The organism is Burkholderia lata (genome assembly GCF_902499025.1).
Taxonomy (GTDB): domain Bacteria; phylum Pseudomonadota; class Gammaproteobacteria; order Burkholderiales; family Burkholderiaceae; genus Burkholderia; species Burkholderia lata_C.
Window position 1 is genome coordinate 1 of record NZ_CABVPW010000018.1, and the last position, 171098, is coordinate 171098.

Genomic DNA, 171098 nt, shown 5'->3' on the forward strand with positions numbered 1-171098 from the left:
GACCGTGAAACGACTCTACGCCGATGATAGTGCGGATTCCCGTGTGAAAGTAGGTAATCGTCAGGCTCCCTAAGCCAAGAACCCCCGCCCGAAAGGCGGGGGTTTTTGCATTGGCGCGACGCAAATGCATGTGCGGTGGAATGCGCACTCCATTCATCGTGCCCCTCTGACACGCACGCCAGATCACTCAGTCGCCATCCTGCAGTCAAGCCTCACCCCGGAACGAAACCTCGCGATTTGATACGATCGAAGTGCTGTCGACGATCTCACGTCGTCGACATGAATGTTCGAAACCAGGGCTTGATGGAGAGGGCGGGAATGAATATCGGCGACGCGTCGCGCGAATCCGGAGTCAGCGCAAAAATGATCCGGTACTACGAACAGGTCGGCCTGCTTGCGCCGAGCAAACGTACCGACGCCGGCTACCGGATCTACGGCGCGGATGAAATTCATATCCTGCGTTTCATCCGTCAGGCGAGACGCCTTGGCTTTCTCGTCGAGGACATCCGCAAGCTGCTGATGCTCTGGCAAGACCGTTCCCGCGCAAGCGCAGAAGTGAAGTCGATTGCCCTCGAGCACGTGGCCGAACTCGACAAGCGCATCGCCGAGCTGAGCGACATGCGCGACACACTTGCCGATCTCGCTGCGCACTGCCATGGTGACGGGCGGCCCGAATGCCCGATTTTGGCGCGTCTGTCCGACCCCGTCGGTGAACCAAATTAGTGCACCTACTCGAGACCCCGAACGGGCTTCGATTCAATTTTCATAAAAATCAATGGGTTGCGAGCGTTCGGCAGCCAGCTATTCCGAATGGGAATGGTTTCCATGCAAGTATTTCACTAGCATCTTGGTGCGGCATCGCTATAATTCGGGATAACCCTATACGGGAAATCCCTGAATCTCGATTCACCAGGGGTCCCTCTTCCTTGGAGAACGTCATGATCGCCTACATCGTTGAAAAGCTGAGCAACTGGTTCGAATCCGCAGAACGTGAACGCCGTGAGGCTTACCTCGCCACGTCGTCGGACATCGTCCAGCTCGAGAGCCGCATCCGCTCGCTCGAAACCAACGGCTACTCGCTGTAATCGGAGTCACCGTCAGGTGCCACGTGGCACCGAACGATAAGCAAGCCCCGTATTTGACGGGGCTTTGTTTTTTTGTGCGGCGGATCTGGCGCAATCGTCAGTGCAGCGCTATGGTATGCACCTGCTTTTCATCCTGAAGGACACGATCATGCGTTTGCGTCTCGATGTGCGTCGCAGTGCCCGCGCGCGTCTCGTTCTGGGCGCGGCGGTGCTTGTCCATGGACTCGCGGCCACTGCCGCGACATCGTCCAAACCGCTGATTCTCGATACGCAGCGCGGTATCCAGGACGGCAAAGGCGGGTTGGTGCTGCAGACGGCGCCGTTATCTTCCGAGCCGATTGTCGAGCCGGCAGGCATACGGGCTCCGGCCGGGCAGACGCCGAACACATCGGTTCCGCTGTTCGTCGCGCCGTATATCAATGTCCCCGCGTGGGGTGGACAGCCGGCCAACCAGCCAAGGCTCGCGCCGAGACCGCAGCCCTAACGCGCGGTCGCCCGATCAGTTGCCGCGGTGCTCGATCTGGCAGCGGGCGCCGCTATCCTGTCCGAGCATCTCGACCAGATAGGGCAGTGCCTCGTTCATGCTCTGGGCGAGCGTATATGGCGGATTCAGAATGAACATTCCGCTGCCGTAGAGACCCAGCCCGTCAGTCGGCGGATTCGACACCGTCAGCGTCAGATGCAGCCAGTTGTTCGGTTGCAGACGCTTCAGCTGTTCGGGAAAGCGCTGCGATTCCGTCCGGGTCACCTGCGGGTACCAGACTGCATAGCAGCCCGTCGCGAAACGCTTCAGACATTCCGTCAGGCAAGCCACCGTGCGCGCGTAATCCTTCTTGTCCTCGTAGGACGGGTCGATCAGCACGAGTGCACGTCGCGGCGGCGGCGGCAGCAGTGCCTTGATGCCTTCGAAGCCATCGCCGGCAAAGATCATCGCGCGTCGCCCCGCGTCGCGGAAATTGTGGCGCAGCACGTCAATTTCCGTCGTGTGCATTTCGAACAGGCGCATGCGGTCCTGCTCGCGCATCGATCGCCATGCGATGTACGGAGAACCCGGATAGAAGCGCAGCTCACCGTCGTCGTTCAGCGCGCGGACTTCGTCGACATAGTCGCCCAGCGCTTCCGGCAGGCTCTTTTCGTTCCACAGCCGGCCGATGCCGGTGTCGAATTCCGACGTCTTCGCTGCGTAGCCGTCGCGCAGCGAGTACACGCCGGCACCTGCATGCGTGTCGATATACCAGTACGACTTGTCTTTCTTGTTCAGGTAGCGCAGCAGCTGGACGACGACGGCGTGCTTGAGCACGTCCGCGTGGTTGCCTGCGTGAAAACCGTGACGATAACTGAGCATGGCGGGCTGCCTGAAACGAAAGGTGAATCGATGAAAGCGGTCGATCGTGCGCGGCCGTCAGGCCGGGCACCGATGCGGGCCGCGTATTGTACGCGAGTGGCCGTGCATCGCCTTAATCGTACGCATCGCCGACCACCTCCTCGATGCGTTGTTTCACATCCGGCGTCAGCTTCGCGACAACGTCGAGCGCGCGCATGTTGTCGCCGATCTGATCGATCCGCGACGCGCCCGTGATGACCGAACTCACGCGCGGATTCGCGAGCACCCATGCGATCGCGAGCTGGCCCGTGCTGCAGCCGAGCTCGGCCGCAATTTCCCCGAGCCGTTCGACGATGTCGTTGGCGCCCTGATCGGTCAGGCGGTCGCGCATCCAGTCGTAGCCCTGCAACTGCGCGCGGCTGCCGGGCGGCACGCCGTTACGGTACTTGCCGGTGAGCAGGCCCGATGCCAGCGGGCTCCAGGTCGTGAGGCCGAGACCGTAGTCGTCGTAGAGCCGCGCATATTCCTGTTCGACCCGCGTGCGGTGGAACAGGTTGTACTGGGGCTGCTCGACGACCGGCCGGTGCAGGTGATGCCGTTCGGCGATCTCGCACGCGGCACGAATTTCGTCGGCGCTCCATTCCGACGTGCCCCAGTACAGCGCCTTGCCGCGCACGATCATGTCGCTCATCGCCCAGACGGTTTCCTCGATCGGCGTGTTCGGATCGGGGCGATGGCAATAGACGAGGTCGACATAGTCGAGCTGCAGCCGGCGCAGCGAGCCGTCGATGGCGTTCAGCAGGTATTTCCGGTTCAGCGTGTGATACTGGTTCGGTGCTTCGGCCAGGCCCCAGAAGAACTTCGTGGACACGATGTAGCTGATGCGCGGCCAGTCGAGCGACTTGAGCGCCTGGCCCATGATTTCCTCGGATTTGCCGCCGGCGTAGACCTCGGCGTTGTCGAAGAAATTGACACCTGCGTCGCGCGCCGCAGCCAGGCATTCGCGCGCGACCCGCTGGTCGACCTGGTTGCCGTACGTCACCCACGAACCGAGCGAAAGCGCGCTGATCTGCAGGCCGGAGCGGCCTAGCCGTCGATAGTGCATGCGAATCTCCTGCGTGACAGAACCGACCTTAAGCTTAGACGTTTTGCGCGCGAACGGCGGGGCCGATCGTGCACAATGACGGCTGGCCCGCCGGTACGATCGCACGACGGTAGCAGATGCGGCGGGCGTTTGTTTTATCGATCCGACAACGGGAGGAGACGGACATGGCAGCAGATCTGAGCGGCAAGACCGCAGTCGTCACGGGCGCCGCGAGCGGCATCGGCAAGGAAATCGCACTCGAGCTCGCGAAAGCGGGCGCGGCCGTCGCGATCGCCGACCTGAACCAGGACGGCGCGAACGCGGTCGCCGACGAGATCGTCAAGGCCGGCGGCAAGGCGATCGGCGTCGCGATGGACGTGACGAACGAGGAAGCCGTGAACAGCGGGATCGACAAGGTGGCCGAAGCGTTCGGTTCGATCGACATCCTCGTGTCGAACGCGGGCATCCAGATCGTCAATCCGATCGAGAACTACTCGTTCGCCGACTGGAAGAAGATGCAGGCGATCCACGTCGACGGCGCATTCCTGACCACCAAGGCTGCCCTCAAGCACATGTACAAGGACGATCGCGGCGGTGTCGTGATCTACATGGGTTCGGTGCACTCGCACGAAGCGTCGCCGCTGAAGTCGGCCTACGTGACGGCCAAGCATGGCCTGCTGGGTCTCGCTCGTGTGCTGGCGAAGGAAGGGGCGAAGCACAACGTGCGTTCGCACGTCGTGTGTCCGGGTTTCGTGCGCACGCCGCTGGTCGACAAGCAGATTCCGGAGCAGGCGAAGGAGCTCGGCATCAGCGAAGAGGAAGTGATCAAGAAGGTGATGCTCGGCAATACGGTCGACGGCGTGTTCACGACCGTCCAGGACGTCGCACAGACGGTGCTGTTCCTGTCGGCATTTCCGAGTGCCGCGCTGACCGGGCAGTCGGTCGTCGTCAGCCACGGCTGGTTCATGCAGTGATGCTCGCGCGGGCGTTGTAGTTGCCCGCTGGCGAATGGCATAAAAAAACGCGCTCCTTGGAGCGCGTTTTCATGTCTGCAGGGCGGGACCGATGACGGTTGCCGCCCGCTGGTGCCGATTTACTTCAGGACGGCTGCGACCGCATTGGCGACCGCGTCGAGGTTGCGCGTGTTCAGCGCAGCGACGCAGATCCGGCCCGTGCCGACCGCGTAGATGCCGAACTCGTCGCGCAGGCGATCGACTTGCGCCGAGGTCAGGCCCGAATACGAGAACATCCCGCGCTGTGCGTTGATGAAGCTGAAGTCGCGATCGACGCCGCTTGCCTTCAGGCGCTCGACGAGACCGTTGCGCATCGCGCGGATGCGATCGCGCATTTCACCGAGTTCCTGCACCCACGAAGCGTGCAGTTCCGGCGATGCGAGCACCGCTGCGACTACGGCGCCGCCATGGGTCGGCGGGTTCGAGTAGTTCGTGCGGATCACGCGCTTCAGTTGCGACAGCACGCGCGTCGCTTCTTCCTTGCTCGACGTGATGATCGACAGTGCGCCGACGCGCTCGCCGTACAGCGAGAACGACTTCGAGAACGACGACGACACGAATGCGTTCAGGTCGGCTGCGGCAAACAGGCGCACGGCGGCAGCATCGGCCTCGATGTTTTCGCCGAAGCCCTGGTAGGCCATGTCGAGGAACGGCACGAGGTTGCGTGCCTTCACGACGTCGACGACCTGTTGCCATTGCGCTTCGGTCAGGTCCACGCCGGTCGGGTTGTGGCAGCACGCGTGCAGCACGACGACCGTGCCTGCCGCGTAGCTGTTCAGTGCCGACAGCATGCCTTCGAAGTTCACGCCGTTGGTAGCCGCGTCGTAATACGGGTACGCAACGACTTCGAAGCCGGCTGCTTCGAACAGCGCGCGGTGGTTTTCCCAGCTCGGATCGCTGATCGCGACCTTCACGTTCGGGTTCACGGTGCGCAGGAAATCGGCGCCGATCTTCAGTGCGCCCGTGCCGCCCAGTGCCTGGGCCGTGACCACGCGACCTGCCGCGATCAGCGGCGAGTCGTTGCCGAGCAGCAGCTTCTGCACGGCTGCATCGTAGGCAGCGATGCCGTCGATCGGCAGGTAGCCGCGCGGCAGGCCGGCCTCGACGCGCACCTTCTCTGCTTCGCGAACCGCGCGCAGCAGCGGAATCTTGCCTTCTTCGTTCGTGTACACACCGACGCCGAGGTTGACCTTGGTCGGACGCGCATCGGCGTTGAAGGCTTCGTTCAGGCCCAGGATCGGGTCGCGGGGAGCAAGCTGGACAGCGGAGAAGAGCGACATGATGATTCGGCAGTAGTGAAAAGAGGGTCAGGCTTTCAACGGACGGGGCGGGCGAAGCGGACCGCGCGCAGGCAGACACGACGCCGGAAAGCGCAGCAGCCTGATATTGTAGCGAATTCACGCAGGTGGGGGCGGCGTTTCGGCGGCGAAATTCGGCCGGAAATGGCGATATCGGACGGCCGTCGCGCGTCAGGAGCCGACAGCAGTTCGCGAGGCCGCGAAGCGCTAGAATGCTCTCTTTGCCCTCGCTCCGGCCGCATTCCATGTCCGAACATAAAGCCGAAACCGGCGACGCGCTCGACGAATCGAAATTCGTGACCTTCGAAGGGTCGCCGTTCCAGCTGTATCAACCGTATCCGCCCGCAGGCGACCAGCCGACCGCGATCGAGACGCTCGTCGAAGGGGTCGAGGACGGTCTCTCGTTCCAGACGCTGCTCGGCGTGACGGGCTCGGGCAAGACCTTCACGATGGCGAACACGATCGCGCGGCTCGGCCGCCCGGCGATCGTGTTCGCGCCGAACAAGACGCTCGCCGCACAGCTCTATTCGGAGTTTCGCGAGTTCTTCCCGCGCAACGCGGTCGAGTACTTCGTCTCGTACTACGACTATTACCAGCCTGAAGCGTACGTGCCGCAGCGCGACCTGTTCATCGAGAAGGACTCGTCGATCAACGAGCACATCGAGCAGATGCGGCTGTCGGCGACGAAGAGCCTGATGGAGCGCCGCGACGTCGTGATCGTCGCGACGGTGTCGGCGATCTACGGTATCGGCAACCCGTCCGAATACCACCAGATGATCCTGACGCTGCGTGCTGGCGACAAGCTTGGCCAGCGCGACGTGATCGCGCGGTTGATCGCGATGCAGTACACGCGCAACGACCAGGATTTCCAGCGCGGCACGTTCCGTGTGCGCGGCGACACGATCGACATCTTTCCGGCCGAACACGCGGAGCTGGCGGTACGCGTCGAACTGTTCGACGACGAGGTGGAGACGCTGCACCTGTTCGACCCGCTGACCGGGCGCGTGCGGCAGAAGATTCCCCGCTTCACCGTGTATCCGTCGTCGCATTACGTGACGCCGCGCGACACCGTGATGCGCGCGGTCGAGACGATCAAGGACGAACTGCGCGAGCGGCTCGAGTTCTTTTACAGCGACGGCAAGCTCGTCGAGGCGCAGCGGCTCGAGCAGCGCACGCGCTTCGATCTCGAGATGCTGCAGGAGCTCGGCTTCTGCAAGGGCATCGAGAACTACTCGCGGCATTTCTCGGGCGCGGCGCCCGGCGACCCGCCGCCGACGCTCGTCGACTACCTGCCGCCCGATGCGCTGATGCTGCTCGACGAATCGCACGTGTTGATCGGCCAGCTGAACGGTATGTACAACGGCGACCGCGCGCGCAAGGAAAACCTCGTCAACTACGGGTTCCGGCTGCCGTCGGCGCTCGACAACCGGCCGCTCAAGTTCCCGGAGTTCGAGCGCAAGATGCGCCAGGTCGTGTTCGTGTCGGCCACGCCGGCCGACTACGAGCAGCGCGTGACCGGGCAGATCGCCGAACAGGTCGTGCGGCCGACGGGGCTCGTCGATCCGGAAATCGAAGTGCGACCGGCGAGCTCGCAGGTCGACGACGTACTCGCCGAGATCAACGCGCGCGTGAAGGCCGAGGAGCGTGTACTGATCACCGTGCTGACGAAGCGCATGGCCGAGCAGCTCACCGAGTTTCTCGCCGATCACGGGGTCAAGGTGCGCTACCTGCACAGCGACATCGACACCGTCGAGCGCGTCGAGATCATCCGCGACCTGCGGCTCGGCACGTTCGACGTGCTGGTCGGGATCAACCTGCTGCGGGAAGGGCTCGATATTCCCGAGGTGTCGCTCGTCGCCATCCTCGACGCGGACAAGGAGGGTTTCCTGCGCGCCGAGCGTTCGCTGATCCAGACGATCGGCCGTGCGGCGCGAAACGTGAACGGCAAGGCGATCCTCTATGCGGACAACATGACCGAGTCGATGAAGCGCGCGATCGGCGAGACCGAGCGGCGCCGTGCGAAGCAGATCGCGCACAACGAAAAGATGGGCATCACGCCGCGCGGTGTCGTGAAGCGCATCAAGGACATCATCGACGGCGTCTACAACGCCGACGAGGCACGCGCGGAGCTGAAGGAAGCGCAGCAGCGTGCGAAATTCGAGGACATGTCGGAAAAGCAGCTCGCCAAGGAAATCAAGCGCCTCGAGAAGCAAATGGCCGACTACGCGAAGAACCTCGAGTTCGAGAAGGCCGCCGCGACCCGCGACCAGCTCGCGCTGCTGCGTGAACGTGTGTTCGGCGCGAACGTCGGCGATCACGTCAACGGCGGCCGGTAAGTCTTTCCAAACGTCACTGAAACCTTGCGGTAACGAGCCTGTAAGCCTTGTAGGATCAGGGGTTTACACGGCTCCCCGTTTGTTCCGAAACAGGTTCGGTGCTAAACTTCGCAATTATTGAGAATTGTTCGCATTAACGTTATTCGTCGCGTTAGTGTTTTCAGTGGGCTGGCCTGGCGGTCGGTCCGCATGGTTCCAGATCAAATAACAAGGAGTGTCCATGTTGGGTTCTTCGTTCATCCGCACGACGGTTGCGGTAGCGGCGGCACTTGCCGCGATGTCGGCCTCGGCTGCCGAATATCCGATCGGCAAGCAGCAGATCCAGGGCGGCATGGAAATCGGCGCGGTGTACCTGCAGCCGATCACGATGGACCCGGAAGGGATGATGCGCAAGGCGTCGGATTCCGACATCCACCTCGAGGCCGACATCCATGCGGTCAAGAACAACCCGACGGGTTTCGCGGAAGGCGACTGGATGCCGTACCTGCAGGTCACGTACAAGCTGACGAAGCAGGGCGACACGAAGTGGAAGGCGGAAGGCGACCTGATGGGCATGGTCGCGAGCGACGGCCCGCACTACGGCGACAACGTGAAGCTGAACGGCCCGGGCAAGTACCACCTGACGATGGTCGTCAAGCCGCCGATGCAGACGGGCCACATGGCGTTCGGTCGTCACATCGACAAGGAAACGGGCGTGGGCGCATGGTTCAAGCCCATTTCCCTCGAGTACGACTTCCCGTTCGCCGGTATCGGCAAGAAGGGCGGTTACTGATCGGTGGCATCACGGACGGCGCGCTTCGGCGCGCCGTCGGCGTAGAGAACCCAGAATGAAAATTCCCCAGAAAATCGTTGCCGCAGCCGCTGCGTTGTGGCTTGCCGGCGCAGCGCATGCTGCCGATCTGCCGACGTTCAAGCTCGAGATGGCGGATGGCAAGCTGAACCCCGCCCGCATCGAAGTGCCGGCCGGCCAGCGTTTCAAGATCGAGATCAAGAACACCGGCAAGGGCGCCGCCGAATTCGAAAGCGTGCAACTGCGCAAGGAGAAGGTACTCGCGCCGGGCGCCGATTCGTTCGTGGTCGTCGCGCCGTTGTCGCCGGGTGAATACAAGTTTTTCGACGATTTCCACCAGCAGGCGCAGGGCGTGATCGTCGCGAAGTAACGCGTTTTATCTGCGCGCAGGCCCACTTGCCCGGTGCACTGCGCGTCAGGAGGTATCGATGGGTCAGATCTTGTTCATCGTCTGGCGGGAGAGCGTCGAAGCGCTGCTCGTCGTCGGCATTCTCTATGCATGGCTGAAAAACGGCGACGACGACGCGCGCCGCGGCCTGCCTTTTCTCTGGACCGGTGTCGGTGTCGGCCTGCTGATGGCCGTCGGCCTCGGTGCCGCACTGGTCGGATTCACCGAAGTGCTGTCCGGCGATGCGCAGGACTACTTCCAGACTGCCATGGTGCTGATCGCATGCGTGCTGATCGTGCAGATGGTGCTGTGGATGCGCCGGCACGGCCGCACGCTCAAGCGCGACATGGAGCAATCGCTGCAGCAGAGCACGCGCGATTCGAACTGGTGGGGCGTCGCGGTGCTGGTCGCGCTTGCGATCGCACGCGAAGGCAGCGAGACGGTGATCTTCCTGTACGGTCTCGGTTTCGGCCAGTCGGGCCACGTCGACGGCAGCCAGATGCTCGCAGTCGTGATCGGCCTCGGCCTCGCGTTCCTCACGTTCTATCTGCTGCAGCTCGGCGGCAAGTACTTCTCGTGGCGGCATTTCTTCCGCGTCACCGAAGTGATGCTGCTGTTCCTCGGCGCGGGCCTGTTCCAGACCGGCGTCGACAAGCTGATCGACAAGGAAATCCTGCCGCTCGGCATTTCGCAGGTGTGGGACACGTCCGCGATCCTCGATGATTCGGGCACGTTCGGCTCGCTCGTCGCGACGCTGACCGGCTATCGTGCCCACCCGGCACTGACCAACCTGGTCGCCTACGCGGTGTACTGGGCGGTGGTCTGGCTGCTGATGAAGCGCGCGAGCCGTCGTCCGGCCGTCGCTGCAGGTCGCGCGGCATGAGCGTTGTCGCCGCAGCCAAGCCGGGCTGGCTCGCGCAGGCCGGCCAGTGGATGCAGCGCCACGGTCCGCTGATCCGCGGCATCCAGTGGGTCGTCGTCGCCGTCTATGCATTCCTGATCATCGTGCCGGCGGTGTTGCCGCTGCCGGACGACTCCGCGCACCTGTGGAGCAACCTCACGCTGATCGCGCAATTCACGTTCTGGGGCATCTGGTGGCCGTTCGTGCTGCTGTCGATGGTGATGCTCGGCCGTGTGTGGTGCGGCGTGCTGTGCCCCGAAGGTGCGCTCACCGAATTCGCGAGCAAGTTCGGCCGCGGCGGCCCGATTCCGCGCTGGATGCGGTGGGGCGGCTGGCCGTTCGTCGCGTTCGGGCTCACGACGATCTACGGGCAGATGGTGAGCGTGTACCAGTACCCGCTCGCGGTGCTGTTCGTGCTCGGCGGCTCGACCGTCGGCGCGATCGTGATCGGCTTGCTGTACGGCCGCGAGAAGCGCGTGTGGTGCAAGTACCTGTGCCCGGTCAACGGCGTATTCGGGCTGCTCGCGCGGCTCGCGCCGATGCGCTACAAGGTCGATGAGGATGCATGGCGCCGTTCGTACAAGAACGGCGAGCATGGCCATCGCGTGATTCCGATCAACTGCGCGCCGCTCGTGCCGTTGCGCAACATGAAGGGCGCTGCGGACTGCCACATGTGCGGCCGCTGCAGCGGGCATCGCGATGCGATCTCGCTGTCGTTGCGCTCGCCGTCCGACGAAGTCGTGAACCTCGGCGCGCAGCAGGCGAACCCGTGGGACACCGCGCTGATCCTGTACGGCCTGCTCGGCGTCGCGATCGGTGCGTTCCACTGGACCGTCAGCCCGTGGTTCGTGCAGATCAAGCAATGGCTCGCGGGCTGGCTGATCGATCATGACATCACGTGGCCGCTCGAAACCAATGCGCCGTGGTTCCTGCTCACGCATTACCCGGATCGCAACGACGTGTTCTCGTGGCTCGATGGCGGGCTGGTTGTCAGCTACATCGTCGGCACGGGGCTCGTGTACGGCACGGTGCTGCTGGCGCTGCTGGCCGGCGCCACGCTGATGCTCGGCCGCTTCGATCGCGTGCGGCTGCATCATCTCGCGCAGGCGCTGATCCCGATCGCGGGGGCGGGTGTGTTCCTTGGCCTGTCGGCCACGACGCTGTCGTTGCTGCGTGCCGAGCATGTGCCGCTCGGTTGGGCCACCGATGTGCGCATCGCGATCCTGGTCGGCGCCAACGCATGGAGTGCGTGGCTCGCGTGGAAAGTGACGGGGCGCTATGCGGCCTGGCCGCGCCGGCTTGCAGCATTCGCCTGGTTTGCGGTCGGGCTTGCCGTCATCGACAGCGCTTGGTGGTTGATGTTCTGGGGTTTCTGAAGCGGCTCGCGTGCCGCTTCGGCGGTCATGGAGTGACGCGGTAACGAACCCGGGTGGCATGCTTCGCGCGTTGACCACCCAAACAAAAAAGCGACACGTCGAAGGACGTGTCGCTTTTTTTCTTCCTTGTGCGAGAACCAAAAAAAGTGGCTTGGCTTGCTGCAACGGCTGCTTGAGTGTGTTTGCACGAAGGGGTCTAGATCTCGCGTGCAAGCCGTTACGCTGGCTACTGCCCAACACCTCTCAGGGAGGTGGTCCCCACAATACTCTGTCGTTACTTCGTCAGGATCAGTTTGCCGAGCCGTGTGGCGCGCAACTGATATGTCTCTCCGTTATGCGCGATGCTGACGTGGCTTTGGCCTTGCAGCAGCGCATCGCTGCTGACGACCCGCGTGCCTGCTTCGCGGTTGCCGGCGGGCTTCGCCGGCGTGGTGACCGCTGCCGTCTTCTGACGGCTGCTGCCTGCGGTGCCGGTCGTGTGGCGCAAGGTCAGCGTGGTCGGGCGCATGGTGTCGGTCATTCGGTTGATCGGTGACTGTCGATACGATGGAATGAATTCTAAATGATAACTATTCCCATTTACAAAAACTCTTTATCGATCGAAATGGCGAGTCTGATAGCTTGAATCAAACGGGCGGCCCGCAGGCCGCTACCGGGGTCAGTGCAACGGATCGGGGGCCTTGCGGCCTTGCGCGTATTCGCGGATCAGGCGAACCGTGTCGATATCCGACGTGCGGTACGCCTCCTTGACGATTCCGTGCGTCTGACGCGCGTCTTCGCTGTCGTCCGTGACGGTCAGCGTCGTGCGGTATTCGAAACGCAGGAACAGCTCGTGGTCGTCGCGCTCCTCGATCGTCATCGTCAGCGAGCCGCCGATCTCGCCATCGGCGGCGCGGATGTCGTAGCGGACCTGCTGGTTCGGCGTGAACGTGACGTGATCGCGCACGGTCGCATGACCGTAGTGCAGTTCGCGTTCGAGCGTCGTATCCGTGCGCTCGTGGACGACGCAGCTGTCCAGGCCCAGCACGAACAGTTGCGGCTGCTCGGCGCGCAGCACGAGGCCTTCCCAGAGCTGATCGCGGGTGAGGGTCGGCACGGCCGGATCGTCGGAGTTGATCTGGATCAGGTGTTCGAAGTTCAAGGGGACGGGTTCCTTCTGGTGGCGGGCAGCCACATGGTTCAAGAAGTCATTGTGACGCAAAACGGGCTGTTTCGCGGCACCTGCGCGCCCGTCCGGGCGTCATGCTTCGATGCGGCCCATGCGACCCGTCTGGTAGTCGACGACGGCCTGCCGGATCTCTTCCTCGGTATTCATCACGAACGGGCCGTAGCGGACGATCGGCTCGTTGAGCGGTACGCCGCCGATCAGCAGCAGGTCGAGCGGCGTGTCGCCGGCGGCGAACGTGACGGTGTCGCCGTCGCAGCCGTAGACGATCATGTGCTGTGCGTCGACAGCCTGTCTGTCGGGCCCGTAGAGGCCCGTGCCGTCGATCGGATAGGCGAATACGCGGTAGCCGGCCGGCACGGGCTGCGCGACCGTTGCACCGGGCTCCAGCGCGAAGTGCTGATAGAGGATCGGTGTGCGCGTCTCGATCACGGCCCGGACACCGAACGCCTCGCCGGCGATCACGCGCACGCGTGCGCGGCCGTCCGGCGACGTGGCGGTCGGGATGTGGCTGGCGGAGATCTCCTGGTAGCGCGGCGCGATCAGCTTGTCGCGGCGCGGCAGGTTGACCCACAGCTGGAAGCCGTGCGAGCGGCCTCCCGACTGCGCGAACGCGGGATCCGGCATCTCGCTGTGCACGACGCCGGCGCCGGCCGTCATCCATTGCACGTCGCCGGGGCCGAGCGCGCCCGCGTGGCCGGCCGAGTCATGATGGCGGTACTGTCCGTCGAGCACGTAGGTCACGGTCTCGAAGCCGCGATGCGGGTGGGCGGGCGCGCCGCGGGCTTCGCCGGGTGCGTAGTCGACCGGACCCATTTCGTCGAGCAGCAGGAACGGATCGAAATCCATCAGCAGCCGAGTCGGGAACGGACGGTGAACCACGAAGCCGCCGCCTTCGGTCGTGCGAAGCGCGGGGAACGTACGGTCAAGCGAGCGAGCGGTCGTCATGCGGAAGCCCTCGAAATCAACGGAATAGCGTTATTTTTGAAACATGGCGCTATTATATTGGGCGTTTTACCGTTCAATTTGCGATGGTTCGCAATGGATTGTTCTGAAATTGGAACGATGACATGAATATCGATGCACATAACCTGAACGACCTCATGTACTTCTCGCAGGTCGTCGAACACGGCGGTTTCTCGGCCGCGGAACGCGTGCTGGGCATCTCGAAATCGCGCCTGTCGCGGCGCCTGACCGAACTCGAGGCGGCGCTCGGCGTGCGCCTGCTGCAGCGCTCCACACGCAAGCTCGCGCTGACCGAGGCGGGGGAGCTGTTCTACCAGCATTGCCAGGCGATGCTGGCCGAAGCACAGGCGGCGATGAACGCAGTCCAGCAGTTGCGCTCGTCGCCGCGTGGCTCGGTGCGCGTCAGCGTGCCCGTGACGCTGTCGCAGACGATGCTGTCGCGCATCCTGCCCGAATTCCTGCGCCGCTATCCCGAGGTGAAGGTGCATGTTCGCGTGACGAATCGCGTAATCGACCTGTTCGAGGATTCGATCGACGTCGCGCTGCGTGTGCGCTCGGAGCCGCCGCAGAACGCCAACATCGTCGTGCGGCCGCTGTGGCGCACCGAGCAGATGCTGGTCGGTGCGCCGAGCCTGCTGAGCCAGAATGCGCCGCCGCTGGTGCCGGACGACCTGACCGGATTCGAGACGCTCGATACGCCGAGCGTCGACGGGCGGCACGTGTTCAACCTGATCGCGCCGGACGGAACGCGTCACGTGCACGAGCACGACCCGCGGCTCGTGACGGCCGACCTGATGACGATCCGCGAAGCCGTGCTCGATGGCCTCGGCATCGCGGCATTGCCGGAGATGATGTACGGCAACGCACTGCGCGCGGGGCAACTGTCGCCGGTGATGCCGGGCTGGACGCTACCGGTGCCGCAACTGTATGCGGTGTTCGTGTCGCGGCAGGGAATGCCGCCCGCGGTGCGTGCGTTCGTCGACTATCTGGTCGAGAAGCTCGATCACGGTGCTTACAAGGATCCGGGGTGCCCGGAGCGTGCAAAGAAGGAAGCGGCGGCCGATGCTTCGGCGACCTGAACACGACGTGCGCGACGAGGCAAATTTGTTTTGTCATTGAAGCGTCGCCTGCAATCGCAAGTTTCAATCGCCGGAACCTTGAATGCGCGTGCGTGCGGGCCTATATTGAAATCCCATTTCGTGAAGGAAGTTCTGAGCGAAATCAGGTGGCCGCATATATTGCGAGCCAGATAGGGCAGAACGCGCAGTCCGTGCAGACCACGGCAGAGTCGCATTTGCGTTGCTCGAGGCGCAACCGATACCGCCAAAGAGCCCGCCGCCCGAAGGCGCCCGCGTGCGCATGAAAAAAGGCCTTCATCTGGCGATGAAGGCCTTTTACTTTGTGCGCGGCCGGCTAGGCGCGGCCGGCGAGGTGCGGCCGGCGAGGCGCTGCCGTCGCGAGGTGCAGATGGCGAGCGCGTGGTTGCGCGTGCGTTACTTCGCCTTCGCGGTCGGCTCCGTCACGAAGCCGAGCTTCGTCAGCCCGCCTGCCTGCGCATCCGACATCACTTCCGCGACGTGTTCGTACGCGACCTTGCGGTCAGCACGCAGGTGCAACTCCGGCTGCGGCGTGTGCTTTGCCGCTTCCGCGATGCGTTCCTGCAATTGTTCGCGGGTGACCGTGTGGTCGTCCCACAGGATCGTGCCGTCACCCTGGATCGCGACGTCGACCGTCTGCGGCTTTTCGTCGACGGGCTGGCTGCTGGCGTGCGGCAGGTCGATCTTCACCGCATGCTGCATCGCCGGGATCGTAACGAGAAAAATGATCAGGAGTACGAGCATGACGTCGACGAGCGGCGTCATGTTGATCTCGCTCATCACGGCATCGTCGTCATCGTCGCTGAAACCGGTATTCATTGCCATGGTTCACCTCGCCTCAGCTGGCGCGCGTCGCGAGACGCAGGCCGTCGCGCGTCGACGACGAGGCAAGGCTCGCGCCCGTCACGAAGTAGGCATGCAGACCGTGCGCGAAGCGGCGCAGCTTGCTGACGATGCCCTTGTTCGCGCGGGTGAGCGCGTTGTAGCCGAGCACGGCCGGAATCGCGACGAACAGGCCGAAGGCCGTCATGATCAGCGATTCGCCGACCGGGCCTGCAACCTGGTCGATCGACGTCTGGCCGGTTGCGCCGATCGCGAGCAGTGCGTGGTAGATGCCCCAGACCGTACCGAACAGGCCGACGAACGGCGCCGTGCTGCCGACCGACGCGAGGATCGCGAGGCCGCTCTGCATGCGCGAGATGCCTTCGTCCATCGTGTCCTTCAGGCAGCGCGTGACCCAGTCCGACACGTCCATGCGGTCGTGCAGGTGCGGTTGCGTCTGGTGATGGTGATCGGCGGCTTCCTTGCCCGACAGCGCGAGCGCGAGGAACGGGTTGTCGCTCGGCGTCGATGCGGCGAGCCCGAGCTTCTTGATGCCGTCGTCGAAGTCGTCCGAATGCCAGAACGCCTGTTCGGCGTTCTTCGTCAGGCGGTTCAGGCGGATCACGTTCCAGCCCTTCATGACGATCACGATCCACGACAGGACCGACATCACGAGCAGCGTGATCGCGATGGCGCGCGTGACGAAATCACCTTGCGCCCAGACGTGCGCGATACCGTAGCTTTGCATTTTCTTGTTTCCTTTGAATCTACCGAATATGACGGGTTAGTCGTCAAGCGTGAAGTTGAAGGGCAGCGTATGGGCAGCGCGGATCGCCTGACCGTTCTCGATATACGGCGGACAGGTGCTGGCGCGCGTCGCCTCGAGCGCGGCTTCGTCGAGACGCGGGTAGCCGCTGCTCTTCTGCAGCTGGACGCTTTCGATCTTGCCCGTCACGCCGATGATGAAGTGAACATAGGCCGTGCCCGTTTCGCCGCGGCGCTTGGACATCGACGGATAGGCAGGTTTCACGAAATTGCAGGTGAGCGCCGATACGTTCTTCGGCGCGCTGACCTGCATCGTTTCGCGAGCCGGGCCGGGGGCTGCAGCCGGCGCAGCAGGCGCCGGCGCGGCGGGAGCCGGTGTCGGATCGACGGCGGCCGGCGCAGGTGTCGGCGACGGCGCTTGCGAGACCGGTTGAGGCGTCGGAACCGCTTTCTGCACCGGTTTCGGCTCGACCTTCGGCTTCACGCGCGGCGTGGGCTTGGGCGGCGTAGGCTGCTGCGCGGCCGACTGGACCGCGACCGGCTGGGCCGGAGGTGCAGGCGGAATGAGCTGCGCGGTGATCGACTGAACCTCGATCTCCTTCGGAGGCGGCGGCGCGTTCCGATGGAGCCAGGCGGCCGTCAGCATGATCGCGTGTGCGGCAAGCACACCGACCGCGACGACGATCACTCGGGGATTCATACGTGGTGCAGCCGGCATGGCGCCGGCAGGAGCGAGATGCGAAGCCTGCATGTTAGCTTGAAAGAACGATGTCGCACCCGGGGCGCGGCGGGTGAATCGGCATCACTTGCGGAAGATCAGCAGCGAGATGCAAACGGTGGTCACAAATCCGATCAGCAATTCCATGACAGGCTCCTTGGCAGGTAAGCCGCTGGCTCGCGCAGACTGTGGCTTGCTGACGGTCAAAACAAAAAATGCGGCCTGGGCCGCATGCGCACACTCGGCGCCGGTCAGGCTGCCTTGCGTTCGTAGAACGTGACCGGGATCGGGTGAGCGTGATGCTCGACACCGCACCGGCTCGCGCAGACGCCTTGTTCGGCCATGAGGTCGCGTACGGACTCCTCGCACTTGCCGCAGCACGTGGCCACGCCGAGTTCGAACTGGAGTTCATCGAAAGAGTTCACGCCCTCTGCGAGGGACGCGCGAATCTTGCGATCGGAAACAGACTTGCACACGCAGACGATCATGGTGAGTTGCGATGGCTAACGTTAATGCGAATTATTATCATTAAATTTGCGGGCGTTGACAAGCCTGGGTCGGGCTTTTTTTAAGGTCATCGGACCCTTGAAACGGCGGGGGAGGTGAAGCGGCACGCGGAAGCGGGCGTGCCGGCCCGTGTCAGGCGGTCGCGCAGGCGCGCGCGTTCGGCGAGGAAATGGTGACGGATTCGACCGGCGCAGCGAGGCCGAGCAGCGTCGATGCGAGTACCTGCAGCTGGCGGCCGTCGCTGGTCGAGCAGAAGCGGGGCGGCGCCGCGCGCGTGCCGGCCGGTGCGCGCAGGTGGCGCTCGTCGAGCACCCGCATGAGCTGGCGCGCGATCGCGTCGCTGGTGTCGACGAGCGTCAGGCGGTCGCCCACAAGGTCACGAATCGTTTCCGTGAAGAACGGGTAATGTGTGCAGCCGAGTACCAGCGTATCGGCACCGTCGTCGAGCATCGGCTGCAGGTAGCTGTCGAGCAACGCGCGCAACGCGGGCGAATTCGTGTCGCCGCGCTCGATGGCTTCGACGAGCCCGTGGCCGGGCTGGCAGATGAAGCGGCGGCCGGCGCCGTAGCGGTCGAGCAGTGCCTGGAAGCGCGGGCTGTTCAGCGTCGACTGCGTGGCGAGGACGCCCGCGACGCCGCTCGCGGACACGGCGGCGGCCGGCTTGATGCCCGGCTCGACGCCGACGAGCGGCATCGACAGGCGTTCGCGAACCGCGGCGATCGCGCGTGCGGTCGCAGTGTTGCAGGCGATGACGAGCGCTTTCGCCCCTTCGCGGGCCAGCCACTCGCCGATTGCCAGCGTGCGTTCGGTAATGAATGCCTCATCGCGCGGACCATACGGCGCATGGTGCGAATCGGCGACATAGATGAACGATTCGTCGGGCAGCTGCGCGCGCACGGCGCGCAGCACCGACAGGCCGCCCAGCCCTGAATCGAAGATGCCGATGGGAGCGACGGTCGTGGCCGTCGCCGTGATAACGGAAGGTGTCGACATGAACGGGCAGGGGCGATAACGGGAAGCGTGGAGCGATCTTACTCCGGCGAACCCATCATCGTTTGCTGGTAGTTCTGCAGGCCGACCTTGCCGATCAGGTCGATCTGCGTTTCCAGCCAGTCGATGTGCTCTTCGGTGTCGTCGAGGATCTTTTCGAAGATCTCGCGCGACACGTAGTCACGAACCGATTCGCAGTAGGCGATCGCTTCCTTGCAGGTGGACTGCGAGATCTGCTCGAGCTTCAGGTCGCACTTCAGGATCTCTTCGGTTTCCTCGCCGACGAGCAGCTTGTGCAGATCCTGCAGGTTCGGCAGGCCGTCGAGCATGAAGACGCGCTCGATCAGCCAGTCGGCGTGCTTCATTTCGCCGATCGACTCATCGTACTCGTGCTTGCCGAGCTTCTCGAGGCCCCAGTGCTTGTACATGCGCGCATGCAGGAAGTACTGGTTGATCGCCGTGAGTTCATTCTTCAACTGGGCGTTCAGATATTCGATGACTTTCTTGTCGCCTTGCATGGCTTGTTCCTTGTTCAGTGGGGCTTCAGAAACCGAAAGATAATCGCTCGAACGAGAAAAGCCAAGCGTCAAAGCCTTGCCGGGCCTGCCTTTTGCGTGTAATGAGAATCAGCCTCGTATGACCGGCCACACACAATAATGAGAATGAGAAGTAAAAAGGCCGGACTTCCGTCCGGCCTTTCGTTCGATCGCGCTTAAGCGGCTGCGACCGGGATCTTGCCGATCTTCGCCTGCCACTCCTTCGGACCGGTCTGGTGCACCGACGTGCCCGACGAATCGACAGCAACTGTTACAGGCATGTCCTGCACGTCGAACTCGTAGATCGCTTCCATGCCGAGGTCTTCGAATGCGAGCACCTTCGCGCCGCGGATCGCCTTCGACACGAGGTAAGCCGCGCCGCCGACCGCCATCAGGTAGGCCGCCTTGTGCTTCTTGATCGCTTCGATCGCGACCGGGCCGCGCTCGGCTTTGCCGACCATCGAGATCAGGCCGGTTTGCGCGAGCATCGTCTCGGTGAACTTGTCCATGCGCGTGGCCGTCGTCGGGCCTGCCGGGCCGACCACTTCGTCGCGCACCGGATCGACCGGGCCGACGTAGTAGATCACGCGGTTGGTGAAGTCGACCGGCAGTTTCTCGCCTTTCGCGAGCATATCGGCGATGCGCTTGTGCGCGGCGTCGCGGCCGGTGAGCATCTTGCCCGACAGCAGCAGCGTCTGGCCCGGTGCCCAGCTCGCGACTTCTTCCGGCGTCAGCGTGTTCAGGTCGACACGCTTGCTGGTTTCGGTGTTCGGTTCCCAGTTGACCTTCGGCCACGCGTCGAGCGACGGCGCTTCAAGCTTGGCCGGGCCCGAACCGTCGAGCACGAAGTGCGCGTGGCGCGTCGCCGCGCAGTTCGGGATCAGCGCGACCGGCTTCGATGCCGCATGCGTCGGTGCCGCCATGATCTTCACGTCGAGCACGGTCGCCAGGCCGCCGAGGCCCTGTGCGCCGATGCCGAGTGCGTTGACCTTCTCGTGCAGTTCGACGCGCAGTTCCTCGACCCAGTCCTTCGGGCCGCGCACGATGATTTCCTGGATGTCGATCGGCTCCATCAGCGATTCCTTCGCCATCAGCATCGCCTTTTCAGCCGTGCCGCCGATACCGATCCCCAGCATGCCGGGCGGGCACCAGCCCGCGCCCATCGTCGGGACCGTCTTCAGCACCCAGTCGACGATCGAGTCGGACGGGTTCAGCATCACGAACTTCGACTTGTTCTCCGAGCCGCCGCCCTTCGCTGCGACCTGCACGTCGACCTTGTCACCCGGCACGATCTCGTAGTGGATCACGGCCGGCGTGTTGTCCTTCGTGTTCTTGCGGGCGCCTTCCGGGGGATTGACGATCGACGCGCGCAGCACGTTGTCCGGGTGCGTGTAACCGCGGCGCACGCCTTCGTTGATCATGTCGGTGAGGCCCATCGTCGCGCCGTCCCAGCGCACGTCCATGCCGACCTTCACGAAGATCGTGACGATGCCGGTGTCCTGGCAGATCGGGCGCTTGCCTTCCGCGCACATGCGGCTGTTCGTGAGGATCTGTGCGATCGCATCCTTCGCGGCCGGGCTTTCTTCCAGCTCGTACGCGCGGCCGAGGGCCTGGATGTAATCGAGCGGATGGTAGTAGCTGATGTACTGCAGCGAATCCGCGATGCTCTGGATCAGGTCTTCCTGTTTGATGACGGTCATGGCTGAGACTCTGTGGGGACTGTGGGGAATGCGTTTATGCGTTGACGGCTGCTTCGGCCGGCTTGCGGGGCTCGTTCGCTGCAGGCGCGTGCCCGTCGTGGGCGCGCGGCTCGTGGAAATGGGCCGGATGCGTGTGCGTCGTCAGGCGGTCGACCCACGCCATCACGAGCGCCGACACCAGGAACGACACGTGGATGATCACCTGCCACATGATCGCGTGCATCGTGTGCTGGTCGGGGTTGATGAACGTCTTCAGCAGGTGGATCGACGAAATGCTGATCAGCGCCATCGACAGCTTGACCTTCAGTACGCCCGCGTTCACGTGGTCGAGCCATTCGGGCTCGTCGGGGTGGCCCTCGATGCCGAGGCGCGACACGAACGTTTCGTAACCGCCGACGATCACCATGATCAGCAGGTTCGAGATCATCACCACGTCGATCAGGCCGAGCACGGCGAGCATCACGCTGATTTCGTCGAGGCTCGTCGCATGCGACAGCAGGTGCCAGACTTCCTTCAGGAACAGGAACACGTAGACGGCTTGCGCAACGATCAGGCCGAGGTAAAGCGGAACCTGGAGCCAGCGGCTCATGAAAATCAGCGCGGGAAGGGGGCGAAGCGGGCGACGCGCGGGGCGGCCGGGCGAATGCGGGGCAGACATGGTGGAAAGTCGGGCGCGGTGCGCAGGTATCGGGGGTAATCTTGAAAAGGCGCGCTATTGTAACGCGTCGGCCGGCGCGACTGCAGTGACGCGCCGGCATTGCCGGGGACGGATCAGGAGGCGGCAGCGGGCACGCGTTTGACGCGCAGGCTGGCCAGCACGATACCGGTGACGACGCACGCGAGCGCGATGCCGTGTGCGAGCGTCGGGCGCTCGCCGAGGAACGCGATGCCATATGCGGCCGCCGCGACCGGCAGCACCGCGCTGAACACGCCGGCGAGGCTGCCCGGCACGTGCCGGATGCCTTTCATCCACAGCCAGAAAGAGAAGATGCTGGCCGACAGGCCGTACCAGACGACGAGCGCCCAGGTGCTGGCCGGCACGCTCGCGTAATCGAAATGCCACATGGCCGTCGCACCGAGCGGCAGCATCAGGCACAGGCCGAACAGGTGCGTGTACGCGCAGATGTCGATCGGCGCGAGCGTCTGCGTGAGGCGGCGCGACAGGATCACGTAGATCGATTCGCAGCACACCGCGCCGAGGATCAGCAGGTTGCCGGTCAGCGACGACGTGCTGTGCCCGGCCGTGCTGCCGTTCGCGAGGTTGATCGTCACGACGCCGGCGATCGCGAGTGCAATCGACACGAGCGCACGGCCGTTCGGTTTTTCACGCAGGATCAGCCACGCGAACAGCGCGACGATCGCCGGGATCGTGCTGGTGATCACGCCGGCCGCGACCGCGCTCGTGCGCTGCACGCCGTTCAGCATCAGCAGCGTGAACATGAAGGTGCCGAAGAACGCCTGCAGGAACAGGTTCAGCCATTCGCCGCGCTTGACCGTGCGCATCTTCACCGGGCTGAACAGCGGCCACAGCACGGCGATCGCGATCACGAAACGCAAGGTGGCGAGGATGGCGACGGGAACGAAGACGACGATCGATTTGCCGATACCGACATTGCTGCCGACGAACAGCATCGACAGCACGAGAAAGAAAGCGTAGCGATTCAAGCTGGAATCCGGAAGGCGAGTTCAGTTAGGATTGTAGGGTCGCGCTCGTTACAGCGTAAAGCTACAAGCGGGCGCCGCCCGGCGGGCGAAACGGCCGTGCCGCGTAAGTGACGGGTAAGTTCGAGCGCTTATCGTGGACACGGTCGGGTCGCCCGGTCGCCATCGCGCGACGTGGTGCGGCGCAGCATCGCGCAGCAGCCCTCGGGCCGTGCGCGGGTGATGGGTAGGAGACAGCGGCGCGCTTGCGCCGGCCAAGACACGCGGCGCGCACGATCGCGCCGCCATGCAGAGGATTCATGTTCACCAAGGGGTAGTCGATGTCTGCGATTGAATCGGTTCTTCACGAAACCCGTCAGTTTGCGCCGCCCGCGGCGCTCGAACAGGCGGCGACCATTTCCGGCATGCCGGCCTACCGTGCGCTCGCCGCCGAAGCCGAAAACGATTACGAAGGATTCTGGGCGCGTCTCGCGCGCGAGGGTCTTGCGTGGCACAAGCCGTTCACGAAAGTGCTCGACGAGTCCAACGCGCCGTTCTACAAGTGGTTCGAGGACGGCGAACTGAACGCGTCGTACAACTGCCTCGATCGTCACGTCGAAGCCGGCAACGGCGAGCGCGTCGCGGTGATCTTCGAAGCCGATGACGGCACCGTCACGCGCGTCACTTATGCGGATCTCCTCGCGCGCGTGTCGCGTTTCGCGAATGCGCTGAAGAAACGCGGCATCGGCAAGGGCGACCGCGTCGTCATCTATATCCCGATGTCGATCGAAGGCATCGTCGCGATGCAGGCCTGCGCGCGCATCGGCGCGACGCACTCGGTCGTGTTCGGCGGCTTCTCCGCGAAGTCGTTGAACGAGCGGCTCGTCGACGTCGGCGCGACGGCGCTCGTCACGGCCGACGAGCAGGCGCGCGGCGGCAAGACGCTGCCGCTGAAGAGCATCGCGGACGAAGCGATCGCACTGGGCGGCTGCGAGGCCGTGAAGAGCGTGATCGTCTATCGCCGCACCGGCGGCAAGGTCGACTGGCACGCCGAGCGCGACCTGTGGATGCACGAACTGACGGCTGGCGAATCCGACCAGTGCGAGCCGGAGTGGGTCGGTGCCGAGCATCCGCTGTTCATCCTGTATACGTCGGGCTCGACCGGCAAGCCGAAGGGCGTGCAGCACAGCACGGGCGGCTACCTGCTGTGGGCCGCGCAGACGATGAAGTGGACCTTCGACTGGAAGCCCACCGACGTGTTCTGGTGCACGGCCGACATCGGCTGGGTCACCGGCCACACGTACATCACGTACGGCCCGCTCGCATGCGGCGGCACGCAGGTCGTGTTCGAAGGCGTGCCGACCTACCCGGACGCCGGCCGCTTCTGGAAGATGATCGGCGACCACAAGGTCACCGTGTTCTACACCGCGCCGACCGCGATCCGCTCGCTGATCAAGGCGGCCGAAGCCGACGACAAGGTGCATCCGAAGAGCTACGACCTGTCGAGCCTGCGCATCATCGGCACCGTCGGCGAGCCGATCAATCCGGAAGCGTGGATGTGGTATCACAAGCACGTCGGCCAGGAGCGCTGCCCGATCGTCGACACGTGGTGGCAGACCGAGACGGGCGGCCACATGATCACGCCGCTGCCGGGCGCGACACCGACCGTGCCCGGTTCGTGCACGCTGCCGCTGCCGGGCATCATGGCCGCGGTGGTCGACGAAACCGGCCAGGACGTGCCGAACGGGCAGGGCGGCATCCTCGTCGTCAAGCGCCCGTGGCCAGCGATGATCCGCACGATCTGGGGCGACCCGGAGCGTTTCAAGAAGAGCTACTACCCCGAGGAACTCGGCGGGCGCCTGTACCTGGCCGGTGACGGCACCGTGCGCGACAAGGACACCGGCTATTTCACGATCATGGGCCGGATCGACGACGTGCTGAACGTGTCGGGCCACCGGCTCGGCACGATGGAAATCGAATCGGCGCTGGTCTCGCACGAACTCGTGGCCGAGGCGGCCGTGGTCGGCCGTCCGGACGATACGACGGGCGAGGCGGTCGTCGCGTTCGTCGTGCTGAAGCGTTCGCGTCCGGAAGGCGAGGAAGCCGCGGCACTGGCGAAGACGCTGCGTGACTGGGTCGGCAAGCAGATCGGGCCGATCGCGAAGCCGAAGGACATCCGCTTCGGCGACAACCTGCCGAAGACGCGCTCGGGCAAGATCATGCGGCGCCTGCTGCGTTCGCTCGCGAAGGGCGAGGCGATCACGCAGGACACGTCCACGCTCGAGAACCCGGCCATCCTCGAGCAGCTCGCCGAAGTGCGCTGATCGTACCGGTTGCGCATCGCGCGCACGAGCCCCTGAGCGGCAATCCCGATTGCCCGCGCAGGGGCTTTTTGTTACATAACGGCATGACCGCTCCGACCCGTCCCGCGCCTGCCGCGCCACCGCCCGTTCCCGAGACGCTCGCGCGTGCCCACGCGCGCTACTGGCGCTTCAACGTCGCGCTGATCGCGGTGCTGATGGTGATCGGCTTTTCGGTGTCGTTCATCGTGCCGTTCTTCGCACCCGCGCTCGCAGGGATCCGCTTCGCCGGGTTCAGTTTGCCGTTCTACGTCGGTGCGCAGGGCGCGATTCTCGTGTATCTCGTGCTGATCGTCGTCTACATCGGCCTGATGCAGCGCGCGGACCGGACGCTGCGCCGCGCATACGACGACCATGCGGCGCTTGCCGGCAACGCACGCGGCGGGCGCTGATCCATGCTGACGCGTCGACTGATTCGCGCGTATGCGCTCTACACGCTGGGGTTTCTCGGCTTCGTGCTGCTGATGTGGCGGATCGAGCGCGCCACCGGCTCCGGCGTCTGGATCGGCTACGTGTTCCTGTTCGTGCCGATCGCCGTGTATGCGGTGATCGGGCTGCTGTCGCGCACGTCCGATCTCGTCGAATACTACGTGGCCGGGCGGCGCGTGCCGTCCGCGTTCAACGGGATGGCGACGGCGGCCGACTGGCTGTCGGCCGCATCGTTCATCGGCCTGGCCGGATCGCTCTACGCCACCGGCTACGACGCGCTCGCCTACGTGATGGGCTGGACGGGCGGGTTCTGCCTCGTCGCGTTCCTGCTCGCGCCGTATGTGCGCAAGCTTGCGCGCTACACGATTCCCGACTTCCTCGGTACGCGCTTTTCGAGCACGGCCGTGCGTGCGCTGGCGGCCGGTGCGGCGATCCTGTGTTCGTTCGTGTACCTGGTCGCGCAGATCCAGGGGATCGGCTTGATCGCAACGCGCTTCATCGGCGTCGATTTCGCGATCGGAATCTTCTGCGGGCTCGCGGGCATTCTCGTGTGCTCGTTTCTCGGCGGGATGCGCGCGGTCACGTGGACGCAGGTCGCGCAGTACATCATCCTGATCAGCGCGATCCTGATTCCGGTTTCGCTGATCGCGATGAAGAACGGGCTCGGTCCCGTGCCGCAGTTCAATTACGGCAAGCTGATGGAGCGGGTCGCGGCGCGCGAGGCACAGGTGCGCGATGCGTTCGACGAGCAGCAGGTGCGCGACGCGTACCGCCGGCAAGCCGCGGATATCCAGACGCGGCTCGACCGGCTGCCGGCATCCTATGCGGACGCACGCCGGCATCTCGCCGACCAGCTGGCCGACCTGCGACGCCACAACGGGCCGCTGCGCGAAATCAGCCAGCGCGAGCGCGAACTGGCCGACTTCCCGCGCGATCCGGCGGCGGCGCGTGTTGCCTGGACGCAGGCACGCGACGATCTGCTGGCCCGTGCCGAGCCGCCGGTGCCGATGCACGAGCCGTTTCCCGCCGCGAGTGAAGACGAGCGCAAGCCGCGAGAGCGGAATTTTCTTGCGCTGCTGCTGTGCCTGTCGCTCGGCACCGCGAGCCTGCCGCACATCCTGACGCGCTACAACACGACCACGTCGGTCGCGTCGGCACGGCGCTCGGTCGGGTGGACCTTGTTCTTCATCGCGCTGTTCTACCTGAGCGTGCCGGTGCTCGCGGTGCTGATCAAATACGAGATCCTCGCGAACCTCGTCGGGCGGCCGTTCGCCGAATTGCCGGCGTGGGTCACGCAATGGCATCACTTCGAACCCGACCTGATCAGCGTCGTCGAGGTGATTCGCGACGGCATCGTGCACTGGTCGGAAATCCAGATGCAGCCGGACATGGTCGTGCTGGCCGCGCCGGAGATTGCCGGGCTGCCGTATGTCGTGTCGGGACTGATTGCGGCCGGCGCGCTTGCCGCGGCGCTGTCGACCGCGGACGGGCTGCTGCTGACGATCGCGAACGCACTATCGCATGACGTCTACTACTGCATGGTCGCGCCCGACGCGTCGAGCCAGCGGCGCGTGACGATCTCGAAGGTGCTGCTGCTCGGTGTCGCGCTGTTCGCGTCGTATGTCGCGTCGCTCAATACCGGGAAGATCCTGTTTCTCGTCGGCGCTGCGTTCTCGCTCGCAGCATCGAGCTTCTTTCCGGTGCTCGTGCTCGGCGTGTTCTGGAAGCGCACGACGACGCGCGGTGCGATCGCAGGGATGGTGACCGGGCTCGCGGTGTGCGTGTACTACATCGTGTCGACCTATCCGTACTTCACGCAGCTGACCGGGTTCGCGGGGCGCACGTGGTTCGGGATCGAGCCGATCAGTTCGGGGGTGTTCGGGGTGCCGGCAGGTTTTGCGGTGGCGATCGTGGTGAGTCTCTTCGATCGAAAGCCGGATGAATATACGCGGGCGCTGGTGGATTACATCCGGCATCCGTGACGCGGGTGTCGTCCGGCATTGCTCAAGTGCCGGGGCTGGCCCGCATGGGCTCCGCGACGGGGCAGGTCAGAGCGCCGAAATCCCGAGCTCGGCTCCTTTGGTCATCTGCACCCGGCTGAAATCACAGCTTCCATCCGTCACGCCTTTGGCGTTCGGTATGGCGACGCAGACATAGGCACGGATGCCATGAGGCAAGGCCACGTGGCGGAACTCGCCAATCTTGATCGTCGCGACCCGATCGACGGCAAATTGATCGTTGATCGGCGTCACGCCCGACGGGATCGACATGGTCACTTCCGACGTGGCGTTCCCGGCTTGCGATTTCAGCGTCTGGCTGCTGCCGATCTCTCCGTTGACCGAGAAGCGTATCGCTGCCTGTCCTTCGGACACGCGCTGAACCGTGACCGCGAGCGTCGGCTTGGCGATTCCCGCCGCGCATTTGGCGGCAGCGCATTCGCGAACGGAAAGAAGCGTGCGAAATGGAGATGCTGGCTGACCGATGACCGACAGGTCGGTCGACGATCCGCCGTCGCGCTGCGATTTCTCGAGCGGCGGGGGAGATGTCACTGCGACGGTGGTGCTGATCGTCGCGGGCGAAAATGCCGTTGCGCAAGCTGACAGCATCGTCGCCGCGACAGCCATCATGGCGAACCGTGGACTCAATCGCATGGATCTGACTCGCGGTGATGAAACCCTGGATATCGTCAGGAGAATACACATCTTTAGCGTGCGGTGTTCGGGATTCGCGGTGCGCCGTGCGCTCGGCCTAAACGAGGAAGCGGACCAGTCGCGCAGGGTCGCCAGTTTCGGTCGCTTTTCGGAAGTCAGTTTATCGGTCGCATACCGGAAAATTCGTGAAGCCGAATCCATGACGCGGATTTCCGATCGTCATTCAATTTCGAATGACGGGCTGAATGCGCGTCGTCGGGCAGAGAAAGGCAATGAGGCGATAAGAAGCGCGTTGAATGGCATGGCCGTCGCTCGCGCTTGATGCCTGACGACGGACATCGATGCGAAGCGCATGATGGTGAGCGTGTTTGCGTAGCGCACGCATCGTGGGGCAGGGGGAATCGACGATGCAAGAAGGCATCACGGGCGCCGCCAACAGTCGCCATACCGACGATCGGCGGGCGCTTTGGCGCGCGGAAATGAAAAACGGGCCGAGCGGCCCGTTTTTGCTGATGTCCTGGCGGAGAGAGGGAGATTCGCCCACACGAGCGCGGGCCGCGGATTCGCTTGCAAGCGAATCCCTTCGAATCCCCAGCGCAAGCCGAACTGTCGGCTTGCTTCTCTCCGGAAACGAAAATGCCCGCTGGCGCGGGCATTGAATTCTGGCGGAGAGAGGGTCCGTCTAGATAGAATTTCATAAGGTGTGAAGAGATTCATCAAACCCTTTGCTGTATTGGGTTTTCGCGATGCCATCGTTCGGTATCAGTTTTTTGGATGGGGTATAATCCGATCATTATTTGATAGTCGGATTGATAGTCGGATTGATAGTCGATATGCCGAAAATCCTGAACAACAAGCTGAATCAGATGACTGTCACCCGGCTCAAGGAGTCCGGCCTCTATGCCGACGGTGGTGGCTTGTACTTGCAGATCACGAAGACCGGTGTCAAGTCGTGGCTGTTCCGGTACATGCGAGAGGGTAAGGCGCGCGGCATGGGACTCGGACCTCTTCGCACGGTCGGTCTGGCCGACGCTCGGGCGAAAGCACTTGATTGCCGCCGTCAACTATTGGACGGCAATGATCCGTTGGACAAGAAGAAGGAGCAACGCGTCCAGCAGCAAATCGCTGCCGCTAAAGCCATAACATTTGAGGCGTGCGCGACCAAGTTCATCGAGGCGCATCGGGCAAGCTGGAAGAACGCCAAGCATGCGGATCAGTGGACCAACACCCTTACGACCTACGCGTACCCGGTTTTCGAGTCGCTGCCCGTGTCGGCCATCGATACGACACTTGTAATGAAGGTGCTGGAGCCGATCTGGACGACCAAATCCGAAACTGCCGGTCGTCTGCGTGGCCGGATTGAGTCGGTTCTGGACTGGGCTACAGTGCGCGGTTACAGGAGCGGTGAAAACCCGGCTCGATTGAAAGGGCATCTGGACACCCTGTTGCCGAGGCTTTCGCGCGTGCGAAAAGTGAAACACCACCCAGCCTTACCATACGCCGAACTTCCTGCATTCATGGAAGCGCTGCGATCAGAAGAAGGGATCGCAGCGCGTGCGCTCGAATTCCTGATCCTGACGGCGACGCGGACGAACGAGGTCATCGGCGCAACTTGGGCTGAATTGTCCGTTGCCGAGCGCGTCTGGATCATTCCCGCCGATCGTATGAAGATGCGCAAGGAGCACCGCGTTCCGTTGTCTGATCAGGTCGTGGCCATCATCAAGACGATGGAGGACGTGAAACAGAACGATTACGTTTTCCCCGGTGCGCGTTACAACAAGCCGCTATCCAACATGGCCATGTTGCAATTGCTGGAGCGCATGAAGCGCAGCGACATTACCGTTCATGGATTTCGTTCGACCTTTCGCGACTGGGCAGGGGAAACCACGCATTACCCGCGTGAGGTTTGCGAAGCTGCGCTGGCGCATGGGCTCAAGGATAAGGCCGAAGCGGCATACGCTCGCGGTGACCTATTCGTTAAGCGCGGCGCACTGATGCAGGAGTGGGCCGGATTTGCCGAAGCTGCCGAATAGGTGCTCGCGCCGATCGCCTCAAACGTTGCCGGTGTTTGCGTCGGCATCAGGAATCCCGGTCGCGGTGTCAAAGCCGCGCTCCCTTGCGTCGGTCAGGTAATCCCTGACTGTCTTGTCGCTGATGTTTCGCCTCGAAACGTCGTCTGCGTTCCGACGGGATTTGTCGCTGGCGAAACGCTCGTTCCTATTCTTAATCATGCGCTGCACGAGACCGGCGATATTGCGGACGGCCCGCGGCTCGCTGCTTGTGGTCAGAAGTTGATGAAGCGCCCCAATGATGTCGAGCAGATTCTCTTTCTGATCCCGTCTGAGGTCCTTCGGCGCAGTTTCCTCAAATTCGAGACCGAGCACACCCGCGAATTTCTCAAAGCTGCTCCGGGCAATCATCAGATCGGTTATCGGGCCGGGATGCCACACCCCCAGCGATACACGTGCACCGCTCGCGTCGTGGGCAACGATTTTCCGAAGGATCAGCATGGCGCGCATAACATCCAGGTGGCTTTGCCACACCTGATCCCAATCGGGGCTCGCACCGGCTTCATCGTCGGATAGTCCGGCATCAAGGCGTACTACTGCGCAGGCCGTCAGTTCGATCGCCCACGAGACGGAATATCGGCTTTCCACCTTGCCCGTGATACGTGCGCCCATGTCTCCGGCGGGCACGCACAACGCTTCTAGGCGCGCTCGCTCATCCGCGTCCCTCGCGCGGTTCAGTGATTGGCGCTCTTCGATCTGCCTCTCTTCTACAGATTGAACCCGTACCGCCAGTGTGCCTGGCACGAACGTCTTCGTTTGCTTTGCCATTGAACCCCAATTTATTCGCGTCGACGAAAGACCGAGGCGATTACGGTCTCGCTCTGTTACTTCATAAAAACGGAAACTTTCCGTTTGGCTGTCGCCAGTGCCGCCCATTTAGGCGAGCGATTCGCTAAAGTGCTTCTCAGGCGCTCAGCAACGCGTCTCCAACGGTAACGAATGTTTCTCATGCGCTCGGCGAAGCGCGATCAAGGGGGTCATGACAGCCAACGTGAAATTACCGAAGCTCACGCCGACTGCACACGGGTCGGCTTCTAGTATCAGCAGTACCCCTTCGATCCCTATCGATCCAATACTGCGCCGTCCGGCAGTTCGCGAGATGCTGGGGATAAGCAACTCGACTTTGCACGCCTGGGTGAAAAGCGGGCGTCTCGAACCTCCGCTGGTGCTTGGTCCGCGTGTTCGCGGGTGGCGGTTGTCCGTAATTGAAGCCTACATCGCGAGCTGTGCCAATACCCAGGCGGGCACGAAGTAGCTGGGTGACCACTATTGGATTGTGTTCGGGGACTTGCGGCGGGCATCTCGCGTCGCGCGGAGTGACGTATCTATTCCGTCGTCGCAGCCGACGCAGGTTTTCCCGGGCGTCCTTTCAACTTGAAATCGAATCAGAAGCCACCAGAGGTAACGACGACAACAATTTTCTCACATCCCGCCGACGTACCAGATGTCGCGCATGTTGATGCTTCTGGCTCCAAGTAGCCGTACGCTAAGTCAGGAAAGTCCGCCACGCAGCACCTAGAAGCGAGATGTGGGAATTGAAGAATATCCCTTAAAAATAGCGTTTTTTGAGAGGCTGGCTGGTCTAGCTGCCAATCGAGCCAAATCGGGAAAGTCGGCCACTGGAACCGCCGATTTCGATGATGTCGGTACGTTGTTTCTGCTGCCGTAGCCGTTTTCCAAGGATTTTTCTGAATCCGGGCAGACTGACCGCGCGACTGTAATAACGATACTCCTACCAGTAGTATCAGTAACATACACGATCGGCTACCAGCACCTAATTTTCTAGGCTCCTAACCGATTAATGTGATTCGTATACCTAACAGAAATGATTAGAAGGAGATCGACTGTGGAGTATTGCACGTAGCATTCGTCTGTCTCGAACGTCAGCATGCACGCCATGCGGCAAGATGTTGGCTGCAGGTCGCGATCTAACTCGCCCTTGCGAATCTGTAAAGGGTGACGAAAGCTGTTCCATTCCGTTCCCTTCATGAGGTGAACGTTGGTTCAACTCATCCATCTGGATACACACGATGAGGAAAAAAAACGTGCCGCAATCGGCACAACCTAATTCCGCCACGAACGACAGTTCGCATCCGCTCGATCATGTCGTTGAGATCGGTCTCGACAAGATGAAGCTGTGCGTTCGCACCGAAGAACTCGACCCTGCACGCGTCGCCTTGCTCGAACAGCGATTCGGTGAGTTGAAGGAACGCGGCGCGCAGACCCGATCTGCAAAAGGCAAGGCGTTCAAGAATCGTTTGTCCGTTCGCGTGGGCGGCGAATTCCTCTTGATCGAATGCTTACCGAACCGGCACGACTATCCGTACGCGTTCACCGCAGAGTTCAACCCGAATCCGTTCTTGCGGAAGGGCGAGAAGGCCATTGTCAACCTCACGCGCTTCTTCCGCTTCTTGTTCGGTCACGACGCTCCGCAGATACTGACGCAGGCCGTTGCCACCATGTTGCACGTCAACGTCGATTTCAACATCAATGTGCTGGAAGGTACGCTCGTCTCGGCGAAGGGCAAGCGCGGTGGTGCGAACGTGATGTGCAACTTCGACGGTAGCGGTACGCTTGGCACGTTGTACGTCGGCGTTCTCGGCTCCGATCGCCGTCTGTGCGTGTACGACAAGGCCGCAGAAACTCTCAAGCGCGAACTCGGGCCTTACGCCGGTAAAGTTCTCGCGGCACTCGCTTCTCCGAAGGACTGGAGCATTGAGATCGGCAAGCTGCGCGAAAAATTGTCGGGGCCGCCGCGCTGGCGAATGGAGGTGCGTTGCCAGCCGAAAGGGGGGAGGCCGATTTCCGAGTTGGCCGAATTCGCGTCGTGTTTCGACGGCATCCGCTTGCTTCACGTGCCGGCCGACATTGCGCCTTTCAATACGTCATTGGGTCGTGCGTTCATCGGCCAGGCTCGCCACGACGGCATCCCGGCTGCGCTGCAGTCGCTGGGCGATCTGGACCGTCGCCGTATCAATCGCGCTATCGAAAATCTCGATGACGTGGAATGGTGGAACGCCGATATCCTGCGAGACTGCATCGGGACGGTAATCGACAAGCTCGCGCCGCTGTTCCGTACGCCCGACCGGTTCCACTTGCATGGCGTGGGTCAACTCGTCACGATGCGGCCGTTGCCGGTATCGAATACCACGGATATCGCCGCACCGCATCCGAAAGTGAAGGCGCGTCACCGGAGCGGGTAGCTGTTCGTCCTCGTGATTGATGCGGCGCTCAGCGTGGCTGAGCGCCGCCTGCGTTTCGAGTCTAAAGTGCTGTGCTTGCTGCCTCAACTTACCAACTGCAAAGGTTCGGCGTAACTTGCCGACAATTCCTTTAGAGAAAGACGCTCGTCAAGCATTGCCAAACCTCAAGCATGTGACCCGCACGACGAGGCGCATGCAGATCATTTGGCCAACGATTCTCGTCACTGGGCGCTAACAGGCTTGCCGTTTTCCATCAGCGTCTTGCCGTCGTACGCATACGTCATCCGTGTTCGTGCGGCACGCTTTCGTTCAGCGGCTGGCTGTGAATCGCCAGCGAAGCCGGGCATTGTCACCACAAGCGTCTTGGATACAGTCGATATTTTCACCAGATCGGAGCAGGAGCCGAATTCCGGGCTGACGGTGTAGCCGCCATCCGAAACCGTCACCCACCGGTAGGTTGCTGGGCATGCCGTTCCGCCGTTGTTCTGAACTAGCACGGCGCGCCGGTTCTTAAAGGCAACCTGCGCAACGAAACCGAGTGAGTTGTTGCCATCGACACGCGGGTTGACCGGCTTGCCGTTCAGCAGGAGTACGTTATCGCTTACGCTGAGTTTGCCGAATGGCGTCGTTACACCTTCGGCCGATTGGGTATCGACTTTCATGACGGTCCCTGCTGCCATGCCACTTTCGTCGGCTTCCTGTTCGTCAGCACCTGCGATGCCAGTCTCTGCGCTCGAATCGGATGCGGTCGACACCGATGTCGGAACTGCGGATGATGCGGAGGCCGATCCGTTCGGCACTGCTGCGGAACGCTGAACTGCTGTGGCTGGTCGCGGCTGATCTGTATCGGTAGCGGTCTGAGCCAGCTTCGAGCACGCAGCAAGAACGAGCGGCAGTGCAGCAGCGAGACAGAGGTAATCGGCGAAGGCAGGATGTTTTCGTGTGAATCTCATTTTCGTTCCCCGTTGAGAGCGGCGGATCGTGAACCTGCCGCTCAGCTCATTAGGTACCAGCCGCGATCAACACGGGCAGGTGAACACGTGCGGTTGCTTACCACTTCGGACGAGCACACGGCGTTCCGCGCTGGAGGCAGGCGTTGTAGTAGTCAGTGATCGCCTTTCCTTTACGCGGATCGGTGATGTCGTCCTCGTAGACGTCTTGGACCATGGAGGCCGCATAGGCTTGCGCCAAGATCGGCAAGCCACCCACAAGAGTCATTTGTTGCGACTCAGTGAGGCCCTTGTTACGGCAGCGAATCATCCGTTCCGCCGAGTTAAATCTCGAGTCCGCCAGATCAGGGCATAGGTCGATGATCTTCTTTGCGGCGTCTCGTTGCTGCTGCCCCTGCTGTTGATCGCGATGCTGCATCGCTTCATATTTCTGCTTGTCTTCCGCGTCGAGCGGACAGTTGGCGTTGCACGGGGGATGCTGCTTCAGGTAGTCGATTCGTTGCTGTTGAGCTTGCTGCGCCTGCTGTTGGGCGGTGTCCTGCTGCGGCATCAGGTTTTTCACCTCAGTGACAGCGTATTGAGCCGAATGAATTGCTCCGAAAATCTGGTTCATCTGCGCATGCGCAACGGCAGGCGCAATGACGGTCAGAACGACGACTGAAATTCGCGAGATGTTCATGGTTTCTGGTTTCCTCTGGTTGTGGTCGTAACTCACGGCAATTTGGTCGTGCTGCATGTGCGTCATGTCCGGTTTACTTGGTATGAGCCCATCGCTCCCGGAGCACGGCGAGTTTAGCGTTAACGATGTTTATAAGCATCAATTAACTGATGCTTATAAGGCGTGTTTATAGAGGCGTCAGATCATCATGCTGTACGCCATGAATGCAAAATCGAAAATCCGAGACCGGCGTAGCCCTGTAGCGACAGCCGTGGGCGCGCGCGTGAAGGCGTGTCGGATCGAGGCGGACAAATCGCAAGAGGAACTCGCGTACGAAGCTTGTCTGGATCGGACCCGCGTAAGTGCAATCGAGCGTGGCGTTGCCAATCCCACGGTCGAGACGCTTGCGACGATCTGCTATGTGCTCGGCATTACGCTTTCAGACCTTTTTGAACCACTGGCGCTGGCGCTCAAACCATCTGGCGAGCATCGCCGGGAGACGGCACCGCAACCCCGGCGCAGAGCCCTGCGCTAGACCGTTGCGGCTACGGCGGCTTTCCGCTTCGGATCGACATCGCGCCCGCGAGTACTACCTTCCGCTCTTCGAATGCCGTGACGTATCGCGCATATCTGCTTTGTCTGCCGCGCCGTTCCGTTGCGCACGTCAATCGTGCGTTGTGGGCGGCTAACATCGGTTCGGCCTCCGCGGAGTCAATCACCAGCAGCGTGTTCCCTTCGAAGTCCCGGCCGACTTGCCGTCCTTCGATGCCAACGATAAGCGTTGCGTGCAGCGCCGCACGCCGCAATTGTCGCCACGTGACAATCACCGGCCGACCGCGCATAACCTCTTGTTCGCAGAAACGAAAGACATTTGCATGCGCTCCTTCGAATAGGGTTGGCCGGAGCCCCCAGCCAAGCTCCAAAATCAGGTTTTCCAGTTCCTCCAGCGTGACGCCCGATAGATAGAATGGCCAGGCGAGTTCCCAAAATGCTGCTTCCGGGCCGCGTCGACGTGACGGCACGCGCAGGGGATCGGACAGGTGGCCGAGCATCGCAATTGCCATCGCAGTGGCGTGGAGAGCGCAACCGCCGTCCCAGCAGCCTTGAAAGGAAAAAGCGGGAGTATTTGAACCAGCAATCGTGAGGCGCCGACCGGACCGCAATTTGGGAAGGAGTTTCTGCACGGTAAATTCCATCAGTATTCGCTCGGCAACAGCAACGTCGTTGCGCGCCGATCAGCCTCCGTGATGATCCACAACTGCTCACGTCTAGCGCCAAGTTCATAGGCGCTCAGAATGCGAGTTCCGTCGGTAATCGCCCGATCATTCGACTTTGCGTCGGCAGGACAGATGACGCCCCAATCGCCGCACTGATGCCGGTTCAACAGGTCAGTGCCATCGGTACCGGTTCGATCCAGAAGGTCGAGCGCGCCGGGCGTTGCTACGGTTCGGCCGAGAGGGAGAAGTGGTGTGAGATTTTTTCGACTCATGATCAGGTGTCCTAAATCACTCAGACGAGGTCCATCCCCGGATGGATATCCGGTAGAAAGCTCAGCGGGTGAAAAAAGCTGAAACGCGAGACTACTGCGATGCGTTTCAGGAACGTGAAGATGCTGCGGGTGTGATTTGCAAGGCGAGTCGGTGCGCAGCACTTAGGCCGCAGTGAAAATCACGCAGGCAACGGCGAGGTCGACGTGTCGGGAGCGGAATTTGATCCGAAAATGGGCGGGAATCACCCGAAAACGCCGGTCCGGCGGAAAAAATGTAGCACAGATCGGCTAGACGAGCCAAAGGGGCAGATCAGAATTACGCAAATCGGTAATTTCTACCCGCCGCCCCCATTTCAGTGACTTTCGCCCGCTCTCCGGACACTGGGAATCCCCATCCTGCCCGTTTTCCGGCTCGCTGGCGGGTTCGCACAATCCCGGCAGGGGTAACTGTAGTCCCGGCCCGTCGGACGTTATGAGGGGCGCATGTCTCAAGCCGAAAGCTTTGTAATGTGCGATGCACTGCAACAATCGGCATTTCCGGGGGCGCTTCGGGCTCCGGATCGGCGCATTTTGCTCATTTTTTAAGCAAATTGGCTCACTTCAGGCGCTTGGCACTCCGAAACAAGTGATGGGATGCTGCCAGAGGCCCGTTCGCAGCGGAGACTCGGCGCAGGCGGAGGCAAGCTGACGACGTCTTACAGATCGTGATGCGGTGTTGTGAACCGTCGCTTTGGTTAAACTTCCACATGGACCTCAACGCCGTTCATTGCCCTGGTTAATTTTTAATAGCCTGACCATCCTACCCCACGGTTACATCCGCCATCTCTCGCATATCACCCATTGAGTGGATGCGGGACTCTAACGACTGTTCGACCAAGGAATCAGCGAAACGTGACTGGCACGCCTGCCGTTCGATCAGGTGCTCACGTAGATTCTTGCAAATGGCGCGAAGCTCATTCACGCGCGCAACGATACGCACCTGTTCTTCGAGTGGTGGAAATGGAATTGCGAAAAGGCCAAGCTTTTTCATGCTCAACCCTTCGCGCGACACACCAACCTGTACATCCATAACGGCTTGCTGCACATGCCGAGAGATCAGAACAAGATGAAGATACGATGTGGTTTCATTGAAGGCTGGACGAACGATGGCCACGTGTTGGCTTACATTGGCCTCGTCGAAGTCAGCAGGCACCACTGCGCATCGCCCAATGGAGGCGCCCGTGATGTTGAATAGCAGATCACCTGGCAACACTTGCGTCCCCGACATGTTGGCATGGGTTGCCGCGGTTATGTGAGCAACGCCCTCGAGACGAAGGCCGTCATTCCATATATTTTGGGACCGCAGAAATTTGATCCCGCTATCAACGTATACTTCCTTGCCGCCAAGTGGGGTACTTCCGGAACCGAGCTTCGTCAGCAAATCGCTTAGCTGGGTCCATACCCACCCATTAGGTAACTCATTAAGTTCTGCTCGATCTAAGATGCCGGCCCTAACTGACCGTCCACTACCGCGACCACTCGCTGTTTGATCCCGCTTGTACGTCGTGATGCGATCGAGCACTTTGCCAGCAGGCTCGTCACTGGAATCCTGCGGTACCAGCAATCCACGCACCGCAAGCTCCAAGATCAACTGCTCCAGCGCATCCACAGCCTGCGGCCGATCGAGCAAGAGATCGAAGTGCGCCGCGACGCGGCTCCAGTTTTCGGCAAGTGCCTGCGGCGATTCACTCGCCGTTAGCGCATCAAACAGTGTCGAGACAAGTCTTGCGTGTTGTTCCAATTCCAACTTGCCCTGTACCTCCAGTTCATCGCACAGGTGCATCAGCTCGCTGACCTTCGCAACGATGCGCGCCTGCTCATCAATCGGAGGCAACGGAATCTTGAGATTTCGGAGCGCCGAGAGCGGTACCGTTTTTTGAGCAGTTCCCGTGGCGCTGGCACTTGCTTGCTCAAAAACTAAGTTGCTCGCAAGGGCAAGATTTAGGAATGGCTGAAGACATGCATGCGCCGGGCGGAATAATGCGATGTGGCGTTGGAAGCAGAACTGCACATCGTCCGTGACAGGCGCAGGGATGCCAAAGCTACCCACGGTGGTATACAAGATATCGCCGACAGCAGGCTTTTTCGACCAATCCAGCTCGTCGAAGTAGTCCTTTGGAACAAATCGACTCGCCGATGCCACATCTGGAGCCCCCCAACGAACGTTACTAATCACTAAGAACGGCACCCCAACGTCAGCTTTCGGAGGGGGCTGGTGATCACCGTCGGTAATGACAGTACAGATGTCCTGGGCACGTACCCATTCCCATCCCCTTGGCAATTGGAACGGCTTTTCGCTTTCAGAAATACCCAACAGCGGCGGGCCACGTTTGATCCTGCGTTCGTTGATCAAACGACCCTTTTCCGTTTGTATTCTTCGCAGTAACTCATTAGCCTGCTCGTCATTCGGATGCTGCGCCACCAATTTTCCCTGCATGGCGAGCGACAAAACCATCTCACGCAACCGCACGACGCCTTCTGGGGCGGTTGCCAGCAGATTGAACCCGTCCCGCATATTCATGCCCTGCCTTCCAGCGCATTGGCCAAGATATGCTTGAGCTGGTCGCGTAATGTTTGTGCTTCGACCGTAAGTCGTTGATATTGCGCCAGTAGTTCACCCGGGTCGTGACTCGTTTCCTCGGCCCGGTGCGGATTCTTCTGGTCAAGGTTGTATCCGGCCGCCTTCAGCGCGCCGATACTGACCTTCCATGCGAACTCGTTTTCGACACGGCTCGCGAAGCCATCTTCTTCACAGCCCCACCACGCCTTCTCCGTCGCAAACTCTTCGATGCGTATCGGCTTGGTCTTCGAGTAGCTTTTGTACCCGGCAGGATAGGGGTGCTCGTAGTACCAAACATCGCGCGTCGCCGTCCCCTTCGTAAAGAACAACACGTTCGTCTTGATGCCGGTGTATGGTGCGAACACACCGTTTGGCAAACGGACAATCGTATGCAGGTTACATTCGGTGAGCAGCTTTTCCTTGATCCGGCTCTTCACACCTTCGCCGAACAATGTGCCATCCGGCAACACGACCGCCGCCCGCCCGTTGTGCTTCAGCAGTTCAATGATCAGCACAAGGAACAGGTCAGCTGTCTCACGCGTGCGCACGTCGGCCGGGAAGTTGCTTTCGATGCCCGGCTCTTCGGTGCCTCCAAACGGAGGATTGGTCAGAATCACATCTACCAGATCACGATTGCTATAGTCGGTCAGCGGACGCGACAGCGTATTGTCGTGACGAATCTGCGACGGCACCTCAATGCCGTGCAGCAGCATATTGGTTACGCAGAGCAAATGCGGTAACTGTTTTTTCTCGACGCCCCGAATTGAATTCTGTAGCACCGCGTCGTCATCGACGTGCTTGCGCTGGGCTTTCAGGTGCTCAATCGCGCAGGCCAGAAAGCCGCCCGTACCGCACGCAGGGTCGAGCACACGTTCGCCGAGCCGGGGGTTGATTTGGTCGACCATGAACTGCGTCACAGCACGCGGCGTGTAGAACTCCCCGGCATTACCGGCACTCTGCAAATCCTTGAGGATTTTTTCGTATAGGTCGTTGAACTGGTGGCGTTCCGACTGGCTGTTGAAGTCGACCTCGTTGATCTTATTGACCACCTGACGCAGCAGTTGGCCCGACTTCATGTAGTTATACGCGTCGCCGAACACCTCGCGCACGACAAAGCCGCGCGCATTGCGCTGCGGGTCGGCATCCAGTTCCTTCAGGGTTGGGAACAGGTCGTCATTAATGAACGTCAACAGCTCGTCGCCGGTAATGCCCTCGGGGTCCGCCGCCCAGTTACGCCAGCGCAGCCGTTCTGGCAGCGGCGAGCGGAACCTATCGCGCATTAACTCAAGCTCGGTTTCCTGATCATCGAAAATTTTCAGGAAGAACAGCCACGTCAGTTGCGAGATACGTTGCGCGTCGCCATCGACACCCGCGTCTTGGCGCATGGTGTCCTGTATGGACTTGATGAAGGTGGAACTGATAGTCATGAATACGTCGTTAATGCGTTACTGATAGAGGGCGCGTTCAAGTTCGCGCAGCGCGGCCTGATACTGAGCACGGCCGCCGAATGCACTGATGATCTCGACCGGCGATCCAAGCTGGTCAAGCGGAGTGAGCTTCAGAACCTCGGGCTGCTCGATGTTCTCGATGCCGTCGTCGGCGTATTTGTCCAGCAGCGCCTGAAGGACCTTGCGAGCCGTGTCGCTATATTTTCCAAATGCGTCGCGTTTCTTCACGCGCTCGGCACGTTCACGGCGCGTGAGTGGCTTCTGTCCGAATGCGATGTGGCAAATCAGATCAAATGGGTCCAGCTCCTTGCCAACCTCGCGGGCCAGCTCATCAAACAGGATGCCGTGCTCCTCCAGCTCTGAGATTATCGCCTGTTTCCGGTCGGCCTCACTCCACGCCTGCAGAAATGCATCGAGTGAGACGAAGCGCTTGCCAATCTGGATGCGCGTGAAGTCGCGCAGCGACTCGGTGATCAGCTTGCCGTCCGGACCGAGGTACTGGACCCGCTCGTTGACAACATAGACGGGCACCTCGTCGACCACGTACCGAACACGTGCATCTCCACCAGGAGGTAATGGGTCTCCTGCCGGTCCGTTGATCTCCGGGGCCTCGTTTTCATCCTCGGGGGGCGTGACCGGCGCATCGGGCTCCGGCTCAAAAACCACTACTGGATCACCATCAAACGCGGGATCGGCAAACAGTTCTGTCGCTTTCTTGAAGTCAAGAATCGTGAACCAAAGCTTCCCATGCTCTTCATCGATTCGTGTACCGCGCCCGATGATCTGCTTGAACTCGGTCATCGAGTTGATCGTTCGGTCGAGCACTACCAACCTGCAGGTTTTCGCGTCTACACCGGTCGTCATCAAACGCGATGTAGTTGCAATAACCGGGTAGGCCTTACGCGGATTAATAAAATTGTCAAGTTCGAGCTTGCCTTCCGCGTTGTCGCCCGTGATCTGCATGACGTACTTCGGATTGCTGGCGGCGAGCTCAGCATTGGCGTTAGCAAGCGCCTGACGCATGCGCGCTGCGTGATCGATGTCCTCACAGAACACGATGGTCTTCGCCATTCGGTCCGTGGCCTTCAGAAATTCCGTGATGCGCCCGGCCACCACTTCATCGCGTCGCGTCAAAACCAGCGACCTGTTCATGTCTGACTGGTTGTAGATGCGGTCCTCAATGATCTGCCCAGATTTGTCGAGCATGCCCTGCGTCGGTCTCCAGCCGAGGTCTTTGTCGAGGTCGACCCGGATCACCTTGTACGGGGCGAGGAAGCCATCCTCGATGCCCTGCCGCAGGGAGTATGTATAGACTGGTTCACCGAAATAGGTGATGTTCGATATCTCGGCCGTTTCCTTGGGCGTCGCCGTCAGGCCAAGATGGGTTGCGGAGCTGAAGTAGTCAAGAATTTCGCGCCATGCAGAATCTTCGGAGGCACTTCCTCGATGACACTCATCGATCACAATTAAGTCGAAGAAGTCCCGGCTGAACTCCCGGTAGACGTTTTGCTCTTCCTCGGTTCCCGTGACGGCCTGATAAAGCGACAGATATATCTCATACGACTTGTCGATCGTGCGATTTTCGATCTTGGTCATCGCGCCGCCGAATGGCTTGAAGTCGTTGACCTTGGTTTGATCTACGAGGATATTGCGGTCAGCAAGGAACAGGATGCGCTTTACTGCACGGGCTTTCCACAGACGCCAGATAATTTGGAAAGCCGTGAACGTCTTGCCGGTGCCGGTTGCCATGACCAACAGGATGCGCTGCTGCCTCTTGGTCACAGCCTCGATCGCGCGGTTCACTGCGTTCAGTTGGTAGTAACGCGCGGTCTTTCCGGGGTGGTAATCCTGCGAGTAGACAGGGGCGGCTTCCGGCGCAATGCCTTTCCATGCCAGATAACGCTGCCAGAGCACGTCCGGGGATGGGAACTCATCGATGCGTATCTCTCGTTCAAGCACACCATCATGTAGGGTGCGGTCGTGCCAGAGAAATCCGTCGCCATTGCTCGAAAACGCAAACGGTACGTCCAGCATGTCGGCGTATGCAAGCGCCTGCTGGATACCGTCGCGCACCGAGTGCTTGTTGTCCTTTGCCTCGACCACTGCAAGCGGGATGCCGGGCTTCAGATACAGGACGTAGTCGGCCCGGCGGATAGTTTTCTCGTCGCGACGAGCTTTGTTGCCGCGTACCACGACGCGCCCGTCAGTCAGAGCAACTTCCTCGCGAATTTGCAGTTGGATGTCCCAACCGGCCTCGGTGAGGGCGGGAGAGATGAACTTGCTGCGGATGTCCTGTTCGGATAGCGATTTCTTGTCCATGTTCCTCTGGCTTTTCTTGACTACCCGAGCCTGTCTGGTCTCTCGTGGAGGTAGCGGCGGCGCAACAGATGGTGATCGCTGCGTTAGTCCAACATCATGAACCAAGCGCATGCCCGTCTATCACGTCCTACCTACTTCAATCCAATGAAGGTTCGCGCGGATGGCGACAGTTTACCAAGGTCGATGTTAAGGCCCTCCTGATAAATCTTCCTCAGTACCCGCTGCTCTATATCGCTGAGCGCCGAATCCAAGGTGCCGACGTTCTTACACATGTCATAGGCGGCTAGGTATCCGTTACGTCGTTGTGCGATGACCGTTCCGAGCTTGGTTAGGTTGATATTGCGGGCCAGTAACTGATCAATGGAGCCGAGGGCAAGCATCTCATCGCGAATACGGTCCTTCTGTTCCTTGGCCAACTCCAACTGATATTGCCCCCCAGACGGCACGAGACTCACTCCAAGGAATTCTGCAGGCTCCTCAGGCTCATAGATCACCGACTTTGAGCCGGGACCAATGGGCGGAACTTCCAAGCCAATCAGACGTAACTGGCCCACGCAGAATGCCGCCAAGTCCATGCACTCGTCTCGTGAGTCGGCGAAGAAAATGAGGTCGTCCGCATATCGAACGGCGGCCAATCCATTGGCCTGTATGCTCCTGTCGAAATCGGCCAGCATCACATTCGAAAAGAACGGGGAGAGTGGCATCCCTTGGCGTAATCCCTTTCCGTTCTTGATGCCAAGCTGAGCGATCCGCTTCTGTTGATTGCGGCGAGTCGCCTCGATCTCGCATGACATGGCTTCGAACAGAATTGCGTGGAGAGAACGTTCGCGGACGATTCGCGTAAGTGATCTTCGCAACTGGTCCCGATCGATTCGATCAAAAAAAGAAGCAATATCTGTCTTGAACACCCAGCGGTGCGATGCCCTGAGCACACACGCGTCAGCGGCGGCCTTCTTCACGCCTCGGTTTCTGATGAAGCCGTAGCTGATTTTGTTGGCCAACTTGGCGTCGTATCGATCCGCGAGAAAATTCAGTAACGCGCGCTGGACTATCCTGTCACGGACAGTCGGAATACAGATAAGGCGGTCTTTACCATTCGGCTTGGGAACGAGATGCGGGCGCAGGGGATCGAAACGGAAATTGCCGGAACGCAGCTCACGCGTCAGACGTGCAACACGGCTTTTTGCGTCCAACTGAAAGTCGGCAATTGACTGTCCGTCAGCACCAACCGTATTGCGAGATCGTGGCGATGCGCGCTTGGAAATGTCCAGCCACGCGCCCATCAATTGGTCGGTCGCCAAAGCCGAGGTGAATGCATTTCGCCGCATCGTCAGGTGCTGCGCTGGCGTTGATACAACTCCCCGGACCAGCGGCTGAACGCCCCTTCGGCATCCTCGTTGCGGACCGCATCTTGCGACTCGGACCCGCCCCTGATTCCGCCGTTCACGCTCACGCGATCGCTCGCCTTTGCGCAGGTTGCCGATTGGTAACGTGCAGCGCAACCCGCAGAGAAGCCCGTGGGCGCAGCATGTCGACCGAAGCGGCCGCCGAGATGTAAATGCTTCTCATTTTCACTTCCGTTTCACTGGGTTTGAAACCGGTTGCAAGGGCGGTGGCGACCAAAGCCGCGCTGGCCAGCTTCTTCCCGGCGCGCCGGATGCGTTTGTTCAAAGCATCTTGTCGCGACGTTACCGGCGCGCCCGCCTCCCTGCCTGGGGGATGCACCGCACGTTTCTTAACCGCCTTCCCAACATGACCGGGGATAGAAGGCGACCGTACCGCCCCTTCGGCATCCTCGTTGCGGACCGCATCTTGCGACTCGGACCCGCCCCTGATTCCGCCGTTCACGCTCACGCGATCGCTCGCCTTTGCGCCAGTGGGCCGATTGGTAACGTGCAGCGCAACCCGCAGAGAAGCCCGTGGGCGCTGCCAAGCCTGCAAATTTTGCCCATTTCTAGGTGGGTTGGCAACTTGGTCCGGTCATCCGTCGCTGACGCCTCGCTCGGAGCTGCCAATCGCGAAGGAATAGACGAACCGATCAACTGCAGCCGAACGTCGGGACGTAACTTCAGCCGCCGCCCGTCTCCTGGAAGTCCGCAACCATGGCTCAGTTGGGTACACCGTCATGGCCCAAGCGCCGGGGCCAGTCACGCCGGATCAATAGAATCAACCGTATTTTCGATCCATGATATAATTGATCTATCAATTCTATTGATCCGGGTGTGGCCATGAGAAAACTGTATTACGGCAGGATATCGACCACGGACGGCCAGAGCGCTGTGAGCCAATATGAGGACGCCAGAAGCCACGGCGTGGGCGATACCGATATTTTCATAGACGAGGGCGTGAGTGGCTACTACGTGGCCCCTGATGAGCGGGAGCAGTGGCGGAAAGTCGAGCACGATCTGCGGCACGGCGGCGTTCTCATCGTGCGCTGGCTGGATCGGATCAGCCGCCGGTATGACGAGCTACACCGGACCATGCAGCGGCTGATGGCGCTCGGGGTGAGTGTCGAATGCACGCTCAACGGCATGACATTTGACGGACGGGAGAAAGACCCCATCCAGAAGGCGACGCGTGACGCGGTGCTGGCGTTCATGGCGGCTCAGGGCGAAGCCGACTACAAGAACCGCGCTGAGATGCAGCGTCGGGGCGTTGCGATCGCGAAGGCGGCGGGGAAGTACAGGGGCCGCGCGCGCTCGCACGACTACGCGGCGATCAAAGCGTGGCGGGAAGAGCACGGCGCGAGTATTCGCGTCACTGCTGAGAAGTTCGGTGTTGGGACGGCGACGGTTAAGCGGGCTTGCGCCGCAGGCGTGCCGTCGTAGATGGTCCGCAGCACGCATCTACGCGTCGTGATCCCCGCATGGTAAGTGGCGAAATTCCCTTCGGTAACCTACAATCGGTACCTCAATTACGCGATCGGTAGCAAACGGCTATCAATGTCCGGCGTTTCGCAGGACTGCGCTTGGGTGGACGGCGTCAACGGCACGAAGTACAGGGCCGGCGAGCCGTCCCTGTACTTCGTGCCTAAATTCAAGGTAATTGAGAGTGTCCGGCGAGCCCCTGGATCAGTTTGTGGAAATCGTCGATCCTGGGGCCTGCCACCTTACAAATCTCCCGGATCGGATATGGGTATTCGGTGGAGCCTGTTCGCGTGATGGCGAGGTTCCTGTTTCCCTTCGCGATTCATTCTGGAAGCAAACGCTTCAGCCATCGGCCCAGCAGCCGTGGTTGCGGTACCTCGATCGCCCTGAGAACCACAACGGGTGGTGGGCATTTTCCGGGTACGAAGACCTGTTGGAGTTCGAGCGTGATGCGTGCTATTTGGCGCGCGCGACGATTTTGTTCGCTGAGTCGCCGGGCTCGCTGGCAGAGTTGGGCGCGCTGGCAATTGATGAATCGATTCTGCCACGTCTGCATGTTGTAGTGCAGTCCCACCATCTGGCGGAGGATCGGCGCGAATCGTTCCTTAATCTTGGGCCTTTGAAGCGCGTCGAAAAGCATGGTCGACGGTGCGTTATCGGCGGCGACGATGACGCACATTTACCGGCTACGGAGTTTGACATTGTCACGGAGTCGATAACCTCATGGTTGCCGGTGGAGCGTCGGTCAACTGCTTTGCGAACTGACAACCCGACCCATCGACTTCTGTTGCTTGCTGACCTTGTTGATTTGCTGCTCGTTAGCAAAATTGGCGACGTACAACGGGCTGCGGCGCATTTCGGGATAACACTGGACGAATCCGCGATTCTGCGCGCGATGAAGCTGCTTGATTTTTTGGGATTGGTAAAGCTTGAGCATAGGGGAGTAGAACCGTTTGCAGTTCGTCGCGAGACGAGCGCCGCACCATGGGTTAATTACACTGCCAAAGGAGAAGGAGTTCGCTTCGATCGCAGCCGCTTTAAGATTGCTGCCGAAGAGTTCATCAAAGGCGATCAGCGGCGCAACTCAATATTTGAGAGGCGCCAATGAGCATCGCCAACGAGCCTCTGTTTGAGCGACTGCTTGCGTTGTCGCCATTCTCTGCCCGAGAGCTTGGGACGCTTGTCGCCACCGCTCCGTACCGCTACAAAGATCACTACATCGAAAAAAGGAATGGGCGAGGCAAACGGCTTATTTCTCAGCCGACGGCCGAGCTTAAATTTCTGCAACGTCTCATCGTGAGGCATGAGTTTTCATCGTTGCCGATTCATGAAGCGGCAACTGCTTATCGGCCCCATCGTTCTATTAAGGCGCATGCGCTGCCACACGCGAGCGCACGGTATCTACTGAAGCTCGACTTTCGTGATTATTTTCCGAGTCTCAAGGCGTCTGCATTGCGATATCGACTATCGCGAGATGCGACGTACACGGAGCAAGAATTGTGGATACTATGCCAACTCTTGTGCCGAAAACCTAAGCGAGATGCGGAACTTCAACTTTCCATTGGGGCTCCTAGTTCGCCGCATGTATCGAACTATCTGATGGGGGAGTTTGACAGTCGACTTACTGATTTTTGCGGCGCTTGCGGCGCTGAGTATACGCGATATGCGGACGACATTGCCGTCTCAACGTCATTTCCCCATGTGCTTGATGCAGTGGAAGGGGAGATTCGTCGGCTGCTCGGTGAACTCAGCTATCTAGGGCTTTCGTTAAACGAAGGCAAAACGGTAAACGTATCGAAGAAGAACCGCCGAGTATTGGTTGGGCTAGTTCTTGCGAATAACGGTGTAGTTTCCATTGGCCGAGAAGAGAAGAGGCGATTACGCGCGACCATGCACAGGTTAGTCCAAGGGGCGCTGCCGGCGGATGAGGTCGCTCACTTTCGAGGGCAACTGGCATTCGTTTACTCAATCGATCCTGCCTTTGTGACCTCGCTTTGTGCTCGGTACGACTTTCCGAACGTTGGCTCAATAGGAGCGCCAAGTGGTGGAGACTCAACGGACTAGACTAATATGAATGTATTGCTGTAGGGGAAACGGAAGCGGGGCCATCTACCATGGGCAGCGCGATTGCGCCTGACTTGCAGTGTTCATCGCGTTCACGTGGGAATGTTGCGAGGTAACACCAGACGTGGCTCATATGTCCGTTATCCAATATAGGGGGTGCCTTGCCAAGCTTCGACTTTATAACGCTGAAAGAATTTCGTCTTTCGCTTGAGCGAGACTACTCGGAGATGACGAATTGCTTGCAGGCACAAGCCTGGAAAAGCGTTCAAGTCATTGCCGGGAGCATTGTCGAGTCTTTGCTCATAGACTATCTGCTCTCCACAAGCAACCCCGGTCGCTCCGGCAAGGACCCTCTTCGCATTGATCTTGCCGAGGCGATTGCCATATGTCGGAAGGAGACCGTCCTTACGGACCGCACGGCCGACCTATGCAGCGTTATCCGTTCTTACAGAAATTTGATTCATCCCGGCCGGGTTGTGCGGATGGGCGAGCCGGAACCGGACCGTAGCAGCGCAACTATTGCAACGACCTTAGTTGACATGATCGCAGATGAATTGGCAAAAACAAGGCGCCAATCGGTTGGTTTGACGGCCGAGCAGATAGTGTCGAAGGTCAGGCGTGACTCGAACTCGTCGACGATAGTTAAGCATCTCATACTGGAGGCAAGTGAACATCAGCGTGAACGGTTGCTACTTGAGCTTATACCTGACGCTTACATGAGCCGATTGGATGATTCCGATTGCTTTGATGATGAACCCGAGCGCCTTCAAATTGCATTTCGGGTAACACTCGAGAATGTCTCAGATGAAATTCGTGAGCGCGTTGTGTCAGAATTCGTTCGCATTTTGCGTGAGGAGGATGGGGATTACGTAGATAAATACTGCACTGGGTTCTTCTTGGCTCCCGACATTCGTTATGTTGCAAGGCAATATGAACCCCTTGTGCGCGAGTTTTTGCTGGGACGGGCGGCACGAACTCACACACACGAAACACTGAGGCTGCTAAAGGGTATAACACCCTACCTTGAACTAAGCGACGTAGAGAAATGGCTTGACCCATACGTTCGGACGATTGCTTCTAATCAAACGGACGTTACTCTAAAATCAAAGGCTAAGGACCAGTTTGCGTTTGAATTTATCGAAACGAAACGTGCGTTCGACGAGGCGGTAACGAAGCGACTAGATGCATGGCATAGAACCTTCGTCGAGGCCAACTACACAGATCGGGCCAGCACCGTGGAAGAAATGAAGAATTTAGTCGACATCCCTTTCTGAACGGTCGACTCAGCAGATATTGTGAACCAACTCTGTCGGCGAAGTGATGACGATGCCTTCACGCGCCAGTCGTGAGTGATTTTCATGGAATAGTATGCTGTTACTACCAGCACTCCTCTCTTCATCGGCGGTACAGAAGATATCGTTGCCATAACAGCAACATGTTCTTGCCGTCGAACGTGGGGCTGCTACAAGGTCGTAGCGCAAGCGAAGGTGTATTGCGCCTGATCCATTGGCATATTTCAGCATATGATCGTCGATTTGCGTCTCGAAGAGCACCCCATGACTACAGTCGCCATCTGGTATCAAGAAAACTATCCCACCCAGCCGGTATGGGTTTGCTCGGACTCTCGAATTTCTGGAGGTCAAAGTGCAAGTTGGAGTGATGCCGAGCCGTTGCCGCTCCTCCGACATAGCCCGAAAATCTTTCCGCTAACGATCACTTGCATGGACCACGACGCCACAGAAGCGAACGTCGTTGCATTTCGGCACACAATCGGTCTCGCCTATGCAGGAAGCAGTTTGTTCGCCGTGAACCTGTACGCGGCGCTGACTCCAATCTTGGCAAATCTGAGGGGTAAGCGAGGTGATCAGGTGTCGATTAGAGATGTGGCGGCGTTGGCGAAAACCTTTCTGCTCGAATTCTCGCGCGCCTACGGTGCGAGAACTGGTGGTGTCGCTCAAGTTGAAATCGCTTTGTTTGGATACTGTAAAGCGGATTCCACTCGCAGGGTTTTCGTTCTTTCCCCGGCGACCGAACCCTGCTCCGGCGGTCCAGTACCTTCGATTAAACTCGACGAGATCGATTTTGCGACGCCCGAACAGGTATTTCTTATGGGGAGCCACAAATCAGAAATGCTCGACCTCATTCAGATGATGCGACGGAGCCGTCCAGCTGGCACGTCATTCCGCCAGATTGCCCCCCGCGATGCGATCCGTAAGGTCATAAAGGAAAATCTTTTCCCTGATATTGGGGGAACGGTGCAGTTGGCACAAGCGAACATGCACGGCCTCATGCAGTTCATGGATTTAGAGCGGCCGACGGAAAGCGGAATTGCGACGAACTTCAAGTACCTCGGCTTCGATCTTAACGAATTCGGCAATGTGGGACCGTGCTGGTTCGCGCTCCCGGCTTTGATGTAGCACAGAGCACAGAACGCAGTGCGCGGATACCCGAGCAACCAGTCCAAGCCCCCGGCATCTGCATTCGCTGACGGGGCTGGTGTTTGATAGTCGGTTTGTGAGCCGAAAAACAAAAAACCCCGTAAATCATTGATTTTACGGGGTTTTCCGCCAGGTTCTGGCGGAGAGAGGGGGATTCGAACCCCCGATAGGCGATTAACCTATACACGCTTTCCAGGCGTGCGACTTAAACCACTCATCCATCTCTCCGGAAGACCGAGAGTATAGCAAACTCTTGCGGCAGCCCGCCACTCCCTTCCGCGATCGTCAAAAATCCGTCGTCATCGACAGCCACACAGAGCGCGGATCGCCCTGCGTCAGGTACCCGCCGGTCGTCGACGACCAGTACGCCTTGTTCGTGACATTGCGCACGGTCGCGCGGAGCGTCGTCTTCCGGCCGAACAGTTCCATCGCGTAGCGCGCACCGAGGTCGTAGCGGTCCCACGCCTGGATCGACATCGTGTTCGCGACGTCCACGTACTGCGGCCCCGTGTGGATCCACCGGGCGGTCAGCGTGAGGCCGCGCAGCATCGGCACGTCGTATTCGGCGCCCGCGTTGAGCAGGAACGACGGCACGCCGATCGGCCGGTTGCCGTCGTTCGTACCGCCCGCCGTGTTCTGCAGCGTCGCGTTGATGTACGTCGCGCCCGCGATCAGCCGCACGCCTTTCCATGGCTCGCCGTACACGGCCGTTTCCACGCCGCGGTGCCGCTGCGTGCCGTTGGCGCCGAACAGGTTCGACACCGGATCGGTGTACGCCATCGGCTTCTCGATCTGGAACAGCGCGAGCGACGCGCCGTACTTGCTGGTGTCGTAGCGGATGCCGGCCTCGACCTGCTTCGACCGGAACGGCGACAGCGACCGGCCCGCATTGCGCGCGGTGTTCGGCGCGATTTCGCCTTGCGCGAGCGCTTCGCTGCGGTTCGCGAAGATCGATACGTTCTGCCACGGTTTGACGACGAGACCGAACACGGGCGTCGTGATCGCGTCGCTGTACGTCGACGTCACTGCGCCCGTGTAGTCGAAATTGTCGACCGAGATCGACTGGCGGCGCGCGCCGATCGTGAACAGCACGCGGTCGCCGAGGAAGCCGAGCGTGTCGGATACCGCGACGCTGCGCAGCCAGGTCTTGGTGACCGTACCCGGATCGCTCATGTCGCCGCCCGCATAGGCAGTCGGCGGGAACGCGACCGGCGCCGGATCGTAGAGCGTCGTCGGGAACGCGCTCGACATCGTGTACGCAGACTGGCTGTCGATGCGGATGAACGACGCGCCGGCCGTCACGAAGTGCGACACGGGGCCGGTCTTGAAGCGGCCGCGCACGCCGGCTTCGGCCGACTGCGCATCCTCCTTGTGCGGCACGCTCAGGCGCGAGCCGGTCGTGCCGGACGACGAGTAGGTCGGCGTGTAGTAGTCGCCGTGCTCGTTCGTATGTCGGGCGCCGGCCGACACATAGGCGGTCCACGCAGGCAGGAAATCGTATTCGGCGCGCACGATCCCGACCGTATCCTCGAGTTCGCTGAAGCTCCACGATTGCGCATAGTTGTGCGTCGCGGATGGCACGGCCGGCACCTGGTTGCCGCCGATCAGCACGACGGGGCGGCCGTTGTCGATTCGCTCGCGCTGATACAGGAAGTCGCCGTACAGGCGCAGTTTGTCGCCGCGCCAGTCGAGCGACACGGCCGTCACGTTGTTGCGGTGGCGCTCGTCGCTGACGGCCGTGTCGCCGCCGCCGATCGACTGGTTCACGCGCACGCCGAACTGGCCTTCGCTGCCGAAGCGGCGGCCGATGTCGACGTGCGTACCGATCGAACCGGACACCTCGCCGTTGACGGTCACGCGCGTCAGCGGCTTGTCGTCCGCGCGCTTCAACTGCAGGTTCACGCCGCCGCCGACCGCCGAACCGTTCGGCGATGCGCCGCTCAGGAATGCATTCGCGCCCTTGAGCACGTCGACGCGTTCGACCGCATCGGTCTGGACGAGCTGTCGCGGCGTGACGCCGTACAGGCCGTTCAGCGATACGTCGTCGCCGGCGAGCTGGAAGCCGCGGATGATGAATACCTGCGAGAAGTTGCCGTAGCCGGACGCGCTGCGCACGGCCGGATCGTTGTCGAGCACGTCGGCGAGGGTGCGTGCCTGCTGGTCCTCGATCAGCTTCGACGTGTAGGTGGTCATGCTGAACGGCACGTCGCTCGCCTTTTGCCGGCCGAGCACGCCGTAGTCCGCACCGCGCGCGACCTGACCGCCACCGTAGGTGGGTGCGAGGTCGCCGGGCAGCGGCTCGGCGGCGCCCGAGACGTTGATCGACGGCAGCACGGACGCGTCGGGCGCGACAGCGGCAGCAGCGGCGGACGCGGCCTGCTGGGCCTGCGCAGGGGCAGCGAGCGCGCAGGTCAGCGCAATGCCGCAGGCAATCGGCGTGAGACGCCGGGCGGGTAACGAAAGTGTCGACATGGGACGCAAATCGGGTGTGGTCGGTAATCCATCCCAGGGCGGCAAGTCGGAATCCGGGCGGTGTGATGCGTCCGTGCTGTCGCGGACGTCTTTTTTATCGAGCGGCGGAGTCTAACGTAAACGAGAATGATTGTCGTTTACGAAAATGGCCGGTTCAGTATTTGGGAGGGTGGGCGAGTGCCGTGCGGGATCCTCGTCAGATTGACACCGAGCGGGCATCGGGGCGGACGTGCGATCATGAGCCGTTCGAATTCGTCGTCATAATTCGCGCATGCCGGCAGCGGCACGCGTGGCTGAAGACGGCGATGCCATCCCGTATGCAAGCTCCCTTCAGAAGGAACGCCACGCCATGTCGCTGTCCGCCTTGCTCGCCTTTGCCCTGATCCTGTCCGTCGGCGTCGCGACGCCAGGCCCGACGGTGTTGCTCGCGATGAGCAACGGCTCGCGGTACGGATTGCGTCACGCGATGGTCGGCATGCTCGGCGCCGTCACGGCTGATGTCGTGATGGTCGCGCTGGTCGGGTTCGGTCTCGGGATGCTGCTCGACGCGTCGGAAACGGCATTCGTCACGCTGAAGCTGGCCGGCGCCGCGTGGCTCGCCTATGTCGGCGTGCGGATGCTGCTGTCGTCCGGCGGCTCTGCTGCTGTGCAGGCGCTCGATCAAGCGCCGCCCGATCGCCGCACCGCGTTCCTGAAGAGTTTTTTCGTCGCGATGAGCAACCCGAAGTACTACCTGTTCATGTCCGCGCTGCTGCCGCAGTTCGTCGACCGGTCGCATGCGATTGCGCCGCAGTACGCGATCCTCGCGGCGACGATCGTCGCGATCGACGTCGTCGGGATGACCGGCTACGCGCTGCTCGGCGTGCATTCGGTGCGCGTGTGGAAAGCGGCCGGGGAGAAGTGGCTGAACCGCGTCAGCGGGTCGCTGCTGCTGATGCTCGCGGGGTACGTCGCGCTGTATCGCAAGGCCGCGAACTGACGCGGCGATGCATCGGGAAAAGGCTACCCGTCAGCCGGCTCGGCGATGAAGCCGATCGAGCGCTTCACGCTCGAAACGCACGGCGGTCCGTATGAAACGTGGCCGTCGCGCACCCATGTGCTCGTGAACGGCGTGCGTTCCGGCCTCACTGTTTCCGGCTATGTGCTGCTTCGCCAGTTCGAGACGCCGTCCGCCTATCTGCTCGTCACCGACTACGACTGCCCGTTCGAGGAGGCCGTCACGTTCACGCTCGTGTCGAAGGATCCGTTGAAGGAACGCGCGCGGCGCACGGTCGGCGCGATGTACGCGTCGTGCCACCTCGACGACATGACGTGGGCCGACGACCGGCATTTCAGCGCAACGTTCGTGGGCATCGACGGACGATGGGATTTCACGATTCGTGGCCGATCGGTGCCGTTCGTGTTGCCGCGGTTAGGGTTGCGGCAAGTGCCGGAGCGGCGCCGTGACGACGATCCGAGGTCGCCGGACGGCGTGTAATGAATTAGAAAGGATGTGAAGTTTTAAATCTGGTCAGGGACATTACACAAAACGCTCTAAATCCTTTCAAAATTTCGTCACTTGCCTGACAAATTTGATATGCTCGCCAAAAAACAGGCGGGCGGCACTCCCAGGACGGACCAGCGGGCGTGATTGCCCGGTGAACAACGAAGTAAAACAAAATCCTGAGAGTCATGCTGTGAATACAGCCGAATTGCTACGCACATTTGCGTCCGGGGTGGTCGATCAGAACAATCGACCGGTTCGCATGAACTGGGGGCCTGCGCAGAAAACGCTCGAGCAGGTGCTTGCGCTCCAGTACGCCGATATCCGCGAAGGGTTGATGACGGGCATCGAGGGGCATCTGACCTGCGTGTCCGCGCGGGCCGATCTCCCGATCCGCAGCTTCATCGGGCTACCGGTTTCCGTCGAGATGACGACCGATCGCGGGCGTCTCCATACCATCAACGGCATCGTCACCGAAGTCCGTGCTGGACAGTCGGACGGTTCGCTGACCTGTTACCAGTTGACGGTTCGCGATGTGCTGTCGGTGATGGAGCGGCGAACCAATTCGCGACTGTTCCGCACCAAGAACCTGCCCGACATCCTGGGCGTGCTGCTTCAGGAGTGGCGCCAGCGCAGCTCGGCGCTGGCGGGCGCATTTGAATTCGACCTGTCCGGCCTGCAAGGCGAACGGTACCCGGCGCGCGAACTCACGCGGCAGGTCAACGAGTCGGACGCGCACTTCATCCGGCGACTGCTGCGGCGCGACGGTGCGACCGTCTTCGTCAAGGCGGGCAAGGCCGGCGAGCGGGCGAACGGCAACGCGAGCGACACGCCGGTTCATACGCTGGTCTTTGCCGACGACTCGATGAAGTTGCCCGAGACGGTTGCCGGTACCGTTCGCTATCACCGCGACGCCGCCACCGAAGAGCGCGACTCGATCACGCTGTGGGCGACGAGCCGCAGCCTGATCCCGGGCAAGATCGTGCGGCCGACGTGGGATTACAAGACCGGCCGGATGTCGCAAACCGAACAGGCGACGATCGTCGACCAGGGCGACGGCGGCAACGACCTCGGGCATGTGCTGGCCGACAGCGTCATCGATATTCCGCACGCCGGAAATTCGTCGTCCGATCTCGACCGGATCGGCAAGGACCGCATGCTTGCGCACGAACTGCGCGCCGAATCGATCGACGGCGTGAGCAATGTGCGCGATCTGGCCGTCGGCCACTGGTTTGCGCTCGCCGAGCATCCGCAGCTCGACACATTGCCGGCCGAGCAGCGGCAGTTCGTCGTCACGTCGCTTCATCACCGTGTACGGAACAACCTGCCGAAGGAACTGAACGAGCGCGCGCAGTCGCTGTTCGCGGCAAGCCGCGTGCTGTTCAACGCTGTGCCGACCGACGTGAACAGCAAGCCAGGCGATGAAAACGACAGGCGCTACGAGAACACGTTCTCGTGCGTGCGACGCGGCGTGCCGCTGACCCCGGCCTACGATCCCCATGTCGACCTGCCGGCCGTGCATCCGATGACGGCCGTCGTCGTCGGACCCGACGGGGAAGAGGTGTTCTGCGATGAAATGGGCCGCATCCGGGTGCAGATCCAGGGGCTGAGCGCGGACGATCACGCGCATGCGCAGGGCGCCGGCACGAGCGGCACGCCGACCGACAGCGCGCCGGTGCGTGTCGCCTGCGCGCTCGCCGGGCCGAGCTTCGGCGCGAATACCTTGCCGCGCGTCGGCATGGAGGTGCTGATCGGCCATCTCGGCGGCGATCCGGACCGGCTCGTCGTGATGGGCGTGCTGGCCAACGGGCCGAACATGCCGGCGACCTTCAGCCACACCGGCGCGCTGCCGGGCAACCGTTACCTGTCCGGCACGAAGACGAAGGAAATCAAGGGGCAGCGGTACAACCAGATCCGCTTCGACGACACACCGGGGCAGATCAGCAGCCAGCTGGCGAGCGAGCATGCGCATAGCCAGCTGAACCTCGGCTACCTGACGCAGCCGCGCGACAACGGCCAGGGAACGGCGCGCGGCGAGGGCGCCGAGTTGCGCAGCGATGCGCACGTGGCGATTCGCAGCGGCAAGGCGATGCTGATCTCGGCCTGGGAACGGCTGCGCGCGAGCGACGGCCACCTGGCGCGGGACGAGTATCTGCAACTGATGCAGGAATGCGTCGAGCTGTTCAAGAGTCTCGGCGACTATGCGGGCCAGCATCAGGGTGTGGCGCCCGATACGCAGCCGCACGACGCGCTGATGACCACGGTGAAAGGCTGGCCGAACGGGGAAGCCGCCGGCGGCGGCGAATCGTCAGGCGCGTCGATGGCGGCGATCGGCATCACCGCGCCGGCCGGGATCAGCATCGCGACGCCGAAGACGGTCACGACCCATGCCGGCGGCAACGTCGATATCGTCGCGCAGAACCACCTGCAGTACACGAGCGGACAGCGGATCAACCTGCAGGCCGGCCATGGCGTGGCGATGTTCGCGCACAGCGAAGGGGTCTCGGCGATCGCCAACCAGGGGAAGGTGGCGCTGCAGAGTCAGAACGACGATACGCAGATCGATTCCGCGAAAAACATCCAGATGACGGCGGGGGGCGGAAAGCTCGCGGGCATGGCCAGCGAGCAGGTCGTGTTCGTGACGTCGGGCGGCGCGTATCTGAAGCTGCAGGGCGGGGATATCGAACTCGGGTGTCCGGGGAGTTTCACCGTCAAGTCCGCGTCGCATACGTGGGCCGGGCCGGCGAGCATGAGCACCGATTTCCCGAAGTTCGACCAGGGCTCGCTGGGACGGGTGCCGAAGCTGGTCCGGGCGACCGACGGGCAGCCGGTCGAAGGGATGGAAGCCGAGGTGCGCAAGGCATCGGGCGAATTGATCAAGGGGAAGACCGACGCGCAAGGCAAGCTGGCGCCGGTCAGCAGCGATCAGTTCGAACAATTGGCGGTGCGGTTCTTCAAGTCGAGAACCTGAGCTGAGTCTTCAAGAAAAACAACATGTTCAACTACAACTTTTCGCAGAACCCGGGCGGGCAGCCGTCGACGAACGACCCGTCGCAGACGGCAGTGGGTGGTGGCGCGGGGACGACGCTGTTCAACCGCAACGACCTCCAATGCGTGATGCAGATGCCGCTGCCGGGTGTCGTCATTTTCGTTCACGGGGTGAATTCGGAGGGCGAATGGTTCAAGGACGCCGAGAAAGGGCTGTGCGATGGCTTGAACCGGCGCATGGGGCGATATCACGACCAGTTGTTCCAGTGCGGGCCAGCGGCCGGGCAGATGGCGCCGGTCAGCTATATCGACAGCCTGACGTCTGACGGATTTCTGAATCCGGAAATGTCGTCGAAGACGTACATCAAGCCTGATCCGTCCTTTTCGCCCGTCATTCATTTCCGGTGGGGTTATGCCGCGAATGCCGAGGAACTGAAAGAGTATGGCGACAAGATCATGCTCAACGAGAAGAACTACTGGGGTGGCGGGCCGTTCGCGGGTGGGTGTTCGAGTCTGCCGGATCTGTGGAATGACGGGTTGCACGACCGGCTTTTTCTGTGGCTGACCGTCCAGCACATGAATTCGATCGGCAATCGCAAGATCTATTCGACGCCGCCGCGTACCTATGGCGTGCTGGGCGCAATGCGGCTTGCGCGCCTGGTCGAATCGATTCGCAAGCGTCAGGCCGACGTGCCGATCACGATCGTGTGCCACAGCCAGGGCAACATGATCGGTCTCGCCGCCGCATTCCTCGGCGACCGGTTGCCCGAGGTGAAGGACCGGTTGGGCAAGAAAGGACGCTGCGTCGCGGACACGTATGTTCTCGCGAATCCGCCCTACAGCCTCGTGGAGAGCAACTTCACCGATACCTGGGCACAGCGCGGGGTACGTGACAAGAACGGGCATGTGGGGCGCGAGACCTATGTCGCGCGCAAGGAAACGCTGAGGGAGTACTTCGATATCCTGCGCGCTCGAGCCGATCTGGAGATGCCTGCGGAGGATCTCGATCGCGCGATGGAAAACGCAAGACCGTCGAAGTGCGGGGGGAAGCCGTATAGCGCAGCCAAGGACCGGGAGGCGCACGGGTTGTACGGGACAAACACCTACGGAAGAGTGACGCTGTACTGCTGCCCGCATGATCAGGTCATTTCAGCCCTGACCGTTCAAGGGATCGGCTGGCGCGGCATGAATATCGAAGAGATCAATGCGACGAACGCGTGGGGTGTTTTCTCGCAACGCGTGTTCGCGTCGAATTTCGAAGTCGGCGGTGACAAGAAGGTATACCAGTATTGGGAGAATGACTGGCGTAGCAGCACGAACAAAACGGAGGGTTTTTGGTATCCGCCGTCACCGCCCGCGCGGTACGGTTTTGCTCGAGGCATGCATTCCAATGAAGGTTGGTTCGCGAAGTTTGTCACGTTTGTAACGAGCCCGGCCCTCTACCTGTTCAACTTGTCGCACATGGAGGTCAATGCCCTGCCGCCGGATAAATGGGAAATCCCGATCACGGCACCGATGCTCGACAAGGAAACGCGCTTCTTTCCAAAGGCGATGCGCTACGGCAAAGCATCGGGCGCGTGCGATGCGAACGGGAAACTGCTCACGGGAGCAGATTTCAACGAGGGCTACGATCCGCCGTCCGCCGGACTCGATGCCGGCAAGAAGGACAAGCGGGATGACGATCCGTACGACAACTTCGACAAAAAGTCGGAAAAAATTGCGACGCCCGAGGGCAAGGCGATGCAAGCGCAGGGTGACGCAGCATCCGAGGCTGCGCAGCGATACGAGGATCATTCCATTCTCCGGATGGAGGCGCGGAGATCGGGGAATCGCCGCTGGGTCGACAAGGACGGAAAGGTGGTCGGAGAGGACGATCCGGACGCAGCGAGCGCTGACTATACCGAATGGAGGAACAAGGAGATCTTCGAGATTCTGAACGGCGGAGACAAGAATAACCCCACCAATCATTCGACCATCATGACCAACAAGGATCATGCTGAAAAGGCGTTGGCTTACGATGTGGCAATTGGCCTTTGCTATTTGACTCCGGCCGATTTGGCGGAATTCAGAATTCAGGCTGATTGGAGGTTCGTAAAGGGTCTGGGTGATGATGAAGAAGGTGGCGGTGATGGCAGTGACGATGGCGACGATGTTGACGATGGCGGTGATGGTAGCAATCCAAACGGTCAGATGGCGGAATATATTTCGACCGGAAAGTGTAATAGATTGTTTTTGCGGGACTGGATTGATACGGAAGAGTACGCAAAAATGCCTTCCAAGATACATGATGAAAGAGATGGTGGACTTTTCCTGAAGATCGGGGGCATTTTATGAGGTCGGTCATTGCTACCTGGCCGCGCCGATTTGGAATTGCCGTCGCTGCGTTGCTTCTTGCGTTGGGAGCATCATTCTTGATATTGATTTCGTCTGATGGGGCGACAGGAGCATCGTTAAGTATGGGAACTCTGATGAAGCGTTTAGTATTGGTCCCGGGACTTGTGGCAATCATGGTATTTGCATTTGCAACGGTGATTGCAGGGCCGCGCGCAGTTGCTGCCTCGTCGACCGAGAAGGCGATTCCGGTTGTCGGGGCAGGGGCGTCCAGACCTTTCGTTGCCCAGGTCGTCGGGCTTGGCTGGATGAACCCGCTGCAGCGCAGGGACTACCCCACGGAGTGGCAAATATTGTGGACGCTGGGCCTGGTAAAGCCGAATGTCAACGATGACATGGTTCGGACCAATCCGAAAAAATATTCTACGTTGCAGCCGATTTCCATCGTGGCTGACGGTCGTTGGGGGCGTGAATCATTTTCCGGGTTCTATAAAAAATACGTCAATGAGCTGCTGATACTTTTTCGTACGCGATATTTTACGAGCCAGGATTATTTTTATACGGTCAGCTCGGATGACCAGAGAAAATGGCGGGAGTTGGCTGGAATTCATGTTGAGCTGGCCATTCCCGCTGGCCGACTCAATCCTGCGTTTGCGGCATCGCATTTGCGAGGCCAGATTGTTAATATTTTCGAAATTGGGAATCCGTCCGCAAAAAATTTATGGAGCCGCGATACGCCGCCCGATGTGAACGTGACGTCAGGTCAAGGCAACGCCGGCTTCACGTCGCTGAACGCGGCACTCGACTATCTGGCCGCGCACCCGGACAAAAGCGCATGGGTGGTGAACTGGGACGCGCCGAGCTTCCCGCCGCAGGACGAACAGATCAACGAGAACATGGCGGTGCTGTTCCTCGCCGGCCCGGATCTGAAGACCGAGCGTGAGCCGCTGGCCTGGATCGGCAAGGCTGCACGAAGCAACGTCAAGGACTTCGAGGCGAAGCAAGGCGCCAGCCGCGCGGTACAGGCTTGGAAATCGACGATCGATACGGCGGCGAGCAATGCGGGCGTACCCGTGTCGTCGTTGAATTACGTCGTGCACGACGCAGGCAAGGGCAGCGACGCTGCATCGACGCGGATTGCCTCACTGTCGCAAACGCTGACGGAAGTGCTGCCGGAATACGACTTCCGTACGCAAACCTTCAACACGGCGGCGCTGCTCGGTGACATGGGTGCCGGCGCGGCATTGACGGATGTGGTCCTGGCGATCGGCCGCGCGAATCACCTCGGCGGAAACGTGCTCGTCGCCGGAACGACCGACACCGAGCATCCGACGGCGGTGGTGGTGGTCGCACCGTCGAAGCTGACGCCGATCGACGCGGGCAAGAACTGGTTCCGCGCACGCGGTGAAAACAACGCGTACTTGCCGTGGTGGGGCCGCCGTCACGATGCGCGTCAGGCATCGCAAGGCTATTCGGAATAAGGAGCGCGCATGCGCGGAATCATTCGGGTCGGCGACGCGACGAGCCACGGCGGTCAGGTCGTGACCGGCAGCGCGGTCAGTGCAGTGATGGGGCGGCCGGTCGCCCGGCTCGGTGACACGTGCGTCTGCCCGATCTCGGGGCATCAGGCTTGCTTTATCGCCGAAGGCGATCCGCAGGTGATCGTCGACGGAAAACCTGCGGCGTTCGATGGTCACAAGACTTCGTGTGGAGCGACGCTGATTTCGAGTCTGGCGTCGTCCGGGCGGGAATGAGTCGTTGGGCCGGTTGCCTCGACGAACTCACCATTGGGAATGAAGACGGGGTTCCGGTTTCGACCGGGCTCGTCGGCACTCAACGCGTTATCGACCGGCTCGGTCAGGAATACCTATGTACCGTTTCACCCTTGTCAGACACGTCGGATTCGTTATGGTCGCGATGGCGGCCATCCTGTCGGCCTTGCCTTTGCGGGCGGAGACGAGCGTAGCATCGGCGCGAACTGTCGAGGGCGCGTCTGACGCGCGTTTCGTTGCCCAGGTCGTGGGGCTGGAATGGCTCAATCCGCTGCAGCGGCGTGATTATCCGACCGAGTGGCAATTGCTGTGGACGCTCGGGCTGGTCAAGCCGAACAGCAACGACGATATGGTGCGGACCAACCCTGCGAAATACACGACCTTGCAACCGATATCCATCGTCGCGGATGGTAATCGGGGCAGTGAGTCGTTTTCCGGGTTCTATAAAAAGTATGTCAACAAACTCCTGGTGCTTTTTCGCACGCGCTATTTTTTGAACGGCGACTACTTCTATACCGTCAGCCCGCGCTGGCGGTGGAACTGGAGAGAATTGGCTGGCATTCATGTCGAGTTGGCTGTTCCCGGCGATCGGTTGAACCCTGAACTGGCAGCGGCTTATTTGCAGGATCGTGTTGTCACCATCTTCGAAATTGGCAACCCGTCCGCAAAAAGTCTCTGGAGCCACGATACGCCGCCCGATGTGCACGTGACGTCAGGTCAAGGCAACGCTGGTTTCACGTCGCTGAATGCCGCACTGGACTATCTGGCCGCTCACCCCGACAAAAGCGTCTGGGTGATGAACTGGGACGCACCGAGTTTTCCGCCGCAGGACGGACAGATCAACGAGAACATGGTGCTGCTGTTCCTCGCCGGCCCGAATCTGAAGACCGAGCGCGAACCGCTGGCGTGGATCGGCAAGGCTGCACGAAGCAACGTCGACGATTTCGACGCGAAGCAAGGCGCGAGCCGTGCAGTGCAGGCATGGGCATCGACGATCGACGCAGCGGCGAGCAACGCAGGCGTCACGGTCTCGTCACTGAACTACGTCATCCACGACGCGGGCAACGGCAGTGATGCCACGTCAACAAGGGCCGCTGTACTGTCGCAATCACTGGCAGAGGTGCTGCAGGGATACGACCTCCACGCACAGACCTTCAATACGTCGGCATTGCTTGGTGACATCGGGGCCGGCGCGGCCTTGACCGATGTAGCACTGGCGATCGGCCGAGCGAACCACCTTGGCGGAAACGTGCTCGTGGCGGGAACGACCGACACCGAGCATCCAACGGCGGTGGTAGTGGTCGCGCCGTCGAAGCTGACACCGATCGACACCAGCAAGAACTGGTTCCGCGCCCGCGGCGGAAACAATGCGTACTTGCCGTGGTGGGGCCGTCGGCATGATGCAGGTACGGCGTCGCAGGGTTATTCGGAGTAGAACCCGCCTCAGGATGATGGCGGCAATGCATCGCGTGCTTGCATGACGGGCTTCGGCGTATTCACCGCCGCGTGATGCATCGCGACAATGGTTCTCGCCGTGTTAAGCAATCTGTAACAATCGGCGGAATAGCAAGACACAAATTCTTTCAAAATACTTTCTATAATTCGCTGCCAGCGTTTCCCGAGAAATCCGGATTCAAGCCCCATCAAGGCATTTGTCCTCACGTCACTCGGAACCGTATCGAGATTTCCATCGCATACATTACAAGACGTATGGAAATTGAAAGATTTACATCTCTTGACGCACCGCGTCGTCGCCCTTTATTGTCCGTCTGCCGCCCGTGAGAGAGCACGGCGGCAATCGCGGATGCGCGCCTCGCGCGCATGACAACACGCAGCAGAAAGCAGAAAAGGAAACGTGGTAGCCACATGAAGCCGCTATTCGATGACAAGAACTCCGATGCGGTCAGCGATCGTCCTTCCACCCCGTCTTCGTCACCCGTCGCAGTGCCCGCCGCCGCCGCCGTTGCCGTTGCCGTGCCGGCAGCACGCCCGGCGGAGAATGTCCGCCTGATCTCCGTCGACGAGATCGACCAGCTCGGCGCGACGCAGGGCACGCGGATCGCCGCCTTCTCCCAGCAGATTCTCGCGAGCGTTCGCGCATCGGATGCCGACCAGTTCGGCGACAAGCTCAACGAACTGATCGCGACCGCGAAGGGGCTCGACCCGCGCGGCGCCGACAAGGGCGGGCTGCTCACGCAGGTCACGCGGCTGTTCCGCTCGACCAAGGAGAAGCTGCTGTCGCAATACGAGTCGGTGAGCAAGCGGATGGACACGCTCGTCGTCGAGCTCGAGAACCATGCGCAGCGCCAGAAGGCCGGCATCGACGAACTCGAGCGGATGTACAACGACAACTACGCGCTGCACCAGGAGCTCGCGCAGTCGAAGGCGCACGGCGAAACGGCGCTCGCGACGCTGCGCGCGCATCTCGCGGCCGGCCAGCAGCCGGTGGACGACGCGTTCGCCGCGCAACGCCTGCTCGACGTGAAGCGCAAGGTCGACGCGCTCGAAAGCAAGCTCGACGACCTCGACCGCGCGATGCTGATGTCGAAGCAGCTCGCGCCGCAGATCCGGATGGAGCAGGACCAGAAACGCACGCTGACGTCGAAGTTCATGACGATCAAGACCGTGCTGATCCCCGCGTGGACCAACGCGTTCGCGCTCTACCTCGAGCAGCTCAGCACGAAGCGCGCGGCGGCGCTCGCGAACGCGACGTACGACGCGGCCGACGAGGCGATTCGCGCGCAGGCCGACCTGAACCGCCAGAACGCGCAGGAAGTCGCGAAGCTGAGCCAGCGCCCGGTGATCTCGACCGACACGTTCGAATACGCGCAGCAGCAGCTGTTCGGCGCATTCGACGACATCACGCAGATCATCGCCGACGGCAAGCGTCAGCGCGAGCAGGATGCGCCGCGCCTGCGCCAGCTCGAACAGGACCTGATCACCCGATTCGCTCCGAAGCACAACTGAAAGAACCGAGAGAACACCGCATGATTACGCTTGAGAAACGCGCGGCGAAGGTCGCGATCGTCCTCGAAAAACGCCAGATCCTGAAGCCGCCCGTCGTACGCGTCGGCGCGGCGCTCGACATCTCCGGCTCCGCGAAGCCGCTGTACCAGTCGGGCGTGATCCAGGAAACGCACGACCGGATCCTCGGCATCGCGCTGAAGTTCGACGACAACGGCGAAGTCGACACGTGGACCTTCACCGAAGGCTACGACCGCCTGCCGACCGCGACGCCGGACAACTACGGCTCGTACATCTCCGACTACGTGCTCGAGGCGCGGATCGACAAGTGGGGCGGCACGCAGTACGCGCCGGTGATGAACGACATCGTCGACTTCTTCTTCCGCGCGCCGGAGCCGTCGCCGAAGCGCGAAGAGAAGCGCGGCTTCCTGAGCCGGCTGTTCGGCGGCGCGGACGAGACGCCCGCGCCGGCCGTCTCCGCGCCGGTGAACGGCCATCTGCCCGCATGGGTGCTGTTCGTCACCGACGGCCAGAACCCGAAGAACGACCGCAAGCGCGTACGCCAGCTGCTGGCCGAGTCGCAGCACTACCCGCTGTACTGGTCGCTCGTCGGCGTCGGCGACCCGAGCGAATTCGGCTTCCTCGCGGAAGTCGCGGACGAGATGCCGAACGTCGGCTTCCTGCATCTCGAATCGCTCGACGTCAGCGACGAACAGATCTACGAACAACTGATCACGCAGGAATTCTGCGACTGGGTGCGCGCGAAGTAAGCGCGGCCCGCACGCCTTTTATCCAGAACTCGATTACCCCCCATCATGTTGAAAGACTTCAAGATCCCGTTGTCGCTCACGGTGCTCGCGCTGATCGCGGCCTATCTCCTCGGCGGCGTGAAGGACATGCTGATCGTCGCGGTCCTGTCGGTGCTCGAAATTTCGCTGTCGCTCGACAACGCGGTCGTCAACGCATCGGTGCTGAAGAACTGGTCGGAGAAGTGGCGCAACCGCTTCATGGTGTTCGGCCTGCCGGTCGCCGTGTTCGGCATGCGGCTCGTGTTCCCGCTGCTGATCGTTGCCGTGATCGGCCACATCGGCATGTGGGACGCGCTGAAGCTCGCGATCGAGTCGCCGGAGCAGTACGCGTCGATCCTCACGTCCGCGCATCACCAGGTATCCGCATTCGGCGGCGCGTTCCTGCTGATGGTGTTCTTCAAGTTCATGCTCGACACCGAGAAGGACGAGCACTGGATCGGCTTCCTCGAAGGCCCGATGAGCCATCTCGGCCGCATCACGGCGCTGGAAGTGGCGCTGACGCTCGCGATCATCATCGTCGCGTCGCTCTACGTGCCGGCGGTCGAGCAGGTGGGCTTCCTGCTCGCGGGTGCATTCGGCGTGATCAGCTTCGTGATCGCGCACGGCATCGGCGACCTGATCGGCGGCGAGGAGACGGGTACGCGTGTGGTGCGCGAAGGCGTCGCGGGTTTCATGTATCTGGAAGTGCTCGATTCGTCGTTCAGCTTCGACGGCGTGATCGGCGCGTTCGCGCTGTCGAACAACATCTTCCTGATCGCGCTGGGCCTCGGCGTCGGCGCGGCCTATATCCGGGAGATGACGCTCGTGTTGCTGAAGAAGGGCACGCTCGCGCAGTACCGCTATCTCGAGCACGGCGCATTCTGGGCGATCGGTGCGCTCGCAACGATCATGTTCCTCGGCGTGAAGTTCGAGGTGCCCGAGGTCATCACGGGCCTGGTCGGCGCGGCGATGATCGCGGCGGCCGTGTGGTCGTCGATCGTCGTGCAACGCAAGGAAGACCGGACGGCCGTCGCAGGCGAGTGACCACGCGTCACGCGCGGGTCGAAAACCATCAACGAGGGGCCGCGCAGGGCGGCCCGGCATTGCCGCCGGCACAACGGCGGTTCCAGCAGAAGAGGTTCAGATGATCAATTTGTCGAAAGGCGGTCGCGTCAACCTGTCGAAGGAAGCGCCCGGCACGCAGAAGTTCCGCATCGGTCTCGGTTGGGACGCGAACTCGACGGACACGGGTACGGATTTCGATCTCGACGTGTCGGTGTTCCTGTGCAAGTACGACGCGCAGAGCAACCCGAAGCTGATCTCGGATCAGCACTTCGTGTTCTACAACAGCGAAGTGCGCACGATGGAGCGCAAGGACACCTTCATCCAGCCGGGCGACGATTTCCCGAAGCGCGGGATGCCCGCGTCGAAGTGCCTGGGTGTCGTGCATAGCGGCGACAACCGCACGGGCAGCGGCGACGGCGACGACGAGGTGATCTTCATCGACGTGACGAAGCTCGCCGCGGACATCGAGGAAATCTCGGTGGTCGTGACGATCGACCAGGCCGAAGCGCGTCGCCAGAATTTCGGCCAGGTGCGCAACAGCTACATCCAGATCGCCGACGAGGTGTCGGGCGCGGTGATCGCGAAGTACGCGCTCGAGGAAGACTTCTCGATGGAGACGTCGGTGCAGGTCGGCAGCTTCTATCGCCGCGACGGCCACTTCATGTTCAAGGCGGTCGGCGCCGGCTACAACCGCGGCCTGGGCGACTTCGTGCGCGCGTACGGCGGCGCGGTCTGACTGGCGGCAGCCCGGCCGGCGGGATACCGCCGCGCCGGGCAGGAAGCAGCAATGACGAATCCGTCCGACGAGCCGAAGCGGCTCGAGTTCGATACGACGCCCGAGCGCACGCCCGGGCGTCTTGCGTTCGACGCGCCGCCCGCGGCCGCGGCGCCGGTTGCGCGTGCGCCCGAGCGGCCGGCGCCGCAGGCGCTCGACTTCGGGCCGGCGCCCGCGTCCGACAAGGCCGTGCGCGCGGCGCCTGCCGAGGCGGTCGGTCGCGCGGTGTTCGGCGAATCGAACCATCCGCAGCTCGAAGCGTGCTTCCGCGCCGCGCAGGCCAGCTTCCCGAATCTCTATCCCGACTACGCGCCGCGCATCGAGCGGCACATCCGGCAACTGGTGCCGCTGAAGCTCGCGACGGTCGCGACGATCGGCGACGGCGCGCTGGAGACGGCGGGCAACCTCGTCGAAGCGGTCGCGGCAACGACGCGCGAATTCAATGAACTCGGCGCGGCCGACATGATGGCCGGAATGCTCGCGCAGGCGACGCGCAAGGCCGGCATGTTCGAACGCTGGTTTGGCTCGGCATCGGGCCATGTCGACTACCGTGCGGCGATCGGGGCGCTCAAGCAGTCGCTCGGCTTCTTCCCGCGCCGCACCGAGGACCTCGCTGCGAGGGTCCGCCATGCGGAAGAAAACCTCGTGGTCGTGCTCGCGGCGCTGAGCGCGGTGTCGGACGTCGTGCGCGCACCGGACGATGCAGGTGTCGAGCGCACGCTGTTCGACCGTCGCAACATCGTCGGGCAGGCGGTGCAGCAGATCCGCATGCAACCGGTGCAATTGCGCGGGCTCGACGAGCGCGTGACCGATCTGCTGTCGCGCGCCGATCACCTGATGAACGTCGTGCTGCCGGCGGCATTGGCGGCGCGGCCGCAGCGCTGAGCACACGGCACGAAGGGCACGAACGGGAACGCGCGCTGCGGCGCGCGTTCGCCGCGCAGGCCACGCCGCGTCACGCCATTTCACGTGCGCCGGCGCGAGTCTGCTATCTTCCGGGGCATCTCATCGCTTTCCCGCCGATTCTCCATGACTGACCGCATCGTTGCCGCATTCGATTTCGACGGCACCATCACGACGACCGACAGCTTTCGCCATTTCGTCCGCTATGCGGTCGGCACGCCGCGCTTCGCGTGGGCCGGATTGCGCGCGCTGCCGTGGATCGTCGCGATGAAGGCCGGGCTGCTGTCGCGTGGCGATGCGAAAGCGAAGTTCGCGTCGTTCGCGTTCGGGCCGGTGCGCGAGGATGCGCTCGATGCGCAGGCGCGCACGTTCGTCGACACCTATCTGCCGAGCCTCGTGCGCCCGGAAATGCTCGAACGCATCCGCGAGCATCGGGCACGCGGGCACGAAGTCGTGCTGGTGAGCGCGTCGCCGTCGCTGTACCTGGAGAAGTGGGCGAAGACGGCCGGCTTCGATGCGGTGCTCGCGACGCGGCTGGCGTTCGAGCGCGGCACCTTCGCCGGTCGGCTCGACGGCGAAAACTGCTGGGGGCCGCAGAAGGTCGTGCGGCTGCGCGGGTGGTGGGGCAACCGGCCGCCGAAACAGCTGTTCGCGTACGGCGACAGCCGCGGCGACAAGGAAATGGCCGAGCTCGCGAACTGGTCGTGGATCCGCGGGCAAGGGCCGATGCCGCCGATCGGCGGCTGAGACAGTGCGTTACGCGTCGGCCGGTGCCTGGCGCGTACCGCGCGCCGGACGATAACCGCTCCAGCGATTCGCCCGCGCGAACGTGCCGACGTCGTTGAAGCGCACGCCGACTTCACGCAGCGCCGCATGCGCGGGGCGCGCGGTCAGCTGGCGGATGTAGAACGGGTCGCGCACCACGAAGTGATGGATCGCGTGCGTGCTGCCGAAATTGAAGCAGAACAGCTGGAACGGCAGCATCCACCACGGGTTGAGCACCTGCGTCTGCTGGATCACGTTGCGCGAGTCGATGTCGCCGAAGTAGTGCATGTTCGAGCTGACGAAGTTGATGCAGAAGCTGCGCACGAAGTTCGGCCCGAGCCACACCACGGCCAGGAAATCGACAACGCTCATCACGCGCCCGACGATGGCCGGCACCGTCACCGGGTAGCCGAACGCATGCAGCGCGAACAGGCCGACGTGATAGACGATGAACGCGTGCCACAGCACGTAGTACACGTGACCGACCGGCATGTATGACGACACCTGTTCGACGCGCAACTGCAGGCGCTCGGACGGATCCTGCACCGGTTGAGCGGCCACATACTGCTTCACCTTGCGGCGCATCGCGGTGGGGCGCAGCACGACGGCGAGCATGCCGTCCGCGATCATCAGCAGGCGCTTCACGCCCCAGCGCTCGCCGTTGGTGATGCCGAATTCCTCGAGATCCGATTCGCCGCCCGACACCTTGTGATGATGCAGGTGCATGCGCCGCCGCGTCCACGGGTTGATCGTGCCGGGCCGCGTGAGCCAGCACAGCGCCATCATCAGGTGATAGGCCCACGGCGTCTTCTTGAAGTACATCAGGTGGATCAGGTCGTGCTCGAGCTCGTGGATCAGCGACGTGACGAACGCGGCAAGCGGCAGCGCGACGTACCATGCGATCGCGCCGCGCGCATACAGCCAGGCGATCGCGAGCATCGCGCTCACCGAGGCGGCCATCACGGTCGCGCCGACGAGGTTCTGGTTGTCGAGCAGCGGAAAGCGCGCGCGGATCGCGTCGCTCGCGGCGTTGACCTCGCGGCGGACGTACGCGACCTTGTCCGCGTCATTGCGAAAGGCGGTTCGTGCGGGTTGGCTCATCGACCGGGATTCCTGCGGAAAGGGTGGGGCGCAATGCCGATGTGACAAGCATAGGCGCGCGCCGGACCGCACGCGAGGGCCGTGGGTGCCAATGGTAGTGTCATTTCGGGCCACGATGGCCTGCCGGCGCGGCTAGAGTCTTGCCCCGGTGTCATTGCGGGCCAGCGACGCTACAATCCGCCGAAACCGCTCCGGAGTCCGCCGCATGGTCCTGTCTGTCCCGGATGCCGCGCGCCAGCTGAACAAGGCGACGGTGTCGTCCGCGTATGCGCTGTTCATGCTGATGCTGGCCGAGGAGCGCGGCATCGACGGCGGCCGCGTGCTTGCCGGCTCGGGCGTCGAGCGCGACCGGCTCGCGCAGCCCGATGCGCGCATCACGCCGCTGCAACAGGCGGCGATCGTGTTCAACCTGCTCGACGCGACGGACGACCCGTCGATCGCGATCGAGATCGGCCTGCGCAGCAGCCTGACGAAAGCGGGACTGATCGGCTTCGGGCTGATGAGCTGCGCGACGCTCGGCGAGGCGATCTCGCTCGGCATCCGCTACCTGCCGACGCGCGTGCCGTTCTTCTCGGTGCGGCTCGCGCAGCTCGACGGGATCGTCGACATCGACGTGCTCGAGGCGTTTCCGCTCGGCCGGCTGCGCCAGTTCGCGGTCGAGAACTTCCTGGTCGAGACGGCCATCCTGTTCAACTCGCTGCTGTATCCGGTGCCGGGGCGCACGCTGCAGTCGCGTGCCGAACTCCATTTCGAATGGCCGGAGCCGCCGTGGTTCGAGCGTTATCGCGGGCGGCTGCCGCGCTGCCATTTCGACGCGAGCACGAACCGCATCCGCTGCGATGCCGCGCTGCTCGACGAGCCGATCGGCACGGCGAACGCGCATACCGCGCAGATGATCGTGCAGCAGTGCGAGGCCGAACTCGCGCGGCTCGGCTATGCGGAGAGCATCGTCGAGCGTGTGCGCAACCTGCTGATCTGCGGCGAGGGCGGCTATCCGTCGGTCGACGACGTCGCGCGCGAACTGCATGTGTCGGCGCGTACGCTCAAGCGCAAGCTCGCCGAGTACGGGGCGACCTATTCGACGCTGCTCGACGAGATCCGGTTGCGCGACGCGCTGCGGCTGCTCGAGGGGACACGGCTGCCGGTCGACGAGATCGCCGCGCGCGTCGGCTATACGGATCGCGCCAATTTCACGCGCGCGTTCAAGCGCTGGACGGGCGTCGCGCCGAGCGAGCGGCGCTGAACGCGGGCACGCACGGGCCTGCCGGGTCATGCGCCGCGTGTCACTGTTTCAGACGATCGCGACCCAGTTTGCACCGCGCCCGCCCGGCACGCGCGCGCGCGGCGACAGCGCGCCATCGTCCGGCGCGATCGCATATACCGACACAAATTCCGACTGTTCGCCGCAGGCGACGAGCCAGCGCCCCGACGGGTCGATCGCGAACCCGCGCGGCTGCGTTTCGGTGGCGGTCGCGTGCACGGGTTCGAACGTGCCGTCTTCGGTGCGGCGATAGCAGAGCAGGCGGCTCGACGTGCGTTCGCTGACATAGGCGAAACGCTCGTCGGGCGTCAGGTGCAGGTCGGCGGCCCAGACGGACGGTTCGGCGGGCGCCGGCGGCCGTGCATGACCTTGCGCGAGTTCGGCGACGGCCGGATGGCGTGCGCTCACGTGCGCATCGCCGAGCCGGCCGGTGTCGGGATCGCGCGCGAACGTCGCGAGCGTGGCATCGAATTCGCTGACGACGACGAGCGCACGACCGTCATCCGTGAACTGCAGGTGACGCGGGCCGAACCCGGCCGGCACGCGCGTTTCGCCGTGTTCGAGCGCGCGCAGGCCGGCCGCGTCCTCGACGAGCGCAAAGCTGAACACACGATCCGAGCCGAGCGAGCTGACGTACGCGAAACGGTTGTCCGGCGACACGATCACCGAGTGCGCGTTCGCGATGCCGCCCGCGACCTGCAGCGGCGTGCCGTCGCCGTCGCGCACGCGTGCGGCGTCGTAGAGGCTCAGCGAATTCCCGCCGTACGACGCGCCGAGCAGCCAGCGGCCGATGCGGTCGAGCGACAGGTAAGCGTGGCTGGCGTCGATCGCGGTCGCGCCGATGCGCACGAGCGCGCCGGTGGCCGGCACGACGCGGAACGCGACGATCGTCGGCTGCTCGCCGCGCGTTGCGACGTAAAGCCGCGCGCGGTCGGCCTGCACCGCGATCGGCATCGCGACGTCGGCTGCGTGATAGCGGGCGAGCGGCGCGAGCGCGCCGTCGGCCGCGAGGGAGAACGTGGCAAGGTCGCCGTCGGCGGCATTCGAGACGACGACGGTCAGGCGGTCAGTGTTCGGCATGGCGGAGCATCGAAGCATTCGTGAAGGATTCGTCGGCCGGCAGGCCGCGAGGCGGATCGCTGCGCCGGTGCGTGCGCGCGAACAGCGCGGCGACCGCAGCGACGAGCGAAGCGATCGCGAGCGCATACAGCCCGCCCGTGATCGACCCCGTATGTTGCTTCAGATAGCCGAAAGCCGTCGGCGCGACGAAGCCGCCGAGGTTGCCGACCGAGTTGATCAGCGCGATCACGGCCGCGGCCACGCGCGTGTCGAGATAGCCCTGCGGGATCGGCCAGAACAGCGACGACGCGGCCTTGAAGCCGAGCGCGGCGAAGCAGATCGACGCGAACGACCATACCGGATCGTGCGACGTCGACGCGAACAGCCCGCACGCGGCGAGCACGAGCGCGACCGCGAGCCAGCGCTGCGGATGCTTCCACTTCGACGACAGCACCGCGAAGCCGTACATCGCGCCGATCGCGATCATCCACGGAATCGTGTTGTACAGGCCGACCTGGAAATCGGTGAGGCCGCCCATCTTGCGGATGATCGTCGGCAGCCAGAACGTGGCCGCGTAGATCGTCAGCTGGATCGAGAAATACAGGAAGCAGAACAGCATGATCTGCGGATCGCGCAGCAGCGCGGTGGCGCGCACCGGCACGTTCGAGCGGACGTCGCGCGTCGCGCGCTCCTCGTCGAGCGCGTTCTGCAGCGCCGTGCGTTCCTCGGCCGTGAGCCACGTGGCGTCGCGGATATGCGATTTCAGCAGCAGCCAGCTCGCGCCGCACAGCGCGACCGAGAACAGCCCTTCGATCAGGAACATCCATTGCCAGCCTTCGAGGCCGAAGCCGCGAATCGACAGCAGCGCGCCGGTGACAGGCCCCGACAGCACCGACGCGAACGCGGAGCCGCCGAGGAAGATCGCCATCGCCTTGCCGCGCTCCTGCGGCGGCAGCCATTGCGACAGGTACAGCACGACGCCGGGGAAGAAGCCGGCCTCGGCCACGCCGAGCAGGAAGCGCAGCGCGTAGAATGACGTGTCGTTCCACACGAACGCCATCGCGGCCGCGACGATGCCCCAGGTCGCCATGATCCGCGCCAGCCACACGCGTGCGCCGTAGCGCTGCATCAGCAGGTTCGACGGCACTTCGAACAGCGCGTAGCCGACGAAGAACAGCCCGGCGCCAAGGCCGTACGCGGCCGCGCCGATGCCGATCGACGCCTCGAGGTGACGATCGACGAAGCCGACGTTCACGCGGTCGATGTAGTTCGCGATGAACATGATCAGCACGAGCGGCAGCACATGCCACTTCACTTTCGAGACGGCGGACGCGAGTGGGTCGCGTCCGGGCAGGGCGGGCGAGGGCGGGTTCAAGCGTGTCTCCGGTCGGGCGGCGGCGGACGGGGTGGTGGCCCGCGTCGGCGTTTGGGTGGCGGTCGGTGTAGTATGTCGTCGTATGACATGGTACGCCTGAGTGCCGATGAAGACGTCGCGGGTTTACCCGGAAATTGCCCAGATATTGGGGAATTTCATGAGGTTGGTCGGCTATTCATTCATGTCTGATGACGTATGACATGAAATGAGTGCGCGCCAATTGCCGCGTATTCGTTCGCGACCCGCGCTGCGCGCGGGGGCCTCGAACGGGCAGCCCGTCCGGCGGCTGCCGTCGCATCGGCTACGCCATCGACACGACGCTGTTGAGCAGCGTCTTCACGAGCACGGCCTGCCGCGTCGCGCCTGTTTTCGCGAAGATGCCGCGCAGGTGTGCGCGCGCCGTGTTCTTCGTGATGCCGGTCGCGGCGGCCGCCTCGTCGAGCGTCAGCCCGTCGACGAGCAGCAGCGCGATTTCGGTTTCCATCGGCGTGAGCCGGAACAACCGGTGCAGCATGTCGCGTGACGTCTGCGGCGACGACGCCGGATCGCGGACGAACACGGCGACGGCCGGCCGGTGCTGGCGATCCTCGGCGCCGCGGTAGGGCGCGAGCGGGCGCAGCAGCACGCTCAACGGCATCGCGCCGCCGGGGCGTGACAGCGTGGTGGCTTCGATGCGCGCGAGCGCACCCGCGCGGAAATGCTCGAGTGCGGCCTGCAGCGCCTTCTGCAGCCGGCGCTCGTCGAGCGGGCACGACGCGTGAAGCCGCTCCTGGCGCACGCACAGCCCGTCCTGCTGCTCGATCAGCCGCTCGGCGATGCGGTTGCGCTTGATCACGCGGCCGTCCTCGTCGACGATCGCGGTGCCGACATCGAGCCGGTCGACGGTGCCGGCGTACAGCGCGCGTTCGGCATCGAGCACGTCGAACGCCGCGTGCAGCTCGACCGCCCGCTGCAGATGCGGCAGCAGTGTCGCGACCTGCGCGCGCTCGGCCGCGTCGAAATCGCGGCCGCCGTGCGCGCGGCTCACGAAGAACGCGCATTCGACGCCGCGCTCACCGCGCAGGTTTGCGCCGAGGATGTAGCGCAGGTCGAGCGGCTGCAGGTATTGCCGGTAGAAATCGTGCGCGCACCACGCGGTTTCGCCGAACAGCCGGTCGGCCGTGAAGACCTGGCCGGGCGGCTGGTCGAGAAACGGGCACAGCGCATAGAACTGCTCGCTGTACGACGGCTCGCCGGGCAGCAGCGGGCCGTGCGCCGATGCGTTGATGATGAGCCCGTGCCGTGCGCCGCCCGGATTGCGCAGCACCAGGGTCGTGAAGCTCGCGTCGAGCCGCGCGCGGACCGCTTCGAGGAAGCCGGCCCACGGGGTCGCTTCCGACGGGCCCTGATAGACGAGCCCGAGCCACGCGCTGAGTTCGCGCGCCGTCCACGCCGCGTCGTCGAAACCGTCGTGCGCGGCCGGATCGCCGGGCGCCAGCGCGATGGACATGCTCGTGTTCTCCAGGTCGGGATGAAGGATTCCCGGACCAGCATACCGGCCGGCCGGCGGCCCGCGTCATCCGAACGGAGTAGGCGACGCGGGCAGGCGGGCAGCCGCCGGGCTGCCCGCCTGCGGCGCTTACGCCGCGCGCTCGCGCAGCAGGTACGCGACGATGCGGTCGGCCGCTTCTTCCGGCGACTCGGCCACCGTGTCGACGCGCAGTTCGGGCCGCGCGGGCGGTTCGTACGGCGAATCGATGCCCGTGAAGTGCTTCAGCTCACCGCGCCGCGCCTTCTTGTACAGGCCCTTCGGATCGCGCTCCTCGGCAACCGCGAGCGGCGTGTCGACGAACACTTCGACGAACTCGTCGGGGCCGACCATCGCACGCGCCATGTCGCGCTCCGCGCGGAACGGCGAGATGAACGACACGAGCGTGATGAGCCCCGCGTCGAGCATCAGCCGCGCGACCTCGGCGACGCGCCGGATGTTCTCCACGCGATCGGCCTCGGTGAAGCCGAGATCGCGATTGAGCCCGTGCCGCACGTTGTCGCCGTCGAGCAGGTACGTGTGCTTGCCGAGCGCGTGCAGCCGTTTCTCGACCAGGTTCGCGATCGTCGACTTGCCGGCGCCCGACAGGCCCGTCAGCCACACGACGCGCGGTGTCTGCGCCTTCTGCGCGGCACGCGCGGCGCGGTCGACGTCGACGGCCTGCCAGTGCACGTTGTGCGCGCGGCGCAGCGCGAAGTGCAGCATCCCGGCGCCGACCGTGTCGTTGGTGACGCGGTCGATCACGATGAAGCCGCCCGTGTGGCGGTTGCGGTCGTACGGATCGAACGCGACGGGCCGGTCGAAGCTCAGGTTGCATACGCCGATCTCGTTGAGCGCAAGCGTGCGCGCCGCGAGATGCTCGCGCGTGTTCACGTCGATCTTGTACTTCGGCGTCGCGCAGGTCGCACCGACCGTCTGCGTGCCGAGCTTCACGAGATACGGGCGGCCGGGCAGCAGCGGCGCGTCGTGCATCCACACGAGCGTCGCCTCGAACTGGTCGGCTACCTCGGGCGGCGCATCCGCGCGCGCGATCATGTCGCCGCGGCTGATGTCGATCTCGTCGGCCAGCGTGAGCGTCACCGCGTCGCCGGCGCGCGCGATGTCGCTGTCGCCGCGTTGCGTGATGACCGACGCGACGCGGCTCTCCTTGCCGGACGGCAGCACGCGCACGCGCTCGCCGACGCGGATCTCGCCCGATGCGATGCTGCCCGCGTAGCCGCGGAAATTCAGGTGCGGGCGGTTGACCCACTGCACCGGCAGCCGGAACGGCTCGTCGCGCGTCACGCGCGCGGCGAGCGGCAGCGTGTCGAGATGCTGCATCAACGTCGGGCCCGCGTACCACGGCATCCGTGCGCTCGGCGCGATCACGTTGTCGCCACGCAGCGCCGACATCGGGATGCTGACGATCTCCGCCAGCCCGAGTTCGGCCGCGAACGCGCGATAGTCGGCGTCGATGCGCTTGAACACGGCGCGGTCGTAGTCGACCAGGTCCATCTTGTTGATCGCGAGCACCACGCGCTTGATGCCGATCAGCGCGACGAGATGACTGTGGCGGCGCGTCTGCGTGAGCACGCCCTTGCGCGCATCGATCAGGATCACCGCGAGATCGGCGGTCGACGCGCCGGTGATCATGTTGCGCGTGTACTGCTCGTGGCCGGGGGTATCGGCGACGATGAACTTGCGTCGCGTGGTCGCGAAGAAACGGTAGGCGACGTCGATCGTGATCCCTTGCTCGCGCTCGGCCGACAGACCGTCGACGAGCAGCGCGAAATCGAGTTCGCCGCCCTGCGTGCCGACCTTCTTCGAATCGGCTTCGAGCTGCGTGAGCTGGTCGTCGAACAGCATGTTCGATTCGTAGAGCAGGCGGCCGATCAGCGTGCTCTTGCCGTCGTCGACGCTGCCGCACGTGATGAAGCGCAGCAGGTCCTGGGTTTGCGTGTGCGCTGCGTCGGACGCGCGTGCATCGGGTGCGTGGTGTGCGAGCGCCCCGGGCGCGGTGAGTACGTGTGCCATCAGAAATATCCCTCCTGTTTCTTCTTTTCCATCGAACCGGCCGAATCGCTGTCGATCAGTCGTCCCTGGCGTTCGGACGTGCGCGTTTCGCGCATCTCCTGCAGGATGTCGTCGAGCGACGTCGCGTCGCTGTCGATCGCGCCCGTCAGCGGATAGCAGCCGAGCGTGCGAAAGCGCACCTTGCGCATCTGCGGCACTTCGCCTTCGCGCAGCGGCAGGCGTTCGTCGTCGACCATGATCAGCGCGCCATCGCGCTCGACCACGGGCCGCTCCTTCGCGAAGTAGAGCGGCACGATCGGGATGTCGTGAAGCTGGATGTACTGCCAGATGTCGAGTTCGGTCCAGTTCGAGATCGGGAACACGCGCAGGCTTTCGCCCTTGCGCTTGCGCGCGTTGTACAGCGACCAGAGCTCGGGCCGCTGGCGTTTCGGGTCCCAGCGGTGCTGTTCCGAGCGCAGCGACACGATGCGTTCCTTCGCGCGCGATTTCTCCTCGTCGCGGCGTGCACCGCCGAACGCGGCGTCGAAGCCGTAGTGATCGAGTGCCTGCTTGAGCCCCTGCGTCTTCCACACGTCGGTGTGCACGGCCGAGCCGTGCGCGAACGGATTGATGCCGTTCGCGACACCGTCGGGGTTGATGTGTACGCGCAGGTCGAGGCCGAGGCGCGCGGCCGTCTCGTCGCGAAACGCGATCATCTCGCGGAATTTCCACGTCGTATCGACGTGCAGCAGTGGAAAAGGCGGCTTCGCCGGGTAGAACGCCTTCATCGCGAGATGCAGCATGACCGAGCTGTCCTTGCCGATCGAATACAGCATCACCGGGTTTTCGCTCTCGGCGACCACCTCGCGCATGATGTGGATGCTTTCGGCCTCCAGCCGCTCCAAGTGGGTCAACATCGTTCGTCTCCTTGTTTCATGCCGGGCCGCGCGACATGTGCGGCGTTTCGTGCATGACACCGACGGTATCGAGCGAGCGGCATGCCGATCTTCGTCCGGGTGGACTAAATCGCGGTGCGGCGGTGGAGCGGATCTTTCCTTAGTCCACCCGGACGAAGTGGCGCGCGGCGGCGGCGCATAAGGTGAGCGTTCGACCATCGGCGGAGAGAACACATGACGGACGACACACGTGCCACGCAATTGCTTTCGGGCCAGACCTGGGCCGATTTCTGCGACACCCTGAAACGCAGCGGACAACAGATCCTGCGCGCCGAGGCGCCGGACGATCCGCTGACGCGTGCGGAGGGATTCCGCTACCTGAGCCGGTTGATGCGCATCGCGCTCGAAATGCACGTCGAGTTCGCGGACGGTGCGTGGCCCGGCTTTTTCTCGCCGTCGCACGAGACCGCGAAGATCGGTGCCGACAATCCCGACAACCTGTACCAGTACGCGCGTCTCGACGGCCGCTGCGAATACCGCGTGACGGGGCGGCGCGGCACGGTGGCCTACCTGAGCTTCGGCACGCAGAAGGGCGGCTACGAGACCGACGGCAAGATGCTGCAGACGGGCTTTCTCGACGCGAAGCAGCTCGAGATCGCGCCGGACGGCAGCTTCGAGATCGTGCTGGGCGAAACGCCGCGCGCGGGTAACTGGGTGCGCATGGAGCCGGGCACCAACGCGCTGCTGGTGCGCCAGACTTTCCTCGACCGCCGTGCGGAGACACCGGCACAACTGAAGATCGAGCGCATCGGTGCCGACGACCGCCCGGCGCCGCTCGACCCGCTCGTGCTGCAGGTCGGCCTCACGCGCGCCGCGCAGTTCGTCGAGCAGACGTCGAAGCTGTTCGCGGACTGGGCCGCGAGCTACCGGTCGCACGTGAATGCGCTGCCGCCCGCCGACCAGGCGCTGTGCCAGTCGGTCGGCGGCGATCCGAACATCTACTACTACCACTCGTGCTGGTCGCTGGCCGACGACGAAGCGCTCGTGATCGACGTCGACACGGTGCCCGACTGCGACTTCTGGAACGTGCAGCTCAACAACTACTGGATGGAGTCGCTCGATTACCGGCACTTCGATATCTGCGTGAACAAGCACAGCGCACGGCTGAATGCAGACGGCGGCGTGACGGTGGTCGTCGCGGCCGCACGGCCGGGCGACGCGAACTGGCTCGATACGGCAGGGCATCGCACCGGCACGATCTGCTGGCGCTGGGTCGGCGCCGCGCAGCCGGTGCACCCGCGCACACGGGTCGTCAAGCTTGCAACGCTGAAGGAGGCCGCATGAACGCGCCGCTCGACCCGATCCGCTCGTCGCTCGACGCCGGAGGACTGATTGCCGAGGCCGTGTCGCGCACGGGCGGACTCACCGCGTTCGGCGACGGGCCGTACCGCGAAGCGCTCGACGTGATGTGCGCGTCGCTGGTCGACGAAGCGAACCTGTCCGCGCGTGGCGCGACGATGATGCGCGAGAAGCTCGTCGGCCAGCTCGTGAACCGGCTCGTCATCGAGGATTACTTCCGGCGTCACCCGGAAATCGCGGAGATTGAAATCGACGATCCGCTCGTGATCGTCGGCCTGCCGCGCACGGGAACCACGCTATTGCAGCGCCTGCTGGCCGTCGACCCGCGCTTCCATGCTGCCGCGTGGTGGGAAACCCGCTACCCGGCGCCGCTGGCGGGCGAGACGCTTGCGGAGCCGACGGTGCGCATCGCGCGTGCGCAGGCCGAGGTCGCGACGATGATCGACTGCATTCCGCAGATCCTGACGATCCATCCGCTCGATGCGATGCTCGCCGACGAGGAGTTCATGCTGATGGAACACGCGTTCGTGTGCGCGATGGATTCGTATGCGAACGTGCCGCGCTATACGGCGTGGCTCGCACAGCAGGATCTCACGCCGGTCTATACGTACCTGAAGCGGATGCTGCAGTTCCTGCAGTGGCAGAAGGCGCAGCGCGGCGTCGCGCCGGCCGCGCGCTGGCTGCTGAAGACGCCGCAGCACCTGCATGCGCTCGACGTGCTGTGCCGCGTGTTTCCGCGCGCGCAGGTGGTGCTGACGCACCGCGATCCGGCGCAGACGATTCCGTCGATGGCGAGCATGGCGCACACGTTGTGGCAGATGTATGCGGATGATCCCGATCCGCTTGCCGTCGGCGCGCAATGGAACGCGGGGATGGCGCGCGCGATCGGCGCGGCGATGGCCGCGCGCGACGCGTTGCCGGCCGACCGGTTCCTCGACGTGCGCTTCGAGGACACGGTGTCGAATCCGCTCGGCGTGGCCGAGGCCGTGTACGCGTTTGCCGGGATGCCGCTCGATGCGCGGCAGCGCGCGGCGATGACGGACTGGATGGCGCGCAACGGCCGCGACAAGCGTGCCGCACACGATTATTCGATCGCGCGCTTCGGCTTCACCGATGCGCAGCTCGCGCGCGACTTCGCCGCGTATCGCGCGCGGCACCTGCGGGCAACCGGCTGACGGCCGGTGCTCGCGAGATCAACGACAACCAGGAGACATCCCATGTTGCTGAAGGACAAGATCGTCGTGATTTCCGGGATCGGGCCGGGGCTCGGCGTGAAGCTCGCCGTCGAGGCTGCGCGCGAGGGCGCGCGCGGCGTGGTCGTCGCGGCACGCACGATGGAAAAGCTCGACGACGCCGAAACGCGGATTCATGAACTCGGCGTCGATTGCGCAGTTCTGAAGGTGAGGACCGACATCACCGACCGCACGCAATGCCGGCAGCTCGCGACGCAGGCCGTCGATCGCTTCGGCCGGATCGATGCGCTCGTGAACAGCGCATTCGTGCACGGCACGTTTCCGGAACCGGTGGAGGAAGCCGACCTCGACGGCTGGCGCGCGGTGTTCGACACCAACGTGTTCGGCACGATGGCGCTCACGCAGGAAGTTGTGCCGCATATGAAGCGGCAGCAGCGCGGCGCGATCGTGATGATCAACACGCAGGCGACCCGCAAGCCATTTGCAGGGGAAGGCGGCTACGCTGTATCGAAGGGGGCGCTCGCGGTTGCGGCAAAATACCTGGCGCGCGAACTCGGTGTGCACGGCATTCGCGCGAACAGCATCCACATGGGTTGGATGTGGGGTGTGCCGACCCAGACGTATTTCCGGCAGGCGGCCGCCGAGTACGGGATGACGGAAGAGCAGATCGTCGCGCCGATCGCGTCGAACATCGCGCTCGCGAAGCTGCCGACCGACGACGACTGTGCGCGGGCCGCGCTGTTCCTTGCGTCGGATTATGCGAACGCGGTGACGGGCGCAACGCTCGACGCGAACGGCGGCGATTTCATGCCCTGACGATGGAGCAAAGGATCATGCAGGACAACCCCGACAAACGACATTTCCTTGCGTTCAACGGCGACGCGGACGGGCTGTGCGCGCTTCAGCAACTGCGACTCGCGGAGGGCGTGCACGGCACGCTCGTGACCGGCGTAAAGCGCGACATCCAGCTGCTCGAGCGGATCGACGCGCGGGCGGGCGACCTCGTCACCGTGCTCGACGTGTCGCACGAGCAGAATCGCGATGCGTGCGCGCGACTGCTGCGCGACGGCGCGACGGTCCGCTATTTCGACCATCACTTCGCGGGCGAGCTGCCCGACGATCCGCGTTTCGACGCGCATATCGATACGGCGGCCGACGTCTGCACGAGCGCGATCGTGAACCGATATCTCGGTGGCCGGCACGTGCGCTGGGCGATCGTCGCGGCATTCGGCGACGAACTGCCGGCGCTCGGCAATGCGCTTGCGTGCGAGCATGGGATCGCCGACGCGGAACGCGACACGCTCGCCGAACTCGGGCTCTACATGAACTACAACGCGTACGGCGAGTGTGTCGGCGATCTGCATTTCGACCCGGCGGCGCTCGCCGATGCGATGCTGCCCTGCGTCGATCCGCTCGATTTCGTGCGCGAGACGACCGTGTTCGCCGCGCTGCGCGACGGCTACCGCGACGACATGGCGCGTGCGTGCGCACTCGCGCCGCTGCGCGAGGTGCCCGGTGCGACACTGGTCCGGATGCCTGATCATCCGTGGGCGCGGCGCGCGACCGGCATGCTCGCGAACGAGCGAATGCGCAACGCGCCGCATGCGGCGCTCGCGGTGCTGTCGCCGCGCGCGGACGGCGGGCTCGTCGTCAGCGTGCGCGTGCCCGACGGCCGGGCGCTCGGCGCCGACGAGTTCTGTCGCGGCTTTCCGACCGGCGGCGGGCGCAAGCGCGCGGGCGGCATCAACCATCTGCCGGAAACCGAGTTCGACGCGTTCGCCGAGCGATTCGAGGCCGCATTCCGGCTCGATTGATCGATGCGACGCCTCCGCGATGCGTGCGCCATGCAGCGAGTGCACGGCACGCGCATCGCGAACGGATCAACCGGTCGCGCCCGCGAGCATGGCCGGCACGTTGTGACCGTAGCAGCGCTCCTCGACGCGCTCGGCGATGCGCCAGCCCTGCGCGGTGCGTACCAACCGGTCGACGTACCACAGCCCGAGAAACATCACCTGCGTGCTGCCGTCCGGCAGCGCGACTTCCATCGGATTGAAGCAGATCGTGCGGCCACGCGCGGTATCGCCGTCGAGCCGGATCGACAGGTTGCCGACCATGTGCTGGTACTGCGGAAACTGCGGCAGCACGGTGCGCAGCCACGCCTTGACCTCCGGATAGCGGCCGGCGATGCCGCCCATCGCGCGATAGTCGATTGCCGCATCGGGCGTGAACACCGCGTCGAGCGCGTCGAAGTCGCGCGTGTCGATCGCACTCGAATACGCGACGATCAACTCGCGGATGTCGTGATGGTCGGACAGCGTTTGCAGATCGGGCATCGGCGGCTCCCGGTCACGCGCCGTTGCGCCGGCGTGCCGCATGGAGCGCTTCGGCGCGCTGCTTCACGTCTCGTGCGCACTGGTCGAAGCCCTGTTTCACCCACGCACCGTGGTTCTGCATGATCGTGTCCGCGTTGACGCCGAGGAACTGGTCGGTCGTGAAATAGCGGCAGCGCTCCGGGTCGATCGCGTCGATGTACTGGTCGCGGCGCGCGGCGTCCTTGTTGTCGTCGGTCGGGCGCTGTTCCCACGACAGCAGGCGTTCGGGTTCGTACGCGACGAGGATCTCGTTGACGGGAATCACGGTCTCCGTGCCCGGGATGCGCACTTGCATGTGCACGAAATCGCCGAGTTTGCCGGTCGTGGCGAAGCCGACGCAGAACGTGTTCCATTCGCCGTAGCGCGGGAAGTCGGTCAGCACTTCCCAGACGACGGTGGCCGGTGCGTCGATGTCGACGGTGATCGAGGTGACGAGATTCGAGGGTTTGGTCATGACGGCGTATCGGATGAAGCCGCGCGTACCCGGGTGGCGGGAAGTGTCGCGGCGGTCGGAAGGAGCCGCGCCGGTATCGGTCGGCGCGCGTGACGGGTGCGGATCGGTACGTGCGGGGGCGTTCGCGGCCGGCACGTGCCGCGCAGCGCGGCGCACCCGACATCGAGCGTAGGCCGGCATGCGTGGCGAAGAATCGTCGGAATGGACTAAGGCGTTTCACCGGGGGCGGCAGGGTGGGGCGACTGCCGCGACCGTCGGTGGCATTGGCATGCCGGCGCGTCGAACGTCGACACCACGCAGCGCAGCCGCGACAATACGTGTCTCTTCCCGCTGTCCGCATCGAGGTGCCCGTGCCTGCCAAGTCGTCCGTTGCTCCCGCGATCGTCTGGTTCCGCGACGATCTGCGCGTGACCGACCAGCCCGCGCTGACGCGCGCGGTGGAATCGGGCCGGCCGCTCGTGTGCGTATTCGTCGACGACACGGGCGACGGCGCCGGGCGAGCGCTCGGCGGCGCGGCGCGCTGGTGGCTGCACGGGTCGCTGGCGGGGCTCGATGCGGCGCTCGCGCGTCATGGTGGGCGCCTGTTGCTGTTGCGCGGCGACGCGCAGCGGGAGATCGAGCGCGTCGTGCACGACACGGGGGCAGAAGCCGTGTACTGGAACCGCCGCTATGCGCAACCGCAGCGCGACGCTGACGCGGCGCTGAAGGCGTCGCTCAAGGCGCGTGGTGTGATGGTCGAGAGCAGCAACGGCAGCCTGCTGAACGAGCCCTGGGAGGTGCTGACGGGCAGCGGCGGGCCGTACCAGGTGTTCACCGCGTACTGGCGTGCGGCGCGCCGCGATCGCACGGTCGCCGTGCCGTTGCCGGAGCCCGAGCGGATCGGGTTTCATCCGTGGTCGAAAGCGATGCGTGACCGCGCGCTGGCGCTCGATGCGCTTGCGTTGCGTCCGCCGGTGCCGGATTGGGCCGGCGGCCTGCGCGACGCGTGGCCCATGCCCGACGAGGCCGGCGCGCACGCGCAGCTCGACGCGTTCCTGACGACGGCGCTTGCCGGCTATGCGGATGCGCGCGACCTGCCCGACCGTCCCGCGACGAGCCGGCTGTCGCCGTTCCTGCGCTTCGGCAACGTGTCGCCGAGGCAGGTGTGGCATGCGGTGCAGGGCGCCGCGAGCGCAGGCGGCGCGGCGGTTGCCGCGGACGCTGACAAATTCCTGAGCGAACTCGGCTGGCGCGAATTCAGCTACACGCTGCTGTATCACTTCCCGGCGTTGCCAACCGACAACTTCCGCGCGCAGTTCGACGCGATGCCGTGGCGCGACGATCCCGCTGCGCTACACGCATGGCAGCGCGGGCTGACCGGCTATCCACTCGTCGATGCGGGCCTGCGCGAGCTGTGGACGACCGGCTGGATGCACAACCGCGTGCGGATGGTCGTCGCGTCGTTCCTGATCAAGCACCTGCTGATCGACTGGCGTGCGGGCGAAGCGTGGTTCTGGGACACGCTGGTCGACGCCGATCCCGCGAACAACGCGGCGAGCTGGCAGTGGGTGGCCGGCTGCGGCGCCGATGCCGCGCCGTATTTCCGCATCTTCAATCCGGTCGCACAGGGGCAGAAGTTCGACCCGGACGGTGCGTACGTGCGGCGTTGGGTGCCCGAGCTGGCCGGCCTCGACAACGCATCGATCCATGCGCCGTGGGAAGCGTCGCCGCTGGAACGCGACGCGGCCGGCGTGCGGCTCGGCGTCGATTATCCGGAACCGCTCGTCGAGCATGCGGCCGCGCGTGCCCGTGCGCTCGATGCGCTGGCGGCATTGCCGAAGCGCCGCTGACCGCACGCCCCGGTTTGCCGCATCAATTGCAGAACGCGACGTGTTCGAGCAACGCGTACGCGACGCCCGAATCGAAGTAGGCCGCGCCGCACCACGCGACGAACGCGAGCGTGCCGGCGGCCAGCGCCGCGCGGATCATGCCCATGCCGCGTTACCCGATGCCGGACGCGCGACGCGCGCGTCGTCGATCGGCAGGTGCAGCAACGCCGCGAGCACACCGAGTGCGATCGAGCCGATCCACAGCGGCATGTACGAATGCGTCGCGTCGTACACGAGCGCACCGAGCCAGACACCGAAGAAACTGCCGAGCTGGTGCCCGAAGAACACGAAGCCGAACAGCGTCGCGATGTAGCGCACGCCGAACACCTGCGAGATCACACCGTTCGTCAGCGGCACGGTGCCGAGCCACGTGAACCCCATCACGGCCGCGAACACGTAAACGCTCGCGGGCGACAGCGGCACGGCGACGAACACGGCCATCGTGAGCGCACGCACGAGGTACAGCACCGACAGCACGTACTTGCGCCGCAGCAGCCCGCCGAGATGGCCGCATGCATAGGTGCCCGCCACGTTGGTCAGGGCGATCAGCGCGAGCGCGACGCTCGCATGGCGTGCCGGCAGCCCGTGGTCGAGCAGGTACGCGGGAAGATGCGTCGCGATGAATGCGAGCTGGAAGCCGCACGCGAAGAAGCCCGCGTTCAGCAGCCAGAAGCCGCGATGCGCGAATGCCTCGCGGACGGCTTCGCCGATCGACTGGTCGGCGCCGGCAGCCTGCGCGGGCCGGTCGCGCAGCAGCACGGCGAGCGGCGCGAGCAGCACCGCGACGAGCGCCAGCGCGATGAACGCATGCCGCCAGCCGATGCCGCCGATCAGCGTCTGGGCGACGGGCACCATGCAGAACTGGCCGAGCCCGCCGATCGCGCCTGCGACGCCGAGCGCCCAGCCGCGCCGGTCGGGCGGAAACAGGCGGCTCAGCGCGCCGTAGATCGACGCGAACGCCGAGCCCGACAGCGCGATGCCGATCACGAGCCCGGCGCCGACCGTGAACATGCCGGTCGATGCCGCATTCGCCATCGTGACGAGCCCGGCCGCATACAGCAGCATCCCGGCGACGATCACGCGCAACGAGCCGAAGCGATCGGCGACCATCCCCGTGAACGGCTGCGCGACGCCCCAGATCAGGTTCTGCAGCGCCAGTGCGAGCCCGAACGCTTCGCGCGACCAGCCGTGGTCGAGCGACACCGGCGCGAGGAACAGGCCCTGCACGTGGCGGATGCCGAGCGCGGCGCCCATGATCAGGCCGCCGGCCAGGACGGGCAGCCAGCGGCGGCGGACTTCCTGCTCGATCGGGGTCATGCGTGTCTCCGGATGAAGGTGCGCGGCAAGACGGCCGCGCTCGATCCGATTAGACGATCGGGCCCGTCGTCGCTCAAGCGATCATTCGGTCAGGTTGGCATGCGTGCGGGGAATGCGACGAAGGGCGCGCGGAGTGGGGGGCGGCCCGCAGCGGTCAGGGTTGTTCGCAAAGGCCGCGCGGGCTTACGCCGACGCCGTGTCGTGCGCACGCATCGCGGTATCGCATTCGGCCGCTTCGGCGAGCATCCAGTCGCGGACGTCGGCAACTTCGCGGCGCGGGGCCGGATCGTGCTGGAACAGCCAGTAGCCGTACGCATCCGACAGCGCCTGCGTGTGCGGCCCGAGCACCGCGAGCCGGCCGTCCGCCAGCATCGGCGCGACGAGCGCGAGCCGGCCGAGCGCGACGCCCTGGCCCGCGATCGCGGCCTGGATCACCTGGTCGTACTGGTTGAAGCGCAGCACGCCTTTCGGACGGGCGTCGCCGAGCCCGGCCGCGTGCAGGTGCGCGCGCCACTGCAATTGCGGTTGCGGTGGCCCGTCGAATTCGAGCAGCACGTGGTCGGCGATCGCGGCCGCGTTCGTGACGGGCCGCGCGGCGAGCGCTGGATGGGCGACCGGTACGACGATCTCGTCGAACAGGCGCAGCGCGCCGGCCGGCGCGCGGTCGCGCGGACAATAGCGGATGCCGAGGTCGATGCCTTCGGCGCGCAAATCGAGTACCTTGTCGTTCGCGGCGACGCGCAGATCGATCTCCGGCAGGCGTGCCTGCAGCCGCCCGAGCCGCGGCAGCAACCACAGCGCGGTGACGCCGATGCTCGCGGTGATCGTGACGGGCTGGCGCTCGCGCGCGGCGGCGAGCGATGCGACGGTGTCCTGCAGGCCGTGCAGTGCCGCATCCGCGACGCGAAACAGCCGCTCGCCTTCCGGCGTGAACGCGATCTTCCGGTAGCCGCGCTGCAGCAATGCGACGCCGAGGTGCGCTTCGAGCGCGTGCACCTGGCGGCTGACGGCCGATTGCGTGACGCACAGGTCCTGCGCGGCGAGCGTGATGCTCATGCGGCGGCCGACGGCGACGAAACCGCGGACGAGGTCGAGCGACGGGAGACGGACGAGCGGCGTTGACATGCGCGTGACTCATGCGAACGGAGCAGCAAGATTGGTTGAGAACGCGGGGCGCGTCAAGTTCAATGGAGGCTGGCGTGGGCGGCGCAGGATGGGGCGGGAGCAGACGCTCGTCCGTTGACGCCCTGGCTGGCCGCCAAGCATGGGCACGAGCAGGCACTGACGCGATAACCCGGACGGATCGCGAAGCATGGGACCGGAGACACGATGACGATTTCGAACGAAGGCAGCGAGATGACGCAGGGCACCCGCGCGGCAGACGCGTTGCCGCCCGAGCCCGTGACGCTGCGCGCGGCCGACGGCTATGCATTGCGCGGCCATGTATGGCGCCATCGCGGCGGCAGTGCCGTGCGGCCCGTGACGGTCATCAATTGCGCGACGTCGGTGCGTTGCGACTACTACTTTCGTTTCGCGGCCTGGCTGTTTGCACAGGGGCGCGACGTGCTCGTCTACGACTATCGCGGCATCGGCGGGTCGCGCCCGGCGCAGCTCGCGAAACTGCGCGCAAACTGGCTCGACTGGGGGCGCCTCGATTGCGAAGCCGCGCTGCACTACGCGCGCGACGCGTTTCCGGGCCAGCCGATCGACGTCGTCGCGCACAGCATCGGCGGGGTCGCGCTCGGGCTCGCGGCATCGAACGTCCACGTGCGGCATGCGGTGACGGTCGGCGCGCAGTATGCGTACTGGCGCGACTACATGCCGGCCGAACGGCGGCGCATGTGGTGGAAGTGGCATGTCGCGATGCCGGTGCTCGCGGCCGTGTTCGGCTACGTGCCCGCGAAGCGGCTCGGCTGGATGGAGGACACGCCGCGCGGCGTCGCGTTGTCGTGGGTGCGCTCGCAGGCGCGCTTCGAGGAGGGCTATACGCGCGGCCCGCTCGCCGAACCCGCCGCGAGCCGCGCCGCGTTGCCCGCCCGCTTCGCGGGGCTGTCGGCGCCGATGCTCGCGATCGGCCTCGACGACGACGGGTTCGGCACGGTCGACGCGATCGAGCGCCTCGTCGGCTACTACACGGGCAGCGACGTCACGCATCTGCGGATCGCGCCGGCGGACATCGGCGTCGATGCAATCGGCCATTTCGCGTTTTTCCACAGCCGCTTCACCGAAACACTGTGGCCGCTTGCGCTCTACTGGCTGCAGCACGGTGTGCTGCCGGCCGATGCGCCGGGCAAAGTGCATGCGCTTCACCCGGCGTCGCGCGAGCGGGGCGCGGGCAGCGGTGTGCCGGGCGTCGCTGCGAACGGGTGACCGGGCGGCCGCGTAACGCTGGCGCAGGCCGAGAGGACGAGCGTCAGCGCCGCGCACGGTGCCGGCATTGACACCGGCGGGCCGCAACGACTCGCCGCACCGTCCGATCGATTAACATCGGACGTTTCATTCCACAGGCTGCCGCACGCCGATGCTCGTCCCGCCCGATTCCGCTTCCCCGTCCGAAACGCCCCGAGCCTGGCGCATGCGGCCGCTCGACGTGCCGCCCGCCGCGTCCCGCGCCGGCGTGCAGATCGCGCGTGTCGATTTCGACTGGCGTGTGTCGCTTGCGTCGCCTGCGTTTGCGGCGCTCAGCGACGGCGAGCGCGCGCGGGCTGCGCGCTTCATGCGGCATGCGGATGCGGTACGCAGCGCCGCGACGCGCGCCGCGCTGCGCGACGTGCTCGGCACGGCCCTCGGCATCGCGCCGCAGGCGGTGGCGATCGTCGTCGACGCAGCGGGGCGACCCTCACTGGACGGCGCGCATCGCGCGTCGCTCGACTTCAACGTGTCGCACGCGGGCGATCATGCGCTGATTGCGTGGGCCCCTGCGGTGCGCGTCGGCGTCGATATCGAGTGCTGCAATCGCGCGACCGACTGGCACGCGCTGACGCGCGAGGTCTGCGCGCCCGCCGAGGCCGCCTATCTCGACGGCCTGCCGCTTGCCGCGCGCGCCGGCGAATTCATGCGCGTCTGGTGCGCGAAGGAGGCGCTGCTCAAGGCGCTCGGCACGGGCATCGTCGGCGGGCTGGGCGCGTTCGCGGTCGTGCCGCCGCGCGATGTCGCGACCCCCGCGACGACGATCGTCGAGCCGGCCGCGCCCGCCGCCGGCGTCGCGGCGTTCGAGGCGGCGTGGCTCGACGCGGCGCCCGGCTACGCGGCGTGCGTCGCGTGGACGCGTGCGTGAGCCGGGATCAGTGCGCCGCGCTCATTCGAGCGGCGCGTCGTTCGGCGCCGCATAGCGCGCTTTGATCACGTCGCTCATCGCGAAGTCGAACGACAGCCCCTTCGGCGGCACCGGCTTCGTGAACCACTTGTCGTACAGCGCGGCGATCTCGCCGCGCTTCATCAACTGCACGAGCACGCCGTCGACGAGCGCCTTGAACTGCGGATCGTCCTTGCGCAGCATGAACCCGTAGGCTTCCGACGATTGCGGCGTGCCGACGATCTGCCAGTCGGCCGGCTTCGCGGCGAGCTGGCGCACGCCCGCGAGCAGCACGTCGTCCATCATGTACGCGGCCGCGCGGCCCGATTCGAGCGTGAGGCGTCCTTCGCCGTAGTCCTTCGCGCTGATGATCTGCATGTTCATCTTCTTTTCCTCGTTCATCTTGCGCAGCAGGCGTTCGGACGTCGTGCCCTGGTTCGTCACGACCGTCTTGCCGGCGAGGTCGGGGAAGTCGCGGATGCCTGAGCTCGTGCGCGTGAGCAGGCGCGTCGTCGCGACGAAGAAGGTGGTCGAGAACGCGACCTGCGCGTGACGTGCGGCGAGATTCGTGGTGACGCCGCATTCGAGATCGACGGTGCCGTTCTGCACGAGCGGGATGCGGTTCTGCGACGTGACGGGGATGAAGCGCACCTGCAGGTCGGGCTTGCCGGTGCGCGCCTTCACGGCGGCGATCACGCGATCGCACAGGTCCTGCGAGAAGCCGATGACCTTGCCGTTCGCGTCGGCGTAGGAGAACGGCACCGACGTTTCGCGGTGGCCGATCGAGATCAGGTTGCTCTGCCGGATCTTCTCGAGCGTGCCTGACCGCGGCTCCGCGGCGAGCGACGCGCCGCATGCGAGTGCGCACGCGGCGAACAGCAGGGGGCGGCCGAACCGGGCGGCGAATCGTGACGGGAAGGGCATGGCGGTCTCCGTGGCGAATGGTGATCCGTATGTTGCCAAAGACAAAATAATTGCAACAACTGTTAAGCGTCGGATCACACGGGCCGACACGGCGGGCCGCGCCGGGCATCAGGGAAACTCCCAAGTCGAAATCGGTGAAATACGGGTTGTCTAGACAAGTTGGCGTGGCTACACTTCAATCCATTCCGAACTTGTCTAGACAGGATTGCTCACATGATTACGTTGACCCCCGGCCACCTGACCCTCCCGCAACTGCGCCAGATCGCACGCGAATCCGTGCAACTGACGCTCGACCCGGCCAGCTTCGCGAAGATCGACGCCGGCGCGAAGGCCGTCGCCGACATCGCCGCGAAGGGCGAGCCGGCCTACGGCATCAACACGGGCTTCGGCCGCCTGGCCAGCACGCACATCCCGCACGACCAGCTCGAGCTGCTGCAGAAGAACCTCGTGCTGTCGCACGCGGTCGGTGTCGGCGAGCCGATGGCACGTTCGTCGGTGCGCCTGCTGATGGCGCTGAAGCTGTCGAGCCTCGGCCGCGGCCACTCGGGCATCCGTCGCGAAGTGATGGACGCGCTGATCAAGCTGTTCAACGCGGATGTGCTGCCGCTGATCCCGGTGAAGGGCTCGGTCGGCGCATCGGGCGACCTCGCACCGCTCGCGCACATGTCGGCCGTGCTGCTGGGCGTCGGCGAAGTGTTCATCCGCGGCGAGCGTGCAAGCGCGCTCGACGGTCTGCGCGTCGCGGGCCTCGCGCCGCTGACGCTGCAGGCGAAGGAAGGCCTCGCGCTGCTGAACGGCACGCAGGCATCGACCGCGCTGGCGCTCGACAACATGTTCTCGATCGAAGACCTGTACCGCACCGCGCTGGTCGCGGGCGCGCTGTCGGTCGACGCGGCTGCCGGCTCGGTGAAGCCGTTCGACGCACGCATTCATGAACTGCGCGGCCATCAAGGCCAGATCGACGCGGCAGCGTCGTATCGCGACTTGCTCGAAGGCTCGCCGATCAACCAGTCGCACCGCGACTGCGACAAGGTGCAGGATCCGTACAGCCTGCGCTGCCAGCCGCAGGTGATGGGCGCGTGCCTGGACCAGATGCGCCATGCGGCCGACGTGCTGCTGGTCGAAGCGAACGCCGTGTCGGACAACCCGCTGATCTTCCCGGATACCGGCGAAGTGCTGTCGGGCGGCAACTTCCACGCGGAACCCGTCGCGTTCGCGGCCGACAACCTCGCGCTCGCCGCAGCGGAAATCGGTGCACTGGCCGAACGCCGCATCGCACTGCTGATCGACGCGACGCTGTCGGGCCTGCCCCCGTTCCTCGTGCGGGACGGCGGCGTGAACTCGGGCTTCATGATCGCGCACGTGACGGCTGCCGCACTCGCATCGGAAAACAAGACGCTCGCGCACCCGGCATCGGTCGACTCGCTGCCGACCTCGGCGAACCAGGAAGACCACGTGTCGATGGCGACGTTCGCCGCACGCAAGCTCGCCGACATCGCGGACAACACGAAGCACATCCTCGCCATCGAACTGCTGGCCGCCGCACAAGGCGTCGACCTGCGCGCGCCGTACCACACGAGCCCGAAGCTGGCGCCGGTGATGGAAACGATCCGCGGCAAGGTCGCGCACTACGAACTCGACCACTACTTCGCACCGGACATCGCCGTGATCGCGAAGCTGGTCGGCGAGCGCGCGTTCGCGAAGGTTGCGCCGTTCTCGTTCGCGTCGGAGCAGTAAGCCCATGAGCGCGCCGGTCTACCAGGAGATCAAGGATTTCATCCTGGGCCGTATCCACGCAGGCGAGTGGGAGGAGGGCGATCAGGTGCCGTCCGAGAACGAGCTGGCGCGCGAATTCAAGGTGGCGCGCATGACCGTCAACCGCGCGCTGCGCGAGTTGACGGCCGAGCAGGTGCTCACGCGCATGAAGGGCGCGGGCACCTACGTCGCGCGGCCGAAGTACGAGTCGACGCTGGTGGCGATTCGCAGCATCTCGGAAGAAGTCGGTGCACGCGGGCATGCGTATCGCGCCAGCGTGCTCGGCCTCGACACGATCCGCGCCGACGAGGCGCTCGCCGACGAGATGCAGGTGGCCGTGCGCACGAAGCTGTTTCATTCGCAGGTGCTGCACTTCGAGAACGACGAGCCCGTGCAGCTCGAAGAACGATGGGTGAATCCGGCGGTTGCGCCGGATTACGCCGAGCAGGATTTCACGAACACGACGCCGAACCTGTACCTGATGCGCGCGGCTCCGCTGCAGCGCGTCGAGTACCGGATCGAAGCGGCGGCCCCGGCGCCGGAGCGGCGCGAGCAGCTGCGGATGGACGACGTCGAGCCGTGTCTGGTTTTACATCGACGCACCTGGTCGCAGGGCGTCGTCGCCTCGGTGGCGAATCTGTGGCATCCCGGCAGCCGATACCGCTTCACCGGGCATTTCTGATTCCTATTTGATAGTCATTTTCCTTCGGGAGCAGTCGTCATGAACCATCCGAAACACATCGATCCCCGTCTCGATCCGACGCGCACGATCCGCGCGCCGCGCGGCAGCGAGAAAGTCTGCAAGACCTGGCTGGCCGAAGCGGCCTACCGGATGATCCAGAACAACCTCGACCCGGAAGTCGCCGAGCATCCGCATGCGCTCGTCGTGTACGGCGGCATCGGCCGCGCGGCGCGCAACTGGGAATGCTACGACCAGATCCTCGCATCGCTGAAGGATCTCGAAGAGAACGAGACGCTGCTGATCCAGTCGGGCAAGCCGGTCGGTGTGTTCCGCACGCACAAGGATGCGCCGCGCGTGCTGCTCGCGAACTCGAACCTCGTGCCGCACTGGGCGAACTGGGATCACTTCCACGAGCTCGATCGCAAGGGCCTGATGATGTACGGCCAGATGACGGCCGGCAGCTGGATCTACATCGGCAGCCAGGGCATCGTTCAGGGTACCTATGAAACGTTCTTCTCGGTCGCGAACCAGCACTTCAACGGCGATCCGTCGGGCCGCTGGATCCTGACGGGCGGCCTGGGCGGCATGGGCGGCGCGCAGCCGCTGGCCGCGACGATGGCCGGCTTCTCGATGATCGCGGTCGAATGCGACGAGACGCGCATCGACTTCCGCCTGAAGACGCGCTACGTCGACAAGAAGGCGACGACGCTCGACGAAGCGCTCGGCATGATCGAGGAAGCGAAGCGCACCGGCAAGCCGGTGTCGATCGGCCTGCTCGGCAACGCGGCCGACGTGTTCCCGGAACTCGTCAAGCGCGGCATCACGCCGGACTGCGTGACCGACCAGACGAGCGCGCACGACCCGATCAACGGCTACCTGCCGCAAGGCTGGACCGTCGCGCAATGGCGCGAAGCGCAGAAGGTCGATCCGCAGAGCATCGTGAAGGTCGCGAAGCAGTCGATGGCCGTGCAGGTGCAGGCGATGCTGGATCTGCAGGAACGCGGCGCGGCGACGCTCGACTACGGCAACAACATCCGCCAGATGGCGCTGGAAATGGGCGTCGAGAACGCGTTCGACTTCCCGGGCTTCGTGCCGGCGTACATCCGCCCGCTGTTCTGCGAAGGCAAGGGCCCGTTCCGCTGGGTCGCGCTGTCGGGCGATCCGGAAGACATCTACAAGACCGACCAGAAGGTGAAGGAGCTGATCCCCGACGATCCGCACCTGCACAACTGGCTCGACATGGCACGTGAACGCATCGCGTTCCAGGGCCTGCCGGCGCGTATTTGCTGGGTCGGCGTGAAGGATCGCTATCGCCTCGGCCAGGCGTTCAACGAGATGGTCAAGAACGGCGAACTGAAGGCCCCGATCGTGATCGGCCGCGACCACCTCGATACGGGTTCGGTCGCGAGCCCGAACCGCGAGACGGAATCGATGAAGGACGGTTCGGACGCAGTCAGCGACTGGCCGCTGCTGAACGCACTGCTGAACACCGCAGGCGGCGCATCGTGGGTGTCGCTGCACCATGGCGGCGGCGTCGGCATGGGCTTCTCGCAGCACTCGGGCGTCGTGATCGTCGCCGACGGTACCGCCGAAGCGCACGAGCGTCTCGGCCGCGTGCTGCTGAACGACCCGGCGACGGGCGTGATGCGCCATGCGGATGCCGGCTACGAACTCGCGCAGCAGACGGCCCGCGAAGCCGGCCTGAAGCTGCCGATGCTCGGCCGCTGAGCATGACGGCGCTCCACCAGGCGCCGGCGAACGCGACGATGATCCGCGCAGCGGATCTCGTCGCGTCGCCATGGAAGAACGGCGGCGGCGTGACGCGCGAAATCGGCGCGTTCCCGCCGGGCGCGGCAATCGACGCGTTCGCGTGGCGCGTGAGCGTCGCGGACGTCGGCACGGCCGGGCCGTTCTCGCGTTTCGACGGAATCGACCGCACGCTCGTGCTGCTGTCCGGCGCGGGCATGACGCTCGCCGAGGAAGGCGGTGCACGCCACGTGCTCGACGCACCGCTGACCCGCGCGGATTTTGCGGGCGAGGCGGCGATCGACGCGACGCTGCACGACGGCGCGACGCGCGACTTCAACCTGATGACGCGCCGTTCGGCCGCGCGCGGCGCGCTCGACGTATGGCGCGCAGGCGCGCACCGCATCGACCGTGCCGATACCGTGCTGCTGTATTGCGCGGCTGGCGAGGCCGCCGTCGAAATCGACGGCGCACGCTACACACTGGAAGAAATGGACACGCTGCGGCTCGACGGGCCGCGGCGTGCGTTTGACGTCGTCGTGAGCGGTAGCGGCGCGTTGCTCGCCGTGTCGCTCGCCATCGGCGAACGAGACTGAACGCATGAAACCGACTGTCTGGCATCACCTGACGCTGTGTCCGCACGGCCATCCCGACGAGACGATCGACGACGCAGCGATCGCCGTCGACGAAACCGGCACGATCGTCTGGCTCGGCGCGCTGTCCGCGCTGCCGCACGGTTACGCTCACTGGCAGCGCGAGGATCTGCACGGCGCGTGGGTGACGCCGGGCCTCGTCGATTGCCATACGCACCTCGTGTACGGCGGCACGCGTGCCGACGAATTCGCGCAGCGCCTCGCGGGCGTCAGCTATGAAGAGATCGCGCGGCAGGGCGGCGGGATCGTGTCGACGGTGCGCGCGACGCGCGCGGCCGACGAGACGACGCTGTTCGTGCAGGCCGCGGCACGCCTGCAGCCGCTGCTCGCCGAAGGCGTGACCGCGATCGAGATCAAGTCGGGCTACGGGCTCGACCTCGCGAGCGAACGCAAGATGCTGCGCGTCGCGCGCCAGCTCGGCGAGCGCTTCCCGGTCACCGTCTACACGACCTTCCTCGGCGCGCACGCGCTGCCGCCCGAATATGCGGGCCGCGCGGATGCGTATATCGACGAAGTGTGCGACCGGATGCTGCCGGCGCTGGCCGACGAAGGGCTCGTCGATGCGGTCGACGTGTTCTGCGAACGCATCGGCTTTTCGCTCGCGCAGACCGAGCGCGTATTCGAGGCCGCCACGCGGCGCGGGCTGCCCGTGAAGCTGCATGCGGAGCAACTGTCGAACGCGGGCGGCACGGCGCTTGCCGCGCGCTACCGCGCGCTGTCCGTCGACCACCTCGAATTTCTCGACGAAGCCGGCATCGAGGCGATGAAGGCAGCTGGTACGGTTGCCGTGCTGCTGCCCGGCGCGTACTACTTCATCCGCGAGACGCAACTGCCGCCGATCGAGCTGCTGCGCAAGCACGGCGTGCCGATCGCGCTCGCGACCGATCACAACCCCGGCACGTCGCCGCTCGAATCGCTGCTGCTGACGTTGAACATGGGCTGCACGCTGTTCCGCATGACGGTGCCCGAGGTGCTGCAGGGCGTCACGCGCCATGCGGCCGCGGCGCTCGGCCGTGCGGATCGCCACGGCGCGCTCGAGGTCGGTCGCCAGGCCGACTTCGCCGCCTGGTCGGTCGGCTCGCTGGCGGAGCTCGCGTACTGGATCGGCCGGCCGCTGTGCGAGCAGGTCGTACGCGGCGGCACGACCGTATTTCGCCGGATGAATGGATAGCCTCATGACCGACACCACGTTGTTTGCAGACCATGCGTACCTGCCGGATGGCTGGCGCCGTAACGTGCTGCTGCGCTGGGACGCGGCCGGCACGCTGACCGGCGTGACGCCCGACACCGATGCCCCCGCAGGCATTGCGCGCGCGGCCGGGCCGGTGCTGCCCGGCATGCCGAACCTGCATTCGCACGCGTTCCAGCGCGCGATGGCGGGGCTCACCGAATACCGCGCGAATCCGGCCGACAGCTTCTGGAGCTGGCGCGACCTGATGTACCGCTTCGCGCTGAAGATCACGCCCGACGCGCTCGCGGCGATCGCGCGCTGGCTGTATGTCGAGATGCTCAAGTGCGGCTATACGTCGGTGTGCGAATTCCACTACGTGCACCACACGCAGGACGGTTCGCGCTATCCGCAGATCGCGGAACTCGGCTCGCGCGTGATCGACGCCGCGCGCGCGGCCGGCATCGGCATCACGATGCTGCCGGTGTCTTACCAGTTCGCCGGCTTCGGCAACAAGCCGCCGCGCGACGACCAGCGCCGTTTCATCAACACGCCCGACGGCCTGCTCGAACTGCTCGATACGATGCGTCGCGTGGTGCCCGAGCATGGCGGGCTGCGCTACGGCGTCGCGCCACACTCGCTGCGCGCGGTGTCGGAGAGCGGGTTGCGCACGCTGATCGAAGGCTTGCCCGACGACGCGCCCATCCACATCCACATCGCCGAGCAGACGGCCGAAGTCGACGATTGCGTGCGTGCGTATGGCGCGCGTCCGGTACAGTGGCTGCTCGACCGCTTCGACGTCGATACGCGCTGGTGTCTCGTGCACGCGACGCACGTCGACGCGGCCGAAACGGCGGCGCTCGCGAAGCGTCGTGCGGTCGCCGGCCTGTGCCTGACGACCGAAGCGAACCTCGGCGACGGCGTGTTCCCGGCCGTCGACTATCTCGCGCAGGGCGGGGTGATCGGCGTCGGCTCGGACAGCCACGCGTCGGTCGACTGGCGTTCCGAGCTGCGCCTGCTCGAATACGGGCAACGGCTCGTGCACCGCGCACGCAACGTGCTGGCGAGCGACACGCAGGCGCATGTCGCCGATCGCCTGTTCGACGCGTCGCTCGCGGGCGGCGCACAGGCCAGCGGGCGGTGCGTCGGCGCGCTGCGCGAAGGGTGCCGCGCCGACTGGCTCGTGCTCGACCCCGATCATCCGGCGATCGCCGAACACGACAACGCGTCGTGGTTGTCGGGTATCGTGTTCGCGGAGCACGGCGACACGCCGGTGCTCGACGTCTACACGGGCGGCGAGCGCGTCGTGAGCGGCCGCCGTCATCGCGACGAAGCCGTCGCGTATGCCGACTACCGCGCCGCGCTGGCGCAACTGCTGCGCTGACGCGCGCAACCGGCGCACGCCGCATGCGTGCGCCGGCAGACCTCCAACGGTGATGCGACATGACTGAACAACCGGCTGTATTCACGCTGAAGCAGGGCACGCTGCCGCTGCTGATCTCGATTCCGCACGCAGGCACGCACATCCCCGACGATATCGCCGCAACGATGACGCCCGATGCGCGTTTCGTCGACGATTGCGACTGGCATCTGGAACGGCTGTACGGCTTCGCGGCCGACCTCGGCGCATCGATCCTCGTACCGTCGCATGCGCGTTACGTCGTCGACCTGAACCGTCCGCCCGACAACGAGAACCTGTACCCGGGGCAGGACACGACGGGGCTCGTGCCGGTCGATACGTTCGACAAGGCGCCGCTGTATCCGGCGAACGCGCTGCCCGGCAACGACGAGATCATGCGTCGCCGCGACCGCTACTGGCTGCCGTATCACGAGGCGCTGCAACGCGAGGTCGCGCGCCTGAAGCGCGAGCACGGCCGCGTGCTCGTGTGGGAAGCGCACTCGATCCGCTCGCACGTGCCGCGCTTCTTCGACGGCCGCCTGCCGGACTTCAACTTCGGCACGTCGAGCGGCGCGAGTGCCGCGCCGGGGCTGGCAGAGGCGCTGGCCGCGCGCGTGCTCGAACATGGCGGCTATACGGCGGTCGCGAACGGGCGCTTCAAGGGCGGCTACATCACGCGTCACTATGGCGTGCCCGCTACCGGTGTCGAGGCCGTGCAGCTCGAGCTCTCGCAGATCACCTACATGGAAGAGACGCGTCCTTACGCGTATGACGAAACGCGTGCGGCGCGGATTGTGCCGCTATTGCAGACGCTCGTCGAAACCGCGCTCGCGCATCGTTGAACGCGGGCCGCATCGATGCGGCGGCGCGGCGGAGCAACGGTGTTGCAGCCCGCCGATATGCACCATGCTGCGGCGATGCAATGCACAACACGGCATCGATCCACGAGATCGATGCCGTTTTTTTCGTGTGGTTTTCGTCTGACCGATGTCGTCATCGGCACCTGAAAATTTGACGCAATTTTTAGGTGATATAAGCTGAATGTCAGGAAGTCGTCACGCGCGCACCGCCGGCGGGGCCATCGATCGTGGCTGCACCGCGCCGGAATGCGCTGCGAGACACCTTGCCGACGTGTCGCCGCGCGGCATTGCCGCATGCGCTTCATCGCGACACGTGTCCTGCATTCATCCGTCAGTCGAGTACGATCGTGAAAGCCGCCAGCCCTTCGATACGCCGGACGCGAAGTCCGTCGGCGGGCGCGCCGCCTCAGGCCGGGCCGTCCCGGCATGCTGATTGCGGCACGCGTGCCGCCTTTTTACGCGAGCCTCGCTTCTTCGCCCTTTCCCATCGCGGCCTGCGCCGCTTCAATCTCGTGACCGCGCACGTGTTCAGCGCGGTGCAGTGCGACGGCAGCGCATCGTTGTTGCCCTAGCGTCCTTTTCCGCTTCCATTCCGGGCCGCACCGCCTGTTGCCGCATCGTCCGCGCGGCAGGATTGCGCATGGGCATGCGCCGCATCGTGGTGCGCGCGTGCAGCGCCGGCGTGAACCTTTGTCGTCCCGTGTGCGAACGTGTCGCGCGCGATTACCGGAGAGCCGCCCATGCGTGCGCGCCCGATCGTAGCCGTTACCGCCGACCGTATCCTGCGCGGTGCGCATCCGAACCACACGGCGGGGGAGAAGTACCTCGCCGCGCTCGTCGACGGCGCCGGCGCGCTTGCGTTCGTGTTGCCCGCGCTCGGTGCGCGCCAGCCGGCCGACGCGATCGTCGCGGCAGTCGACGGGTTGCTGTTCACCGGCAGTTATTCGAACGTCGAGCCGCATCACTACGGCGGCGCGGCGAGCGCGGCCGACACGCTGCACGATCCCGCGCGCGACGCGACCGCGCTGCCGCTGATCCGGGCGGCGATCGATGCGGGCGTGCCCGTGCTCGCGATCTGCCGCGGCATGCAGGAGCTGAACGTCGCCTATGGCGGCACACTGCATCAGCGACTGCACGCGACGACCGGCTTCGACGATCACCGCGAGCGACCGTCCGATCCGCTCGAACGGCAGTACGGCCCCGCGCACGTCGTGCAGTTCGCGCCGGGCGGCCTGCTGCAGCGGGTCGCGCGCGGCGCGCAGGACGCGACGGTCAATTCGCTGCACGACCAGGGCATCGCCCAGCTCGGCGCGGGGCTCGTCGTCGAGGCCAGTGCGCCCGACGGACTGGTCGAGGCCGTCAGCGTGCGCGGCGCGCGCGCGTTCGCGCTCGGCGTGCAGTGGCATCCCGAATGGCGCTACGCGGAACAGCCGCTGTCGCGCGACATCTTCGCGGCATTCGGCGCGGCGTGCCGCGCGCGCATGACGCATCGCATTCATGCGGCCGGCGGCGCGATGCCGTCGCCGGCCGCATCCGACGTCGACTGATAGAGGCCGATCATGCAACCCGAACTGAGCGAATTCCTGCGACAGCACCGCATCACCGAGGTCGAGGCGATCATTCCCGACATGGCCGGCATTGCGCGCGGCAAGATCATTCCGCGCAACAAGTTCGAATCCGGCGAATCGATGCGCTTGCCGCAGGCCGTGATGGTGCAGACCGTCACCGGCGACTATCCGGAGGACGGCACGCTGACCGGCGTGACCGATCCCGACATGGTGTGCGTGCCCGATCCGTCGACGATCTGCCTGATTCCGTGGGCGGTCGACCCGACCGCGCAGGTGATCCACGACTGCGTGCACTTCGACGGCTCGCCGGTCGAGATTTCGCCGCGCTACGTGCTGCGACGCGTGCTCGATCTGTACAAGGCGAAAGGCTGGCAGCCGGTCGTCGCGCCCGAGCTCGAGTTCTATCTCGTCGACATGAACGCCGACCCCGACTTGCCGCTGCGTCCGCCTGTCGGCCGTACCGGGCGCGCGGAGACCGGCCGGCAGTCGTATTCGATCGAAGCCGTGAACGAGTTCGATTCGCTGTTCGAGGACATCTACGAATACTGCGAGATGCAGGGCCTCGATATCGAGACGCTGATCCACGAGGTCGGCGCCGCGCAGATGGAGATCAACTTCGTGCACGGCGATGCGCTGTCGCTCGCCGACCAGGTGTTCCTGTTCAAGCGCACGGTGCGCGAGGCGGCACTGCGCCACAACATGTACGCGACCTTCATGGCGAAGCCGATGCAGGACGAGCCGGGCTCCGCGATGCACATCCACCAGAGCCTGGCCGACGCGCACACGGGGCGCAACCTGTTTTCCAACGAGGACGGCACGGTGTCGCCGATGTTCCACAGCTATCTCGCGGGGCTGCAGAAGTACACGCCCGCGCTGATGCCGATCTTCGCGCCGTACATCAACTCGTATCGCCGCCTGTCGCGCTTCATGGCCGCGCCGATCAACGTGCAGTGGGGCTACGACAACCGCACGGTCGGCTTCCGCATTCCGCAGTCGGGCCCGTCGGCGCGCCGCATCGAGAACCGGATCCCGGGCGTCGACTGCAATCCGTACCTCGCGTTCGCGGCGACCCTCGCCGCCGGCTATCTCGGCTTGACCCAGCAGCTCGCGCCGACCGAGCCGATCGCGTCGGACGGCTACAACCTGCCGTACCAGCTGCCGCGCAATCTCGAGGAGGGCATCTCGCTGATGGCGGCCTGCACGCCGCTGGCCGGCATTCTCGGCGACAAGTTCGTGAAGGCCTACCTGGCGCTGAAGGACACCGAATATGAAGCGTTCTTCCGCGTGATCAGCTCGTGGGAACGCAGGCATCTGTTGCTGCACGTGTGAGCGTGCGGCACTGTTCTCCGGAGGAAACATGACCGATCGAAACGAAGCCCTCTCATCGCATTCGACCGCGGATTACCGCGCGCTCGACGCCGCGCACCACATCCACCCGTTCTCGGACATGGGCGCGCTGAACCGCGCGGGCAGCCGCGTGATCGTGAAGGCCGACGGCGTCTACCTGTGGGACTCGGACGGCAACAAGATCATCGACGGGATGGCCGGGCTGTGGTGCGTGAACGTCGGCTACGGCTGCAAGGCGCTTGCCGACGCCGCGTATCGCCAGATCCAGGAACTGCCGTTCTACAACACGTTCTTCAAGACCACGCACCCGCCGGTGATCGAACTCTCCGCGATGCTCGCGGAAGTCACGCCGGCCGGCTTCAACCACTTCTTCTATTGCAACAGCGGCTCGGAAGGCAACGACACCGTGCTGCGCCTCGTGCACCAGTACTGGCGCGTGCAGGGCCAGCCGCAGAAGAAATACGTGATCTCGCGCAAGAACGGCTATCACGGCTCGACGATCGCCGGCGGCACGCTCGGCGGGATGGGCTACATGCACGAGCAGATGCCGTCGAAGGTCGAGAACATCGTGCACATCGACCAGCCGTATTTCTTCGGCGAAGCGGCGGCCGGCGAAACACCGGAAGCGTTCGGCCTGGCCCGCGCGCAGCAGCTCGAAGCGAAGATCCTCGAACTGGGCGCGGAGAACGTCGCCGCGTTCATCGGCGAGCCGTTCCAGGGCGCGGGCGGCGTGATCTTCCCGCCGTCGACGTACTGGCCGGAAATCCAGCGGATCTGCCGCAAGTACGACATCCTGCTGGTTGCCGACGAAGTGATCGGCGGCTTCGGCCGCACCGGCGAATGGTTCGCGCACCAGCATTTCGGCTTCGAGCCGGACCTGATCACGATGGCCAAGGGCCTCACGTCCGGCTACGTGCCGATGGGCGCCGTCGGCATTCACGAGCGCGTCGCGCGGCCGATCATCGACAACGGCGAATTCAATCACGGCCTCACGTACTCGGGCCACCCGGTCGCGGCGGCCGTCGCGGTCGCGAACCTGAAGCTGCTGCGCGACGAAGGGATCGTCGAACGCGTGAAGAACGACATCGGGCCGTACTTCCAGCGCCGGCTGCGTGATGCGCTGGGCGACCATCCGATCGTCGGGGAGATTGCGGGAGCGGGGCTGGTCGCGGGCGTTCAGCTTGCGCGTGACCGGAACCGGCGCGAGCGGTTCGGCGCGAATGTCGATATCGGCACGATCTGCCGCGACTTCTGTTTCAACGGGAACCTGATCATGCGCGCAACCGGCGACCGTATGCTGCTGTCACCGCCGCTCGTGATTCGCGAGGTGGAGGTCGACGAGATCGTCGACAAGGCGAAGCGCGCGTTCGATGCGACGGCGGAGCGGGGGGGGGGCGCGCGCAGTAAGGCGGCGCGGTGAAGGGCACTTCGATTGCTTCGATCGTCTCTCGCCGCATGCTGCCGTACGAGCTTAAACAGCGCATCCTTCCAACTGTGACCTCGTTCACGAGCCTGATACTGCTGCGCATCAAGTTCACTCGGAATATCGGAGCGTTTGTCGGCCGCGCAATTCCGGGAGTGGGCTGGATAATCCTTGCGTCCGACGTCACGATGATCTCGTATCGCTCCGTCACGACCTACAACAGCATGGTGAAGCCCGAGGACCGTTTGTATGGCTGATGCGTGGAAGCGCCTCGACGCGTTCGTTGCTGCTGATGCGGGCAAGCCGCTCGTCGGACGGCTCGAACTGACGCGAGACACGGACCTCTATCATGATCTGGACATGGAGCCCGACCACATCGAAACGCTCGTCAGGCGATGGGCCGAGAAGTTCGGGGTCGACCTGTCTGCATTCGACATCCACTATTACTATCCGTCAGCGAAACTCGGCATCGGCGCCTTCCTCGCGACAGTCGTGGAGTCCCCGCTCAGCCCCTCCGCACGCGAGATGCTGGGCGGCCGGTCGCTGACACTCGGCATGATGGAAGAGGCGATGGAGCGCGGGCGCTGGGAAGCGTAGCGCGACGCGCTTTTGACTTCCGAACCTCCGACCGGAATCTAGCCTCGCAGCGCCTTCGGTCCGGCCGCGCCTGCGCGTTGACCTTTGCGACCTGTCGCGAGGCCGTCTAGCGCCGGTTCCTCGTGACGTCTTCGTTCCCGTACGTATTGACGCGCCCCGATAGGTCGCGCCACGACCCGTTGATCGGCCGCAGGGTGTCCGGAGCAGGTGAGAAAGGAGGGGAAGCGAGACTGCCGCACGCGTCCTTCAGGCTGAACTTACGGAGCCTGACCGATCCCGGTCGGACGTAACCAACCCCGGGGACGCGGAAACTGACCGGACGCAGGCGGGACTCGAACTGTCCCGCGACGCTGCTGGAAGACGGGCGTGGAAAAGAAAAAAGGGTTTGCGCATTTCTGCATAAACCCTTTATTTCCGGCATTTCTGCCTTGAATTCTTTGGTGGGCGGTACTGGGATCGAACCAGTGACCCCTGCCGTGTGAAGGCTGGTGCAAGACCCATGAGCCACGGCTTTTCCGGTCGGATTTTGCGTTCATAGGACGCGTACAGGACTCCTGGCGCGCATGACGCAAATGGGAACGATTAGCAAGTGGGTCGCAAAAAACGGGGGCGTATCGTGGCAGGGTAAGGCGCGCCGGAAAGGGCATCCAACGCAAACGAAAACATTCCGCGAGAAGCGAGACTGCGAGAACTGGATCAGAGCCACGGAGACGGCTCTGGATCGCGGCGCGAAGCGTGCCAAGCCGAAAGCGGACGGCCTGAACACTCTGGCGGACGTTTTGCGGCGCTACCGCGAGACCGTTTGCCCGGAGCATCGCGGCGGCGCGATTGAAATTCTGTCGATCAACAAGTGGCTGCGAGAACCCGATTTTGTAAAGACGCCGCTCAGTGATGTGACGGCCTCATTTGTCGCCACGTGGCGGGACGAGCGACTGAAGGAAATCAAACCGGGATCACGCGGTACGCTCGCGCGGACCTGAACCCGATCCAGCTATCGGTCATCAGCGGCCACAAGGACATTCGGATGCTGGCGCGCTATACGCACCTGAAAGCGGAGGAGTTGGTGGGCGTGATGGGCTGATAGTCTCGTAGGAGTTGTGCGGCTCAGGTTTGGTCGATCTGGCCGCGCTCCGATTGCCATCACCCGGCAGTTATTCCGTGGAGAAATAGAAGTTGCATACTGTTTGGGAAGGGGCCTCTTGTTGATGCTGACGGCGAAGTTGCCCTTGCAGTCTAGTGGCTTCAAAATTGATACGTTTCGTCTATCAACTGACTTGGAGTGCACATGGCGCGGTACGTTTCTACTGAAAGAGTTGGCGTTAATGCCGTCGAGCATATCGTACTTAACGACCTTGGCTGGATCTTTCGTGAGCAACCAGTAGTTGATATGGGCATCGACGCGCATATCGAGTTGGTGGATGGAGGTCAGCCGACTGGAAAATTGATCGCGGTGCAGATCAAGACTGGCCCTAGCCATTTCCAAGAGAATGCCGATGCATACATTTTCCGTGGGACGCTTACCCATTTGGATTATTGGACGAATCATTCTCTTCCAGTCATTCTTGTAGCGCACCTTCCAGAATCAAACCGAACGCATTGGGTTTACGTTGACGTAAATAAAGTACATCGCGCTGAAAAGTCGTGGACTATATCAGTTCCGAAAACAAATGTACTTAGCCGAAAAAAGAAGGATGACTTGGCCGCTCTTTTTGAAGGTTCACCTTCTCAGCAAAGAATGAGAAAGCTGGCAATTGATGAGCCGCTAATGCGACACATTCAGCGAGGTGGGAAGGTTTCAGTTGAGTTAGAGGATTGGATAAACAAGGGATTGAGTCGCAGCAACGTCGAAGTTTTCGTGCACGACAAGGATGGTCACGAGACCCTTGCGCATAAGTGGTTGTTTTATCACACTGGACGCGATATGAAGTTGCTCGCTGAGAGAATCTTCCCGTGGTCAGTGGCAAGCTTGGACGAGGAGTTCTACGAGGAGAACGAGGAATTTTATGACGGCTATGATGCAGGGTGGGGCATGAATCGCGAATATGGATGTGGTAGTTCAACCCCTGATCCGGATGTTATCTTGCCGTACACAAACGACAGTGGAGAGGTGGATCGGTATCGCCTTAAGCTAAAGCTGAGCAAGCTGGGCAGAGCATATTTGCTCGTATCAAATTACGCCGCAGGATTGGCCGATAAATAGGCAGTTTGACGCTGTGGAACTCGCAACCGACAAGTTTAGGCGGTTGCGAGGCGTTCCTATACGGAGAGCGCGTGATAGGACACGAACGAGATGCGTTGACTTCCCTTTGAGGCGCTTACCTTCGCCCGGTACTTCACGCCAAGGTCAGTCGGAATGAACTCACTCGGCTCGTACACACCGTGATTGCCATCGTTCCATGTGATCGTGAATTCGTTGTCCGCGATGAACGAATCTGAACACCCGTACACAACATTTCCAGCGTCAGGGTTGAGCCGCGCGATATAGCCGGGATCCCGTTTGCATCGCCGACCGAAAGCAGCGCAGCGTTGGGCTGGCCAAGGGGAACGGCAGCGGTGCGGGCAAGGGAGCGCGCATCAGCCGTGGGCGGCGCTGATGGCGCACCGGCTCACTAGGAAGTGACCTTCAGGCTTGTTAGCGTTTCTGGGTGCCGAGATGGGCCGCACGTCTGCGAAGGGCGTAGCGGCCTTTCTGTTGGGTTGGAGCGGACACCCGTTCGCGCGTCCATGCGATTAGCTGCTCATTGCGCGGCGATTCGCGCTCGATGTTGTGTCCGTCCGGGCGGCTATCGTCCAGTCCGCGTCCGTCTCCGCAGCACTCCCACGCCGGTGCACGCGGCGACAGCCTAGACGGGGCGGGGCGCGCGATCGTGGTGTACGATGAGTGCCATTGTGATCAAAAGAATCCAGCAGCCACTCACCGTAAATAGAAGGAGCGAAGATGAAGTTCAAGGGGGCGCAAGAGACCTTGGTAGAAAAGATTCAAACCCTCGGCTACCAATATGAAGTGAAGGCTGCAGGCAGTGGTTTGCAGTTCCGGACAACGGACGGAGCCGTACTCAATTGGTATCCAAGCACGGGGACAATTAACTTCCAGGGTGACGCGGGCGCCTCTGCGAAGTTGAAGGAGAAATTGGAACCTCTGCTCTCCGGCGATATGACATCGACGCGTGCGGCATCACCTGTCGCGGCGCCAATCGCTCCCGCAAAAGTAGAAGCCAAGGGCAAGGTCTTCGTGGTTCACGGTCACGATCAAACGTCGAGGGAGCAGCTTGAGCTGGTCCTGCATAAGCTGGGACTTGATCCGTTTGTTCTTCAGAATACTGGAGGCGCGGGGCTGACCATCATTGAGGCGTTGGAGCAAGAGATTGGCCCCGACGCGGCTGAGGTGAAGTTTGGCATCGTCCTACTCACTCCGGACGATTTCGGGTATGCAAAGAGCGATGGCGCGGACAAGGCCCAGCCGCGTGCTCGTCAAAATGTTGTGCTTGAAATGGGAATGCTCCTCTCGTCGATTGGACGCAAAAACGTCGCGATTCTGAAGAAGGGCCACGTTGATGTTCCCTCGGACGCGCAAGGCATCTTGTACCTTGGCTTCAACGATCACGTGAAGGAGGTGGTGCCAAGGCTCGTTGATCGATTGACCAATGCCGGTTTCGTCCTCGATCCGAGCAACATCACGAAGGCATCGTCCTAACTTCAAACGCGCGCGGCCTGCCGCTTGAACCAGTGGCAGGCCAGAAGGTGATGTGCTGGGTGCGCAAATCTCAGATTGCGCAGACCGGCGGTCGTCCAAGGTCGCGGCAGTTCGATTGTCGCGAGACTGCCGCACTCGTCCGGCAAAGCAGAATAACGGGGCGTGAGCAATCCGGCTCAGGCTAAACCAAGCAAAATTCGCCGGAAACGTAGGGCTCTCATAGGACGCGAACTGTCCTACGAGGCGGCTAGAAGTGGGGCGCAGAAAAACAAAAAGGGCTACGACTTTTCATCGTAACCCTTTGAGCTAACTGCAGAATTCTTTGGTGGGCGGTACTGGGATCGAACCAGTGACCCCTGCCGTGTGAAGGCAGTGCTCTACCGCTGAGCTAACCGCCCAAAGAAGAAAAGATTATGTCAGGAGTTTTGGAGCCTGTAAAGCACTTTCTGCAAATATTGTTCGAGTCCACGCGACGTCCGGTCAGCCGGCCGTCGACGGCTCGACGAGATCGAGGATCGACCCGTCGCGCTTGAGCGTCGCGAGCACGATGCTCGAGTTGATCGACATCACGCCCGCGGCGCGGTGCAGCCGGTTGATCACGAAATCCGAATAGTGATCGAGATCGCGCGCGCGAACCGTCAGCACGTAATTCGACCCGCCCGTGACGATCTGCGCCGCGATGACCTCCGGCCACTGCTGGATCGCCTCCACGAACCGGTCGTGCCACTCGGGTACGTCCGGCCGCATCGACACATGCACGAGCGCCTCGAACGCGACACCGACCTTCTTCGGCTCGATCGCGCAGCGATACCCGGCAATGGCACCGCGTTCCTCCAGCAGCTTCACGCGCCGCAGGCAGGCCGACGGCGACAGTGCGACCGCGTTCGCGAGGTCCTGATTGCTGATGCGTCCGTCCCGTTCGAGGTGCCGGAGGATCCGCATGTCGGTTCGATCCAGAGTCATTTCGCAGAATCCGGTGAATTTTGAGATGAGATCCGCAGACTCTACTGCAATCGGATTGGTTCGTCATCGAAAAGTGAAGCTCATTCTATTTCGTCCTCGATAACATGCGCCCCATGTCCCGGCCGCTCATCCCGACGCAACGTGGTGCCGCCGGTGGTGCCGCCGCCTTCAACCTTTACCGTCATTCCGCCATGTACGAACACGTTCCCGCCTACCCGGGCGATCCGATCCTGTCGCTGTTCCAGGCATTCCAGCAGGATGCGCATCCGCACAAGGTCAACCTGAGCATCGGCCTCTACTACGACGACGCGGGCCGGATTCCCGTCCTCGACAGCACGCGCATCGCGGCCGAGCAGCTACGCGATGCCGGTGCGCCGCACACGTATCTGCCGATGGAGGGGCTCGCGGCGTACCGGCAGGGCGTGCAGCGCCTCGTATTCGGCGACGATTGCACGGCGCTCGCGGAAGGGCGCATCGCGACGCTGCAGACGCTCGGCGGATCGGGCGCGATCCGGCTCGGCGCGGAATTCGTGAAGCGTTATTTCCCCGACAGCGCGATCTGGATCAGCGACCCGACGTGGGACAACCACCGCGTGATCTTCTCGGCCGCGGGCCTCGACGTGCACACGTATCCGTACTACGACACATTGCGCAACGACATCCGCGTCGACGCGATGCTCGCCACGCTCGATGCGTTGCCGGCGCGCAGCGTCGTGCTGCTGCAGCCGTGCTGCCACAACCCGACGGGGCTCGACCTCGGCCGCGACGCATGGCGCGCGGTGATCGACGTGCTCGCGCGGCGCGGACTGATTCCGTTCCTCGACATGGCGTACCAGGGGTTCGGCGACGGTCTCGCCGACGACGCGTGGGCCGTGCGTGCGATCGTCGATGCCGGGCTGCCCGCGATCGTCGGCAATTCGTTTTCGAAGAACTTCTCGCTGTACGGCGAGCGCGTCGGCGGGCTGTCGGTCGTCTGCGCGAACGCGGGCGAGGCCGCGACGGTGCTGAGCCAGTTGCAGGCCGGCGTGCGCCGCACCTATTCGAGCCCGCCGCTGTTCGGCGCGCAACTCGTGTCGACCGTGCTGAACGACGACGCGCTGCGCGCGCGCTGGGAAGGCGAGGTCGCGCAGGTGCGCACGCGCATCAAGCGGATGCGCGGCGAACTGAAGGCCCGGCTCGATGCGCGGCTGCCGGACCGCGCGTTCGACGCACTCGTCACGCAGCGCGGGATGTTCAGCTACACGGGCATGGCCGCGACCGACGTCGACCGGTTGCGTGCATCGCACGGCGTCTATCTGCTGCGCTCGGGGCGCATGTGCATCGCAGGTCTGAACGATGCGAACGTCGACCATGTCGCGAACGCGATCGCCGATGTGCTCGGCGGCGCGTCGCGGCGGGCCGCCTGAATTTCCCGACCCCGATCCGAAGGAGGACACGATGGCTGAAACGATCCCGGTCGACCTGCCGCAGCTCGCACAACCGTTCTCGTGGGCGACCCGCGCGGGCGGGTTGATGTTTACGGGGCACGGGCCGGTCGACGCGTCCGGGGCGATTGTCGGCGACACGATGGCCGAACAGGCGCGCATCACGCTCGCGAATCTCGCGAAGGCCGTCGCGGCGGCCGGCGCGACGATGGACGACGTCGCGCAGGTGCTCGTCTACCTGTCCGACGTGAAGGCGATGCCCGAATTCGATACCGAATACCGGCGCCACTTCCGCGAACCGTATCCGAACCGGACGTGCGTCGGTGTGCAGGGTTTCGCGCATCCGGCGATGCGCGTCGAACTCGTCGCGTACGTCGCGTTGCCCGCGGCACGCACCTAGCAGGAACACCGCATTGCGCGGTGTGCAGTCACGCAATCATCGACAAACGAGAACAGGACTGGAGGAGAACATGAGGACAATCAATCGATTCGCACTGCCAATTATGGCGGGTGCGCTTGCCGTAAGCGGCGCGATGGCGCAGAGCAGCGTGATGCTGTACGGAATCGTCGACCAGAGCATTCGCTATACGACGCATGCTGACGCGTCGAACGATGCGAGCGTGCAGATGACCAACGGCGCGATCACGAACAGCCGCTGGGGACTGAAGGGCAGCGAGGCGCTCGGCGGCGGGCTGAAGGCGATCTTCCAGCTGGAGAGCGGCTTCGAGCCGCAGAACGGGCAGCTCGACGGCACGCTGTTCGGCCGCTACGCGTATGTGGGCCTCGCGAGCGACTGGGGTACCGTGAAGCTTGGCCGCCAGGCGACCGAGGCGTTCAACCTGTTCGGCGATCTCGATCCGCTGACGGTCGGCAACTACACGGCCAACATGTGGCCGTATTTCCTCACGCAAGGGCGTGCGAGCAACGTCGTCAGCTACGACGGCACGTTCGGCGGGCTGAACGTCGGCGCGAGCTACGGCTTCGGCGGTGTCGCGGGCAGCCTCGGCGCGAATGCGTACTGGGGCACGCACGTGTCGTACACGCAGGGCGGGCTGATGGTCGGCGCGACGTACCAGCAGGTGCGCGACCTGAACAGCCGCGCGCAGCAGGCGTGGGGCGCGGGCGCACGCTACGCGTTCGGCGCGGCGACGCTGTACGCGGGCTATCTCGGCGGCATCGACCGCACGGGCATGCTCGACCAGCAGCTGCTGAACGCGCCGGGCCGCGACGTGACCTACGGTGCGTTCGCGGACAACCCGCGTCGCGACGCGATCTTCTATACGGGCGCGAGCGTCAAGGTTACGCCGGCCGTGTCGGTGACGGGCGTCGCGTATTACGACGACATCCGCAACGTCAACGGCGTCGCCGGCAACGGCGGCAAGCGCTATACGGGCGTGCTCGAGGCCGAGTACGCTTTGTCGAAGGCCACGCAGGTCTACGCGACGGTCGACTACAACCGCGTGACGGGCGGCGCGTTCACGGAAATGCCCGGACGCGGCAACCAGACCGGCGTCGCGGCCGGCCTGCGCCACCTGTTCTGAGCACGCGGCGCGCGGCGGCCGGCAGGTCCGGCGCCGGCCCGCGCGCCGTCGACGTTTCGACCGGACAATCGCTTTCGAACGAGGTCACTCGATGCAACCAGAAGGGCAATTCCAGCATATCGCGGCGCGCGAGCAAGGCTTGCGTCGCACGCTTTCCGCACGGCAGATGGCGATGATCGCGATCGGCGGCGCCATCGGCACCGGTCTTTTTCTCGGCAGCGGCTTCGCGATCGGCTTCGCGGGCCCGAGCGTGCTCGTCAGCTACGCGATCGGCGCGTTCATCTCGCTGCTGCTGATGGGCTGTCTCGCGGAGATGACGGTCGCGCACCCGACCTCCGGTTCGTTCGGCGCGTATGCCGAACATTACGTGAGCCCGTGGGCCGGATTCCTCGTGCGCTACGCGTACTGGGCGTGCATCGTGCTCGCGGTCGGCACCGAGGTCACCGCGATCGCGCTGTACATGAAGTACTGGTTCCCGGGCGTGCCGGGCTGGCTGTGGATCGTCGGGTTCTCCGCGCTGCTGGTGTTCGTCAACGCGCGCAGCGTCGACGTGTTCGGCGCGGTCGAGTACGGCTTCTCGGTCGTGAAGATCGCGGCGATCGTCGGCTTCATCGTGCTCGGCGCCTATGTCGTGTTCGGCAATCCGGGGCTGGTCGGCGACGGTGCCGCACGCGCGGGATTCCACCATTACACGGATCACGGCGGCTTCTTTCCGAAGGGGGCGTGGGGCACGTGGGTCGCGGTGATCGTATCGATCTTCAGCTACCTGAGCATCGAGATGATCGCGGTCGCGGCCGGTGAAGCCGAGGATCCCGAGCGCGCGGTCACGCGTGCGTTCCGCTCGACGATCGTGCGGCTCGTGCTGTTCTACCTCGTCACGCTCGCGCTGATGCTCGCGATCGTGCCGTGGACGGCGGCGGGGCGCGACGAAAGCCCGTTCGTGAAGGTGATGGAGGCGATTCACCTGCCGGGCGCGGCCGGGCTGATCAACTTCGTCGTGCTGATCGCCGCGCTGTCGGCGATGAACAGCCAGCTCTACATCACGACGCGGATGATGTTCAGCCTGTCGCGTGCGGGCCATGCGCCGAAGGCGCTCGGGGAAGTGAACGCACGCGGCGTGCCGTTCGGCGCGCTGATGCTGTCGACGCTCGGCATCGCGCTGGCGACCGTGCTGAGCGTGCTGTACCCGGACGCGTCGTTCACGATCATGATGGCGGTGTCGATGTTCGGCGCGCTGTTCACGTGGATGATGATTTTCGTCACGCACTACTGTTTCCGGCGTCGCCGGGCGGCGCTCGGCCTGCCGGCGCCCGCGTTCCGGATGCGCGGTTTTCCGCTGCTGACGCTGCTCGGCGCGGGCCTGATGCTCGCGGTGATGGTGACGACTTACTTCACGGCCGAATTCCACATGACGCTGATCTTCGGCATTCCGTTCCTGGTTGCGCTGTCGGTCGTGTACGCGGTGTGGTATCGGCGCGCGCAGCCGATACTCCAGCCCGACGCGAAGTCGTGATGTAGCGGTGGGGCCGTGCGGTCAGCCCGCGAGCGCGGGCAGTGCGTCGATCGACGCGCGCACGTAATCGGCGAAGCGCAGCGCAACCGGTTCGGCGGTGCCGCTGCACTTCAGCGCGAGCGTGCGCGATTCGAGCGACGCATCCTTCAGCGGCCGGAACGCGAGCCGGTCGCTCTTCACCTGCTGCAGCACGCGCGGCACGAGCGCGATACCCATCCCGAACTCGATCATCGACAGGATGGTCTGCCACAGCCGTGCCTCGTGGCGGATCAGCGGGCTGAAGCCGGCATTCACGCACTGCGCGATGATCAGGTCGTGATAATGCGGCGCCGCTTCGCGTGGGAACAGGATGAACGGTTCCGCGGCCAGCGCGGCGAGCGCGACCTGCTTGCGCTTCGCGAGCGGATGCGCGGCCGGCAGGCAGCAGACGAACGGTTCCGTGTAAACGGGCGTCGATTCGACCTCGGGCGGGAAGTGGCCCCAGTGCGCGTAGCCGAGATCGATCTGGCCGCGCTGGATCGCCTGCACCTGCGCCTGCGTGTTCATTTCGCTCAGCACGACTTCGACACCCGGGTAGTCGGCCTCGAAGCGCCGCACCGCATCGGGCAGCCCGCGATACAGCATCGAATGAACGAAGCCGATCCGCAGCCGGCCCGCGAGACCGGACGCGGAGCGCACCGTCAGGCGTTCGGCCTCGGCCGCCTGCAGCAGCAGCCGGCGCGCTTCGCCGAGCAGCACCTCGCCCGCGTTGGTCAGCGCGACGGTCTTGTTGGTGCGCGAGAACAGCCGGACGCCGAGCGCGTCCTCGAACTTGCGGATGTCGAAACTCAGCGCCGGCTGCGAGATGAACAGGCGCTTCGCCGCGCGCCCGAAGTGCAGCTCCTCGGCGACCGCCACGAAGTACCGCAACTGCCTCAGTTCCATGGTGTCTCCTCGCGGCGTCGGCATCGATAAGCGATATCTATCGTACCGGATAAATCCTGTATTGGACGCTTATCGATCGCGCGCCTACGCTCTGCGGAAGGCTTTGCACGGGATGGGGCGGGCGCCGCGGCGCCGCCGCCAGCCGACGTGCAGGCAACCCAGGAGACGCATGCATGAACGACACCGCTCGCACGCCGGACGCCGGCGCATCCAACATCCCCGACAGCCGGGGCATCAATTTCTTCACGGTCGATCCCGATCTCGGCGCGTTGCTGAAGCTGCATCTCGGCGATGCGCAGTATGCCGAGCTCGAGCCGCGGCTGCGCGCACTCGGCGCACGCGTGTCGGGCGAGCTCGACGAATGGGCGTCGCGCGCGGACAAGCACCCGCCCGTGCTCGAGCACCGCAACCGGCGCGGCGAGGCCGTGCAGCGGATCGACAAGGATCCCGCGTATGTCGCGCTAGAGCGCGTCGCGTATGCCGAGCTGGGGCTCGCGTCGCTGAGCCACGGATCCGAATCCGTCGCGCCGCTCGTCAAGTACGCGCTGACGTTCCTGTTCGTGCAGGCGGAATTCGGGCTGTGCTGCCCGGTCAGCATGACCGATTCGCTGACGCGCACGCTGCGCCGCTTCGGCGATCCGGCGATCGTTGCGCGCTACCTGCCGATGCTTGCGTCGCGCGATTTCGACACGCTGTACCAGGGTGCGATGTTCATGACCGAACAGGCGGCGGGCTCCGACGTCGGCCGGATCGCGACGCGGGCGACGCGCGAGACAGGCGCGCACGGCGAGACCGTCTGGCGTCTGACCGGCGACAAATGGTTCTGCTCGAACGCCGATGCCGATCTCGCGATGGTGCTCGCGCGGCCCGACGGCGCGCCGGACGGCATCAAGGGCCTCGCGCTGTTCCTGCTGCCGAAGACGCTGCCGGACGGCACGCGCAACCGCTACCGGATCGTGCGCCTGAAGGACAAGCTCGGCAGCCGTTCGATGGCGAGCGGCGAGATCGCGCTCGAAGGCGCGCAGGCGTATCTGATCGGCGAGATCGGCCGCGGCTTTCACCAGATGGCCGACATGATCAACATGTCGCGGCTGTCGAACGGCGTGCGCGCGGCGGGGCTGATGCGGCGCGCGCTGAACGAGGCGCTGCACGTTGCCGCGCATCGCGAGGCCTTCGGCCGCAAGCTGATCGAGATGCCGCTGATGCAGCGCCAGTTGCTGAAGATGCTGCTGCCGGCCGAGGCCGCGCGCGCGATGTTCATGCAGATCGCGCTGCTGCTGCCGCGGGCTGATGCGGGCGACGAGCAGGCCGCGCGCTGCGTGCGGATCCTGACGCCGCTGATCAAGTTCCGCGCGTGCCGCGATGCGCGGCGCGTGACGGGCGATGCGATGGAAGTGCGCGGCGGCACCGGCTATATCGAGGAATGGAGCGACGCGCGCATCGTGCGCGATGCGCATCTCGGCTCGATCTGGGAGGGCACGAGCAACATCGTCGCGCTCGACGTCGCGCGGGCCGCGCAGCGTGAGCAGGCGCTCGATGCGCTGCGCGCGTTCCTCGGCGATCGCCTCGGCGCGGCGCCGCTGCCCGATGCGAGCCGTGCGGCGCTGCGGCGCATCCTCGCGCGCGCCTGCGACGCGCTCGCCCGGGTCGCGACGGAAGGCGACGACGCGCGCGTGCGGCAGGCCGCGTCCGCGCTGTACTACGCGAGTGCGGCCGTGCTGATGGCCTGCGAAGGCGTGCGGCTCGCGCCGGATTTCCGGCGGCTCGCGCTCGCGCACCTGATCGTGCGCCACAAGCTGCTGCCGGTCGATCCGCTCGCGCCGGCGTCGCGCGACGACGAATCGGCCGCGTACGCAGCGCTGCTGCGCGGCACGCCGGTCGCGCTCGATACCGCGCTCGACCTGCTGCCGGAGGTCGAGCGATGAGCACGACGCGTGGCGCACTGGACGGCCTGAAGGTCGTCGACCTGAGCCGCGTGCTCGGCGGCCCGTACTGCACGCAGGCGCTTGCCGACCACGGGGCGACGGTGGTCAAGATAGAGCCGCCGGACGGCGACGAGACGCGCGGCTGGGGGCCGCCGTTCCTCGGCGATACCGCGTGGTACTTCATGGGCGTGAACCGCAACAAGGAAGGGCTCGCGCTCGACCTGTCGCGCGACGAAGGGCGCGCGATCCTGTGGCGTCTGCTCGACGAGGCCGACGTGCTGGTCGAGAACTTCAAGCCCGGCACGCTCGCGCGCTGGGGGATGGACTACGCACGCGACCTGCAGCCGCGTTTCCCTTGGCTGATCCACTGCGCGGTGACGGGCTTCGGCGACGACGGCCCGCTCGGCGGCCTGCCCGGCTACGACGCGGTGATCCAGGCGATGGCCGGGCTGATGAGCGTCAACGGCGAGCGCGACGGCGACGCGATGCGCATCGGTTTGCCGATCGTCGACATGGTCACTGGCCTCAATGCGCTCGCGGGCATCCTGCTGGCGCTCGCGGAGCGCGAGAAGAGCGGGCGCGGGCAGTCGATCGACATCGCGCTGTACGACTGCGGCGTATCGCTGCTGCATCCGCACCTGCCGAATTTCTTCGGTTCCGGGCGCGTGCCGGCGCGCAGCGGCAACGCGCATCCGAACATCGCGCCGTACGACAGCTACCGCACGGCGACCGTGCCGATCTTCCTCGCGATCGGCAACGACCGGCAGTTCGCGCGTCTCGTCGCGCATCTCGGCGTGCCGGCGCTCGCGGGCGATCCGCGCTTCGTCGACAACCGCAGCCGCTGCGCGCATCGGCCCGAACTGAAGGCCGAACTGGAGGCACGGCTCGCCGTGCACGCCTGCGAGCCGCTCGCGCGCGACCTGATGGCAGCCGGCGTGCCGTGCGGGCCGGTGCGCACGGTGGCAGACGTTGCGCACGATCCGCATGCGCTGCACCGGAACCTGTTCGTCGAGATCGGCGCGTATCGCGGCACGGCGTCGCCGGTGAAGCTGTCGCGCACGCCGGCCACCTATCGTTCGCCGCCGCCCGCGCTCGGTGGCGACACGCGCGCGGTGCTCGATCGCCTCGGCGTCGATCCCGCGCTCCAGCAGCAACTGCTCGACGCCGGCGTGCTGAGGGAGGCCCCCGGCTAGGCGATCCCGACTGACACGACGCCGCCGGCCGGCGGCGCCATGCCGGCCACCCGGGAAAGGCGCGCGACAGTCGCGCCCCCGACACACAGACATGGAGACATCGATGAGCCGTCAGCAATCCCCGACCGCCGCGCAGCAGCCGCGGCCCGGCCGCGCCGCCTTCGCGGCGTTCGTCGGCACCACGATCGAGTGGTACGACTTCTACATCTACGGCACGGCCGCGGCGCTCGTGTTCGGCAAGGTGTTCTTTGCGAGCACGATGGATCCCGGTGTCGCGACGCTGCTTGCGTTCGTCACGTTCTGGGCCGGCTTCGCCGCGCGGCCGCTCGGCGGCATCGTGTTCGGGCATCTCGGCGATCGGGTCGGCCGCAAGACCGCGCTCGTGATCACGCTGGTGATGATGGGGCTGGCGACGACCGGCATCGGCCTGTTGCCCGGCTATGCGCAGATCGGCGTCTGGGCGCCGGCCGGCCTCGTCGTGCTGCGCGTGCTGCAGGGCATCGCGGTCGGCGGCGAGTGGGGCGGCGCGGTGCTGATCGCGAGCGAGAACGCGCCGAAGCATCGCAGCATCCTGTATGCGGCGTTCGCGCAGCAGGGCTCGCCCACCGGCAACCTGCTGGCCACGGCCGCGTTCTTCGCGCTGAGCGCGCTGCCGACGCCGTCGTTCCTGATGTGGGGCTGGCGCATTCCGTTCCTGCTGTCGGCCGTGCTCGTCATCATCGGCATGGTGATCCGGCTGAAGCTCGAGGAGTCCGCCGACATGCAGCGCGTGCTCGCACGCAAGCGCACCGTGAAGCTGCCGCTGCGCGACGTCGTGCGCGATCACTGGGTGGTCGTGCTGCTCGCGGCCGGCACGCTGCCGGTGATCAACGTCACGTACTTCCGCAGCACGTTCGCGCTGTCGTGGGCGACCAAGGAACTCGGCTACGCGCAGGGCACATTCCTCGGCATCCTGTCGATCTCGCTCGTCGTGCAGTTCCTGATGCAGCCGGTCGGCGCGTGGTTCGTGTCGAAGGTCGACATGCGCCGCGCGATGTGCTGGATCCTGATTCCGGAAATCGTGCTGATGCCCGTGATGTTCCATGCGCTCGCGACGCGTTCGTACTGGGTGGCCGTCGCGGGCATGTGCATCTCGACGATTCCGTCGGCGATGTTCTATGGCGCGGTCGGCGGCGTGCTCGCGCGCGTGTTCCCGGCGAACATCCGCTACACGGGCCTGTCGCTCGCGTATCAGTTGAGCGCGCTCGTCGTCGGCGGCGGCACGCCCGTGCTCGCGCAGGCCATCCTCAACGCGACCGGCAGCATCGTCGGCGTCGCGGTCGCATCGGGGCTCTACGCGTTCGTGTCGCTCGTCTGCATGCTGGCGCTGCTGAATCGCACCGGGTATCGCGCGGACGAACTGTCGACGGCCGAACGCAGCGATGCGGCCGAATGGGGCACCGAAGGTGGCGGTGCGGAAGCGGCGGCCGACGGGCACGCGCAGCCGGGCGAGGGCGGCGCGCTGAAGCCGGCCGGCTGAGCGGCACGGCGCGTCGCCGCGCGGGAGATCGGAACGCACCGAACGCGCGTCCCCAAAAGAAAACGGCACCGTGCGAAACACGGTGCCGTCATTCCCGAAGCGTGCGGCAGGCAACTTGCCGGCCGCGCGCTTCGCGTCATCAGCCTTCCGTCGGCGGCACGTAGCCGGACGCCTGGTCCGCGCCGTCGCCGAAGAAGTATTTTTCGGTCTGCTTCATCAGGTACTGACGCGCACGCGGGTCCGCCATGTTCAGGCGGTTTTCGTTGATCAGCATCGTTTGCTGCTTCAACCAGCCTTGCCACGCTTCCTTCGAGACGCTCTCGTAAATGCGCTTGCCGAGTTCGCCCGGCAGCGGCGGAAAATCGAGGCCTTCGGCTTCCTTGCCGAGCTTCGCGCATTGGATCATTCGAGCCATCGTGTACTTCTCCTGTAATCGGTCTGGGGGAGGGCAGTCGTGCCTGCGCTCAGAGCTGCTTCATCAGCACGAGCGACTTGCGCTGCCAGTTATAGAGTTTGCGGCGGTCTTCCGGCAGGTCGTCGACGCTGACCTTGACGAAGCCGCGCTTGAGGAACCAGTGCTCGGTGCGCGTCGTGAGCACGAAGATATGCGTGAGGCCGCGCGCGCGGGCGCGCTGCTCGATGCGCTTGAGCAGGCGTTCGCCGTCGCCCGAGCCCTGTGCTTCCGGCGCGACCGTCAGGCACGCCATCTCGCCGATCTTTTCCTGCTGGTACGGATACAGCGCCGCGCAGCCGAACAGCACGCCATCGTGCTCGATCACCGAGAAGTGGTCGATGTCCCGCTCGATCTGGTGGCGGCCGCGCCGCACCAGCGTGCCGTCCGACTCGAGCGGCTCGATCAGCGACAGGATGCCGCCGACGTCGTCCGGCGTCGCTTCGCGCAGGCTTTCGAGGTTCTCGTACGAGATCATCGTGCCGACGCCGTCGTGCAGGAACAGTTCGAGCAGCATGCTGCCGTCGAGCGATTGCGGGATCAGGTGGGCCCGGGTCACGCCGCCGCGGCACGCGCGGATCGAGTGCTTCAGGAAGAACGCGTCGTCGCCCTGGACGTTGCCGGAATCGAGCAGCTCGGCTGCCGCGTCGAGCGACATTTCGCGGATCAGCTCGCCTTCGTCGTCGACGATGCCGGGGCCTTCGGTCAGGAACACGATCTTGTCGGCGCGCAGCGCGATCGCGGCGGCCGACGCCACATCTTCCATCGACAGGTTGAATGCTTCGCCGGTCGGCGAGAAGCCGAGCGGCGACAGCAGCACGAGCTTGCGGCTCGCGAGAGAATGGCGGATCGATTCGGCGTCGATCTTGCGCACGATGCCCGTATGCGCGAAATCGACCCCGTCGAGAATCCCCACCGGCCGTGCGGTCACGAAGTTGCCGGACACGACGCTGATGTGCGCGTGCGCCATCGGCGAGTTCGGCAGACCCTGGCTGATCGCGGCCTCGATGTCGAGACGCACTTCACCGGCCGCTTCCTTCGCGGATTCGAGCGCGCGCGCATCGGTGATGCGCAGCCCGTGCGAAAACTCGGATTCGACACCATGCAGGCTCAGCTGCTCCTCGACCTGCGGGCGCGAGCCGTGCACCAGCACGATCTGGATACCCATCGCCTGCAGCAGCGCGATGTCGGACACGAGCGCATTCAGCAGCCCCTGCTGCACCACCTCGCCGCCAAACCCCACGACGAACGTGCTGTTGCGGAACTTGTGGATATAGGGTGCGACGGAGCGCATCCAGTCGACGAACTGCGCGTGACTGGCGGCCGAGTCGTCGGCGGCCGGCGGCGTCGTGGCGCCGGTCTGGGCGGGGGGGAGGTCGGTTTGGGAATTCATGGGCGGGATTATAATGCGCCCCCATGTCGAATGTACCTAAAAGTCCCGCGCCGACGCGGGCCAAAGCGCCGTCGGCCCGGCACCCGGATGGTGCGGCCGATGCACGCCAGCAGCAGGGCCAGCCGCCACGCCGGCCGCAGGAACAGCAGGCGGGCAAGCCTGCACACACGCCGCGCGGGCCGCGTGGTGACGAACCGCGCGGCGACGCGCGCCAGCCGGCCGCGAAGGACGCGTCCGCTGCAACGGGCGAGCGGGCGCCGCGCCGCGAGCGGCCGCCGCGCGCCGTCGTCGCGCCGAATCCCGTCCCGCCGATCACGTACCCCGAAAGCCTGCCCGTGTCGGGCAAGCGCGACGAAATCGCGCGCGCGATCGCCGGTCATCAGGTTGTCATCGTCTGCGGCGAAACCGGCTCGGGCAAGACCACGCAGCTGCCGAAGATCTGTCTCGATCTCGGCCGCGGCCTCGGCGCCGGCGGCACGGGCCTGATCGGCCATACGCAGCCGCGCCGCCTCGCCGCGTCGTCCACCGGCCGCCGGATCGCCGAGGAACTCGGCACGCCGTTCGGCGAAGTGGTCGGCTACAAGGTGCGCTTTACCGACAATCTCGCGCCGGGCGCGTCCGTGAAGCTGATGACGGACGGGATCCTGCTCGCCGAGACGCAGACCGACCCGTTGCTGAAGGCGTACGACACGCTGATCATCGACGAGGCGCACGAGCGCAGCCTGAACATCGACTTCCTGCTCGGCTACCTGAAGGAGATCCTGCCGAGGCGGCCGGACCTGAAGCTGATCGTCACGTCCGCGACGATCGACGCCGATCGCTTCGCGCGCCATTTCGGCACCGACGAGCGTCCCGCGCCCGTGATCGAGGTGAGCGGGCGGCTGTATCCGGTCGAGATGCGCTACCGGCCGGTGGCCGAGGATCGCCCGGCCGTGAAGAACGCGGAAGGCACGGCCGGCCGCGATCGCGTGAAGACCGCGCGCGAAGCCGAGCGCGACCTGATGGACGCGATCGTCGACGCGGTCGACGAGCTGTGCCGCGAAGGCCCCGGCGACGTGCTGGTGTTCCTGCCCGGCGAGCGCGAGATCCGCGAAGCGGCCGAGGCGCTGCGCAAGCACCATCCGCCGCACACCGAGATCCTGCCGCTGTTCGCGCGGCTCTCGGCGGCCGACCAGGACAAGGTGTTCAAGGCGTCGAACGCGCGCCGGATCGTACTCGCGACCAACGTGGCCGAAACCTCGCTGACGGTGCCGGGCATCCGCTACGTCGTCGATACGGGCCTTGCGCGCGTGAAGCGCTATTCGTACCGGAACAAGGTCGAGCAACTGCAGGTCGAGTCGATCTCGCAGGCGGCCGCGAACCAGCGCGCGGGCCGTTGCGGCCGCGTGGCCGACGGTGTCTGCATTCGCTTGTACGAGGAAAGCGATTACCAGGCGCGCGCCCGCTTCACCGATCCGGAAATCCTGCGCTCGTCGCTCGCGTCGGTGATCCTGCGGATGAAATCGCTGCACCTGACGGCGATCGAGTCGTTCCCGTTCCTCGAGCCGCCGCCCGGCCGCGCGATCGCGGACGGCTACCAGCTGCTCAACGAGCTCGGCGCGGTCGACGACGACAACGCGCTGACGCCGCTCGGCCGCGAACTCGCGCGACTGCCGCTCGACCCGCGCGTCGGCCGGATGATTCTTGCCGCGCGCGACCAGCAGTCGCTGCGCGAGGTGCTGATCATCGCGAGCGCGCTGTCCGTGCAGGATCCGCGCGACCGCCCGATCGAAGCGCAGGAGCAGGCCGACCAGGCACATCGCCGGTTTGCCGACGAGCGTTCCGAGTTCCTGCAATGGCTGAAGATCTGGGCGTGGTTCGAAGAGGCGGTCGCGCACAAGAAGTCGAACCGCCAACTCGTCGACGCGTGCCGGCAGAACTTTCTGTCGCACCTGCGGCTTCGTGAGTGGCGCGACGTCCATTCGCAGCTGCTGACCGTCGTGCGCGAGCACGGCTGGCGGCTGAACGAAGTCGAGGCGACCTACGAACAGGTCCATCTGGCCCTGTTGACGGGCCTGCTCGGCAACCTTGGCCTGAAGGCCGATGACGATCCGCACTATCTCGGCGCGCGCGGGATCAAGTTCTACCTGTGGCCGGGCTCGGTGCTCGCGAAGAAGGCCGGCCGCTGGGTGATGGCGGCCGAGCTCGTCGAGACGAGCCGGCTGTACGCGCGCTGCCTCGCGAAGATCGAGCCCGAATGGGTCGAGAAGATCGGCGCGCATTTGCTGAAGAAATCGCTGTCGGAGCCGCACTGGGAAAAGCGCCCGGCGCAGGTCAGCGCGTACGAGCGCGCGACGCTGTATGGGCTACCCATCTACCACCGCCGGCGCGTCGCGTTCGGCAAGCAGGATCCGTCGCGGGCGCGTGAGCTGTTCATCCGCGGCGCGCTGGTCGAGGGCGAATTCGACACGAAGCTCGCGTTCTTCGCGCACAACCGCAAGCTGCTCGCCGACATCGAGCAGCTCGAGCACAAGTCGCGCCGCCAGGACGTGCTGGTCGACGACGAGCTGATCTACGCGTACTACGACCAGGCGATTCCGGAAGGGATTCACACGGGTGCCGCTTTCGAGCGCTGGTATCGCGACGAGGTGAAGAAGGGCGGCCAGGCGGAGGACAAGCAGCGCCTGCTGTACCTGTCGCGCGACGACCTGATGCGCCACGAGGCGGCCGGCGTGACGACCGAGCTGTTCCCGAAGCGGGCGACGATGGCCGGCGTCGAGATGGCGCTCACGTATCACTTCGAGCCCGGCACGCCGCGCGACGGCGTGACGCTCGCGGTGCCGCTGTATGCGCTGAACCAGGTCGACGCGCGCCGCTGCGAGTGGCTCGTGCCGGGGATGCTGAAGGAAAAGGTGCAGTTGCTGCTGAAGTCGCTGCCGCAGAAGCTGCGCCGGCACTGCGTGCCGCTGCCCGAGTATGCGGCCGGTTTCGTCGAGCGGATGGGCCGCGAGCGCTTCGGCGCGGGCGGCCTCGTCGAGGCGCTGATCGCCGACGTGCGCGGTGAAACGCAAATCGCGATGAAAACGGCCGACTTCAAGCTCGAGACGCTGCCCGCGCACCTGTTCATGAACTTCAAGGTGATCGACGAGCACGGCCGCCAGCTCGCGATGGGGCGCAATCTCGCGCAGCTTCGCCAGGAGCTCGGCGCGCAGGCGCAGCAGCAGTTCCAGAAGATCGCGGCGGCGTCGACGATCGCGGCGGGCGGCGATGCCGATGACGGCCAGCCCATCGGCCAGGCGCCGGCGGCGGTTGCCACGACCGGTGCCGCCGGCCGCAACGCGAAGACCGGCAAGGGGGCGGCGCCGCAGACCGCCGCTCCGGCGGAGGCCGGCGCGACCGCGTTGTACGAGAATCTGACGACGTGGAATTTCGGCAAGCTGCCCGAGCTGCTGGAGATCCGCCGGCGCGGCCAGACGCTGTACGGCTACCCGGCACTCGTCGATCGCGGCACGCATTGCGACGTCGAGGTGTTCGATTCGCCGGAGGAGGCCGCGCGCATCCACCGGGCCGGCCTGCGGCGGCTGTTCGCGCTGCAGCTGAAGGAGCCGATCAAGTTCCTCGAGAAGAACCTGCCGGGGCTGCGCGAGATGGCGATGCAGTACATGTCGCTCGGCACGCAGGACGAGCTGCGCGACCAACTGATCGACACGGCGCTCGACCGCGCGTGCCTGCAGGATCCGCTGCCCGACGACGACGCGAGCTTCCACGCGCGCCGCGACGAGGGCCGGAGCCGCCTGAACCTGCTCGCGCAGGAAATCGCGCGGCTGGTCGGGCAGATCCTCGCCGAATATGCGGGGCTCGTGAAGAAGCTCGCGCAGGCGAAGCCGTTTGCGCAGGCGCATGCGGACCTGCAGCAGCAGCTCGCCGCGCTGGTCGGCAAGCGCTTCGTGATCGACACGCCCTACGCGCAACTGGCGCACTTCCCGCGCTACCTGAAGGGCATCGCGCTGCGGATCGACAAGCTGAAGGCCGATCCGGCGCGCGACGCGAAGCAGTCGGCCGACCTGTTGCCGCTGGCCCAGCAGTACCAGCGCGCGGTGTCGCAGCGCGGCGGCGTCGCCGATTTGCGGCTCGCGGAATTCCGCTGGCTGCTCGAGGAACTGCGGATTTCGCTGTTCGCGCAGGAACTGCGCACGCCGATGCCTGTCTCTGTCAAGCGTCTGCACAAGGTCTGGGAGTCGATGCAGCGCTAGCGCAACATCGGTTTCCCGGGCCCGCACCGGCGGCCGGCCCCGGCCGGCCGCGCGGCGCCTGCCGCGCCGGCCGACCGGGCCGCCGCGGCGTGCGTCGAAGTGGCGCAATGCCGGCTTCGGTCAACCGGCCGGGCCGGTTGAACGTTTTACAATGACGGTTGTTCCACGACGTGAGTCTTCATGCGCACTTTCCTTTCCCTCGGCCGCACGCTCGCGCTGGCCGCCGCCGTGCTGGCGCCCGCCGCCCACGCGAATAACGTGATCATCCTCAATTCGGCCGAAGCGACACTGTCCCTGATCGACCAGCAGACCCGCCAGGTCGTCGGTACGATGCCGACCGGCAAGGAACCGCATCACTTGATGGCGACGCCCGACAATTCGTCGCTGATCGTTGCAAATTCGGTCTCGAACAGCCTGATGTTCCTCGATCCGAAGACGGGCAAGCTGCAGCGCACCGTCGAAGGGATCGACGATCCTTACCAGCTCGGCTTCTCGCCCGACCGCAAGTGGTTCGCGGCGGCCGGCCTGCGCCTCGACCGCGTCGACATCTACGGCTACGACGGCCGCGACCTGAAGCTCGTGAAGCGCGTGCCGCTCGAAGTGATGCCGAGCCACCTCGCGTTCACGAAGGACAGCAAGACGCTGCTCGTGTCGCTGCAGGTTTCCGGCGAGATCGCGGCGATCGACCTGCCGACGCAGACGGTCAAGTGGAAGATGAAGGTCGGCAAGGTACCGGCCGGCCTGTGGCTCACGCCGGACGACAAGTACCTGCTCGTCGGGATGACCGGCGCGGATTACGTCGCGGTGGTCGACTGGCGCAACCAGAAGGTCGTCAAGCAGATCTACACCGGCAAGGGCGCGCACAACTTCCGCTCGCTCGCCGACGGCACGCACGTCGCGGTGACGAACCGGGTCGCGAACACGATCAGCATCATCGACGAGAACACGCTCACCAACGTCGGCGACATCACCGGCCTGCTGCCGGGCCCGGACGACATGGAGCTGTCCGCCGACAAGAAGACGCTGTGGGTGACGTTCCGCTTCGCGAAGAAGGTCGGGATCATCGATCTCGCTTCGCGCAAGCTGGTGCAGACGATCGCCGTCGGCCGCTCGCCGCACGGCATCTATTTCTACGACCGCGCGCCGTGGCGCGCCGCGAACGGCGCGTGACGGGCGGGGGAGAGCGATGCTGCACCTGATCGATGCGTTCGTATCGGATATCCAGACCTGGCTGTACGTTGACGTCGTGCAGCCGCTCCTCTTCAAGTTCAACCTGATGGACTATGACGAGGACACCTACGACGCGCTGTACTGGGTGATCGTCGGCGCGCTGCAGATGGTGCTGATGTTCGTGCTGCTGCGCCCGCTCGAGGCGCTGCTGCCGGTCGAGCGCTGGACGAACCGCCGGGCCGTGCGGGTCGACGTGATCTACACGGCGATCGCGAAGCTCGGCATCTACTCGCTGTTCTTCTTCTTCGCGCTGCAGCCGCTGTTCGACAACTTCCAGGCATGGCTGCGCCTGCACGGCGTCGCGAACCTCAACCTCGACTACCTGTGGCCGGGCGTGACGTCGAAGCCGATCGTCACGTTCGCGATCTATCTCGTCGTGCTCGATTTCGCCGGCTACTGGTATCACCGCTGGCAGCACAAGTTCGGCATCTGGTGGGAGCTGCACGCGGTGCATCACAGCCAGCGCCAGATGTCGCTGTGGTGCGACGACCGCAACCACGTGCTCGACGACGTGATCCAGTCGTGCTTCTTCGCGGCGATCGCGCTCGTGATCGGCGTGACCCCGTCGCAGTTCGTCGTGCTGACCGCGTTCACCAACTTCATGCAGAGCATTCAGCACACGAATGCGCGGCTGCCGTTCGGCTGGCTCGGCGAGCGCCTGCTCGTGAGCCCGATCTTCCACCGCCGCCACCACGCGGTCGGCTACGGCCACGAAGGCACCAAGTACGGCTGCAACTTCGGCGTGCTGTTCCCGTGGTGGGACATGATGTTCGGCACCGCGTCGTGGAACCGCACGGTCGAGCCGACCGGCATCCGCGACCAGGTCGAAGGCGTGTCCTACGGCGAAGGCTTCTGGGCGCAGCACGGCCTCGCGTTCGTGCGGATCTTCCGGCGCCTGTTCCCCGCCAAGCGCGGCGCGGCATCGGCCTGATCCGGCCATTCCCACGTTGAGCGGCTCTCCCACGCGGCCCGCATGTGCTTTGGCGCATGCGGGCCGCGTGGTTTATCCTTTCCCCGTTTTTCTCCGTCGATACAGGCTCGCATGAACGACTTGCTGCGTTCCTTCGTCCGGGCATTGGCGAGCGCACTGCATCCGCGCATGCTGTGGCTCACCCTGATGCCGTTTCTCGTCTCGGCCGTCCTGTGGGGCGTCGTGCTGTGGTTCTCGTGGCAGTCGCTGCTGGACCTCGCACGCGGCGCGCTCGACGGCTTCGTGCTGACCGCCATGCTGTATCGCGCGTTCGACGCGATCGGCATGTCGCAGCTGCATGCGGTCGTCGCGCCGTTCGTGGTCGTGTCGCTCGCGATCCCGCTGATCGTGCTGACCGTGCTGCTGCTGATCGCGACGATTTCGATGCCGGTCGTGATCAAGCACCTGTCGAACCGGCAGTTCGCGGCGCTCGAGTCAAAGCGCGGCGGCACCTTCTTCGGCAGCGTGTTCAATTCGCTGGGGGCGGCGATCGCCGGTGTGATCGTGCTCGTCGTCACCATTCCGCTGTGGCTGATTCCGCCGTTCTTCGCGCTGCTGCCACCGGTGATCTGGGGCTGGCTCACGTACCGCGTGATGACCTACGACGCGCTGGCGCTGCACGCGAGCCGCGACGAACGCCGCGCGCTGGTGCGGCAGCACCGCTGGCCGCTGATCGGCATTGGCGTCGCGACCGGGCTGCTCGGCACCGTGCCGACCTTCGTATGGGTATCGTCGGTCTGGATGATGGTGCTGTTCCCGTTCGTCGCGGCGGCCATGATCTGGGTTTACGCTTTCATCCTCGTCTTCTCGGCACTGTGGTTCGGGCATTACTGCCTGCGCGCGCTGGAGGACCTGCGTGCGAGTTCGCGCGCCACCGCAATCGACATGGGGCAGGCATGAGCATCGGCATCATCATCATCGGCGACGAAATCCTTTCGGGCCGCCGGCAGGACAAGCATCTGGCGAAGGTCATCGAGCTGCTCGGCGCGCGCGGCCTCACGCTCGACTGGGCCGAATATGTCGGCGACGATCCGGCGCGCATCACGGCGACCCTCGCACGCGCGATCGCGTCGGGCGACATCGTGTTCTCGACGGGCGGGATCGGCGCGACGCCGGACGACCACACGCGCCAGTGCGCGGCTGCCGCGCTCGGCGTGTCGCTCGAGCTGCATCCGGAAGCGAAGGTGCTGATCTCGGAGCGGATCCGCGAAACGCACACCGATCCGGCCAAGCCGGTCGATTTCGAGTCGCCGGAGAACCAGCACCGCTTCAACATGGGCGTGTTCCCGGTGGGCGCGGCGATTATCCCGAACGGCTACAACCGGATTCCCGGTTTCTCGGTCGGCGACCTGCACTTCGTGCCGGGCTTCCCGGTGATGGCGTGGCCGATGATCGAATGGGTGCTCGATACGAAGTACGCGCACCTGCATCATGCGACGCCGCACGCGGAGCGCTCGCTGTACGTGTTCGAGCTGCCGGAATCGACGCTCACGCCGCTGATGGAGCGCATCGAGCGCGATTTCCCGGGCGTGCGCGTGTTCAGCCTGCCGAGCGTGGGCGATGCGGAGCGCGGCGGAATCTATGCGCGCCGTCACATCGACCTCGGTGTGAAGGGCGAGCCGGAAGCGGTCGCAGCCGCGTACGTGAAGCTGCGCGAAGGCGTGCACCTGCTCGGCGGCGACGTCGTCGAAGCCGATACGCCGCGCGGCTGAGCGGCCCGCCAACCGGCGGCACAAAAGCCACGGGCCGCGCAACGCGGCCCGTCATCGGCATGTCATCGCCCGGCTCGACGATGAGGTTGTCGCAACCGGCGGGAGCGGCGCGCCGTCAGGCGCCGATCCACGGCAGTTTCCGGAAGCACCAGCCTTCGACCGTCTTGCGGTGGCCTTCGGCGTCCTTCGCGCCCTCGAAGCCTTCGAGCAGGTCGAACGCCTTCGTGAAGCCGGCCTGCGTGGAGGCGATCGCGGCGAGCTTCGAGCGCGCGGCACTGCGGCACAGGAACAGGATGGGCGTATCGGCCGGGAGGGCCGCCTTCAGTTCGTTGACGAATTCGGCGTTCGGCACGCCACCCGGGTAGCGCGTCCATTCGAGGTGCAGGTACTGGCCGTCGCCGACGAGCGGGCGGCCGATCCAGTCGAGTTCGGCGCGGGTGCGCACGTCGACGAGGCGCGCCGACGGATCGAGCTGCAGCAGTTCGAAGGCCTCGGCCGGCAGCAGCGCCCCGGCGTAGTTGAGCGCGCCTTGTGCGCGGCGTTCGTCGGCCTTCGCGTAAAGCTGGTCGAGCGTACTCATGGCAGGGAGTCTCCTATCGGTCAAACGAACATTCTAGCGCGGCGTCGCGGCGCGGATGTCCGTGTGCGGTACGGTGCGCGCACCCCACACGCGTTCACCAAAAGAGTGCAGAATGGCGCGCATGCACCAGAATGATTCCGTGGGCGCGGCGCGTTGCACCGATTGCACCATCGAGGTGCTTTCGGTCGGCTGGCGGTGCGAAGCCGAGCCCCGGAATTGCGCAGCACAGCCCCGTCGTGACGAGCGCTGGCGCGATTCGCGCCAGTCTTGCGCGTAGGTGGCACGGAAGCTGCTTTATAGGATTCGGTCGAATCGGGGCGCGCTGCGCAAAAGCAAGACCCCGGTCAGCTCGATAAACGAGGCGGTTCCCAGTCCGCCGGAATTGTTCAATCAGGAGAAGAGGTTATGAGTAAAACCGTCGCCGACGTCATGCAACTCGTGAAGGACGAGGACTGCAAGTTTGTCGATTTCCGCTTCACGGACACGCGCGGCAAGGAACAGCACGTGTCGGTGCCGGTTTCGGCGTTTGACGAAGACAAGTTCGAAAGCGGTCATGCATTCGACGGCTCGTCGATCGCCGGCTGGAAGGGCATCGAGGCGTCGGACATGCTGCTCATGCCGGATCCGAACGCCGCCTTCATCGACCCGTTCTATGAAGAGTCGACCCTGGTGCTGACCTGCGACGTGGTCGAGCCGGCCGACGGCAAGGGTTACGAGCGCGACCCGCGTTCGCTCGCGAAGCGCGCGGAAGCGTACCTGAAGAGCACGGGCATCGGCGACACGGCCTTCTTCGGTCCGGAACCGGAATTCTTCATTTTCGACTCGGTCCAGTGGAGCACGGACATGTCGGGCTGCTTCGTGAAGATCAACTCGGAAGAAGCACCGTGGTCGTCGGCGAAGGAATTCGAAGGCGGCAACACGGGCCACCGTCCGGGCACGAAGGGCGGCTACTTCCCGGTCGCACCGGTCGACACGTTCCAGGACATGCGTTCGGAAATGTGCCTGCTGCTCGAACAGCTCGGCATCCCGGTCGAAGTGCACCACCATGAAGTGGCGGGCCAGGGCCAGAACGAAATCGGCACGAAGTTCTCGACGCTGGTCGAGCGCGCCGACTGGACGCAATGGTCGAAGTACATCATCCACAACGTCGCGCACTCGTACGGCAAGACGGCGACGTTCATGCCGAAGCCGGTCGTCGGCGACAACGGTTCGGGCATGCACGTTCACCAGTCGATCTGGAAGGACGGCCAGAACCTGTTCGCAGGCAACGGCTATGCCGGCCTGTCGGAACTGGCGCTGTTCTACATCGGCGGCATCATCAAGCACGCCCGTGCACTGAACGCGATCACGAACCCGACGACGAACTCGTACAAGCGTCTGGTCCCGCACTTCGAAGCACCGGTCAAGCTCGCCTACTCGGCACGCAACCGTTCGGCATCGATCCGCATTCCGCACGTGTCGAACCCGAAGGGCCGCCGTATCGAAACGCGCTTCCCGGATCCGATGGCGAACCCGTACCTGTTGTTCTCGGCACTGATGATGGCAGGCCTCGACGGGATCCAGAACAAGATCCATCCGGGCGAAGCCGCGGACAAGAACCTGTACGACCTGCCGCCGGAAGAGGATGCAAAGATCCCGACCGTGTGCGCAGGCCTCGACCAGGCACTGGAAGCGCTCGACAAGGATCGCGAGTTCCTGACCCGTGGCGGCGTGTTCACGGACAGCATGCTCGACGCGTACCTTGCGCTGAAGGAGCAGGAGCTGGCGAAGTTCCGCATGACGACGCACCCGATCGAGTTCGAGATGTACTACTCGCTCTAATCGGCGATGGCGCTTCGATTCAGCGCCGTCATGCCGGTTCGTTCCCGTCGCGCGGCCTGCGGCGGGAACGGCGGAAGTCTGAAAGGGGCGGCGTCCAGCCGTCCCTTTTTTGTTCCGGAGATTTTCCTTTTCTGGCCCGTTGAGGCGCGACAAGCACGCAGATGGTTCTGAAGAATCTGATCAAGGCGAAAACGGGGCAACCCGAGCGACTGACGGACGACGAGCGGCTCGCCCGCTCGGGCCTGCTGGCGGGGCTGGAAGCGCTGCCGACGGTCGTGATCGTGCTCGACCGCAAGACGCTGCGGATCGCGTTCGCGAACCCGTCCGCGGAGGCGATGCTCGACATCTCGCGCCGGCAGCTCGCGCAGCGGCCGTGGGGCGAGATTTTTCCGAACGCGAACGAGCTTGCGTCGACGATCACCGCGATCGGCGAGGAACGCTTTCACGCGACGCACCTCGATACCGTGCTCGACCGGCCCGGCCGCGAACCGCTGCATGTGCATGCGATCGTCGGCTTCCTCGAGACCTCGCCCGATTTCGTGCTCGTCGAGCTGTTCGAGAACGAGCGGCAGTCGCGCACCGATCGCGAGGAGCGCATTCACGACCTGACCGCGGTCAACAAGCAACTGATCCGCAACCTCGCGCACGAGATCAAGAACCCGCTCGGCGGGATTCGCGGCGCAGCCCAGCTGCTCGAATTCGAGCTCGGCGAGCGCGAGCGTGGCGAGTTGCGCGAATACACGCAGGTGATCATCAAGGAGTCCGACCGCCTGCAGACGCTCGTCGACCGGTTGCTGGAGCCGCACCGGCATCCGCACATCGTCGGCGACGTGAACATTCATGAAGTATGCGAACGCGTGCGCGCGGTGATGCTCGCGGAATTCCCGCGCGGGCTCACGATCGAGCGCGACTACGACGTGAGCGTGCCGGACCTGCGCGGCGACAAGGAGCAACTGATCCAGGCGCTGCTCAACATCGTGCGCAACGCCGCGCAGGCGCTGCGCGACCGGATCGCGCAGGGCGACGCGAAGATCGAGCTGCGCACGCGCATCGCGCGCAAGGTGACGATCGCGAAACGCCTGTACCGGCTGGCACTGGACTTGCACGTGATCGACAACGGGCCCGGCATTCCGGAAGAAATCCGCGACCGGATCTTCTACCCGCTCGTGTCCGGGCGCGACGACGGCAGCGGCCTCGGCCTCACGCTCGCGCAGACGTTCGTGCAGCAGCACGACGGGATGATCGAGGTCGAAAGCCGGCCCGGACGTACCGAATTTCAGATCCTGCTGCCGCTCGACCATTGAGTGGCAGCATGGCGATTCACCGGATTTACCAATATCTGACCGACCTATGAAGCCGATCTGGATAGTAGACGACGACCAATCGATCCGCTGGGTGCTCGAAAAGGCGCTCGCCCGGGACAGCTTCGCGACGAAGAGCTTCGCGAACGTGCGTGACGCGCTGGCCGCGCTCGACCACGAGACACCGCAGGTGCTGGTATCCGACATCCGGATGCCGGGCGGCTCGGGCCTCGAGTTGCTGCAGGCGATGCACGAGCGCCTGCCGGGCCTGCCCGTCATCATCATGACGGCGTTCTCCGATCTCGACAGCGCCGTCGCGGCGTTCCAGGGCGGCGCGTTCGAATATCTCGCGAAGCCGTTTGACGTCGACAAGGCGGTCGAGCTGATCCGCCGCGCGGTGGAAGAAAGCCTGCGCGGCGGCGTGCCGCAGGACGAGCGCGTCGCTGAGGCGCCCGAGATGCTCGGCCAGGCGCCCGCGATGCAGGACATGTTCCGCGCGATCGGCCGTCTGTCGCACTCGGCCGCGACCGTGCTGATCACCGGCGAATCGGGCACCGGCAAGGAGCTTGTCGCGCGTGCGCTGCACCGTCACAGCCCGCGCGCGAACGGGCCGTTCATCGCGCTGAACACCGCGGCGATTCCGAAGGATTTGCTCGAATCCGAGCTGTTCGGCCATGAGCGCGGCGCGTTCACCGGCGCGCAGACGACGCGGCAGGGCCGCTTCGAGCAGGCCGAGAACGGCACGCTGTTCCTCGACGAAATCGGCGACATGCCGTTCGACCTGCAGACGCGCCTGTTGCGCGTGCTGTCGGACGGGCAGTTCTATCGGGTCGGCGGGCACAACCCGCTGCGCGCGAACGTGCGCGTGATCGCCGCGACGCACCAGAATCTCGAATCGCGCGTGCGGCAGGGGCTGTTCCGCGAGGACCTTTACCACCGGCTCAACGTGATCCGGCTGCGCCTGCCGCCGCTGCGCGAACGCAGCGAGGACATCGCGCTGCTCACGCGCCACTTCCTGCAGAAGAGCGCGCGCGATCTCGGCGTCGAGCCGAAGCGCGTGTCCGACGAAGCGCTGGCGTACCTCACGTCGCTGGCGTTTCCCGGCAACGTGCGCCAGCTCGAGAACCTCGCGAACTGGCTGACCGTGATGGCGCCTGCGCAGACGGTCGAGATCAAGGACCTGCCGCCCGACCTCGTGCCGGCCGGTGCGCCGGTGGCCGCGACGGGCGACGGTGCGGATGCGCACGGCGGCGGTGGCGATACGGCGCTCGCGCAACCGGCGATCGGTGCGGTGCCGGTGGCGTCCGCGCCTGTCGCGGCCGCGCCGAACGGCGGCGCGCCGGCTGGCTATCCGGTCTGGGAGCATGGCTTGCGCACCGAAGTCGCACGGCTGTTGCGCGAGAACTCGGCCGACGTGATGGACGAACTCGCACGCCGCTTCGAGGCGGCCGTGATCCGCGAAGCGCTCGACTTCACGCGCGGCCGCAAGGTCGAGGCCGCGGAGCGGCTCGGCATCGGCCGCAACACGATCACGCGCAAGATCCAGGAACTCCATCTGGAGCCCTGAGCACGATTTGCGGCATGCGCGGGCGTCGCGCATGCCGCGATCGGACATAATCGCGGTTTGCATGCCGTTTGCCATTCCGCCCATTCGCAATGTCCGATTCCTTCCGCTGGCCCGCCGAGGCCGACCCGTTCCGTTTCCTTGAATCGCTCGACAGCAAGCGCGCCCGCACGTGGGTCGACGAGCAGAATGCGCGCACGCGCGCCGCGCTGCGTGACGACGACGCGTATCGCGCGCTGACGGCGCGCCTCGCCAAAGCGTACCTGCCGCGCGAGCGCCCGGTGATTCCGACCCGCTGGCGCGACTGGGCCTACGACCTGTGGCAGGACGATCTCCATCCGAAGGGGCTGTGGCGCCGCACGCGCTGGGACGACTGGCGCGCGGGAAACCCGGCGTGGGAAACGCTGCTCGACGTCGACGCGCTCGGTGCGGAGGAGGGCGAGTCGTGGGTGTTCGAGCAGGACTCGATCCTGTATCCGGATGGCGACCGCGCGCTGCTGTCGCTGTCGCCGGGCGGCGCCGACGCGGTCGTCGTGCGCGAATTCGATCTCGTCGAACGCCGTTTCGTCGACGGCGGCTTCACGATCGACGAGCCGGGGCATCACACGGTCGGCTGGATCGATCGCGATACCGTCTACGTGAGCTGGGATCGCGGCGAAGCGCATGCGACCGCGGCCGGGTATCCGTACGAAGCGCGGCGCTGGGTGCGCGGCACCGCGCTCGCCGATGCGCCGGTCGTCTTCCGCGGCGAACCAGACGACATCAGTGCAGGTGCGGGGTTCGATCCGATCGACAACCGCCACGTCGCGTGGCGCAGCGTCGACTTTTTCGATTCACATGCGTACCGCTTGACCGATGCGGGCGAGTGGGTGCGCTACGACGTGCCGACCCATGTCGAGGTCGGGTTCTGGGAAGGCTGGCTCGTGCTGGAGCCGCGCCTCGACTGGGATTGCGACGGTGTGCGCCATGCGGGCGGTTCGCTGCTCGCGATCCGCGAGCAGGCGTTCCTGGCCGGGTCGCGCGAGCTCACGACGCTGTTCGCGCCGCAACCGTCGACGTCCGCGTGCACGTGGACCCACACGCGCACGACGCTGATCGCGAGCTGGCTCGACGACGTGCACAACCGCACGATGCTGTGGCAGCCGAGTCAGGCCGACGACGGAACGTGGACGTGGGATGCGCGGCCGTTCGAGTGGCCGGGGCCGGGCGATGCGCAGATCGACGTCGAGCCTGTCGAGTCGACGCTGAACGACGAGATTTACGTGGACGTCGACACCTATCTCGATCCGCCCGAATGCTGGCTGGCCGATCTTGCGGATCGCGCGGACGATGCGCCGTCGCGCCGCGTGCTGCTCGACCGGCCGCCGGTGCAGTTCGACGCGGCCGGGCTCGTCGTGCGCCGCGCGAGCGCGCGCTCGCAAGACGGCACGATGGTGCCGTACACGCTGATCGGGCCGCGCGATGCGCTCGACGTGGCCGACGGCGCCGCGCGTGTCGCGCGGCCGTGCCTGCTGTCGGGCTATGGCGGCTTTGCGATCCCGAACCTGCCGGGCTATAGCGACGCGTTCGGTATCGGGTGGCTCGAGCGCGGCGGCGTGATGGCGTTCGCGCATATCCGCGGCGGCGGCGAGTTCGGGCCGCGCTGGCACGTCGATGCGCAGCGCGAGCACCGCCAGCGTTCATTCGACGATTTCATCGCGGTGGCCGAGGATCTGGCCGCGACCGGCGTGACGACCGCCGCACAGCTCGGCATCGAGGGGGGCAGCAACGGCGGGCTGCTGGTCGCCGCGTGCATGATGCAGCGGCCGGCGCTGTTCGGCGCGGTGCTCTGCCGCGTGCCGCTGCTCGACATGCGGCGCTATCCGAAGCTGCATGCGGGTGCCGCGTGGCTCGACGAATACGGCGACCCGGACGATCCGCACGAAGGCGCGGCGCTGGCCGCGTACTCGCCGTATCACCGCGTGCGTGAAGGCGTCGCGTATCCGCCGTTGCTGCTGACGACGTCGACGCGCGACGACCGCGTGCATCCTGCGCATGCACGCAAGATGGCCGCGCGCATGCATGCGCTCGGTCACGAACGGGTGTGGTACTGGGAGAACACCGACGGCGGACACGGCAGCGCCGACGATCTGGAACGCGCGGAGGCCGATGCGGCCGAATTCGGGTTCCTGTGGGCCCATCTCGGGCCGGCGCCCGCGCGGCGCTGAGCGCGCGCGGGCTGCCCGGGAGATCAGCCGACGACCGCGACGACGGGCGTGTGGTCGGACGGCTGTTCCCACGTGCGCGGCGTGCGATCGACTTCGCACGACGTGCAGGTTTCCGCGAGCGCCGGCGACAGCAGCACGTGGTCGATGCGCAGCCCCGCGTTGCGGCGGAACGCCATCATCCGGTAGTCCCACCACGTGAAGGTCTTCTCCGGTTGTTCGAAGCGGCGGAACGCATCGACGAAGCCGAGCTCGATCAGTTGCGCGAAGTGCGCGCGCTCCTGCGGCGACACGAGGTTCTGGCCTTCCCATTTCGCGGGGTCATGCACGTCGCGATCTTCCGGCGCGATGTTGTAGTCGCCGAGCAGCGCGAGCTTCGGGTAGCGCTGCAGCTCGGTGCGCAGCCATGCCTGCAGCGCGTCGAGCCATTGCATCTTGTAGACGAACTTGTCGGAGTCGGGCGCCTGGCCGTTCGGGAAGTACGCGGACACGATGCGCACGCCGTCGACCGTCGCGGCGACCACGCGCTGCTGCGGATCGTCGAAACCGGGAATGTTGCGCACGACGTCCGATTCGTCGACGGACAGCGTGTCACGCGCGAGGATCGCGACGCCGTTGTAGGTCTTCTGGCCCGTGAACCAGCTGCGGTAGCCGGCGGCTTCAAGCTCGGCGCGCGGGAATTTCTCGTCCGGCAGCTTCAGTTCCTGCAGGCACAGTACGTCGGTTCCGCTTTGCGCGAGCCAGTCGAGCACATGCTGCTTGCGGACGTTGAGCGAGTTGACGTTCCAGGTGGCGATTTTCATGAACGGGAGTGTGCGTGCGGGGTGAATGCGAAGGCCGCCATCTTACCGCGTGCACGCGGCGCGAACGCGCGCTTCGTGCGGGGCGGGGGGGCTACGGTGCGCCGCTGTTTTGATGAACCGAGAAGAAATTGTGACAAAAGTGTTGACGTGAGTGCTCCCTCACCCTATAATTTATTTCTCTGACGCGGGGTGGAGCAGTCTGGCAGCTCGTCGGGCTCATAACCCGAAGGTCGTAGGTTCAAATCCTACCCCCGCAACCAAGCACACCAGACGATGTGCAGCGCAAGTGACCGATGCGCGCTTCGTCGACAGGAACCCGGCCCCGTGCCGGGTTTTTTGTTTTCTGCGCGGCAGCGATCAGCCCGCCGCCCACTCGACCGCCGCCTTCGCATGCAGCGCGGTCGTATCGAACACCGGCAGCGGCGAATCGTCCGCGCCGATCAGCAGCGTGATTTCCGTGCAGCCGAGGATCACGGCCTGCGCGCCGCGCCGGGCCAGTTCCTCGATGATCGTCACGTACGTCGCGCGCGATTCCGGCGAGATGATGCCGTGGCACAGCTCGTCGTAGATGATCCGGTGCACGTCGTCGCGTCCGCGTTCATCCGGCACGAGCACTTCCAGCCCGAACTTGTCGCGCAGCCGCTCCGCGTAGAACGGCAGCTCCATCGTGAAGCGCGTGCCCAGCAGCGCGACGCGCTCGACACCGGCATCGCGCAGTGCGGTGCCGGTCGGATCGGCGATGTGCAGGAACGGCAGCGTTACCGCGGCTTCGATCGCATCGCAGACGCGGTGCATCGTATTGGTCGTCAGCACGACGAGGTCGGCGCCGGCCGCTTCGAGCTGCCGCGCGGCGCCGGCCATCCGTTCGCCGAGCGCGACCCAGTCGTGCGTGCGCTGCAGCGCTTCGATTTCCGCGAAATCGACCGTGACCAGCACACTCTTCGCGTTGTGGTGCCCGCCGTGCAGCGCCTTCGAATGGCGATTGATCATCCGGTAGTACTCGGCGGACGATTCCCAGCTCATCCCGCCGATCAGTCCGATCGTCTTCATCCGTCACCTTTGCGTTTCATGTATTGCGGCAGACGAGTATAGGCGCCGCTGTCTGCGCCCGGCCGGTACGATCCGCGCAAAGCGGGCCAGTACGGCGCCGCCAGGCCCGGGCGCACGCGACAGTTGAAACCGGCACTGTGTTTTTGTACAGTATCGGCACCGTGAACCCGACCATCATTCCGCCTGCCGAACCGCACGTGCCGCCGCCGGGCGACGCACTGCCGCGCATGCGCAAGATCATTCATTGCGATTGCGACTGTTTCTACGCGTCGGTGGAGATGCGCGACGACCCGTCGCTGCGCAACCGGCCGCTCGCGGTCGGCGGCCGGCCCGACCAGCGTGGCGTGATCGCAACCTGCAACTACGAGGCGCGGCGTTACGGCGTGCATTCGGCGATGTCGTCGGCGCTGGCGATGCGCAAGTGTCCGGACCTGCTGATCCTGCCGACCGCGATGGACAAGTACCGCGCGGCGTCGCGGCAGATCATGGCGATCTATCGCGACTACACGCCTGACGTCGAGCCGCTGTCGCTCGACGAGGCCTACCTCGACGTCAGCGGGTCGGAGCGGTGCCAGGGCAGTGCGACGCTGATTGCACAGGAGATTCGCCAGCGCGTGTTCGACACGGTCGGCGTGACCGTGTCGGCCGGCGTCGCGCCGAACAAGTTCATCGCGAAGATCGCGTCCGACTGGAACAAGCCCGACGGGCTGTTCGTCGTGCGGCCGCACGAGATCGACGCGTTCGTCGCGGCGCTGCCGGTGCGCAAGCTGCACGGCGTCGGCAAGGTGACGGCCACGCGGCTCGACCGGCTCGGTATCCAGACCTGCGCGCAGTTGCGCGACTGGCCGCTGATCGACCTGCACCGCGAATTCGGCGCGTTCGGGCGGCGGCTGTACGAGCTGTCGCGCGGGATCGACGAGCGGCCCGTGCAGGCCGACCAGGAGCGCAAGTCGGTCAGCGTCGAGACGACCTACGTGACCGACCTGACGACGCTCGAGCAGTGCGCGGAGGAAATCCGCCGCCTCGTCGTGCAACTCGACGCGCGGATCGAACGGGCGGGCGCCGCGCGCTCGATCCGCAAGCTGTACGTGAAGATCCGCTTCGCCGATTTCCAGCGCACGACGGTCGAGTGCGTGGCCGACGCGACGAATGCGGACACGGCCGTCACGCTGCTCGCGAAGGGGCTGCAACGACGAGCGCAGGCGGTGCGGCTGCTCGGCGTCGGCGTGCGTATCGACGAGGATACGGCCGAGCGCCACGGGCAGTTCTCGCTGTTCGACGACGAGGCGCCCGCACCATGAAAAAAGCACCGCCGAAGCGGTGCCTTTTTCCATGCAGCCGAAAGGGCCGGCAGCGCGCTCAGTGCGTGGGCGCAGCCATCCCGTTGTGGCGCAGCAGCGCATCGATCTGCGGTTCGCGGCCGCGGAACGCCTTGAACGAATCCATCGCCGGGCGGCTGCCGCCGACCTCGAGGATTTCACGTCGATAGCGCGTGCCGGTCGCCGCGTCGAGCACGCTGCCGCTCTCGGCAGCCGCTTCCTCGAACGCTGCGTATGCGTCAGCCGACAGCACTTCGGCCCACTTGTAGCTGTAGTAGCCGGCCGCGTAGCCGCCCGCGAAGATGTGGCTGAACGTGTTCGGCCAGCGCGAGAACGCGGCTTGCGGGATCACGTGATAGCGCTCGTTGATCTCGCGCGCGAATGCGGTCACGCCGGTGGCGCCCGCCGGATCGAAGTCGACGTGCAGCAGCATGTCGAACATCGAGAACACGATCTGGCGCAGCGTGCCGAGCCCGCTCTGGAAATTCTTCGCGGCGATCATCTTGTCGAACAGCTCGCGCGGCAGCGCGGCGCCCGTGTCGACGTGCGACGACATCGACGACAGCACGTCCCATTCCCAGCAGAAGTTTTCCATGAACTGCGACGGCAGCTCGACGGCATCCCATTCGACGCCGTTGATGCCCGACACGCCGAGCTCGTCGACGCGCGTGAGCATGTGATGCAGCCCGTGGCCGAATTCATGGAACAGCGTGATGACTTCGTCGTGCGTGAAGCACGCGGGCTTGCCGCCGACCGGCGCCGAGAAGTTGCAGGTGAGATAGGCGACCGGCGTTTGCACGGTGCTGCCACGCTTCGCGCGCGAACGCGCGTCGTCCATCCACGCGCCACCACGCTTGCCTTCGCGCGCGTACAGGTCGAGGTAGAACTGCGCGACGAGCGAGCCGTCGCGGTTCTCGACGCGGAAGAAACGCACGTCCTTATGCCACACCGGCGCGTCGTCCGGTTTGATCTGCACGCCGAACAGCGTCTCGGTGACGGTGAACAGGCCCTTCAGCGCGGCCGGTTCCGGGAAGTACTGCTTGACCTCGTTTTCCGAGAATGCGTAGCGCTGCTGGCGCAGCTTCTCGGCTGCGTACGCGACGTCCCACGGCGCGAGTTCGGCGAGGCCGAGTTCCTTCGCGGCGAACGTGCGCAGCTCGTCCCAGTCCTTGTCCGCGTGCGGGCGGGCGCGCGTCGCGAGATCCTCTAGGAACGCGATCACCTGCTGCGGCGATTCGGCCATCTTCGGCGCGAGCGACACTTCGGCGAAGTTGCGGTAGCCCAGCATCAGCGCCTCTTCGCGGCGCAGCTTCAGCGCATCGGCGACGATCGCCGTGTTGTCCCATTCGGCCTTGCCGTCGCCGTACTGCGGCCCGAGTTCCGACGCGCGCGTCGCATAGGCGCGGTAGAGTGTCTCGCGCAGTGCGCGGTTGTCGGCGTACTGCAGCACCGGGAAGTACGACGGGAAGTGCAGCGTGAATTTCCAGCCTTCCTTCGCATCCTTTTGCGCGGCTTCACGGGCGGCCTCGATCGCGTCGCCGGGCAGGCCGGCCAGTTCGGCCTCGTCCTGCACGATGTACGCGTACGCGTTGGTCGCATCGAGCACGTGATCGGAGAACGCCTTCGACAGCGCGGCCTGCTGTTCCTGCAGTTCGGCGAAGCGCGGCTTCTGATCCTCGGGCAGCTCGGCGCCCGACAGGCGGAAATCGCGCAGCGCGTTGTCGAGGATCTTCTTGCGTTCGACGGACAGCGTCGCGTATTCGGCGCTCGCGGCGATGGCCTTGTACTTCTCGTACAGCGCGAGGTTCTGGCCGACGCTCGACCAGAATTCGGTCACGCGCGGCAGGTTTTCGCCGTAGGCCGCCCGCAGTTCGGGCGTATCGGCGACTGCATTCAGGTGGCCGACGATGCCCCAGGCGCGACCGAGCGGCTCCGTCGCGTGCTCGACCGTCTCGACGATGTCTGCCCAGGTTGCCGGCGTCGCGGCCGCGCTTGCCGTCTCGACCGCGCGGTTGGCGGCATCGAGCAGCGTGTCGAGCGCGGGCGTCACGTGTTCCGGGCGGATCTCGCCGAAGCGGGGCAGGCCCGAGAAATCGAGAAGCGGATTGGTGTTGGCGCTGGCGGACATAAGACTCCCTGTCTGTTGCCGGAGGAACCGGAGTGAAAAGGGTAAGGCGCGCAAGGCAACGCGGCGCCCGATATCGACATTATTGGGGCGCATCGTGCGCTTTCCAATCGTTAGTTTCTAACGACGCGATTGACGCGGGGTCGAATGCGGGAGGGAGGCGTCGGGCGGCGCGGCCGATACGATGCGGCAGGCGAGGCGCCGGCGCGCGGAACCGCACGCCGGCTGAGCGGGCAGGGGGTCAGGCGGCCGCGTCGGCGGCGCGCTCGGCGGCTTCGATCGTGTTGATCAGCAGCATCGTGATGGTCATCGGGCCGACACCGCCCGGCACCGGCGTGATGTGGCCGGCCACTTCCTTCACGCCCGCGAAATCGACGTCGCCGCACAGCTTGCCCGCGTCGTCGCGGTTCATGCCGACGTCGATCACCGTCGCGCCGGGCTTCACCATGTCGGCGGTCAGGATGTTGCGCTTGCCGACCGCGGCGACCACGATGTCGGCCTGCCGCGTGTGCGCGGCGAGGTCACGCGTCTTGCTGTGGCAGATCGTCACGGTCGCGCCGGCGTCGAGCAGCATCATCGCCATCGGCTTGCCGACGATGTTCGAGCGGCCGATCACGACCGCGTTCGCGCCCTGCAGCGGGATGTCGTGTGCGTCGAACATCTTCATCACGCCGTACGGCGTGCACGGGCGGAACAGCGGCTTGCCGGTCATCAGTGCGCCGGCGTTCGCGATGTGGAAGCCGTCGACGTCCTTCTCCGGTGCGATTGCCTCGATCACCTTGTGGCTGTCGATGTGCTTGGGCAGCGGCAGCTGGACGAGGATGCCGTGGATCTTCGGGTCGCGGTTCAGTTCGTCGATGCGCGCGAGCAGGTCGGCTTCCGACAGCGTGTCCGGGTACGCATCCTTCAGCGAGAAGAAGCCGTTGTCCTCGCACGCCTTGATCTTGTTGCGCACGTAGACTTCGCTCGCCGGGTTGGCGCCGACGAGGATCACCGCGAGACCGGGCTGGTGGCCGCGTGCGGTCAGGGCGGCGGCGCGTTCGGCGGCCTGGGCGCGCAGGGTCTTCGAAAGGGCGTTGCCGTCGATGAGGAGGGCTGTCATGGTGGTGGTCCTGCCGGGAAGTTGGAATGCGGTCGTGCGGCGCCCGAAGCGCCGCAGCAAAGCACGCGATTATACCGTTCGCCTGCTGCCGTCCGACAGCGAATAAGCAGGAAGCGTCATGGCCGCGGCGCGCGTGCGCCGGGAGAACGGCCGCCGCCGCGCGAGTGGGCCGCATCGCGCGGGGCGGCTGGGGCTGGCTGCGGGCCGGGCGGGCAGTGCCGCCGCGGCCGGCGCCCGCTCAGGCCTGTTTCTTCGACAGCGCGAGGCGCAGCAGGTCGGCCACCGTGTTGACGTTGAGCTTTTCCATGATGTTCGCGCGGTGCGCTTCGACCGTCTTGATGCTGATGCCGAGATCGTCGGCGATCTGCTTGTTCAGGCGGCCCGCGATAATCCGTTCGAGCACCTGCTGCTCGCGCGCGGTCAGCTTCGACAGGCGTTCGCTCGCGGCACGCTGTTCCTGGACGCTCTTGCTTTCGCTTCGGGCCTTGTCGAGCATCCGCTCGACGAGCTTGCGCAGCTCGGCTTCGTCGAACGGTTTCTCGATAAAGTCCATCGCACCCTTTTTCATCGTCGAGACGGCCATCGGCACATCGCCGTGACCCGTGACGAAGATGATCGGCAGCGCGGCATTGTCGGCAATCAGGCGCTCCTGCAGTTCGAGGCCGCTCATGCCCGACATCCGTACGTCGAGGATCAGGCACGCGATCTGGCCGGCCTGCTGCGCAGGCTGGTAGGCATCGAGGAACTGCTCGGCGCTCGAGAAGCATTGCACGCGATAGCCGTTCGCCTCCAGCAGCCAGCGCAGCGAGTCCCGTACGGCCTCGTCGTCGTCAACGACAAAGACGGTTTCCTGAGTGGTGGTGACAGGGCTATTCATAGTTCTCCCGTAACGGTATGTGATGCCGATGCCTCGCGCCCCCCTTGGCCGAGATCAGCGGGTTCCCCAATGGGCAGGCTGCAGTGGAACGTCGCGCCGGAAATGCGGCCATCCGGCTCGACGTTGTTGACCACCCACAGACGCCCCCGATGCGATTCGATGATCGAACGGCAGATGTTCAGCCCCATGCCCATGCCATCGGACTTGGTGCTGTAAAACGGTTCAAACAGGCGCTCGGCGGTCGCTTCGTCGACGCCCGGGCCCTGGTCGATCACGCGGATGTCGACGAAGCCCGCCTCGATGTCGGCGACGACGCGGATCACGCCGTCCGCCGACACCGGCTTCACGTCGGCCATTGCTTCGGCCGCGTTCTTCATCAGGTTCACGAGCACCTGCTCGATCAGCACGGGGTCGACATAAATAATAGGCATTCTTGCGAGGATTTCCGTGACGATCCGGATCCTGCGCTTCCTGGCCTCGATTTCGGCGAGCCCGACCGCGTCGGCGACGATGTCCGCAACCCGCGCCGGCTGGCGCTTCGGCTCGCTGCGCTTCACGAATTCGCGGATCCGCTTGACGATCATCCCGGCGCGCAGCGCCTGCTGCGCGGTCTTTTCCAGCGCGGGCTGCAGCGTCTCCGGCGTGCCGCGGCCGCTCTTCACGAGCGCGAGCGTGCCCGAGCAGTAGTTGTTGATCGCGGCGAGCGGCTGATTCAATTCGTGAGCAATCGACGACGCCATTTCACCCATCGTCATCAATCTGCTCGTGAACTGCAGCTTCTCCTCCTGCTGGTGCGCGAGTTCCTGTGCCTTCTTGCGGGTCGTGATGTCGGTCGCGATCTGCATCTGCGCAAGGTGGCCGTCCACCCACTGGATGTACTGGCGGCGCACCTCGAACCACTTCTGGATGCTCTCGACGTACACCTCCTGCGCATCGGCGGTGCTGCTCGTCAGCGCGGCGGCCGGCAGGCCCGCGAACGCGTCGACCATGTCGATCGAGTCGGACGATGCCTGCGCGCGGTCGAAGCCGCCGCCCGACAGCTCGAGATGGCCGTCCGGACGAATGCCGAACAGGTGGCGGTAGTAGCGGTTCGCGAACAGCAGCTCGGCTTCGTCGGCGGCCAGCACCGACACCGCGGCGTCGAGGCTTTCGAGCACCGTCGTGAAGCGCTCGTGCGCGGCCGCGAGTTCCTCGCGCGCACGTTTCGGCTCGGTGATGTCGGTCATCGACGACATCCAGCCGGTCTGGCGGCCCGAGCTGTCGATCAGCGGCGACACGTACAGGCGCGCATGAAACAGCGTGCCGTTCTTGCGCCGCACGCGCAGCTCGAAGCCCGAGCTCGGCGCCTTGCCGCGCAGCGTCATGTCGAGCTGGCGCTGCATTTCCGGGTACGCGTCGCGCGGCCAGTACGGGAACGGCGCGACCTTGCCGACGAGGTCGGTTTCGTCCCAGCCCGTCATCCGGCAGAACGCGGGGTTCACGTGCGTGATGCGGCCGTGCATGTCGAGCACGCGCATGCCGATCAGCACCGAGTTTTCCATCGCGCGGCGGAAGAATGCTTCCGCGTACAGCGCCTGCTGAGCTTCGAAGCGCTGGCGCGTGTGCTTCCACAGGCTCCAGAGGCTCCACAGCACGAAGCACGACAGGCCCGCGACGAGCCACACCAGCGTGTTGTTGGTCAGGTTCGTGAGCTGCGGGAATGCGTACACGCGCACGGTCAGCCCCTGGCCGGGCGGGTCGAGCGGCAGGTCGTAGTGCGAGTCGCGCGGCAGGCGCGGGCGCGTCGACGTGGACGACAGCTCGCGGTTGTTCGCGTCGGTGATCGAGATCTTGTACTTCGACGACAGTTCCTGCGGAATGTCGTGCTTCAGGATGCCTTCGACCGAGAACACCGCGGCGATCGAGCCGAGGTACTCGCGGTCGCCGCGCATCACCGGTGTCTGCAGCGTGATGAAGCCGTTGCCGAAGTCGTCGTAGATCAGCGGCGAATAGGCCTGGCGGCGCGTGCTGCGCGCCTCGTCGTAGGCGCCGCGCACCGCGTCCTGCATCTGCGCGTCGCCGGGCTTCGCGAGCCGCTGGCCGAGCAGCGGCGGATGCACGGTCGGCCAGCGCTGCACGCCGGGCGACGTGTACCAGTTCAGATAAAGGATTTCCGGATGCGTTTGCATCACGTCCGCGACGGCCATCTGGAACGCGTTCTGGTCGAGGCGGCCGGATGCGAGATCGCGCGACAGCGCCTGGAGCTGTTCCTGCGCACCCGTCATCGACAGGCGGATCTGCTGCTGCGCCCACGCGACGTTACGGAAGAGGGTGTCTTCCTGCTGCTGCTGTTCGCGGCGATTGAGGCTCCACAGGATGAGGCTCATCACCACCAGGAACACGAGGATCGACAGCAGGGGCGTCAGCAAATAGGAATTGGACCACCACGGTCCGTGGTGCCAACGGGACGGCTGCGACTCCGCCGGCGGGCCCGACGGTCGCGCCGAGCGTGCGAAAAGCCGATCGGTCAACATTGGAGAATTGTAGCGCAGCGCAATACATGGAAAACCTATACCGGATATGTTGAACGGAAACGGATTTGTTCAGCCGAGACGCGCCGGAGAGCCCCGAAATATGGGTGCAGCGCAGCAATATTTCATATTGCGAGAAAAGATCTCACAATTCGAAAATTTTGTTGCGCAGGCCCGCGCACGCTCATTACAATCCGTCGGAGCTTGCCCGCAGCCGGTCGCGTCGCGTCGTCTGCACGAGAGCGATCCTCACATTCCAGGACCCAGGAGACGAGAATGTCCGCTGTACCGAACGAAGTGATGAAATATGTCGCCGCCGAACGTGACGACGACCCGCAAGAAACCGTCGAGTGGCTGGAGTCGCTCGATGGCGTGATCTCCTCCGTGGGCACCGGCCGCGCGCATTACCTGATCGAAAAGCAGATCGAGTTCGCCCGCATGCACGGCGAGCACCTGCCGTTCTCCGCCAATACCCCGTACATCAACACGATCCCGGTCGCCGCACAGGCGAAGATCCCGGGCGACCAGGATCTCGAGCACCGCATCCGTTCGTACACGCGCTGGAACGCGCTGGCGATGGTGCTGCGCGCAGGCAAGGACACGAACGTCGGCGGCCACATCGCATCGTTCGCATCGGCCGCGACGCTCTATGACGTCGGCTACAACCACTTCTGGCACGCAGCGTCGGAGCAGCACGGCGGCGATCTCGTGTTCGTGCAGGGCCACTCGTCGCCGGGCGTGTACTCGCGCGCGTTCCTGCTCGGCCGCCTGAAGGAAGAGCAGCTCGACAACTTCCGCCAGGAAGTCGACGGCCAGGGCATTTCGTCGTACCCGCACCCGTGGCTGATGCCGGACTTCTGGCAGTTCCCGACCGTGTCGATGGGTCTCGGCCCGATCATGGCGATCTACCAGGCGCGCTTCATGAAGTACCTGCAGGCGCGCGGCATCACGAAGACGGAAGGCCGCAAGGTGTGGGCATTCCTCGGCGACGGTGAGACGGACGAGCCGGAATCGCTCGGCGCGATCGGGATGGCGAGCCGCGAGAAGCTCGACAACCTCGTGTTCGTGATCAACTGCAACCTGCAGCGTCTCGACGGCCCGGTGCGCGGCAACGGCAAGATCATCCAGGAACTCGAATCGGAGTTCCGCGGTGCCGGCTGGAACGTGATCAAGGTCATCTGGGGCAGCCGCTGGGATGCGCTGTTCGCACGCGACAAGTCGGGCGCGCTGATGCGCCGCATGATGGAAGCCGTCGACGGCGAATACCAGACGTACAAGTCGGAGTCGGGCGCGTTCGTGCGCGAGCACTTCTTCAACACGCCTGAACTGAAGGCGCTCGTCGCCGACTGGTCGGACGACGACATCTGGGCGCTGAACCGCGGCGGCCACGATCCGCACAAGATCTACGCGGCGTTCCAAGAAGCCACCAACACGAAGGGCGCGCCGACCGTCATCCTCGCGAAGACCATCAAGGGCTACGGGATGGGCGAGTCGGGCCAGGCGATGAACATCACGCACCAGCAGAAGAAGCTGCCGGTCGAGCAACTGAAGAAGTTCCGTGACCAGTTCCGCCTGCCGATCACCGACGAGCAGATCGCCGACGTGCCGTACCTGAAGTTCGAGGAAGGCTCGAAGGAACTCGAATACATGCGCCAGAAGCGCATGGACCTCGGCGGCTACCTGCCGCATCGCCGCGAGAAGGCGACGTCGCTGCCGGTGCCGGCGCTCGACGTGTTCGAGCCGCTGCTGAAGGGCACGGGCGAAGGCCGCGAGATCTCGACGACGATGTCGTTCGTGCGGATCCTGAACATCCTGCTGAAGGACAAGGCGCTGGGCAAGCGCATCGTGCCGATCGTCCCGGACGAATCGCGTACGTTCGGCATGGAAGGCCTGTTCCGCCAGATCGGTATCTGGAACCAGGAAGGCCAGAAGTACGTGCCGGAAGATTCCGACCAGCTGATGTTCTACAAGGAATCGGAAACCGGCCAGATCCTGCAGGAAGGCATCAACGAAGCGGGCGGCATGTGCGACTGGATCGCTGCGGCGACGTCGTACTCGACGCACGGCGAGATCATGGTGCCGTTCTACATCTTCTATTCGATGTTCGGCTTCCAGCGGATCGGCGACCTGGCATGGGCCGCGGGCGACATGCGTTCGCGCGGCTTCCTGCTCGGCGGTACCGCGGGCCGCACGACGCTGAACGGCGAAGGCCTGCAGCACGAAGACGGCCACTCGCTCCTGTGGGCGGCATCGGTGCCGAACTGCGTGAGCTACGACCCGACGTTCGGCTATGAACTCGCGGTGATCGTCCAGGACGGCCTGCGCCGCATGGTGGCGGACCAGGAAGACGTGTACTACTACATCACGGTGATGAACGAGAACTACGAGCACCCGGCGATTCCGCAGGGCGAGCACGTGGCAGCCGACATCATCAAGGGCATGTACGCGTTCAAGAAGGCCGACGCCGACAAGAAGGCGCCGCGCGTTCAACTGCTCGGCGCGGGCACGATCTTCAACGAAGTGATCGCTGCCGCCGACCTGCTGAAGAACGACTGGGGCGTCGCCGCCGACCTGTGGAGCGTGCCGAGCTTCACCGAGCTCGCGCGTGAAGGCCACCAGGTCGAACGCTGGAACCTGCTCCATCCGACCGAAGAGCGTCGTCTGTCGCACGTGCAGAAGTGCCTGAAGGACACGCAGGGCCCGGTCATCGCATCGACCGACTACGTCCGTGCGCTGGTCGACCAGATCCGTGGCCAGATCGATCGCCGCTTCGTCGTGCTGGGCACGGACGGCTTCGGCCGCTCGGATACCCGCGAGAAGCTGCGTCACTTCTTCGAGGTCGACCGTCATTGGGTCACCGTCGCCGCGCTCAACGCGCTGGCCGACGAAGGCACGATCGAGCGCAAGGTGGTCGCTGACGCGATCGCCAAGTACAACCTCGATCCGTCGAAGCCCAACCCGATGACCGTTTAACGCACACGCCGTGTGATGCCGCGCGCCGCTTCCGCGAGGAGCGCGCGCGGCCATGGAGACAGAAACAGATGAGTCAAGCGATCGAAGTGAAGGTGCCGGATATCGGCGATTACAAGGATGTGCCGGTGATCGAGATCGGCGTGAAGGTCGGCGATACCGTCGAACCCGAGCAGTCGCTCGTCACGCTCGAGTCGGACAAGGCAACGATGGACGTGCCGAGCCCGGTCGGCGGCGTCGTGAAGGAAATCAAGGTCAAGGTGGGCGATTCCGTGTCGGAAGGCTCGCTGATCATCCTGCTCGAAGGCGGCGCCGCGGCGCAGGCGAACGGCGCGGCCGCGCCCGCTGCTGCTCCGGCTCCGGCGGCAGCGCCGGCCCCGGCTGCTGCGGCACCGGCGGCCGCACCGGCTGCAGCCGGCGGCACGCTCGAAGTGAAGGTCCCCGACATCGGCGACTACAAGGACGTGCCGGTGATCGAGATCGGCGTGAAGGTCGGCGACACGGTCGAGAAGGAGCAGTCGCTCGTCACGCTCGAGTCGGACAAGGCGACGATGGACGTGCCGAGCCCGGCCGCCGGCGTCGTGAAGGATATCAAGGTGAAGGTGGGCGATTCGGTGTCGGAAGGCACGCTGATCGTGCTGCTCGAAGCCGCAGGCGCCACGGCTGCCGCACCGCAGGCGAGCGCACCGGCTCCGGCCGCTGCCGCCCCGGCGCCGGCACCTGCCGCCGCACCCGCGCAGGCCGCACCGGCACCGGCTGCTGCTGCGCCGGCTCCGGCCGCCGCGTCGGGCGAATACCGCGCCAGCCACGCATCGCCGTCGGTGCGCAAGTTCGCGCGCGAACTCGGCGTCGAAGTTGCACGCGTGCAGGGTTCGGGTCCGAAGGGCCGTATTACGAAGGAAGACGTCACGGGCTTCGTGAAGGGCGTGATGACCGGCCAGCGCGCAGCACCGGCCGCGGCAGCCGCGCCGGCAGGCGGCGGCGAGCTGAACCTGCTGCCGTGGCCGAAGGTCGACTTCTCGAAGTTCGGCCCGTTCGAGGCGAAGCCGCTGTCGCGCATCAAGAAGATCTCGGGCGCGAACCTGCATCGCAACTGGGTGATGATCCCGCACGTCACGAACAACGACGAAGCGGACATCACCGAGCTCGAAGCACTGCGCGTGCAGCTGAACAAGGAACACGAAAAGGCAGGCGTGAAGTTCACGATGCTCGCGTTCGTGATCAAGGCGGTCGTTGCTGCGCTGAAGAAATTCCCGACCTTCAACGCGAGCCTCGACGGCGACAACCTGGTGTTCAAGCAGTACTACCACGTCGGTTTTGCCGCGGACACGCCGAACGGTCTCGTCGTGCCGGTGATCCGCGATGCGGACAAGAAGGGTCTCGTCGATATCGCGAAGGAAATGGCCGAGCTGTCGAAGGCCGCACGCGACGGCAAGCTGAAGCCGGACCAGATGCAGGGCGGCTGCTTCTCGATCTCGTCGCTCGGCGGGATCGGCGGCACGAACTTCACGCCGATCATCAACGCGCCGGAAGTGGCGATCCTCGGGTTGTCGCGCGGCCAGATGAAGCCGGTGTGGGACGGCAAGCAGTTCGTGCCGCGCCTGACGCTGCCGCTGTCGCTGTCGTATGACCATCGCGTGATCGATGGCGCGGAAGCCGCGCGGTTCAATGCGTATCTCGGCGCGTTGCTCGCCGATTTCCGTCGCATCATTCTTTGATGAGCGGGGGAGCTCGCGGGGGCGTGGGTTTTTTGTTTGTTATCCGCGCCCTGTCGTTGAACCTGTTTCGCTAACGGTCTATTAGCGTCGCCCCTGCGCGGGGCGGCGGTCACTTTTCTTTGTCTTCCAAAGAAAAGTAACCAAAAGAAAGGCGCGTCCTTGGGCGGACGGCAAAGGTGGTGCTGCCCAAGGTCGCGTTTTCTTGTCAGGCCGTAGTCTCGGGTTCTTTTGCGGGTTTCTCCCCCTCTGTCTGCAGCTAATCAAGAAGGGGACAGTAATGAGTCTCATCGAAGTCAAGGTTCCGGATATCGGCGATTTCAGCGGCGTCGATGTCATCGAAGTCAACGTCAAACCCGGCGACGTGATCGAAAAAGAGCAGACGCTCATCACGCTCGAATCCGATAAGGCCTCCATGGAAGTGCCCAGCGACGTCGCCGGCACCGTCAAGGAAATCAAGGTCAAAGCCGGCGAGAAAGTCTCGCAAGGCACCGTCATCGCCATCGTCGAAGCCGCAGCAGGCGCCGCCGCTCCCGCGAAAGCAGCGGAACCGGCCAAGCCCGCAGCAGCTGCGCCGGCACCGGCCGCCGCCGCTCCGGCACCCGCGCCGCAAGCGGGCAGCTACGCAGGTGCCGCCGACATCGAATGCGACATGCTCGTGCTCGGCGCCGGCCCCGGCGGCTACTCGGCCGCGTTCCGCGCTGCCGACCTCGGCATGAAGACCGTGCTGGTCGAACGCTACTCGACGCTCGGCGGCGTGTGCCTGAACGTGGGCTGCATCCCGTCGAAAGCGCTGCTGCATACGTCGCTCGTCGTCGAAGAAGCCGCGGCGCTCGCGTCGCACGGCATCACGTTCGGCAAGCCGGAAGTCGATCTCGACAAGCTGCGCGACTTCAAGTCGGGCGTCGTCAAGAAACTGACGACGGGCCTCGCCGGCATGGCGAAGGCACGCAAGGTCGAAGTCGTCACCGGCGTCGGCACGTTCGTCGATCCGTATCACATGGAAGTGCAGGGCGAAAACGGCAAGAAGGTCGTCCGCTTCAAGCAGGCGATCATCGCGGCCGGTTCGCAATCGGTGAAGCTGCCGTTCCTGCCGGAAGACCCGCGCATCGTCGATTCGACCGGCGCGCTCGAACTGCGCCAGCAGCCGAAGCGGATGCTCGTGATCGGCGGCGGCATCATCGGCCTCGAAATGGCGACGGTCTACTCGACGCTCGGCGCCGAGATCGACGTCGTCGAAATGCTCGATGTGCTGATGAACGGCGCGGACCGCGATCTCGTCAAGGTCTGGGAAAAGTACAACGCGAAGCGCTTCGGCAACGTGATGCTGAAGACCAAGACGGTCGGCGCGGAAGCGAAGGAAGACGGCATCTACGTGACGTTCGAGGGTGAGAAGGCGCCGGCGGAGCCGCAGCGCTATGACCTCGTGCTCGTCGCGGTGGGCCGCAGCCCGAACGGCAAGAAGATCGGTGCCGACAAGGCCGGTGTGGCGGTGACGGATCGCGGCTTCATCGACGTCGACAAGCAGATGCGCACGAACGTTCCGCACATCTTCGCGATCGGCGATATCGTCGGTCAGCCGATGCTCGCGCACAAGGCCGTGCACGAAGGCCACGTCGCAGCGGAAGCCGCGCACGGCGAGAAGTCGTACTTCGATGCACTGCAGATCCCGTCGGTGGCCTACACCGATCCGGAAGTGGCCTGGGCCGGCAAGACGGAAGAGCAGTGCAAGGCCGAAGGCATCAAGTACGGCAAGGCCGTGTTCCCGTGGGCCGCTTCGGGCCGCGCGATCGCGAACGGCCGCGACGAAGGCTTCACGAAGCTGATCTTCGACGAGGAAACCCATCGCGTGATCGGTGGCGGCATCGTCGGCCTGAACGCGGGCGACCTGATCAGCGAAGTGTGCCTCGCCGTCGAGATGGGCGCGGACGCGGAAGACATCGGCAAGACGATCCATCCGCACCCGACGCTCGGCGAATCGGTCGGCATGGCCGCCGAGCTGTACGAAGGCGTCTGTACGGACCTGCCGCCGCAACGCAAGAAGTAACGCAGCCGGCACGGCCGGCAATCTGCCGGCCACGAAAAAACGCCGCCTCCCGGGCAATCCGGGCGGCGGCGTTTTCTTTTATTTGCGGCCGATGCTCAAACGACCGTTCGAGAACGGCCGGCAATGTGCCGGTTTCAGCGTGTTTCGGCACCAGAAACGAAAAAGCCGCGCTGGGCGCGGCTCTTTCAGGAGCAGGGGACGCTTACGCGGCCGGCTTGCTCGTACGACGTGCAGCAGCGGCGGTAGCAGCCTTCGTTGCGACGGCAGCAGCAGCGTTGAAGTTCGTTTCAGCGATTTCGACGGCTTGCTTCGCTGCCTTCTGAACCGTTTCGTACGTGGTGTTCGCAGCGTTCAGTGCCGACTTCAGTGCGGCGACAGCCGTTTCCGAACCGGCCGGGGCGTTCTTCGCGACGTTGTCGACGAGTGCCTGGACCTTCTTGTTCTGCTCTTCGAATTGCGCTTCTGCAACCTTCGCGAACTCGGCTTGCGTCGACGATGCGATTTCGTACAGGTGGCGGCTGTACGACAGGACCTTTTCCGCGGCCGGCTGCGACAGGCTGGCTTGCAGCGCGATCAGTTCCTGCGCGTCCTTCACCGACAGCAGGCGCTGTGCGTTTTCCTGGCCCTCTGCCAGCGTCGACTTCACGACTTGCAGGTTCAGTTCGATCAGCTTTTCGACGCCTTCGAACGCCTTGGCGGTCAGACCGAACAGGCTTTCGAGGTTGGCTTTCTGTGCAGCGGCGATTTGCTCGGGGGTCAGCAAGGACATGTCAAGCTCCTGAAAAGCGATCGTGTCGATCGCAGAGTGAAGGGCACTACGCTGGGGAATCTCGGATGTGCGTGCTTTGTGCAACGCAGCAATGAAGCGTATTTTAGGGCAGAGAAAATGGATGTCAAGTATTTTTTGTGCGTTGCACAATCGTGACAAATTATCGATAAAACAATGAGTTATCGTGGTCGTTCGGAATCGGTTTCAGGCGCGGTTCCCACATGGTGCGCACGGCTGCGGGGCAGGCGCGGCGCACCATGATCATGCACAGGTAAACCTGACAGGCCTGTGGAACGTTATCCTTCTGTTCCTGTCGAAAACGCGCCGTTTCGATGCGCGTACCGTGGCGACGTGCCGCCGCCACGGCCGAGACCGGCGCCCCTGGCACCCCGAGCGCCGGATACGTAGTTTCCCCGCTTTAAATCGCCTCCGAAGTGACGTTATCTCAATTAACCGTGTGTAATCGGGAGACGGGTACTGTCGGGCAGCGCATCCCATGAGTTTTTTCGATGGGGGCGGGAGGGTTCATTGGTCAGAGGTTGGCCGACCCTTACATTCCGGTTTAACGACGATCGGTAAGTGCCTAATATTGCTCTTTTTTTCAGCTTTAACTACACTTGCGGAAACCTCCCGCCCGCTTTGTCCAGACCCCAATGAAAGCCGAATCGTTTTCACCGCGCAGATTGTTGCAGAGCATGACGCTCGGCACGGCTGTGTCGGTCGCAGTCGCCTTGCTGGCGACCACCGCGTCCGTCGCGCCTGCTGACGCCTTTGCCGCCACTGCGAAGACCCAACAAGCCGCCAAGAAAAAGGCTGTCGCTCCTGCTTCGTCCGCGAAGAAGAAGTCGGCCAAGGCCAGCTCCGACAAATCCGCCAAGGTCGCGGCCGCAGACGCGCCGCGCGCGAAGGCTTCGCGCAAGCGCGTGACGCTCGCGTCGAACGTGCATGGCGGCCATCACGGCGCAGTCCGCAAGGTCGCGTTCCAGCCGCGCCGGCCGACCGTCGGCCAGGCTTTCGGCCTGCACGACACGCCGGACGCGCTCGCGCTGCGTTCGAGCGTCGCGTACGTTGTCGACCAGAATTCGGGCGAGCCGCTGTTCGACAAGAATTCGCACGCGGTCGTGCCGATCGCGTCGATCTCGAAGCTGATGACGGCGATGGTCGTGCTCGACTCGAAGACGCCGATGGCCGACCAGATCGAAGTCACCGACGAAGACCGCGACTACGAGAAGGGCACGGGCTCGCGCCTGTCGGTCGGTTCGGTGCTGTCGCGTGAAGACATGCTGCACATCGCGCTGATGGCGTCGGAAAACCGTGCGGCCGCCGCGCTGTCGCGTTACTACCCTGGTGGCCGTCCGGCGTTCATCGCCGCGATGAACGCGAAGGCGAAGTCGCTCGGCATGACCGACACGCACTTCGAGAATTCGACGGGTCTGTCGAGCTCGAACGTGTCGAGCGCGCGCGACCTCGTGAAGATGGTCAATGCGGCGTACCAGTACCCGATGATTCGTCAGTTCTCGACCGATCGCACCTACGAGGTCTATACCGGCAAGCGCAACCTGGTCTACAACAGCACGAACGCGCTGATCCGCGGTAACGGCTCGTGGGACATCGGTCTGCAGAAGACGGGCTTCATCAACGAAGCAGGCGAGTGCCTGGTGATGCAGGCGACGATCCACGGCAAGCCGATGGTGATGGTGCTGCTTGATTCGTTCGGCAAGTATTCGCGCTTTGCCGATGCGGCGCGCCTGCGCAACTGGCTCGATGCCGGCGGCGGCGAGCGCCTGACGGCTGCCAACACGCCGAACGGCGGGACCTGATCGCACGATGGCATGGCGGTTCGCCGCCACGCCGATGGCCGAAAAAAAAGCCCCGCAGTCGCGGGGCTTTTTCATTGGGCGCGCGGGAGCGGCTTACGCCTGCCGCTGCAGCCCGTCCGCATCCTTCGCGGGTGCCGGCCGGTAGCCGAGCGATTCCGAAATGGTGAGGGCCGTCCGGCTCAACTGGCCGAGCCACGCATCCTGGAGGCGATCGGCCGGTGCCGACAGCGACAGGCCCGCGACGAGCTTGCCCGAATCGTCGTAGATGCCGGCCGCGATACAGCGCACGCCGAGCTCCAGCTCCTCGTTGTCGCGTGCGCACGATTGCTGGCGGACGATCGTCAGCTCGCGCTCGAGCTTCGCGATGTCGGTGATGCTGTTCTGCGTATGGCCGGACAGCCCCGTGCGCGTCGCATAGGCACGCACGCGCGACGTTTCGTCGGCCGCGAGGAACAGCTTGCCGACCGACGTGAGGTGCAGCGGCGCACGGCCGCCGATCGCACGAACGACCTGCATCCCGGAGCGTTCCGAATACGCACGCTCGATGTAGACGATTTCGTCGCCCTGGCGCACCGACAGGTTCACGGTCTGCCCGGTGAGACGGTGCAGTTCGCGCATCGGCATCAGCGCCGCGTCGCGTACCGACAGGCGCGCCTTCACGAGGTTGCCGAGCTCCAGCAGCCGCATGCCGAGGCGGTACGTGCCGGGATCGGAGCGGTCGACGAGACGGCAGGTCACCATGTCGTTGAGGATACGGTGCGCGGTCGACGGGTGCAGCTCCGTCCGCTGCGCAAGCTCCTTCAGGCTGACAGGGTCGCTGTGCGCGGCGAGCGCGTCCAGCAGCCGCATCATGCGTTCGATCACCTGGATCGACGTTTTTGAATCCGGGGTGGGTTGGCTCATGTCGGGGGAGAAATCGGTTGACGCGTCAAGCGGTGTTGCAACGATTGTATCTCGTATCGTGAAAAAAGCGAACGCCGTTCGAGGAAACCCTCGTTTCGCGCAGTGCGGGCTTGCGTGCGAGCCGGCGTTGGTCTTGCCGGCCAAACGGCGGATAATGAGAGCCGTTTTCTCGAAGGAGCACGTATGCGAGTCGGTTTGTTCGTGACCTGCCTGGTCGATCTGATGCGCCCCGAAATCGGTTTTTCGGCGCTCAAGCTGATTCGCGACGCCGGCTACGAGGTGATCGTGCCGCCCGCGCAGACTTGCTGCGGCCAGCCGGCCTACAACTCGGGCGACCGCGCGCTCGCACGCGATCTCGCGGAAAAGACGCTGCGCGAGTTCGAGCAGTTCGATTACGTCGTCGCGCCGTCGGGCTCCTGCGGCGGGATGATCCGCGCGCACTACGGCGACCTGTTCCGCGACGACCCCGAACTGATGGGGCGCTACACGCGGTTCCAGCAGAAGGTCTATGAACTGACCGATTTCCTGGCGAACGTCGCGAAGGTGTCGCTCGCGCCGGGCGAATTCCCGGGGCCCGTCACCTACCACGATTCGTGCTCGGGCCTGCGCGAGCTCGGCGTGAAGGCGCAGCCGCGCGCGCTGCTCGCGCAGCGTGGCATCGCCGTCACCGAGATGAAGGACTGCGAGCACTGCTGCGGCTTCGGCGGCACGTTCGCGGTCAAGTACGGCGACATTTCGGCGGCCATCGCGGACGAGAAATGCGCGAACGTGCGCGCGTCCGGTACGGGCGCCGTCGTGCTCGGCGATCTCGGCTGCATGCTGAACATCGAAGGGCGGTTGCGCCGCACCGGCGACCGCGACACGCGCGTGCTGCACGTCGCGCAGGTGCTGGCGGGCGACGTCTGACGCCCGGTTCCGCTCACTTTTCCCCGATACCGCGATGCAAGTCCAATCGATGCATTTCAAGGCGCGCGCCGGCCAGAAGCTGGCCGACCAGCGCCTGCAGCAGAACCTGAAGAAGCTGTCGACGAAGTTCGTGTCCGCGCGCGCCGACGCGATGACCGCGATCGACTTCCCGGCCACGCGCGCCGCGCTGAAGGCCCGCCGCAACCGCGCGCTGGAGAACCTCGACGTGTGGCTCGAGGCGTTCGAGCGCGAGGCGACGCGGCGCGGCACGACGGTGCTGTTCGCCGAAACGACCGCGGATGCCGCGCGGCTCGTGGCCGACATCGCGCGCCGTCACGACGTGAAGAAGGTCATCAAGACCAAGTCGATGGTGTCGGAGGAAATGCGCCTGAACGCGGTGCTCGCGGAAATGGGCGTGCAGTCGATCGAGACGGATCTCGGCGAGTACATCCTGCAGATCAACGACAACGAGCCGCCGAGCCACATCATTGCGCCCGTCGTGCACAAGGACAAGGACGAGATCGCCGACCTGTTCGCGCGCACGCACCATCGCGAGCGGCTCACCGAGATTCCGGACATGACGCGCGAGGCGCGCGAGGTGCTGCGCCCGCATTTCATGTCGGCCGACATGGGTGTGACGGGCGGCAACTTCGTGATCGCCGAGACCGGTTCGGTGGCGATCGTGACGAACGAAGGGAACGAGGGCATGAGCACGGTGATGCCGCGCGTGCATGTGGCGGTGACGGGCATCGAGAAGGTGCTGCCGACGCTCGAGGATCTCGCGACCGCGATGCGCCTGCTGCCGCGCTCCGCGACGGGGCAGAAGACGTCGAACTATTTCTCGCTGCTGACCGGGCCGCGCGGGCCGGGAGACGAGGACGGCCCCGAGCACAACTACGTGGTGCTCGTGGACGGCGGCCGCACGGGGCTGATCGGCGGCGAATTCCAGGAGATGCTGCGCTGCATCCGCTGCGGCGCATGCATGAACCATTGTCCGGTTTACCAGAAGGTCGGCGGCCACGCGTATGGCTGGGTCTACCCTGGGCCGATGGGGTCCGTGCTGACGCCGAGCTACGTCGGGCTCGATCGCGCGCTCGACCTGCCGCAGGCGGCGACGCTCTGCGGGGAGTGCGACAGCGTGTGCCCGGCCGGGATTCCGTTGTCGCACCTGTTGCGCACGCTGCGCGAGAAGCAGGTCGAGCGGCACTTGCGGCCGTGGCGCGAGCGGGCGGCGCTCGCCGCATGGGGCTTCGTCGCGCGCCGGCCGATGCTGTACGCGCTGACGACCAAGCTCGCGGTGCGCATCCTCGAGCGGCTGGGCAGCAACGGCGGCACGCTGCGGCGCCTGCCGATGATGAGCGGCTGGATGGATACGCGCGACATGCCGACACCGACCGGGCGCACGTTCCGCGAACTGTACGCAGCGTCGCAAAGCCACCTCGGCTGACGACTGTTCATCCGGCGGCAACAGTGCGTTCGCTATTTGTATATTTATCTCGATAGGTGCGGTCTATAGAATCCTGTCTGTAGTCCCCGGAATTGGGTTTCGGGGTACGAGGTCAAGGAGGTCCGCATCATGAAAAAGACAATATCGATGTACTGGCCGCTGGCAATCGTCGTTCCGCTGGCTGCGGCTGCCTATCTGCATGCGATGGCCGATGCGCCGTCGCGTGGTCCGCTCGCCGTTCACCAGGCATCCGCCGAGCTGGCGCGCGCGGTGTCGTTCGGGCTGGTCGACGACACGGCGAAGCCGCTGCCGGCGGCATCCGGCGATGTCGTGCTCGCGGCGCCGAAGGCGCTGTAAGGCATGACGCCGTCGCTTTGCGCGGCGGCGCGATTTCGGCTGCCTTTGTATAATGGCGTGTTCTTCTCCGACGCGGCTCGCCGCGGCTTTCCGATAGTGCGATGACCCGCGTTTCGATCTGTTTCGTCTGTCTCGGCAACATCTGCCGTTCGCCCACTGCGGAAGGCGTGATGCGTCACCAGGTCGACGCGGCCGCGCTGGCGGACCGGATCGCGATCGATTCGGCCGGCACCGGCGACTGGCATGTCGGCGAGGCGCCCGATACGCGTGCGCAGGCTGCCGCTCGCGGCCGTGGCTACGACCTGTCGGCGCTGCGCGCACGACAGGTGAGCGCGGCGGATTTCGAGCGCTTCGACCTGCTGCTCGCGATGGACGAGGCGAATCTCGCGGAGTTGCACCGTCGCTGTCCGCCGCAGCATCGCGACAAGGTGCGCCTGCTGATGGAGTTCGCGCCGGATTCGACGGAAACCGAAGTGGCCGATCCGTATTTCGGCGGTGCGCAGGGCTTCGAGCAGGTGCTCGATCAGGTCGAGCGCGCATGCGCGGGCCTGCTGGAGACGCTCCGGGCCCGCACCGAGCGCTGATCGCGCGGAATTCAGCGGTCTGCGAATACCCTTTCAAAGACATGGATACTTGACTAAATTCGTCAAATATTTATACTTGACCAAAATCGTCAAGATTGCAGTCCCCTAGACACCATGAGACTCACCACCAAAGGCCGTTTCGCCGTCACGGCGATGATTGACTTGGCACTGCGCCAGGAGCAGGGCCCGGTGACGCTTGCAGGCATCAGCCAGCGCCAGCGGATTTCGCTCTCGTATCTCGAACAGCTGTTCGGCAAGCTGCGCAGGCATGAAATCGTCGAATCCGTGCGCGGCCCGGGCGGCGGCTACAACCTCGCGCGTCGCGCGCAGGACGTCACCGTTGCCGACATCATCATCGCGGTCGATGAACCGCTCGACGCCACGCAGTGCGGCGGCAAAGGCACGTGCGACGGCTCTAAGCAGCCGGACGGCCATTGCATGACGCACGAGCTGTGGTCGACGCTGAACCAGAAGATGGTCGAATACCTCGATTCGGTGTCGCTGCAGGATCTCGTCGATCAGCAGCGCGCTCGCGAGGGCGCCCCCGCGGTGCTGCGCGACCGTCGGACGCCGGAGCCCGTCGCGGCCCCGGCCGAGCCGGTGCGCACGATGCCGCTCGGCCCCAACTCGGTGTTCAACATCGCGAGTTCGTGAGCGCGAAGGCGCCGCCATACCCCATAACGTACATAGTCCCTGCACAGAATTCCCGGAGCGACAGATGACCCAAGACACTCTCCACCTGCCCATCTACATGGATTACAGCGCGACGACGCCGGTCGATCCGCGCGTGGTCGACAAGATGGTGCCGTACCTGCGCGAGCAGTTCGGCAACCCGGCGTCGCGCAGCCACGCGTATGGCTGGGACGCGGAGCGTGCGGTCGAGGAAGCGCGCGAGAACGTGGCCGCGCTCGTGAACGCGGATCCGCGCGAGATCATCTGGACGTCCGGCGCAACGGAATCGGACAACCTCGCGATCAAGGGTGCCGCGAACTTCTACAAGGGCAAGGGCAAGCACATCATCACGGTGAAGACCGAGCACAAGGCCGTGCTCGATACCTGCCGCGAGCTCGAGCGCGACGGTTTCGAAGTCACCTACCTCGACGTGAAGGATGACGGCCTGATCGACCTCGACGTGTTCAAGGCCGCGCTGCGCCCGGACACGATCCTCGTGTCGGTGATGCACGTGAACAACGAGATCGGCGTGATCCAGGACATCGAGACGATCGGTGAAATCTGCCGCGAGAAGGGCATCGTGTTCCACGTCGACGCCGCACAGTCGACCGGCAAGGTCGTGATCGACCTCGCGAAGCTGAAGGTCGACCTGATGTCGTTCTCGGCGCACAAGACCTACGGCCCGAAGGGCATCGGCGCGCTGTACGTGCGTCGCAAGCCGCGCGTGCGCATCGAAGCGCAGATGCACGGCGGCGGCCACGAGCGCGGCATGCGTTCGGGCACGCTGGCGACGCACCAGATCGTCGGCATGGGCGAAGCGTTCCGCATCGCACGCGAAGAAATGGCGACGGAAAACGAGCGCGTCCGCATGCTGCGCGACAAGCTGCTGCGCGGCCTGTCGCAGATCGAGGAAACGTACGTGAACGGCGACATGGAGCGCCGTGTCCCGCACAACCTCAACATCAGTTTCAACTTCGTCGAAGGCGAGTCGCTGATCATGGCGATCAAGGACGTCGCGGTGTCGTCGGGCTCCGCATGCACGTCGGCGTCGCTGGAGCCGTCGTACGTGCTGCGTGCGCTCGGCCGCAACGACGAGCTGGCACACAGCTCGATCCGCTTCACGGTCGGCCGCTTCACGACGGAGCAGGAAGTCGATTTCGTGATCAACCTGCTGAACAGCAAGATCGCGAAGTTGCGCGAACTGTCGCCGCTCTGGGAAATGCACCAGGAAGGCATCGATCTGTCGACGATCGAATGGGCCGCACACTGAGCGCCGGATTGAACATACCCGCGGGCGGATTCGCGCACGCAGACGTAACGAGTCAAGGAGTCTGAGTCATGTCTTACAGCAACAAGGTTCTGGATCACTACGAAAACCCGCGCAACGTCGGTTCGTTCGCGAAGGACGACGACACGGTCGGCACGGGCATGGTCGGCGCGCCGGCCTGCGGCGACGTGATGAAGCTGCAGATCCGCGTCGGCGCGGACGGCGTGATCGAAGACGCGAAGTTCAAGACCTACGGTTGCGGTTCGGCGATCGCATCGAGCTCGCTCGTCACCGAATGGGTGAAGGGCAAGACGCTCGACGAAGCACTGTCGATCAAGAACACGCAGATCGCAGAAGAACTCGCGCTGCCGCCGGTGAAGATTCACTGCTCGATCCTCGCGGAAGACGCGATCAAGGCAGCCGTGGCCGACTACAAGAAGCGTCACGACACCAAGGAAGGCGATCAGGCAGCAGCCTGAGCGGCATCGAGCGGCTTCAGAAGGAACGCGGCGGGCCCAGGTGGCGCGCCGCGGCAAGGACATCATGGCAATTACACTGACCGAAAAAGCAGCACAGCACGTCCAGAAATACCTCGTCCGTCGCGGCAAGGGTATGGGCCTGCGGCTTGGCGTTCGCACGACCGGGTGCTCGGGGCTCGCGTACAAGCTCGAGTATGTCGACGAGCTGGCTCCCGAGGATCAGGTGTTCGAGAGCCATGGCGTGAAGGTCATCGTCGATCCGAAGAGCCTGGCCTACATCGACGGTACCGAGCTCGACTTCGCACGCGAAGGCCTGAACGAAGGGTTCAAGTTCAACAACCCGAACGTGAAGGACGAGTGCGGCTGCGGCGAATCGTTCCGCGTGTGACCACGCGAATCACCGCGCGATGCGGGCAAGAGGCGGCACGGGCCGCCTTTTTAATGTGCGGCGTTTGCCGCGCGACGAACCGGAATTGAACGCGACGATGGTCTCGCTGAAAGACAGCCATTTCGACCTGTTTCACCTGCCGGCGCAATTCGCGCTCGACGAGACGGCGCTCGACGCCGCCTATCGGACGGTGCAGACGCAGGTGCATCCGGACCGCTTCGCGGCGGCCGGCGACGCGCAGAAGCGCATCGCGATGCAATGGGCAACCCGCGCGAACGAGGCGTACCGCACGCTGCGCGATCCGCTGAAGCGCGCGTCGTATCTGCTGTCGCTGCGCGGTGTCGACATCGGCGCGGAAAACAACACCGCGATGGAGCCTGCGTTCCTGATGCAGCAGATGGAGTGGCGCGAAGGCATCGAGGATGCCGCGGCCGCCCGTAACGTCGACGCGCTCGACGCGCTGCTCGCCGAATTGCGCGAAGAGCGGCGCGTGCGTGTGGAGCGTCTCGGCACGCTGCTCGACAGCGGCGCCGATCAGGCGGCCGCCGAGGCCGTGCGCCAGCTGATGTTCATCGAACGGGTCGCGTCGGAAGTGGGCGCGCAGATCGAGCGTCTCGAAACTTAACCGCGTGCCTTGCGGCACGCGCAGCAAACGGGCCGAGCGCCCGAACGAACCAAGATGGCTTTACTGCAAATTTCCGAACCGGGCATGGCGCCGGCGCCGCATCAGCGGCGACTCGCCGTCGGGATCGATCTCGGCACGACGAACTCGCTCGTCGCGGCCGTGCGCAACAGCGTGCCCGAAGTACTGCCGGACGAAGCCGGGCGCGTGCTGCTGCCGTCGGTGGTCCGCTATCTCGAGAAGGGCGGCCGACGCATCGGCCACGAGGCGAAAGAGCAGGCCGCGACCGATCCGCGCAACACGATCGTGTCGGTCAAGCGCTTCATGGGCCGCGGCAAGGCCGAGGTCGAAGGCGCGGCGAACGCACCGTACGAATTCGTCGATGCGCCGGGCATGGTGCAGATCCGTACCATCGACGGCGTGAAGAGCCCGGTCGAAGTGTCGGCCGAGATCCTCGCGACGCTGCGCTATCGCGCGGAAGATTCGCTCGGCGACGACCTGGTCGGCGCGGTGATCACGGTGCCCGCGTATTTCGACGAAGCACAACGCCAGGCGACCAAGGATGCGGCGCGCCTCGCGGGCCTCAACGTGCTGCGCCTGCTGAACGAACCGACCGCTGCCGCGATTGCCTACGGTCTCGACAACGGGTCCGAAGGCCTCTACGCGGTGTACGACCTCGGCGGCGGCACGTTCGACCTGTCGATCCTGAAGCTGACGAAGGGCGTGTTCGAAGTGCTGGCCGCGGGCGGCGATTCCGCGCTCGGCGGCGACGATTTCGACCATGCGCTGTTCGATCACGTGCTCGCGCAGGCCGGCATCGATGCGAAGTCGCTCGCGCCCGAAGACGTGCGCCTGCTGCTCGACCGTGTGCGCGTGCTGAAGGAAGCGCTGTCGTCCGCGCCGCAGGCGTCGCTCGACGTCACGCTGTCGGGTGGCGCGCACCTCGTGCAGACGATCTCGCACGACACGTTTGCGTCGCTCGTCGAGCCGCTCGTGCAGCGCACGCTCACGCCGACCCGCAAGGCACTGCGCGATGCGCAGGTGACGCCGGCGGATATCAAGGGCGTCGTGCTCGTCGGCGGCGCGACGCGCATGCCGGTGATCCGCGACGCAGTCGCGAAATACTTCGGCCAGCCGCCGCTCGTGAACCTCGATCCCGACCAGGTCGTCGCGCTCGGCGCGGCGATCCAGGCCGACCTGCTCGCAGGCAATCGCGGTACCGGCGACGACTGGCTGCTGCTCGACGTGATTCCGCTGTCGCTCGGTGTCGAGACGATGGGCGGCCTCGTCGAGAAGATCATTCCGCGCAACTCGACGATTCCGATCGCGCGCGCGCAGGAATTCACGACCTTCAAGGACGGCCAGACCGCGATGGCGATCCACGTCGTGCAGGGCGAGCGCGAGCTCGTCGCCGACTGCCGGTCGCTTGCGCGTTTCGAGCTGCGCGGCATTCCGCCGATGACGGCCGGCGCCGCGCGCATTCGCGTGACCTACCAGGTCGACGCGGACGGCCTGCTGTCGGTGTTCGCCCGCGAGCAGCTGTCGGGCGTCGAGGCATCGGTTGTCGTGAAGCCGTCGTACGGTCTTGCCGACGACGACATCGCGAAGATGCTCGAGGACAGTTTCAAGACCGCTGAAATCGACATGCGCGCCCGCGCGCTGCGCGAAGCGCAGGTCGAGGCCGAGCGGATGCTCGAGGCGACGCAGGCCGCGCTGGCGGCCGACGGCGAACTGCTCGACGCGGACGAACGCACGCAAGTCGACACGTTGGCCACGGCGCTGCGCGCGGTGGCGCAAGGCGACGATACGAACGCGATCGAAGCGGCGACCAAGGCGCTGGCCGACGGCACCGACGAATTTGCCGCGCGCCGGATGGACAAGAGCATCAAGCGCGCGCTGTCGGGCCGCCGGCTCGACGAGATCTGAACTCACGAACTGCGCATCGGCCGGCGACGGCCCGCGCGATAATGAACCGTGCGGCGCATGGCGCCGCACCCTGACTGACGGAACGGACATGCCTCAACTGGTGGTGCTGCCTCACGTCGAACTGTGCCCGGACGGCGCAGTGATCGACGCGACGCCCGGCAAGAGTATCTGCGACAACCTGCTCGAACACGGGATCGAGATCGAGCATGCATGCGAGAAGTCGTGCGCGTGCACGACGTGCCACGTGGTGATCCGCGAAGGCTTCAACGATCTGACGCCGTCCGAGGAGGACGAGGACGATCTGCTGGACAAGGCGTGGGGCCTCGAGCCGACGTCGCGCCTGTCGTGCCAGGCGCTCGTGAAGGAAGATTCGGACCTGGTGGTCGAGATTCCGAAGTACTCGATCAACCACGCGAAGGAAAACCACTGACAGGAACCGGAGGCAGGCGATGAAATGGACCGATTCGCGTGAACTAGCCATTGCGCTGGCGGACAAGTACCCGGACATCGACCCGCAGCGGATCAACTTCGTCGACCTGCGCCAGTGGGTGCTCGAGCTCGACGGCTTCGACGACGATCCGAAGCATTCCGGCGAGAAGATCCTCGAAGCGATCCAGGCCCACTGGATCGACGAATCGGACTTCGACGACGAAGACTGAACCTGGCGGGCGCCCCGACGGCGCAGACGGCCGGCAATAAAAAACGGCTCGTGAGCAATCGCTCACGAGCCGTTTTCGTTTTCAAGCCGGTTACCCGCGAACGTTACACGGGCAGGGGCGTCACGCGATCACGCGCCGACCAGCGTGCCGTTCTCGATCCGCACGCGCTGGCCCTGGCCGAACGGCGGCTGCTGATTGCGGTACGTGAACGTGCGCGTCGCGCCGCTCTCCATCTGCACTTGCACCTGGTAGTCCGTTTCCGCGCGAACCTGCTTCTCGACCTGGTTGCCGGCGAGACCGCCGCCGAGTGCGCCGATGATCGTCATCGCCGTGCGGCCGTTGCCGTTGCCGAACTGGTTGCCGAGCAGGCCGCCGGCTGCTGCGCCACCCACGGCGCCGATCCCCGAGCTCTGACCCGGCGTGCGCGTCTGCGTGATCGCGACGACCGTGCCGCAGCTCTGGCAGTAGGTCTGCGCGGGTGCCGACGGCTGCTGTGCGTATTGCGGCGGCTGCGGGGCCGTGGTGTGACGGCGATGCGGCGCGGCCGGACGCGGCGCGGGCTTCGGCTCGGCCTGCGCGACGGCGGCGGCCTTCTGCTGCGCGGCGGCCTGTTCGGCCGCCTGCTGCTTGGCCTGGGCGGCCAGCGCGGCGCTGGCGGCCGCGGCCGTATCGACGGCCGGCTGCGATGCGATCAGCGCGGCCTGGGTCTGGCCGTTCTGTTCGTTGCTGCTGCTGGCCTTCGGGAACACGCCCGTGATCGCGGCCGTCGCCGCGAGGCTGGCGACGATGACGGCGCCGGCGGCGGTGGCGATGAGCGGGTGGAGGCGTTGCTTTTGCGGCGTGGTCTGATTCTGGTTGTCCATTTTTTTCTCCGATGTCGATCCGGATCGGCACTGCGGCGCCGGGCCGGATCCCACGCTGCGGGCTCGCGCAGACTTGGCGTTCCTGCGCCTTGTTCTGGTCCCGTGGTCATGCGTGGTGACGCAAGAGGAGTGTCGTTCACCGGCAAGCGGCGCGCCGTATCAAGGTGTAACGAATTGCAGCGGGCCGGCGGCGGTCATGACAGGGAAAACCCGGAGAAGGCCGTCGCGACGAGGGGATAAAACGGGGAGGGATCGAAAGCCGGCGGACGCCGGCTGGCGGGATTTACGCGTCGTTACAAAGCTGACGCGTGCGCGCCGCAGGGCGCGGCGCACACGCGGGCGCAGCGATCAGTCTTCGCGGCGCAGATGCGGGAACAGCAGCACGTCGCGGATCGTCGGGCTGTCGGTCAGCAGCATCACGAGACGGTCGATGCCGATCCCGCAGCCGCCGGTCGGAGGCATCCCGTATTCGAGCGCGCGGATGTAGTCGGCGTCGAAGAACATCGCTTCCTCGTCGCCTGCATCCTTCTGCTCGACCTGCTTCTTGAAGCGCGCGGCCTGGTCTTCCGGATCGTTCAGCTCCGAGAAGCCGTTCGCGATTTCGCGGCCGGTCATGAACAGCTCGAAACGCTCGGTGATGCCCGGCACCGTATCCGATGCACGTGCGAGCGGCGACACCTCGACCGGGTAGTCGATGATGAAGGTCGGCTCCCACAGCTGCGCTTCGGCCGTTTCCTCGAACAGCGCGAGCTGCAGCGCGCCGGTACCCGCGTTCAGGAACGCCGGCTGCGCCACGTCGACGCCGAAGCGCTTCAGTTCGGTGCGCAGGAACGCGTCGTCCGACAGCTGGCCGGCGGTGTAGTCCGGCGCGTACTTCTGGATCGCCTGCGTGATCGTCAGGCGGTGGAACGGCTTCGCGAGGTCGAGCTCGCGGCCCTGGTACTGGATCGTCGCGGTGCCGAGCGCATCGATCGCCGCCTGGCGGATCAGTTGCTCGGTGAAGTCCATCAGCCAGCGATAGTCGGTGTACGCGGCGTAGAACTCCATCATCGTGAATTCCGGGTTGTGACGCGGCGACACGCCTTCATTCCGGAAGTTGCGGTTGATTTCGAACACGCGTTCGAAGCCGCCGACGATCAGGCGCTTCAGGTACAGCTCCGGCGCGATGCGCAGGAACATCTGCATGTCGAGCGCGTTGTGATGCGTGACGAACGGCTTCGCGGCCGCGCCGCCCGGGATCGGGTGCAGCATCGGCGTCTCGACTTCCATGAAGTCGGCGTTGTCCATGAAGTTGCGGATCGACGCGATCGTCTTGGTGCGGGCACGGAACGTGTCGCGCGTTTCCGGCGTGACGATCAGGTCGACGTAGCGCTGGCGGTAGCGCATTTCCTGGTCGGACAGGCCGTGGAACTTGTCCGGCAGCGGGCGCAGCGCCTTCGACAGCAGGCGCAGTTCCTTGCACTGGACCGACAGCTCGCCCTTGTTGGTGCGGAACAGCACGCCGCGCGCGGCGACGATGTCGCCGAGGTCCCACTTCTTGAATGCGTCGTAGGTTTCCGCGCCGACGTCGTTCGGCGTCACGAAGAACTGGATCTGGCCCGAACCGTCCTGCACCGTCGCGAAGCTTGCCTTGCCCATCACGCGCTTGAGCATCATGCGGCCAGCCACGGCCACCTCGACCTGCTTCTCTTCGAGGGCGGCCTTGTCCGAGTCGGCGAAATCCGATTGCAGATCGGCTGCGTGATGCGTCGGGCGGAAATCGTTCGGGTAGGCGACGCCTTGCTCGCGCAACGCGCGCAGCTTCTCGCGGCGCTCGGCGATGATCTGGTTTTCGTCCGCGGTGACGGCGGGCTGCGTTTGGGTCGGTTCGGTCATGATGGTCGGAATTCGGAGTGGGTGCGGCAACGCAAACGGGAAGGGCAAGGGGGCGCGACCCGGCCGGGTCGCGCCACGGCGCTTACACGCCCTGTTTGAGGCTCGCGCTGATGAAGTCGTCGAGGTCGCCGTCGAGGACAGCCCTCGTGTTGCTCATTTCGACGTTCGTGCGCAGGTCCTTCACGCGGCTCTGGTCGAGCACGTACGAACGGATCTGGTGGCCCCAGCCCACATCGGTCTTGCTCGATTCGAGCTTGTCCTGTTCGGCCTGGCGCTTGCGCATCTCGACTTCGTACAGGCGCGATTTCAGCATCGCCATCGCTTCGGCGCGGTTGCGGTGCTGCGAGCGGTCGTTCTGGCACTGCACGACGATACCGGTCGGCATGTGCGTGATCCGCACCGCGGAGTCGGTCTTGTTGATGTGCTGACCGCCCGCGCCCGATGCGCGGTACGTGTCGATGCGCAGGTCGGCCGGGTTGATCTCGACTTCGATCGAGTCGTCGATTTCCGGATAGACGAACACTGACGAGAACGACGTGTGGCGGCCGCCCGACGAGTCGAACGGTGACTTGCGCACGAGGCGGTGGATGCCCGTTTCGGTGCGCAGGAAGCCGTATGCGTATTCGCCTGTGACCTTGACCGTCGCGTTCTTGATACCGGCGACGTCGCCGTCGGAATCTTCGAGCACCTCGGCCTTGAAGCCCTTGCGTTCGCAGTAGCGCAGGTACTGGCGCAGCAGCATCGACGCCCAGTCGCACGCCTCGGTGCCGCCGGCGCCGGCCTGGATGTCGATGAAGCAGTTGTTCGGGTCGGCCGGGTTCGAGAACATCCGGCGGAACTCGATGTCACCGACGCGTGCCTCGAGCTTCGCGGCGTCGTCTTCCGACGCGACGAGCGTGTCCTCGTCGCCTTCCTCGCGGGCCAGCTCGAACAGGTCGAGTGCGTCGCGCAGGTCGCTATCGAGCACGGTGAGCGTCGTGACGACGCCTTCGAGCAGCTTCTTCTCGCGACCCAGCGCCTGGGCGTTCTTCGAATCGTTCCAGACGTTCGGGTCTTCGAGTTCCTTGTTGACTTCGGTCAGACGCGCAGCTTTGGCGTCGTAGTCAAAGATACCCCCGGAGCTCGCCCGCGCGGTTGCGCAGGTCGAGCAGGGAGCTTTCGATCGCGTTGAGACGTTCCGCTTCCATGATCGTTCGCTTTTCTTGCTTCGTAAAAAAGCGGAATTATAGCCGATCGGCAGGGTTGCCCGGTGACGCAGACGGTGCTCGCACGCGCGCCGCGGCCCCGTCCGGCGCGGTGCGCATGCATCGGCGGGCATCGCGGGCCGGGCGGCCCGGGCTCAGCCGGCCGCGTGTTCGACGATCAGCTGGACGCGCGTGACGCCGTTCCACGTATCGGCGACGAGGCGGTACGCGACCAGCGCGCTCGCCGGCAGCGGCTCCGTGTGGTTGAACCAGATCGCGTTGAAGCGCTGGCGGCCACGCGCGAGCTGCAGTTTCAGATGCTTTTCCTTCACGAGCGACTGCGACACGACGTCGAATTCGCCCGAGAAAAGCGGGGCCGGAAACCCTTGCCCCCAGACGGCCTCGTCGAGCAGCCCGACGAACTGCGGGGTGAAGTACGCGTCCTCGAGTTCGCCGTCGGTCTCGATCACGCGGGCCAGTGCGTCGTCGGACAGCCATTCGCGCGCGACTGCCTCGAACGCGGCGGCGAAGCGCGGCACGTTCTCGGTGTCGAGCGTGAGGCCGGCCGCCATCGCGTGGCCGCCGAACGCGACGATCAGGTCCGGTTCGCGTTTCGACACGAGGTCGAGCGCGTCGCGCAGGTGGAAGCCGGGAATCGAGCGGCCCGATCCCTTGACCCGCTTGCCTTCCTCGTCCGCGTGCGCGAACGTGAACGACGGACGGTGGAATTTTTCCTTGAGCCGGCCGGCGACGATGCCGATCACGCCCTGGTGCCACTCGGGGTTGAAGAGGGTGATCGTGCACGCGTCGGCCGGGTCGACGTCGGCGAGATCGGCGAGCGCCTGCTGCTGCATGCCGGCCTCGATCTCTCGGCGCTCGCGGTTCATCACGTCGAGCTGCTGCGCGAGATCCCACGCGCGACCAATGTCGTCGGTGATCAGGCACTCGATCCCGAGCGACATGTCGGAGAGCCGCCCGGCGGCGTTCAGGCGTGGGCCGAGACCGAAGCCGAGGTCGAAGCCCGACGCCGTGCGCGCTTCGCGCGCGGCGGCGCGGAACAGCGCGGCGACGCCCGGTTGCATGCGGCCGTTGCGGATGCGCTGCAGCCCCTGCGCGACGAGCACGCGGTTGTTGCCGTCGAGCCGCACGACGTCGGCGACGGTGCCGAGCGCGACGAGGTCGAGCAGGCCGTCGAGGCGCGGCTCGGCTTCCTTGCTCGCGAACGCGCCGCGGCGGCGCAGCTCGGCGCGCAGCGCGAGCAGCACGTAGAACATCACGCCGACGCCGGCGAGGTGCTTGCTCGGGAACGCGCAGCCGGGCTGGTTCGGGTTGACGATCGCGCGCGCGGTGGGCAGCGCGTCGCCGGGCAGGTGGTGGTCGGTCACGAGCACGTCGATGCCGCGTGCGTTCGCGGCTTCGACGCCCGCGACGCTCGCGATCCCGTTGTCGACGGTGATCAGCAGGTCCGGCTTGCGCGCGGCCGCGAGTTCGACGATCTCGGGCGTGAGGCCGTAGCCGTATTCGAAACGGTTCGGCACCAGGTAGTCGATCTGCGCGCCGAACATCCGCAGGCCGCGCACCGCGACCGCGCAGGCGGTCGCGCCGTCGCAGTCGTAGTCGGCGACGACGAGCAGCCGCCGTTTGTCGGCGATCGCGTCGGCGAGCAGCGCTGCCGCGTCGGCGCAGCCTTTCAGCTCGGTGGGCGGAACGAGCCGCGCCAGCGCGGTTTCGATGTCGGCAGGGGACTGCACGCCGCGCGACGCGTACAGGCGCGCGAGGACGGGGTGCAGGCCGTGGCGCGCGAGCACTTCGGCGTCGGCGGGCGCGACGGGGCGGGTAACGATCCGGGTCATTCGGGGTCTGCTTGTTATTCGAACAGGGAGGCAAGCGCACGGCGGCGCCAGAACTTGCGCAGGTCGCCGCGCGTCGCGTGCAGCGTCACGGAACTCGTGTCGCCGCACAGCGTGATATCGACGCTTGCGAGCTCGCCGTTCTGCAGCGCGGCGAGGGCGGGCGCGAACCAGTCGCGCTCGAGCGCGGCGAGTCCGTCGTGCCAGCGCGCCCAGTCCTGCTCGATGAACGGGGTGGTCAGCACGGGCAGGTCGACGAGCGTCGCGCCGTCGGCGGCGGGCAGCGCGCCGAACGCGGCCGGCGGCGCACC

The 171098-nt window shown here is 64.7% G+C and carries 147 protein-coding genes, 3 tRNA genes and 2 pseudogenes; 93 read left to right on the forward strand and 59 right to left on the reverse strand.

Features of this window, described 5'->3' with window-relative positions; all coding sequences use genetic code 11:
- Nucleotides 1-318 precede the first annotated feature (318 nt).
- The 3 genes from cueR to BDI24065_RS19145 all read left to right on the forward strand — a co-directional run bounded on the left by cueR (nucleotide 319) and on the right by BDI24065_RS19145 (nucleotide 1569).
- Nucleotides 319-723, forward strand: coding sequence for a Cu(I)-responsive transcriptional regulator (cueR, locus tag BDI24065_RS19135; protein ID WP_041493104.1), 405 nt, complete (start codon nucleotides 319-321; stop codon nucleotides 721-723).
- A gap of 215 nt (nucleotides 724-938) precedes the next feature.
- Entirely contained in the window at nucleotides 939-1085 is a 147-nt protein-coding gene (locus tag BDI24065_RS19140; RefSeq protein ID WP_006478295.1) for a DUF3563 family protein, read from the forward strand.
- A 115-nt stretch (nucleotides 1086-1200) separates the two neighbouring features.
- Nucleotides 1201-1569, forward strand: coding sequence for a hypothetical protein (locus BDI24065_RS19145; protein WP_175032589.1), 369 nt, complete (start codon nucleotides 1201-1203; stop codon nucleotides 1567-1569).
- Between the two features lie 15 nt (nucleotides 1570-1584).
- Here the strand turns inward: BDI24065_RS19145 and BDI24065_RS19150 are convergent, their stop codons facing one another.
- Nucleotides 1585-2430 (reverse strand): 23S rRNA (adenine(2030)-N(6))-methyltransferase RlmJ, encoded by an 846-nt coding sequence (locus tag BDI24065_RS19150; RefSeq protein ID WP_175032590.1) that lies wholly within the window; start codon nucleotides 2428-2430, stop codon nucleotides 1585-1587.
- A 112-nt stretch (nucleotides 2431-2542) separates the two neighbouring features.
- Nucleotides 2543-3514, reverse strand: a complete 972-nt coding sequence (locus BDI24065_RS19155; protein WP_175032591.1) for a potassium channel beta subunit family protein — start codon at nucleotides 3512-3514, stop codon at nucleotides 2543-2545.
- A gap of 164 nt (nucleotides 3515-3678) precedes the next feature.
- Between BDI24065_RS19155 and BDI24065_RS19160 the strand changes: the two genes are divergently transcribed.
- Complete coding sequence (locus BDI24065_RS19160) at nucleotides 3679-4467, forward strand: 3-hydroxybutyrate dehydrogenase (protein ID WP_175032592.1); 789 nt, start codon at nucleotides 3679-3681, stop codon at nucleotides 4465-4467.
- Between the two features lie 119 nt (nucleotides 4468-4586).
- Here BDI24065_RS19160 and BDI24065_RS19165 read toward each other — a convergent pair whose 3' ends face one another.
- Complete coding sequence (locus BDI24065_RS19165) at nucleotides 4587-5786, reverse strand: amino acid aminotransferase (protein WP_175032593.1); 1200 nt, start codon at nucleotides 5784-5786, stop codon at nucleotides 4587-4589.
- Nucleotides 5787-6049: 263 nt separating this feature from the next.
- Between BDI24065_RS19165 and uvrB the strand changes: the two genes are divergently transcribed.
- From uvrB to BDI24065_RS19190, 5 genes are all read left to right on the forward strand, one after another.
- A complete protein-coding gene (gene uvrB / locus BDI24065_RS19170) occupies nucleotides 6050-8140 on the forward strand; it encodes an excinuclease ABC subunit UvrB (protein ID WP_175032594.1) in 2091 nt (696 codons plus the stop codon).
- 220 nt (nucleotides 8141-8360) lie between these two features.
- A complete protein-coding gene (locus BDI24065_RS19175; protein WP_175032595.1) occupies nucleotides 8361-8912 on the forward strand; it encodes an iron transporter in 552 nt (183 codons plus the stop codon).
- A 55-nt stretch (nucleotides 8913-8967) separates the two neighbouring features.
- Entirely contained in the window at nucleotides 8968-9300 is a 333-nt protein-coding gene (locus tag BDI24065_RS19180) for a cupredoxin domain-containing protein (RefSeq protein WP_175032596.1), read from the forward strand.
- 58 nt (nucleotides 9301-9358) lie between these two features.
- The gene (locus tag BDI24065_RS19185) at nucleotides 9359-10201 is read left to right on the forward strand and encodes an FTR1 family iron permease (protein WP_089440629.1); all 843 of its coding nucleotides are present in this window, start codon (nucleotides 9359-9361) and stop codon (nucleotides 10199-10201) included.
- A complete protein-coding gene (locus tag BDI24065_RS19190; RefSeq protein ID WP_175032597.1) occupies nucleotides 10198-11595 on the forward strand; it encodes a 4Fe-4S binding protein in 1398 nt (465 codons plus the stop codon). Before BDI24065_RS19185 ends, BDI24065_RS19190 begins: the two co-directional genes overlap by 4 nt.
- 274 nt (nucleotides 11596-11869) lie before the next feature.
- On the opposite strand, the gene hemP is transcribed toward BDI24065_RS19190, so the two are convergent.
- The 3 genes from hemP to BDI24065_RS19205 all read right to left on the reverse strand — a co-directional run bounded on the left by hemP (nucleotide 11870) and on the right by BDI24065_RS19205 (nucleotide 13708).
- The gene (hemP, locus tag BDI24065_RS19195) at nucleotides 11870-12115 is read right to left on the reverse strand and encodes a hemin uptake protein HemP (protein WP_175032598.1); all 246 of its coding nucleotides are present in this window, start codon (nucleotides 12113-12115) and stop codon (nucleotides 11870-11872) included.
- A gap of 138 nt (nucleotides 12116-12253) precedes the next feature.
- Complete coding sequence (locus tag BDI24065_RS19200; RefSeq protein ID WP_175032599.1) at nucleotides 12254-12736, reverse strand: SRPBCC family protein; 483 nt, start codon at nucleotides 12734-12736, stop codon at nucleotides 12254-12256.
- Nucleotides 12737-12835: 99 nt separating this feature from the next.
- Complete coding sequence (locus tag BDI24065_RS19205) at nucleotides 12836-13708, reverse strand: pirin family protein (protein WP_175032600.1); 873 nt, start codon at nucleotides 13706-13708, stop codon at nucleotides 12836-12838.
- A 122-nt stretch (nucleotides 13709-13830) separates the two neighbouring features.
- Here BDI24065_RS19205 and BDI24065_RS19210 point away from each other — a divergent pair, with 122 nt between their 5' ends.
- Nucleotides 13831-14805: a LysR family transcriptional regulator gene (locus BDI24065_RS19210; RefSeq protein WP_175014115.1), complete on the forward strand. Its 975-nt coding sequence runs from the start codon at nucleotides 13831-13833 to the stop codon at nucleotides 14803-14805.
- A gap of 414 nt (nucleotides 14806-15219) precedes the next feature.
- Here BDI24065_RS19210 and BDI24065_RS19215 read toward each other — a convergent pair whose 3' ends face one another.
- From BDI24065_RS19215 to BDI24065_RS19255, 9 genes are all read right to left on the reverse strand, one after another.
- A complete protein-coding gene (locus tag BDI24065_RS19215) occupies nucleotides 15220-15648 on the reverse strand; it encodes an ExbD/TolR family protein (RefSeq protein WP_175032601.1) in 429 nt (142 codons plus the stop codon).
- A gap of 13 nt (nucleotides 15649-15661) precedes the next feature.
- Nucleotides 15662-16393 (reverse strand): MotA/TolQ/ExbB proton channel family protein, encoded by a 732-nt coding sequence (locus BDI24065_RS19220; RefSeq protein WP_175032602.1) that lies wholly within the window; start codon nucleotides 16391-16393, stop codon nucleotides 15662-15664.
- A 36-nt stretch (nucleotides 16394-16429) separates the two neighbouring features.
- Nucleotides 16430-17161, reverse strand: a complete 732-nt coding sequence (locus BDI24065_RS19225; protein WP_175032603.1) for an energy transducer TonB — start codon at nucleotides 17159-17161, stop codon at nucleotides 16430-16432.
- Nucleotides 17162-17379: 218 nt separating this feature from the next.
- A complete protein-coding gene (locus tag BDI24065_RS19230; protein ID WP_039370093.1) occupies nucleotides 17380-17616 on the reverse strand; it encodes a (2Fe-2S)-binding protein in 237 nt (78 codons plus the stop codon).
- Between the two features lie 151 nt (nucleotides 17617-17767).
- Nucleotides 17768-18628: a glutamate racemase gene (gene murI / locus BDI24065_RS19235; RefSeq protein ID WP_175032604.1), complete on the reverse strand. Its 861-nt coding sequence runs from the start codon at nucleotides 18626-18628 to the stop codon at nucleotides 17768-17770.
- Nucleotides 18629-18666: 38 nt separating this feature from the next.
- Complete coding sequence (gene bfr, locus BDI24065_RS19240) at nucleotides 18667-19143, reverse strand: bacterioferritin (RefSeq protein ID WP_011352652.1); 477 nt, start codon at nucleotides 19141-19143, stop codon at nucleotides 18667-18669.
- Between the two features lie 194 nt (nucleotides 19144-19337).
- A complete protein-coding gene (locus BDI24065_RS19245) occupies nucleotides 19338-20861 on the reverse strand; it encodes a fumarate hydratase (RefSeq protein ID WP_175032605.1) in 1524 nt (507 codons plus the stop codon).
- A gap of 34 nt (nucleotides 20862-20895) precedes the next feature.
- Entirely contained in the window at nucleotides 20896-21519 is a 624-nt protein-coding gene (locus BDI24065_RS19250) for a TIGR00645 family protein (protein ID WP_166960507.1), read from the reverse strand.
- Nucleotides 21520-21632: 113 nt separating this feature from the next.
- Complete coding sequence (locus BDI24065_RS19255; protein ID WP_175032606.1) at nucleotides 21633-22526, reverse strand: DMT family transporter; 894 nt, start codon at nucleotides 22524-22526, stop codon at nucleotides 21633-21635.
- A gap of 317 nt (nucleotides 22527-22843) precedes the next feature.
- Between BDI24065_RS19255 and acs the strand changes: the two genes are divergently transcribed.
- The 3 genes from acs to BDI24065_RS19270 all read left to right on the forward strand — a co-directional run bounded on the left by acs (nucleotide 22844) and on the right by BDI24065_RS19270 (nucleotide 27273).
- Nucleotides 22844-24826: an acetate--CoA ligase gene (acs, locus tag BDI24065_RS19260; protein WP_175032607.1), complete on the forward strand. Its 1983-nt coding sequence runs from the start codon at nucleotides 22844-22846 to the stop codon at nucleotides 24824-24826.
- Between the two features lie 83 nt (nucleotides 24827-24909).
- Nucleotides 24910-25254, forward strand: a complete 345-nt coding sequence (locus BDI24065_RS19265) for a DUF4212 domain-containing protein (RefSeq protein WP_175014110.1) — start codon at nucleotides 24910-24912, stop codon at nucleotides 25252-25254.
- Between the two features lie 3 nt (nucleotides 25255-25257).
- Nucleotides 25258-27273 carry a sodium:solute symporter family protein gene (locus BDI24065_RS19270; RefSeq protein ID WP_175032608.1) on the forward strand — a complete coding sequence of 672 codons (2016 nt, stop codon included), beginning with the start codon at nucleotides 25258-25260 and terminating at the stop codon, nucleotides 27271-27273.
- Nucleotides 27274-27339: 66 nt separating this feature from the next.
- Here the strand turns inward: BDI24065_RS19270 and BDI24065_RS19275 are convergent, their stop codons facing one another.
- Nucleotides 27340-27942, reverse strand: coding sequence for a hypothetical protein (locus tag BDI24065_RS19275; RefSeq protein ID WP_175032609.1), 603 nt, complete (start codon nucleotides 27940-27942; stop codon nucleotides 27340-27342).
- On the opposite strand from BDI24065_RS19275, the gene BDI24065_RS19280 reads away from it, so the two are divergent.
- Nucleotides 27941-28264, forward strand: coding sequence for a hypothetical protein (locus BDI24065_RS19280; protein ID WP_175032610.1), 324 nt, complete (start codon nucleotides 27941-27943; stop codon nucleotides 28262-28264). The two genes, BDI24065_RS19275 and BDI24065_RS19280, sit on opposite strands and share 2 nt — an antisense overlap.
- A gap of 511 nt (nucleotides 28265-28775) precedes the next feature.
- Nucleotides 28776-29975, forward strand: coding sequence for a tyrosine-type recombinase/integrase (locus BDI24065_RS19285; RefSeq protein WP_254609799.1), 1200 nt, complete (start codon nucleotides 28776-28778; stop codon nucleotides 29973-29975).
- Between the two features lie 18 nt (nucleotides 29976-29993).
- On the opposite strand, the gene BDI24065_RS19290 is transcribed toward BDI24065_RS19285, so the two are convergent.
- A complete protein-coding gene (locus tag BDI24065_RS19290) occupies nucleotides 29994-30779 on the reverse strand; it encodes a hypothetical protein (RefSeq protein ID WP_175032611.1) in 786 nt (261 codons plus the stop codon).
- 211 nt (nucleotides 30780-30990) lie between these two features.
- Between BDI24065_RS19290 and BDI24065_RS41510 the strand changes: the two genes are divergently transcribed.
- Together BDI24065_RS41510 and BDI24065_RS19300 are read left to right on the forward strand one after the other, a co-directional pair.
- On the forward strand, nucleotides 30991-31266 hold the full coding sequence (locus BDI24065_RS41510) for a helix-turn-helix transcriptional regulator (protein ID WP_124681517.1): 276 nt from the start codon (nucleotides 30991-30993) through the stop codon (nucleotides 31264-31266).
- Between the two features lie 775 nt (nucleotides 31267-32041).
- The gene (locus tag BDI24065_RS19300; protein ID WP_175032612.1) at nucleotides 32042-33214 is read left to right on the forward strand and encodes a hypothetical protein; all 1173 of its coding nucleotides are present in this window, start codon (nucleotides 32042-32044) and stop codon (nucleotides 33212-33214) included.
- A 221-nt stretch (nucleotides 33215-33435) separates the two neighbouring features.
- On the opposite strand, the gene BDI24065_RS19305 is transcribed toward BDI24065_RS19300, so the two are convergent.
- Nucleotides 33436-33876 carry a hypothetical protein gene (locus BDI24065_RS19305; protein WP_175032613.1) on the reverse strand — a complete coding sequence of 147 codons (441 nt, stop codon included), beginning with the start codon at nucleotides 33874-33876 and terminating at the stop codon, nucleotides 33436-33438.
- Nucleotides 33877-34264: 388 nt separating this feature from the next.
- On the reverse strand, nucleotides 34265-34900 hold the full coding sequence (locus BDI24065_RS19310; protein WP_254609800.1) for a hypothetical protein: 636 nt from the start codon (nucleotides 34898-34900) through the stop codon (nucleotides 34265-34267).
- 130 nt (nucleotides 34901-35030) lie between these two features.
- On the opposite strand from BDI24065_RS19310, the gene BDI24065_RS19315 reads away from it, so the two are divergent.
- A complete protein-coding gene (locus BDI24065_RS19315) occupies nucleotides 35031-35357 on the forward strand; it encodes a helix-turn-helix transcriptional regulator (RefSeq protein ID WP_175032614.1) in 327 nt (108 codons plus the stop codon).
- Nucleotides 35358-35367: 10 nt separating this feature from the next.
- Here BDI24065_RS19315 and BDI24065_RS19320 read toward each other — a convergent pair whose 3' ends face one another.
- From BDI24065_RS19320 to BDI24065_RS19350, 7 genes are all read right to left on the reverse strand, one after another.
- Complete coding sequence (locus BDI24065_RS19320) at nucleotides 35368-36018, reverse strand: hypothetical protein (protein WP_254609801.1); 651 nt, start codon at nucleotides 36016-36018, stop codon at nucleotides 35368-35370.
- Nucleotides 36018-36311, reverse strand: coding sequence for a hypothetical protein (locus BDI24065_RS19325; protein WP_175032615.1), 294 nt, complete (start codon nucleotides 36309-36311; stop codon nucleotides 36018-36020). Before BDI24065_RS19325 ends, BDI24065_RS19320 begins: the two co-directional genes overlap by 1 nt.
- A 799-nt stretch (nucleotides 36312-37110) precedes the next feature.
- A complete protein-coding gene (locus tag BDI24065_RS19330; protein WP_175032616.1) occupies nucleotides 37111-38871 on the reverse strand; it encodes a restriction endonuclease subunit S in 1761 nt (586 codons plus the stop codon).
- A complete protein-coding gene (locus BDI24065_RS19335) occupies nucleotides 38868-40337 on the reverse strand; it encodes a type I restriction-modification system subunit M (RefSeq protein ID WP_175032617.1) in 1470 nt (489 codons plus the stop codon). The genes BDI24065_RS19330 and BDI24065_RS19335 overlap by 4 nt, the downstream gene beginning before the upstream one ends.
- Before the next feature lie 18 nt (nucleotides 40338-40355).
- On the reverse strand, nucleotides 40356-42677 hold the full coding sequence (gene hsdR, locus BDI24065_RS19340; protein WP_175032618.1) for an EcoAI/FtnUII family type I restriction enzme subunit R: 2322 nt from the start codon (nucleotides 42675-42677) through the stop codon (nucleotides 40356-40358).
- A 131-nt stretch (nucleotides 42678-42808) separates the two neighbouring features.
- Nucleotides 42809-44005, reverse strand: a complete 1197-nt coding sequence (locus BDI24065_RS19345; RefSeq protein ID WP_175032619.1) for a reverse transcriptase domain-containing protein — start codon at nucleotides 44003-44005, stop codon at nucleotides 42809-42811.
- 121 nt (nucleotides 44006-44126) lie between these two features.
- On the reverse strand, nucleotides 44127-44348 hold the full coding sequence (locus tag BDI24065_RS19350) for a hypothetical protein (protein ID WP_175032620.1): 222 nt from the start codon (nucleotides 44346-44348) through the stop codon (nucleotides 44127-44129).
- Nucleotides 44349-44905: 557 nt separating this feature from the next.
- Between BDI24065_RS19350 and BDI24065_RS19355 the strand changes: the two genes are divergently transcribed.
- From BDI24065_RS19355 to BDI24065_RS19375, 5 genes are all read left to right on the forward strand, one after another.
- Nucleotides 44906-45505 (forward strand): recombinase family protein, encoded by a 600-nt coding sequence (locus BDI24065_RS19355; RefSeq protein ID WP_175032621.1) that lies wholly within the window; start codon nucleotides 44906-44908, stop codon nucleotides 45503-45505.
- A gap of 250 nt (nucleotides 45506-45755) precedes the next feature.
- Nucleotides 45756-46652, forward strand: coding sequence for a retron St85 family effector protein (locus BDI24065_RS19360; RefSeq protein ID WP_175032622.1), 897 nt, complete (start codon nucleotides 45756-45758; stop codon nucleotides 46650-46652).
- Nucleotides 46649-47608, forward strand: coding sequence for a retron St85 family RNA-directed DNA polymerase (locus BDI24065_RS19365; RefSeq protein WP_175032623.1), 960 nt, complete (start codon nucleotides 46649-46651; stop codon nucleotides 47606-47608). The genes BDI24065_RS19360 and BDI24065_RS19365 overlap by 4 nt, the downstream gene beginning before the upstream one ends.
- Nucleotides 47609-47769: 161 nt before the next feature.
- On the forward strand, nucleotides 47770-48882 hold the full coding sequence (locus BDI24065_RS19370) for a hypothetical protein (RefSeq protein WP_175032624.1): 1113 nt from the start codon (nucleotides 47770-47772) through the stop codon (nucleotides 48880-48882).
- A 447-nt stretch (nucleotides 48883-49329) separates the two neighbouring features.
- Nucleotides 49330-50025 (forward strand): hypothetical protein, encoded by a 696-nt coding sequence (locus BDI24065_RS19375; protein ID WP_175032625.1) that lies wholly within the window; start codon nucleotides 49330-49332, stop codon nucleotides 50023-50025.
- 158 nt (nucleotides 50026-50183) lie between these two features.
- Here BDI24065_RS19375 and BDI24065_RS19380 read toward each other — a convergent pair.
- Together BDI24065_RS19380 and BDI24065_RS19385 are read right to left on the reverse strand one after the other, a co-directional pair.
- Nucleotides 50184-50274: transfer RNA gene (locus BDI24065_RS19380), tRNA-Ser, on the reverse strand.
- 57 nt (nucleotides 50275-50331) lie between these two features.
- Entirely contained in the window at nucleotides 50332-52518 is a 2187-nt protein-coding gene (locus BDI24065_RS19385) for a TonB-dependent receptor (protein ID WP_175032626.1), read from the reverse strand.
- Between the two features lie 349 nt (nucleotides 52519-52867).
- Here BDI24065_RS19385 and BDI24065_RS19390 point away from each other — a divergent pair, with 349 nt between their 5' ends.
- The 13 genes from BDI24065_RS19390 to BDI24065_RS19450 all read left to right on the forward strand — a co-directional run bounded on the left by BDI24065_RS19390 (nucleotide 52868) and on the right by BDI24065_RS19450 (nucleotide 68334).
- Nucleotides 52868-53497, forward strand: a complete 630-nt coding sequence (locus BDI24065_RS19390) for a LysE family translocator (RefSeq protein WP_175032627.1) — start codon at nucleotides 52868-52870, stop codon at nucleotides 53495-53497.
- Between the two features lie 45 nt (nucleotides 53498-53542).
- Complete coding sequence (locus BDI24065_RS19395) at nucleotides 53543-53995, forward strand: hypothetical protein (protein WP_175032628.1); 453 nt, start codon at nucleotides 53543-53545, stop codon at nucleotides 53993-53995.
- Between the two features lie 199 nt (nucleotides 53996-54194).
- A complete protein-coding gene (locus tag BDI24065_RS19400; protein ID WP_175032629.1) occupies nucleotides 54195-56972 on the forward strand; it encodes a type VI secretion system Vgr family protein in 2778 nt (925 codons plus the stop codon).
- Between the two features lie 23 nt (nucleotides 56973-56995).
- A complete protein-coding gene (locus BDI24065_RS19405; protein WP_175032630.1) occupies nucleotides 56996-59323 on the forward strand; it encodes a T6SS effector phospholipase Tle3 domain-containing protein in 2328 nt (775 codons plus the stop codon).
- Nucleotides 59320-60801 carry a virulence factor gene (locus tag BDI24065_RS19410; protein ID WP_175032631.1) on the forward strand — a complete coding sequence of 494 codons (1482 nt, stop codon included), beginning with the start codon at nucleotides 59320-59322 and terminating at the stop codon, nucleotides 60799-60801. The genes BDI24065_RS19405 and BDI24065_RS19410 overlap by 4 nt, the downstream gene beginning before the upstream one ends.
- A 9-nt stretch (nucleotides 60802-60810) precedes the next feature.
- On the forward strand, nucleotides 60811-61074 hold the full coding sequence (locus BDI24065_RS19415; protein ID WP_175032632.1) for a PAAR domain-containing protein: 264 nt from the start codon (nucleotides 60811-60813) through the stop codon (nucleotides 61072-61074).
- Between the two features lie 115 nt (nucleotides 61075-61189).
- Complete coding sequence (locus tag BDI24065_RS19420; protein ID WP_175032633.1) at nucleotides 61190-62527, forward strand: virulence factor; 1338 nt, start codon at nucleotides 61190-61192, stop codon at nucleotides 62525-62527.
- Nucleotides 62528-62958: 431 nt separating this feature from the next.
- The gene (locus BDI24065_RS19425; RefSeq protein ID WP_175032634.1) at nucleotides 62959-64059 is read left to right on the forward strand and encodes a toxic anion resistance protein; all 1101 of its coding nucleotides are present in this window, start codon (nucleotides 62959-62961) and stop codon (nucleotides 64057-64059) included.
- Between the two features lie 20 nt (nucleotides 64060-64079).
- Nucleotides 64080-64826: a VWA domain-containing protein gene (locus BDI24065_RS19430; RefSeq protein ID WP_175032635.1), complete on the forward strand. Its 747-nt coding sequence runs from the start codon at nucleotides 64080-64082 to the stop codon at nucleotides 64824-64826.
- A gap of 45 nt (nucleotides 64827-64871) precedes the next feature.
- Nucleotides 64872-65888, forward strand: coding sequence for a DUF475 domain-containing protein (locus BDI24065_RS19435; RefSeq protein ID WP_175032636.1), 1017 nt, complete (start codon nucleotides 64872-64874; stop codon nucleotides 65886-65888).
- Nucleotides 65889-65988: 100 nt separating this feature from the next.
- Entirely contained in the window at nucleotides 65989-66645 is a 657-nt protein-coding gene (locus BDI24065_RS19440) for a TerD family protein (protein ID WP_089450923.1), read from the forward strand.
- Nucleotides 66646-66696: 51 nt separating this feature from the next.
- Nucleotides 66697-67569: a hypothetical protein gene (locus tag BDI24065_RS19445; RefSeq protein ID WP_175032637.1), complete on the forward strand. Its 873-nt coding sequence runs from the start codon at nucleotides 66697-66699 to the stop codon at nucleotides 67567-67569.
- Between the two features lie 144 nt (nucleotides 67570-67713).
- The gene (locus tag BDI24065_RS19450; RefSeq protein WP_039369621.1) at nucleotides 67714-68334 is read left to right on the forward strand and encodes an HAD family hydrolase; all 621 of its coding nucleotides are present in this window, start codon (nucleotides 67714-67716) and stop codon (nucleotides 68332-68334) included.
- Between the two features lie 9 nt (nucleotides 68335-68343).
- Here BDI24065_RS19450 and BDI24065_RS19455 read toward each other — a convergent pair whose 3' ends face one another.
- The gene (locus tag BDI24065_RS19455; RefSeq protein WP_175032638.1) at nucleotides 68344-69453 is read right to left on the reverse strand and encodes a fatty acid desaturase; all 1110 of its coding nucleotides are present in this window, start codon (nucleotides 69451-69453) and stop codon (nucleotides 68344-68346) included.
- Between the two features lie 205 nt (nucleotides 69454-69658).
- On the opposite strand from BDI24065_RS19455, the gene BDI24065_RS19460 reads away from it, so the two are divergent.
- Entirely contained in the window at nucleotides 69659-70696 is a 1038-nt protein-coding gene (locus tag BDI24065_RS19460) for an AraC family transcriptional regulator (protein ID WP_175032639.1), read from the forward strand.
- Between the two features lie 48 nt (nucleotides 70697-70744).
- On the opposite strand, the gene BDI24065_RS19465 is transcribed toward BDI24065_RS19460, so the two are convergent.
- The 5 genes from BDI24065_RS19465 to cysD form a co-directional block, all read right to left on the reverse strand.
- Complete coding sequence (locus BDI24065_RS19465; RefSeq protein ID WP_175032640.1) at nucleotides 70745-71794, reverse strand: lactonase family protein; 1050 nt, start codon at nucleotides 71792-71794, stop codon at nucleotides 70745-70747.
- Nucleotides 71781-73148: an MFS transporter gene (locus BDI24065_RS19470; protein ID WP_175032641.1), complete on the reverse strand. Its 1368-nt coding sequence runs from the start codon at nucleotides 73146-73148 to the stop codon at nucleotides 71781-71783. Before BDI24065_RS19470 ends, BDI24065_RS19465 begins: the two co-directional genes overlap by 14 nt.
- 301 nt (nucleotides 73149-73449) lie before the next feature.
- Complete coding sequence (locus BDI24065_RS19475; RefSeq protein WP_175032642.1) at nucleotides 73450-74637, reverse strand: helix-turn-helix transcriptional regulator; 1188 nt, start codon at nucleotides 74635-74637, stop codon at nucleotides 73450-73452.
- Between the two features lie 129 nt (nucleotides 74638-74766).
- Nucleotides 74767-76689: a sulfate adenylyltransferase subunit CysN gene (gene cysN / locus BDI24065_RS19480; RefSeq protein WP_175032643.1), complete on the reverse strand. Its 1923-nt coding sequence runs from the start codon at nucleotides 76687-76689 to the stop codon at nucleotides 74767-74769.
- On the reverse strand, nucleotides 76689-77783 hold the full coding sequence (cysD, locus tag BDI24065_RS19485) for a sulfate adenylyltransferase subunit CysD (RefSeq protein WP_302479466.1): 1095 nt from the start codon (nucleotides 77781-77783) through the stop codon (nucleotides 76689-76691). The genes cysN and cysD overlap by 1 nt, the downstream gene beginning before the upstream one ends.
- A gap of 15 nt (nucleotides 77784-77798) precedes the next feature.
- Here cysD and BDI24065_RS19490 point away from each other — a divergent pair, with 15 nt between their 5' ends.
- The 4 genes from BDI24065_RS19490 to BDI24065_RS19505 are packed head-to-tail and all read left to right on the forward strand — an operon-like array spanning nucleotide 77799 to nucleotide 81930.
- Nucleotides 77799-78908 (forward strand): DUF1214 domain-containing protein, encoded by a 1110-nt coding sequence (locus BDI24065_RS19490; protein ID WP_175032645.1) that lies wholly within the window; start codon nucleotides 77799-77801, stop codon nucleotides 78906-78908.
- Complete coding sequence (locus tag BDI24065_RS19495; protein WP_175032646.1) at nucleotides 78905-80098, forward strand: sulfotransferase family protein; 1194 nt, start codon at nucleotides 78905-78907, stop codon at nucleotides 80096-80098. The genes BDI24065_RS19490 and BDI24065_RS19495 overlap by 4 nt, the downstream gene beginning before the upstream one ends.
- A 42-nt stretch (nucleotides 80099-80140) precedes the next feature.
- Nucleotides 80141-80932: an SDR family oxidoreductase gene (locus BDI24065_RS19500; protein ID WP_175032647.1), complete on the forward strand. Its 792-nt coding sequence runs from the start codon at nucleotides 80141-80143 to the stop codon at nucleotides 80930-80932.
- Nucleotides 80933-80949: 17 nt separating this feature from the next.
- On the forward strand, nucleotides 80950-81930 hold the full coding sequence (locus tag BDI24065_RS19505; protein ID WP_175032648.1) for an acetyltransferase: 981 nt from the start codon (nucleotides 80950-80952) through the stop codon (nucleotides 81928-81930).
- 66 nt (nucleotides 81931-81996) lie between these two features.
- Here the strand turns inward: BDI24065_RS19505 and BDI24065_RS19510 are convergent, their stop codons facing one another.
- Both BDI24065_RS19510 and BDI24065_RS19515 read right to left on the reverse strand, forming a co-directional pair.
- Nucleotides 81997-82449 (reverse strand): nuclear transport factor 2 family protein, encoded by a 453-nt coding sequence (locus BDI24065_RS19510; RefSeq protein WP_175032649.1) that lies wholly within the window; start codon nucleotides 82447-82449, stop codon nucleotides 81997-81999.
- 13 nt (nucleotides 82450-82462) lie between these two features.
- On the reverse strand, nucleotides 82463-82942 hold the full coding sequence (locus BDI24065_RS19515) for an SRPBCC domain-containing protein (protein WP_175032650.1): 480 nt from the start codon (nucleotides 82940-82942) through the stop codon (nucleotides 82463-82465).
- A gap of 350 nt (nucleotides 82943-83292) precedes the next feature.
- Between BDI24065_RS19515 and BDI24065_RS19520 the strand changes: the two genes are divergently transcribed.
- Nucleotides 83293-84771, forward strand: a complete 1479-nt coding sequence (locus tag BDI24065_RS19520; RefSeq protein WP_175032700.1) for a cryptochrome/photolyase family protein — start codon at nucleotides 83293-83295, stop codon at nucleotides 84769-84771.
- Nucleotides 84772-84793: 22 nt separating this feature from the next.
- On the opposite strand, the gene BDI24065_RS41390 is transcribed toward BDI24065_RS19520, so the two are convergent.
- The 3 genes from BDI24065_RS41390 to BDI24065_RS19530 all read right to left on the reverse strand — a co-directional run bounded on the left by BDI24065_RS41390 (nucleotide 84794) and on the right by BDI24065_RS19530 (nucleotide 87252).
- Complete coding sequence (locus BDI24065_RS41390; RefSeq protein WP_006478335.1) at nucleotides 84794-84916, reverse strand: hypothetical protein; 123 nt, start codon at nucleotides 84914-84916, stop codon at nucleotides 84794-84796.
- On the reverse strand, nucleotides 84907-86127 hold the full coding sequence (locus BDI24065_RS19525; RefSeq protein ID WP_254609803.1) for an MFS transporter: 1221 nt from the start codon (nucleotides 86125-86127) through the stop codon (nucleotides 84907-84909). The genes BDI24065_RS41390 and BDI24065_RS19525 overlap by 10 nt, the downstream gene beginning before the upstream one ends.
- A 183-nt stretch (nucleotides 86128-86310) precedes the next feature.
- On the reverse strand, nucleotides 86311-87252 hold the full coding sequence (locus BDI24065_RS19530; RefSeq protein ID WP_175032651.1) for a LysR substrate-binding domain-containing protein: 942 nt from the start codon (nucleotides 87250-87252) through the stop codon (nucleotides 86311-86313).
- A 204-nt stretch (nucleotides 87253-87456) separates the two neighbouring features.
- On the opposite strand from BDI24065_RS19530, the gene BDI24065_RS19535 reads away from it, so the two are divergent.
- Together BDI24065_RS19535 and BDI24065_RS19540 are read left to right on the forward strand one after the other, a co-directional pair.
- Nucleotides 87457-88497, forward strand: coding sequence for an alpha/beta hydrolase family protein (locus BDI24065_RS19535; protein WP_175032652.1), 1041 nt, complete (start codon nucleotides 87457-87459; stop codon nucleotides 88495-88497).
- Between the two features lie 151 nt (nucleotides 88498-88648).
- A complete protein-coding gene (locus BDI24065_RS19540; RefSeq protein ID WP_175032653.1) occupies nucleotides 88649-89404 on the forward strand; it encodes a 4'-phosphopantetheinyl transferase family protein in 756 nt (251 codons plus the stop codon).
- Between the two features lie 21 nt (nucleotides 89405-89425).
- On the opposite strand, the gene BDI24065_RS19545 is transcribed toward BDI24065_RS19540, so the two are convergent.
- On the reverse strand, nucleotides 89426-90346 hold the full coding sequence (locus BDI24065_RS19545) for a glutamate/aspartate ABC transporter substrate-binding protein (protein ID WP_175032654.1): 921 nt from the start codon (nucleotides 90344-90346) through the stop codon (nucleotides 89426-89428).
- Nucleotides 90347-90559: 213 nt separating this feature from the next.
- Here BDI24065_RS19545 and hutH point away from each other — a divergent pair, with 213 nt between their 5' ends.
- The 15 genes and pseudogenes from hutH (at nucleotide 90560) to BDI24065_RS19620 (ending at nucleotide 107238) form a co-directional block, all read left to right on the forward strand.
- Nucleotides 90560-92083: a histidine ammonia-lyase gene (gene hutH / locus BDI24065_RS19550; protein ID WP_175032655.1), complete on the forward strand. Its 1524-nt coding sequence runs from the start codon at nucleotides 90560-90562 to the stop codon at nucleotides 92081-92083.
- Between the two features lie 4 nt (nucleotides 92084-92087).
- The gene (gene hutC / locus BDI24065_RS19555; protein ID WP_085043442.1) at nucleotides 92088-92783 is read left to right on the forward strand and encodes a histidine utilization repressor; all 696 of its coding nucleotides are present in this window, start codon (nucleotides 92088-92090) and stop codon (nucleotides 92781-92783) included.
- 39 nt (nucleotides 92784-92822) lie between these two features.
- The gene (gene hutU, locus BDI24065_RS19560; protein WP_166960392.1) at nucleotides 92823-94511 is read left to right on the forward strand and encodes a urocanate hydratase; all 1689 of its coding nucleotides are present in this window, start codon (nucleotides 92823-92825) and stop codon (nucleotides 94509-94511) included.
- 2 nt (nucleotides 94512-94513) lie between these two features.
- The gene (locus BDI24065_RS19565; RefSeq protein WP_175032656.1) at nucleotides 94514-95125 is read left to right on the forward strand and encodes a HutD/Ves family protein; all 612 of its coding nucleotides are present in this window, start codon (nucleotides 94514-94516) and stop codon (nucleotides 95123-95125) included.
- 4 nt (nucleotides 95126-95129) lie between these two features.
- Nucleotides 95130-96353 (forward strand): imidazolonepropionase, encoded by a 1224-nt coding sequence (gene hutI / locus BDI24065_RS19570; protein WP_175032657.1) that lies wholly within the window; start codon nucleotides 95130-95132, stop codon nucleotides 96351-96353.
- Between the two features lie 4 nt (nucleotides 96354-96357).
- A complete protein-coding gene (locus tag BDI24065_RS19575) occupies nucleotides 96358-97734 on the forward strand; it encodes a formimidoylglutamate deiminase (RefSeq protein ID WP_175032658.1) in 1377 nt (458 codons plus the stop codon).
- Between the two features lie 59 nt (nucleotides 97735-97793).
- A complete protein-coding gene (gene hutG, locus BDI24065_RS19580; RefSeq protein WP_175032659.1) occupies nucleotides 97794-98591 on the forward strand; it encodes an N-formylglutamate deformylase in 798 nt (265 codons plus the stop codon).
- Between the two features lie 758 nt (nucleotides 98592-99349).
- Complete coding sequence (locus tag BDI24065_RS19585) at nucleotides 99350-100156, forward strand: gamma-glutamyl-gamma-aminobutyrate hydrolase family protein (protein ID WP_175032660.1); 807 nt, start codon at nucleotides 99350-99352, stop codon at nucleotides 100154-100156.
- Nucleotides 100157-100168: 12 nt separating this feature from the next.
- Nucleotides 100169-101506, forward strand: coding sequence for a glutamine synthetase family protein (locus tag BDI24065_RS19590; protein WP_175032661.1), 1338 nt, complete (start codon nucleotides 100169-100171; stop codon nucleotides 101504-101506).
- Nucleotides 101507-101534: 28 nt separating this feature from the next.
- Nucleotides 101535-102944 carry an aspartate aminotransferase family protein gene (locus tag BDI24065_RS19595; protein WP_175032662.1) on the forward strand — a complete coding sequence of 470 codons (1410 nt, stop codon included), beginning with the start codon at nucleotides 101535-101537 and terminating at the stop codon, nucleotides 102942-102944.
- Nucleotides 102935-103204: pseudogene (locus tag BDI24065_RS19600) on the forward strand (STM2901 family protein); the annotation flags it as partial. The gene BDI24065_RS19595 and the pseudogene BDI24065_RS19600, both read left to right, overlap by 10 nt.
- Nucleotides 103197-103544: a DUF1493 family protein gene (locus tag BDI24065_RS19605; RefSeq protein WP_175032664.1), complete on the forward strand. Its 348-nt coding sequence runs from the start codon at nucleotides 103197-103199 to the stop codon at nucleotides 103542-103544. The pseudogene BDI24065_RS19600 and the gene BDI24065_RS19605, both read left to right, overlap by 8 nt.
- Before the next feature lie 563 nt (nucleotides 103545-104107).
- Entirely contained in the window at nucleotides 104108-104524 is a 417-nt protein-coding gene (locus BDI24065_RS19610; RefSeq protein ID WP_175032665.1) for a hypothetical protein, read from the forward strand.
- A 305-nt stretch (nucleotides 104525-104829) separates the two neighbouring features.
- Complete coding sequence (locus tag BDI24065_RS19615; protein ID WP_175032666.1) at nucleotides 104830-105744, forward strand: DUF4365 domain-containing protein; 915 nt, start codon at nucleotides 104830-104832, stop codon at nucleotides 105742-105744.
- Between the two features lie 738 nt (nucleotides 105745-106482).
- Nucleotides 106483-107238 (forward strand): TIR domain-containing protein, encoded by a 756-nt coding sequence (locus BDI24065_RS19620; protein ID WP_175032667.1) that lies wholly within the window; start codon nucleotides 106483-106485, stop codon nucleotides 107236-107238.
- Between the two features lie 323 nt (nucleotides 107239-107561).
- Here BDI24065_RS19620 and BDI24065_RS19625 read toward each other — a convergent pair.
- Nucleotides 107562-107636 (reverse strand) — tRNA-Val (locus tag BDI24065_RS19625).
- Nucleotides 107637-107718: 82 nt separating this feature from the next.
- Nucleotides 107719-108201, reverse strand: coding sequence for an Lrp/AsnC family transcriptional regulator (locus tag BDI24065_RS19630; RefSeq protein WP_174917730.1), 483 nt, complete (start codon nucleotides 108199-108201; stop codon nucleotides 107719-107721).
- Nucleotides 108202-108392: 191 nt separating this feature from the next.
- Here BDI24065_RS19630 and BDI24065_RS19635 point away from each other — a divergent pair, with 191 nt between their 5' ends.
- The 4 genes from BDI24065_RS19635 to BDI24065_RS19650 all read left to right on the forward strand — a co-directional run bounded on the left by BDI24065_RS19635 (nucleotide 108393) and on the right by BDI24065_RS19650 (nucleotide 112679).
- A complete protein-coding gene (locus BDI24065_RS19635) occupies nucleotides 108393-109607 on the forward strand; it encodes an amino acid aminotransferase (RefSeq protein ID WP_175032668.1) in 1215 nt (404 codons plus the stop codon).
- Between the two features lie 31 nt (nucleotides 109608-109638).
- Nucleotides 109639-110025, forward strand: coding sequence for a RidA family protein (locus BDI24065_RS19640; protein ID WP_175032669.1), 387 nt, complete (start codon nucleotides 109639-109641; stop codon nucleotides 110023-110025).
- A 70-nt stretch (nucleotides 110026-110095) separates the two neighbouring features.
- Nucleotides 110096-111166 carry a porin gene (locus BDI24065_RS19645; RefSeq protein WP_438820021.1) on the forward strand — a complete coding sequence of 357 codons (1071 nt, stop codon included), beginning with the start codon at nucleotides 110096-110098 and terminating at the stop codon, nucleotides 111164-111166.
- Between the two features lie 91 nt (nucleotides 111167-111257).
- Nucleotides 111258-112679: an amino acid permease gene (locus tag BDI24065_RS19650; protein WP_175032670.1), complete on the forward strand. Its 1422-nt coding sequence runs from the start codon at nucleotides 111258-111260 to the stop codon at nucleotides 112677-112679.
- Nucleotides 112680-112700: 21 nt separating this feature from the next.
- On the opposite strand, the gene BDI24065_RS19655 is transcribed toward BDI24065_RS19650, so the two are convergent.
- On the reverse strand, nucleotides 112701-113603 hold the full coding sequence (locus BDI24065_RS19655) for a LysR family transcriptional regulator (protein ID WP_175032671.1): 903 nt from the start codon (nucleotides 113601-113603) through the stop codon (nucleotides 112701-112703).
- A gap of 173 nt (nucleotides 113604-113776) precedes the next feature.
- Here BDI24065_RS19655 and BDI24065_RS19660 point away from each other — a divergent pair, with 173 nt between their 5' ends.
- The 3 genes from BDI24065_RS19660 (at nucleotide 113777) to BDI24065_RS19670 (ending at nucleotide 118240) form a co-directional block, all read left to right on the forward strand.
- Nucleotides 113777-115528, forward strand: a complete 1752-nt coding sequence (locus BDI24065_RS19660) for an acyl-CoA dehydrogenase family protein (RefSeq protein ID WP_175032672.1) — start codon at nucleotides 113777-113779, stop codon at nucleotides 115526-115528.
- Nucleotides 115525-116721: a CaiB/BaiF CoA transferase family protein gene (locus BDI24065_RS19665; RefSeq protein ID WP_175032673.1), complete on the forward strand. Its 1197-nt coding sequence runs from the start codon at nucleotides 115525-115527 to the stop codon at nucleotides 116719-116721. The genes BDI24065_RS19660 and BDI24065_RS19665 overlap by 4 nt, the downstream gene beginning before the upstream one ends.
- Before the next feature lie 103 nt (nucleotides 116722-116824).
- Nucleotides 116825-118240, forward strand: coding sequence for an MFS transporter (locus tag BDI24065_RS19670; protein WP_175032674.1), 1416 nt, complete (start codon nucleotides 116825-116827; stop codon nucleotides 118238-118240).
- Between the two features lie 139 nt (nucleotides 118241-118379).
- Here BDI24065_RS19670 and BDI24065_RS19675 read toward each other — a convergent pair whose 3' ends face one another.
- Nucleotides 118380-118655 carry an oxidative damage protection protein gene (locus tag BDI24065_RS19675; RefSeq protein WP_006478357.1) on the reverse strand — a complete coding sequence of 92 codons (276 nt, stop codon included), beginning with the start codon at nucleotides 118653-118655 and terminating at the stop codon, nucleotides 118380-118382.
- Between the two features lie 49 nt (nucleotides 118656-118704).
- Complete coding sequence (gene argA, locus BDI24065_RS19680; protein ID WP_122945809.1) at nucleotides 118705-120084, reverse strand: amino-acid N-acetyltransferase; 1380 nt, start codon at nucleotides 120082-120084, stop codon at nucleotides 118705-118707.
- Nucleotides 120085-120107: 23 nt separating this feature from the next.
- Between argA and hrpA the strand changes: the two genes are divergently transcribed.
- From hrpA to BDI24065_RS19705, 5 genes are all read left to right on the forward strand, one after another.
- On the forward strand, nucleotides 120108-124316 hold the full coding sequence (hrpA, locus tag BDI24065_RS19685; RefSeq protein WP_175032675.1) for an ATP-dependent RNA helicase HrpA: 4209 nt from the start codon (nucleotides 120108-120110) through the stop codon (nucleotides 124314-124316).
- A gap of 180 nt (nucleotides 124317-124496) precedes the next feature.
- Nucleotides 124497-125486, forward strand: a complete 990-nt coding sequence (locus tag BDI24065_RS19690; protein ID WP_027786950.1) for a beta-propeller fold lactonase family protein — start codon at nucleotides 124497-124499, stop codon at nucleotides 125484-125486.
- A gap of 16 nt (nucleotides 125487-125502) precedes the next feature.
- The gene (locus BDI24065_RS19695; RefSeq protein ID WP_043190403.1) at nucleotides 125503-126477 is read left to right on the forward strand and encodes a sterol desaturase family protein; all 975 of its coding nucleotides are present in this window, start codon (nucleotides 125503-125505) and stop codon (nucleotides 126475-126477) included.
- Nucleotides 126478-126588: 111 nt separating this feature from the next.
- Entirely contained in the window at nucleotides 126589-127416 is an 828-nt protein-coding gene (locus BDI24065_RS19700) for an EI24 domain-containing protein (protein WP_175032676.1), read from the forward strand.
- Nucleotides 127413-128228, forward strand: a complete 816-nt coding sequence (locus BDI24065_RS19705; RefSeq protein WP_175032677.1) for a competence/damage-inducible protein A — start codon at nucleotides 127413-127415, stop codon at nucleotides 128226-128228. The genes BDI24065_RS19700 and BDI24065_RS19705 overlap by 4 nt, the downstream gene beginning before the upstream one ends.
- A gap of 115 nt (nucleotides 128229-128343) precedes the next feature.
- Here BDI24065_RS19705 and BDI24065_RS19710 read toward each other — a convergent pair whose 3' ends face one another.
- Nucleotides 128344-128808 (reverse strand): rhodanese-like domain-containing protein, encoded by a 465-nt coding sequence (locus BDI24065_RS19710; protein ID WP_122945804.1) that lies wholly within the window; start codon nucleotides 128806-128808, stop codon nucleotides 128344-128346.
- A gap of 405 nt (nucleotides 128809-129213) precedes the next feature.
- Between BDI24065_RS19710 and glnA the strand changes: the two genes are divergently transcribed.
- The 4 genes from glnA to BDI24065_RS19730 all read left to right on the forward strand — a co-directional run bounded on the left by glnA (nucleotide 129214) and on the right by BDI24065_RS19730 (nucleotide 135701).
- A complete protein-coding gene (glnA, locus tag BDI24065_RS19715) occupies nucleotides 129214-130629 on the forward strand; it encodes a type I glutamate--ammonia ligase (RefSeq protein ID WP_122945803.1) in 1416 nt (471 codons plus the stop codon).
- Nucleotides 130630-130790: 161 nt separating this feature from the next.
- Entirely contained in the window at nucleotides 130791-131933 is a 1143-nt protein-coding gene (gene glnL / locus BDI24065_RS19720; RefSeq protein WP_174933544.1) for a nitrogen regulation protein NR(II), read from the forward strand.
- A 46-nt stretch (nucleotides 131934-131979) separates the two neighbouring features.
- A complete protein-coding gene (gene ntrC / locus BDI24065_RS19725; protein WP_175032678.1) occupies nucleotides 131980-133497 on the forward strand; it encodes a nitrogen regulation protein NR(I) in 1518 nt (505 codons plus the stop codon).
- A gap of 89 nt (nucleotides 133498-133586) precedes the next feature.
- Nucleotides 133587-135701: a prolyl oligopeptidase family serine peptidase gene (locus tag BDI24065_RS19730; RefSeq protein WP_175032679.1), complete on the forward strand. Its 2115-nt coding sequence runs from the start codon at nucleotides 133587-133589 to the stop codon at nucleotides 135699-135701.
- Nucleotides 135702-135724: 23 nt separating this feature from the next.
- Here the strand turns inward: BDI24065_RS19730 and xth are convergent, their stop codons facing one another.
- Nucleotides 135725-136501: an exodeoxyribonuclease III gene (gene xth / locus BDI24065_RS19735; protein ID WP_011352583.1), complete on the reverse strand. Its 777-nt coding sequence runs from the start codon at nucleotides 136499-136501 to the stop codon at nucleotides 135725-135727.
- 183 nt (nucleotides 136502-136684) lie between these two features.
- Between xth and BDI24065_RS19740 the strand changes: the two genes are divergently transcribed.
- A tRNA-Met gene (locus BDI24065_RS19740) sits at nucleotides 136685-136761 on the forward strand.
- Between the two features lie 97 nt (nucleotides 136762-136858).
- Here the strand turns inward: BDI24065_RS19740 and BDI24065_RS19745 are convergent.
- On the reverse strand, nucleotides 136859-137551 hold the full coding sequence (locus tag BDI24065_RS19745; protein WP_175032680.1) for an aspartate/glutamate racemase family protein: 693 nt from the start codon (nucleotides 137549-137551) through the stop codon (nucleotides 136859-136861).
- A 137-nt stretch (nucleotides 137552-137688) separates the two neighbouring features.
- Here BDI24065_RS19745 and dinB point away from each other — a divergent pair, with 137 nt between their 5' ends.
- The gene (dinB, locus tag BDI24065_RS19750; RefSeq protein WP_175032681.1) at nucleotides 137689-138852 is read left to right on the forward strand and encodes a DNA polymerase IV; all 1164 of its coding nucleotides are present in this window, start codon (nucleotides 137689-137691) and stop codon (nucleotides 138850-138852) included.
- A 58-nt stretch (nucleotides 138853-138910) separates the two neighbouring features.
- On the opposite strand, the gene BDI24065_RS19755 is transcribed toward dinB, so the two are convergent.
- From BDI24065_RS19755 to fixL, 4 genes are all read right to left on the reverse strand, one after another.
- Complete coding sequence (locus tag BDI24065_RS19755) at nucleotides 138911-140998, reverse strand: M3 family metallopeptidase (protein ID WP_175032682.1); 2088 nt, start codon at nucleotides 140996-140998, stop codon at nucleotides 138911-138913.
- Between the two features lie 238 nt (nucleotides 140999-141236).
- Complete coding sequence (gene folD / locus BDI24065_RS19760; RefSeq protein ID WP_175032683.1) at nucleotides 141237-142097, reverse strand: bifunctional methylenetetrahydrofolate dehydrogenase/methenyltetrahydrofolate cyclohydrolase FolD; 861 nt, start codon at nucleotides 142095-142097, stop codon at nucleotides 141237-141239.
- A gap of 238 nt (nucleotides 142098-142335) precedes the next feature.
- On the reverse strand, nucleotides 142336-142974 hold the full coding sequence (gene fixJ, locus BDI24065_RS19765; RefSeq protein WP_006493245.1) for an oxygen response regulator transcription factor FixJ: 639 nt from the start codon (nucleotides 142972-142974) through the stop codon (nucleotides 142336-142338).
- Complete coding sequence (gene fixL / locus BDI24065_RS19770) at nucleotides 142971-145487, reverse strand: oxygen sensor histidine kinase FixL (protein WP_175032684.1); 2517 nt, start codon at nucleotides 145485-145487, stop codon at nucleotides 142971-142973. The genes fixJ and fixL overlap by 4 nt, the downstream gene beginning before the upstream one ends.
- Nucleotides 145488-145760: 273 nt before the next feature.
- Between fixL and aceE the strand changes: the two genes are divergently transcribed.
- The 3 genes from aceE (at nucleotide 145761) to lpdA (ending at nucleotide 152216) form a co-directional block, all read left to right on the forward strand.
- Nucleotides 145761-148457, forward strand: a complete 2697-nt coding sequence (aceE, locus tag BDI24065_RS19775; RefSeq protein ID WP_175032685.1) for a pyruvate dehydrogenase (acetyl-transferring), homodimeric type — start codon at nucleotides 145761-145763, stop codon at nucleotides 148455-148457.
- A 68-nt stretch (nucleotides 148458-148525) separates the two neighbouring features.
- Nucleotides 148526-150172 (forward strand): dihydrolipoyllysine-residue acetyltransferase, encoded by a 1647-nt coding sequence (aceF, locus tag BDI24065_RS19780; protein ID WP_175032686.1) that lies wholly within the window; start codon nucleotides 148526-148528, stop codon nucleotides 150170-150172.
- Between the two features lie 277 nt (nucleotides 150173-150449).
- A complete protein-coding gene (gene lpdA / locus BDI24065_RS19785) occupies nucleotides 150450-152216 on the forward strand; it encodes a dihydrolipoyl dehydrogenase (RefSeq protein ID WP_175032687.1) in 1767 nt (588 codons plus the stop codon).
- Nucleotides 152217-152418: 202 nt separating this feature from the next.
- Here lpdA and BDI24065_RS19790 read toward each other — a convergent pair whose 3' ends face one another.
- Entirely contained in the window at nucleotides 152419-152985 is a 567-nt protein-coding gene (locus BDI24065_RS19790) for a phasin family protein (protein WP_174918823.1), read from the reverse strand.
- Between the two features lie 653 nt (nucleotides 152986-153638).
- Between BDI24065_RS19790 and pbpG the strand changes: the two genes are divergently transcribed.
- On the forward strand, nucleotides 153639-154805 hold the full coding sequence (pbpG, locus tag BDI24065_RS19795; RefSeq protein ID WP_175032688.1) for a D-alanyl-D-alanine endopeptidase: 1167 nt from the start codon (nucleotides 153639-153641) through the stop codon (nucleotides 154803-154805).
- Between the two features lie 93 nt (nucleotides 154806-154898).
- Here the strand turns inward: pbpG and BDI24065_RS19800 are convergent, their stop codons facing one another.
- On the reverse strand, nucleotides 154899-155708 hold the full coding sequence (locus tag BDI24065_RS19800) for an IclR family transcriptional regulator (protein WP_034183553.1): 810 nt from the start codon (nucleotides 155706-155708) through the stop codon (nucleotides 154899-154901).
- Nucleotides 155709-155891: 183 nt separating this feature from the next.
- On the opposite strand from BDI24065_RS19800, the gene BDI24065_RS19805 reads away from it, so the two are divergent.
- The 12 genes from BDI24065_RS19805 to iscX all read left to right on the forward strand — a co-directional run bounded on the left by BDI24065_RS19805 (nucleotide 155892) and on the right by iscX (nucleotide 165015).
- A complete protein-coding gene (locus BDI24065_RS19805) occupies nucleotides 155892-156614 on the forward strand; it encodes a (Fe-S)-binding protein (protein WP_175032689.1) in 723 nt (240 codons plus the stop codon).
- 34 nt (nucleotides 156615-156648) lie between these two features.
- On the forward strand, nucleotides 156649-158061 hold the full coding sequence (locus BDI24065_RS19810; RefSeq protein ID WP_175032690.1) for a lactate utilization protein B: 1413 nt from the start codon (nucleotides 156649-156651) through the stop codon (nucleotides 158059-158061).
- Nucleotides 158062-158190: 129 nt separating this feature from the next.
- Entirely contained in the window at nucleotides 158191-158418 is a 228-nt protein-coding gene (locus BDI24065_RS19815) for a hypothetical protein (RefSeq protein ID WP_175032691.1), read from the forward strand.
- Between the two features lie 101 nt (nucleotides 158419-158519).
- Nucleotides 158520-159002: a low molecular weight protein-tyrosine-phosphatase gene (locus BDI24065_RS19820; protein WP_175032692.1), complete on the forward strand. Its 483-nt coding sequence runs from the start codon at nucleotides 158520-158522 to the stop codon at nucleotides 159000-159002.
- Between the two features lie 114 nt (nucleotides 159003-159116).
- Nucleotides 159117-159656 (forward strand): Fe-S cluster assembly transcriptional regulator IscR, encoded by a 540-nt coding sequence (gene iscR / locus BDI24065_RS19825; protein ID WP_009691731.1) that lies wholly within the window; start codon nucleotides 159117-159119, stop codon nucleotides 159654-159656.
- A gap of 64 nt (nucleotides 159657-159720) precedes the next feature.
- Entirely contained in the window at nucleotides 159721-160944 is a 1224-nt protein-coding gene (locus BDI24065_RS19830) for an IscS subfamily cysteine desulfurase (protein WP_174918529.1), read from the forward strand.
- Between the two features lie 68 nt (nucleotides 160945-161012).
- The gene (gene iscU, locus BDI24065_RS19835; protein ID WP_006481982.1) at nucleotides 161013-161420 is read left to right on the forward strand and encodes a Fe-S cluster assembly scaffold IscU; all 408 of its coding nucleotides are present in this window, start codon (nucleotides 161013-161015) and stop codon (nucleotides 161418-161420) included.
- 64 nt (nucleotides 161421-161484) lie between these two features.
- Nucleotides 161485-161808, forward strand: a complete 324-nt coding sequence (gene iscA, locus BDI24065_RS19840; RefSeq protein ID WP_012492710.1) for an iron-sulfur cluster assembly protein IscA — start codon at nucleotides 161485-161487, stop codon at nucleotides 161806-161808.
- A gap of 97 nt (nucleotides 161809-161905) precedes the next feature.
- Entirely contained in the window at nucleotides 161906-162433 is a 528-nt protein-coding gene (hscB, locus tag BDI24065_RS19845; protein WP_042973645.1) for a Fe-S protein assembly co-chaperone HscB, read from the forward strand.
- A 54-nt stretch (nucleotides 162434-162487) separates the two neighbouring features.
- Nucleotides 162488-164356, forward strand: coding sequence for a Fe-S protein assembly chaperone HscA (hscA, locus tag BDI24065_RS19850; RefSeq protein ID WP_175032693.1), 1869 nt, complete (start codon nucleotides 162488-162490; stop codon nucleotides 164354-164356).
- 88 nt (nucleotides 164357-164444) lie between these two features.
- On the forward strand, nucleotides 164445-164786 hold the full coding sequence (gene fdx / locus BDI24065_RS19855) for an ISC system 2Fe-2S type ferredoxin (protein ID WP_122945786.1): 342 nt from the start codon (nucleotides 164445-164447) through the stop codon (nucleotides 164784-164786).
- A 19-nt stretch (nucleotides 164787-164805) separates the two neighbouring features.
- On the forward strand, nucleotides 164806-165015 hold the full coding sequence (iscX, locus tag BDI24065_RS19860) for a Fe-S cluster assembly protein IscX (RefSeq protein ID WP_034183561.1): 210 nt from the start codon (nucleotides 164806-164808) through the stop codon (nucleotides 165013-165015).
- Nucleotides 165016-165143: 128 nt separating this feature from the next.
- On the opposite strand, the gene BDI24065_RS19865 is transcribed toward iscX, so the two are convergent.
- The 5 genes and pseudogenes from BDI24065_RS19865 to BDI24065_RS19885 all read right to left on the reverse strand — a co-directional run.
- Nucleotides 165144-165878: a glycine zipper 2TM domain-containing protein gene (locus BDI24065_RS19865; protein ID WP_175032694.1), complete on the reverse strand. Its 735-nt coding sequence runs from the start codon at nucleotides 165876-165878 to the stop codon at nucleotides 165144-165146.
- A gap of 348 nt (nucleotides 165879-166226) precedes the next feature.
- Nucleotides 166227-167753, reverse strand: coding sequence for a lysine--tRNA ligase (gene lysS, locus BDI24065_RS19870; protein WP_175032695.1), 1527 nt, complete (start codon nucleotides 167751-167753; stop codon nucleotides 166227-166229).
- Nucleotides 167754-167835: 82 nt separating this feature from the next.
- Nucleotides 167836-168940 (reverse strand): peptide chain release factor 2 gene (gene prfB, locus BDI24065_RS19875; protein ID WP_122945782.1). Its coding sequence is split into 2 segments (ribosomal slippage): nucleotides 167836-168858 and nucleotides 168860-168940, totalling 1104 coding nucleotides; the frame shifts between segments, so codons are not numbered across the junction.
- 152 nt (nucleotides 168941-169092) lie between these two features.
- Nucleotides 169093-170790: a single-stranded-DNA-specific exonuclease RecJ gene (gene recJ, locus BDI24065_RS19880; protein ID WP_175032696.1), complete on the reverse strand. Its 1698-nt coding sequence runs from the start codon at nucleotides 170788-170790 to the stop codon at nucleotides 169093-169095.
- Nucleotides 170791-170804: 14 nt separating this feature from the next.
- A pseudogene (locus tag BDI24065_RS19885) lies at nucleotides 170805-171098 on the reverse strand (regulator); the annotation flags it as partial.

Coding starts and splice junctions, on each gene's coding strand:
- BDI24065_RS19245 (WP_175032605.1), bottom strand. CDS start 20,861: ATGACCGTCATCAAACAGGAAGACCTGATCCAGAGCATCGCGGATTCG.
- BDI24065_RS19545 (WP_175032654.1), bottom strand. CDS start 90,346: ATGCCCTTCCCGTCACGATTCGCCGCCCGGTTCGGCCGCCCCCTGCTG.
- cysN (WP_175032643.1), bottom strand. CDS start 76,689: ATGGCACACGTACTCACCGCGCCCGGGGCGCTCGCACACCACGCACCC.
- BDI24065_RS19305 (WP_175032613.1), bottom strand. CDS start 33,876: ATGAAAGTCGATACCCAATCGGCCGAAGGTGTAACGACGCCATTCGGC.
- BDI24065_RS19280 (WP_175032610.1), top strand. CDS start 27,941: ATGGATCTGACTCGCGGTGATGAAACCCTGGATATCGTCAGGAGAATA.
- hutC (WP_085043442.1), top strand. CDS start 92,088: ATGAGCGCGCCGGTCTACCAGGAGATCAAGGATTTCATCCTGGGCCGT.
- BDI24065_RS19435 (WP_175032636.1), top strand. CDS start 64,872: ATGTTGAAAGACTTCAAGATCCCGTTGTCGCTCACGGTGCTCGCGCTG.
- hscA (WP_175032693.1), top strand. CDS start 162,488: ATGGCTTTACTGCAAATTTCCGAACCGGGCATGGCGCCGGCGCCGCAT.
- BDI24065_RS19595 (WP_175032662.1), top strand. CDS start 101,535: ATGACCGATCGAAACGAAGCCCTCTCATCGCATTCGACCGCGGATTAC.
- recJ (WP_175032696.1), bottom strand. CDS start 170,790: ATGACCCGGATCGTTACCCGCCCCGTCGCGCCCGCCGACGCCGAAGTG.
- glnL (WP_174933544.1), top strand. CDS start 130,791: ATGGTTCTGAAGAATCTGATCAAGGCGAAAACGGGGCAACCCGAGCGA.
- BDI24065_RS19390 (WP_175032627.1), top strand. CDS start 52,868: ATGTCGCTGTCCGCCTTGCTCGCCTTTGCCCTGATCCTGTCCGTCGGC.
- BDI24065_RS19210 (WP_175014115.1), top strand. CDS start 13,831: ATGAATATCGATGCACATAACCTGAACGACCTCATGTACTTCTCGCAG.
- BDI24065_RS19355 (WP_175032621.1), top strand. CDS start 44,906: ATGAGAAAACTGTATTACGGCAGGATATCGACCACGGACGGCCAGAGC.
- BDI24065_RS19635 (WP_175032668.1), top strand. CDS start 108,393: ATGTACGAACACGTTCCCGCCTACCCGGGCGATCCGATCCTGTCGCTG.
- BDI24065_RS19670 (WP_175032674.1), top strand. CDS start 116,825: ATGAGCCGTCAGCAATCCCCGACCGCCGCGCAGCAGCCGCGGCCCGGC.
- iscR (WP_009691731.1), top strand. CDS start 159,117: ATGAGACTCACCACCAAAGGCCGTTTCGCCGTCACGGCGATGATTGAC.
- BDI24065_RS19430 (WP_175032635.1), top strand. CDS start 64,080: ATGATTACGCTTGAGAAACGCGCGGCGAAGGTCGCGATCGTCCTCGAA.
- fixL (WP_175032684.1), bottom strand. CDS start 145,487: ATGTTGACCGATCGGCTTTTCGCACGCTCGGCGCGACCGTCGGGCCCG.
- hsdR (WP_175032618.1), bottom strand. CDS start 42,677: ATGGACAAGAAATCGCTATCCGAACAGGACATCCGCAGCAAGTTCATC.
- hutH (WP_175032655.1), top strand. CDS start 90,560: ATGATTACGTTGACCCCCGGCCACCTGACCCTCCCGCAACTGCGCCAG.
- BDI24065_RS19450 (WP_039369621.1), top strand. CDS start 67,714: ATGACTGACCGCATCGTTGCCGCATTCGATTTCGACGGCACCATCACG.
- BDI24065_RS19660 (WP_175032672.1), top strand. CDS start 113,777: ATGAACGACACCGCTCGCACGCCGGACGCCGGCGCATCCAACATCCCC.
- BDI24065_RS19800 (WP_034183553.1), bottom strand. CDS start 155,708: ATGAGCCAACCCACCCCGGATTCAAAAACGTCGATCCAGGTGATCGAA.
- BDI24065_RS19865 (WP_175032694.1), bottom strand. CDS start 165,878: ATGGACAACCAGAATCAGACCACGCCGCAAAAGCAACGCCTCCACCCG.
- fixJ (WP_006493245.1), bottom strand. CDS start 142,974: ATGAATAGCCCTGTCACCACCACTCAGGAAACCGTCTTTGTCGTTGAC.
- pbpG (WP_175032688.1), top strand. CDS start 153,639: ATGAAAGCCGAATCGTTTTCACCGCGCAGATTGTTGCAGAGCATGACG.
- BDI24065_RS19315 (WP_175032614.1), top strand. CDS start 35,031: ATGCTGTACGCCATGAATGCAAAATCGAAAATCCGAGACCGGCGTAGC.
- BDI24065_RS19500 (WP_175032647.1), top strand. CDS start 80,141: ATGTTGCTGAAGGACAAGATCGTCGTGATTTCCGGGATCGGGCCGGGG.
- BDI24065_RS19220 (WP_175032602.1), bottom strand. CDS start 16,393: ATGCAAAGCTACGGTATCGCGCACGTCTGGGCGCAAGGTGATTTCGTC.
- BDI24065_RS19140 (WP_006478295.1), top strand. CDS start 939: ATGATCGCCTACATCGTTGAAAAGCTGAGCAACTGGTTCGAATCCGCA.
- acs (WP_175032607.1), top strand. CDS start 22,844: ATGTCTGCGATTGAATCGGTTCTTCACGAAACCCGTCAGTTTGCGCCG.
- BDI24065_RS19665 (WP_175032673.1), top strand. CDS start 115,525: ATGAGCACGACGCGTGGCGCACTGGACGGCCTGAAGGTCGTCGACCTG.
- fdx (WP_122945786.1), top strand. CDS start 164,445: ATGCCTCAACTGGTGGTGCTGCCTCACGTCGAACTGTGCCCGGACGGC.
- BDI24065_RS19700 (WP_175032676.1), top strand. CDS start 126,589: ATGAACGACTTGCTGCGTTCCTTCGTCCGGGCATTGGCGAGCGCACTG.
- cysD (WP_302479466.1), bottom strand. CDS start 77,783: ATGGTCGAACGCTCACCTTATGCGCCGCCGCCGCGCGCCACTTCGTCC.
- BDI24065_RS19575 (WP_175032658.1), top strand. CDS start 96,358: ATGACCGACACCACGTTGTTTGCAGACCATGCGTACCTGCCGGATGGC.
- BDI24065_RS19755 (WP_175032682.1), bottom strand. CDS start 140,998: ATGTCCGCCAGCGCCAACACCAATCCGCTTCTCGATTTCTCGGGCCTG.
- BDI24065_RS19460 (WP_175032639.1), top strand. CDS start 69,659: ATGGTCCTGTCTGTCCCGGATGCCGCGCGCCAGCTGAACAAGGCGACG.
- BDI24065_RS19375 (WP_175032625.1), top strand. CDS start 49,330: ATGGACCACGACGCCACAGAAGCGAACGTCGTTGCATTTCGGCACACA.
- BDI24065_RS19465 (WP_175032640.1), bottom strand. CDS start 71,794: ATGCCGAACACTGACCGCCTGACCGTCGTCGTCTCGAATGCCGCCGAC.
- BDI24065_RS19510 (WP_175032649.1), bottom strand. CDS start 82,449: ATGCCCGATCTGCAAACGCTGTCCGACCATCACGACATCCGCGAGTTG.
- BDI24065_RS19310 (WP_254609800.1), bottom strand. CDS start 34,900: ATGCAGCACGACCAAATTGCCGTGAGTTACGACCACAACCAGAGGAAA.
- BDI24065_RS19250 (WP_166960507.1), bottom strand. CDS start 21,519: ATGTCTGCCCCGCATTCGCCCGGCCGCCCCGCGCGTCGCCCGCTTCGC.
- BDI24065_RS19215 (WP_175032601.1), bottom strand. CDS start 15,648: ATGGCAATGAATACCGGTTTCAGCGACGATGACGACGATGCCGTGATG.
- BDI24065_RS19540 (WP_175032653.1), top strand. CDS start 88,649: ATGCTCGTCCCGCCCGATTCCGCTTCCCCGTCCGAAACGCCCCGAGCC.
- aceF (WP_175032686.1), top strand. CDS start 148,526: ATGAGTCAAGCGATCGAAGTGAAGGTGCCGGATATCGGCGATTACAAG.
- BDI24065_RS19175 (WP_175032595.1), top strand. CDS start 8,361: ATGTTGGGTTCTTCGTTCATCCGCACGACGGTTGCGGTAGCGGCGGCA.
- BDI24065_RS19805 (WP_175032689.1), top strand. CDS start 155,892: ATGCGAGTCGGTTTGTTCGTGACCTGCCTGGTCGATCTGATGCGCCCC.
- hutU (WP_166960392.1), top strand. CDS start 92,823: ATGAACCATCCGAAACACATCGATCCCCGTCTCGATCCGACGCGCACG.
- BDI24065_RS19325 (WP_175032615.1), bottom strand. CDS start 36,311: ATGAGTCGAAAAAATCTCACACCACTTCTCCCTCTCGGCCGAACCGTA.
- BDI24065_RS19645 (WP_438820021.1), top strand. CDS start 110,096: ATGAGGACAATCAATCGATTCGCACTGCCAATTATGGCGGGTGCGCTT.
- BDI24065_RS19165 (WP_175032593.1), bottom strand. CDS start 5,786: ATGTCGCTCTTCTCCGCTGTCCAGCTTGCTCCCCGCGACCCGATCCTG.
- cueR (WP_041493104.1), top strand. CDS start 319: ATGAATATCGGCGACGCGTCGCGCGAATCCGGAGTCAGCGCAAAAATG.
- BDI24065_RS19420 (WP_175032633.1), top strand. CDS start 61,190: ATGTACCGTTTCACCCTTGTCAGACACGTCGGATTCGTTATGGTCGCG.
- BDI24065_RS19790 (WP_174918823.1), bottom strand. CDS start 152,985: ATGTCCTTGCTGACCCCCGAGCAAATCGCCGCTGCACAGAAAGCCAAC.
- murI (WP_175032604.1), bottom strand. CDS start 18,628: ATGTCGACACCTTCCGTTATCACGGCGACGGCCACGACCGTCGCTCCC.
- BDI24065_RS19640 (WP_175032669.1), top strand. CDS start 109,639: ATGGCTGAAACGATCCCGGTCGACCTGCCGCAGCTCGCACAACCGTTC.
- BDI24065_RS41510 (WP_124681517.1), top strand. CDS start 30,991: ATGACAGCCAACGTGAAATTACCGAAGCTCACGCCGACTGCACACGGG.
- BDI24065_RS19285 (WP_254609799.1), top strand. CDS start 28,776: ATGCCGAAAATCCTGAACAACAAGCTGAATCAGATGACTGTCACCCGG.
- BDI24065_RS19345 (WP_175032619.1), bottom strand. CDS start 44,005: ATGCGGCGAAATGCATTCACCTCGGCTTTGGCGACCGACCAATTGATG.
- BDI24065_RS19620 (WP_175032667.1), top strand. CDS start 106,483: ATGAAGTTCAAGGGGGCGCAAGAGACCTTGGTAGAAAAGATTCAAACC.
- BDI24065_RS19365 (WP_175032623.1), top strand. CDS start 46,649: ATGAGCATCGCCAACGAGCCTCTGTTTGAGCGACTGCTTGCGTTGTCG.
- BDI24065_RS19525 (WP_254609803.1), bottom strand. CDS start 86,127: ATGACCCCGATCGAGCAGGAAGTCCGCCGCCGCTGGCTGCCCGTCCTG.
- BDI24065_RS19590 (WP_175032661.1), top strand. CDS start 100,169: ATGCAACCCGAACTGAGCGAATTCCTGCGACAGCACCGCATCACCGAG.
- aceE (WP_175032685.1), top strand. CDS start 145,761: ATGTCCGCTGTACCGAACGAAGTGATGAAATATGTCGCCGCCGAACGT.
- BDI24065_RS19410 (WP_175032631.1), top strand. CDS start 59,320: ATGAGGTCGGTCATTGCTACCTGGCCGCGCCGATTTGGAATTGCCGTC.
- BDI24065_RS19275 (WP_175032609.1), bottom strand. CDS start 27,942: ATGCGATTGAGTCCACGGTTCGCCATGATGGCTGTCGCGGCGACGATG.
- iscX (WP_034183561.1), top strand. CDS start 164,806: ATGAAATGGACCGATTCGCGTGAACTAGCCATTGCGCTGGCGGACAAG.
- BDI24065_RS19710 (WP_122945804.1), bottom strand. CDS start 128,808: ATGAGTACGCTCGACCAGCTTTACGCGAAGGCCGACGAACGCCGCGCA.
- BDI24065_RS19745 (WP_175032680.1), bottom strand. CDS start 137,551: ATGAAGACGATCGGACTGATCGGCGGGATGAGCTGGGAATCGTCCGCC.
- uvrB (WP_175032594.1), top strand. CDS start 6,050: ATGTCCGAACATAAAGCCGAAACCGGCGACGCGCTCGACGAATCGAAA.
- hemP (WP_175032598.1), bottom strand. CDS start 12,115: ATGACCGACACCATGCGCCCGACCACGCTGACCTTGCGCCACACGACC.
- BDI24065_RS19455 (WP_175032638.1), bottom strand. CDS start 69,453: ATGAGCCAACCCGCACGAACCGCCTTTCGCAATGACGCGGACAAGGTC.
- BDI24065_RS19815 (WP_175032691.1), top strand. CDS start 158,191: ATGAAAAAGACAATATCGATGTACTGGCCGCTGGCAATCGTCGTTCCG.
- BDI24065_RS19565 (WP_175032656.1), top strand. CDS start 94,514: ATGACGGCGCTCCACCAGGCGCCGGCGAACGCGACGATGATCCGCGCA.
- BDI24065_RS19145 (WP_175032589.1), top strand. CDS start 1,201: ATGCACCTGCTTTTCATCCTGAAGGACACGATCATGCGTTTGCGTCTC.
- BDI24065_RS19655 (WP_175032671.1), bottom strand. CDS start 113,603: ATGGAACTGAGGCAGTTGCGGTACTTCGTGGCGGTCGCCGAGGAGCTG.
- BDI24065_RS19610 (WP_175032665.1), top strand. CDS start 104,108: ATGACGCAAATGGGAACGATTAGCAAGTGGGTCGCAAAAAACGGGGGC.
- hutG (WP_175032659.1), top strand. CDS start 97,794: ATGACTGAACAACCGGCTGTATTCACGCTGAAGCAGGGCACGCTGCCG.
- xth (WP_011352583.1), bottom strand. CDS start 136,501: ATGAAAATCGCCACCTGGAACGTCAACTCGCTCAACGTCCGCAAGCAG.
- BDI24065_RS19320 (WP_254609801.1), bottom strand. CDS start 36,018: ATGGAATTTACCGTGCAGAAACTCCTTCCCAAATTGCGGTCCGGTCGG.
- BDI24065_RS19425 (WP_175032634.1), top strand. CDS start 62,959: ATGAAGCCGCTATTCGATGACAAGAACTCCGATGCGGTCAGCGATCGT.
- BDI24065_RS19475 (WP_175032642.1), bottom strand. CDS start 74,637: ATGTCCATCGCGCTGGCGCCCGGCGATCCGGCCGCGCACGACGGTTTC.
- BDI24065_RS19495 (WP_175032646.1), top strand. CDS start 78,905: ATGAACGCGCCGCTCGACCCGATCCGCTCGTCGCTCGACGCCGGAGGA.
- BDI24065_RS19730 (WP_175032679.1), top strand. CDS start 133,587: ATGTCCGATTCCTTCCGCTGGCCCGCCGAGGCCGACCCGTTCCGTTTC.
- BDI24065_RS19330 (WP_175032616.1), bottom strand. CDS start 38,871: ATGAATATGCGGGACGGGTTCAATCTGCTGGCAACCGCCCCAGAAGGC.
- BDI24065_RS19615 (WP_175032666.1), top strand. CDS start 104,830: ATGGCGCGGTACGTTTCTACTGAAAGAGTTGGCGTTAATGCCGTCGAG.
- BDI24065_RS19335 (WP_175032617.1), bottom strand. CDS start 40,337: ATGACTATCAGTTCCACCTTCATCAAGTCCATACAGGACACCATGCGC.
- BDI24065_RS19820 (WP_175032692.1), top strand. CDS start 158,520: ATGACCCGCGTTTCGATCTGTTTCGTCTGTCTCGGCAACATCTGCCGT.
- BDI24065_RS19395 (WP_175032628.1), top strand. CDS start 53,543: ATGAAGCCGATCGAGCGCTTCACGCTCGAAACGCACGGCGGTCCGTAT.
- BDI24065_RS19535 (WP_175032652.1), top strand. CDS start 87,457: ATGACGATTTCGAACGAAGGCAGCGAGATGACGCAGGGCACCCGCGCG.
- BDI24065_RS19385 (WP_175032626.1), bottom strand. CDS start 52,518: ATGTCGACACTTTCGTTACCCGCCCGGCGTCTCACGCCGATTGCCTGC.
- folD (WP_175032683.1), bottom strand. CDS start 142,097: ATGACAGCCCTCCTCATCGACGGCAACGCCCTTTCGAAGACCCTGCGC.
- glnA (WP_122945803.1), top strand. CDS start 129,214: ATGAGTAAAACCGTCGCCGACGTCATGCAACTCGTGAAGGACGAGGAC.
- BDI24065_RS19705 (WP_175032677.1), top strand. CDS start 127,413: ATGAGCATCGGCATCATCATCATCGGCGACGAAATCCTTTCGGGCCGC.
- BDI24065_RS19160 (WP_175032592.1), top strand. CDS start 3,679: ATGGCAGCAGATCTGAGCGGCAAGACCGCAGTCGTCACGGGCGCCGCG.
- BDI24065_RS19415 (WP_175032632.1), top strand. CDS start 60,811: ATGCGCGGAATCATTCGGGTCGGCGACGCGACGAGCCACGGCGGTCAG.
- BDI24065_RS19530 (WP_175032651.1), bottom strand. CDS start 87,252: ATGTCAACGCCGCTCGTCCGTCTCCCGTCGCTCGACCTCGTCCGCGGT.
- BDI24065_RS19265 (WP_175014110.1), top strand. CDS start 24,910: ATGACCGCTCCGACCCGTCCCGCGCCTGCCGCGCCACCGCCCGTTCCC.
- BDI24065_RS19675 (WP_006478357.1), bottom strand. CDS start 118,655: ATGGCTCGAATGATCCAATGCGCGAAGCTCGGCAAGGAAGCCGAAGGC.
- BDI24065_RS19690 (WP_027786950.1), top strand. CDS start 124,497: ATGCGCACTTTCCTTTCCCTCGGCCGCACGCTCGCGCTGGCCGCCGCC.
- lpdA (WP_175032687.1), top strand. CDS start 150,450: ATGAGTCTCATCGAAGTCAAGGTTCCGGATATCGGCGATTTCAGCGGC.
- BDI24065_RS19695 (WP_043190403.1), top strand. CDS start 125,503: ATGCTGCACCTGATCGATGCGTTCGTATCGGATATCCAGACCTGGCTG.
- BDI24065_RS19230 (WP_039370093.1), bottom strand. CDS start 17,616: ATGATCGTCTGCGTGTGCAAGTCTGTTTCCGATCGCAAGATTCGCGCG.
- hutI (WP_175032657.1), top strand. CDS start 95,130: ATGAAACCGACTGTCTGGCATCACCTGACGCTGTGTCCGCACGGCCAT.
- iscU (WP_006481982.1), top strand. CDS start 161,013: ATGTCTTACAGCAACAAGGTTCTGGATCACTACGAAAACCCGCGCAAC.
- lysS (WP_175032695.1), bottom strand. CDS start 167,753: ATGACCGAACCGACCCAAACGCAGCCCGCCGTCACCGCGGACGAAAAC.
- BDI24065_RS19405 (WP_175032630.1), top strand. CDS start 56,996: ATGTTCAACTACAACTTTTCGCAGAACCCGGGCGGGCAGCCGTCGACG.
- bfr (WP_011352652.1), bottom strand. CDS start 19,143: ATGCAAGGCGACAAGAAAGTCATCGAATATCTGAACGCCCAGTTGAAG.
- BDI24065_RS19505 (WP_175032648.1), top strand. CDS start 80,950: ATGCAGGACAACCCCGACAAACGACATTTCCTTGCGTTCAACGGCGAC.
- BDI24065_RS19290 (WP_175032611.1), bottom strand. CDS start 30,779: ATGGCAAAGCAAACGAAGACGTTCGTGCCAGGCACACTGGCGGTACGG.
- BDI24065_RS19190 (WP_175032597.1), top strand. CDS start 10,198: ATGAGCGTTGTCGCCGCAGCCAAGCCGGGCTGGCTCGCGCAGGCCGGC.
- BDI24065_RS19185 (WP_089440629.1), top strand. CDS start 9,359: ATGGGTCAGATCTTGTTCATCGTCTGGCGGGAGAGCGTCGAAGCGCTG.
- argA (WP_122945809.1), bottom strand. CDS start 120,084: ATGAATTCCCAAACCGACCTCCCCCCCGCCCAGACCGGCGCCACGACG.
- BDI24065_RS19515 (WP_175032650.1), bottom strand. CDS start 82,942: ATGACCAAACCCTCGAATCTCGTCACCTCGATCACCGTCGACATCGAC.
- hrpA (WP_175032675.1), top strand. CDS start 120,108: ATGTCGAATGTACCTAAAAGTCCCGCGCCGACGCGGGCCAAAGCGCCG.
- BDI24065_RS19445 (WP_175032637.1), top strand. CDS start 66,697: ATGACGAATCCGTCCGACGAGCCGAAGCGGCTCGAGTTCGATACGACG.
- BDI24065_RS19225 (WP_175032603.1), bottom strand. CDS start 17,161: ATGCAGGCTTCGCATCTCGCTCCTGCCGGCGCCATGCCGGCTGCACCA.
- BDI24065_RS19490 (WP_175032645.1), top strand. CDS start 77,799: ATGACGGACGACACACGTGCCACGCAATTGCTTTCGGGCCAGACCTGG.
- BDI24065_RS19180 (WP_175032596.1), top strand. CDS start 8,968: ATGAAAATTCCCCAGAAAATCGTTGCCGCAGCCGCTGCGTTGTGGCTT.
- BDI24065_RS19630 (WP_174917730.1), bottom strand. CDS start 108,201: ATGACTCTGGATCGAACCGACATGCGGATCCTCCGGCACCTCGAACGG.
- BDI24065_RS19650 (WP_175032670.1), top strand. CDS start 111,258: ATGCAACCAGAAGGGCAATTCCAGCATATCGCGGCGCGCGAGCAAGGC.
- BDI24065_RS19205 (WP_175032600.1), bottom strand. CDS start 13,708: ATGACGACCGCTCGCTCGCTTGACCGTACGTTCCCCGCGCTTCGCACG.
- hscB (WP_042973645.1), top strand. CDS start 161,906: ATGGTCTCGCTGAAAGACAGCCATTTCGACCTGTTTCACCTGCCGGCG.
- BDI24065_RS19300 (WP_175032612.1), top strand. CDS start 32,042: ATGAGGAAAAAAAACGTGCCGCAATCGGCACAACCTAATTCCGCCACG.
- BDI24065_RS19585 (WP_175032660.1), top strand. CDS start 99,350: ATGCGTGCGCGCCCGATCGTAGCCGTTACCGCCGACCGTATCCTGCGC.
- BDI24065_RS19155 (WP_175032591.1), bottom strand. CDS start 3,514: ATGCACTATCGACGGCTAGGCCGCTCCGGCCTGCAGATCAGCGCGCTT.
- ntrC (WP_175032678.1), top strand. CDS start 131,980: ATGAAGCCGATCTGGATAGTAGACGACGACCAATCGATCCGCTGGGTG.
- BDI24065_RS19830 (WP_174918529.1), top strand. CDS start 159,721: ATGACCCAAGACACTCTCCACCTGCCCATCTACATGGATTACAGCGCG.
- BDI24065_RS19270 (WP_175032608.1), top strand. CDS start 25,258: ATGCTGACGCGTCGACTGATTCGCGCGTATGCGCTCTACACGCTGGGG.
- BDI24065_RS19150 (WP_175032590.1), bottom strand. CDS start 2,430: ATGCTCAGTTATCGTCACGGTTTTCACGCAGGCAACCACGCGGACGTG.
- BDI24065_RS19810 (WP_175032690.1), top strand. CDS start 156,649: ATGCAAGTCCAATCGATGCATTTCAAGGCGCGCGCCGGCCAGAAGCTG.
- iscA (WP_012492710.1), top strand. CDS start 161,485: ATGGCAATTACACTGACCGAAAAAGCAGCACAGCACGTCCAGAAATAC.
- BDI24065_RS19440 (WP_089450923.1), top strand. CDS start 65,989: ATGATCAATTTGTCGAAAGGCGGTCGCGTCAACCTGTCGAAGGAAGCG.
- BDI24065_RS19605 (WP_175032664.1), top strand. CDS start 103,197: ATGGCTGATGCGTGGAAGCGCCTCGACGCGTTCGTTGCTGCTGATGCG.
- BDI24065_RS41390 (WP_006478335.1), bottom strand. CDS start 84,916: ATGGGCATGATCCGCGCGGCGCTGGCCGCCGGCACGCTCGCGTTCGTC.